At 61.1% G+C, this 230,686-nt stretch carries 194 protein-coding genes, 1 pseudogene and 1 riboswitch (2 of these 196 cut by a window edge); of the genes and pseudogenes, 95 read left to right on the top strand and 100 right to left on the bottom strand.

Annotation, left to right across the window (positions count from 1 at the left end):
• Window positions 1–749, top strand: the 3' portion of a protein-coding gene (locus C1896_20560) for an EamA family transporter (GenBank protein AZZ47757.1). The gene continues 190 nt to the left of window position 1, outside the view; 749 of the gene's 939 nt are visible here — the last part of the coding sequence; the start codon falls outside the window, past its left edge; the stop codon is at window positions 747–749.
• Between the two features lie 141 nt (window positions 750–890).
• On the opposite strand, the gene C1896_20555 is transcribed toward C1896_20560, so the two are convergent.
• The 6 genes from C1896_20555 to C1896_20530 form a co-directional block, all read right to left on the bottom strand.
• Entirely contained in the window at window positions 891–2,264 is a 1,374-nt protein-coding gene (locus C1896_20555) for a DUF3482 domain-containing protein (protein AZZ47110.1), read from the bottom strand.
• On the bottom strand, window positions 2,261–2,596 hold the full coding sequence (locus tag C1896_20550) for a hypothetical protein (GenBank protein ID AZZ47109.1): 336 nt from the start codon (window positions 2,594–2,596) through the stop codon (window positions 2,261–2,263). The genes C1896_20555 and C1896_20550 overlap by 4 nt, the downstream gene beginning before the upstream one ends.
• On the bottom strand, window positions 2,589–3,983 hold the full coding sequence (locus tag C1896_20545; protein AZZ47108.1) for a DUF2868 domain-containing protein: 1,395 nt from the start codon (window positions 3,981–3,983) through the stop codon (window positions 2,589–2,591). Before C1896_20545 ends, C1896_20550 begins: the two co-directional genes overlap by 8 nt.
• 63 nt (window positions 3,984–4,046) lie before the next feature.
• On the bottom strand, window positions 4,047–5,525 hold the full coding sequence (locus C1896_20540; protein ID AZZ47107.1) for a C4-dicarboxylate ABC transporter permease: 1,479 nt from the start codon (window positions 5,523–5,525) through the stop codon (window positions 4,047–4,049).
• A gap of 24 nt (window positions 5,526–5,549) precedes the next feature.
• On the bottom strand, window positions 5,550–6,053 hold the full coding sequence (locus C1896_20535) for a tripartite tricarboxylate transporter TctB family protein (protein ID AZZ47106.1): 504 nt from the start codon (window positions 6,051–6,053) through the stop codon (window positions 5,550–5,552).
• A gap of 10 nt (window positions 6,054–6,063) precedes the next feature.
• The gene (locus C1896_20530; GenBank protein ID AZZ47756.1) at window positions 6,064–7,029 is read right to left on the bottom strand and encodes a tripartite tricarboxylate transporter substrate-binding protein; all 966 of its coding nucleotides are present in this window, start codon (window positions 7,027–7,029) and stop codon (window positions 6,064–6,066) included.
• Window positions 7,030–7,248: 219 nt separating this feature from the next.
• Between C1896_20530 and C1896_20525 the strand changes: the two genes are divergently transcribed.
• Window positions 7,249–8,439, top strand: a complete 1,191-nt coding sequence (locus C1896_20525) for a CoA transferase (protein AZZ47105.1) — start codon at window positions 7,249–7,251, stop codon at window positions 8,437–8,439.
• Window positions 8,440–8,526: 87 nt separating this feature from the next.
• Here the strand turns inward: C1896_20525 and C1896_20520 are convergent, their stop codons facing one another.
• A complete protein-coding gene (locus C1896_20520; GenBank protein ID AZZ47104.1) occupies window positions 8,527–9,639 on the bottom strand; it encodes a glycerophosphodiester phosphodiesterase in 1,113 nt (370 codons plus the stop codon).
• Window positions 9,640–9,792: 153 nt separating this feature from the next.
• Here C1896_20520 and C1896_20515 point away from each other — a divergent pair, with 153 nt between their 5' ends.
• Complete coding sequence (locus C1896_20515) at window positions 9,793–10,308, top strand: diacylglycerol kinase (GenBank protein ID AZZ47103.1); 516 nt, start codon at window positions 9,793–9,795, stop codon at window positions 10,306–10,308.
• A gap of 93 nt (window positions 10,309–10,401) precedes the next feature.
• Window positions 10,402–11,109, top strand: a complete 708-nt coding sequence (locus tag C1896_20510) for a hypothetical protein (GenBank protein AZZ47102.1) — start codon at window positions 10,402–10,404, stop codon at window positions 11,107–11,109.
• A gap of 4 nt (window positions 11,110–11,113) precedes the next feature.
• Here the strand turns inward: C1896_20510 and C1896_20505 are convergent, their stop codons facing one another.
• Window positions 11,114–11,569, bottom strand: coding sequence for a metallophosphoesterase (locus tag C1896_20505; protein AZZ47101.1), 456 nt, complete (start codon window positions 11,567–11,569; stop codon window positions 11,114–11,116).
• Between the two features lie 104 nt (window positions 11,570–11,673).
• Between C1896_20505 and C1896_20500 the strand changes: the two genes are divergently transcribed.
• Window positions 11,674–12,792 carry an FAD-dependent oxidoreductase gene (locus C1896_20500; GenBank protein ID AZZ47100.1) on the top strand — a complete coding sequence of 373 codons (1,119 nt, stop codon included), beginning with the start codon at window positions 11,674–11,676 and terminating at the stop codon, window positions 12,790–12,792.
• Here C1896_20500 and C1896_20495 read toward each other — a convergent pair whose 3' ends face one another.
• A complete protein-coding gene (locus tag C1896_20495) occupies window positions 12,793–14,181 on the bottom strand; it encodes a xanthine permease XanP (protein AZZ47099.1) in 1,389 nt (462 codons plus the stop codon).
• Between the two features lie 770 nt (window positions 14,182–14,951).
• On the opposite strand from C1896_20495, the gene C1896_20490 reads away from it, so the two are divergent.
• Complete coding sequence (locus C1896_20490; GenBank protein AZZ47098.1) at window positions 14,952–16,685, top strand: DUF4153 domain-containing protein; 1,734 nt, start codon at window positions 14,952–14,954, stop codon at window positions 16,683–16,685.
• A gap of 42 nt (window positions 16,686–16,727) precedes the next feature.
• Here C1896_20490 and C1896_20485 read toward each other — a convergent pair whose 3' ends face one another.
• Window positions 16,728–18,566: a dihydroxy-acid dehydratase gene (locus C1896_20485; protein AZZ47097.1), complete on the bottom strand. Its 1,839-nt coding sequence runs from the start codon at window positions 18,564–18,566 to the stop codon at window positions 16,728–16,730.
• A 473-nt stretch (window positions 18,567–19,039) separates the two neighbouring features.
• Between C1896_20485 and C1896_20480 the strand changes: the two genes are divergently transcribed.
• A complete protein-coding gene (locus C1896_20480) occupies window positions 19,040–19,888 on the top strand; it encodes an alpha/beta hydrolase (protein ID AZZ47096.1) in 849 nt (282 codons plus the stop codon).
• A gap of 61 nt (window positions 19,889–19,949) precedes the next feature.
• On the opposite strand, the gene C1896_20475 is transcribed toward C1896_20480, so the two are convergent.
• Together C1896_20475 and C1896_20470 are read right to left on the bottom strand one after the other, a co-directional pair.
• On the bottom strand, window positions 19,950–21,146 hold the full coding sequence (locus C1896_20475) for an RlmI/RlmK family 23S rRNA methyltransferase (GenBank protein ID AZZ47095.1): 1,197 nt from the start codon (window positions 21,144–21,146) through the stop codon (window positions 19,950–19,952).
• 187 nt (window positions 21,147–21,333) lie between these two features.
• Window positions 21,334–21,873 carry a protease gene (locus tag C1896_20470; GenBank protein ID AZZ47094.1) on the bottom strand — a complete coding sequence of 180 codons (540 nt, stop codon included), beginning with the start codon at window positions 21,871–21,873 and terminating at the stop codon, window positions 21,334–21,336.
• 120 nt (window positions 21,874–21,993) lie between these two features.
• Here C1896_20470 and C1896_20465 point away from each other — a divergent pair, with 120 nt between their 5' ends.
• The 3 genes from C1896_20465 (at window position 21,994) to C1896_20455 (ending at window position 24,192) form a co-directional block, all read left to right on the top strand.
• The gene (locus C1896_20465) at window positions 21,994–22,857 is read left to right on the top strand and encodes an HDOD domain-containing protein (protein ID AZZ47093.1); all 864 of its coding nucleotides are present in this window, start codon (window positions 21,994–21,996) and stop codon (window positions 22,855–22,857) included.
• Window positions 22,858–22,913: 56 nt separating this feature from the next.
• Entirely contained in the window at window positions 22,914–23,726 is an 813-nt protein-coding gene (locus tag C1896_20460) for a DNA-formamidopyrimidine glycosylase (GenBank protein ID AZZ47092.1), read from the top strand.
• 124 nt (window positions 23,727–23,850) lie between these two features.
• Window positions 23,851–24,192, top strand: coding sequence for a multidrug transporter (locus C1896_20455; protein ID AZZ47091.1), 342 nt, complete (start codon window positions 23,851–23,853; stop codon window positions 24,190–24,192).
• A 268-nt stretch (window positions 24,193–24,460) separates the two neighbouring features.
• Here C1896_20455 and C1896_20450 read toward each other — a convergent pair whose 3' ends face one another.
• The 5 genes from C1896_20450 to C1896_20430 all read right to left on the bottom strand — a co-directional run bounded on the left by C1896_20450 (window position 24,461) and on the right by C1896_20430 (window position 29,067).
• Entirely contained in the window at window positions 24,461–24,712 is a 252-nt protein-coding gene (locus C1896_20450) for a ferredoxin (protein AZZ47090.1), read from the bottom strand.
• 138 nt (window positions 24,713–24,850) lie between these two features.
• On the bottom strand, window positions 24,851–25,333 hold the full coding sequence (locus C1896_20445) for a pantetheine-phosphate adenylyltransferase (GenBank protein AZZ47089.1): 483 nt from the start codon (window positions 25,331–25,333) through the stop codon (window positions 24,851–24,853).
• Window positions 25,334–25,438: 105 nt separating this feature from the next.
• Complete coding sequence (locus C1896_20440) at window positions 25,439–27,034, bottom strand: GMC family oxidoreductase (GenBank protein AZZ47088.1); 1,596 nt, start codon at window positions 27,032–27,034, stop codon at window positions 25,439–25,441.
• A 41-nt stretch (window positions 27,035–27,075) separates the two neighbouring features.
• Window positions 27,076–27,612, bottom strand: coding sequence for a twin-arginine translocation pathway signal protein (locus C1896_20435; GenBank protein AZZ47087.1), 537 nt, complete (start codon window positions 27,610–27,612; stop codon window positions 27,076–27,078).
• A gap of 24 nt (window positions 27,613–27,636) precedes the next feature.
• A complete protein-coding gene (locus C1896_20430; GenBank protein AZZ47086.1) occupies window positions 27,637–29,067 on the bottom strand; it encodes a coniferyl-aldehyde dehydrogenase in 1,431 nt (476 codons plus the stop codon).
• A gap of 133 nt (window positions 29,068–29,200) precedes the next feature.
• On the opposite strand from C1896_20430, the gene C1896_20425 reads away from it, so the two are divergent.
• The 8 genes from C1896_20425 (at window position 29,201) to C1896_20390 (ending at window position 42,198) form a co-directional block, all read left to right on the top strand.
• The gene (locus tag C1896_20425) at window positions 29,201–29,869 is read left to right on the top strand and encodes a TetR family transcriptional regulator (protein AZZ47085.1); all 669 of its coding nucleotides are present in this window, start codon (window positions 29,201–29,203) and stop codon (window positions 29,867–29,869) included.
• 263 nt (window positions 29,870–30,132) lie between these two features.
• Window positions 30,133–32,892: a PbsX family transcriptional regulator gene (locus C1896_20420; protein AZZ47084.1), complete on the top strand. Its 2,760-nt coding sequence runs from the start codon at window positions 30,133–30,135 to the stop codon at window positions 32,890–32,892.
• Window positions 32,828–36,424, top strand: a complete 3,597-nt coding sequence (locus C1896_20415) for a biofilm formation protein PelB (GenBank protein AZZ47083.1) — start codon at window positions 32,828–32,830, stop codon at window positions 36,422–36,424. Before C1896_20420 ends, C1896_20415 begins: the two co-directional genes overlap by 65 nt.
• Before the next feature lie 26 nt (window positions 36,425–36,450).
• Window positions 36,451–36,969, top strand: coding sequence for a penicillin-binding protein activator LpoB (locus tag C1896_20410; GenBank protein ID AZZ47082.1), 519 nt, complete (start codon window positions 36,451–36,453; stop codon window positions 36,967–36,969).
• Window positions 36,969–38,342 (top strand): sugar transporter, encoded by a 1,374-nt coding sequence (locus C1896_20405; GenBank protein AZZ47081.1) that lies wholly within the window; start codon window positions 36,969–36,971, stop codon window positions 38,340–38,342. The genes C1896_20410 and C1896_20405 overlap by 1 nt, the downstream gene beginning before the upstream one ends.
• Complete coding sequence (locus C1896_20400) at window positions 38,320–39,309, top strand: transporter (protein ID AZZ47080.1); 990 nt, start codon at window positions 38,320–38,322, stop codon at window positions 39,307–39,309. Before C1896_20405 ends, C1896_20400 begins: the two co-directional genes overlap by 23 nt.
• Window positions 39,306–40,826 (top strand): glycosyl transferase family 1, encoded by a 1,521-nt coding sequence (locus C1896_20395; GenBank protein AZZ47079.1) that lies wholly within the window; start codon window positions 39,306–39,308, stop codon window positions 40,824–40,826. The genes C1896_20400 and C1896_20395 overlap by 4 nt, the downstream gene beginning before the upstream one ends.
• A gap of 1 nt (window position 40,827) precedes the next feature.
• Window positions 40,828–42,198, top strand: a complete 1,371-nt coding sequence (locus C1896_20390; protein AZZ47078.1) for a histidine kinase — start codon at window positions 40,828–40,830, stop codon at window positions 42,196–42,198.
• 11 nt (window positions 42,199–42,209) lie between these two features.
• On the opposite strand, the gene C1896_20385 is transcribed toward C1896_20390, so the two are convergent.
• From C1896_20385 to C1896_20370, 4 genes are all read right to left on the bottom strand, one after another.
• Window positions 42,210–43,196, bottom strand: a complete 987-nt coding sequence (locus tag C1896_20385; protein AZZ47755.1) for a hydrolase — start codon at window positions 43,194–43,196, stop codon at window positions 42,210–42,212.
• Window positions 43,197–43,313: 117 nt separating this feature from the next.
• Window positions 43,314–43,913: a 16S rRNA (guanine(966)-N(2))-methyltransferase RsmD gene (gene rsmD / locus C1896_20380; protein AZZ47077.1), complete on the bottom strand. Its 600-nt coding sequence runs from the start codon at window positions 43,911–43,913 to the stop codon at window positions 43,314–43,316.
• Window positions 43,913–45,463, bottom strand: coding sequence for a peptidase M16 (locus C1896_20375; protein AZZ47076.1), 1,551 nt, complete (start codon window positions 45,461–45,463; stop codon window positions 43,913–43,915). The genes rsmD and C1896_20375 overlap by 1 nt, the downstream gene beginning before the upstream one ends.
• Window positions 45,456–46,808, bottom strand: coding sequence for a peptidase M16 (locus C1896_20370; protein ID AZZ47075.1), 1,353 nt, complete (start codon window positions 46,806–46,808; stop codon window positions 45,456–45,458). Before C1896_20370 ends, C1896_20375 begins: the two co-directional genes overlap by 8 nt.
• Before the next feature lie 239 nt (window positions 46,809–47,047).
• On the opposite strand from C1896_20370, the gene C1896_20365 reads away from it, so the two are divergent.
• The 4 genes from C1896_20365 (at window position 47,048) to rpoH (ending at window position 51,031) form a co-directional block, all read left to right on the top strand.
• On the top strand, window positions 47,048–48,394 hold the full coding sequence (locus tag C1896_20365; protein ID AZZ47074.1) for a signal recognition particle-docking protein FtsY: 1,347 nt from the start codon (window positions 47,048–47,050) through the stop codon (window positions 48,392–48,394).
• Entirely contained in the window at window positions 48,391–49,062 is a 672-nt protein-coding gene (gene ftsE, locus C1896_20360; protein ID AZZ47073.1) for a cell division ATP-binding protein FtsE, read from the top strand. Before C1896_20365 ends, ftsE begins: the two co-directional genes overlap by 4 nt.
• Window positions 49,059–50,069: a cell division protein FtsX gene (locus C1896_20355; GenBank protein AZZ47072.1), complete on the top strand. Its 1,011-nt coding sequence runs from the start codon at window positions 49,059–49,061 to the stop codon at window positions 50,067–50,069. The genes ftsE and C1896_20355 overlap by 4 nt, the downstream gene beginning before the upstream one ends.
• A gap of 107 nt (window positions 50,070–50,176) precedes the next feature.
• A complete protein-coding gene (gene rpoH / locus C1896_20350; protein AZZ47071.1) occupies window positions 50,177–51,031 on the top strand; it encodes an RNA polymerase sigma factor RpoH in 855 nt (284 codons plus the stop codon).
• 110 nt (window positions 51,032–51,141) lie between these two features.
• On the opposite strand, the gene C1896_20345 is transcribed toward rpoH, so the two are convergent.
• Both C1896_20345 and C1896_20340 read right to left on the bottom strand, forming a co-directional pair.
• Entirely contained in the window at window positions 51,142–53,694 is a 2,553-nt protein-coding gene (locus C1896_20345; GenBank protein ID AZZ47070.1) for a hybrid sensor histidine kinase/response regulator, read from the bottom strand.
• A 230-nt stretch (window positions 53,695–53,924) separates the two neighbouring features.
• Window positions 53,925–54,635, bottom strand: coding sequence for a monofunctional biosynthetic peptidoglycan transglycosylase (locus C1896_20340; protein AZZ47069.1), 711 nt, complete (start codon window positions 54,633–54,635; stop codon window positions 53,925–53,927).
• A gap of 71 nt (window positions 54,636–54,706) precedes the next feature.
• Between C1896_20340 and C1896_20335 the strand changes: the two genes are divergently transcribed.
• From C1896_20335 to C1896_20315, 5 genes are all read left to right on the top strand, one after another.
• Entirely contained in the window at window positions 54,707–55,108 is a 402-nt protein-coding gene (locus tag C1896_20335) for a DUF423 domain-containing protein (protein ID AZZ47068.1), read from the top strand.
• Between the two features lie 77 nt (window positions 55,109–55,185).
• On the top strand, window positions 55,186–55,386 hold the full coding sequence (locus C1896_20330) for a sulfur carrier protein ThiS (GenBank protein ID AZZ47754.1): 201 nt from the start codon (window positions 55,186–55,188) through the stop codon (window positions 55,384–55,386).
• Between the two features lie 78 nt (window positions 55,387–55,464).
• Window positions 55,465–56,259, top strand: coding sequence for a thiazole synthase (locus C1896_20325; GenBank protein ID AZZ47067.1), 795 nt, complete (start codon window positions 55,465–55,467; stop codon window positions 56,257–56,259).
• A gap of 69 nt (window positions 56,260–56,328) precedes the next feature.
• Window positions 56,329–57,039: a tRNA (guanosine(46)-N7)-methyltransferase TrmB gene (locus tag C1896_20320; GenBank protein AZZ47066.1), complete on the top strand. Its 711-nt coding sequence runs from the start codon at window positions 56,329–56,331 to the stop codon at window positions 57,037–57,039.
• Between the two features lie 177 nt (window positions 57,040–57,216).
• Window positions 57,217–58,551 carry a DUF1329 domain-containing protein gene (locus tag C1896_20315; GenBank protein ID AZZ47065.1) on the top strand — a complete coding sequence of 445 codons (1,335 nt, stop codon included), beginning with the start codon at window positions 57,217–57,219 and terminating at the stop codon, window positions 58,549–58,551.
• 54 nt (window positions 58,552–58,605) lie between these two features.
• Here the strand turns inward: C1896_20315 and arcC are convergent, their stop codons facing one another.
• The 4 genes and pseudogenes from arcC to arcD form a co-directional block, all read right to left on the bottom strand.
• Window positions 58,606–59,529, bottom strand: coding sequence for a carbamate kinase (gene arcC, locus C1896_20310; protein ID AZZ47064.1), 924 nt, complete (start codon window positions 59,527–59,529; stop codon window positions 58,606–58,608).
• A gap of 28 nt (window positions 59,530–59,557) precedes the next feature.
• The gene (locus C1896_20305) at window positions 59,558–60,568 is read right to left on the bottom strand and encodes an ornithine carbamoyltransferase (protein ID AZZ47063.1); all 1,011 of its coding nucleotides are present in this window, start codon (window positions 60,566–60,568) and stop codon (window positions 59,558–59,560) included.
• Between the two features lie 53 nt (window positions 60,569–60,621).
• The gene (arcA, locus tag C1896_20300; GenBank protein AZZ47062.1) at window positions 60,622–61,878 is read right to left on the bottom strand and encodes an arginine deiminase; all 1,257 of its coding nucleotides are present in this window, start codon (window positions 61,876–61,878) and stop codon (window positions 60,622–60,624) included.
• Between the two features lie 96 nt (window positions 61,879–61,974).
• Window positions 61,975–63,401 (bottom strand): annotated as a pseudogene (arcD, locus tag C1896_20295) (arginine-ornithine antiporter).
• Window positions 63,402–63,606: 205 nt separating this feature from the next.
• Here arcD and C1896_20290 point away from each other — a divergent pair.
• Window positions 63,607–63,951: a DUF5064 domain-containing protein gene (locus C1896_20290; protein ID AZZ47061.1), complete on the top strand. Its 345-nt coding sequence runs from the start codon at window positions 63,607–63,609 to the stop codon at window positions 63,949–63,951.
• 6 nt (window positions 63,952–63,957) lie between these two features.
• On the opposite strand, the gene C1896_20285 is transcribed toward C1896_20290, so the two are convergent.
• The 10 genes from C1896_20285 to C1896_20240 form a co-directional block, all read right to left on the bottom strand.
• Window positions 63,958–64,281 carry a DUF3392 domain-containing protein gene (locus tag C1896_20285; protein ID AZZ47060.1) on the bottom strand — a complete coding sequence of 108 codons (324 nt, stop codon included), beginning with the start codon at window positions 64,279–64,281 and terminating at the stop codon, window positions 63,958–63,960.
• A 9-nt stretch (window positions 64,282–64,290) separates the two neighbouring features.
• Window positions 64,291–65,412, bottom strand: coding sequence for a YggW family oxidoreductase (locus tag C1896_20280; GenBank protein AZZ47753.1), 1,122 nt, complete (start codon window positions 65,410–65,412; stop codon window positions 64,291–64,293).
• A gap of 62 nt (window positions 65,413–65,474) precedes the next feature.
• Window positions 65,475–66,071: a non-canonical purine NTP pyrophosphatase, RdgB/HAM1 family gene (gene rdgB, locus C1896_20275; GenBank protein ID AZZ47059.1), complete on the bottom strand. Its 597-nt coding sequence runs from the start codon at window positions 66,069–66,071 to the stop codon at window positions 65,475–65,477.
• Complete coding sequence (locus C1896_20270) at window positions 66,068–66,490, bottom strand: DUF4426 domain-containing protein (GenBank protein ID AZZ47058.1); 423 nt, start codon at window positions 66,488–66,490, stop codon at window positions 66,068–66,070. Before C1896_20270 ends, rdgB begins: the two co-directional genes overlap by 4 nt.
• Before the next feature lie 23 nt (window positions 66,491–66,513).
• Entirely contained in the window at window positions 66,514–67,113 is a 600-nt protein-coding gene (gene metW, locus C1896_20265) for a methionine biosynthesis protein MetW (protein ID AZZ47057.1), read from the bottom strand.
• Window positions 67,114–67,122: 9 nt separating this feature from the next.
• The gene (locus C1896_20260) at window positions 67,123–68,262 is read right to left on the bottom strand and encodes a homoserine O-acetyltransferase (protein ID AZZ47056.1); all 1,140 of its coding nucleotides are present in this window, start codon (window positions 68,260–68,262) and stop codon (window positions 67,123–67,125) included.
• Window positions 68,263–68,343: 81 nt separating this feature from the next.
• Window positions 68,344–70,305 (bottom strand): GTPase, encoded by a 1,962-nt coding sequence (locus C1896_20255; protein AZZ47055.1) that lies wholly within the window; start codon window positions 70,303–70,305, stop codon window positions 68,344–68,346.
• 121 nt (window positions 70,306–70,426) lie between these two features.
• A complete protein-coding gene (locus C1896_20250; GenBank protein ID AZZ47054.1) occupies window positions 70,427–71,017 on the bottom strand; it encodes a YggT family protein in 591 nt (196 codons plus the stop codon).
• 9 nt (window positions 71,018–71,026) lie between these two features.
• Window positions 71,027–71,854 carry a pyrroline-5-carboxylate reductase gene (locus C1896_20245; protein AZZ47053.1) on the bottom strand — a complete coding sequence of 276 codons (828 nt, stop codon included), beginning with the start codon at window positions 71,852–71,854 and terminating at the stop codon, window positions 71,027–71,029.
• A gap of 13 nt (window positions 71,855–71,867) precedes the next feature.
• Window positions 71,868–72,581 (bottom strand): YggS family pyridoxal phosphate-dependent enzyme, encoded by a 714-nt coding sequence (locus C1896_20240; protein ID AZZ47052.1) that lies wholly within the window; start codon window positions 72,579–72,581, stop codon window positions 71,868–71,870.
• A gap of 66 nt (window positions 72,582–72,647) precedes the next feature.
• On the opposite strand from C1896_20240, the gene C1896_20235 reads away from it, so the two are divergent.
• Window positions 72,648–73,682, top strand: coding sequence for a type IV pili twitching motility protein PilT (locus C1896_20235; GenBank protein ID AZZ47051.1), 1,035 nt, complete (start codon window positions 72,648–72,650; stop codon window positions 73,680–73,682).
• A gap of 75 nt (window positions 73,683–73,757) precedes the next feature.
• The gene (locus C1896_20230) at window positions 73,758–74,903 is read left to right on the top strand and encodes a twitching motility protein PilT (protein AZZ47050.1); all 1,146 of its coding nucleotides are present in this window, start codon (window positions 73,758–73,760) and stop codon (window positions 74,901–74,903) included.
• Here C1896_20230 and C1896_20225 read toward each other — a convergent pair whose 3' ends face one another.
• Together C1896_20225 and C1896_20220 are read right to left on the bottom strand one after the other, a co-directional pair.
• On the bottom strand, window positions 74,904–75,734 hold the full coding sequence (locus C1896_20225) for a hypothetical protein (protein AZZ47049.1): 831 nt from the start codon (window positions 75,732–75,734) through the stop codon (window positions 74,904–74,906). It abuts the gene before it with no gap.
• The gene (locus C1896_20220; protein AZZ47048.1) at window positions 75,734–76,945 is read right to left on the bottom strand and encodes a putative DNA modification/repair radical SAM protein; all 1,212 of its coding nucleotides are present in this window, start codon (window positions 76,943–76,945) and stop codon (window positions 75,734–75,736) included. The genes C1896_20225 and C1896_20220 overlap by 1 nt, the downstream gene beginning before the upstream one ends.
• 134 nt (window positions 76,946–77,079) lie before the next feature.
• On the opposite strand from C1896_20220, the gene C1896_20215 reads away from it, so the two are divergent.
• Window positions 77,080–77,484: an NINE protein gene (locus C1896_20215; GenBank protein ID AZZ47047.1), complete on the top strand. Its 405-nt coding sequence runs from the start codon at window positions 77,080–77,082 to the stop codon at window positions 77,482–77,484.
• A 54-nt stretch (window positions 77,485–77,538) separates the two neighbouring features.
• Here the strand turns inward: C1896_20215 and C1896_20210 are convergent, their stop codons facing one another.
• The 7 genes from C1896_20210 to C1896_20180 form a co-directional block, all read right to left on the bottom strand.
• The gene (locus C1896_20210; GenBank protein AZZ47046.1) at window positions 77,539–78,810 is read right to left on the bottom strand and encodes a dihydroorotase; all 1,272 of its coding nucleotides are present in this window, start codon (window positions 78,808–78,810) and stop codon (window positions 77,539–77,541) included.
• On the bottom strand, window positions 78,810–79,826 hold the full coding sequence (pyrB, locus tag C1896_20205; protein AZZ47045.1) for an aspartate carbamoyltransferase catalytic subunit: 1,017 nt from the start codon (window positions 79,824–79,826) through the stop codon (window positions 78,810–78,812). Before pyrB ends, C1896_20210 begins: the two co-directional genes overlap by 1 nt.
• A gap of 10 nt (window positions 79,827–79,836) precedes the next feature.
• A complete protein-coding gene (locus C1896_20200) occupies window positions 79,837–80,349 on the bottom strand; it encodes a bifunctional pyr operon transcriptional regulator/uracil phosphoribosyltransferase PyrR (protein ID AZZ47044.1) in 513 nt (170 codons plus the stop codon).
• A 19-nt stretch (window positions 80,350–80,368) separates the two neighbouring features.
• Complete coding sequence (locus C1896_20195) at window positions 80,369–80,797, bottom strand: Holliday junction resolvase RuvX (protein ID AZZ47043.1); 429 nt, start codon at window positions 80,795–80,797, stop codon at window positions 80,369–80,371.
• Complete coding sequence (locus C1896_20190) at window positions 80,794–81,363, bottom strand: YqgE/AlgH family protein (protein ID AZZ47042.1); 570 nt, start codon at window positions 81,361–81,363, stop codon at window positions 80,794–80,796. The genes C1896_20195 and C1896_20190 overlap by 4 nt, the downstream gene beginning before the upstream one ends.
• A gap of 81 nt (window positions 81,364–81,444) precedes the next feature.
• Window positions 81,445–82,341, bottom strand: a complete 897-nt coding sequence (locus tag C1896_20185) for an energy transducer TonB (GenBank protein AZZ47041.1) — start codon at window positions 82,339–82,341, stop codon at window positions 81,445–81,447.
• 159 nt (window positions 82,342–82,500) lie between these two features.
• Window positions 82,501–83,460, bottom strand: a complete 960-nt coding sequence (locus C1896_20180) for a glutathione synthase (GenBank protein ID AZZ47752.1) — start codon at window positions 83,458–83,460, stop codon at window positions 82,501–82,503.
• Between the two features lie 234 nt (window positions 83,461–83,694).
• Here C1896_20180 and C1896_20175 point away from each other — a divergent pair, with 234 nt between their 5' ends.
• The 8 genes from C1896_20175 to C1896_20140 all read left to right on the top strand — a co-directional run bounded on the left by C1896_20175 (window position 83,695) and on the right by C1896_20140 (window position 96,827).
• Complete coding sequence (locus C1896_20175; protein AZZ47040.1) at window positions 83,695–84,102, top strand: response regulator; 408 nt, start codon at window positions 83,695–83,697, stop codon at window positions 84,100–84,102.
• A 44-nt stretch (window positions 84,103–84,146) separates the two neighbouring features.
• The gene (locus C1896_20170; GenBank protein ID AZZ47039.1) at window positions 84,147–84,512 is read left to right on the top strand and encodes a response regulator; all 366 of its coding nucleotides are present in this window, start codon (window positions 84,147–84,149) and stop codon (window positions 84,510–84,512) included.
• A 38-nt stretch (window positions 84,513–84,550) separates the two neighbouring features.
• Window positions 84,551–85,087 (top strand): chemotaxis protein CheW, encoded by a 537-nt coding sequence (locus C1896_20165; GenBank protein AZZ47038.1) that lies wholly within the window; start codon window positions 84,551–84,553, stop codon window positions 85,085–85,087.
• Between the two features lie 79 nt (window positions 85,088–85,166).
• A complete protein-coding gene (locus tag C1896_20160) occupies window positions 85,167–87,215 on the top strand; it encodes a chemotaxis protein (GenBank protein ID AZZ47037.1) in 2,049 nt (682 codons plus the stop codon).
• 61 nt (window positions 87,216–87,276) lie between these two features.
• On the top strand, window positions 87,277–88,143 hold the full coding sequence (locus tag C1896_20155) for a methyltransferase (GenBank protein AZZ47751.1): 867 nt from the start codon (window positions 87,277–87,279) through the stop codon (window positions 88,141–88,143).
• 11 nt (window positions 88,144–88,154) lie between these two features.
• On the top strand, window positions 88,155–95,312 hold the full coding sequence (locus C1896_20150) for a hybrid sensor histidine kinase/response regulator (protein AZZ47036.1): 7,158 nt from the start codon (window positions 88,155–88,157) through the stop codon (window positions 95,310–95,312).
• Window positions 95,305–96,360 (top strand): chemotaxis protein CheB, encoded by a 1,056-nt coding sequence (locus tag C1896_20145; GenBank protein AZZ47035.1) that lies wholly within the window; start codon window positions 95,305–95,307, stop codon window positions 96,358–96,360. The genes C1896_20150 and C1896_20145 overlap by 8 nt, the downstream gene beginning before the upstream one ends.
• Window positions 96,357–96,827: a chemotaxis protein gene (locus tag C1896_20140; protein ID AZZ47034.1), complete on the top strand. Its 471-nt coding sequence runs from the start codon at window positions 96,357–96,359 to the stop codon at window positions 96,825–96,827. Before C1896_20145 ends, C1896_20140 begins: the two co-directional genes overlap by 4 nt.
• Window positions 96,828–96,884: 57 nt before the next feature.
• On the opposite strand, the gene C1896_20135 is transcribed toward C1896_20140, so the two are convergent.
• Window positions 96,885–97,613, bottom strand: coding sequence for a 16S rRNA (uracil(1498)-N(3))-methyltransferase (locus tag C1896_20135; protein ID AZZ47033.1), 729 nt, complete (start codon window positions 97,611–97,613; stop codon window positions 96,885–96,887).
• A gap of 79 nt (window positions 97,614–97,692) precedes the next feature.
• Entirely contained in the window at window positions 97,693–99,099 is a 1,407-nt protein-coding gene (locus C1896_20130) for an adenosylmethionine--8-amino-7-oxononanoate transaminase (GenBank protein ID AZZ47032.1), read from the bottom strand.
• 168 nt (window positions 99,100–99,267) lie between these two features.
• On the opposite strand from C1896_20130, the gene C1896_20125 reads away from it, so the two are divergent.
• From C1896_20125 to C1896_20105, 5 genes are all read left to right on the top strand, one after another.
• Window positions 99,268–99,822 (top strand): cytochrome b, encoded by a 555-nt coding sequence (locus tag C1896_20125; protein AZZ47031.1) that lies wholly within the window; start codon window positions 99,268–99,270, stop codon window positions 99,820–99,822.
• Window positions 99,823–99,844: 22 nt separating this feature from the next.
• Entirely contained in the window at window positions 99,845–100,420 is a 576-nt protein-coding gene (locus tag C1896_20120) for a hypothetical protein (protein ID AZZ47030.1), read from the top strand.
• 243 nt (window positions 100,421–100,663) lie between these two features.
• The gene (locus tag C1896_20115) at window positions 100,664–101,824 is read left to right on the top strand and encodes an efflux RND transporter periplasmic adaptor subunit (protein AZZ47029.1); all 1,161 of its coding nucleotides are present in this window, start codon (window positions 100,664–100,666) and stop codon (window positions 101,822–101,824) included.
• Between the two features lie 6 nt (window positions 101,825–101,830).
• A complete protein-coding gene (locus C1896_20110; protein AZZ47028.1) occupies window positions 101,831–104,965 on the top strand; it encodes a hydrophobe/amphiphile efflux-1 family RND transporter in 3,135 nt (1,044 codons plus the stop codon).
• Window positions 104,962–106,392, top strand: a complete 1,431-nt coding sequence (locus C1896_20105; protein ID AZZ47027.1) for a multidrug transporter — start codon at window positions 104,962–104,964, stop codon at window positions 106,390–106,392. The genes C1896_20110 and C1896_20105 overlap by 4 nt, the downstream gene beginning before the upstream one ends.
• A gap of 103 nt (window positions 106,393–106,495) precedes the next feature.
• Here the strand turns inward: C1896_20105 and C1896_20100 are convergent, their stop codons facing one another.
• The 4 genes from C1896_20100 to C1896_20085 form a co-directional block, all read right to left on the bottom strand.
• Window positions 106,496–108,313: a DEAD/DEAH box helicase gene (locus tag C1896_20100; protein AZZ47026.1), complete on the bottom strand. Its 1,818-nt coding sequence runs from the start codon at window positions 108,311–108,313 to the stop codon at window positions 106,496–106,498.
• A 232-nt stretch (window positions 108,314–108,545) separates the two neighbouring features.
• On the bottom strand, window positions 108,546–109,397 hold the full coding sequence (gene metF, locus C1896_20095; protein AZZ47025.1) for a methylenetetrahydrofolate reductase [NAD(P)H]: 852 nt from the start codon (window positions 109,395–109,397) through the stop codon (window positions 108,546–108,548).
• Window positions 109,398–109,477: 80 nt separating this feature from the next.
• Window positions 109,478–110,887, bottom strand: a complete 1,410-nt coding sequence (locus C1896_20090) for an adenosylhomocysteinase (protein ID AZZ47024.1) — start codon at window positions 110,885–110,887, stop codon at window positions 109,478–109,480.
• A 23-nt stretch (window positions 110,888–110,910) separates the two neighbouring features.
• Window positions 110,911–111,004, bottom strand: a riboswitch (S-adenosyl-L-homocysteine riboswitch).
• Window positions 111,005–111,097: 93 nt separating this feature from the next.
• Window positions 111,098–112,351: a sodium:proton antiporter gene (locus C1896_20085; protein ID AZZ47023.1), complete on the bottom strand. Its 1,254-nt coding sequence runs from the start codon at window positions 112,349–112,351 to the stop codon at window positions 111,098–111,100.
• 158 nt (window positions 112,352–112,509) lie between these two features.
• Between C1896_20085 and C1896_20080 the strand changes: the two genes are divergently transcribed.
• Together C1896_20080 and C1896_20075 are read left to right on the top strand one after the other, a co-directional pair.
• Window positions 112,510–112,944 (top strand): hypothetical protein, encoded by a 435-nt coding sequence (locus tag C1896_20080; protein AZZ47022.1) that lies wholly within the window; start codon window positions 112,510–112,512, stop codon window positions 112,942–112,944.
• Between the two features lie 72 nt (window positions 112,945–113,016).
• On the top strand, window positions 113,017–113,466 hold the full coding sequence (locus C1896_20075; GenBank protein AZZ47021.1) for a cytochrome C: 450 nt from the start codon (window positions 113,017–113,019) through the stop codon (window positions 113,464–113,466).
• A 17-nt stretch (window positions 113,467–113,483) separates the two neighbouring features.
• Here the strand turns inward: C1896_20075 and C1896_20070 are convergent, their stop codons facing one another.
• The 3 genes from C1896_20070 to C1896_20060 form a co-directional block, all read right to left on the bottom strand.
• Window positions 113,484–113,864, bottom strand: a complete 381-nt coding sequence (locus C1896_20070) for a hypothetical protein (protein ID AZZ47020.1) — start codon at window positions 113,862–113,864, stop codon at window positions 113,484–113,486.
• A gap of 59 nt (window positions 113,865–113,923) precedes the next feature.
• Complete coding sequence (locus C1896_20065) at window positions 113,924–115,597, bottom strand: NAD-dependent DNA ligase LigB (GenBank protein ID AZZ47019.1); 1,674 nt, start codon at window positions 115,595–115,597, stop codon at window positions 113,924–113,926.
• A gap of 64 nt (window positions 115,598–115,661) precedes the next feature.
• Window positions 115,662–116,993, bottom strand: a complete 1,332-nt coding sequence (locus C1896_20060) for a ferric reductase (GenBank protein AZZ47018.1) — start codon at window positions 116,991–116,993, stop codon at window positions 115,662–115,664.
• 147 nt (window positions 116,994–117,140) lie between these two features.
• Here C1896_20060 and C1896_20055 point away from each other — a divergent pair, with 147 nt between their 5' ends.
• Both C1896_20055 and C1896_20050 read left to right on the top strand, forming a co-directional pair.
• The gene (locus C1896_20055; GenBank protein AZZ47017.1) at window positions 117,141–118,070 is read left to right on the top strand and encodes an ABC transporter ATP-binding protein; all 930 of its coding nucleotides are present in this window, start codon (window positions 117,141–117,143) and stop codon (window positions 118,068–118,070) included.
• The gene (locus tag C1896_20050) at window positions 118,067–118,828 is read left to right on the top strand and encodes a sugar ABC transporter permease (GenBank protein AZZ47016.1); all 762 of its coding nucleotides are present in this window, start codon (window positions 118,067–118,069) and stop codon (window positions 118,826–118,828) included. The genes C1896_20055 and C1896_20050 overlap by 4 nt, the downstream gene beginning before the upstream one ends.
• Before the next feature lie 328 nt (window positions 118,829–119,156).
• On the opposite strand, the gene C1896_20045 is transcribed toward C1896_20050, so the two are convergent.
• From C1896_20045 to C1896_20030, 4 genes are all read right to left on the bottom strand, one after another.
• The gene (locus C1896_20045) at window positions 119,157–120,347 is read right to left on the bottom strand and encodes a methionine adenosyltransferase (protein ID AZZ47015.1); all 1,191 of its coding nucleotides are present in this window, start codon (window positions 120,345–120,347) and stop codon (window positions 119,157–119,159) included.
• A gap of 14 nt (window positions 120,348–120,361) precedes the next feature.
• On the bottom strand, window positions 120,362–121,363 hold the full coding sequence (locus tag C1896_20040; GenBank protein AZZ47014.1) for an ArsR family transcriptional regulator: 1,002 nt from the start codon (window positions 121,361–121,363) through the stop codon (window positions 120,362–120,364).
• A 78-nt stretch (window positions 121,364–121,441) separates the two neighbouring features.
• Window positions 121,442–122,044: a lysine transporter LysE gene (locus C1896_20035; GenBank protein ID AZZ47013.1), complete on the bottom strand. Its 603-nt coding sequence runs from the start codon at window positions 122,042–122,044 to the stop codon at window positions 121,442–121,444.
• Entirely contained in the window at window positions 122,041–122,937 is an 897-nt protein-coding gene (locus tag C1896_20030; GenBank protein AZZ47012.1) for an iron hydroxylase, read from the bottom strand. The genes C1896_20035 and C1896_20030 overlap by 4 nt, the downstream gene beginning before the upstream one ends.
• Window positions 122,938–123,099: 162 nt before the next feature.
• On the opposite strand from C1896_20030, the gene C1896_20025 reads away from it, so the two are divergent.
• From C1896_20025 to fba, 7 genes are all read left to right on the top strand, one after another.
• Window positions 123,100–124,020 (top strand): LysR family transcriptional regulator, encoded by a 921-nt coding sequence (locus C1896_20025; GenBank protein ID AZZ47750.1) that lies wholly within the window; start codon window positions 123,100–123,102, stop codon window positions 124,018–124,020.
• 123 nt (window positions 124,021–124,143) lie between these two features.
• Window positions 124,144–126,141, top strand: coding sequence for a transketolase (gene tkt / locus C1896_20020; protein AZZ47011.1), 1,998 nt, complete (start codon window positions 124,144–124,146; stop codon window positions 126,139–126,141).
• A 159-nt stretch (window positions 126,142–126,300) separates the two neighbouring features.
• On the top strand, window positions 126,301–127,347 hold the full coding sequence (gene epd, locus C1896_20015; GenBank protein AZZ47010.1) for an erythrose-4-phosphate dehydrogenase: 1,047 nt from the start codon (window positions 126,301–126,303) through the stop codon (window positions 127,345–127,347).
• Window positions 127,348–127,424: 77 nt separating this feature from the next.
• Complete coding sequence (gene pgk, locus C1896_20010; GenBank protein ID AZZ47009.1) at window positions 127,425–128,585, top strand: phosphoglycerate kinase; 1,161 nt, start codon at window positions 127,425–127,427, stop codon at window positions 128,583–128,585.
• Window positions 128,586–128,686: 101 nt separating this feature from the next.
• Window positions 128,687–128,881, top strand: a complete 195-nt coding sequence (locus tag C1896_20005) for a hypothetical protein (protein AZZ47749.1) — start codon at window positions 128,687–128,689, stop codon at window positions 128,879–128,881.
• A gap of 17 nt (window positions 128,882–128,898) precedes the next feature.
• Window positions 128,899–129,231: a hypothetical protein gene (locus tag C1896_20000; GenBank protein ID AZZ47008.1), complete on the top strand. Its 333-nt coding sequence runs from the start codon at window positions 128,899–128,901 to the stop codon at window positions 129,229–129,231.
• 168 nt (window positions 129,232–129,399) lie between these two features.
• Window positions 129,400–130,464, top strand: a complete 1,065-nt coding sequence (gene fba / locus C1896_19995; protein AZZ47007.1) for a fructose-bisphosphate aldolase class II — start codon at window positions 129,400–129,402, stop codon at window positions 130,462–130,464.
• A 44-nt stretch (window positions 130,465–130,508) separates the two neighbouring features.
• On the opposite strand, the gene C1896_19990 is transcribed toward fba, so the two are convergent.
• A complete protein-coding gene (locus C1896_19990) occupies window positions 130,509–130,916 on the bottom strand; it encodes a hypothetical protein (protein ID AZZ47006.1) in 408 nt (135 codons plus the stop codon).
• A gap of 217 nt (window positions 130,917–131,133) precedes the next feature.
• Here C1896_19990 and C1896_19985 point away from each other — a divergent pair, with 217 nt between their 5' ends.
• The 6 genes from C1896_19985 (at window position 131,134) to C1896_19960 (ending at window position 135,967) form a co-directional block, all read left to right on the top strand.
• Window positions 131,134–131,754, top strand: coding sequence for an SAM-dependent methyltransferase (locus C1896_19985; GenBank protein AZZ47005.1), 621 nt, complete (start codon window positions 131,134–131,136; stop codon window positions 131,752–131,754).
• 201 nt (window positions 131,755–131,955) lie between these two features.
• The gene (locus C1896_19980) at window positions 131,956–132,234 is read left to right on the top strand and encodes a DUF3509 domain-containing protein (GenBank protein ID AZZ47004.1); all 279 of its coding nucleotides are present in this window, start codon (window positions 131,956–131,958) and stop codon (window positions 132,232–132,234) included.
• Window positions 132,235–132,349: 115 nt separating this feature from the next.
• On the top strand, window positions 132,350–132,823 hold the full coding sequence (locus C1896_19975; protein AZZ47003.1) for a hemerythrin domain-containing protein: 474 nt from the start codon (window positions 132,350–132,352) through the stop codon (window positions 132,821–132,823).
• A gap of 207 nt (window positions 132,824–133,030) precedes the next feature.
• The gene (locus tag C1896_19970; protein AZZ47002.1) at window positions 133,031–135,241 is read left to right on the top strand and encodes a hypothetical protein; all 2,211 of its coding nucleotides are present in this window, start codon (window positions 133,031–133,033) and stop codon (window positions 135,239–135,241) included.
• Between the two features lie 155 nt (window positions 135,242–135,396).
• Window positions 135,397–135,702 carry a hypothetical protein gene (locus C1896_19965; GenBank protein ID AZZ47001.1) on the top strand — a complete coding sequence of 102 codons (306 nt, stop codon included), beginning with the start codon at window positions 135,397–135,399 and terminating at the stop codon, window positions 135,700–135,702.
• A gap of 76 nt (window positions 135,703–135,778) precedes the next feature.
• Window positions 135,779–135,967 carry a hypothetical protein gene (locus C1896_19960; GenBank protein AZZ47000.1) on the top strand — a complete coding sequence of 63 codons (189 nt, stop codon included), beginning with the start codon at window positions 135,779–135,781 and terminating at the stop codon, window positions 135,965–135,967.
• A 4-nt stretch (window positions 135,968–135,971) separates the two neighbouring features.
• Here C1896_19960 and C1896_19955 read toward each other — a convergent pair whose 3' ends face one another.
• Entirely contained in the window at window positions 135,972–137,153 is a 1,182-nt protein-coding gene (locus tag C1896_19955; protein AZZ46999.1) for an aminoacetone oxidase family FAD-binding enzyme, read from the bottom strand.
• 188 nt (window positions 137,154–137,341) lie between these two features.
• Here C1896_19955 and C1896_19950 point away from each other — a divergent pair, with 188 nt between their 5' ends.
• Window positions 137,342–138,070 (top strand): amino acid ABC transporter substrate-binding protein, encoded by a 729-nt coding sequence (locus C1896_19950; protein ID AZZ47748.1) that lies wholly within the window; start codon window positions 137,342–137,344, stop codon window positions 138,068–138,070.
• On the opposite strand, the gene yccS is transcribed toward C1896_19950, so the two are convergent.
• The gene (gene yccS / locus C1896_19945) at window positions 138,061–140,247 is read right to left on the bottom strand and encodes a TIGR01666 family membrane protein (GenBank protein ID AZZ46998.1); all 2,187 of its coding nucleotides are present in this window, start codon (window positions 140,245–140,247) and stop codon (window positions 138,061–138,063) included. The genes C1896_19950 and yccS overlap by 10 nt on opposite strands.
• Before the next feature lie 193 nt (window positions 140,248–140,440).
• Here yccS and C1896_19940 point away from each other — a divergent pair, with 193 nt between their 5' ends.
• The gene (locus C1896_19940) at window positions 140,441–141,922 is read left to right on the top strand and encodes a DUF839 domain-containing protein (GenBank protein AZZ46997.1); all 1,482 of its coding nucleotides are present in this window, start codon (window positions 140,441–140,443) and stop codon (window positions 141,920–141,922) included.
• A gap of 125 nt (window positions 141,923–142,047) precedes the next feature.
• Here the strand turns inward: C1896_19940 and C1896_19935 are convergent, their stop codons facing one another.
• The gene (locus tag C1896_19935) at window positions 142,048–143,427 is read right to left on the bottom strand and encodes an ATP-dependent RNA helicase DbpA (protein ID AZZ46996.1); all 1,380 of its coding nucleotides are present in this window, start codon (window positions 143,425–143,427) and stop codon (window positions 142,048–142,050) included.
• Between the two features lie 144 nt (window positions 143,428–143,571).
• Between C1896_19935 and C1896_19930 the strand changes: the two genes are divergently transcribed.
• The 4 genes from C1896_19930 to C1896_19915 all read left to right on the top strand — a co-directional run bounded on the left by C1896_19930 (window position 143,572) and on the right by C1896_19915 (window position 147,397).
• A complete protein-coding gene (locus tag C1896_19930; protein ID AZZ46995.1) occupies window positions 143,572–144,093 on the top strand; it encodes an ATP-dependent zinc protease in 522 nt (173 codons plus the stop codon).
• Window positions 144,094–144,736: 643 nt separating this feature from the next.
• Window positions 144,737–145,003 carry a DUF4212 domain-containing protein gene (locus C1896_19925; protein AZZ46994.1) on the top strand — a complete coding sequence of 89 codons (267 nt, stop codon included), beginning with the start codon at window positions 144,737–144,739 and terminating at the stop codon, window positions 145,001–145,003.
• A gap of 5 nt (window positions 145,004–145,008) precedes the next feature.
• Window positions 145,009–146,778, top strand: coding sequence for a cation acetate symporter (locus C1896_19920; GenBank protein ID AZZ46993.1), 1,770 nt, complete (start codon window positions 145,009–145,011; stop codon window positions 146,776–146,778).
• Between the two features lie 97 nt (window positions 146,779–146,875).
• Window positions 146,876–147,397 (top strand): hypothetical protein, encoded by a 522-nt coding sequence (locus tag C1896_19915; GenBank protein ID AZZ46992.1) that lies wholly within the window; start codon window positions 146,876–146,878, stop codon window positions 147,395–147,397.
• Window positions 147,398–147,514: 117 nt separating this feature from the next.
• Here the strand turns inward: C1896_19915 and C1896_19910 are convergent, their stop codons facing one another.
• The 11 genes from C1896_19910 to C1896_19860 form a co-directional block, all read right to left on the bottom strand.
• Window positions 147,515–147,724 carry a hypothetical protein gene (locus C1896_19910; GenBank protein AZZ46991.1) on the bottom strand — a complete coding sequence of 70 codons (210 nt, stop codon included), beginning with the start codon at window positions 147,722–147,724 and terminating at the stop codon, window positions 147,515–147,517.
• Window positions 147,721–148,845 carry a peptidase gene (locus C1896_19905; GenBank protein AZZ46990.1) on the bottom strand — a complete coding sequence of 375 codons (1,125 nt, stop codon included), beginning with the start codon at window positions 148,843–148,845 and terminating at the stop codon, window positions 147,721–147,723. Before C1896_19905 ends, C1896_19910 begins: the two co-directional genes overlap by 4 nt.
• A gap of 55 nt (window positions 148,846–148,900) precedes the next feature.
• Window positions 148,901–151,345: a TonB-dependent siderophore receptor gene (locus C1896_19900; GenBank protein AZZ46989.1), complete on the bottom strand. Its 2,445-nt coding sequence runs from the start codon at window positions 151,343–151,345 to the stop codon at window positions 148,901–148,903.
• Window positions 151,346–151,474: 129 nt separating this feature from the next.
• On the bottom strand, window positions 151,475–152,458 hold the full coding sequence (locus C1896_19895) for an amino acid ABC transporter substrate-binding protein (protein ID AZZ46988.1): 984 nt from the start codon (window positions 152,456–152,458) through the stop codon (window positions 151,475–151,477).
• Window positions 152,455–152,970, bottom strand: coding sequence for an RNA polymerase subunit sigma (locus C1896_19890; protein ID AZZ46987.1), 516 nt, complete (start codon window positions 152,968–152,970; stop codon window positions 152,455–152,457). Before C1896_19890 ends, C1896_19895 begins: the two co-directional genes overlap by 4 nt.
• 121 nt (window positions 152,971–153,091) lie before the next feature.
• The gene (locus C1896_19885) at window positions 153,092–153,796 is read right to left on the bottom strand and encodes a 3'-5' exonuclease (GenBank protein AZZ46986.1); all 705 of its coding nucleotides are present in this window, start codon (window positions 153,794–153,796) and stop codon (window positions 153,092–153,094) included.
• A complete protein-coding gene (locus C1896_19880; protein ID AZZ46985.1) occupies window positions 153,793–155,727 on the bottom strand; it encodes a cyclic nucleotide-binding protein in 1,935 nt (644 codons plus the stop codon). The genes C1896_19885 and C1896_19880 overlap by 4 nt, the downstream gene beginning before the upstream one ends.
• Before the next feature lie 182 nt (window positions 155,728–155,909).
• The gene (locus C1896_19875) at window positions 155,910–156,314 is read right to left on the bottom strand and encodes a phosphate ABC transporter substrate-binding protein (GenBank protein AZZ46984.1); all 405 of its coding nucleotides are present in this window, start codon (window positions 156,312–156,314) and stop codon (window positions 155,910–155,912) included.
• Window positions 156,315–156,325: 11 nt separating this feature from the next.
• Window positions 156,326–157,486, bottom strand: a complete 1,161-nt coding sequence (locus C1896_19870; GenBank protein ID AZZ46983.1) for a hypothetical protein — start codon at window positions 157,484–157,486, stop codon at window positions 156,326–156,328.
• Window positions 157,487–157,507: 21 nt separating this feature from the next.
• A complete protein-coding gene (locus tag C1896_19865; protein AZZ46982.1) occupies window positions 157,508–159,130 on the bottom strand; it encodes a chemotaxis protein in 1,623 nt (540 codons plus the stop codon).
• A gap of 200 nt (window positions 159,131–159,330) precedes the next feature.
• Window positions 159,331–161,511 (bottom strand): malate synthase G, encoded by a 2,181-nt coding sequence (locus C1896_19860; protein ID AZZ46981.1) that lies wholly within the window; start codon window positions 161,509–161,511, stop codon window positions 159,331–159,333.
• 293 nt (window positions 161,512–161,804) lie between these two features.
• On the opposite strand from C1896_19860, the gene C1896_19855 reads away from it, so the two are divergent.
• Window positions 161,805–162,323 (top strand): glycine cleavage system protein R, encoded by a 519-nt coding sequence (locus C1896_19855; GenBank protein ID AZZ46980.1) that lies wholly within the window; start codon window positions 161,805–161,807, stop codon window positions 162,321–162,323.
• Window positions 162,324–162,330: 7 nt separating this feature from the next.
• On the opposite strand, the gene rarD is transcribed toward C1896_19855, so the two are convergent.
• Window positions 162,331–163,224, bottom strand: a complete 894-nt coding sequence (gene rarD, locus C1896_19850; GenBank protein AZZ46979.1) for an EamA family transporter RarD — start codon at window positions 163,222–163,224, stop codon at window positions 162,331–162,333.
• Between the two features lie 198 nt (window positions 163,225–163,422).
• Here rarD and C1896_19845 point away from each other — a divergent pair, with 198 nt between their 5' ends.
• Together C1896_19845 and treF are read left to right on the top strand one after the other, a co-directional pair.
• A complete protein-coding gene (locus C1896_19845; protein ID AZZ46978.1) occupies window positions 163,423–164,190 on the top strand; it encodes an SDR family oxidoreductase in 768 nt (255 codons plus the stop codon).
• On the top strand, window positions 164,187–165,785 hold the full coding sequence (gene treF, locus C1896_19840) for an alpha,alpha-trehalase (GenBank protein ID AZZ46977.1): 1,599 nt from the start codon (window positions 164,187–164,189) through the stop codon (window positions 165,783–165,785). Before C1896_19845 ends, treF begins: the two co-directional genes overlap by 4 nt.
• Before the next feature lie 186 nt (window positions 165,786–165,971).
• Here the strand turns inward: treF and C1896_19835 are convergent, their stop codons facing one another.
• From C1896_19835 to C1896_19825, 3 genes are read right to left on the bottom strand one after another with little or no spacing between them, the layout of a single operon-like run.
• Complete coding sequence (locus tag C1896_19835; GenBank protein ID AZZ46976.1) at window positions 165,972–166,472, bottom strand: water stress/hypersensitive response domain-containing protein; 501 nt, start codon at window positions 166,470–166,472, stop codon at window positions 165,972–165,974.
• Window positions 166,473–166,481: 9 nt separating this feature from the next.
• Entirely contained in the window at window positions 166,482–167,243 is a 762-nt protein-coding gene (locus tag C1896_19830; GenBank protein AZZ46975.1) for a hypothetical protein, read from the bottom strand.
• A gap of 3 nt (window positions 167,244–167,246) precedes the next feature.
• Window positions 167,247–168,611 carry a serine protease gene (locus C1896_19825; GenBank protein ID AZZ46974.1) on the bottom strand — a complete coding sequence of 455 codons (1,365 nt, stop codon included), beginning with the start codon at window positions 168,609–168,611 and terminating at the stop codon, window positions 167,247–167,249.
• A 240-nt stretch (window positions 168,612–168,851) separates the two neighbouring features.
• Between C1896_19825 and C1896_19820 the strand changes: the two genes are divergently transcribed.
• The 7 genes from C1896_19820 (at window position 168,852) to C1896_19790 (ending at window position 176,793) form a co-directional block, all read left to right on the top strand.
• The gene (locus C1896_19820) at window positions 168,852–169,685 is read left to right on the top strand and encodes an MBL fold metallo-hydrolase (GenBank protein AZZ46973.1); all 834 of its coding nucleotides are present in this window, start codon (window positions 168,852–168,854) and stop codon (window positions 169,683–169,685) included.
• On the top strand, window positions 169,685–169,900 hold the full coding sequence (locus C1896_19815) for a hypothetical protein (protein ID AZZ46972.1): 216 nt from the start codon (window positions 169,685–169,687) through the stop codon (window positions 169,898–169,900). Before C1896_19820 ends, C1896_19815 begins: the two co-directional genes overlap by 1 nt.
• Before the next feature lie 389 nt (window positions 169,901–170,289).
• Window positions 170,290–170,448, top strand: a complete 159-nt coding sequence (locus tag C1896_19810; GenBank protein ID AZZ46971.1) for a YqaE/Pmp3 family membrane protein — start codon at window positions 170,290–170,292, stop codon at window positions 170,446–170,448.
• A gap of 216 nt (window positions 170,449–170,664) precedes the next feature.
• The gene (locus C1896_19805; GenBank protein AZZ46970.1) at window positions 170,665–174,174 is read left to right on the top strand and encodes a two-component system sensor histidine kinase/response regulator; all 3,510 of its coding nucleotides are present in this window, start codon (window positions 170,665–170,667) and stop codon (window positions 174,172–174,174) included.
• A gap of 1 nt (window position 174,175) precedes the next feature.
• Window positions 174,176–174,994: a chemotaxis protein CheR gene (locus tag C1896_19800; GenBank protein ID AZZ46969.1), complete on the top strand. Its 819-nt coding sequence runs from the start codon at window positions 174,176–174,178 to the stop codon at window positions 174,992–174,994.
• Complete coding sequence (locus tag C1896_19795; GenBank protein ID AZZ46968.1) at window positions 174,991–175,593, top strand: chemotaxis protein CheB; 603 nt, start codon at window positions 174,991–174,993, stop codon at window positions 175,591–175,593. Before C1896_19800 ends, C1896_19795 begins: the two co-directional genes overlap by 4 nt.
• 3 nt (window positions 175,594–175,596) lie before the next feature.
• On the top strand, window positions 175,597–176,793 hold the full coding sequence (locus C1896_19790) for a hybrid sensor histidine kinase/response regulator (GenBank protein AZZ46967.1): 1,197 nt from the start codon (window positions 175,597–175,599) through the stop codon (window positions 176,791–176,793).
• A gap of 18 nt (window positions 176,794–176,811) precedes the next feature.
• Here the strand turns inward: C1896_19790 and C1896_19785 are convergent, their stop codons facing one another.
• From C1896_19785 to C1896_19760, 6 genes are all read right to left on the bottom strand, one after another.
• Window positions 176,812–177,465, bottom strand: a complete 654-nt coding sequence (locus C1896_19785; GenBank protein AZZ46966.1) for an HAD-IB family hydrolase — start codon at window positions 177,463–177,465, stop codon at window positions 176,812–176,814.
• Window positions 177,465–178,466 carry a spermidine/putrescine ABC transporter ATP-binding protein gene (locus C1896_19780; GenBank protein AZZ46965.1) on the bottom strand — a complete coding sequence of 334 codons (1,002 nt, stop codon included), beginning with the start codon at window positions 178,464–178,466 and terminating at the stop codon, window positions 177,465–177,467. The genes C1896_19785 and C1896_19780 overlap by 1 nt, the downstream gene beginning before the upstream one ends.
• Before the next feature lie 267 nt (window positions 178,467–178,733).
• On the bottom strand, window positions 178,734–179,531 hold the full coding sequence (locus C1896_19775; protein ID AZZ46964.1) for an ABC transporter permease: 798 nt from the start codon (window positions 179,529–179,531) through the stop codon (window positions 178,734–178,736).
• Window positions 179,518–180,366, bottom strand: a complete 849-nt coding sequence (locus C1896_19770) for an ABC transporter permease (GenBank protein ID AZZ47747.1) — start codon at window positions 180,364–180,366, stop codon at window positions 179,518–179,520. The genes C1896_19775 and C1896_19770 overlap by 14 nt, the downstream gene beginning before the upstream one ends.
• Window positions 180,367–180,425: 59 nt before the next feature.
• Window positions 180,426–181,229, bottom strand: coding sequence for a nucleotide pyrophosphatase (locus C1896_19765; protein ID AZZ46963.1), 804 nt, complete (start codon window positions 181,227–181,229; stop codon window positions 180,426–180,428).
• A gap of 249 nt (window positions 181,230–181,478) precedes the next feature.
• On the bottom strand, window positions 181,479–182,537 hold the full coding sequence (locus C1896_19760; GenBank protein ID AZZ46962.1) for an ABC transporter substrate-binding protein: 1,059 nt from the start codon (window positions 182,535–182,537) through the stop codon (window positions 181,479–181,481).
• Window positions 182,538–182,886: 349 nt separating this feature from the next.
• On the opposite strand from C1896_19760, the gene C1896_19755 reads away from it, so the two are divergent.
• The gene (locus C1896_19755) at window positions 182,887–183,603 is read left to right on the top strand and encodes an MFS transporter (protein AZZ46961.1); all 717 of its coding nucleotides are present in this window, start codon (window positions 182,887–182,889) and stop codon (window positions 183,601–183,603) included.
• Window positions 183,604–183,888: 285 nt separating this feature from the next.
• Here the strand turns inward: C1896_19755 and C1896_19750 are convergent, their stop codons facing one another.
• The 9 genes from C1896_19750 to C1896_19710 form a co-directional block, all read right to left on the bottom strand.
• Complete coding sequence (locus C1896_19750; GenBank protein AZZ47746.1) at window positions 183,889–184,539, bottom strand: hypothetical protein; 651 nt, start codon at window positions 184,537–184,539, stop codon at window positions 183,889–183,891.
• A 623-nt stretch (window positions 184,540–185,162) separates the two neighbouring features.
• A complete protein-coding gene (locus tag C1896_19745; GenBank protein ID AZZ46960.1) occupies window positions 185,163–188,372 on the bottom strand; it encodes a hypothetical protein in 3,210 nt (1,069 codons plus the stop codon).
• The gene (locus C1896_19740; protein ID AZZ46959.1) at window positions 188,369–190,537 is read right to left on the bottom strand and encodes a type VI secretion system tip protein VgrG; all 2,169 of its coding nucleotides are present in this window, start codon (window positions 190,535–190,537) and stop codon (window positions 188,369–188,371) included. Before C1896_19740 ends, C1896_19745 begins: the two co-directional genes overlap by 4 nt.
• Before the next feature lie 258 nt (window positions 190,538–190,795).
• The gene (locus C1896_19735) at window positions 190,796–191,314 is read right to left on the bottom strand and encodes a type VI secretion system tube protein Hcp (protein AZZ46958.1); all 519 of its coding nucleotides are present in this window, start codon (window positions 191,312–191,314) and stop codon (window positions 190,796–190,798) included.
• Between the two features lie 281 nt (window positions 191,315–191,595).
• The gene (locus tag C1896_19730) at window positions 191,596–193,056 is read right to left on the bottom strand and encodes a YdiU family protein (GenBank protein AZZ46957.1); all 1,461 of its coding nucleotides are present in this window, start codon (window positions 193,054–193,056) and stop codon (window positions 191,596–191,598) included.
• Between the two features lie 80 nt (window positions 193,057–193,136).
• Window positions 193,137–196,439, bottom strand: coding sequence for a mechanosensitive channel MscK (locus C1896_19725; protein AZZ46956.1), 3,303 nt, complete (start codon window positions 196,437–196,439; stop codon window positions 193,137–193,139).
• 109 nt (window positions 196,440–196,548) lie between these two features.
• Window positions 196,549–198,294: a potassium/proton antiporter gene (locus C1896_19720; protein ID AZZ46955.1), complete on the bottom strand. Its 1,746-nt coding sequence runs from the start codon at window positions 198,292–198,294 to the stop codon at window positions 196,549–196,551.
• A 191-nt stretch (window positions 198,295–198,485) separates the two neighbouring features.
• On the bottom strand, window positions 198,486–200,288 hold the full coding sequence (locus C1896_19715; protein ID AZZ46954.1) for an acyl-CoA dehydrogenase: 1,803 nt from the start codon (window positions 200,286–200,288) through the stop codon (window positions 198,486–198,488).
• A 120-nt stretch (window positions 200,289–200,408) separates the two neighbouring features.
• Window positions 200,409–201,314, bottom strand: a complete 906-nt coding sequence (locus C1896_19710) for a geranylgeranyl pyrophosphate synthase (protein ID AZZ46953.1) — start codon at window positions 201,312–201,314, stop codon at window positions 200,409–200,411.
• A gap of 118 nt (window positions 201,315–201,432) precedes the next feature.
• Here C1896_19710 and C1896_19705 point away from each other — a divergent pair, with 118 nt between their 5' ends.
• The 5 genes from C1896_19705 to C1896_19685 are packed head-to-tail and all read left to right on the top strand — an operon-like array spanning window position 201,433 to window position 207,420.
• Window positions 201,433–202,482: a type 2 isopentenyl-diphosphate Delta-isomerase gene (locus tag C1896_19705; protein AZZ46952.1), complete on the top strand. Its 1,050-nt coding sequence runs from the start codon at window positions 201,433–201,435 to the stop codon at window positions 202,480–202,482.
• A gap of 46 nt (window positions 202,483–202,528) precedes the next feature.
• Window positions 202,529–203,818 carry a zeaxanthin glucosyltransferase gene (locus C1896_19700; protein ID AZZ46951.1) on the top strand — a complete coding sequence of 430 codons (1,290 nt, stop codon included), beginning with the start codon at window positions 202,529–202,531 and terminating at the stop codon, window positions 203,816–203,818.
• On the top strand, window positions 203,811–204,974 hold the full coding sequence (gene crtY, locus C1896_19695; protein ID AZZ46950.1) for a lycopene cyclase: 1,164 nt from the start codon (window positions 203,811–203,813) through the stop codon (window positions 204,972–204,974). The genes C1896_19700 and crtY overlap by 8 nt, the downstream gene beginning before the upstream one ends.
• On the top strand, window positions 204,974–206,491 hold the full coding sequence (locus C1896_19690; protein ID AZZ46949.1) for a phytoene desaturase: 1,518 nt from the start codon (window positions 204,974–204,976) through the stop codon (window positions 206,489–206,491). The genes crtY and C1896_19690 overlap by 1 nt, the downstream gene beginning before the upstream one ends.
• On the top strand, window positions 206,488–207,420 hold the full coding sequence (locus C1896_19685) for a phytoene/squalene synthase family protein (GenBank protein ID AZZ46948.1): 933 nt from the start codon (window positions 206,488–206,490) through the stop codon (window positions 207,418–207,420). The genes C1896_19690 and C1896_19685 overlap by 4 nt, the downstream gene beginning before the upstream one ends.
• On the opposite strand, the gene C1896_19680 is transcribed toward C1896_19685, so the two are convergent.
• Window positions 207,374–207,907, bottom strand: a complete 534-nt coding sequence (locus C1896_19680) for a beta-carotene hydroxylase (GenBank protein ID AZZ46947.1) — start codon at window positions 207,905–207,907, stop codon at window positions 207,374–207,376. The genes C1896_19685 and C1896_19680 overlap by 47 nt on opposite strands.
• Before the next feature lie 92 nt (window positions 207,908–207,999).
• A complete protein-coding gene (locus C1896_19675; GenBank protein ID AZZ46946.1) occupies window positions 208,000–209,043 on the bottom strand; it encodes a 2-nitropropane dioxygenase in 1,044 nt (347 codons plus the stop codon).
• 142 nt (window positions 209,044–209,185) lie between these two features.
• On the opposite strand from C1896_19675, the gene C1896_19670 reads away from it, so the two are divergent.
• Window positions 209,186–210,025 (top strand): 23S rRNA (adenine(2030)-N(6))-methyltransferase RlmJ, encoded by an 840-nt coding sequence (locus C1896_19670; protein ID AZZ46945.1) that lies wholly within the window; start codon window positions 209,186–209,188, stop codon window positions 210,023–210,025.
• 227 nt (window positions 210,026–210,252) lie between these two features.
• Here C1896_19670 and C1896_19665 read toward each other — a convergent pair whose 3' ends face one another.
• Both C1896_19665 and C1896_19660 read right to left on the bottom strand, forming a co-directional pair.
• On the bottom strand, window positions 210,253–211,227 hold the full coding sequence (locus C1896_19665; protein ID AZZ46944.1) for a serine/threonine protein kinase: 975 nt from the start codon (window positions 211,225–211,227) through the stop codon (window positions 210,253–210,255).
• Window positions 211,228–211,271: 44 nt separating this feature from the next.
• Window positions 211,272–211,997 carry an amidophosphoribosyltransferase gene (locus C1896_19660; GenBank protein AZZ46943.1) on the bottom strand — a complete coding sequence of 242 codons (726 nt, stop codon included), beginning with the start codon at window positions 211,995–211,997 and terminating at the stop codon, window positions 211,272–211,274.
• 93 nt (window positions 211,998–212,090) lie between these two features.
• On the opposite strand from C1896_19660, the gene bioB reads away from it, so the two are divergent.
• From bioB to C1896_19610, 10 genes are all read left to right on the top strand, one after another.
• Window positions 212,091–213,146, top strand: a complete 1,056-nt coding sequence (gene bioB, locus C1896_19655) for a biotin synthase BioB (GenBank protein AZZ46942.1) — start codon at window positions 212,091–212,093, stop codon at window positions 213,144–213,146.
• A 98-nt stretch (window positions 213,147–213,244) separates the two neighbouring features.
• Window positions 213,245–214,426 (top strand): 8-amino-7-oxononanoate synthase, encoded by a 1,182-nt coding sequence (bioF, locus tag C1896_19650; GenBank protein AZZ46941.1) that lies wholly within the window; start codon window positions 213,245–213,247, stop codon window positions 214,424–214,426.
• The gene (locus C1896_19645; protein ID AZZ46940.1) at window positions 214,419–215,141 is read left to right on the top strand and encodes a transporter; all 723 of its coding nucleotides are present in this window, start codon (window positions 214,419–214,421) and stop codon (window positions 215,139–215,141) included. Before bioF ends, C1896_19645 begins: the two co-directional genes overlap by 8 nt.
• Window positions 215,138–215,962: a malonyl-[acyl-carrier protein] O-methyltransferase BioC gene (bioC, locus tag C1896_19640; GenBank protein ID AZZ46939.1), complete on the top strand. Its 825-nt coding sequence runs from the start codon at window positions 215,138–215,140 to the stop codon at window positions 215,960–215,962. The genes C1896_19645 and bioC overlap by 4 nt, the downstream gene beginning before the upstream one ends.
• On the top strand, window positions 215,959–216,657 hold the full coding sequence (gene bioD / locus C1896_19635) for a dethiobiotin synthase (protein AZZ46938.1): 699 nt from the start codon (window positions 215,959–215,961) through the stop codon (window positions 216,655–216,657). Before bioC ends, bioD begins: the two co-directional genes overlap by 4 nt.
• A gap of 122 nt (window positions 216,658–216,779) precedes the next feature.
• Window positions 216,780–217,034 (top strand): hypothetical protein, encoded by a 255-nt coding sequence (locus tag C1896_19630; protein AZZ46937.1) that lies wholly within the window; start codon window positions 216,780–216,782, stop codon window positions 217,032–217,034.
• A gap of 239 nt (window positions 217,035–217,273) precedes the next feature.
• Window positions 217,274–219,079, top strand: coding sequence for an acyl-CoA dehydrogenase (locus tag C1896_19625; protein AZZ46936.1), 1,806 nt, complete (start codon window positions 217,274–217,276; stop codon window positions 219,077–219,079).
• A gap of 116 nt (window positions 219,080–219,195) precedes the next feature.
• Window positions 219,196–220,533, top strand: coding sequence for a GGDEF domain-containing protein (locus C1896_19620; protein ID AZZ46935.1), 1,338 nt, complete (start codon window positions 219,196–219,198; stop codon window positions 220,531–220,533).
• A gap of 157 nt (window positions 220,534–220,690) precedes the next feature.
• Window positions 220,691–222,484, top strand: a complete 1,794-nt coding sequence (locus C1896_19615; GenBank protein AZZ46934.1) for an acyl-CoA dehydrogenase — start codon at window positions 220,691–220,693, stop codon at window positions 222,482–222,484.
• 220 nt (window positions 222,485–222,704) lie between these two features.
• A complete protein-coding gene (locus tag C1896_19610) occupies window positions 222,705–224,483 on the top strand; it encodes an acyl-CoA dehydrogenase (GenBank protein AZZ46933.1) in 1,779 nt (592 codons plus the stop codon).
• Between the two features lie 539 nt (window positions 224,484–225,022).
• Here C1896_19610 and C1896_19605 read toward each other — a convergent pair.
• Window positions 225,023–225,670 carry a peptide-methionine (S)-S-oxide reductase gene (locus C1896_19605; GenBank protein ID AZZ46932.1) on the bottom strand — a complete coding sequence of 216 codons (648 nt, stop codon included), beginning with the start codon at window positions 225,668–225,670 and terminating at the stop codon, window positions 225,023–225,025.
• 94 nt (window positions 225,671–225,764) lie between these two features.
• Window positions 225,765–228,440 carry a diguanylate cyclase gene (locus tag C1896_19600; GenBank protein AZZ46931.1) on the bottom strand — a complete coding sequence of 892 codons (2,676 nt, stop codon included), beginning with the start codon at window positions 228,438–228,440 and terminating at the stop codon, window positions 225,765–225,767.
• Between the two features lie 110 nt (window positions 228,441–228,550).
• On the opposite strand from C1896_19600, the gene C1896_19595 reads away from it, so the two are divergent.
• Window positions 228,551–229,078, top strand: a complete 528-nt coding sequence (locus tag C1896_19595) for a hypothetical protein (GenBank protein AZZ46930.1) — start codon at window positions 228,551–228,553, stop codon at window positions 229,076–229,078.
• 68 nt (window positions 229,079–229,146) lie between these two features.
• On the opposite strand, the gene C1896_19590 is transcribed toward C1896_19595, so the two are convergent.
• Window positions 229,147–230,686: the 3' portion of a pyruvate dehydrogenase complex dihydrolipoyllysine-residue acetyltransferase gene (locus C1896_19590; GenBank protein AZZ46929.1), read on the bottom strand. 470 nt of this gene lie beyond the right edge of the window; only the last 1,540 of its 2,010 coding nucleotides appear in the window; its start codon lies beyond the right edge, outside the window — the gene reads right to left on this strand; the stop codon is at window positions 229,147–229,149.

Below are 230,686 nucleotides of genomic sequence, written 5' to 3'. Positions count from 1 at the left end.
AGGGGCGACGGGCGATTCGTCCGGGTCTGCCGCTGGGGCTGGTCATGCTCGGGATCTTTCTTTGCGAAACCTGGGGCGTGATGCTGACCAGTGCCAGTAACGCTGCCTTTCTCATCAGCCTGTGCGTGGTGTTCACGCCCTTCGTGGAATGGGCGATGGTGCGTCAGCGCCCGAGCAATCTGTTGTTTGTGGCTTGTGCCCTGTCGTTGGTCGGCGTCTGGCTGCTGACCGGGGGCATGGCAATCTCGCTCAACCCGGGGGATGGGCTGATGCTAGCAGCCGCAGTATTGCGCGCCGTGCTGGTGTGCCTGACGCGACGGCTGACAGCTGATCAGCAGGTGCCACCGCTCGCACTGACGGCGGTGCAAAGCGGGGTTGTAGCGTCGGGTTGCCTGCTACTGGGCCTATCACTGCCGGGTGGCTTGCCGACGTTGCCGCAGAGTCCGGCATTCTGGGCCGCGACCTTGTACCTGGTGGCCTTCGCCACGTTGTTTGCGCTCTATGCACAGAACCTGGCGCTTGGCCGCACCAGCGCCACACGTGTTTCTTTGTTGATGGGGTCCGAGCCGTTGTTCGGCGCGATTATCGCCGGGCTCTGGCTGGGGGAGCGGTTGACGCTGCCGGAATGGTCCGGCGGGCTGCTGATCATGCTGGCGACGCTGGGCGCGTTGCGTTTCGGTGATGTGGCGGCGCCAGTCGTGGGTGATGGCAAAGCGCAGACCGCCCATCCAGGCGCGTCCGTGAATTAGGGGAAGTGAAACACTGATGCGGTAGCGCTACGGTGGGCTGAAGCCCACCCTACGGCCGAGTGTGGTGTCTTCATGTAGGGTGGGCTTCAGCCCACCAGAATCCCCAAGGCTCCTCCGCGCATCAGGGACTGCCGCAACGGCTTAGCTGCGCTGCAGAGTCCGCACCAGTTCCATCAGTTGCTGCTGTCGCTCGGATTGCTCCAGCCGCGCACCGGGGTTCAGCGACGACCATTGCGGATGTGCGCGGCAACGATGCAAGGCCTCGGGCAGCTTGCCTTCGCGCCACGTCTTGTCGTCCGGTGCATCGAGACGGATCGCCTCCATTGCGGCGTGCCCACGGGCGGCGAGGGCGACGAGCAGCTGCCGTTGTCGCAAAGCGAGCAGGCGCAGCACGGCATCATCGACGGTCAATTCGCGCTGGCCCTTGAGCTTGCCCAGCAGGCGATTGCCATAGTGTCTTGCCGTTTGCGCGCCGCCGCCGGCAAGCGCTCCCAGCAGTGCGGCGGCGCCCATGGTGATACCGCCAACCATGAGGTCGACCCCAGCACCGGCGGCCGCGCCGGCCGCCATCCCGCCGCCGATCTTGACCCCCAGCTCCTTGAGCGTTTCGGGATTGAACAGGTCATCACCCCAGCGGCCGTCGAGCAGAGGCAAATCGGCAGCCGCGGCATCCTGTGGGCGGAACCCGTATAGCCGCAGTAATGCTTCGACGCAGCGTTGCTCGCGGGAACGCACGGCGTCGTGCAATTCACGGATGGCGCCGCGCTCCAGGTCTGGCTGCGCCGCAACGCTGCGGCGGCAGGCGGCCACATCGACCAGCAGTTCGGCGATCAGCCGGTTGCCTTCGCTCAGCCGCGCTGCTGCCTGGGCCTCGTGGTCGTCGATCAGCCGCTGCAGTTTGGGCCGCGATTGTTCCAGTAGCAGCGCCAGGCTTTCATACAGTCGACGCTCGCCATCGATCGGTGGTGCCACGCTGTCGAAGCGCACCAGCGCGTGCAGTCCCAGGCGCGCCAGCGCTTCGCGCCATTGCTCTTCGCGGTGTCCGGTTTGCGCGACGAAGTTGAGCACCGGCAACAGCGGCTTGCCACAGCCGGCCAGCACCGCCAACTCATCCTTGTATTTCGCGAGCACCGGTTCACGGGCATCGATCACATAGAGCCCGGCATCGCTGGCCAGCAGCTGGCGCAATACCTTGGCCTCCTGCTCGAAGCGCTGGCGCGCCTCGTTGCCATCGAGGAAACGGGCGGTGCGGGCCGGCCCGTCGAGGCGCTCGCCGGGGCGTTCGATGCGCTCGAGATGATCGAGCAGAGCGATGGCGTCCTCCAGGCCGGGCGTGTCGTAGAGCTCCAGTAGCGGTTCGCCGTCGACGGACAGTCGTGCACCTTCGACGTGGCGGGTGGTGCTCGGCCGATGCGAGACCTCGCCAAAGCTGACGTCGCGGGTCAGGGTGCGCAGCAGCGAGGTCTTGCCGACATTGGTATGTCCGACCAGCGCGAGTTTTAGAGGTGCGCTCATGGGCGTGGTCTTCCGGGCGTTTTGATGAGTCTCGTCTGGTTTTCCGCCACCCTGCGGTTGCAAGCTGCGTAATGGTTTGCGCGGCAGTGGAGCGAGTGCTCCTCGCCAGGATTGTCTAGCGAAAGCTCCCAATCAGCGAATTTCACTCGCCCTGCGATGGGTGAGCGGATTTGCTCCGCAGGGGTCGCTCCGGTCGCGTAGGGTGGATGGCGCTTTACCCATCCACCTTCGGGCAGGCCGCCATTTCGGTGGATGAAAAGAGCGTCATCCACCCTACGGATAATTCCCATGCAGCTCACGGTCTGGAGCGTGTTGCCCGCGTACTCAATCATGGCCAGTCTCCAACCAAGTCATGGGTGCGCTGCCGGAATGAGGTAGACCGAGGCTATCGAGCGCCTGATGCCAATCATGCAACCGATGGCTGTCCAGCGCCTCGCCAGCGGGAGGTTGCAGCAACCAGACACGGCTCTGGGCCGCGCAACGGCTCAGCTCACCGATCAACGCCAGGGTGCCGCGGTCCGGCGAACGACGCGGATCGCAGGCGATGGTCAGGCGTTGCGGTGGGAAGCGGGTCAGCTGCTCGAGCAACCGCCGACGTTGCTCGCGGTCATCCAGCACGCCCGCATCAGCAACCGATTTTGGCAGCTTTGGCGGCCACGGTTGGCTCTGGTCCAGCTCGATGCCGACCAGCACCGCGCCCTCGCTGCCGTCCAGTTGCGCACCGGCATTTGGTGCATGCAACTCTGCCGGCGCCGCGTCAGTGATGCCAAGATGCTCGCTGGGCGGCTGAAGGCGCTCACGCAGCAGCCGGTAAGCCGGTAATTGCAGGTCGAGCCGCAGCTGTGCCCGCCCACGTCGCCAACGCCAGAGGCAGAGCAATGCCAGCAGCAGGCGCGGCAGCAGGCCGTAGATCAGCACCACGCCAACCAGCCAGCCCGCCCAGCTTTGACGCGCGCTTTCTACTCCGTTGGCCAGATCACCGCTGGCGCGGATCTGCGCCATGTCCGGCACGCTGAAACCCAGCAGCGACGGCAGCACGCCGAGCGCCTGCGTCAGACCGACGAATGCGTCTTCGCCAAGGATGGTGGTTTCCCAGACGAAGCCGTAACGCCGCGTGGCGAGTAGCGCGAGCAGCGTCACCAGGGCGCTGCTCATGGCAACCAGCCATAAGCCGTGCACGCCCAGCCCCAAAAGCCAACGCCCGAGCCGTCGCTGCGCCAGCACAGTCAACAGGGCCGGCGCCAACTGCACCGCGCGGGCGTCGCGGGCTAGCTTTTCGCTGAGCCAGAGCCACAACCGACCCAATGCACCGCCGGCATCGCCCGCGAAGAGAAAGCCCAGCAACCACCCCAGCAGCGTCAGCAGATTCAGCCCGAGCAGGCTGCCCAGTGCCCAGAACACATTGACCGGCCGTATTCCGTCGCCCAGCGCCGCAAGCGCCAACCCGGCCCCGGTAACCAGCGCCAGTAGCATCAGCGCATACCCGGCCAGCTTCGCGCCCTGCCGCCAATGACGCAGTGCGTCGAACAGCCCGTCGCGGCGCGCCAGCCACAGCGCTCGGTGCTCGATCAGGTCTGGCAGTGCCCCACCTTGCGCACGGGCTTGCCGGTTGGCCTCGGCGTCATCGAGCGGGCCGGCATGTTCTTCCCGCAGGCGCACAGCTTCGGTCAGCCAGAGGCGGTCGAGGGGATTCGGTGAGGCTGGGAGAGGTGCAGGCACACGGTTTCTCGTAGAAGGGCTCGGCCCTGAGGATAACCGCTGCCGGTCACAAGGGTGAAATGGTCAACGAGCCCGGATTCGCTCCTGCCAATAACGCCGAACGGCGAAGAAAAGCGACAAGCCGGTGAGCACGATGAAGATCCAGGTAATCGGCCCGCGGAAGAAGATCATCGGGTCGCCGCGGCCGATCAACAGCGTGCGCCTGAGGTTGTCCTCGAACATTGGCCCGAGAATGAAGCCGAGGAGGAAGGGCGCTGTCGCGAACCCGGTACGGTTGAACAGATAGCCAATTACGCCGAAGAGCAGCATCAGGCCGATGTCGAACAGGCTGTTGTTCACCGCAAAGGCACCGTAGACGCAGAACATCAGCACGATGGGCAGCAGGATGGCCTTGGGGATCTCGGCGATCAGTGAGAAATACTTGATCACGCCGTGACCGACGAACAGCAGCACCGCCGAGCTCAGCATGATCCCGCAGAACAGTGCGTAGACCAGCGTCAGGTTTTCCTGGAACAGCACCGGGCCGGGCGTCAGCCCATGGATCATGAAAGCGCCGAGGATGATCGCGGTGATCACATCGCCCGGGATGCCCAGCGACAACAGCGGTATGAGGGTTGCGCCGGCCACGCCGTTGTTGCCTGACTCGGCCGCGGCGACGCCTTCGAGTTCACCTTTGCCGAAGTTCGCCCGGTTGGCCGAGCGCCGTTTGGCTTCGCTATAGGAGATGAAGGACGCCGCGGTGGCGCCGGCGCCTGGAATGGCGCCGATGATCACGCCGATAAAGGAGCCGCGCACGATGGTGACGAGGCTGGATTTGAGTTCGCCAAGCGTCAGGCCAGCCCCGCTGGAGGCGGCGCGGAGATGCGGGCCGGCCTTCTTCAGATAGAAATCGATCACCTCGGGGATAGCGAACAGGCCGATCAGTAACGGCACGAAAGAGACCCGGTCCATCAGGTTGTAGTTATCGAAGGTCAGGCGTTGGCTGCCGTACACCGCATCCATGCCGATCATGGACACGATGACGCCGAAGCTGGCAGCGATCAGACCCTTGATCGGCGAGTCGCCTGCGATGGAGACGATGATGGTCAGTGAAAAGCAGATCAGCCAAAAGAACTCTGGCGGCCCGAAATTGAGCGCGACCTTGGCCAGGTAGGAGGCGAACAGGATCAGCGCCAGGTTCGATAACACATCGGCGATGCATGACGAGTAGAGCGCCATCTGCAGCGCCTTCTTCGCCTTGCCCAGCTGCGTCAACGGATAGCCGTCGAGCAACGTGCAGGCGGCGGCCGGCGAACCGGGCGTGTGGATCAGAATGGCGGTGATCGAACCGCCGTACATGCCGCCCTTGTAGATGCCCACTAGCAGCAGGATCGCCGTCACCGGCTCCAGCGAAAAGGTGAAAGGCAGGGCTAGCGCAACGGCCATGGTCGCGGTAAGGCCAGGAATCGCGCCGATGACCACCCCAATCAACACGCCGATGAAGATGGCGATGAAATTGTCGACGCTGAGAAACAAGTCCAGGACTTCGGAAAAACCTTCCATTCGGTTACTCGCGTAAGGGCGCCGTCAGTTCCATAGCGTGCCGGAGGGCAGCGGGACATTCAGTACGTGGATGAACAGCAGGCTTACCAGCCACGGCAATGCGATCGCCAGCAGATAGAGCCAGGGCTTGCGCACCGGATGAGCGGCAAACAGCAGCAGCGTGCCGAGAATACCTGCGAGGATGGCGCCGAGCAGATCGAACAGCAGCCAATAGGCGCCCAGCCCGGCCAACATCAACAGCCAGCGCCGGGCCGGTGCACGTTCGGATTCGACGGCGGCGGTCCGTGCCGGCGGTCGCAAGCAGCCTTCAACGATCAATGCGAGCGACAACGCCGCGATCAGCCAGCCCGCCACACTGGGCAGCCAGCGTGGCGACTGCATGGGGTTGTCGACCATGGGGGCTTCGTCGATATGGTTCGGCACCAGGTAGAACAGAAACACCAGCGCCGCGATCAACCAGAACACGCCCAGCCATGTGTTGAGATTGGCCCGGCGCGGGCGGCTCACCGCAGCATCGGTGGTCATCATGGGCCTCCGATCAGTTCAGCTCGGCCTGACCGGCTACACGCTGCCAGCGCTGAACGTCCTCGGCGACGTAGTCACGGAAATCGTCGCCTTCCTCGGTCGCCGGCTCGCCACCGATCTGTGCGGCGAAATCCTTGAAGCCCTGATCGTCCATGACTTTGTCCAGTGCGGTCTGCAGCGTCTGGACGGCCTGGTCGGACATTTGGTCATCGGCGATCAGCCCGAACCAGGCGGTCGTGACGAATTCGCCCAGGCCCAGGTCCGCGCCGATTTTGGACAGCGGCTCGACATCCGGCAGGTAGGGCGAGGCCTCCTTCGAGGTGACGGCCAGCGCCTTGAGTTTGCCGGACTGGATGTGCGAGAGCACGGTCGGCATGTTTTCGAAGGAGACGTCGACGTCGCCGCTGAGCAGTGCCGGCAGCGCTTCGCCGCTTCCGCGGAAGGGTACGTGGGTCATCTGGGTGCCGGTCATGGTCTTGAACAGCTCGCCGGACATGTGGATCGAGCTGCCGATCCCGGCGGAGCTGAAGGTCATCTCCTTGGTCTTGGCCGCCTCGATGAATTCTTCTACCGAGTTGTACGGGCTGTCTGCCGGAACCACCATCACGTTGGGGATTTCGATGATGTTACGGATGAATTTGAAGTCTTTCACCGGCTCGTAAGGCAGCTTCTTATAGATCACCGGGCCGATGGTGTGCCCGGGAGACGCCATCAGAATGGTGTGGTCGGCGCCCCGCCCGCCGCGGGCCAGTTGTCCGGTAGCCATGGTCGAGCCAGCGCCCGGACGGTTTTCCACGACGACTGTGCCGATCTGTTGCTGCAGCAGGTCGGCAACCTTGCGCGACAGAACGTCCGTGGTCCCGCCCGGCGCATAGGGCACCACCAGGCGGACGGTGTCGGTCGGCCATTCGGCGGCCTGGGCCAGCGAGGCGAGGGGGAGCGTGGCGGCCAGGAGGAACAGGCTCAGGGTGCGCTTCATGGTCAGGGGCATGGCGGTGTTCTCTTCTTGTAGTTGTTTTAAGGCTGCGGGTGGCGATCAGGCGACGCTGTCACCTTAAAAGGATCGAACCCTGACGGGAGTCCGATGAACGAAAAACGGTTCGGTAATCGCACAGATGTTTGCAGGCCATCTGTTGTGGTTTTGACCCGCTTGCGCCAGTTTCGACTCCATTGCCCGTTCAGATTAGAAGGAGAGTCGATGAGCGTTCTGCAAGGCATCAAGGTTCTGGATCTGACACGCATCCTCGCCGGGCCCTGGTCGACCATGGCCTTGGCGGACCTCGGCGCCGAGGTGTGGAAGATCGAAAGGCTGGAGGGTGACGACACCCGCAGCTGGATGCCGCCGGCCAAGGCCGGCATCTCCACCTACTACCTCAGCGCCAATCGCAACAAGCAGAGCCTGGCGGTCGACTTGCGTAAGCCGGAGGGGCGTCAGCTGATCCTTGATCTGGCCGCGCAGGCCGACGTGGTGGTCGAAAATTTTCTGCCGGCGAGCCTCAAGCGCCTTGGGCTGGATTACGAGACGCTGGCAGCGGTCAATCCTCGGCTCATCCATTGCTCGATTACCGGATACGGGCGCGGCAACCCGATGGAAAACCGGCCTGGCTACGACTTCATCATCCAGGCTGAAAGCGGCTTTATGTCGATCACGGGCGAGAAGGAGGGCGAACCCATGCGCCTGGGCGTGGCTTTCATCGATCTGGTCACCGGCATGAATGCGGTTCAGGGCATTCTGGCGGCGCTGTTCGAGCGCGAGAAGTCCGGGCTCGGTCAGTCGGTGGATATCGCGCTGTCCGACAGTGCGCTGCACTTCCTGGCGAATGTCGCGTCCGGCTACCTCAACACGGGTAAGGTGCCGCAACGCTACGGCAATGCTCACGCCAGCATCGTGCCCTACCAGCTGTTCAACACCGCCGATGGCAGCATCGCCTTGGCCGTGGGCAACGACGAGCAGTATCGCCGCCTGTGTCTGGACGTGCTCAAGCGTCCGGAGCTGTACAGCGACCCGCGCTTTACCCAGAACAAGAGCCGCACCGAGAACCGTGAGGTGTTGCTCCCGATACTGCAGGACGCCTTTGCAGGCTGGAACAACGAGGCGTTGATCGGCGCATTGCGCGCGCAGGCGATTCCGGTCGGTGAAGTGAAGGATGTCGCTCAGGCGCTGGAGTCGGAAACGGCAGGCTATCGCGACCTGGTCATTAGCGCCGAGCATCCGGTCGCCGGGGAGGTGCGCATGGTCCGCAGCCCGCTGCGCTTCTCGCGTACGCCAACGGTTGTCGCCAAGGCGCCGCCGCTGCACGGTCAGCACACCGATAGCGTGCTCACCCGAGTGCTCGGCAAAAGCGAAGTGGAACTGGCCGAGTTGCACCAAGCGGGCGTGATCGGCTGACTCGCTCGCTCAGCGCCGATCACTTGGTATAACAATCCGGACGTAGGAGTGCCCGGCCATCCTGGCCGGGCGGGGTAGCGCTGGGTATTACTGTCCGCGCACTTTTACCGCGATATCCGGCTGATCGATGAACAGCCCGTCGATACCGGCGTCGAGGAAGGCCTGTATGTCAGCTTCGATATTGCCGCGCTCGGTTGGGGAGTCGCCGTTGCGCAGGTTGGTCGGGAGGAATACGTTCTCGGCACGGAAGGTGTACGGGTGCACCTTCAGGCCAGCGGCGTGGGCGTTCGGCACGAAGTCTGTGGGCTGGCCGAGATTGCCGTTGGCGTCACGCGGAATGATGTAGCTCTTTTCGGGGCCGACGCCGGCGGCGTAGCGCGAGATGGCCTTCAGGCCTTCTGCGGTTGCCATCTGCGCATAGGTCAGTTTGCTGCCACGTACTTTCTGATCGTAGGGCTGCCCACCGCCAAACAGCTGGACCAGGCGCAGCTGCGTCAAGCCGCTGAGGGTCTTGAGGTTTTCCACTTCAAAGGACTGGATGTAGACCGGCGCGCTGCGGCCTGCATAGCCGTTGCGGTGGAGGACGCGCACCAGTGGTTTTTCCATAGCCAGGCCAAGCTTCTGGAAGTGCGTCGGGTGCTTGGTTTCCGGGTACAGACCGATGCGGCGGCGCTCGCTCAGCTGCATGGTTTTCACCAGATCGATGATCTCCTGCAGCGTCGGGATTTCCAGGCTGCCGTCGAGCCGCGCGTTACCGGGACGGATCGTTGGGATGCGCTCGATGGCGCGCAGGGTTTTCAGCTCGGCCAGGGTGAAGTCTTCGCTGAACCAGCCGGTGAGCTTCACGCCGTCGACCATTTGCGTGCGCTTGCGGTCGGCGAATTCGGGGTGCTGTGACACATCGGTGGTCAACCCCAGCTCGTTGTCGTGACGGGCGACCAGCTCGCCGTCGCGAGTCATGACGAGGTCCGGCTCGACATAGTCGGCGCCCTGCAGAATGGCCAGCGCGTAAGAGGCAAGGGTGTGCTCGGGCACGTAGCCACTGGCGCCGCGGTGGGCAATGACCAGCGGATGGGGCTCGTCGCGGCCGTTCTTGGCAGCGACCGAGGCGTCGGGCGTGGCGGCAAACGCGGCGATCGGCAGCAGCAGGCTGCAGGCGGCAAACAGGTGGCGCAAGGTAGGGCGGCTGTGGCGGGCCATTGTGGGCGTCTCCGTGGAAGGGGAGCGGTAAGCCTGAGGCGTGACAATGACGATAGCTTGACGCTTTGGTAAAGCGAAGATGACCGTTCGATGTTGTTGACGTGTATCTGGCGGCGCTGACTGCTCCGCCGGCGCTCTGTTATTCTCGCCGCCATGAATCAGACCTCACTTCCCCTCGCTATGATCGCGGCCATGGCGGACAACCGCGTCATCGGCCTCGACAACACGATGCCCTGGCATCTGCCGGCCGACCTCAAACACTTCAAGGCGATGACCCTTGGCAAGCCGATCATCATGGGGCGCAAGACCTGGGATTCCCTCGGCCGCCCATTGCCAGGTCGGCTGAATCTGGTGGTTAGCCGCCAGCAGGACCTGCAGCTCGACGGTGCCGAAACCTTTACTACGCTCGACGCTGCGCTGGTTCGCGCGGAGCAGTGGGCGCGCGAGCAGGGTGTCGAGGAGCTGATGCTGATTGGCGGCGCGCAACTCTACGCCCAGGCATTGGGGCAGGCTCAGCGCCTCTACCTCACCCGAATCGATGCGGCCCCTGAAGGCGACGCCTTTTTCCCCGCCTTCGAAGAAGCCGAATGGCAGTGTACCGAGAGCCAGTCACATCCTGCCGAGGGCGAGGCGCCCGGCTATCGCTTCGAGACCTGGCAGCGTCGCTGACCCGAGGCATCCCCAGGCTTCCTTGACCGACGCCAAGTCCTCGCCTGGCGTCAGCTTCTATGCTTTCCCTCCGCTTCTCACGAGACACCTTTCATGCAGAACGACAAACAGGGCGCAGTGCAACGTGGCGCAGCGGACGCGGACGTCAACCAGCGTGACGCTGAACGCGAGGACGCGGAGCAGGCGGAAACCATCGCCGCGATCTTCGTCCGCCATCCGCTCTGGGAGGATGCGCTGGCGCTACTGCTGGGCACCGCGATGGTGGCGTTGGGCATTGCCTTCTACAGCCATGCCGGGCTCTTGACTGGCGGCACGGTCGGTCTGGCGTTTCTGCTCAAGTATTTCGCCGGCTGGCCCTTCGGTCTGGTGTTCTTCACCCTCAATATCCCGTTCTACCTACTGGCGATCTGGCGCATGGGCTGGAGCTTTACGCTGCGCACCATCATTGCGGTGGGTCTGGTGTCGCTGCTGGCCGAACTGACACCGAACTGGATTCGCTTTGCCGAGCTGAACATCTATTACGCCGCGCTGTTCGGCGGCTTCGCCATGGGCGTCGGGCTGTTGATGCTGTTCCGTCACCGCGCCAGCCTCGGTGGCGTCAACATCCTCGCGCTGTTCCTGCAGGAGCGCTTCGGCCTGCGCGCCGGGGCCTTCCAGATGGGCATCGATGCGCTGATCGTGCTGGCGGCGGTGTTCATCGTGCCGCTGGATAAGGTTGCGCTCTCGGTGCTGGGCGCGGTGGCACTGAATCTGGTGCTGGCAATCAATCACCGCAGCGATCGCTATATGGGCGTCAGCTGAGCGATTAACCCAGCGTCACCAGCTGCGCTCGCGGCTGGCCGTCCTCGATGTCCAGCAGGGCCAGGCTGATCGGCAGTGTAAAGCGGCGACGGCCGGCGCTCCCCGGGTTGAGGTAGAGCACGCCGTTGACCTGCTCGATCTTGGGCTGGTGCGAGTGCCCGGCGATGACCACGTCGACCCGCTCGGCGACCGGGTCGATCCCCATCGTCTTGACGTCATGGGTGACGTGGATGCGCAGCCCGCCGATTTCTAAATCCAGGTGCTCCGGAACCGCTGTGGCCCAATCACCGCTGTCGACGTTGCCACGAATCGCGTCCAGGGGCGCCAGCTCACGCAACCTGTCCAGCACCTCTGGTTTGCCGATGTCACCGGCATGGATGATGCGCTCGCAACCCTGCAGCGCAGCGATGGCTTCAGGGCGCAGCAGGCCGTGGGTGTCGGAGATGACGCCTATGCGCATGGTGGCTCCCTTTTTCATGAGTGTATGGATGTTGGGCAAGCGAGGCTTGGCCGCGGTTCGATCTTGCGGCAGTCTGGCGCTCGCCTAATTGCAGGGGAGCGGGAATGGAGCAGGTCGATTGTGTGGTCCTCGGTGCTGGCGTGGTGGGGCTGGCGGTAGCGCGTGCACTGGCCCAGGCCGGACGCGAGGTGGTGATACTGGAAGCCGAGTCAGCCATCGGTACGGGCACCAGTTCGCGCAACAGCGAGGTCATTCACGCCGGCATCTATTATCCGCAAGGCTCGTTGAAGGCGCGGCTGTGCGTGGACGGGCGCGATGCACTCTATGCGTTCTGCGACAGCCACGGCGTGCCTTATCGGCGTTGCGGCAAGCTGATCGTCGCCACCGATGAGTCCCAATTGGCGGGGCTCGATGCGCTACAGGCTCATGCCCTGGCCAACGGCGTCGACGATTTGCGCAGACTCGACGCGGACGAGGTGAAGACGCTGGAGCCGCAGCTCAATGCCGTGGCTGGATTGCTCTCGCCGAGCACTGGAATCGTCGACAGTCACGCCTTGATGCTGGCGCTGCAAGGCGATGCCGAAGCCGCGGGCGCGCTGTTGGCGCTGCATGCACAGGTCACGGCAATGGCGGTGATGGACGCGGGGTTGCGCGTCGAAGTCGGCGGCGACGCGCCCATGACGCTGCTTGCCGCCAGCGTCATCAACTGCGCCGGTCATGCCGCGCCTGAGATCGCTGCGCGCACGGCGGGGCTTGCTGCCGAATCGGTGCCAGCGCGCTACTTCGCCAAGGGCAGCTATTTCAGCCTGGCGACTGCAACGCCTTTCCACCATCTGGTCTATCCGTTGCCCGAACCCGGCGGTTTGGGCGTGCACCTGACCCTCGATCTGGGCGGGCAGGCGCGTTTCGGCCCGGACGTGGAGTGGGTCGACGGCCTTGATTACACGATGGATGAAAGCCGCGCGGAGCGCTTCTACGCCGCGATCCGCCGTTACTGGCCGGCGCTGCCGGACGGCGTTTTGCAGCCGGCCTACACCGGCATTCGCCCGAAGATCAGTGGACCCGGCGAACCGGCTGCGGATTTCCGTATCGACGGGCCTGCCGAGCATGGCGTTGCGGGGCTGGTGAATCTGTTCGGCATCGAATCGCCCGGGCTTACCGCTGCCCTGGCGATCGCCGATGAGGTCTGCCAGCGCCTCGCTCACGAGGCCCGTACCAGTTGATCAGACCGGGTCTTGCTCTGTGCTTGCCGGCGACTCGGGTAGGAACCAGTTCATCACCAGGGCGCAAATGCCGCCGGTTGCAACCCCGGACTCCAGCACGTTGCGCAGCTCGCCCGGCAGATTTGCCAGGAACTCCGGCACCTGAGAAAAGCCCAGGCCCAGCGCCAGCGAGACCGAGATGATCAGCAGCGCGCGGCGATCCAGCCTGATGCCCGCGAGAATGTTGATGCCCGCGGCCGCTACCGCACCGAACATCACAATCGCGGCGCCACCCAGTACGGGCTCGGGCACGGCCTGCAGCACGCCTGCGACGGCTGGGAACAGTCCGAGAATCACCAGCATCACTGCGATCCACATGCCGACGTAGCGGCTGGCGATGCCGGTGAGCTGGATGATGCCGTTGTTCTGCGCGAACACCGAGCTTGGGAAGGTATTGAAGAAGCCCGCCAGCAGCGAGTTGGCACCGTTGACCAGCACGCCGCCCTTGATCCGCTGCATCCATAGCGGGCCTTCCACCGGTTGGCGTGAGAGTTTGCTGGTGGCGGTGATGTCGCCGATGGCTTCGAGCGAGGTGACCAGGTAGATCACCACCATCGGAATGAACAGGCTCCAGGAGAAGCCGAGGCCGAAGTGCAATGGCATCGGCACCTCGAACAGCTCGGCTTCGCGCATGCCGGTGAAATCCAGTCGGCCCAGATAGGCGGACAGCGCATAGCCGATGGCCAGCGCGATGATGATGGCGCAGCTGCGCATCCACTGGACCGGCAGGCGGTTGAGCACGACGATGGCGCCCAGTACCACGCCGGACAACAGCAGGTTTTCGCGGCTGGCGAAGCTGCCGTCACCCATGGCGGCGTAGCCACCGCCCATGCTGATCAGCCCGACTTTGATCAGCGTCAGGCCGATCATCAGCACCACAATGCCGGTTACCAACGGTGTGATCAGCCGCTTGATGAACGGCAGCACGCGCGAAACGCCCATCTCGATAAAAGAGCCGGCAATCACCACACCGAAAATCGCCGACATCACCGCTTCGACCGGCGTGCCCTGCTTGACCATCAGCACGCCGCCAGCGATCAGCGGGCCAACGAAGTTGAAGCTGGTGCCTTGCACGATCAACAGTCCCGCACCGAGCGGGCCAAAGCGTTTGCACTGGACGAAGGTGGCGATGCCGGAAATCACCAGCGACATGGAGACGATGATGTTGGTGTCGCGTGGCGATACGCCGATGGCCTGGCAGATGAGCAACCCTGGCGTGACGATCGGCACGATGATCGCCAGCAAATGCTGCAAGGCCGCGAGAAAGGCGATCCAGGGACGGGGCCGATCGTCGAGGCCGTAGACCAGGTCGTTACGAAGCTCGTCGGGGGAGGACTTCAGCGCGCTCATGGCATGCTCCAGCAAAAAAGAGCGCGATTCTACGTGGCAGCATCGATAGGGCACAGCTGAACCTGTCGGCTGATGACGCGGGCCTGATCGCGAGCGAGCTCGCTCCTACGAAAAGCGGGACGGCCAGTGGCTGACGGCTGTACTCAGATAGCCAGCCCCCTGTAGGAGCCAGCTTGCTGGCGATCCGGGCTCTCCCGCAGCATGAGTCTCAGCGCTTGATCGCGAGCGAGCTCGCTCCTACGAAAAGCGGGGCGGCTGGTCGCTGACGGCTGTGCTCAGATCGCCAGCCTCTGTAGGAGCCAGCTTGCTGGCGATCCGGGCTCTCCCGCAGCATCAGTCTAGCGCTTGATCGCGAGCGAGCTCGCTCCTACAAAAACCGGGATGGCCGGTCATGGAAGGCTGTACTCAGATAGCCAGCCCCTGTAGGAGCCAGCTTGCTGGCGATCCGGGCTCTCCCGCAGCATGAGTCTAGCGCTTGATCGCGAGCGAGCTCGCTCCTAAGAAGAGCGGGACGGCCAGTCGCTGACGGCTGTACTCAGATAGCCAGCCCCCTTTAGGAGCCAGCTTGCTGGCGAGCCGGGCTCTCCCGCACATGAATCTCAGAGCTTAATCGCGAGTTCGCATGCTCCTACGAAAAGCGGGACGGCCAATGGCTGACGGCTGAATTACCTGCAAGCCTCACGGGCGCAGCGCGGAATGTTGAGACTCTGACGTTGCAACCGCATAACCTGCGCCTGACCGCGCTGCCACGATTTTCTGAAGGAACAATCATGCAACCAGTAATTGAGCAGCGACCCCTGATGGTTTATCTGGCGGTGGGTCTGTTGCAGGGCCTGACGCTATGGATGGCCAGCGAAAGCTGGCCGCACGGGGCACTCTGGCGCGCTCTGTTTTCGGCACTGATCGTGCTCATTGTGGTGGGCGGCTGGCAGCTGCAGATGCTTTGGGGCCAGTTACGCGAGGCAGGTCGGTGGAAACTGCTGCTCCCTGCGATTCTGCTGCCCGCAGCGTTGGCGGCCTGGCTTGCGGTGCAGTTCGACCAGCCGCGCTGGTATTACTTCGATGAAACGACCGGCACGCTGCTGCTGTGGAGTCATCTGGCACTGGCTTACATCCTCACACCCTTCATCCAGGCTCGTGACCCTGCGCATCGCTGGCGCTTCGACTACAGCGCGCTCTACCGTCACGCCTGGAACAACGGTTTGCTGCTGTTCATGGCACTCGTGATGCTCGGGGTGTTCTGGCTGTTGATCTGGCTCTGGGCGGGCCTGTTCAGCATGCTCGGGGTCGATCAGTTCAAGCGGCTCTTCAATTCGTCCGGCTTCGTCTGGGTCGCCAGCGCGACCGTTGTCGCCGCCGGGCTGCGCATCGGGCTGGAGCGCGGCCAGGTCATCGATGCGCTGCGCAATGTGCTGCAGGCCATGTGTCGTTTTCTGCTGCCGCTGACGGTGGTGATCCTGCTTCTGTTCGTGGTTTTCCTGCCGTTCACCGGTCTTGCTCCGCTCTGGGCGACACGCCACGCGACGCCAATCCTGCTGGCGCTGGTGTTCGCGCATGTCGCACTGCTCAACGGGGTGGTGCAGGACGGGCTGCAGAGGTCCCACTACCCGCGACCCTTACGGTTGCTGGCGGATGCCAGTTCGCTGTGCCTGCCGTTACTGGCTGGCCTCGCGATGCATGCGTTGTGGCTGCGGATCGACCAGTACGGGCTGACGCCGGATCGCGTGTTGGCTGCGCTCCTGGCGCTCATAGCGATGGTGCATGGCCTGGCACTGGTGAGAGCAGTGATCCTGCGTGATGCCGCGTGGCTGAGCGGGCTCCGACAGAGCAACCCGCCTCTGGCACTGTTCGCGGCCTGCCTGTTGGTGCTTATGCATGTGCCGGCGCTGAGCCCGCTGCAACTGAGCGCGGCCAGTCAGTATCAGCGTCTGCTGAGTGACGAATTGCCAGTCGAACGAACCGACATGGGCGCGCTTCGCTTTCAGCTGGGCGAGCCGGGACGGCGATATCTGCAAGCGCTGCGTCAGCAACTAGACGAGCGTTGGGAAGACGAGGCTCGGCGCACGGGCCTGCAAGCCGATCTGCAACGGCTTGATAAGGCGGACCACTACTGGGCGTGGAAGCGCGAGCAAGAGGTCGCGACCGCGCCGCCAGTGCCCTGGATTGGCGAACCTGTAACGGATGAAGATGGCTCGTTGGCACGTGCCGTCAGCAATCAGGGATGCTTAGCAGAGTGTCGGTTGTTTGCAGTGGATCTGGATCGGGACGGCCAATCCGAAGTGCTGCTGCTCCGCGGCGAGCCTCGGGTGGTGCCGGTGCTGGGTCGGGTTGCTGCCGGAGGCTGGCGTTGGCTTGGCCAGCTGCGCGTTACCGGAGACGCGCTTCCGGACAGCGAGGCGCTAGGCGAGCTTCTTGATAGGGGTGAATTCGAACTGGTCGCGCCCCGCTTCAACGCGATTGAAATTGACGGAGTTCGGCTGGAACCGGCCATCGGCGAACCATGAAAAAGCCCGGCGCGAAGGCCGGGCTTGTTTTACAGCGATGGATCAGCCGTCCAGCATGGCCTTGTTGCGCACCGCGCCCTTGTCGGCACTGGTAGCGAGCAGGGCGTAGGCCTTGAGCGCTGTTGTCACCTTGCGCGGGCGCGGGGCGGCAGGCTTCCAGCCTTTCTTGTCCTGCTCGATGCGGCGGTGGGACAGTTCTTCATCGCTGACCTGCAGCTGGATGCTGCGGTTGGGGATGTCGATCAGCACCTTGTCACCGTCACGTACCAGGCCGATGGCGCCGCCCGCAGCGGCTTCAGGCGAAGCGTGGCCGATGGACAGGCCCGAGGTGCCGCCGGAGAAGCGGCCGTCGGTGAGCAGGGCGCAGTCCTTGCCCAGTCCCTTGGATTTCAGGTACGAGGTCGGGTAGAGCATTTCCTGCATGCCCGGGCCGCCTTTCGGGCCTTCGTAGCGAATGATGACGATGTCGCCGGCCTTCACTTCGTCATTCAGGATGCCCTTCACGGCGCTGTCCTGGCTTTCGAAGATCTTGGCGGTGCCTTCGAAGACATGGATGGATTCATCCACACCCGCGGTCTTCACCACGCAGCCATCCAGGGCGATGTTGCCGTAGAGCACGGCGAGGCCACCTTCCTGCGAATAGGCATGCTCGACGCTGCGGATGCAGCCTTCGGCGCGATCCAGATCCAGGGTGTCCCAACGGGTCGACTGGCTGAACGCCGTCTGCGTTGGGATACCGCCTGGGCCTGCCTTGAAGAAGGTGTGTACCGCTTCGTCCTGGGTTTGGGTGATGTCCCATTTAGCGATGCCTTCGGCAAGCGTTCGGCTGTGCACGGTGGGCACATCAGTGTGCAGCAGGCCGCCACGGGCCAGCTCGCCGAGAATGGAGAAAATGCCGCCGGCGCGGTGCACGTCCTCCATGTGGTACTTCTGGATGTTCGGCGCAACCTTGCACAGCTGCGGCACCTTGCGCGACAGGGCGTCGATGGCGCGCAGGTCGAAGTCGACCTCGGCTTCCTGAGCGGCGGCCAGCAGGTGCAGGATGGTGTTGGTGGAACCACCCATGGCGATGTCCAGGGTCATGGCGTTCTCGAACGCCTTGCGACTGGCGATATTGCGCGGCAGCACCGACTCGTCGCCTTCGCCGTAATAACGCTGGCAGAGCTCGACGACGGTGCGGCCGGCGCGCAGGAACAGCTGCTCGCGGTCGCTGTGGGTCGCCAGGGTCGAGCCGTTGCCAGGCAGGGCTAGCCCTAAGGCTTCGGCCAGGCAGTTCATCGAGTTGGCGGTGAACATGCCGGAGCAGCTGCCGCAGGTCGGGCAGGCGCTGCGCTCGTATTCGGCGACCTTCTCGTCGGAGGCGCTTTCATCGGCAGCGATGACCATGGCGTCGACCAGGTCCAGGCCGTGGCTGGCCAGCTTGGTCTTGCCAGCTTCCATCGGGCCGCCGGAGACGAACACCACCGGAATATTCAGGCGCAGGGCGGCCATCAGCATGCCGGGGGTGATCTTGTCGCAGTTGGAGATGCAGACGATGGCGTCGGCGCAATGCGCGTTGACCATGTACTCCACCGAGTCGGCAATGATTTCGCGCGAGGGCAGCGAATAGAGCATGCCGTCGTGGCCCATGGCGATGCCGTCGTCGACCGCTATGGTGTTGAATTCCTTGGCGACGCCGCCGGCCTTTTCGATCTCGCGGGCGACCAACTGGCCCAGGTCTTTCAGGTGCACGTGGCCGGGCACGAACTGGGTGAAAGAGTTGGAAATGGCGATGATCGGCTTCTTGAAGTCTTCGTCCTTCATGCCGGTGGCACGCCACAGTGCGCGGGCACCGGCCATGTTGCGGCCGTGCGTGGAAGTTTTCGAGCGGTAATCGGGCATGACGGTTCCTGCGGCTAATCAGCGGTTCGAATAGTGCTTATGGTGAGCGTCACCTGTGCCGCGTGCAACGGCAGGTGACCGTGCGTGCGGAGGGGCCGATCGAGGCGGGGTATCGCTCGGGCGGCCTGGGCTCATGGCCCGCCGGGGGATGGTGGCGAGGAATGCGCCGATTCTACGCCCGTTCCCTCTGGCGAGCCAAACGGCACGATTACCGGCGCTCATCCTACGTTGAGTCAGGCGCATCAACACCGAAGCTAATGATGAATTATTCAGCTGGAGCGAAGCGCGGCCGTTCGTCCGCTGCAAGGGCTCTTCCAGTGGCGCTGTGGTTTCAGCTGGCTAGGGTTGATTCGGGCCGACTGGCCACCCGCGTCGTTGACGGTCGGGGATATAGGAGGTGCAGTGCGCTCGACTCGCATGGCGGGCTGGCGCGAACGTCCATACACATAATCAGAACAACAAGAGGAATGCACATGCTGGACATCAAACTCGGCGGCATTGCCGCTGCGCTGAGCTTGGCGATTTGCGGATCTGCCATGGCTGCACCACTGCCGGATACGCCCGGCACGCCATTTCCGGGCGTGTCGAACTTCGACCGCTCCGGCCCCTACGCCACGACCAGTCGCAGCGAAGGCCCCAACTGCCGCGTTTATCGTCCCAGTAACCTGGGGCAGAACGGCGTCCGGCATCCGGTAATTCTCTGGGGTAACGGTACCGGGACCGGGCCGACCGCGTATTCGGGACTGTTATCGCACTGGGCCAGCCATGGATTCGTTGTCGCAGCGGCGGAGACGTCCAACGCCGGGACCGGACGGGACATGCTGGCCTGCCTCGACTACCTGGTACAAGAGAGCAATCGCACCTATGGCACTTACGTTGGCGTGCTCAACACCGGTCGGGTCGGCACGTCAGGTCACTCCCAGGGCGGCGGTGGATCGATCATGGCTGGGCAGGATGATCGGGTGAGCGTGACCGCGCCAATCCAGCCCTACACCATCGGGCTGGGCCATGACCCGTCGTCCCAGCGAAATCAGAAGGGGCCGATGTTTCTGATGTCAGGCGGGGGCGACACCATCGCGTTTCCGTACCTCAACGCGCAGCCGGTCTACACACGGGCCAATGTGCCGGTGTTCTGGGGTGAGCGGCGGTATGTCAGTCACTTCGAGCCGGTCGGCGACGGTGGCGCCTACCGCGGCCCGTCGACCGCCTGGTTCCGCTATCACCTGATGGAGGATGAAACGGCGCGCAGCACCTTCTATGGTCGCTTCTGCGGGTTGTGCACCAGCTATCTTTGGACCGAGCAGCGCAAGGGAATCGAGTAAGGCGATCGGCGAAGCCCCGCATGCGTTTTGATGTGGGGCTTCGTTCGTCCGGCGACAGCTATCAGCTGTTAGGGAGGATGCGACAGGTGATGCTTTTGATGTAGCGGGTTTCGGGGATCGCTGGATGCACCGGGTGATCCGGGCCCTGTGATCCACGTTCAAGCAGCTGGATGTTGCGATCCAGATGGCGCGCACTGCCGAGCAGGATGTTCTGCAGGTTGTCCTCTTCAAGGTGCATCGAGCAAGAGGCGCTGACCAGAATGCCGTCCTTGTTCAGTAGACGCATGGCGGCTTCGTTGAGGCGGCGGTAAGCGCCTTCACCGTTCTTGATGTCCTTTTTGCGCTTGATGAACGCTGGCGGATCGGTGATGACGACGTCGAAGCGCTCTTCGGCGTTCTTCAGCTCCTTCATCGCTTCGAAGGCGTCGCCTTCCACGCACGTCATTTTCTCGGCAACGCCATTGAGCGCGGCATTGCGCTCGACGCCATCCAGCGCGAACGCCGAGGCATCGACGCAGAACACTTCACTGGCGCCAAAGGCAGCGGCCTGGACGCCCCAGCCGCCGATGTAGCTGAACAGGTCCAGCACACGCTTGCCTTTCACGTAAGGCGCCAGACGCGCGCGGTTCATGCGGTGGTCATAGAACCAGCCGGTCTTCTGGCCTTGCAGCACCGGCGCTTCAAACTTCACGCCGTTCTCTTCCAGCGCGACCCATTCCGGGACCACGCCGAACGCGGTATCGACGTAGCGCTCGAGACCCTCGGCATCGCGGGCACTGGAGTCGTTCTTCCATAGCACGCCGCGGGGCTTGAGCACCTGAACCAGCGCTTCGAGCACGGCATCCTTGTTGCGCTCCATGGTGGCGGAGGCCAGCTGAACCACCAGATGGTCATGGAAACGGTCCACCACCAGGCCCGGCAGCAGATCCGAATCACCGTAGATCAGGCGGTAGCAAGGTTGATCGAACAGGCGATCGCGCAGCGACAGTGCGACCTGAATGCGATGGACCAGCAGCGACTTGTCCAGGCTGTGCTTGAGGTCACGTGACAGCAGGCGCGCGCAGATCAGGTTGTTCGGCGAGACGCCGACGATGCCCAGCGGCTTGCCTCCCGCTGCTTCGAGGATGGCCTGATCACCAGCGGCAAAACCGCTCAGCGGCGTGGCTGCGGTGTCCACCTCATTGCTATAGACCCACAGATGGCCGGCGCGCAGGCGGCGGTCGGCGTTGGCTTTGAGGCGCAGGCTGGGCAGGCTCATCGGGAGGCTCCGGGAAAAGGGCGCGATTATAGGCCAGAGGGCTGACAAAAGCGCTGGCTGGATGGAGGAGGGCGTTGGGGTTAGCCGTCGCTGCTGGGAGCAGTTGCCCCAGCAGGCGGCTCAGGAGAGGCATCGGCCTGTCGCGGTCGACCGGTATTCGCGATGCCTCGGCGTTACCTAGGTGGCGTCAGGCCGCGAGGGCTTTGATCAGCGCTTCGTTGAACGCCAGGATGTCGTCCGGCTTGCGGCTGCTGATCAGATGGCCGTCGACCACGACCTGCTCGTCGACCCACTGTGCGCCGGCGTTCTTCAAGTCGTCGGTCAGCGACGGCCAGCTGGTCATCTTCTTGCCTTTGACCAGGTCAGCGGAGGCCAGCAACCAGGCGCCATGACAGATCACGGCTATGGTCTTGTTGGCGCGGGCCGCATCGCGAACCAGCTTCTGGGCCATCTCGTCGGTGCGGATGGTGTCGGAATTCACCACGCCGCCCGGAAGCAGAACGGCGTCGTAGTCTTCCATGTGAATGGTGTCGAACGTCTTGTCGACGTGAAACTTGGTGGCGGGCGTGGTGTGGTTCCAGCCGGTCACTTCGCCGTTCGATGATGAAATGATCTCGGCGGTCGCGCCTGCTTTTTCCAGCGCCTCCTTTGGCCCAGTCAGCTCGACCTGCTCGAAACCGTCTGTCACCAGGATCGCGATGCGTTTGCCTTTCAGGGAATCGGCCATTTCGTTTTCCTCCTCGTCGGATTTCAAATTGATCTACTTGAAATCCGACCGCCATCTCGGCCAAAGTTCGCACTCTTTCCTTGGTGGCCTTGTGCTATCGACAAGGTCGAGCCGCTTTCTATGTCCATTGAACTCACCGACGAGCAGATCCGCAGCGTGCTGCAGGGGATCAGCGTGCCGCCACAGCCGCAGATCATGGTCGACCTGCAGATGGAGCAGGTCATGCCTGATCCCGACTTGCGTGCCATTGCCCGCCTGATCAGCCAGGATCCAGGGTTGTCCGGCGCCTTGCTGAAAACGGTTAACTCACCGTTCTTCGGCCTCGCCAACCGCATCGCCTCGATCCAGCAGGCCGTCAACCTGCTGGGTTGCCGTTCAGTGATCAACCTGATCAATGCGCAATCGATCCGCGGCGAGCTGACCGATGCGGCGATCGTCACGCTCAACCGTTTCTGGGATTCGGCGCAGGATGTGGCCAGCACCTGTCTGGCGTTGGCCAAGCGCATCGGTCATCCGGCGCCTGACGAGGCCTATACCCTCGGACTGTTCCACAATTGCGGTATCCCGCTGATGCTGACCCGCTTTCCTGGCTATATGAGGGTGCTGGAGGAGGCCTACGCCAGTGTCGGTGCCGAAACGCGCATTACCGATGTCGAAAATCGGGTGCTGAATACCAATCATGCGGTGGTCGGGTACTTCGTGGCGCGCTCATGGAAGCTGCCGCAGCATCTGTGTGAGGCCATCGCCAACCACCACAACGCGCTGGCACTGTTCAACGATGAATGGAGCGACCCCCAGGTTAAAACGTTGCTGGCGATCCTGAAGATGGCTGAGCACATCTGCGCCTGCCATCGCGTACTGGGCGATCAGCCGGAGGACCACGAATGGGCTGCCGTGGCGCAGCTGGTGCTCGAATACGTTGGCCTCTCCGAATACGATTTCGAATGCCAGCGCGACATCATTCGGGAGCTGGGTGTCGGCTGACCGGGCCGTGCGTTAGCTGCTAAGGTCGCCTGCCGTTCCCTTCTCGATTTGCCTGTATGCCCGAACTCCCAGAAGTCGAAACCACCCGCCGCGGCATCGCTCCGCATCTTGTCGGCCAACGTGTCAGCCAGGTCATCGTGCGCGAGCGACGGTTGCGCTGGCCGATCCCGGAGGACCTGGACGTACGGCTGTCCGGTCAGCGGATCGAGGCGGTCGAACGACGCGCCAAGTACCTGCTGATCAAGGCTGAAGTGGGCACGCTCATCGCGCACCTGGGCATGTCCGGCAGCCTGCGGCTGGTACCGGCTGATCTTCCAGTGGGCAAGCACGAGCATGTCGACATCGTGCTGGAATCCGGCATGGCGCTGCGCTACACCGACCCCCGCCGCTTCGGCACCCTGCTGTGGAGCGATGATCCGCTGAGCCACGTGCTGCTCGCCAGCCTGGGCCCGGAGCCGCTCAGCGATGCGTTCGACGGAGAGCGTCTGTATCAGATGTCACGTGGACGCAGCATGGCGATCAAGCCGTTCATCATGGATAACGCGGTGGTGGTCGGCGTCGGTAATATTTATGCGAGCGAGGCGCTTTTTGCTGCCGGAATCGATCCGCGGCGAGCGGCCGGCGCGGTGTCGCGGGCGCGCTACCTGAAGCTGGCCGTCGAGATCAAACGGATCCTGGCCTATGCCATCGAGCGCGGCGGCACCACGCTGCGCGACTTCGTGGGTGGCGACGGCAAGCCGGGTTACTTCCAGCAAGAGCTGTTCGTCTACGGTCGGGGCGGGGATTTTTGCAAAACCTGTGGTTCGACCCTGCGAGAAATTCGCCTCGGCCAGCGGGCCAGTGTCTATTGCGGACGCTGCCAGCGATGAAAAACCGATCAGCCATGCACTGCGCAGGCATTGACGGTGTTCACGATCAACAACCGGCGGCCACTGCTATAGTGACGCTCACTACAATCATCTGCCTCGTTTCGCCCAGCTGAAGGACCACACCATGAATCTGTTTCGCTCCACTGCTGTTGTCTTGGCCCTGACCACAGGTCTGCTGACGATGCCTGTGCAGGCGCAATCGGTACAGCAGAACGCCAGCGGCGATCCGATGTACACCGTCGAGGCCCCGAAAGCCTTTTCCATCGTGGGCGATCTGCTGATCGCCCGTCCGCTGCTGATCGCGGCCACTGTCGTCGGAGCCGGCCTGTTCGTCGTAAGCCTACCGTTCAGCGCCATGGGCGGCGGCATCAAGGAGACGGGGCATGCGCTGGTTGTTGAGCCAGGTGCTGCGGCCTTTGCTCGCTGCCTGGGTTGCACCCGCGTCGGTTATAACCGCCAGGATTGATCCCGCGGTTCAGCTTTACCGGGTCGGCGGTTTATCCGATTCGCTCTACGGCCTCGCCGCTTCATCGCGTGCGGGGCCGTGTCGTTTTCGGCTCGTGCGTTCCTAGCTTGCTGAGCAGCCAGCAGACACTTTGTGGCAGCAACAGCTCAGCAGTCGTGGTCGACTTGAAGCCTCACCCACGGTGCTTAGACAGCTCTTGCAGCGGCGTGGAAAGACGGGCACCGGTTTTGGGGCGGACCTCACCTTCAGGGCGAGGTCGGAAGGTCGATCAGGCTTTGCCAGTGATGATCATGTACTTCTGCATCAGCTCATCCTTGCTCTCGACATTGCTTTCATCGAGCGGGATGCAATCCACCGGGCAGACTTGTTGGCACTGCGGTTCGTCGTAATGGCCGACGCACTCGGTACAGAGATTGGGATCGATGACGTAGATTTCCTCACCCTGGGAAATCGCGCTGTTCGGGCACTCGGGCTCGCACACGTCGCAGTTGATGCAGTCATCGGTGATTATCAGGGACATCCAGCTAGCTCCAGCTGCAGCATCGACCGCAGCACAGGTAAAAACGATGCGCCAATTTTGCCGCATCGACTCGCCCGGTGCACGCGGCAGTGCTCACCCTTCTGTCGGCAATCATCCGCCGCGCGAAGGTTGGGTGTTTCAGCGCGAGGCGTAGCGCTCGGTCAGCGCCTTCATCACCGAAGGGTGGACGAATTTGCTGACATCGCCGCCAAGGCGGGCGATTTCGCGGACCAAGGTCGAGGAAATATAAGAGAACTTTTCAGACGGGGTCAGAAACAGGCTTTCCACGTCAGGGACGAGCTGGCGGTTCATGTTGGCCAGCTGGAATTCATATTCGAAGTCCGAAACTGCCCGCAGGCCGCGCAGCAGCACGTTGGCCTTCTGCTCGGTGACGAAGTGCGCCAGCAGCGTGGAGAAGCCCATGACCTTGACGTTCGGCAGATGCGAGGTCACTTCCTTGGCCAATGCGACGCGCTGCTCGAGCGGGAACAATGGATTCTTGTTGGGGCTGGCAGCGACGGCAATGATGACTTCGTCGAACAGGCGCGAGGCGCGCTCGACCAGGTCGGTGTGGCCCATGGTGATCGGGTCGAAGGTTCCCGGATACAGCACTCGATTCATCGCGGCGTCCTGACGCATGCGTGGGGGGTGGATGGTAGCGGCTCGGCGTCGGCAGCGTAAAGCATCAAAGCGGATGGCTGCCGAATGTCAGCACAACGAAGCCGTTCACGCATTTTTCAATCGTTCGGCCAATTGACTCGAGAGTTTGGCGGCGAGGCCGTATATGGATAACTGCGGATTGGCCCCGATGCTGGTGGGAAACAGAGAGCCGTCGTGGATCGACAGGTTTTCCAACTGGTGGTGCCGGCCAAGGCTGTCGGTGACCGCCTGACGCGGGTCTTCGCCCATGGCGCAACCGCCCATCACGTGAGCACTGCCGAGCCGGGTGCGATATAGCTCAAGATTCAGCCCGTCGATCATCTGGCGCGCTTGTCCGAGGTTGGTCGCATGGCTGGCGTCGTTGTGCAGTGGCAGGACCGTTCTGGCGCCGGCGGCAAACTGGATTTCCGCCATGCTGTGGTAGGCACGGCGAATGCCATCCCAGGTGTAGGGAGTCACCCGGTAGTCGAGTGTGGGCGTGCCGTCGCTGCGCAGCTGGACCTGCCCTTCGGCGCTCTCCGGGTGAAAACCGTCGCGCATCAGCGCAATCATCGCGTTGGTATGTGGCAGCTGCTCCATGCGCCTGGCGTTGTCGATACCGGCGCGGCCAAGCAGCGTCGCGGCCAGGGCCGGATGGATGGGCGGTACTTCAAGCTTGTAGGACATACGCCCACGCGTGCCATCGTCCCATTGGAAATGGTCGGAATAGATCGATTGGGGCGCGCCGTAGAACGGGTTGATTACCTTTTCAAACTGTGCGGCGGAAAAATTCACCAGATGAAGAAAGGTGCGTTTTCCGACGCGCTGGTGCGGGTCGGGCGCATCCGACCGCAGCAGGATGGCGGGCGTGTTGATACCGCCCCCGGCGAGGATGTAGTGGCGTGCACGTACTTTAATCTTGCGACCTGTTGGCGCAACGCTGCGCGCATCCATGGCGAGGCACTCCAATGCGGCGACGCGCCCCTTGTCCACAATAAGACGGTCGGCGCGGGCGAGGTAGAGCAGCTCGCCGCCAGCATCCAGTGTGGCCGGGATGGTTGTCACCAGCATTGATTGCTTGGCATTGGTCGGGCAGCCCATGCCGCAATAGCCCAGATTCCAGCAGCCTCGCACGTTGCGCGGGATCACCGCCCAGCTGTAGCCGAGTGCTGCGCAGCCGTCGCGGATCACCTGATTGTTGGCGTTGGGCGGCAGTGGCCATGGCTCGATGCCCAAGCGCTGCTCCATGCGTTCGATCCAGGGCGCCATGGATTGTTCGGAAAGCCCTTTGACCGAATGTTCGCGAGCCCAGTGCTCCAGTGTGGCGGCTGGCGTGCGGAAGCTCGACGTCCAATTCACCAGGGTCGAGCCGCCGACGGCGCGGCCCTGCAGAATGGTGATGGCGCCGTCCTTGCTGGTCCGTCCGATCGCCTCCTGGTAGAGCGAGGCGTAGGCGGCGGGTTCCTGCATGTCGAAGTCTTGGCTGCTGCGCAACGGGCCTTCCTCGATCAACAGCACCTTGTAACCGGCCGCGCTGAGGAACTCGGCGCTGGTGGCACCACCGGCCCCGCTGCCAACGATGGCGATATCGGCGTCGAGCGTGATGTCCTTCTCCAGCCGAGAACCGTCATGGGTTTTCCAGCCGCGGGCGATACCTTCGGCAAAGGGGTCGGTGACAGGCATTTCGGTTCCTTAGGTCGGGCGAGCGGTCTTCGTGTTCATCGCTAGATGACCGGCGGGCCGGGATACCCGCAGTGGCGCCAGGACTCCGGTCGGCCATACCACGCCATCAGAATCATCTGCTGAAGCGAGGCATGACCCTGCCGCAATAATGCAATCGGGCTGTTTTCCCAGCGCTGCAGAAACGCCTGAATCTCGCCGTCCCGCGCCTGCTCCCAGCCGCCCCAGACACCGGTCAGCGGACCGCGGGTGAGCGGCAGACTCAGCAGATCGAACAGCTGCGAAACTTGTTTCGATACGGCGGGAGGCAGGTGGGCGAGCCCCTCGTCAAGGCTCGTCAGAGTGCCCCGCACGGCGCTGGGCATGCTCGATGCCGGAACGGCGCCTTCCAGGATGATTGGCGTCAGGCGACGCAGCACCGGCAGGTCGCTTTCGCGCAACTGTACGAAGCCAGCAGCAGAATGCTCGGCACTGCAGCCGGACAAACTGCCGATCAGGCCAGCGCCGGCGAGGGCCGTGCTGCCAAACAGGCCGACCCTGAGAAGGCTGCGGCGGGAAAATGGTCGCTCGGTATTGATCATTGTTGTTGTCACCGGCTGCGCTTTTCAGCGCACGAAGAGCTTGTAGACCAGCTTCTGCAGCGTCTTGCCGTAAGGGGGATAAATCATTCGCGCGGCATTGAAACGTTGCTTGATAAAGACGCCTTTGGCCTTGCTGAAGGTGAGGAATCCATCGTGCCCGTGGTAATGGCCCATTCCCGACGGACCAACGCCCCCGAATGGCAGGTCATCTTGGGCGACATGCAGCAGCGTATCGTTGAGGCAGACCCCACCGGAATGGGTGTGGCGCAGCACATGGCGCTGCTCGGCTCGGCCATACCCGAAGTAGTACAGCGCCAGCGGCCGAGGGCGTGCGTTGACATAGGCGAGGGCCTGACCGATCTCGTCATAAGGCACCACCGGCAGCAGCGGTCCGAAGATCTCGTCCTGCATGACCTGCATCTCATCGGTGACATCGAGCAGGAGGCAGTGCGGCATTCGCCGTTCCTGGCCTTGCTCGAACAGCGGCAGCAGGCGCGCGCCCTTGGCCTGGGCGTCGTCCAGGTAGCCTTGCAGCCGGGCATGCTGACGCCGGTTGATGATCGAGGTGTAGTCCGGATTGTCTGCCAGCTGTGGGTAAAAGCGCCGAACTACCTTTCGATAGGCCTCGACAAATTCATCGATGCGTGGCCGGGGTACCAGCACGTAATCCGGCGCAACACAGGTCTGCCCGGCATTGAGCGTCTTGCCAAACGCGATCCGCTCGGCCGCATCGGCGAGCGGCACGTCGGTCGAGACGATCGCGGGCGATTTACCGCCCAGTTCGAGCGTCACTGGCGTCAGGTTTTCCGCGGCCGCTCGCATAACGTGCCGGCCAACGCTGGTGCTGCCGGTGAACAACATGTGATCGAAGGGCAGCTTTGAAAAGGCGATACCCACATCTGCCTCGCCGAGGACAACCGCGACCTGATCGTCAGGAAAGATTTGTGCGAGCAGATCCTTGAGCAGCTGACCAGTGGCTGGCGTGGACTCGCTCATCTTCAGCATCACCCGGTTGCCGGCAGCCAGCGCGCCGATCAGCGGGCCGATGGCCAGATACAACGGGTAATTCCACGGCACGATGATGCCGATCACCCCAAGTGGCTGGTAGACGACGCGGGCGCTGGCGGGCTGAAAAGCCATGCCCACACGACGCCTAGAGGGCTTCATCCAGCGCGTCAGGTGGCGTTTGGCGTGTCGAATGCCATCCAGGCTGGGCATGATCTCGGCTAGCCGCGTCTCGTCTGCCGAGCGGTTACCGAAGTCCTCACTGATGGCATCGATCACCGGCTGCTGATGACTGGCGAGCAAATCGTGGAACGCCTCCAGCCACTGCAGGCGATCAGCGGCAGTAGGGCTGGGGTAGGCCTGAAAAGCGCTGCGCTGACGCTCGAATAACGCCTGTAAATGCTCGGCTTCGAAATGGCTGGGATGCGGATACACGGCGTCGGCAAGCACTAGAGATGCTCCGGAAAGGCGACAGATCGACGATTTCTAGAGTAAAAACTCTAAAGTGTCAAACCTGTGCGCAGCCACGATGGCCGGGTTACCTTTGCGTTCCCGCTTTAGCAAGACGAAAGTAGCTTTCTGCATGTCACCCAAACCGAGCACCCGCGAGCGCATCCTGCAAGCGAGCCTGGAGCTGTTCAATGCTCAAGGCGAGCGCAGCGTGACCACCAACCACATCGCTGCACACCTGGAGATATCGCCGGGCAACCTCTATTACTACTTTCGCAACAAGCAGGCGATCATCGCCGAGCTGTTTGATCGCTATGAGGTGGCGGTCGACGGTTTTTTACAGGTCCCCAAAGGGCGGGCCGTGACCATGGACGACAAAACCTTCTATCTCGAGTCGCTGCTCTCGGCAATGTGGGACTACCGGTTTTTACATCGGGACCTGGAGCATCTTCTCGGCGGTGACGAGGCACTGGCTGAACGGTATCGCGGATTCGCTGCAAGCCATCTGGAGGTGGCTCGGCGCATCTATGCGGGCTTTGTCGACGCCGGGCTTTTACGTATGACAGAAACCCAGGTCGAGGCGGTCGCAGTCAACGCCTGGATTGTCGTTACTTCTTGGGTAAGGTTTCTATGCACCACAGGCGTGAGTGGGGAATGCTTAACCGAGCCTATGTTACGGCGTGGCATCTATCAGGTGCTTACGCTTGAAGATGGGTTTGTATCCGAACATGCGAGACCGACGTTCGACGAGTTGCGTCGCCGCTTACACGTGCCGCTGACCGAACTCTTCTCAACGATCTAAAGAAGTTCGGTATCGCTTTCAGCAAGTGAATAGTTTCTGACGGGTCCTTTAGTCAAGTTATTGACCTTTGTCGTGACTGCGGTCAGCCTTCTGTCGGGCATGATGGCATTTTGATTGTAATGGCATTTTGATTGTGGCTAATAGGCACGTTGTAACTCTCCCCCGGTATCGTCATGCGGAATGTCCGAGCACTTGTTTACCGTCGTGGCTTGGCGTGTAAGTTGCTCCGTTTGCTAAAGCGGTGGTGCCCCATTGTGCTGTCGATGCTGCTGCTCAGTGTGCTGCCGCTTAGCGGTCATTCGATGGCCAGCGTCTCAGCTGCACCGACAAGCGTGGCCTTTTGGTACGCCGCCAATCCACCACTTGCCGAGCTATCGCAATTTGATTGGGCGGTACTCGAGCCCGCTCATGTAGAGCCCGCGGGCATCGACTTCCTTCGCGCGCAGGGCAGTCAACCATTTGCCTATCTCTCGGTCGGCGAATATGACGGCGATATCGATGAACTAGCGGATGGCCTCGCCCCCGGCGCAAGTGACGTGCGTAACGAGGCGTGGTCTAGCCAGGTGATGCTGCTGACCTCTTCTGCTTGGCGACACCACCTGTTGCGCCGTGCGCAAGAGCTGGCAAGCCGGGGATACGCCGGGCTTTTTCTAGATACGCTGGACAGCTTTCAGTTACTGCCTGAAGCCAATCGGGAGGCTCAGCGCTTGGCCTTACGAGATTTCCTTGCCGAACTTCACCGTCAACAGCCAGGGCTCAAGCTGATATTCAACCGGGGATTTGAAGTGCTTCCCGAACTGCCGGGTGTCGCCGCGGCAGTGGCTATTGAATCAATTCATTCCGGGTGGGATGCCAATACCCGGCGCTATCGGAAGGTTCCTCAGGAAGACCGAGACTGGCTGCGCCCCCAGCTGGATCCGCTGCGTGCGCAAGGCGTCCCCCTGATTGCCATCGACTACCTTCCTTCGGCGCGGCGCGATGAGGCGCGAGCCCTTGCCGTACAGCTACGGCAGGAGGGCTTCGTACCGTTCGTCACTATGCCGGACCTCAACTATCTCGGCATCAGTGGTGTCGAGGTTCAGCCCCGGCGGATCGCGGTGGTATATGACCCGCGCGAAGGCGCATTGACGTCCAATCCAGGCCATACCGTTCTGGGTGGATTGCTTGAGTATCTCGGCTATCGCGTGGACTATCTACCGGCCGACCAGTTGCCCCATGGTCCCCTGGGCGGGCTGTACGCTGGTGTTGTCACCTGGATGACCAGCGGCCCGCCTGATGACGCCGCCGAGTTCAATCGATGGATGGGCGAACGAATCGACGAGTCCGTTCCGCTGGCACTCTTGGCTGGATTGCCGATCGCCAATGATGGGCTTTTGAAAAGGATCGGGCTGCGCCGCGTTCAGCCACCGGCGAAGGGTGACGTGGTCATCGCCAACCAAGACGAGACGATCTTGGGCCACTTCGAGGCGCCCGTGGTGGTTCGTACGCGCGACCTGGTTCCCCTCACGTTGGTCGACGACGGTGGCGCTGTTTCGGCACTTACACTGGTTGATAGCGAAGAACGGCAGTACGTGCCTGTGGCTACCGGGCCGGCCGGAGGCATCGCCTTGTCTCCTTACGTCATTGAAGATGGCCGAGACAGCCAGCGTTGGATAGTCGACCCCTTTGCCTTTTTGCAGAGAGCCTTGAGATTGCCAGCGTTGCCACGTCCGGATGCTACTACCGAAAATGGACGTCGCATCGCTACGGTGCATATCGATGGCGACGGCTTCATCTCGCGTGCCGAAATCATTGGCTCTCCGTATTCGGGGCGTGCGGTGCTGGATGGATTCATCAAGCCTCACCCGTTTCTGACCTCTGTTTCGGTTATCGAGGGCGAGGTTGGCCCCAGAGGTCGCTATCCGCATCTCGCCAGAGAGCTGGAGCCCATCGCACGGGAAATCTTTGCCGAGCCTAAGGTTGAAGTGGCGACTCATACCTTCAGCCATCCCTTCTTCTGGCAGCCGGAGCGGGTCCAGAAGCAGGAAGGATTCACTGCCGAGTACGGGATGATGATGGCGATTCCCGGCTATGAAAAAATTGATTTCGCCCGTGAGGTGGTTGGTTCTACAGCCTATATAAATGAGCGCCTGACCAGCGCCCAGAAACCGGTAAAGATGATCTTTTGGACCGGCGACGCATTGCCAGATGCAGCGACGATCAAACTGGCCTACGACGCTGGACTGGCGAACGTCAATGGGGGTACGACCGTGCTGACCAACGCGCATCCGTCGCTGACCGGCCTGTCACCGCTAATCAGGCCAACTGCTGGCGGCGTTCAGTATTACGCGCCGGTCATAAATGAAAACATGTACACCAATCTTTGGCGCGGCCCCTATTACGGGTTTCGTGGCGTGCTGGAAACCTTCGCGCTTACGGACAAGCCTCGAAGGCTGCGCGGTTTGCACCTCTATTACCACTTCTATTCGGGCACCAAGCAGGCTTCGATCCGTGTCATGCAGGACATCTATCAATCGATGGAAGCCGAGCAGCCGATATCGCTCTGGATGAGTCAGTACCTCAAGCGTATGCATGGGCTGCATCAGGCGAGCCTGGCGCGCTTGGGAGACGGGAGGTGGCAACTTCGTGGCATGGATGGGCTGCGCACCCTGCGGTTGGACCCGGCTCTTGGCTGGCCGGATCTTGCGCGCTCGCAAGGCATCGCTGGAGTGCGCGATTTGCCACAAGGGCGATACGTACACCTAAGCGATGCCAGTGCAGTGCTGGCGCTGCGTAGCGAGCGCGACCCGCGCCTTGCTCTAGAACAGGCGAACCTGCCGTTGCTCGCCTGGGACTACGTTGGCAAGCATAAGGTCAGATTGTCTTTTGCCGGCGAAATGCCGCTGCGCTTCTCGGTACGCGCAGCAGGAACCTGCGTGCTTGAAGTCGCGGGAAAGCGTTATCCGAGTACCGGCAAGAATGGCTTATGGCAGTTCGATCTTCCGATGTCGCGGGTGGCTGATGCGCAACTCAACTGCCCCTAGTTCCACTCGATTATTGAGCCCCTGGGCACTGCTATTGATAGCCGCGCTGCTGGGCGCATTACTTGTGCTGACCTATACCGACGAAGACGCGTTGTTACCAGACGACAGGCAACCTGATGCCGTCTCCATCAACTACGCCGAACTGTTGCTCCAGGCACACCCGGAGAACATGAGCCTTCGGCTCAAGCTGATCGAGCAGTTAATCGAGCTGGGCGATCTCCCGCGGGCCCGGTCGCATGTCTATCTGCTGCCTGAAAGCGAAGCTGGCATCGTACGTTTTTTGCGCGCCGAATTAGCAGTGCTTGAAGCTCAAACAGCCCCGGAAAGCATGACGCTGCAAGCCCGCACGGCCCTGAAAGATCAGTTGAGAGCGGTGGACCGCGACAGTATCTCAACCGAGGAGCTTATTCGTTATGCCGCTTATGCGTTGTCACTCACCGATCCGGGGCTGGCAGCACAAGCCTATCGCGACCTCGCCGTGCGAGATGAAACGCGCCGTGACAGCTGGTTAAACGAGGCGGCCCGGGCTCACTTGGGGGCGGGTGAGACGTCGGCGGCTGCCGAACTCTTCATCGAACAGCTCAGTGATGCCGAGACAACAGCCGACCGGCGTCGTTATCTGCATCAGGCGTTTTCAGCGCTGCTCTCGGCGGACCGGAGCGAGCAGGCAGCAGAGCTGGTTCATCGCCATTTATCGCTGATGAACGCAGAGGATGGGGCGCTGTTCAGTGCAGCTGTGCAAGCGGGAATCGGTACCCGTCGTTACGATCTGGTGACCGATACGATAGCGTCTTGGCGTACGCTGCAACCGGATGACCTGGGGGCGCTAAACGCCGAGTTTGGGCTGCATCTTGCTGCGGGCGAACTCGAACAGGCGTGGGCTGTCGGCCAGCGGCTGGCGGCCGTTGAGCCTCCGGTTGCAGGTCAGCTCAAGCAGCTGGCCCTGCTCGGTGAGTGGACGGGGCACACCACGGCAGCGCTGAATTTCTGGCTGCGCCTGATCCAGTTGGAGGATACGCCGGCGGTTCGGGAGCATGCCTGGCGCCTGGCTGCTCAACTGTATGACTTTGACAACACCATTGCTCTGTTGGCCGATACAGGAGCGCGTCGGCAGTTGCTGGACGCGGAATTGGACGCGCTCGTATTCAGCCATAGCGAGCGAGGCACCCCGGAGCAAGCCGAGCAATGGTTGCGTGGCTATCTGCGCGTACACCCCAGTCATCAACTGGCATGGATGCGCCTGCAGCAGATCCTCGAGCAAACCCAGCAGCTGTCCGCTGAGGCAGAACTTTGGGCCGACATAGAGGGGCGTTTTGGGCTGTCCATCGTCCAGCGTGTCGATTGGGCGGAAGCCAACTGGCAATTGTTCGATCCACAGGCTGCATGGCAGGTACTCAACGCCATCGATGCTGACTCGGTGACTGACCAAGGCTACTGGCGTCTGCGAGGCGAGTTGGCATGGGAGCTGGAGCGGGACGAGGAAGCCCTTGAGAGCTATCTCAGGCTCGAGGCGTCGGGCGTAAAGGCCGACAGCACGACCGAGGAGCGGCTGATTTCCCTTTACGAGCACAGTGCGCCCGACCGTGCTTTGGACGTGTTGATCGTCAGCTGGAAGCGCACCCGCACGCCGGCGAGTCTAAGCCGTGCAATCCAGATGGCCATGCAACTCGGCGACATGGTTCGTCTTGATGCATTGGTTCGTGAGGGGCGGCTGCTGCCCGATAGTGACAGCATCAGCGCGCTCTGGAGTGCACGTGCCATGCAAGCCGCAGAGGTCGGGGACAGCAAGGGGGCCGAGCGTCTATACCTCGAAGCGCTGGCTCGTTTCCCGGAAACCGGTGAGTTCCGCCCGCAGTTGCTCTGGCATTACATTGACCAAGGGCAGCGTGAGCCGCTTGCTCCACTGCTTCGGCAATGGCAGAACCTCGCGCTTAAACGGAGTGCTCTATGGTTGCCCTTCGCAAGTGCCAACCTGCTGCTCAATCGTAATGATCAAGCCTTGCGCTGGTTCGATCTTTATCTGGAACTGAACCCGGACGACAGCCTGGTGCAGGCAGGTTATGCCGATGCCCTGGAGAGTGCCGGTTACTCGGATCGTGCACTACGCCTGCGTCGGCATATGCTACGCACGATCGAAATGCCGATGCGTGGCGCAGACGTAGCGCAATACCAGACCTATCTGAGATTGATGTCCGCCAGCGGCGCAGGCGCGGCAGCCGGTGAGCTGGCGCTTCGCTGGCGCGATGGCTCTCGGCCGATGTTGCAGCTCTGGTTCGATCAGTTCAGCGAGCAGCTTGACGTGCTCAATCAGAGTTCGCTGAAGGGGCAGTGGCTGGCATGGGCACGGCGCAACGGCCTGAAAATCAGCCGCTATGCGGAATTGCAAGAAGCGTTGCAGACGCAAAACCGTCAGGCCCTGGAGCGCCTGCTTGCGCAGGATGGACTGGACCCAGCGCAGCGTGTCGAGGCGTTGCAGCGTCTGGGTGCTAACAGCCAGGCGATGGCCGAAGCTCTGGCGGCACTTTCCTCTGAGCAACCTGTTGTTGTTCGTCAGCAGTTGCTTCGGCAGGCACTGGCGCTGCAGGAACGCAACCCGCAGGGTATTCAGGTGGGCATGCGGCAGCAGGATTTCGGTTCACTGAAGCTTCAGGGCCCAACCGTGCTGGTTGCTCGGCAGCTGGATCACGATTGGCATGCGAGTCTCTCGCTTGCGCAAATGGAATACTCGGGAAGCGGCCTGTATCAGGCTCGTCCTGGCATTGAGCAGTCAGCCGAACTGGAGTTGACCCGAACATTGGATAACGGGTCGCTGGGCGTTGCGGTCGATAGCAGCAGCCACGACGAGGGGGACCGCTTTGGTTTCGGTCTTTCCAGGGGGCTTCAGCTGACCAGCAAGGATGCACTGGTGTTTCGTGCTGACTGGCAGCGCCAGGCCGAAGACAGCGGACTGCTGCGAGCGCTGGGCCAGCGCGATGGGGTCGGAATAAGCGGTACACATGGAATCAGCGCGCGCGATCAGCTCAGTTGGTCGCTGACGCATCAGCGCTACAGCATGCTAGACGGCGAAGCGGTGGGCAGCGGGCAACAGGCGAATCTGGAGCTCAGCCATGCGGTGTTCTTCGAAGGACCTGCTTGGACGCTACGCAGCGGACTCAGCTATGCGAAATATCGATTAAAGAACAACGAGCTTCCAGACGAAACAGAAGATGACGTCAGTGAGTTCATGTCAACGCCCGCCGATCTTCTACAGGAGCGCTTCGGTCAGCTTTACGTCGGCAGCACCTGGCGTCGTGGATTTCCTGGTGCCTTGAATCGCGGCACAGCGCAATTTAGCTGGCTGCTCGATGTGTTGGCGGGCTGGCAATGGACCGAACAGCAAGCCAACTACGCGATTACTACGGGCGTCGGCATGCGAGTGCTCGGCGACGATGAACTGGCCTTCACCTTTGGGTACCAATCCGCACCTCGCAATGGTGACGGGGAGCCAGGTGGGACGCTGGGTGTGACTTATAGCGCCCGTTTCGGGCGTTGATGCGGAACTTACAGGGAGGATCAACCATGTCATTCATTCGCGTGCTGGCCGTGCTGGCCGTGGCATTTTTCATCGGTGGCTGTACCACGTTCACCGACCAGCCCGCATCGGCTCTGCCACAGGGGGCTACCTGGGGGCTCGTGCCGATCGTGAACTACTCGCAGGCCCCGCAGGCGGGTGAACGTGCTGAACAGATCCTGCTGAGCGTTCTGGCCGAGCGTGGCTTGCAACTGCTTCACTATCCTCTCGTCGTGCAGGCGGACCTGCCCATGCTGGATGATCGTGAACGCCTCTCCCAGGCGTTGTCCTGGGCACAGTCCGAGCGTCTCGACTATGTCATCAGCGGCAGCGTGGAGGAGTGGCAATATAAGAGCGGTCTGGATGGTGAGCCCGCCGTGGGCATCAGCCTAAAGGTGATTGAGCCTGCCACTGGGCGGATCATCTGGAGCAAAAGCGGCGCACGCGCCGGCTGGTCTCGTGAAAGCCTTGCAGGCACGGCGCAGAAAGTACTGCGTGAGCTGGTCGGCGCGTTGCGCCTCGAATAATGGCGCTCAGCTCGGCACACAAGGATTTCACGCTGGCGCCACGCGCCAGTGGCACTGTTTCCTGGCTGGAAACCTGGTTTCTAAGTGGTCTGGCGGTTGCGCTTGGCTACTGGTTGTCCCCTGAAGACCCGTTGATGGTCAACGGTTCGTTTCCATGGACAATCATGGCGCCGCTGCTGTTGGGTATGCGCTATGGCTTCATGCGCGGCCTGGTCAGTTCGGTCCTACTTATCCTCGCATTGATTGCCTTTCACCGTTACGGCGAAGGGCTATACCCGGAAATGCCCGCGTCTTTCATCGTTGGCGTACTGATCAGCGGAATGCTGGTCGGCGAGTTTCGCGACATATGGGAGCGTCGACTGGAACGACTGGATATGGCCAACGAATATCGTCAGCTGCGACTCGACGAATTCACTCGCGCCCATTACATCCTTCGTATCTCGCACGATCGGCTTGAGCAGCGGGTCGCAGGGAGCGACCAGAGCCTGCGCAGCTCACTGGTTGGCTTGCGCAATCAGTTGCGTCGGTTGTCGCGTGGTAATGATGCCCTCGCTGCGCTTGCCGATCCGGTGTTGAGCCTGCTTGCGCAATACGGCGCGTTCCGGGCAGCCGGGCTTTACCGGGTAAGTGATGGCTCGGTCGTGCCTGATCCACTGGGCATGATCGGCGCAATGGATCCCCTGAACGAGCACGACCTGCTGGTGCGCATGTGCTTGCAGCGCGGTGAGCTGGTTAGCATCCGCGAGCAATTGCTTGAGCGTGGCGAGCATCGTCAGCACTCCCGGTATCAGCTTTGCGTCCCGCTCATCGATACGGAAGATCGAATCCTGGCGATATTGGCGGTGGAGCAAATGCCTTTCTTCTCGTTCAATGATCGCGTCTTCGGCTTACTGGCAATCCTTGCCGGGCACATTGCTGACTTGATCCTGAGCGACCCGCAGTTCCTCCAGCTTAACGATTGGGACAGCCAAGAGTTCAGCCAGAACCTGAAGCGCTCGTTGATCGATGCGCAAAATCATGGGCTGGATGCCAGCCTGTTTTTTCTGGAGGTGGCTGAGTCTTCGCATAGCGAAGCATTGCTGCACCTGATCGAAGGCAGCCGTCGCGGACTCGATCTGCAGCGCAGAGTGACCAACCAGCGGGGAAATAGCTGTGTTCTGGTCCTGCTGCCGCTGACCTCAGCCGAGGGCGCGCAAGGCTATCTGTTCCGCCTCAATACGCTGATCAATGAGCGTTTCGGCATGGCGCAGACGCTAGAAAGTCTGGAAGTACGAGTCTCTGCCCATGACCTAGGTGTCGGCAATGGCCATGATGCCCTGCGTCGTTTCCTTTACAACGAGTGCGCATTGAATGATCAGCAAGTGGCTATTTAGCGGTGCGCTGCTGTTCGAAATTGGCAGCTGGGTGGCGTTCCATCAGCAGTTGAGCGTGGCTCAGGCGACTACGCTTTACCTTGGCGCTCACCTGCTGAGCAGTGCCATGCTCAGTGCAGGCATCTGGTTGCTGCTGCCGCGGCGCTACAAATTTCCACTGCCCTGGAGCCCGTTGTTCGTCTTCAGTCTCGCTTTTTTCGTGCCTGGCTTGGGTGCCATAGGTGTTGCTGTCTCGTTGTTTCCAGCGTTGTATCTGCCTCGCCGGAAGCAGGAGCAGAACTGGGACTCGAGGGGCGTACCCGATCTGCCTTTCCGCCCCCAGGAGCGCAGCAAGGCTCTGATGTTCAACGATGGTGGATTGCAAGATGTGCTGCGTGACGCCCCCGATACCGAGAAGCGATTGACGGCACTGTTCGCTACGCGTCGCATGCCTGCTCGTGAGGCGATCCCCATTCTCAAGCTGGCATTGCGCGACCCTGCGGATGACGTGCGGCTGTTGGCCTATTCGATGCTGGACAAGCAGGAAAGCGAGATCAACCTTCGCATAGAAACTACCCTGCGACAGCTGTCGGCAGCAGAAGGCGTTCACCAAGCCGCGTTGCACGACGCGCTGGCGCGCTGGTACTGGGAGCTCGCCTACCTGGGGCTGGCGCAAGGTAGCGTGCTTGAGCACGTACTCGAGCAGGCCCGCGAACATGTGGAACAGGCCCTGAGCGCTGCAGGCAACCCCTATGCGCATGTGCTAGCCGGGCGGATTGCCCTTGAGCAGACACGGCTGGATGCTGCGAAGATGCACTTCAACCAGGCTGAAACGGTAGGCGTCGGCGTGCAAACGCTGGCGCCCTTTCGCGCCGAGATCGCCTTCATCGAAGGCAGCTACGAGGATGTTTCCCAGCAGCTGGCGAGGCTGACCGAAGATGTTCTGCAACGCCCACCGTTTGCTGCCCTAGCGAAGTACTGGCTGTGACCAAAACGCCACCTGAAACGCCCCCCACCGATATCTGCCTGTTGCTTGAGGGGACTTGGCCCTACGTGCGCGGCGGCGTATCCAGTTGGGTCAACCAATTGATCCTCGGGCTGCCAGCGTTCACGTTCTCGGTGTTCTTCATTGGTGGTCAACGCGAAGCCTACTCTGAGCGCCAATACAAGATTCCGCCAAACGTGGTGCATATCGAGGAGCACTTTGTCGAGTGTGCTTGGCGCCCAGGAGATGGAGTGGTCGCGGCCAAGCGAGAGGGTGCTGCAGAGCACATGCGCCAGTTGCACCAATTTCTGCATCACCCTGAGCAGCCCAGCCTCGAACAGGGCGAGGCTGTCCTGGCTACCCTGGCCTCCGGACGACTGAATCTCGATGACGTACTGCACAGTCGTGCCAGCTGGGAAGCCATTACGGCCGGCTACACCCAGCATTGCAGCGATCCTTCTTTCATCAATTATTTCTGGACACTGCGCACCATGCAGGCGCCGCTGGTCATGCTTGCGCAAGCGGCGGCCCGGTTGCCGCGTGCAAGGGTGTTGCACTCGATCTCGACAGGTTATGCAGGGTTGCTAGGCGCGATCCTGCAACATCGCTGGCAGTGCGCTTACCTGCTCAGCGAGCATGGAATCTATACGAAGGAACGCAAGATCGATCTGGCGCAGGCCAGCTGGATATCTGAAAGCCCGGACGAGGCGCTGCGTACCGGCCTGGATACCGAATTCAGTTACATTCGTAAGCTCTGGATCCGATTTTTCGAGCGCATTGGTCTGCTAACCTATCGCGCTGCCGACCCGATCATTTCGCTGTACGACGGCAACCGCCAACGGCAGATTGCAGATGGTGCCGATCCGGCGCGCACGCGGGTGATCCCCAACGGCATCGCCATGGCTGCGTGGGGGGACGCCTTGCAGCGTCGTCCTCCAGGCATCGCACCGGTCGTTGGCTTGGTGGGTCGTGTGGTGCCGATAAAGGATGTGAAAACCTTCATCCGGGCGATGCGAGGCGTGGTCAGCGCCATTCCCGAGGCCGAAGGCTGGATCGTCGGTCCCGAAGAAGAGGATCGCGCCTACGCTGCCGAATGCCGCAGCCTGGTGGTCAGCCTGGGGCTCGAAGGCAAGGTCAAGTTTCTCGGCTTTCGTCAGATTCACGAGCTGCTACCTAACCTTGGTTTGATGGTGCTGACCTCGATTAGCGAGGCGCAACCGCTGGTCATCCTGGAAGCCTGGGCTGCCGGTACGCCAGTAGTTACCAGCGACGTCGGCTCGTGCCGCGAATTGATCGAAGGTGCGCCCGATGAGGAACCGAAATTGGGGAGGGCAGGCGAGGTGGTAGCCATCGCAGATCCCCAGGCCACGTCCCGAGCCATCGTCGATCTGCTGCGTGACCCTGAGCGTTGGCGGGCCGCACAGTCGGTCGGATTAAAGCGAGTCAATCGGTACTACACCGAGACGATCATGCTCGACCGTTACCGCAACCTCTATCGCAACGCTACGGGAGCAGCCTGAAATGGCCGGGATTGGATTCGAGCTGCGTAAGATTCTGTCGCGGGATTCCTACACGGCCACGCTGCGCGCCTATGTGTACGCCGGGCTGATCAGTTCCGGTCCGTGGGTACTGTCGATCATCAGCGTCATGGTCATTGGAGTGATGAGCCTCGGGGTGGTGGTGCCGGAACTGCTGATTCGACAGTTCCTGGTGAGCGTGACCTATCTGATGGCCTCCTCGCTGATCTTCACTGGCGGCGCGCAGCTGTTCTTTACCCGCTTCATATCCGATCGTCTGTTTGAAAAACGGCAGGAGCTGATCCTGCCGAACCTGATAGGCATCTTGCTGGTGATCACGGTTTCATCGGGTGTGCTGGGTTTTCTCCTGCTCAGCCTGCTGTTCGATCAGCCATTCCTGTATCGCCTGCTGATGCTGGCCAACTTCGTGGTGCTCTGCAATTTGTGGCTGACCATCATCTTTCTGTCCGGCATGAAGGCTTACAACCGAATCCTGCTGGTCATGGTGGTGGGCTATTCGGTGATGGTGCTGTGCTCGTTCCTGTTGCGCTTTCTGAAGCTCGAAGGATTGTTGCTGGGCTTGCTCATCGGGCATGCCAGTCTGTTCTTCATGTTTCTGTTCGATATCCTGCGGGAGTATCCGGCCAGGCAGCTAGTGGCGTTCGACTTCTTCAAGCGCAAGCAGGTGTACGTCAGCCTCTTGCTGACAGGGCTGTGCTACAACCTTGGAATATGGATCGACAAGATCATTTTCTGGTTCAACCCCAGTACGTCCAGTCATGTGATTGGCCCGCTGCGTGCTTCGATGCTCTACGACCTGCCGATTTTTCTCGCTTACCTGGCAATCATTCCCGGCATGGCGGTTTTTCTCGTGCGCATCGAAACCGACTTTGCCGAGTGGTATGACCGGGTCTTTTCAGCCATTCGAGGCGGCGAAACGCTGCAGCACATCGGCCAGCTCAAACAGCAGATGATCCTGTCGGTGCGTCAAGGGTTGTTGGAAATCTGTAAGGTTCAGGGCCTGACCGTCGTGCTGTTGTTTCTTATCGCGCCGAAGCTGCTGGCATGGCTGGGGATATCCGCCTTTTATCTTCCTCTGTTCTACGTCGACCTCATCGGCGTGAGCATTCAGGTGGTGTTCATGGCGCTCCTGAACGTCTTTTTCTATCTGGACAAGCGAAGCATCGTGCTCGAGCTGTGTGTGATCTTCGTATTACTCAACGCCATGCTGACGGTTGTCAGCCAGCAGTTGGGCCCAAGTTTCTTCGGCTATGGCTTCACCTTGTCGGTATTGGCCTGCGTACTGCTAGGGCTGGTTCGCTTGTCCAGCTCGCTTGAAGATCTCGAGTACGAAACTTTCATGCTGGGACGATAGCGTTAACGCTCCTAGCGGCTGGCAGGCGCCAGCCACTCCGGTATCCGCCGCTCCAGGTAATAGCGAGGGTTGAGCGGGGAGCCTTCGACGAAGCCGACGTGCCCGCCGGTCCTGTGCAGTTCCAGAGTGGTGGTTGCGGATAGCTCATCAGGCTCGGGCACGCTGTGGCGGAAGACGAAGGGGTCGTCTTCGGCCTGGATCAGCAGCGTTGGGATGCGGATGTCGGGCAGGAAGTAGCGGCTTGAGGCGCGGCGGTAGTAATCGGTTGCATCAGCATAGCCATGCAGTGGGGCGGTGAAGCGGCCGTCGAAGTCCCAGAAGGTGCGCATGCCTTCCAGTGAGCCCAGACGCTGCAGCGCCGTGAGATGGAGATCATCGCCGTTGCTCGCGAAGAGGCGCTGCTTTTCTTTCACGTAGGTCACCATTTCGCGCATGAAGTGCGCCTGGTACACCCGCGAAAAGCCGAGGCCGATACGGTCGGCGCACTGGTCCAGGCGAAACGGCACGGACACCGCCACGGCTTTTTGCAGAGGTGCTGCCTGGCCGGTTTCGCCGAGGTATTTGAGCAGCACGTTGCCACCGAGCGAGTAGCCCACGGCATACAGCGGGGCCAGCGGCCGCGAGGCTTGCAGATGAGCTATGACTTCGCTCAGATCATCGCTTGCACCGGAGTGATAGGCGCGCGGCAGCAGGTTTGGCTCGCCCGAGCAGCCTCGCCAGTTGATCGCGATGCTTGCCCAGTTCCGGCTCGCCAGCTCCTGTTGCAGGCCGAGCACATAGAGTGAGCTCGATGAGCCAGTCAGGCCATGCAATACCAGCACGAGCGGTGCGTCCGCTTCATGCGGCCCATGCCAATCGAGATCGATGAAATCGCCGTCAGCGAGCCACAACCGCTCACGGCGACGTTGCAGGAGAGGCGCACGGCGGCAGAACGGGTTCCATAGCGTTTGCAGATGGCCGCCGGGCAGCCACCCGGCCGGGGCGAAGGGGCGATCCATTTCGAGTGCAGCGCTGGTATCAGGAATGGTGGTGGGCATGGTCACCCAGGCTCGATTGCAATGCGGGTCCGTAACGCTGGCCGGCTTTGCCCGGCCAGAAGAGCGCTGCTCTGAGGCTTAGTCTGCTCCGCTGCGCTCCCACAACGCATAGTTCACTTTGCCCGCCTGCTTTTCACGGTGCAGGCGCCAGTTGCCAGGTAGGCCAAGACTGGAGGGGGCAGCTTCGCTCTCGGTATAGACCCAGGCATGTTTAGCTAGCCAGCCCCTGTTTTCGAGCAGCTCGCAGGTGGGTAGCAGCAGGTTCTTGTTGAACGGGGGGTCGAGAAACACCAAGTCGAATGGGGTCGGGTTCTGGGTTTCGAGATAGCGCAGGGCGTCGCTTTGCAGCAACTGGCCCTGGCCGCACTTGAGCGTATCCAGATGCTTGCGCAGGTTGGCAATGGCATTGGCATTCACATCCAGCGCGAGTGCCATGCTGGCGCCGCGCGAGAGGGCCTCAAGGTAGAGCGCACCACTTCCGGTGAAGGGGTCGAGCACTCGCGCGCCAGAGATGTACGGCGCGAGCCAGTTGAACAGTGTTTCGCGGACGCGATCAGGTGTCGGTCGCAGGCCATCGGCGTCGGGAAAACCGAAGCGTCGGCTGCGCCACTCACCGCCGATGATACGCAGCTGGCCCTGGCCCCCATGGGCGGAGGGACGGACGGGTGGCTTGGCCATCAATGCTCCGGAACGCTGCTGGGTTGTTCGAGGGGCTTCGTGCTGGGCGGTGGCAGCGGCTTCTGCTCAACCTGCGGGCCCGCGGTGACGATCACGAAGTCATCCGGGCTCAGATGCTTGTTCATCGCAGCCTTGACGTCTTCGACCGACAACGCCTGGACCTGTTGCATAAAGTCTTCAAGGTAGGTCAGCGGCAGGCCATAGAAGCCGATGCTGCCCAGCTGGCCGACGATGTCACTGTTGCTGGCTGTGGACAGCGGGAAGCTGCCAGCGACTTCGCGTTTGCTGCGCTCAAGCTCAGCGCTGGTCGGGCCGTTCTGCAGGAAGTCGGCAACCAGTCGCTGAACCAGCTCCAGCGTACCCTCAGCCAGCTCGGCGCGGGTCTGCAGGTTGATCATGAAGGGACCAGCCACTTGCATAGGGCTGAAGCCTGAATAGACACCGTAGGTCAGGCCGCGCTTTTCGCGGATTTCCTCCATCAGGCGAGTGCCGAAGCCACCGCCGCCGAGGATTTGGTTACCCAGATACAGCGCGGCGTAATCCGGATGGCCACGCGGAATCCCCAGCTGCGCCAGCATCAAATGAGTCTGGTTGGAAGGAAACTCGATGTGCTGGGTGCCGGCGGTTGGCTCGCTTGGCGAGGGCGGAGGCGGCAGGACCGGGCCCTGAGGCAACGCTGCGGAAACCTGCGCGGCGATGGCTTCGGCCTCCTCGCGGCTGAGGTCGCCAACCAGCGCGATCACTGCGTTACCGGCCGTGTAGCCCTCTTGATGAAACGCGCGCAGCTCCGCGACGCTGATGCCTGGGATCGACTCGGGCGTGCCTTCGCTGGAGTGGGCATAGGGATGATCGCCATACAGCTGCTCGAATAGTTCGAGGCTGGCCAGCTTTCCCGGGTTCTGTTTCTGGAATTCGAAGCCGGCCAGGACCTGGTTCTTGATTCGCTGCAACGAGTCTTCGGGAAAGGTCGGTTTGCCCACGACCTGGCTGAACAGCTGTAGCGCTTGCTCGCGCTTGTCAGCCTCGCTGAGGCTGCGCAGGCTGGCGACAGCCATGTCGCGGTAGGAACCGTTGCCAAAATTCGCGCCAAGGCCTTCGAAGCCCTCGGCGATGGCGGTGACATCTTTGCCCTCGACGCCCTCATTGAGCATGGCATTGGTCAGCATTGCCAGGCCGGGCACCCCATCATCATGGCTGCTGCCGGCGGCAAAGGTCAGACGCAGGTCGAACATGGGCAGCTGGTGCGCCTCGACGAACAGCACCTTGGCGCCACCATCGGTCTGCCAGCTCTGGATGTCCAATTCGCGCCGGGCCAAGGGTTTGTCGCCGAGCTCGGCCAAGGACTCGAGCTGAGTGCTGGCTGCTTCAGCTTCTTCAGCCTCTTTGGCGATCGCCTGTCCGGATTCGGACGGTGTGGCGACGGTTTCCTCGGTGGGAACCGGGATCGATGCGGCGGCGTCGCTGGCTTCTTCGCTGCAGGCGGCCAGGCCGAGGCAGGACGCCAACGCCAGGCCGAGCAGGCCGCGACGCAACAGGTGGCGATCACTCATCGCTGGACTCCTCGGGTAGAACATGGGCAACGCTCAGGCGAGAGCGGGTGAAATAGGTACGGGCGGCTTCTTGGATGTCCTCTGGGGTAACGGCTTCCAGAGCGCTGAGCTCCTCGTCCATCAGCCGCCAGGAGAGGCCAACGGTTTCCAATTGGCCGATGGTGGTGGCCTGCTGGGTAATGGAGTCGCGCTCGTAGACCAATCCGGCGATGACCTGCGCGCGGACCCGCTCCAGCTCCTCGGTGGACGGCGCGGTTTGCTTGAGCTGTTCTAGCTGCTTCCAGAGGCCCGCCTCGACTTCTTCCAGCGTTCGGCCTTTCTGCATGTTTGGTGCAGCACTCAGAACAAACAGTGTGTCGCCGCGGGCGTAGGCGTTGTACCAAGCCGAGGCGCTGGTCACCAGCTCCTCGCCGCGCTCAAGTTGCTGGGGCAGACGTGCGCTGTAGCCGCCGTCGAGCAGCGCGCTGATCAGCCGCAGCGCATGGATCTGACTCGGCTCCTCGCTGGTGGCCAGACTCGGTGTGTTGAAGGCCATGATCAGGCTGGGTACCTGAGTCTGCACATGCAGGCGCAGCCGGCGTTCGCCGGGCTCGTCCAGTTCCAATGGGCGCTTGGCGTTCGGCACTTCCTGTTTCTCGATCGGCCCGAAGTAGCGTTCGGCCAAGGTCCGGACTTCTTCCACCGTGACGTCACCGACCACCACCAGGGTCGCATTGTTGGGCGCGTACCAGCGCTCGTACCAAGTGCGCAGATCCTCGATGGTCATCCGCTTGAGGTCGGCCATCCAGCCAATGGTCGGGATGTGATAGCCGCTGGCAGGGTAGGCCATGGCCTCGAAGCGCTCGAAGGCCAGCGCGCTGGGCTTGTCATCGGTGCGCAGCCGGCGCTCTTCCATGATCACTTCGATTTCGCGCTCGAATTCTTCCGGCGGCAGCTTGAGGCTTGCCAGGCGATCGGCTTCCAATTCGAACGCCACGGCTAGGCGATCGCGCGCCAGGACTTGGTAATAAGCGGTGTAATCGTCGCTGGTGAATGCATTTTCCTCAGCGCCCAGTTCACGAAGGATGCGAGAGGCCTCGCCCGGGCCAAGCTTGTGGCTACCCTTGAACATCATGTGTTCGAGCGCGTGGGACAGGCCTGTCTGCCCCGGTGATTCATAGCTGGAGCCGACCTTGTACCAGAGCTGAGAGACCACAATTGGCGCCCGGTGGTCCTCGCGCACGATCACCTTGAGGCCGTTATCCAGAAAGAATTCGTGGGTGGGCTGGGCTTCGGCAGCCATCACCAGCGGAAGGTATAAAGTGCCGAGTAGCAGGGCTGCGGCGCGGCGTAGCATCAAAGGCATAGGAGAAAGGCTCGTTCAGTGATCGATCCCGCCCGCGACAATGCCGGCTGGTGAGGACACGCGGGCCATGGTACTGGTGCCCTTGTGTCAGGGCAAAGGCATATAAAGCTCGCTTTGCCAATGCAGAAGACTGGGCGGATGGCCACGCTTAGCGCAGGCCGATGCGCAGTGCTAGGATAGCGCCCGTCTGGCTGGTGGCATGGCCGCCGGCGTATCGCCCTCTTGAGAAAATCTTCTCCATGTTTGGTTCCAACGACGATAAGAAGGCGCCGGCCGAGGCTGGCGAGAAGAAAGGCTTGTTTGGCTGGTTTCGCAAGAAACCGCAGACCCCAGCGGCCGAGCCGCCGCCTGCCGAGCCGCTGGAAGACAGCCAGCCGTTCGCCGATGAGCCCGATACCGCATTGCCCGACGAGGTAGAGACGGCCGAAGAGCCCTTGCGTTCTGAGCCTGAGGCTACCCAAGCGGAGCCCGAGGCTGCGCACGTTAAACCGGACGCTGAATTGCAGATTGAGCCGGAGGCAGAGCCCGAGCCAGCGCCAGCGCCGGAGCTTGTTCATCCTCAGGAAGTGCCCGAGTCGCCAATCCTCGCTGAGATTGCCGTCGAACCTGCACCAGCACCGGCCGTACAAGAAGCGCCCGCCAAATTGGGCTTCTTTGCCCGGCTCAAACAAGGCTTGTCGAAGACCAGCGCCAGCATTGGCGAAGGTATGGCCAGTCTGTTTCTGGGCAAGAAGGCCATCGATGATGACCTGCTCGACGAACTGGAAACTCGCCTGCTGACCGCGGATGTTGGCGTAGAGGCCACCACCGCCATCATGCAGAACCTGGCGCGCCGAGTCTCGCGCAAGGAGCTGGCCGACAGCGGCGCGTTGTACAAGGCTCTGCAAGAAGAACTGGCCAGCTTGCTCAAGCCTGTCGAGCAACCGTTGCTGATCGACAGCAGCAAGCAGCCGTTCGTGATCCTGGTGGTAGGTGTCAACGGCGTTGGCAAGACCACGACCATCGGCAAACTGGCGAAGAAGCTGCAGCTCGAAGGCAAGAAGGTCATGCTGGCCGCAGGCGATACCTTCCGTGCGGCTGCAGTCGAGCAGCTGCAGATCTGGGGTGAGCGCAACAACATAGCGGTGATCGCTCAGCACACGGGGGCGGATTCCGCTTCGGTGATCTTCGATGCAGTGCAGGCTGCCAAGGCCCGAGGCATTGATGTGCTCATCGCGGATACCGCCGGGCGCCTGCATACCAAGGACAATTTGATGGAGGAGCTGAAAAAGGTCCGTCGTGTGATGGGCAAGCTCGACGATTCTGCGCCGCACGAGGTGCTGTTGGTGCTCGACGCCGGAACCGGTCAGAACGCTATCAACCAGACCAAACAGTTCAATCAGTCGGTCGAGCTGACAGGCCTGGCGCTGACCAAACTCGACGGTACCGCCAAAGGCGGTGTGATCTTTGCGCTGGCCAAGCAGTTCGGCACCCCGATCCGCTATATCGGCGTCGGTGAAGGCATTGATGATCTGCGGACCTTCGAGGCGGATGCCTTCGTCAACGCGTTGTTCGCCGAGAAAGGGACGGGCGGAGCCTCGTCATGATTCGTTTCGAACAGGTGGGCAAGCGCTATCCCAACGGCCACGTCGGATTGCACGAACTTTCCTTTCACGTGAAGCGCGGTGAGTTCCTCTTCGTCACCGGTCACTCCGGAGCGGGCAAGAGCACCTTGTTACGCTTGCTGCTGGCGATGGAAAGACCTAGCAGTGGCAAGCTGCTGTTGGCCGGCCAGGACCTATCGCGAATCAGCAATGCGCAGATTCCCTTTCTCCGCCGGCAGATCGGTGTGGTATTTCAGAACCATCAGCTGCTGTTTGATCGCACCGTGTTCGATAACGCCGCATTGCCCTTGCAAATCCTCGGTTTGAACAAGCGCGAAATTGGCCAACGCGTGATGACCGCGCTGGAGCGTGTCAGTCTCAAGGACAAAGCACTGCAATACCCTTCCGATCTCTCTACGGGCCAGCAGCAGCGCGTCGGCATCGCCCGCGCAGTGGTGCACCGCCCGGCGTTGCTGCTTGCCGACGAGCCGACCGGTAACCTCGATCCGCGGCTGGCAGCCGAAATCATGGGCGTATTCGAAGATATCAACCGTCTCGGTACCACCGTGCTGATTGCCAGCCACGATCTGGCGCTGATCGCCCGTATGCGTCATCGCATGCTCACACTGCAGCGTGGTCGATTGATCGGCGATGGAGAGGCCACCCGATGAGCGCACCCGAGCAGAACCCGAACCCAGCTGAACGCGCGGGCGGTGTACGCAACAAGCCCGAGCAGCCCAGAAGCGACGAACCGGACTTCAAAGCCTTGTTTCATGCCTGGGTGGAAAGCCACCGGGCCAGCGTGGTCGATAGTGTCGGCAGGCTGATCAAACAACCGATCGGTAGCTTTTTTACCTGTCTGGTCATGGCGGTCGCGTTGAGCTTGCCGATGGGCTTGGCGCTGTTGCTGGACAATGTCGAGCGGCTCGGTGGCTCCTGGCAGCGGGCAGCCCAGATTTCGCTGTTCATGCAGCTGGATGTGGATGCGACGCAGGGGCAAGCGCTTCGCGAGCAGATACTGGCGATGCCGGACGTGTCCGAGGCCAGCTGGATCAGTCGAGAACAGGCGCTGGAGGAATTTCAGCAGCTGTCAGGGCTTGGCGAGGCCTTGCGAGAACTGCCGGAAAATCCGTTGCCCGGTGTGATCCTGGTGACGCCTAACGAAGTTGATCGCGATAACCTCGAGGCACTGCGTCAACGCTTGTCGGAGTTGCCCGGGGTCGAGCAGGCCCAGTTGGACCTGCTATGGGTCGAACGGCTGACCGCCATTCTCAAGCTGGGTGATCGGTTCGTGTTCGGCCTTAGCCTGTTGCTGATCGCCACGCTGCTACTGGTGATTGGCAATACCATCCGCCTGCACATCGAAAACCGCCGCACCGAGATTGAGGTGGTCAAACTGGTCGGCGGAACCGACGGCTATGTGCGGCGTCCGTTTCTCTACATGGGGGCGTTGTACGGGCTGGGAGCGGGCCTGATTGCCTGGGGCTTGCTCGCCTATGGGCTCGGCTGGTTGAACGAGGCGGTCATTGGGTTGGCTGGCTTGTATGGCAGTGATTTTGGCTTGGCGGGCGTACCAGCCGACGATGGGTTGTCCCTTGTGCTTGGAGCCGTGCTGCTGGGTTACATAGGCGCTTGGCTTGCCGTTGCGAGGCATTTGAACGAGCTTTCACCGCGCTAACCTGTTGATATATATGGCTTTAGGTAGCTGTAAGGAAACTTTTCCACAGGCTTGCAGTCTCATGCGGCAGTGCTAAACTGCTGCAGCTTCATTTTTGGAGGACCTGCATGACATCTAATCTCCAACCTGTTCAAGCCCTGGTCCCGGGAGGCAATCTCGAGGCCTATGTGCAGACGGTCAACAGCATTCCGCTGCTCACGGTCGAGCAGGAACGCGACTTGGCCGGGCGTCTGTTCTACCAACAGGACCTCGAGGCCGCCCGTCAGATGGTGCTGGCCCACCTGCGTTTCGTTGTGCATATCGCCCGTAGTTATTCCGGCTATGGTCTGGCACAGGCCGATCTGATCCAGGAAGGCAATGTCGGCCTGATGAAGGCGGTTAAGCGCTTCAACCCTGAAATGGGCGTGCGCTTGGTTTCCTTTGCCGTGCATTGGATCAAGGCCGAAATCCACGAGTTCATCCTGCGCAACTGGCGCATCGTAAAAGTCGCCACGACCAAAGCGCAACGCAAGCTGTTCTTCAATCTGCGTAGTCAGAAGAAGCGTCTGGCCTGGCTGAACAATGACGAGGTCGAGCGGGTTGCCGACAGCCTCGGCGTTGAGGCCCGCGAAGTCCGCGAGATGGAAAGCCGTCTCACAGGGCATGACATGGCTTTCGATCCATCTGCCGACGCGGATGATGACAGCGCCTACCAGTCGCCAGCGCATTATCTCGAAGATCATCGTTACGACCCGGCGCGGCAGCTCGAAGATGCCGACTGGAGCGATAACTCAAACTCGAATCTGCATGAGGCGCTGGACACGCTGGATGAGCGTAGCCGCGACATCCTTCAGCAGCGTTGGCTGAGTGATACCAAAGCGACTCTGCATGATCTCGCTGCCAAGTATGGGGTTTCTGCGGAGCGGATTCGTCAGCTTGAAAAGAATGCGATGAACAAGCTCAAGGGTTCAATCCAGGCTTAATAGCCGAAGCCTGAGCTTTCTAGTCCAGAGCCCAAAGGCGCTGCAATTGCAGCGCCTTTTTTTTAGCCGCTGGCCGGCGGAGGGTGACTGCAGCTGGATGATCGCCGGGATTAGCGGCAATGCCTGGAATGCTCCAAGGTGTCGGTGAGGGCGATCAGCAGTTGTGCCGCGCTGATGGGTTTGTGTAGCCAGGTGATGCTCGTGTCTTCAGCGTTCTGCTCGAAATGGCTGGCGGCCGATATCACGATGATCGGCAGATCTCGAGTGCCAGGGTTGCTGCGTACTTCGTCAATCAGCTCACGTCCGCTGCCGTCGGGCAAATGCAAATCGAGTGTCATCGCCTCGTAACGGGTACTGGCAAGCTTGCCTCGTGCCGCGTGCAGACTCTGAACGCGGTCAACCGCGTAACCGGCATCGCGTAGCATCAGCAACAGTAACCGGCCGGTGTCCGGCTCGTCTTCGATTACCAGTAGGCGAGGCTGGCCCTGGTCTGGTGCCACAGTGGCCGATTCGACTATGGGCAGCTCACACCAGAACGTTGTGCCTTGGCCCTCGGCTGTATCAAAGCCGACACGACCGCCCATCCGCTCGATGAATTCCTTGGTGATGGCAAGCCCCAGGCCGGTGCCCCCTTTCTGGCGACTGTCGGACGCATCCGCTTGAGCAAATTTCTCGAATACACGGTTCTGGAAACTTGGCGGGATGCCCGGCCCCTGATCGGTGACGCTGATGCGGACATGGCCGGCATTGGGCTGGCTGCAATGCAGCGTGACCTGGCCACCTTCCGGCGTGTACTTGATGGCGTTCGAAAGAAAGTTGCTCAGCACCTGCTGCAGGCGCAATCCGTCGACCCATACGTGCACATTGACTGGGTCGCGGAGTATGCAGCTCACCCCGAAATGCGAGGCGAAAGCCTGGTTGCTGGTCAGCGCCTCATCCAGCAGTTGGCGCAGCGAGTGCTCGCGCATATCGAAGGTCATCTTGCCTGCGGTGATTTTCTCCATGTCCAACAGGTCATTGATCAGGTAACCCAAACGCAAGCTGTTGCGGTGCGCGATTTCGAGCATCTGCTGGATGGCGGGAGGTGCCTCGCCCAGAGCGCCGCCGGTGATCAGCCCCAGGGCGCCGCTGATGGATGTCAGCGGGGTGCGCAGCTCATGGCTTACCGTCGAGACGAACTCGTCTTTCATCTGTTCGATGCGCTTGTGTTCGGTCAGGTCCATGCTGGTGCCGCTGATGCGCAGCGGCTGGCCGTTGCGGTCGCGCTGGATGTAGCCGCGGATCAGCACAGGCGTGATTTTGCCGCTTTTGTGCTGCAGGCGTAGCTCGGTGGTGAAGTGATCGACTGGGGAAAGCATGGTCCGGGCCAGCTGAGTCCGCGCTTGAGGCAGGTCCTCGGCTACGACGAGTCGCTCCCAGAGCTTGAGATCCGAACTGAGCTCGCCGGGACGGTAGCCGAGCATGTGCCAGGCGCGCGGCGATGCATAGAAGGTCCCGGCATCCAGGTTCATGTCCCATAGCCCGTCATTGCTGCCTTTGAGCGCAAGGCTTAGGCGCTCTTCACTGAGCTGTAGGGCCCGTTTGTTTTCCCGGATGTCTTCGGTCATCTGCTGGGCCAGCGCCTCAGCACGGCGGCGTCTGAGCGACAACGAAAACGTCAGGAGGAACAATAGTGCGCTCAGGCCAGTACCAAGGCCGGCTATCAGCCCTTTGTTGGTGTGAAAGAACTGCTCGAAGGCCGGCCGACTCTCCAGGCGCAGCGTCCATGTCTGGCCATAAAGACCCAGCTGCACTTCCTTGCTGTACTGGGATTGCCCGGCCATAGGTGCATCTCGACTGGCAAAGATAAGGTGCTCAGTTTGCTCGGAATCGCCTGCGTAAATGCGCAAGCTGAGGTTCGGATTGGCTGCGCCCAGAATGCCTCGCATCAGGTCGTCGAGCCGATAAGGGCTGTAGACGAAGCCCTTTAGCGCTTGCAGGCGTTGTGTCACGGCAGTTAACGGCTCCCCATCACTGTACAGCGGCACGTACATGAGGACGCCTGCTTGTACCTTGCCGTGGGTTTCCTGGCGTAACGTCACTTTCCCGGTAATCTGGGTTGTTCCGGTTTCGGCAGCGCTGAGCATGGCCTGTCGGCGAACCGGCTCGGAGAACATGTCAAAGCCGAAAGCGGCCAGGTTGCGATCACGGAAGGGCTCGAGGAAGACGATTGGCGTATAGAACGAGCGGTCCGCCGCTTGCGGGTAAACATCGTAGTCGCTATATCCCTCAGCCCGGACGTTCTGCACATGCGCTTCGAGGTCCGACGGCAATAGGGCCTTGGCAAAACCGACACCTTGAATGCCCGGGTAGCGTTCGGCCAGTTGCAGCCGGTCGTTGTATTCACGCCATTGTTCTCGCGACACCTCTCCGGCGGCGTCGAACAGTCCGGCTGCTCCGAGCAGAATCTGCTCGTGGTCGGTCATGCGTTTTTGAATGGCTTCAATGGTCGTGTTCACCAGCAAGTCGAACTGCTTGAGCGCGGCCCGCTCTTCTTTCATCTGAAGATGATTGAGAAGCGCAAGCTGTACCGACAGCGCTAACGCCAGTACAAGCCAGGCGATGCTGTTACGCCAGTGAAAGAACTGCCGCACCTTGCCGAAAGGTGCACTGGTTTCGCTCATGCTGCCTGCCGTGCGTTAGTGACGAGTGACGAGAATACCGGACGCCTGTCTGGCGACCGCCCTTACATGCGGATTGTGGCCCGGCATTCGCCACATATTCATCGCAGCTTACTCGCTGAGATGGCGCACTGCCATAACGCCCCGACAGAGCGTACCGGCTAGTGATCTTGCGCGTGAGAGGGCGCTGAGGCGCTGGAGCCGACCCGTCGCCGTATCGTTCCGGTTTGCCTTCAGCGTGCCTCGCTCGCCTGTAGTTTGTTCAGGTAACCGCTGCCGCCCAATTGCCTCACCTGCTTTCGAATCCAGGCGGCGCGACTGCGCACGTGCGGACCCGGTTGGCCGGCATCCCACTCCCGTGGGTTAGGCAGTACAGCGGCCAGCTGGCTAGCCTGATTGACGGATAGGTAGGGCGCGCCAATCCCGAAGTGATGTTGTGCAGCTGCTTCGGCGCCGAATATCCCACTGCCCCATTCGACACTGTTCAGGTAGACCTCCAGAATCCGTTGTTTCGGCCAGAGCAGCTCGATCCAGCCGGTGAACCAGACTTCAAGGCCCTTGCGCAGCCAGCTACGTCCCGACCAGAGAAACAGGTTCTTCGCCACCTGCTGGCTCAGAGTGCTGGCGCCACGCAGCGAGCCGCCACGTTCGTTATGCTCGAATGCGGCTCGAATTGCCGCAACATCGAAACCCCAATGATCGGCAAACTTCTGGTCTTCGGCTGCGATGACCGACATCTTCAAGTCGTCCGGCAGTTCTTTCCAAGGCCGCCAGTTGCGTTGCAGGTCAATGCTTTCACCGCCGGTCCAGGATTCGACCTTGCGTTCAACCATCAGCGCAGTGAAGGGCGGCGGCACCCAGCGCAGCACCAGCACCAGCAACACGGACAGTGCCGTCAGCCATAGCAGCAGTTTGGTCAGTCGGCGTAGCAGGGCTCGAAGCATGGGGCGTGGTCGCAACCGGGGAGAACGGGCATTATAACGGTGCATACAGTCCTTGACCGGAAGGCCCCCGAATGATTCGCCCGTTTCTTATGCTCGCTGGATTCTTCGGCTTAACCGGCGTCGCCCTCGGCGCGTTCGCAGCCCATGGTTTGAAGAGCCGCCTGGCTGCTGACTATCTCGCTGTGTTTCAGACCGGCGTGCACTATCAACTGATCCACGCGCTGGCATTATTCGGCATCGCCTTGCTGGCGTTGCATGCGCCGAGCCGTCTGCTGGTCGCAGCAGGCAGCTTGTTTACGCTGGGTGTCCTGCTGTTCTCCGGCAGTCTCTACCTGCTGACCCTGACCGGTGTCGGCAAGCTCGGCATTATCACTCCGATTGGCGGTACGGCGTTCCTGGCCGGCTGGATCTGTCTGATGCTGGCCGCCTGGAATCTGCGTGGCTCATTGACGGAGCGGCCGAGGTGGAGATGAATGGTGGCAGCTGTTGCCTTGGTGGACCGAGTCGATCGGGCTAGAATGCTGGCCCTTTTGCAATGGTGGCGATCACTATGCATATCCAGTTGAACGGTGAGCGCTATGAGCTCCCGGACGGCCAGTCGGTGGCTGATCTGCTGCAGCGCTTGGAGCTGACCGGGCGCCGGCTAGCGGTCGAACTCAACCGCGACATCGTGCCACGCAGCCAGCATGCCGCGACGGTTCTGGTCGAAGGCGATCAGATCGAAATCGTGCATGCCATTGGCGGTGGCTGAGCCACAAATCGATATTCCCCGACGCCGCCCGTGCAGCAGCGTACTTCTCGCTTCATTAGGTCTGAACAGGATGGTCGCATGAGCCCAGTTCCGCACGACAAACCCTTCACGCTTGCCGGTCGCACCTATCAATCGCGTCTGCTGGTGGGCACCGGTAAATACAAGGATCTCGAGGAAACCCGCGCGGCCATCGAGGCCTCTGGCGCGGAGATCGTCACCGTGGCGGTACGCCGTACCAACATCGGCCAGAACCCGGGCGAGCCTAATCTGCTGGATGTGATCTCGCCAGACCGCTACACGATCCTGCCGAACACCGCGGGCTGCTACGACGCCGAAGAGGCCGTGCGCACCTGCCGCCTGGCCCGTGAACTGCTCGATGGGCACCGGTTGGTCAAGCTGGAAGTGTTGGCCGACCAAAAAACCCTGTTTCCCAACGTCATCGAAACCCTCAAGGCCGCTGAAGTATTGGTCAAGGATGGCTTCGACGTGATGGTGTACACCAGCGACGATCCGATCATTGCCCGCCAGCTGGCCGACATGGGCTGCATTGCGGTGATGCCGCTGGCCGGTCTGATCGGCACGGGTTTAGGCATCTGCAACCCATACAACCTGCGCATCATCCTCGAGGAGGCCAAGGTGCCGGTGCTTGTGGACGCAGGCGTCGGCACGGCATCCGACGCAACCATCGCGATGGAGCTGGGCTGTGAGGCGGTGCTGATGAACAGCGCCATCGCTCATGCGCAGAACCCCGTGCTGATGGCTGAGGCCATGAAGTATGCGATCGACGCCGGCCGCTTGGCCTACCTGGCCGGCCGCATGCCGAAAAAACTCTATGCCAGCGCTTCCTCGCCTCTGGAAGGCCTGATCCGCTAATACTTCTCCTCCCGTCTCAGGCCGCGTGCTCGATCGCGCGGCCGGTCTTTTTTATCTGTAGGTTCGTTCATGAGTGAGACTCCAATCCCGGCCGAGGGCCAACGGCGCATGCGCACCATCAAAAGCTTTGTGATGCGTGCCGGTCGCATGACCGAAGGACAGCAGCGAGGTCTGGATCAGGGCTGGCCCCGGTTCGGCCTGGAACTGGCAGATGGGTTGCGCGACTTCGATCAGATCTTTGCTCGGCAGGCACCACGCACCTTCGAGATCGGCTTTGGCATGGGCCACTCCACCCTAGAAATGGCCGCGGCGGCTCCCGAGCAGGACTTCATTGCGGTCGAAGTGCACTCGCCGGGCGTAGGGGCCCTGTTAAACGGACTTCTGTCACAGAATCTGAATAACGTGCGGATCTACAGTTGCGATGCGCTCGAAGTGCTGCGTGAATGCGTCCCCGATGCGAGCCTGGACCGGGTTCTGCTGTTTTTCCCTGATCCCTGGCATAAGAGTCGTCATCACAAACGGCGCATCGTCCAACCGGCATTCGCCGAGTTGGTCCGGCAGAAACTCAAGGTCGGCGGCGTGTTGCATATGGCCACCGACTGGGAGGCCTATGCCGAGCACATGCTCGACGTTATGAACGTCGCGCCTGGCTACCGTAACCAGGCCGTAAACGGGCAGTACGTTGATCGTCCGCAGGAGCGCCCGACCACCAAGTTCGAACGGCGCGGTGAGCGCCTCGGCCACGGCGTCTGGGACCTTAAGTTCGAGCGCATCGACTGACTCGCTGAAAGAAATACGTGCCACCGCTACATCCACCAAAGCCGCGACCAAGCGGCCCAGGGACGATCCAATAACGAAAAATGCCAGGACGGCACGATCCCAACGCATCAACGAGCGCTCTGCCTGCGGGCAAGAGCCGTCATCTGCCGCGCCAGCCGCGCTGCAAGGAGCAAACAGATGTACAGGAAATTTGGAATTCTGCTGCTGGCGGCCTGTGCCAGCCAGGCTCATGCCAAGGTCGACGAGATGCAGGCCGTGCGCCTGGGTCAGGACCTGACCCCGCTGGGTGCCGAGCGCGCCGGTAACGCCGCCGGCACCATTCCCGCTTGGACCGGAGGTGTGCAGCCACCTGCAGGCTACGAAGCCGGCATGCACCATCCGGACCCTTTCGCGGCTGACCCGATGCTCTACCGAGTGGACCAGAGCAATGTGGCTCAGTACGCCGCTTTGTTGCCGGAGGGGCTGCGAGCGCTGGTCGAGCGGCATCCGGACTTTCATATGCGGGTATTTCCAACCCGTCGCAGCGCCAGCAACCCGCAGCGCATCTATGACGCCACGCGACTGAACGCGGTGAATGCCGAGCTGATCGCCAACGGCAACGGGATCAAGGGCGCCTCAGCGGGTATTCCATTTCCTATCCCCCAGGACGGGATGGAGGTGATCTGGAACCATGTTCTGCATTACAAGGGCGACCAGACTCACTTCGTGAACAATCAGGCCGTGGTGATCAACGGCAACCCGAGCTATATCAAACGGGATCGGCAGATCTATTACGTTTATAACCGTGAGGGCATGAGCCAGGCCGACCTGGACAACACGTCGCTGTACTACAAGTACCGTGTCACTGCGCCGGCCAAACTGTCAGGTACCGCCCTGGTGGTCCAGGATCCGCTCGACCAGGTGCTGGCGGTACGCAAAGCCTGGCGCTACAGCCCGGCTGATCGCCGCGTACGTCGTTTGCCTTCGCTCGCCTACGATTCGCTGCAGCCCGACACTAGCGGCCTGGCCACGGCGGACGTGGTGGACTCCTTCAATGGCGCACCGGATCGCTATGAGTGGCAGCTGGTCGCCAAGCGCGAAATGCTGGTGCCTTACAACAGCTACGCGGTGCATCAGAAGGGCATCCCCTACGATAAAATCGTCGGTCCGCGAACCTTGAATCCGGAACTGTTGCGTTATGAGTTGCATCGGGTCTGGGTCGTCGACGCTACACTGCGCAAGGGCTTCAGTCACCCCTACGACAAGCGCCGGTTCTATGTCGATGAGGACAGCTGGTCGATTCTGGCTGTGGACCTGTTTGATGAAAAGGGCGAGCTGATCGGGCTGCAGGAAAGCCATCCAATCAGCTATTACGACGTGCCGATGTTCAACAGCACCGTCGAAACGCTCTATCATCTGAAAGACGACAACTACTTCGTTGACGGTCTGGATAACAACGAGCCGATGTATGACTTCAGTGCCCGGCTCGGCCCGCGTGACTTCTCACCGGCAGCGCTGCGTCGCGGCAACTAAGCAGCACTGGCTGAGAGCAGCAAGGGCGCCCGCGGGCGCCCTTGTGGTTTTTGGCTATGACACGCCGTGTGCCGACAGGCTGACGCGGCTTCCGGCGCGGCCCTGCACGATCGCTTCGATGTCGGCCAGCGAGCCGATTACCGCAGCTTTGCCGGTGTTGCGGGCAAACTCACATGCTGCCTGAACCTTCGGCCCCATCGAACCTGCGGCAAAGCCCAACAGTTCCAGCTGGTCGGGATGGGCCTCGTTGATGCGGCGCTGCTGCGGCGTGCCCCAGTCCAGGTAGACCCCGTCGACATCCGTGGCGATCACCAGTAGATCGGCTTCGAGCTGCTCGGCCAGTAGCGCCGAGCAGAGGTCCTTGTCGATCACTGCCTCGACGCCTTGCAGGTGCCCGTTCTGGTCGTACACCGTAGGAATGCCACCGCCGCCAGCGCAAATAACCACGCTGCCTTTTTCCAGCAGCCAGCGGATCGGCCTGATTTCGAAAATCCGCTTCGGTCGCGGGCTCGGAACAACTCGGCGGAAACGGTCGCCATCGGCAGCGATGTGCCAGCCTTTTTCACTGGCCAGTCGTTCGGCCTCTTCGCGGCTGTACACCGGGCCGATCGGCTTGCTCGGATTGGCGAACGCCGGGTCAGCAGCATCCACCTCCACTTGCGTGAGCAGGGTGGCGAAGGGCACCTCGAAGGGCAGCAGATTGCCTAGCTCCTGCTCGATAATGTAGCCGATCATGCCTTCGGTCTCGGCACCGAGTACATCCAGCGGGTAAACGGGCACGTCCGTGTACGCAGCTCCCTGCAGGGCCAGCAGCCCAACCTGTGGGCCGTTGCCGTGGGCGATTACCAGCTCATTACCGGGCGAGATGCGGGCAATCTGGCTGCAAGCGGTTCTGACATTCTCTCGCTGGTTGTCGGCGCTCAGTGGTTCGCCTCTGCGAAGCAGGGCGTTGCCACCCAGTGCAATCACGATGCGCATGCTATGTCCTCCTGGTACGTCTAGTGGCTTAGACGTCTGCAAGCGTCGAGACGAGAATTGCCTTGATGGTGTGCATGCGGTTTTCCGCTTGCTCGAAGGCAATGTTGTAGGGCGACTCGAACACGTCCTCGGTCACCTCGATGCCATTGGCCAGGTGCGGGTACTTGGCAGCGATCTCCTTGCCCACCTTGGTATCGCTGTTGTGGAACGCCGGCAGACAGTGCATAAACTTGCTGCGCGGGTTACCGGTGGCCTGCATGAGCGCCGTGTTCACCTGATAGGGGAGCAATTGCTCGATGCGTTCGGCCCAGGCCTCGACCGGCTCACCCATGGACACCCACACATCGGTGTGCACGAAGTCCACACCTTCTACGGCTGCGATCGGGTCCTCGGTAAGCGTCAGCCGCGCGCCGCTCTGTGCGGCGAAATCCCGACAGGCCTTGATGTGCGCTTCGCTTGGCCAGAGTGCGCGGGGCGCAGCGATGCGTACGTCCATGCCCAGCTTGGCACCGATCAACAGCAATGAATTACCCATGTTGTTGCGCGCATCGCCGAGGTAGGCATAGCTGATCTGATGCAGTGCCTTGTCGCTGTGCTCGCGCATGGTCATCACGTCGGCAATCATCTGCGTGGGGTGATATTCATCCGTCAGGCCGTTGTAGACCGGCACGCCGGCGTAGCGGGCCAGTTCCTCGACGATCTCCTGCTTGAAACCGCGGTACTCGATGGCGTCGTACATGCGCCCCAGCACGCGCGCGGTGTCCTTCATGCTTTCCTTGTGGCCGATTTGCGAGGAGTTGGGATCGATGTAGGTGACGTTTGCTCCCTGGTCATAGGCCGCCACCTCGAAGGCGCAACGGGTGCGGGTAGAGGTTTTTTCAAAGATCAGCGCGATGTTCTTGCCTTTCAGATGCTGGCGCTCGGTACCTGTATATTTGGCGCGTTTCAGATCACGGGACAGGTCGAGCAGGTGGCGCAGCTCGCGTTCGCTGTGGTGCATCAGGCTGAGCAGGCTACGGTTGTGGATATTGAAGGGCATGATGAGCATTCCTCTGATGTGGCGTGCCGGGCGAAGCTCGCCCGGGACTGTGATCAATAGTCGATGGCGTCGCGAATGATCGGGCAGGTCATGCAGTGGCCACCGCCACGGCCTCGTCCAAGCTCACTGGCGCTGATGGTGATGACTTCGACACCGGCTTTGCGCAGCATGGTATTGGTGAAGGTGTTGCGGTCGTAGCCGATGACTACGCCCGGCTCCAGCGCGACGACGTTGTTGCCGTCGTCCCATTGCTCACGCTCGACTTCATAGCTATCGCCGCCCGTTTCGACTACGCGTAAAGCGGGTAAGCCCAGGGCCTCGGCCACGACCTGAAGGAAGCTCGAACTCTCGCGACGCAGATCGATGCCGCCTGGTTTGCTCTCGTCTGATCGCAGGCTGAACGCGACGATGCCCTGAACGACGTCTGGATAGATCGTCACTAGGTCGCGATCGCAGAAGCTGAACACAGTGTCCAGGTGCATCGCCGAGCGTGAGCGCGGCAGGCCGGCGACAATCACCCGCTCGGCTGCACCCTGGCGAAACAGCGATTGGGCCAATTGGCCAATCGCCTGGCGGGAGCTGCGCTCACCCATTCCGATCAGCACCACGCCATTACCGATCGGCATTACGTCGCCGCCTTCGAGCGTCGCCAGGCCGTGATCGAGCTCGGGGTCGCCGTACCAGATCTTGAAGTCCTGATCGGCAAACTCGGGGTGGAAGCGGTAGATCGCCGCAGTGAGCAGGGTTTCCTGACGCCGCGCTGTCCAGTGCATGGGGTTGAGCGATACGCCCCCATATATCCAGCAACTGGTGTCGCGGGTGAAAATCGTGTTGGGCAGCGGCGGCACGATAAAGCTCGAATGGCCCAGGTAATCGCGGAACATGCTAACGATTTCGCCGCTTTGCGTGCCCGGAAGGTCGCTGCCCGAGACGCCGCCGATCAAGTACTCCGCGAGGTGCCGGGGCTGTTGCTCCTCGAGCCAGCTGCGCACTTCATTCTGCAGACCAGTGCCGACCTGGTTCGCAGTGATCTTTCGGTCAAGAATCCATTTCAGCGCCTCTGGATTGCTTACCGTCTCGGTCAGCAGGTTATGCATCTCGAGGACTTCGACCCCTCGCTCACGCATCTTGGTGACGAAATCGAAGTGATCGCGCTTGGCCTGGTTTACCCACATCACATCATCAAACAACAGTTCGTCGCAGTTGGTCGGGGTCAGCCGTTGGTGGGCAAGGCCTGGCGAGCAGACCATCACCTTGCGCAGTTTGCCGGCTTCGGAATGGACACCCAGTTTCTGGGGTTGCGGGGTCATAGCAGTTCTCCTAGCAGTCTTCGCACCGGTAGGTGCTCAGTGGTTCGCCATCGCTCGTGGCAATGGTCGAGGAGTAGGCGCAGGCGCCTAAAAGGATCAAAGCGAAAGGAAACCGTCGTACAAGCCGTAGGCCGCGATGCCAGCGCCTATCACGACCGCGGCGAAGATCAGCTTCTCGACGGTGGTGAATACCGGCTCGCCGCATTCATGCTTGGCTTTGGCGAACAGCAGAGCGCCTGGCGCGTAGAGCAGCGCAGAAAGCAGCAGGTATTGCACGCCTCCGGCATATACGAGCCAGAGTGCGTACAGCGTCGCAATGGCGGCCACCAGCAGATCCTTGCGCCGCTCACCAGGCGCATTCTCGTAGCCTTCCCCCGAATGCTGATCAGCAGCGCGTAGGCCGCGGACCAGAAATAGGGCACAAGGATCATCGAAGTGGCGAGGTAGAGCAGGCTCAGATAGGTCGAAGCGCTGAATAGGATGATGATCAGAAAGAACTGGATCAGCCCGTTGGACAGCCAGAGCGCGTTGACGGGAACGTGATTCGCATTTTCCTTGCGCAGGAAGCTCGGCATGGTGTGGTCGCGTGCCCCGGCAAAGAGGATCTCCGCGCATAGCAGGGTCCAGGAGAGCAGCGCGCCGGCCAGTGACACCACCAGCCCGACACTGATCAGCACGGCGCCCCAGCGTCCCACCACCTGCTCCAGTACCCCCGCCATCGAAGGGTTTTTCAGGCCCGCAAGCTCGGCCTGGCTCATGATTCCCATGGATAGGACGTTGACCAGCACGAGTAGCGCGAGCACGCCAATGAAGCCGATCACGGTTGCCTTGCCGACATCGCTGCGTCGCTCGGCACGAGCAGAGTAGACGCTGGCGCCCTCGATGCCGATGAAGACCCATACGGTCACCAGCATCATGTTGCGCACCTGCTGCATGACGCTGCCCAGCTCCAGATTGCCGCGGCCCCAGAAGTCCGCCGTGAATACTTCCAGGCGAAAGGCGATGGCGGCAATGACGATGAACATGATCAGCGGAACGATCTTGGCGATAGTGCTGACCAGATTGATGAACGCGGCCTGCTGAATGCCACGTAGAACCAACAGGTGCACACCCCAAAGCACCAGTGATGCGCCGATCACAGCCGGCAAGGTGTTGCCCTCCCCAAAGATCGGGAAGAAATAGCCCAGGGTGCTGAACAGCAGGACGAAATAGCTGACGTTGCCGATCCAGGCACTGATCCAGTAGCCCCAGGCCGACGAGAAACCCATATAGTCGCCAAAGCCCGCCTTGGCGTAGGCATAAACGCCTGCATCCAGGTCTGGCTTGCGGTTGGCCAGCGTCTGGAAGACGAAGGCGAGCGTGAGCATGCCGATGGCTGTGATGCCCCAGCCGATGAGGATCGCGCCGGCGCTGGCGCTCGCGGCCATGTTCTGCGGCAGCGAAAAGATTCCGCCGCCAATCATCGAGCCCACCACTAGCGCTATCAGTGCACCGAGTTTCAATTGTTTCGAGGTCGTTGCCATGTTCCTGTTTCCTTTTAGGATCAGCACTGGAGACATTGGGCGCCCAGGCGTGCGACAGGGTAATGACGGGCGTCAACAAACGTCAGAACGAGAGTGTCAGCATGGCATCGAGCTGTTAGCGTGCCGTGGCGGTCACGGCAGGTAGAGCGCCTGGCAGGCAACGCCAGATTCACTGAGGAGAAGGTCCGTGTTCAGACCAGGTCATGTGGAAGTCAGCCGATTGCCATCCGACGGCTTTCCCGGGTATCACTTGATACTCGAATACCACGTCGAAGGGGCGCCGCAAAAGCCAGAATGGGCCTCGTTCCACCTTCATGGGGAGGTCGATCAGACGCCGATTGACGAACGGTTTGAAATGCACCGCGACGTGGCTTTCAATTTCCTGCAGCGCATCCGTCAATGCCTGCGCAAGCGCGGTTTGCACCTGCACACGGATGTGCTGTTCGCATTTCACGCGGATTACGATCCAATGTTCGAGGATCTGCGCGACCAGCTGCACGGAATGCCCGGCGAGCCTGTGGATCTCGACCGTTTTTTGCGAGAAGACTAGTTCAGTTCAGTTTCGGTCAGCGACCACGCCGATGATGAACAGCACGAGCAGAAGTACCGGCGCCAGGGTGTAGTTGTTGAATTGCGCCAACCCCTTGGCCAGCCAGGGGCTGAGATAGATGATGCCAAGGCCGTAGACCAACGCACAGAAGACCACGAACGCCAGGGTGCGAAGGACGAAATTGAGCCCGCCGATGTTCTTCTGCACCCAGGCGTTCAATGCCGGGCCGAACAGGACAAACAGGGTCGCCATGATCGCCAGAGAAATATCGAACAGGTGGTGGCGGCTCCAGCGCGACAGGGTGGCGATGAGGTCGAATACGAGATCCATGCAGGGTCCTTAAGGCAGGAAGAGTTGCAGCAGGTCATTGAGAAAAAGCTGGCCTTTGTGGGTCGCAACCAGACGCTGCGGGTCGGGTTCAAGCAAACCGCGTGCTTCCGCGTCCCGTCGTCCGTCGGCCAGCAAGTCCAACGAGAGACCGGTGCGCTGAGTGAACAACAATGATGGGACGCCGTCGGTGAGGCGCAGCACGTTCATTAGGAATTCGAAGGGCAATTCGTCCAGCGCGAGTTGCTTGTGGCCCGCGCGGAAGCGTTTCGCCGGGTCGAGGTAGTCTTTCGGCAGGCGGGTCTTCCAGTGCCGGCGGATCTCGCCATTCGGTGCGGTCCACTTGCCATGGGCGCCCGCGCCCAGTCCAAGGAAGTCGCCGAAGGTCCAGTAATTGAGGTTGTGCCGCGCCTGCCTGCCGGGTTGAGCATAAGCCGAGGTTTCGTACTGGCCATAGCCGTGCGCGGCGAGTAACGCCTGTCCGGCTTCCTGTATGTCCCACAGGGTCTCGTCTTCCGGCAGCTGGGGTGGTTTGCTCCAGAACTCGGTGTTCGGCTCGACCGTGAGCTGATACCAAGATAGGTGCGTCGGTTGCTGGGCAATGGCGATGCGCAGATCACTCAGCGCGTCTTCCAGGCTCTGCTCAGGCAGACCATGCATCAGGTCGAGGTTGAAATTATCGAAGCCCGCCGCGCGCGCCATATCGGCGGCCCGGATCGCTTCGTCACCATCGTGAATGCGGCCAAGAGCCTTCAGCTTGGCGGGCTGGAAGCTTTGCACGCCAATCGACAAACGGTTGATGCCGAGGCTGCGGTAGTCGCGGAATTTCGCCTGTTCGAACGTGCCAGGGTTGGCTTCCAGGGTGATCTCGATGTCATCGGCGAACCCGACCCGCTGCCGCATGCCTTCGAGGATTCGTTCCAGCGCATTGGCGGAGAACAGGCTCGGCGTGCCGCCACCGAAAAAGATCGACGTCAGCTTGCGGCTTTGTATCTGCTCCCGATCGGCATCTAGGTCCGCCAGCAGCGCCTGCACATAAGCGTCTTCGGGTAGCGAGGCGCCGGCAGCATGGGAGTTGAAGTCGCAGTACGGGCATTTGCGCACGCACCAAGGAATATGAACGTAGGCCGCCAGTGGCGGCAGTTCCAGGCGCGATACCGCAGGCGGCTCGGGAGCGCCGCCGTTGGAAGCAGCGGTCATGCGATCCCCAGGCGCTGCTTGAGCAAGGCCATGGCGCGGGCGCGGTGGCTGAGCTGGTTCTTGTCCTCCGGTGCCAGCTCAGCGCTTGAGCAGTCACGTTCCGGCACCCAGAACAGGGGGTCGTAACCGAAGCCATGCTCCCCCTGAGCGCTGTGCAGAATGCGGCCCTGCCACAGTCCTTCGCAGAGAATCGGCAGCGGATCGTCGGCATGCCGCAGTAATGCCAGCGCGCAGACGAACTGAGCGCCACGCTCGGCGTCCGGCACGTCCTTCAGGGCGTCGAGCAGTTTGGCATTGTTCGCCGCGTCGCCCTGGCCGCCTGCGTAGCGCGCCGAGTAGATGCCCGGCGCACCACCCAGGTGATCAACCGCCAGCCCCGAGTCGTCGGCCAGCGCAGGCAAGCCGGATATACGCGCTGCATTGCGTGCCTTGAGGATGGCGTTCTCGACAAAGGAAAGCCCGGTTTCCTCCGGTTCGATGTCGCTGAATTCACCAATCGAACGCACGCGTACGGCGTCGCCCAGCATGGCCTGCAGTTCCTTTAGCTTGCCGGCGTTGTGGCTGGCCAGCACCAGTTCTTTGAAGAGCATCATTCGTCCGGGAAGAATTCTTGGCTGAAGTCGAAATTGATCGCCGGGGCGCCGGCAGGCTGCACGTTCAGGTTAAAGCGCAGGGTTTCTTGCGAGTCGAAGGGGAACTGAGCCAGGTAGTAGATGGCCTGCTCGCCTTCTTTCAATTGCTTGAAACTCAGTGAGTAATCCTGCCCAAGCAGGTTCTTCACCGTACCGCTGACCTGCGCTGCGGTCGGTTTGCCGGACTTGAGCACCGATAGGTTGACCACGCCTTGAGTCTTGCTGCGCACGAGGCCAGCTGCGGCAGCGATGTCAGGCTGCAGAAAGCCGGAATTGAACGCGATGTAGTGCACATCATATTCGCCGACACTGTGTTTGCGCTCAGCCACGGCGGGCAGCGCAAAGAGCAGGGCGAGCAGGCATATCAAACGAGATCTCATGGATTACCTCCAGCAATGAGCGGTCAGCGGACGGCTCCGGTGACACGATAGATACCAATTTCACCAATCAGATTAGGCCACAAGCGGCTCGCCACACCGTGCTTGTGATGGCGGTCCACGGCTAGGCGCTCGAGCACTCGGGCGCCAAGTTCGTGGGACAACCGCTCGAAATCCTCGAATGTGCAGAAGTGAATGTTCGGCGTGTTGTACCAGGTGTAGGGCAGAAAATCCGACACCGGCATGCGGCCTTTGCTGGCCAGGTACCAACGGCAGCGCCAGTGACCGAAATTGGGAAAGGTGATGATGCACTCGCGTCCGACCCGCAGCATCTCCTTGAGCAGCTTGTCCGGGTAGTGGACCGCTTGCAGTGCCTGGGTCATAACCACCATGTCGAAACTGTCACTGGCGAAGTTGCCGAGGCCCTTGTCGAGGTCCTGCTCGATGACGTTGACGCCTTTTTCGACGCAGGCGGCAATGTTGTCTGGATCGATTTCCAGACCATAGCCGCTCACCTGTTTGTTGTCCCGCAGCCAGGCCAGCAAGTCACCGTTACCGCAGCCCAGGTCGAGCACGCGGCTTCCCGCCGGTATCCAGTCTTGGATGATTTCCAGGTCGGCGCGCATATAGGTTCCTTATACGGCGATGCGGTTCATGTAACCGCGAAAGGCCTGTAGATATCGAGGGATCGGAATCAGGAAGGCGTCGTGGCCTTGAGGGGCGTCGATCTCCAGATAACAAACGTTCTTGCGCGCTGCCATCAGCGCGTCGACGATTTCGTGCGAGCGCTCCGGGGAGAAGCGCCAGTCGGTTGTGAACGATATAACGCAGAAGTCCGCTTTCGCCGTGGACAGTGCCTTGGCCAGATCATCGTCGTGCGTCGCCGCCGGGTCGAAGTAATCCAGCGCCTTGGTCATCAGCAGGTAGGTATTGGCATCGAAGCGGCCGGAGAACTCTTCGCCCTGGTAGCGAAGGTAGCTTTCGACTTGGAATTCGACGCTGTTGAAATCGTAATTCAGTTTTTCGCTCTTGAGCCCACGGCCGAATTTGGTGCCCATGGCGTCGTCGGACAGGTAGGTGATGTGCCCGACCATCCGCGCTAGCATCAGGCCCCGCTTGGGGATTACACCCTTCTCTTGAAAATGCCCGCCGTGAAACTCCGGGTCCGACAAAATGGCCTGGCGCGCTACCTCGTTGAACGCAATGTTCTGGGCTGACAGCTTGGGTGCCGAGGCGATCGCCACACAATGGCGGACGCGCTCCGGGTAACTCATGGTCCACTGCATGGCCTGCATGCCACCGAGGCTGCCGCCCACCACTGCGGCCCACTGCTTGATGCCCAGCATGTCGGCCAGGCGTGCCTGGCTGTTGACCCAGTCTTCCACGGTGACGACCGGGAAATCCGCGCCATAAGGCTTGCCCGTTGCTGGATTGGTGCTGCTGGGGCCGGTCGAGCCATTGCAGCCGCCGAGATTGTTCAGGCTGACCACAAAGAAGCGGTTCGTATCGATGGCTTTGCCCGGGCCGATGCAGCTATCCCACCAGCCGGGCTTGCGGTCTTCGGCGTCATGGAAGCCGGCCGCATGATGATGGCCTGAAAGTGCGTGGCAGATGAGCACGGCATTGCTGCACGAGGCGTTGAGCTCGCCGTAGGTTTCGTAGATCAGCTGGTAAGCGTTCAGCGTGCGGCCGCAGGCGAGTGCCATCGGCTCGGCGAAATGCGCGACCTTCGGACTCACCAGACCAACGGAATCGGCTGGAATAGCTGTGGGCATTGACCCTGGCTCGTACTGGAAGAAGGCGGCAAAGTCTAAAGGTTAGCGCGCCTCAATTCATCCTCAATCGCAACGTCTGTGTCAGCCGATGCTGGCGCTGGTGAGACTGACGACTTTGCCCTGGCGGCGGATCGGCGCGGGTTTTCGCAGCAGTCGCAGCATTTCGCCGGCCTGGGCCAGTTGTTGTTCCAGCTCCAGGCTGTAACGTGTCAGCAGGCGGCCGCGCTGGCTGCTTTGCTGACTGTCCTGCGCCAAGCTCTTGAGGCGCAGCATATGCGCTTCCAGCTGCTGCTTGTGTTCCAACGAATGCTGCATCAGTGGAAGCAGCGCTTCGTTGGCCCAATGCTCGGCTTCCTGGCGCAACCGTTGATGCATGGTGACCACCTCTTGTACAAGGGTGGCGAAGAAACGTCGGGTCAAGGTGCGCTGCTCGGTAAGCAGGGTCTTGAGCTGCAGGCGAAACTGGTCGGCCTTGCCTTGCAGGCCTTTAAGTTCGTTCTGGTACCGCGCCAGACGGAACAGCGGGGCGTCTACCCCGTGCAGCGGGTTTTCGTCGTTATGGCGCCGGTAGATGGCCGAGACCATCTTGTTTGCCAATGCCGCCTCGTGCTCAAGCGCACCGAGATCCTGCTCTACGGAGCGGAAGAAATGCACGATGCTCAGGTTGATACCCAGTGTGGTCAGGCTACCTGTGAGGCTGCGACGCAGTCGGGCAAGGTGCTCCTCGAGCCGTTCTGGGCGCACCGTCGAACGCAGAAGCTCGCCCTGGCGTTGCAGTAATCGCTGGTTGGTTTTTAACTGCAGCAAACGCTTATGGTGCTGGTTATGGTCATGGCGGGTACGGGCTGTCAGCTCCATGAGCATCTGGCCGCTGTCTTGGCGATGGCTGTCGAGCAGTTCGCATTGCTCGCGCACCTTGGCCAGTCGCTGGGTCAGGATGTGCTGGCTGTTTTGCAGCAGCGCGAGCACCTGGCGCACGACCTGTTGCTCGAGCAGGCGCTCCTTCTGGGCGAGGATGCGCTCACAGAGCAGGTGCTCCAGCTCAACCAGTTGACTGCGTTTGAGCAGGTCCTCGTCGCCGCGAATTTTGGCCAGCAGGGCCTGCTTTGCTGAGAGAGGAAGCACATCCTTGATGGCAATACCCAGCTGTTGCGCCGTAGCGGCCTGCATCCGCTGGATCGCCTCACTGACGAAGGCGTCACCGGATACGTCGTCCCACAGGACATCGATCTTGTTAAGCACAGCGAACAAGCGGTTTTGTCCACCGTCGTCGAGTTGGCGAATGTGCTGTTGCCAGATGCCCATGTCGCTTGCCGTCACCCCGGCATCTGCAGACAGCAAAAAAATCACTGCCTGGGCGTTAGGCAGCATCGAAAGGGTGAGCTCTGGCTCGCTGCCGAGGGCATTGAGGCCGGGCGTGTCGAGGATGCGCAGGCCTTGGCGCAGCAGCGGATGATCGAAGTTGACCATGGCGTGTCGCCAGGCCGGCACCATCACTTCCCCGTCGGCATCGGACGCCTCCAGTGCGTCGGGATGGAAGCCCAGCTGAATGGCTTGCTCCACGGGCAGCGACCGGGTAGAGGCAACCTGGCCGAACGCTTCGACCATGGCGTCAGGGTTAGCGGGATCCAGTGCAATGTTGGTCCAAAGGTGCGGGGTGCGTTTGAGCTGCGCGATGCTGGTGTCTTCCAAGCGGGACTCGATCGGCAGCAGGCGAATGTAGGAACGTTCCGCACGTGGATCGAAGAACAGCTCAGTCGGGCACATGGTGGTGCGACCGGCCCGCGATGGCAGGATGCGTTGGCCGTAGCCAGCAAAAAACAGGCTGTTGATCAGCTCCGTCTTGCCGCGGGAAAACTCGCCGACAAACGCAAGGGTGATGTGGTCAGTGCGCAACAGTTTGAGTGCGCGGTCCAGTCTGGCTTCAACCACATCGGAGTTCAGTCGGTTGTGCGCCAGCCAGCTGCGATAACGCGTGATTTCGCGGATCAGGTCGCGTTTCCAGGAGACATAGGCATCCACCTGCCGGTCGAGTCGTTCCATGAGCGTGGTGTGCTTCCTGATGGCGTAGGGGGCGATTATCCCTGCCGCCGGGTACGGGTCAATCGAGCCTTTTGTGAACCACCGCCCAAAAGGCTACACGAGGCTATGGGCGGTTTCGGTTTTAGATGAGCGAACGCAGGATGTTGGGCATATGCGTCATCATCGCCAGGTTGTTGATGACCAGCATGTCGATCAATTTTATTGCCAGAAATGCAAAAATCGGCGAGATATCCAGCCCTCCCAGGTTCGGCAGCAGGCGGCGGAACGGTGCGAGCGCCGGTTCGCAAATCTGGCTGATCAATTGGGCGCCGGGGTTGTGGCTGCCAGGTGCGACCCAAGACAGGATCACGCTGATGATCAGCGCATAGAAAAAGATGTTGATGAACAGCCCGGTCACGCCAATGATCGCCCAGACCAGTAGCTGCAGCGGATTGCCGATGGTGCCGAACGCGATCATCAGGATAGCGGCCATTAGCAGGACCTGGACGATGATCGCCAATACCAACGACGACAGGTCGAGTCCGCCGATGCTGGGAATTACGCGGCGCAATGGCTTAAGCAACGGGTGCGTGGCGCGGACGATGAACTGGCTCAGTGGGTTGTAAAAGTCTGCCCGGACCAGCTGCAGGATGAAGCGTAGCAAGACGATCAGCAGGTACAGGCTGCCTAGCGTTTGAACGATCAGGATCAGGGCTTGCGAGAGTTGCGACATGAAGGCTCCTTAGTTGCCCAATTGTTCAGCGAGTTCGGCCGAGCGTCGTGCGGCTGCAGCCATCGCTTGCTCGACCAGGCTTTCGAAACCGCCCGCCTGGAAGGCTTTGATCGCCGCTTCGGTGGTTCCGTTCGGCGAGGTGACGCGGCGTCGCAGTTCAGCGGCTCCGACATCGCTTTCGCAGGCCATTCGCGCGGCGCCCAAAGCGGTGTGCATGGTCAGTTGTGCCGCGGTGTCACGTGGCAAGCCCATTCGCTCACCCGCCGCGGTCATGGCTTCGATCATCAGGAAGAAATACGCCGGGCCACTGCCCGACACAGCAGTCACCGCATCAATCAGCGATTCCTTGTCCAGCCAAAGCGCCAACCCAACCGCTGAAAGCAGTTGTTCGGCCTGCTGTTTTTGCGTGTCGGTCACTTGATCGTTGGCGAACAACCCGCTCACACCCTGGCGCAGCAAGGACGGGGTATTAGGCATGCAGCGCACGATCGCGCGCGGGGATTGTTCGCCTAACCACGCCTGCAGACTGGCGCAATCGATGCCAGCTGCGATCGAAACAACCAACTGATTCGCTTGCAGGCTTGCGGCCAGATCACGGCAGACTGCTTGCATCACCTGCGGCTTAACCGCCAGTACGACTACGTCTGCGCCTGCGATGGTCTGGGCGTTGTCGGCAAAAGTGTCGATGCCATGGGCTGCTTCGAGTTCGCTGCGTTTATCGGCGCCGGGATCACTGGCACAAATCGCGGAGGCGGCAGTGCCCTGGGCGCGTAGACCGCCGATTAGGCTTGCGGCCATGTTGCCGCCGCCGATGAAGGCGATACGGGGAGTGCTCAAAGTACGGTTCCTTTTATTCATGCGGAGGGGCGTCTGCGGCTGCTTTCGAAGGATAAGCGCGGGCACCGAACAGGGCAGTGCCGATCCGAACCCAGGTTGCCCCTTCGGCGATGGCAGCTTCGAGGTCCTGGCTCATGCCCATGGAAAGAGTGTCCAGGTTCAACCGAAGTTCGGTTTGTAGCCGGCGCAGGCGGGCGAAGGCAGCGCGCTGCTCGGCTGGGTCATCGGTCGGTTCGGGTATTGCCATCAGGCCGCGTAGACGCAGACGGGGCAATGCGGAGATGGCCTGAGCCAGTTCGTGAACATCTTGTGGCTCGCAGCCGGATTTGCTGGCCTCACCGCTGACGTTGACCTGCAGGCAGAGGTTCAACGGAGCCAGGTGCTCGGGACGCTGATCCGAAAGACGTTGGGCAATTTTCAAGCGGTCCACCGAGTGCACCCAGTCGAAATGCTCGGCGATCAGCTTGGTCTTGTTCGACTGGATGGGGCCAATGAAATGCCAGACCAATGGCAGGTCGGCGAGTTTGGCCTGTTTCTCCAGCGCTTCCTGTAGATAGTTTTCACCGAAATCGCGCAGGCCTGCTTCGCTGGCCTCGCGGATGGCCTCGGCCGGTTGGGTCTTGCTCACCGCAAGTAGGAGCACTCCGTCGGGATCACGCCCTGCAGCTTGCGCCGCCTCACGGATGCGCGTTCCGACCTTTGCAATATTCGTCGCTATCGTGGACATTACCTGCGCCTGCCACCTTAGGGTCTGCGCGGCATTCTACCTGCTTGCTTGTAATTGGGGAGTCCCATGGATATCACAGAGCTGCTGGCCTTCAGTGCCAAGCAGGGTGCGTCGGATTTGCACCTGTCTTCCGGCTTGCCGCCGATGATCCGCGTTGATGGCGACGTGCGCCGGATCAACCTCCCAGCGATGGACCACAAGCAGGTACACGCGCTGATCTACGACATCATGAATGACAAGCAGCGCAAGGATTTCGAAGAGTTTCTAGAAACCGATTTCTCGTTCGAAGTGCCGGGCGTAGCGCGTTTCCGGGTCAACGCCTTCAACCAGAACCGCGGCGCTGGTGCGGTATTCCGGACCATTCCGTCCAAGGTGCTGACCATGGAAGACCTTGGAATGGGTGAGGTCTTCCGCAAGATTACCGACGTACCTCGCGGGCTGGTGCTGGTCACCGGGCCGACCGGTTCGGGCAAGTCGACCACCCTGGCGGCGATGCTGGACTACCTGAACAGCACTAAGTACCACCACATCCTCACCATCGAGGACCCGATCGAATTCGTCCATGAATCGAAGAAGTGTCTGGTCAACCAGCGTGAAGTGCATCGAGACACGCTCGGCTTCTCCGAAGCACTGCGTTCGGCGCTGCGTGAAGACCCGGACATCATTCTCGTCGGCGAAATGCGCGACTTGGAGACCATTCGCCTGGCGCTGACCGCCGCGGAAACCGGCCACCTGGTGTTTGGCACCCTGCACACCACCTCGGCGGCCAAGACTATCGACCGGGTCGTTGACGTGTTCCCGGCTGAAGAGAAGTCGATGGTCCGCTCGATGCTGTCCGAATCTCTGCAGGCTGTGATTTCCCAGACCCTGTTGAAAAAGGTCGGTGGCGGTCGGGTGGCGGCGCACGAGATCATGATCGGCACCCCTGCGATCCGTAACCTGATTCGCGAGGACAAGGTGGCGCAGATGTACTCGTCCATCCAGACCGGCGGCTCGCTGGGCATGCAAACGCTCGATTCCTGCCTCAAAGGGCTGCTCGCCAAGGGGCTGGTCTCGCGTGACAGTGCCAAAGAAAAAGCCAAACAGCCGGAAAACTTCTAAACCTACCGGGGCCTGGCGCTAAGCCTGGTTCTTCGCTTTGCTATAGCGCGGCTACGCCGGACTACGAGAACGACGATGGAATTCGAGAAACTGTTGCGCCTGATGGTGGAAAAAGGCGGTTCCGACCTGTTCATCACCGCTGGCGTGCCGCCGTCGATGAAGGTCAACGGCAAGATCCTGCCAGTCAACAAGACACCGATGTCACCGGAAATGACCCGCGAAACGGTTCACGCGGTGATGAACGAGCAGCAGCGTCGCGAGTTCACGGAAAACCACGAATGCAACTTCGCCATCAGCGCGCGCGGCATTGGTCGTTTTCGGGTCAGCGCCTTCTATCAGCGCAACCTCGCGGGCATGGTACTGCGCCGTATCGAGACCAACATACCAACGCTGGAAGACCTGAAACTTCCCGAAGTGCTGAAAAAGCTGGCAATGACCAAGCGGGGGCTGGTGCTGTTCGTCGGTGCGACCGGTACCGGCAAATCGACCTCGTTGGCTGCGATGATCGGCTACCGCAACAAGAACTCCAGCGGCCATATCATCTCGATCGAAGATCCGATTGAGTTCATTCACCAGCATCAGAGCTGCATCGTCACCCAGCGTGAAGTCGGAATCGATACCGACTCCTTCGATGTAGCGCTGAAAAACACCCTGCGCCAGGCGCCGGATGTGATCCTGATCGGTGAAGTGCGGACACGGGAAACCATGGACTACGCCGTTGCATTCGCCGAAACCGGCCACCTTTGTCTGGCGACCCTGCACGCCAACAACGCTAACCAGGCGCTGGACCGAATCATCAACTTCTTCCCGGCTGATCGGCAGCAGCAGGTCTGGATGGATTTGTCGCTGAACCTCAAAGCCATCGTCGCTCAGCAGCTGATCCCGACGCCCGATGGCAAAGGCCGTCGCGCGGTGATCGAAGTGCTGATCAATACCCCCCTTGCAGCTGATCTGATCCGTAAAGGAGAGGTTCACGAGCTCAAATCGTTGATGAAACGCTCCACCGACCTTGGCATGCAGACCTTCGACCAGGCGCTGTACAGCCTCTACGTGCAAGGCGAAATCACTTACGAAGACGCCCTGGCGCATGCCGACTCCTCCAACGATCTACGGCTGATGATCAAGCTGGGTTCGGAAACCGACGGTGAACATCTCACCAGCGTATCTCAGGGGCTGACGCTGGAAGTCAGCGACGACGATACGGGTCGCAGCTTCCGCTGATCATGCCTGTCCGGGCCGTTCTATGCGCTTGCCCGGACGGGTGGCGACACGCTCTGCCTGGCCGTCACGTTGTGCTCCAGCCCGGGCACGGCTCATCAGTTGCGGGATCAGTGGCCCTTCCGGCAGGTTTTTCCAGAAGCGCACCGGCAGATTGTTCTGCAACACGTCGCGGTTGAGCCGCGCCGGGTTGAAGGTGCTTTCGTAATAGGTCTTCCACAACTCAGCGCCAGACTCCTGGGCGGTCTGTGCCAACTGGCGCCAGATGGCGGGGCAGGGATTGGCGTAGTGCATGACGTCCCCGTCCCACAACACTGCATCATCCGGTGTCGCGATCAACCACGAATGCAGGCCCATCCGCTCGGCGAAGTGCGGCGCGGCGCTGGTCAGGATGTCGTGCGCCGGCTCGAACCAGGCCGCGTAGTCGGGGCCGCTCGGGCACGTAATCGGGCTGAACCGGAGAAAGGCGTGCAGATGGTGCGTTTCGCGGCGGATTGTCTTGATTCGCGCGTGCAGTTCGCTGCCGTCGACATCGCCAACCAGCCTGGCCGTCTGGTCGCCCTTCGCGACTCGCCAAAGGATGCGATACAGCAGGCTCCAGCGGTCAGCTGTTCGAAAGCGCGCCGCAGTTTCCAGTTCGGCGAGCAACTGCCGAGGGATGCGTACCGGCGAGCTGGGCTCGATCGACTCCGGTTCAACGTGGCCGCCGAACAAGCCACCCGCCTCGTCGCCAGCTAGCCATTCCACGTGATGTGGGGCGATTCCGCGGTGGAGCAAATCGCGAGCCGCCTCGCGCCAACCATCGAAACGACCGTCGAAACGAACCTGAAGCATTACCAGAGCCCCATCTGCACCGGGCCTTCGCTGAGCTGCCGGCGCAAGGCGGACGATTCTCGGTAGGCCAGGCTGGGGCGGTAATCCTGGGTGATGACGAAGGGCTTGGCTTTTTCCAGCGAGCAGCGAAGGCGGGTCAGATCTTCAAAGCGGATTCGCTTCTGCCGGCGCAGGGCGACCAGCCGTTTGGCACTGAGAATGCCGATGCCGGGGATGCGCGCAATCAATGCAGGTTCGGCGCTATTCAGATCAACCGGGAAATGCTCGCGATTGGACAGTGCCCATGCCAGCTTCGGATCGATGTCCAGCGGCAGGTTGCCCGGGCCCGTCAACAATTCGCCGGCCTTGAAGCCATAGCTGCGCATCAAGAAGTCCGCCTGGTATAGGCGATGCTCGCGCAGCAGCGGCGGTGCTTCGAAGGGTACTGTCTTCGGACTGTGCGGAATTGGGCTGAATGCCGAGTAATAGACGCGACGCAGTCTGAAGTCGCCATACAGTGATTGGGCGGTATGCAGAATGGTGCTGTCATCGGTGGCGTCCGCGCCGACGATCATCTGCGTACTCTGACCTGCCGGTGCGAAGCGTGGCGCTCGCTTTTCCGCTTTCGCTTCGGTCTCGCCCTCATGAATGGCGTGCATCGCCTGCTTGATGGTCACTACCTGTTTTTCAGGCGCCAGGCGAATCAGGCTGGCCTCGGTCGGAAGTTCAATGTTGACGCTGAGGCGGTCGGCGTAACGCCCCGCCTCTGCAATGAGTTGCGGGTCGGCATCTGGGATCGTCTTCAGATGAATGTAACCGCGAAACTCGTGCTCTTCGCGTAGCAGCTTGGCCACGCGATTGAGCTGCTCCATGGTGTAGTCAGCCGAGCGGATAATCCCTGAGCTGAGAAACAGGCCGCTGATGCAGTTGCGGCGGTAGAAGTCCAATGTCAGCGTCACCACTTCTTCTGGGGTGAAGCGTGCGCGCGGAACATCGCTGGAACGCCGGTTGACACAATATTGGCAGTCGTACAGGCAAAAGTTGGTCAACAGGATTTTCAGCAGCGCCACACAGCGACCATCCGGGGTAAAGCTGTGACAAATACCCATGCCATCCGTGGCGCCGAGCCCACTGCGTCCCTTCGAGCTGCGTTTGGGCGCACCGCTGCTGGCACAAGACACGTCGTATTTTGCGGCGTCGGCCAGGACGCTGAGCTTCTCGATCAACTGCATAACAATCACCATGATGCTGGTTGTATATACAGTATCATGGTGGCTCAGTTGAATGATGTCCGCTCGGCAGGCGCTGCAATCGAGCGGTAATCAGATAAGCTCAAGAAATTCCACTATCGGACAGCGAGGCTCAGATGCGTCAAAACACCCATAGCACCCTGATTGGCTATCTCCTTTGGATTTTCGGCTTTCTAGGATCGCACCGCTTCTACTACGGCAAGCCGATCACCGGCACCATCTGGTTCTTCACGCTCGGGTTGTTTTTCGTCGGTTGGATCATCGACCTGTTTCTGATCCCTTCGATGGACCGTGAAGCCGACCTGCGCTTCCAGCCTGGCCCGATCGACTACACCGTCGCCTGGATTCTGCTGACATTCCTGGGTGTATTCGGCGTGCACCGGATGTACCAGGGCAAGTGGATTACCGGGCTGATCTATCTTTGCACGGGTGGGCTGTTTTTCGTCGGCATCCTTTATGACTTCTGGACGCTCAATAGCCAGGTGTCGATGCAGAATATGGAAAAACGCATTGATCGTTGATCGTGCGCTGACCGTTCGCAGCCCTGCTCGGCTGCGAACGGCTGGGTGAGCAATCTAGCCGAGGAAGGCGACTCGTCCGTCAACCAGGGTGTAGCGCACCGCCCCGGGCAGGCAATGCCCGATGAACGGGCAATTCCGGCCTTTCGAGTGCCAGCGCTCGCCGGCCAGGGTCGAACTGCTCGGGTCGAAGAGGACCAAATCTGCGGCTCCGCCAATCGACAGCCGGCCGGCTGGCAGCCGTAGCGCCGTGGCCGGGCCGCTGCTCAGGCGAGCCAGCAGGGTCGGTAGATCCAGCAGGCCATCTTCGACCAGCGTCAGTGCGAGAGGCAGGAGAATTTCGGCGCTGCTGATGCCCGCCTCGGTCTCGCCGAAAGGGGCCTGCTTGGCGTCGGCTTCATGCGGTTGATGGTGGCTCGAGATCACCGAGATGACGCCACTCTTGACCGCCTGGCGAAGGCCTTCACGGTCAGCGGCACTGCGCAGAGGCGGCTGTACATGGTAGAGACTGGAAAAGCCGTGCAGTGCTTCGTCGGTGAGGATCAGCTGATACATCGCCACATCAGCGGTGACTGGCAGGCCGCGAGCCTGCGCATCGGCAATCATCTGCGCGCCGCGGGCAGTGGTGAGTTGGCTGAAGTGCGCGCGCACACCGGCTTGTTCCACCAGCAGCAGGTTACGCGCCAGGGCAATGGTTTCCGCTGTTTCGGGAATTCCGGCCAGGCCGAGAAAGGCCGCCGCCGGGCCTTCGTGGGCCAGGCCACCCTCGGCCAGATCGCTGTCCTGTGAATGGATGACGACCGTGAGGTCAAATGTGGCTGCGTATTCCAGTGCTCGGCCCAGGTTGCGATTGCTGGTGAAGTTGGCCAGGCCGTTGCCGAAGGCGACGCAGCCCGCGTCCCGTAGCGCGACCAGTTCCGAAAGCTGCTCGCCGGCCAGATTGCGTGTCAACGCGCCGACCGGAAAGACCTTGGCATGACCGGACTCGCGGGCGCGATCGAGGATCAGTTCAGCTACTGCTGCAGTGTCCAGCACAGGCTTGGTTTGCGGTGGGCAGCACAGGCTGGTGATGCCGCCGGCCGTTGCCGCGAGCGTTTCGCTGGCGATGCTGCCCTTGCGGCTGAAGCCAGGCTCACGAAGTGCTACCGATAGGTCGACCAGGCCAGGCGCTGCGACCAGGCCTCGTGCGTCAATGGTCTGGGCGACATTGAAGCCTGCTGGGGCTTGGCCGAACGCAGCAATCTTGCCGTCCTGGCAGTAAATATCAGTGACTTCGTCGCGCCCGCTGGCCGGGTCGATCAGGCGAGCACCGAGGATGTGGGTAGGCATCAATTCTGCTCCTCGGCTGCATATTCCTGTTCAAGTTGCCGTTGTGCGGTCTGTCCGCTCATCGCCATGGATAGCACCGCCATTCGAATCGCGATGCCATAGGTGACCTGGTTGAGAATGACTGACTGGGCACCATCCGCCACTGCGGACTCGATCTCGACGCCACGGTTGATCGGGCCGGGATGCATGACGATGGCGTCCGGCTTGGCTAACCCCATACGCTGGGTCGTGAGTCCATAGAGCCGATAGAACTCGCCTTCGCTGGGCAGCAGCCCGCCCTGCATGCGTTCACGTTGCAGGCGCAGCATGATCACCACGTCGACGTCGCGCAGGCCTTCGTTCATGTCGTGGTAGACGCTCACGCCATACTGCTCCAGGCCGACGGGTAGCAGTGTCTTCGGGCCTATGACACGAATATCCGGGCAGCCCAGTGTTTTCAGCGCGAGCATATTGGAGCGGGCTACCCGCGAATGCAGGATGTCGCCGACGATGGCCACTGAAAGCTTTTCGAAGTCGCCCTTATGCCGGCGAATGGTGAGCATGTCGAGCATGCCCTGGGTCGGGTGCGCATGGCGCCCATCGCCGCCGTTTATGACCGCTACATCCGGGCAGACGTGTTCTGCAATGAAGTGCGCGGCGCCGGAATCCGCGTGACGGACGACGAACATGTCGGCGGCCATCGCCTCGAGGTTGCGCAGGGTATCGGTAAGTGTTTCGCCCTTACTGGTCGAGGAGGTCGAGACGTTTAGGGTGATCACGTCCGCCGACAGCCGCTTGGCCGCCAGCTCGAATGTAGTGCGAGTGCGTGTGGAGTTTTCGAAGAATACGTTGCAAACGGTTTTGCCTCGCAACAGCGGGACTTTCTTCACTGCTCTGGCGCCGACCTCGAGGAACGAGTCGGCGGTGTCGAGGATTTCGGTAAGTAGCGCGCGGGGTAGCCCATCCAACGAGAGGAAATGGCGCAACTGTCCATGGTCGTTCAGCTGGAGTGGGCGCTTGGCGTCGGTTGGCGTCATCGCGAGGGTCTCAATTGGCGGAGGCGAGGGTCTGGAGCTCGAGCGTTAGCGGGGTTGGGCCAAGCAATTTCACTCGTTGGTCAGGAGCCAGCGAGAGTGTCGCGCCAACTACGTCTGGCCGGATTGGCAGCTCGCGGGCGTTGAGGTCGAGCAGGCATACCAGGCTGACGCTGGCGGGTCGCCCATAATCGAACAGCTCGTTGAGCGCCGCGCGAATGGTGCGACCGCTCATCAGTACATCATCGACCAGTACCAGGTGTTGCCCTTCGATTTCAAAAGGCAGCTCCGAGGGGCGGACCTGGGGATGCAGACCGTTCTGGGTGAAATCGTCGCGGTAGAAGGAGACATCCAGAATCCCCAGCGCCTCGTTCTTGTTCCGCCGTTCAAGCAGAGCCTGGGCGACCCAGACGCCGCCGGTGCGGATGCCGATGAAGCGAGGTTCGCTGACGGCTCGGCTGTTCAGGTGTCGGTCCAGAGCGGAAGCCATTTCCGGGAGCAGCTGGTCGGGATTGGGCAGGGTCATGATTTCTCCTGGGACCGCTTCAGGCGGTTTGCTGGGCACTCAGCCAGCCTTCGAGTAAAAGAGCGGCGGCCAGCGCATCGACAGGGCGTTCACGGTAACCGCCGCTCTGACCACCACGCAGGCGTTCGCCTTTGGCTTCGTATGTCGTGAGGCGCTCGTCATGGGTATGCACTGGCAGGTTGAAGCGACCGTTGAGGCGGCGGGCAAACTTCTCAGCACGAGCGCTCATCTCACTGGCACTGCCGTCCATGTTTAAAGGCAGGCCGACCACTAGTGCATCCGGTTGCCACTCACGCAGCAGTGCCTCGATTTGTGACCAGTCGGGTACGCCATTTTGCGCTTTGAGCACGCAGAGCTCGCGTGCTTGACCGGTGATCGCCTGTCCAACGGCGACGCCGATCTGCTTGGTGCCGTAGTCGAAGCCGAGCAGTAGACGCAGCGTGCTCATGCGTGGCCGACCTGGCTGCTGAGCAATCTAAGGTCGACCCCTAGCGATGCGGCAGCGGCAGTCAAACGCTGATCATAGGGCAGGTCGAAAAGAATCTCTGGCTGCGCCTGGCAGCTGAGCCAGGCGTTCTCGGCCAGCTCCGCTTCCAGTTGGCCAGGTTCCCAGCCCGCATAGCCGAGGGCAATCAAATGCTGCTTGGGGCCGTAGCCGTCGGCGATGGCGAAGAGAACGTCCTGGGACGTGGTCACTCCGAGCGGACCCAGAGCGAGCGTTGCCTGAAACTGGGCGTCGGCCGGATGCAGCACGAAACCTCGATCGGTCTGAACCGGGCCGCCCGAAAAAATCGTCAGATGTTGGCTGCTGACATCGCCTGGCTGATCCGGGCGGAGTTGCTCAAGGATATCCGCCAGGTTCAATCCGCTGGGGCGATTGACAATCAGCCCCATCGCGCCGTCCCGGTTGTGCTCCACCAGATAGATCAAGGTCTGGGCAAAATTGGGGTCCGCCATATGCGGCATGGCGATCAGAAAGTGATGCTTGAGGTAGCTGGGCGAGGTCGCGTTCATGGGGGCTAGCTTAAGCGTTACGGGCTGGGCCGTGAAGCAGCCGCGCTAGATACGTGCCCGACGCGGCGCGAACGTCTCTTTTCAGCGGCTTGACAGACGGTCGCCACGCTCGAACCGCCAGGTTCTGATGATCTCGACCTGATCGAAGTTCTGCGCCAGCTCACCGGAAAAAGGGGCAAAAGGTGCGGCAAGCCTGACTATGCGCATAGCGGCCTGGTCGAGCATCGGCTGGCCTGAAGATTCTAGTACTCGAAGCTCCTGTACCGCACCGTTTCGGTCAACGATCACCAGCATGCGCAGGCTGCCGTAGATACGTTGACGGCGCGCCTCGTCGGGGTAGTTCAGATTGCCGATACGTTCGACTTTCTTGCGCCATTCGTCCCGGTACCAGGCGCTGATGTCGCGCATGGTGGCTGCGCTGTTCTGACGACTGACGCGAGGCCGCTTGGCGTATTGCTCGACCTGTTGGGCGAGTTCGGCTTCAAGGCTGGCGATTTCCGCGCTGAGCTGCGAACTGTCATAGACGGGAGCCGGCTGCGCCTGTGGCTGCGGCTTGTTCTTTTGTGGTTTTGCCGGTGTCTTGTCCGGCTGCGGTGCGCGGGTTGCTACAGCTGTCTTAGGCGCCTCGCTAGGGCTGCTAGGCGGTGGCGACGAAGCGGGCGAGACCTTGCGCACCTGAGTGTCCTGGAACGGCGCTTGCTCGGTCGTTTTCGGCGAGGCCTTATGCTCCAGCGTGCCGCTGCCTTGCTGATTGTCCTGAGCCAGGAAATCTGCTTCCTTTGGCTTGTCTTCGCTTTTAAACGTGGACAAGGTGATTTCCAGCGATTTGCTGGTCTGCTTTGGTTCGGAGAGCGTGAACCCGAGCCCTAGAATGAGGGCACCATGAAGCGCGGCTGCGAGAAATATCGTAAAGCCGAGACGGTCTGCCGGACGGACACCGGTAGGGGTAAGAGAGGGTTGGCGTGTAGCGGCGTTCATCGCATTTCAGTCGGCTTGAAGTGCGCGCAGTCTGCCCAGCGTGACCGTAAAAGTCTATGAACCAGGCGGCAGCTTTGATGGGTCGGCGTGACGATGGGTCGCCCCAAACACAGGAAGCGTTCGGTGGAGAGGCGGTCGGCTAGGCCAACCGCCTTGTCACTAAACGTTGGGTCTGCTCAATTTTGCAGCGATAGCGTCCACCAGGCGCTCGCCGATGCGGGTATCGAACGCATTGTCGATCTCACGAATGCAGGTCGGGCTGGTAATGTTGATCTCGGTAAGGAAATCACCGATCACGTCCAGTCCGACGAAAAGCAGCCCGCGTTTGCGCAACTCTGGCCCGACAATCGCGGCGATCTCCTTATCGCGCTCAGAAAGTGGCTGGGCGACGCCGCGTCCGCCGGCAGCAAGATTGCCCCGTGTTTCGCCCGCTGCCGGAATGCGCGCTAGGCAATAGGGCACCGGCTCGCCGTCAATCATCAGGATGCGCTTGTCGCCCTCATTGATGGCCGGTATGTAACGCTGCGCCATAATCTGGCGACTACCATGCTCGGTCAGTACTTCGAGAATCACGGAAAGGTTCGGGTCGCCTTCGCGGTGGCGGAAAATCGATGCGCCACCCATTTCATCCAGCGGTTTGAGAATGATGTCACGCTGCTCGCGAGCAAACTCCCGCAGAATGTCGGACCGCCGACTGACAAGGGTTGGTGGGGTGCATTGCGGAAACTGGGTGGCAAAGAATTTCTCGTTGCAATCGCGCAGGCTCTGCGGACTATTCACCACCAGCGTGCCGGCCTGCTCGGCAAGCTCCAGCAGGTAGGTGGCATAGACATACTCGCTATTAAAGGGCGGGTCCTTGCGCATCAGGATGACATTGAGATCGGCAAGAGCGCCGTCGACCTCTTCCCCTGTTTCGTACCAGCGTTGGGGGTCGTTGAAGACCTGGATCGGGCGCATGCGGGCCCGCGCCTCGCTGGCAAGCTGGTAAAGATCGCGCTGTTCCATGTAATAGATCGTCCAGCCGCGGTCCTGGGCTGCCAGCAGCATGGCCAGGGAGCTGTCTTTCTTGAATGCGATCTGCGCGATTGGGTCCATGATGATCCCGACGCGAACAGTCATGTGGTGGTCTCCAACGAGTGGCAGCAGGGGCTGCAGAGGCTTGAAATGCCGACGCAGATTGGCCGCGGTTGTGCGCTGGGTCAAGGAAAATCCCGCTGCTCCGGCGGCAGATAGCTTGCATTTGAGGAGTGTGCTAAAAAGGTCCGGCGATTGGGTGCAGCCCATCGATGACAGGGCCTCCGGCGCACTGACATAACGATAAACTACGACTCACCGAGGCGATGGTAGGGCGAAATGGAACAGCACTCCGAGGGCTTGAAGGTCATGGTGATCGACGATTCGAAAACGATTCGTCGCACTGCCGAAACGCTACTGAAGAAAGTAGGTTGTGATGTGATCACGGCGGTGGATGGCTTCGATGCGCTTGCCAAGATCGCGGATAGTCACCCGCGCATCATCTTCGTCGATATCATGATGCCCAGGCTTGATGGTTATCAGACCTGCGCGCTGATCAAGAACAACAGTTCTTTCAAGTCCACGCCGGTGATCATGCTGTCCTCGAAGGATGGTTTGTTTGACAAGGCCAAGGGGCGGATCGTGGGGTCGGACCAGTACCTCACCAAACCGTTCAGCAAAGAAGAGTTGCTCGGTGCTATCAAGGCCCATGTGCCGGATTTTTCACCGGTTGAGCAAGTATCCTGAAGTCCGGCCCTGTGTGCCGCTGAAGCCTTTCCCACGGAGAAACCATGGCTCGCGTTCTGATTGTTGATGACTCGCCGACCGAGATGTACAAGCTGACAGCCATGCTGGAAAAGCATGGACACGTCGTGCTCAAGGCCGAAAACGGTGCCGATGGCGTAGCGCTTGCGCGCCAGGAGAAACCGGACGCGGTTTTGATGGATATCGTAATGCCCGGCCTGAACGGTTTTCAGGCAACTCGCCAACTGACCAAAGATGCTGAAACCAGTCACATTCCGGTGATCATTGTGACCACCAAGGATCAGGAAACCGATAAGGTCTGGGGCAAGCGTCAAGGTGCCAAGGATTACCTAACCAAGCCTGTGGACGAAGCGACACTGCTGAAGACCCTGAGCGCCGTACTTGCCGGTTAATCGACGATTTCGGGATTCGGACAAAGGAAGTTGCCAGCATGTCGGATACGCCTTCGCCTTTTCAGCGACTCTTGGAGATCGACAGCCGTTGTAGGGCTTTGGCTGCCGGATTGCCGTCGCAGCAAGAAGCTGTCCAGACATGGGCAGGTATAGGTTTCCGGATGGGTGGCCGACTGTTCGTTGCCCCGATGGGGGAGGTTGGCGAAATACTCCACGAGCCGCGCTATACCCTGCTCCCCGGAGTGAAAGCCTGGGTGAAAGGGGTTGCCAACGTCCGCGGCAGGCTTTTGCCTATCATGGATCTGTGCGGCTATCTAGGACTGGAGTTATCGCCGCTACGCAAGCAGCGGCGCGTGCTGGTGGTGGACCACCAGGAAGTGTTTGCGGGATTGACGGTCGATGAAGTGTTCGGCATGCAGCATTTTCCGGTAGATGCTTTTTCCGAACAGCTGCCACCTGTTGAGGCATCGATTCAACCATTCATTCATGGTGTTTTTCAGCGTGAGCAGCCCTGGCTGGTCTTCAGTCCGCACGCGCTTGCCGCGCACCAGAAATTCCTGGACGTGGCGTATTGATTTAGGTGGGGTCGGCTGATGCCGGCCTTTTGGTTCTTGGAAGGAAACGTACGGGTGGTCCAGGCGGGGGCCGGAAAAAATGAAAAAAATGAACGCGAATGCATTGTTGGCAGGTGTACGTAGCAATACGTTGATTGCTGGCCTGTTTATCCTCCTGATCGTGTCGATGGTGCTGCTGTTCGTGAACTTTGCGTACATCAATACACAGGCCGACTACGATAACGAATATGTTGGACACGCAGGTGAGCTGCGAGTTCTCTCCCAGCGTATTGCGAAGAACGCGGTTGAGGCGGCCACTGGTACTGCCGAAGCATTCGACTCGCTGAAAGATGCTCGCAATGACTTCAGCGAGCGTTGGAGCTATCTCTCCGTCGGTGATGAGCGCATTGGGCTGCCAGCGGTGCCGGAGTCGCTTCAGTCTGAGGTGGCGGCAGTGCAGCAGGATTGGGATACGCTGCGGCAAAACACTGACGCGATCCTTGCCAGCGAACAAACCGTACTGTCCTTGCACCAGGTTGCTGCGACCCTGGCCGAAACCATCCCCCAGCTTCAGGTCGAGTATGAGGAGGTCGTGGACATCCTTCTCGAAAGTGGTGCCCCTGCCGCTCAGGTTTCCGTAGCGCAGCGTCAGTCGCTGCTCGCGGAACGTATTCTGGGCTCGGTCAACAAGGTACTTTCCGGCGACCAGGACTCAGTGCAGGCTGCAGATATGTTTGGTCGTGACGCCAGCCTGTTCGGTCGCGTCCTCAGCGCCATGCTCGAAGGCAACGAGGCCATGGGGATCACCCGGGTGAGCGACGTCGAAGCATTGGATCGGCTGGCGGCAATCTCTGAGCTGTTCCAGTTCGTGTCCGGATCAGTGGATGAAATCCTGGAAACTTCACCGGAACTGTTCCAGGTGCGTGAGTCATCGAACAGTATTTTCGAAGTCTCGCAGACCCTGCTCGACAAAACGTCCGAACTGACCCAAGGGCTTCAAAATCGTGCCGAAGCCCGTTACGTCAATACACTGGCTGGCTATGTCCTTGGTGCATTGGCACTGGCTTCAATTCTGTTGATCGGCCTGGTCATGGTCCAGGTTACACGTCGTCGGTTGAGCGAGACCGCGGAAAAGAACGAGCGTAACCAGACAGCGATTTTGCGTCTGCTCGACGAAATCGGCGATCTGGCTGACGGTGACCTGACGGTAGCTGCCACGGTTACCGAAGACTTCACCGGCGCCATCGCCGACTCGATCAACTATTCCATTGACCAGTTGCGAGACTTGGTTGAAACGATCAACCAGACCGCCGTACAGGTCTCTGGTGCGGCCCAGGAAACCCAGGCGACTGCGATGCATCTGGCCGAGGCATCCGAGCATCAGGCTCAGGAAATTGCCGGTGCATCGGCGGCGATCAACGAAATGGCGGTGTCGATTGACCAGGTATCGGCCAACGCCGCCGAATCCTCGGCGGTAGCTGAGCGCTCGGTAGCGATCGCAAACAAGGGCAACGAGGTGGTGCATAACACCATCACCGGCATGGATAACATTCGGGAGCAGATTCAGGACACCTCCAAGCGAATCAAGCGTCTCGGCGAGTCCTCGCAGGAGATCGGGGATATCGTTAGTTTGATTAACGACATCGCCGACCAGACAAACATCCTTGCGTTGAACGCTGCGATTCAGGCCTCCATGGCAGGTGATGCCGGTCGAGGCTTCGCGGTAGTTGCGGACGAAGTACAACGCCTTGCGGAGCGATCCTCTGCTGCAACAAAGCAGATCGAAGCCCTGGTGAAAACGATTCAGACCGACACGAACGAAGCGGTTATCTCGATGGAGCAGACTACATCCGAAGTGGTTCGAGGTGCCCGTCTGGCCCAGGACGCCGGGGTTGCTCTGGAGGAAATCGAAAAGGTATCCAAGAGCCTCGCGGCGCTTATCCAGAACATTTCCAACGCGGCCCGCCAGCAGGCGTCGTCGGCTGGTCATATTTCCAACACCATGAACGTCATTCAGGAAATTACCTCGCAAACCTCCTCGGGCACCACCGCTACTGCGAGGAGCATTGGTAACCTCGCCAAGATGGCCAATGAAATGCGGCATTCGGTATCCGGCTTTACCCTGCCGGAAGCGCAGGATCAGGCCTGAATTGGAGAACGCGGCGGCCTGAAATGGCCCGCTGTGGAAGTTCATGGATAAGGGGCAGGACATGCAGCCAGGTGTTGATTGGTCACTGAGACCCTTGGCTGATATGTCGGCGGCGGAATTCAATGACTGGCAGGCCCTGCTCGAAGAGCGCTCCGGTATGGTCGTGACCGAGCAGCGTCGGGCCTTTCTTCAGACCAATCTGAGCAGCCGAATGCGCGAAGTCGGGGCGCAGGACTACGCGAGTTATTTCCGTCAGGTCACTGACGGCCCCCGCGGGGCTGTGGAATGGTCCACCCTCATGGACCGCCTGACGGTACAGGAGACTCGCTTTTTCCGTCACCCGCCGTCGTTTGCAGTGCTTTCCGATTACATAAAGGGGCGTGTCGAGTCGCGAAGCGCTGCTCAGCCCTGGTCGCTGTGGAGCGTTGGTTGCGCAAGCGGCGAGGAAACATACTCGTTGGCGATTTGTACCGCAGAGGCGCTCAAGTGCGCCGGCGGCGAAACACAGTTTGGTGTGATAGGAACCGATATCAGTCTCAGCGCGTTAAGCCGTTCGCGCGAGGGCCTTTACGGTCTTCGTCGGCTCGAGCAGCTGGACCCCGACCTACGCGAGCGGTATTTCCAACCACTGGCGGGTGATCGTTTCCAAGTAGTGCCTAGCCTGGCAGCAAGGGTGTGCTTTGCCCGACTTAACGTGCTGGAGCTGGCCGGTGCGCCAATGTCCGATGTGGACGTCATTTTTTGTCAGAACCTGTTGATTTACTTCCGCCGCTGGCGCCGCCGCGAAATCCTCAATCGTCTTGTCGAGCGCCTGGCGCCGGGAGGATTGCTGGTTATTGGTGCGGGCGAGGTTGTCGGTTGGCAGCACCCGGAGCTGGTTCCGGTGGCTGATAGTCAGGTTTTGGCCTTTACCCGGAAATGTTTATGAGCGGAGTCGCTATGGGTGATCGGCACGATTATGTCGCCCTGGAGTGGGTGAAAGGCGAAATTGCCGAAACGCTGAAGCAGGCACGGCAGGCCTTGGAAGCGTTCGTCGAAAACCCGCAAGACTCGACGCGGATGCGCTTCTGTCTGACCTACGTGCATCAGGTGCTTGGCACTTTGCAGATGGTTGAGTTTTATGGCGCTGCACTGCTTGCCGAGGAAATGGAGCAGCTTGCCCGTGCGCTGTTGGATGAAAGCGTCGCCAGCCAGACCGAAGCGCTTGAAGTGCTCATGCAAGCGATTCTGCAGATGCCGGTTTATCTGGATCGTATCCAGAGTGCTCGGCGCGATCTACCCATGGTCGTGCTGCCGCTGCTTAACGATCTTCGGGCGGCGCGTGGCGAGAAGCTGTTATCGGAAACCAGCCTGTTTTCGCCAAACATGTCCGCGCGGGCGCCGGCCCTGTCGGGCGAGTTTTTGGCGCAGCGACAGACCGAGGATCTGCCAAGTTTGCTGCGAAAACTACGGCAGATGTTGCAGGTTGCGTTGGTTGGGGTCATTCGCAACCAGGATCTACCTACCAACCTAAGCTACATGGCGCGAGTCTTTGCGCGTCTGGAAATGCTCTGTAAAGATGCGCCGTTGGGTGCGCTGTGGCAGATCGCATCCGGCGTGGTTGAGGGGCTCGCCAGTGGCGCTGTCGCTAATGGCACCACGGTTCGGAACCTGTTACGGCAGGTAGACAAAGAGCTGAAGCGTCTGGTTGCTCAGGGCGCAGAGGGCATCAACCAGGCCGCCCCTGACGAGCTGACCAAGAATCTGCTGTTCTATATCGCCAAGGCGCCGGCTCAGTCGCCCCGCATCCAGGCCTTGAAGGCTGAGTACAGTCTGGATGATGCGTTGCCTGACAGCACGCTAGTCGACGAAGAGCGGGCTCAGCTGGCCGGGCCGGACCGCGGTGCTATGCGTTCGGTTGTGGCCGCGTTGTGTGAGGAGCTGGTTCGGGTCAAGGACAGCCTGGACCTCTTTGTACGCAGCGACCGCTTGGGGCTCACTGAGCTTGGCGCGCTGCAGCCGCCGCTCAAGCAGATTGCCGATACGCTAGCCGTGCTCGGTTTCGGTCAACCACGTAAGATCATTCTAGAGCAGATCAGCCTGGTCGAAGCCTTGGCCAATGGGCAGCAGCAGCCTGACGACGCCGCTTTGATGGATGTCGCAGGCGCCCTGCTGTACGTCGAGGCGACGCTCGCTGGCATGGTTGGGGGCACCGCAGCCGAGCATCGAGGCGAGGAGAGTCACCTCCCAACAACGGACGTCGGCCAGATCCATCGCCTGGTTATCCGAGAGGCGCGTACGGGTCTGGAACAGGCGAAAGACGCGATTATCGAGTTCATAGCCTCCCAATGGAATCATCAACATCTGGCACGTGTTCCGGAGTTGCTGACCCAATCCCGCGGCGGGCTCGCAATGGTACCCCTTGCCCGCGCTGCGGCCTTGCTGGATGCCTGTAACCGCTACATTCAGGAGCAATTGCTAGCGAAGCAGGCGATCCCGGATTGGCAAAGTCTGGATACGCTGGCTGATGCAATAACCAGCGTCGAGTACTACCTCGAGCGTCTCAGCGAAGACTGCGGCTCGCAGGGCGACCTGATTCTGGATGTCGCTGAAGAGAGTCTGCAGGCGTTGGGCTATCCGCTCAGTGAGCAGCCTTCTAGCGCGTTGGGAGAAGCCAGCCCTGAGGTGAGCGTCGAGCCGTCAGATCCGCTCGATGACATCGAAGTGCTGCCTTCCGAGCCCGCGGAGGCCCCCGAGCCTGCTGCCGAAATGCAAGACCAGGCCTCGATACGATCAGATTTTCCGCCTTCTGAGCAGCACCCGAGTGTTGATACCGAGCTTGCCACCCAAGGAGCATTGGGCGTCGACGATGTGGCGGAACCCGAGTCGTTCGATTGGCCAGGCGAAACTCTCGAACTGACCGAGTTGGAGTCTTTGCAGGCGGACGATGCGTCGCACGCTGCCGAAGGACAGCCTGCCGATGATTCGCCGGGCTACGAGCTGGAGTGGAGCGAAGCCGAGATGGCTGCGCTCGATATGCCTGAAGTCGTGCTGCCCGGCCCCATGGTTCATTCGGCTTCTAACGAGCCGGCTCTGACCATGGAAGACGTCATGGCTACGCCTGTCGTCTCGGTCAATCCCCCTGCTCGGGATGTTCCGCCGAGCCTTCTGCCTCCGCCTGAAGGTGAGGAGGCAGTCGATGATGACTTGCTCGAAGTGTTCATCGAGGAAGCCGCCGAGGTTCTCGAAACCATCACCGAGTACCTGCCACGTTGGTGTGACGATCCTTCTGACAAGGAGGCCCTCGGCGAGGTGCGGCGCGCCTTCCATACACTCAAGGGCAGCGGGCGCATGGTCCGTGCGTTGATCATTGGCGAACTCGCCTGGTCTGTCGAAAACCTGCTCAATCGGGTCCTTGATCGCAGCATTGACGTAGGCGAGCCGGTCAAGCAACTGGTACGTGACGTAGTGGCTCTGATGCCAACCTTGGTCGAAGAGTTTGCAGCGAAGGCACAACGCCAGCGCGACGATGTCGATCGGTTGGCTGCCAACGCTCACGCCTTGGCCAAAGGGGAGTCACCTGAGCCTGACCCTCAGGGCGGAGTCGCGATTGACCAGCCGGCCCAGGAAGAGGTGATTGATGAAGTGCTGGATCCGCAGTTGCTGGAGATATTCCGCAACGAGGCAGAAGCGCATCTTGCAACGCTCGTCGACTTTCTCGCCGATTGCGCGCAACGACTGCCGCAACCAGTTACCGACCCTTTACAGCGTGCGCTACATACCCTCAAGGGGAGCGCGCACATGGCCGGAATCCTTCCGATGGCAGAGATCGCCACACCATTGGAAAGAATGGTCAAGGAATTCAAGGCCAACCTGATACAGATGGATCTGGCCGAGGCCGAACTGTTACATACCGCAGAGCAGCTGCTCAGGCGAGGGCTGGACAATCTTGAGCGTGAGCCACTGGCAACGATCGAGGGAGCAGAAGATTTCATAGCCAGCGTGCATGCGCTGCATCAGGCACGGCTGGCGGACGCTGGCGAGCGTGGTGATACAGAACAGGGTGAGCCACGCGATCCAGGCATGATTGCGATGTTTCTCTCCGAGGGCATGAACATCCTGCTCGACGCTGAAGCGCTTTTGCAGAGCTGGCGCGAGCATCCTGCCGAGCGGCAGGAGCTAACGGCGTTGTTGGAAGAGTTGACGACGCTTGGTCTCGGCGCTCAGATGGCCGAGCTTCCGCAAATCGACACGCTGTGTCAGGTGTTACTCGACCTGTATGCGGTTGTGCAGGAAGGTCGTCTCGCAGTCAGCGCACGGTTCTTCGATGACGTTGAACAGGCTCACGAGGCGCTGGTTGGCATGATGGATCAGGTGGCGGCCGGTCTGCAGGTGACCGGACAGCCGGAGCTGGTGGCCCGGCTTCAACAGTTACTGGCCGAAGCGATTGATCCGCTCACTTTTGAGCAGCCGGGCGAAGAATGCGCCATGGCGCCGTCTGCTACGTTTGACTCAGTGGACGGTGCTACACAGCCTCAAGCCGAAGCCGAAGCCGAAGCCGAAGCCGAAGCCGAAGCCTGGCTCGCCGAGCCTTTTTCGGGCCAGGACGAGCTAGACGAGGAAATGGTCGAGATCTTTCTTGACGAAGCGGTCGATCTGCTGGAAAGCGCTGGCGGCGCGCTGGAACGCTGGCTGGGTGACCCAGCCAATCAGTTGGCGTTATCGGCCTTGCTGCGTGACCTGCATACCCTCAAAGGCGGCGCGCGGATGGCTGAAATTCGGCCGATCGGTGATCTCGCGCATGAGCTGGAAACCCTCTATGAAGGGCTTTCAGACGGTCGCTACGTGCATACGGATGATCTTGCCTCGCTGCTCCTACGCAGCCACGATCAGCTGGCTATTCAACTTGAGCAGCTCCAGGCGCACAAGCCAATGGACCCCGCTGCGCGGCTAATCGAGCATATTCGCGCTTATCGGCAAGGGATCGCACCGAGCTTCGACCCGGCTGTTTCGTCCGATGACGAAATGCAAATGGTCGACAAGGACCCGCAGAGGGCTGAGTTTGCGGCTGGTGATTCAGAGCAGTTGGAAGCTGCGCATGGGCCCGATGATTCCCTTCTCGGGCATGCTGCGGAAACCGATGAACGTGAGGACGAACGTGCATCGGGCGACGCTATCCCCTTTGAAGCGTTGGTCCAGCCAGTCGAGCAGGTCATCGTAGAGCTACCCGAAGAGCCGGAACCGGCCGAATCGCCGGAGCCGACTTCGGCGGCGGAGCCAGGCAAGGCAGGAGCAGGCAGCTGGGAAAACCGCGATCCAGAGCTGGTAGAGATCTTTCTAGAGGAAGGCTTTGACATCATCGAGCGCGCCGGAGCATCGCTTCAACGCTGGATCGATGATGTGGACAATAGTTTTGAGATCGAAGCGTTGCAACGGGATCTGCACACCCTGAAAGGCGGTGCGCGGATGGCGGACATACGCGAGATCGGTGATCTGGCCCACGAATTGGAGTACCTCTACGAGGGGCTGTGCGCCGGTCATTACCGCGCCAGTCCAACCTTGTTCGCCCTCTTGCAAACATGCCATGACCGGCTCGCGGCGATGCTCGATGCCGTGCGCGCTTTCCGTGAGCTGCCGGACGGACAAGACCTGATCGCAACCATTCAGCGTTTTCGGGCGAACCCTGAAGAGCAATTGAGCATGCCCAGCAGCGTTGCGTTGAAGGCAGCGCAGGATGCCGCCCAAGACGCTGCCGAAGCCGAGATTCTCGATATTTTCGTCGAAGAAGCGGACGAGCTGCTGGAGGAAATGGAGTCCGCTCTCGGGCGCTGGGAAGCCACAGGTGATGGCGTCGCGCCTCTGGCCGACATGATGCGGGTGCTCCATACCCTGAAAGGTGGTGCGCGGCTGGCGGCTCAAGTTCGGCTGGGCGACATGGCGCATGACCTGGAGCAACGTCTGAGCGAGGCGCAACTGCAAGGCGGTCCATGGACTGACAGCCTGTTTCTGGACGTGCAGGGCAGCTATGACGCATTGCTCAAAGAAGTCGAGTCGATGCGCTCGCGGCTGATAACTGAGCCCGATCTGGAGACAGACTCACAGCCGCAGGAAAATGCGCAGGCGGAGCACTCAAGCTTGTCCGTCATCGTGCTCGAAACGCCTATCGTGGCCGCCAGTGCTCAGGCTCCGATCAGCACCTCGCCGGCTAAGGTTCTGCCATTCATCCGCCGCGCCGAACAGGCTGCACTGGATGCTGCTTCACGCCGCGCACCGCAGGAACTGGTCAAGGTGCCTGCGGACCTTTTGGAGGGATTGGTCAACCTGGCGGGCGAAACATCAATTTTCCGCGGTCGGGTTGAGCAGCAGGTCAGCGACGTTGGCTTCACCTTGGGAGAGATGGAAGCCACTATCGAGCGGGTTCGCGACCAGTTGCGACGGTTGGACACCGAAACCCAGGCGCAGATTCTTAGCAGCTATCAGGCTGAAGCCGAGCGTGCAGGCTACGACGACTTCGATCCGCTGGAAATGGACCGGCATTCGCAGTTGCAGCAGCTGTCACGCGCACTGTTCGAGTCGGCATCGGACCTGCTGGATCTAAAGGAAACCCTGGCCGCGCGTAATCGCGACGCGGAAACCTTGCTGCTGCAGCAGGCGCGGGTCAACACGGAGCTGCAGGAAGGCCTCATGCGCACCCGCATGGTTCCCTTCGATCGGCTGGTGCCTCGTTTGCGCCGGATCGTTCGTCAGGTGGCTGGCGAGCTAGGCAAGCAGGTCGAGTTCCAGGTGGGCAATGCGACAGGTGAGATGGACCGCAGCGTACTCGAGCGCATCGTTGCGCCATTGGAGCATATGCTGCGCAACGCGGTTGACCACGGTATTGAGGTCGGCGCCAAGCGTGTCGCAGCAGGTAAGCCCGAGCAGGGCAACATTCGCCTGGACCTGAGCCGTGAAGGCGGGGATATCGTGCTGGCCTTGAGCGATGACGGTGCAGGCATCAACCTTGAAGCCGTTCGCCGCAAGGCGATCGAGCGCGGCTTGATGCAGCCCGGCATCGAACTGTCGGACCATGACGTGCTGCAGTTCATTCTCGAGGCCGGTTTCTCGACCGCCGAGCAAGTGACGCAGATATCCGGGCGTGGCGTCGGCATGGATGTGGTGCATTCCGAGGTCAAGCAGCTCGGGGGCTCCATGAGTATCGAGTCTACGCTTGGCAAAGGAACACGCTTCCTGATCCGCCTGCCATTCACTGTGTCGGTCAATCGGGCTCTGATGGTGTATTCCGGCGAGGATCTTTATGCGATTCCGCTGAACACGATCGAAGGTATCGTGCGTGTGTCGCCTTACGAACTCGAAGCCTATTACCAGCCAGGTGCATCGCGCTTCGAGTATGCGGGACAGACCTATGAGTTGCGCTACTTAGGCGAGCTGCTGAACAACGGTCAGCGGCCAAAGCTGGTCGGGCAAAGCCTGCCGTTGCCGGTAATCCTGGTGCGTTCGAATGACCACAGTGTGGCGGTACAGGTCGATAGCCTCGCCGGTTCCCGAGAAATTGTGGTGAAGGGCTTGGGGCCGCAATTTGCCACTGTGCCAGGTATTTCCGGTGCGACCATCCTCGGCGATGGCCGAGTTGTTGTGATCCTCGATCTGCTCGCGACAATCCGTGTTCTGCATGCGCATTTGCTCACCCAGCAGCAACCATTGCGCCTGCTCGGCGAAGACGAACCGGCCGATATTGAAGTTGATCGGCCAACGCTGGTGATGGTCGTTGACGATTCGGTGACTGTGCGCAAGGTCACCAGCCGCCTCCTAGAGCGGAACGGAATGAACGTGCTGACGGCCAAGGATGGTGTCGACGCAATCACGCAGCTGCAGGAGCGCAAGCCGGACATCATCCTGCTGGATATCGAGATGCCGCGGATGGACGGTTTCGAAGTAGCGACGCTGGTGCGCCACGATGAGCATCTGAAGGATCTGCCCATCATCATGATTACCTCGCGAACCGGCGAAAAGCACAGGGATAGGGCCATGGCCATCGGTGTGAACGAGTACCTTGGAAAGCCTTATCAGGAATCGCTGCTACTCGAGACAATCCAGAAATTGGTTCCGCGTCATGAGTGAAGTCAGCCCCGCCCGCATCGGAGTGATCGCAGACACTTCGTTGCAGCGCCATGTGTTGCAGCAGGCCTTGAGCGCCAATGGTTACAACGTCGTGCTCAACTGCGACCCGGCACGGATTGAAGAATCAGACTTGGTGGCAGCGCAAGCCGACCTGTGGCTGGTCGATCTGGCGCAGACGGAAGATTCGCCGCTGGTCAATGCCTTGCTCGAGCGGGACAGCTGTCCGGTTTTGTTTGGCGAGGGGCACGCGCCGGAGCGCCACTCCGAACATTATCCGCGCTGGGAACGGCGCATGTTTGGCAAGCTGAAGCGGTTGGTTGGCGACCCTTCTCGAGTTGTGGGCCCACGTCTTGAGGGGTTGCGTGGAGAAGCGGAACGTGCCACCCGCCTGGCGTTGCCCGGCACGCTGCTGGCTGCGGCTGATTCGATCGCCGGGGAACCTGCCCGCGAAGTATGGCTACTGGCGGCATCGCTGGGTGGGCCAGAGGCGGTAAAGGCTTTTCTTGATGCGCTGCCGGTAGGGCTGCCGGTTGGCTTCGTCTACGCCCAGCATATCGAGGCAAGCTTCGAATCGGCCCTATCGCAAGCGGTGGGGCGACACAGTCAGTGGAGCGTTAATCAAAGTCGTGCAAACGACTCGATACGTTGCGGAGAGGTGGTCGTGGCGCCTATCAGCGAGGAGATGGGGTTCGGCAAGGATGGCGCCATGCTGCTCCATGGGCGAAGCTGGCCCGAGCCCTATAGTCCGTCCATCGATCAGATGATGCTTAATCTGGCTCAGCAGTTCGGTGATCGTTGCGGTGTTATCGCATTCAGCGGCATGGGCAGCGATGGCAATGCCGCAGCCGCCTATGTTTTACGTCAGGGCGGCAGGGTCTGGACCCAACGAGCCGACTCTTGCGTCTGCTCGAGCATGCCCGACAGCCTCCGCGAGGGTGGATATAGCTCGCTCAGCGGTGACCCTCGCGAGCTGGCTCAGGCCTTGGTCAATCATTTTGCGCAACAGGCCAGCCAGCCCGTTGTGGCATTGCAACTGGATAACCTATGAGTCAAGCCGCTATCACTCAGGATACCTCTGCCAGCCTAACCGGGCTTCTGGTCCCCTTAGCCGACCGAATGTTGCTAGTGCCAAACGTCGCGTTAGCGGAGCTTATTCCTTATCGCGCTCCGCAGTCGGCGCAAGGCACCCCGCCCTGGTTCCTTGGGCAGGTGTCGTGGCGAGACCTGACATTGCCGCTGTTGTCCTTCGAGGCGGCATCGGGCGGTCAACCCAGCACCGGGGCCGGTTCGCGCGTAGCCGTGCTAAATGCCCTGGGTGGGCGTGATCATGTGAAGTTCATTGCTTTGCTGGTTCAGGGTATCCCGCGCTCGGTCAAGGTTGACCCAAATTTGGCACGCTCGGACGTCCCGTTGGCCCCCCTGGAGTTGGATGCGGTCAACCTTGGCGATGTTCAGGCGCGCATACCGGACCTTATCGCGCTGGAGCAGAAACTGGCGGACGCCGGCCTGATCTGAGTCGGGACATGCCGGTCGTGTCGGGCCGGTCGTCAGGGCAACTGCCGTGTTTTCCGCTCAGGCGTCCGGCTGGAAATCACCCCAGAGTTGCTGCGCGATGCTAAGTGCCACGACTGGGGCGGTTTCTGTGCGCAATACTCGTGGCCCGAGGCGGGCCGGTTGAAACCCTGCATTGCGCGCCAGTTCAACCTCGGCGTCATTCAAGCCGCCTTCAGGGCCAATGAGAAACGCCAATGTAGCCGGTGGGCGATGCGAGGATAGCGGCTCAGCTACCGGATGCAGGACCAGTTTCAGCTCCGCGTCCAGCTCCAGCCAATCCTGCAGTGGCATTGGTGAGTGAATGGTCGGGACGACCGAACGTCCACACTGTTCGCATGCGCTTATGGCGATCTGGCGCCAGTGCGCCAAGCGCTTATCGGCACGTTCGTCATTCAGCCGTACTTCACAGCGCTCGCTGACGATTGGCGTGATTTCCGCAGCGCCCAATTCGGTCGCTTTCTGAATGGCCCAATCCATACGCTCGCCGCGCGACAGCCCTTGGCCCAGGTGGATCTTCAGCTTTGATTCGGGCAAGCCAGGGCGCTGCTCATGCAGTCGGACCTTCACATGCTTCTTGCTCACCTCCACCAGTTCGCCGCAGAACTCCTGGCCGCTGCCGTCGAACAGCTGCACTCCAGCGCCCACGGGCAGTCGCAGAACCCGGCTGAGGTAATGCGCTGAAGCTTCCGGTAGCTCGCATGTACCAAGTGAGAGAGGCGTGTCGATGAAGAGTCGGGATATGCGCATCGGAAAGCTACGGTCGAAGGTTGGGGCGGCAGTTTATAGCGTCGGCCGTGTACCCTGAAGCCCAAAGCCTGTGTCGGTGCTAGCCGGGATCGTGGAATGTGCTGGGCGCGCCCGGTGCCAGAGCAACGCTGATTGCCGCGCGTGTCGCAATATCGATGCCTTCGGTAGCCACGTCGGCAAGAAAGTCGATCTGCTCCTTGGTGATGGTATAGGGCGGCAGGAAGTACACCACGCTGCCCAGCGGGCGTAACAATGCGCCACGTTGCAGAGCGTGCTGGTAGACCTTCAAGCCGCGGCGTTCTTGCCAGGGATAGGGAGTTTTGCTGGCTTTGTGCTGCACCATCTCGATGGCAACGGCCATGCCGGTCTGGCGCACCTCGGCCACGTTCGGGTGATCGCTCAGGTGTGCGGTGGCCTTGGCCATGCGGGTTGCCAACACTTTGTTGGCCTCTAGGATGTTGTCTTGCTCGAAGATGTCGAGGGTGGCCAACGCCGCCGCGCAGGCCAGGGGATTGCCGGTATAGGTGTGCGAATGAAGAAAGGCCCGTAAGGTCGAGTAATCGTCATAGAACGCCTGGTACAGCTTGTCGGTGGTCAGCACAGCGGCCATGGGCAGGTAGCCGCCGGTCAATGCCTTTGACAGACAAAGGAAGTCCGGTGTGATCCCGGCTTGCTCGCAGGCAAACATGGTGCCGGTGCGGCCGAAGCCTACCGCAATCTCATCATGGATGAGATGCACCTCGTACCGGTCACAGGCCTCTCGTAGCAGCTTGAGGTAGATCGGGTGGTACATGCGCATGCCGCCTGCACCCTGGATCAGGGGCTCGACGATCACTGCCGCAATGTCGTCATGGTGCTCGGCCAGGGTTTGCTCCATATGGGCGAACATGGTGCGCGAATGATCTTCCCAGCTCACGCCTTCTGGACGCAGGTAGCAATCCGGGCTCGGTACCTTAAACGTGTCCAGCAAGAGCGGCTTGTAGGTGTCGGTGAACAGCGCCACATCGCCTACCGACATGGCTGCGACCGTTTCGCCGTGGTAGCTGTTGGTCAGGGTGACGAACCGCTGCTTGCCTGGGCGTCCGATATTGCGCCAGTAGTGGAAGCTCATCTTCAGCGCGACTTCAATGCCGGTCGATCCATTATCGGTGTAGAACACCCGATCGAGCCCGGCAGGAGTGATGTTGACCAGCCGCTCCGACAGTTCGACCACCGGCTGGTGGCTGAAGCCGGCAAGCATGACGTGTTCGAGCTGATCGAGCTGGTCTTTGATGCGTTGGTTGATGCGCGGGTTGGCGTGTCCGAATACATTGACCCACCAGGAGCTGACGGCGTCCAGATAGCGTTTCCCATCGAAATCCTCAAGCCACACGCCCTCGCCGCGCCGGATCGGAATCAGAGGAAGCTGCTCGTGATCTTTCATCTGAGTGCAGGGGTGCCAGAGCACGGACAGGTCACGCTGCATCCAGCTGTCATTCAGGCTCATCGTTGCTCCTTGGTATAGACATCGGCGCAGCCTAGCAGAAACCGCGCGGCGGTCCGTTCAACGAAAGCGGACCTATCTACCGGGCCGATATTTTGAAACGAAAAAATGCGATTCATTTCGATCTGTTAGCCGTTAGGCTAAGCGCGTCAATCAGTTCGGGACTTAGCAATGCAATGGCGAAACTCTTCCACTAACTACGGTCTGGTCAGCATCACGATGCACTGGCTGGTAGCGGTTGCCGTAGTCGGCCTGTTTGCGCTGGGTTATTGGATGGTCGGGCTGACCTATTACAGCAGCTGGTACCGCACGGCGCCGGACATCCACAAAAGTATCGGCTTGCTCTTGCTGGCCCTGATGATTCTGCGCGTCACCTGGCGCTTCCTTAGCAGCGGCCCAGCGCCACTTGCTAGCCACGGCCGATTGACGCGGTTGGCGACCAAGGCGGGTCACGGCGTGCTCTACCTTGGGCTGTTCGCAGTGATGATTTCGGGCTACCTCATTTCCACGGCAGACGGCCGCAGCATCAGCGTGTTCGGCTGGTTCGAAGTGCCTGCGCTGATCACCTCGATTCCGGATCAGGAAGACATAGCCGGACTGATCCACGAATACCTCGCCTGGGGACTGGTGATTTTCTCCGGTCTGCATGCCCTGGCGGCTCTGAAGCACCATTTCATCGATCGCGATCCGACGCTCAAGCGAATGTTCGGACGCGCCGATGCCTGACAAACCTCGAAAGGAGTATTCCATGTTGAAGAAAAGCTTCGCTGCACTGGCCCTGGGCTCGATGATGCTTGCTGGCCAGGCGTTTGCCGCTGACTACGCGATCGACACCAAAGGCCAGCACGCCTTCGTTAACTTCAAGATCAGCCACCTGGGTTATAGCTGGCTTTGGGGCTCCTTCAGGGAGTTCGACGGCAGCTTCAGCTTCGATGCCGCGAAGCCTGAAGCAAGCAGCGTGAAGGTAACGCTGAAGACGGACAGCGTCTTTTCCAACCATGCCGAGCGTGACAAGCATCTGCGCAGCGAGGATTTCCTGAACGTCTCTGAGCACCCAACGGCGACATTCGAGTCCACCTCGGTCAAGCCGACGGGTGACGGTACTGCAGATATCACGGGCGATCTGACCCTAAACGGCGTCACCAAGCCGGTGGTCATTGCGGCCAAGTTCCTCGGTGAAGGCAAGGACCCATGGGGCGGCTACCGTGCAGGCTTTGAAGGCACGACGACGCTCAAGTTGAAAGACTTCGATATCAAAATGGATCTTGGACCGGCTTCGCAGTCAGTTGATCTGATCATCTCGGTCGAAGGCATTCGCCAGTAATCGACAATAGTCACCAGGCGCCGGCGTAAGCCGGCGTTCTGCTTTTTGTGCGGTCGTCAGGGCCGCGTACAGGCATCTTGCAGGCGTTGCTTGGCAGCATCGGTATCGGCGCGATAGCCCGTCGGAGACGCAATCGCCTGTTTACAAACAATACTGCATGTAAGTATATTCGCCGCATTCTGCCATTCGAGTCTGCCCAGGCTGTTCTGCTCTAGGGCCATTTGTTCAATGAGGTCACTCCCGATGCTGATCAAACCAGCCAGTGCTGTTCTGATTCCACTTTTCGTCGCCGTAGCACTGCTCAGCGGTTGTCAGGACGAACAAGCGGCGGCGCCGGCGGGGAAGCCGGCCCCTCAGGTTGGCATCGTGACACTCGGAGCTGAGCCGTTCGAACTGACAACGGAGCTGCCGGGCCGAACCACAGCCTTCCGCGTTGCTGAGGTCCGGCCGCAGGTCAGCGGTATCATTCAGAAGCGCCTGTTCACAGAAGGGAGTGAAGTAAAGAAGGGTCAGCAGCTCTATCAGATCGATCCGGCCGTATACGAGGCCACCCTGAAAAGTGCTCAGGCGCGGCTGGCGTCGGCCAAGTCGCTGTCTGATCGCTATGCGCTGCTGGTCAAGGAACAGGCGGTGAGCCAGCAAGCCCATGATGAGGCTCGGGCTGCGTCTCTGCAGGCCCAGGCTGAGCTGGAACGGGCAAAAATCGATGTTCGCTATACCAAAGTACTTGCGCCCATCTCCGGGCGTATAGGCCGCTCCGCGGTGACCGAAGGGGCGTTGGTCAGCAATGGCCAGGCGCAGGAGTTGGCGACCATCCAGCAGCTCGATCCGATCTATGTCGATGTGACCCAGCCGGTGCAGGACTTGATTGCCCTGCGGCGCGACCTGGAAAGCGGCCGGCTGCAGCAGGCCGGGGACAGCGCGGCCAAGGCCCGGCTGATCTTGCCGGACGGCTCCGAATATCCGCATGACGGTACGCTGGAAGTCTCCGAAGTGTCGGTCGACGAAGGCACGGGTTCGGTCACCATACGCGCCAAGTTTCCGAATCCTGAGAAAGAGCTGCTGCCTGGCATGTTCGTTCACGCGCGCTTGCCGGCCGGTGTTCGAGAGCAGGCATTGCTGGTGCCTCAACAGGGCGTTACCCGTGACGCTCGTGGTGAGCCGACCGCGATGGTTGTAGGCGCCGACAACAAGGTCGAACTACGCCAGATCAAGACCGAGCGTGCAGTCGGCAATCGCTGGCTGGTGAGCGAAGGCTTGCAGCCAGGTGATCGCGTGATTACCGAAGGGCTGCAGTTCATTCGCCCAGGTGTCGAGGTCAATGCGCAGCCAGCCGGTAACGTCAAGCAGGCCGGGCAGAGCAATGGCCAGGCTGGCGCAGCCGCCGCTGGCCAAGAGGGATAATCAGACATGTCCAAGTTCTTCATCGACCGGCCCATCTTTGCCTGGGTGATTGCCCTGGTGCTGATGCTTGCCGGAGCGTTGGCAGTCCTCAAACTGCCAGTCAACCAGTACCCGAGCATCGCACCGCCGAACGTGTCGATTTCGGTCAACTATCCGGGCGCTTCGGCGCGAACGGTTCAGGACACCGTCGTCCAGGTCATCGAGCAGCAGCTCAATGGCCTCGATGGTCTGCGTTACATCTCATCGGAAAGTAACTCCGATGGCAGCATGACGATCAACGTGACATTCGAGCAGGGCACCGACCCTGACATCGCGCAGGTACAGGTACAGAACAAACTGCAGCTCGCCACGCCCCTGCTACCGCAGGCGGTTCAGCAGCAGGGCATACGTGTGTCGAAGTCGGCGCGCAACTTCCTGATGGTGGTGGCGCTGGTGTCCAAGGACGGACAGCAGAGCAACTTCGACCTGGCCAACTACATCGTGGCCAATGTGCAGGATCCGATCTCCCGTACGCCAGGTGTCGGTGACTTCCAGGTGTTCGGCGCCCAGTATGCGATGCGGATCTGGTTAGACCCGGCCAAACTGCAGCAGTACCAACTGACCGCAGTGGACGTCCGGTCTGCGATCCAGGAGCAGAACGTCCAGGTTTCATCCGGTCAGCTTGGTGGTTTGCCGGCGGTGGAAACCCAGCAGCTCAACGCCACGATCATTGGCAAGACCCGTCTGGAGACGCCGGAGCAGTTCGAGAAGATCTTGCTGAAGGTCAACGCCGATGGATCACAGGTGCGCCTGCGTGACGTGGCCAAGGTCGAGCTCGGTGCCGAAAGCTATGCAATTCGCGCCGAGTACAACGGCCGGCCTGCAGCAGGTTTGGGGATACGCCTGGCGGCGGGTGGCAACGCGCTTGATACCGCGACAGCGGTCCGTCAGACGATCTCCGAGCTGGAGCCTTTCTTCCCGCCTGGCGTCGAGGTGGTTTACCCCTACGACACCACACCGGTCATCTCGGCCTCCATCGAAGGCGTAGTGCATACCTTGATCGAAGCCTTCGTGCTGGTGTTCCTGGTGATGTTCCTATTCCTGCAGAACCTGCGGGCAACGCTGATCCCGACGTTGGCTGTGCCAGTGGTGATCCTCGGCACTTTTGCGATCCTGCTGACGTTTGGATACAGCATCAACACGCTCACCATGTTCGCCATGATTCTGGCGATCGGTCTGCTGGTGGACGATGCCATCGTGGTGGTGGAGAACGTCGAACGGGTGATGCGCGAGGAGGGGCTTTCGGCGCGGGAAGCGACGCGCAAGTCGATGGGTCAGATCCAGGGCGCGCTGGTAGGCATCGGTGTGGTGCTTTCCGCTGTACTGTTGCCGATGGCGTTTTTCGGTGGCTCTACCGGGGTTATCTATCGTCAGTTCTCCATCACCATCGTCTCGGCCATGGTGCTCTCAGTCTTGGTCGCGCTGATTTTCACGCCAGCGCTGTGCGCCACCATCCTCAAACCGCATAGCGGCGATCATGAGGGCAAACGCGGTTTCTTCGGCTGGTTCAACCGCACCTTCGAGCGCGGCACCCTGCGCTACGAGCGTGGTGTGAAAGCTGTGTTGCGGCGCAAGGCGCCCTATCTGCTGATGTATCTGCTCATTGTCGGCATCATGATCTGGATGTTCACCCGCATTCCCACTGCCTTTCTTCCCGAGGAAGATCAGGGTGTGCTGTTCGCCCAGGTGCAGACGCCTGCCGGTTCGACCGCGAGCCGCACCCAGGAGGTTGTCGAACAGATGCGGGATTATCTGCTGACCGAGGAAAGCGAGACGGTCAATTCGGTGTTCACCATTACCGGCTTCAACTTCGCGGGCCGCGGCCAGAGTTCAGGCATGGCCTTCATTATGCTCAAGCCATGGGAAGAACGGACCGAGCCCGGGCAGGGTGTCTTCGAGCTGGCTGAGCGTGCCCAGGGGTACTTCTTCAGTCTTCGCGATGCCATGGTGTTCGCCTTCGCGCCGCCTGCGGTGATGGAGTTGGGCAACGCCACCGGGTTCGACGTATATCTGCAGGACCAGGCCGGGCTCGGCCATGATGCACTGAGCAAGGCGCGTGACCAGTTCATGCAGCTGGCCGCAGAGGACCCAGCGCTCACCGGCGTTCGTTTCAACGGGATGCGCGACGAACCGCAGTATCGGCTGATCATCGACGACGAAAAGGCACGTGCTCTTCAGGTTTCCCTTGCCGCGATCAACGACTCCCTATCGATTGCGTGGGGCTCGAGTTACGTCAATGACTTCATCGATCGGGGTCGGGTCAAGCGCGTCTACATGCAGGGCGAACCCACTTCACGGATGAACCCGGAGGATCTCGGCAAATGGTATGTGCGCAACGCCGCAGGCGAGATGGTGCCCTTCACCGCATTCGCCACCGGTGAGTGGACGTATGGCCCGCCTAAGCTGACTCGTTTCAATGGCGTGCCGGCGATGGAAATTCTGGGAGCGGCTGCACCAGGCTACAGCTCCGGCGAGGCTATGGCTGCGGTCGAGCGGATCGCCGCGCAGTTGCCGGCTGGCATTGGGTTCTCATGGACTGGCCAGTCCTATGAAGAGCGTTTGTCGGGATCGCAGGCGCCGGCACTGTATGCCCTGTCGCTGCTGGTGGTATTCCTCGCGCTTGCGGCCCTGTACGAGAGTTGGTCGGTTCCGCTCTCGGTCATGCTCGTTGTGCCGCTGGGTATTGTTGGCGCACTGGCGTTCACCATGGGGCGCGGGTTGTCGAATGACGTCTTCTTCCAGGTCGGTCTGCTGACCACCGTAGGCTTGTCGGCGCGTAACGCAATCCTGATCGTCGAGTTCGCCAAGACCTTGCACGAGCAGGGCATGACACTAACCGAGGCGGCGATCGAAGCCTGCCGCATTCGTTTACGTCCTATCATCATGACCTCACTGGCATTCATGCTTGGCGTACTTCCGCTGGCGATCTCCAGCGGGGCGGGTGCCGGCAGCAAACATGCGATCGGTACAGGTGTGATCGGCGGCATGCTCAGCGCCATGCTGTTGGCGATCTTCTGGGTGCCGCTGTTCTATGTGCTGGTGTCTTCGCTGGGTAAGCGCAAAAAGACTGTGGGCGACGAGCAAAACGGAGAGGCGCAATGAACAAGTCAGTACTGAGCCTGGCGCTGATGGCAGCGCTAAGCGGTTGCTCGTTAATGCCTGATTACCAGCGCCCCGACGCACCAACGCCTGAGTCCTGGCCCGAGGGCGAGGCTTACATCGGCTCTGCCAGTGCGGTGAAAGGGCGGCAGATGGAGATGGAGTGGCAGGCCTTCTTCAGGGATCCCGCGCTGCGTGAGTTGATACGCGTGGCCCTGGAGAACAACCGCGACCTTCGGGTTGCGGCGCTAAATGTCGATGCGTATCGCGCGCTCTACCGTGTTCAGCGGGCCGATCTGCTGCCGCTGGTAAGTGGCGACGCGGCCGGCAGTCGTACTCGAACGCCTGGAGATCTGAACCAGACCGGCGACGGTGCCATCAGCAGCCAGTACAGCGCGACGCTCGGTGTCTCGTGGGAACTGGACTTGTTCGGGCGCCTGGGTAGTCTGCGTGAACAGGCGCTACAGCAGTATTTCGCCACCGAGGCAGCACAGCGGAGCACCCGGATCAGTCTGATCGCGAGCGTTGCCAATGCCTGGCTGACCTTGCAGGCCGATCAGGCTCTGTTGCAGGTGAGTCGTGACACGCTGAACGCCTATGAGGAAAGCCTCTCACTTACTCGGCGCAGCTTCGATGTCGGCGTAGCCTCGGCGCTCGAGTTGAGCCAGGCGCGCAGCGCGGTCGATACCGCACGAGTGGGGATCGAGCGTTATACCCGCCAGGTTGCCCAAGACCGCAACGCCCTCACGCTGCTGCTTGGCCAGAGCGTTCCGTTGAACTTGCCGGCCGATGGTCGGCTGGAGCGCGACCTGCTGGCCACGGTTCCGGTGGGGCTACCGTCGGACTTGCTCTATAAGCGTCCGGACATCATTCAAGCTGAATATCAGCTACGCGCTGCCAACGCGAATATCGGGGCGGCGAGGGCAGCGTTCTTTCCGCGTATCAGCCTCACTGGCGCGGTAGGTACCGCGAGCAGTGAGCTGTCCGGGCTGTTCGATGGTGGTTCCAGCTACTGGAACTTTTCTCCGAGTATCAGTGTGCCGATCTTCAATGCCGGGCAGCTGCGTGCCAACCTCGACTACGCCGAGATCAGCCGCAACATCCAGGTGGCTCAGTATGAACAGGCAATCCAGACGGCGTTCCGTGAGGTGGCGGACGGGCTGGCGGCCCAGGCGACCTATGTTCGCCAGTTGCAGGCTCAGCGTGACTTGTTGGAGACCAGCGAAGACTACTATCGTCTCGCCGAGAGGCGTTACCGGACGGGCGTAGACAGCTACCTGACGTTGCTCGATGCACAGCGTCAGCTATTCGAAGTGCAGCAGCAGTACATCAGTGACCGTCTGGCACAGATGATCAGTGAAGTCGAGTTGTTCAAGGCGTTGGGCGGCGGTTGGGATGCTAACGCCGAGGCTATCCCAGGGTCGGGTTGAGTCTGTCTCGCGACGCTTGCCGTCGGTCGATGGTGTGATTACCGAGCTAACGCTCAAACAAAAACGCCGCCTTTGAGGGCGGCGTTTTTATTCGTGCTGCGTTTCAGCGATTGCGGGTCAGCAATGCTGGCTTCTCGCCGCGAGGCTTGGTCGGCAGTTGTTCCAATTGCTCAATGCTGGGCAGTCGGTCCAGTTTCGACTCCTTGTGGATGATGACCGGCTGCTTTTCCTTCGGCTTCTCCGCAACGTCCCGGCGGGCACCACTGCTGTCACCGTCGATCCGACGCCCTTCGTTCTTGCGGCGTGGCTGCGCGCCACGTGCAGGCTGCCCTTGACGCTTGCCTTTACCTTGAGCGCCTGCACTGGCAGCGCCGTTGCGTGGGGCTGCCGCGGCACGTGGCTGGCTAGCCGGTTGAGCCGGCGCGCCGGGACGACGGCCACGTCCCTGCTTGTTCTGGTAGGGACTGACATAGTCGACGCTGTTGCCGAAGTTATCGACTTCGTCATCAAGAAATTCGTCCGGAGCGCGATCATTCGGTAGGCGAGGCGGACGGCTCACCGGAGCTGCAGCTGTCTGCTCTGCTGAGCCCTGAGCTGGACGCGCACTGCGCGGCTTGTTGCGCCCGCGACGGTTGCGGTCGCCCGCTTTCGGCTCGCTGGCTGCAGTTTCGGTGGTTTTGGCAGCGCGCTCGCCCCGAGGTTTGCGTTCACTGTTGCGAGCAGGACGTGGCTGGCGTGGCTCACGGACTTCCGGCTTCTCCGCTTCGATAGTGCTGGCGTCGAAGCCCAGCAAATCGCCGTCCGGAATCTTCTGCTTGGTCATCCGCTCGATGCCCTTGAGCAGCTTTTCCTCGTCAGGTGCGACCAGCGAAATCGCTTCACCGCTGCGGCCAGCCCGACCTGTACGCCCGATCCGGTGAACGTAGTCTTCCTCGACGTTCGGCAGCTCGAAGTTGACCACGTGAGGCAACTGGTCGATGTCCAGCCCGCGCGCGGCGATATCGGTGGCGACCAGGATACGTACCTGGTTGGCCTTGAAATCCGCCAGCGCCTTGGTACGCGCGTTCTGGCTCTTGTTACCGTGAATCGCGACTGCCGGCAGACCGTGCTTGTCGAGATACTCGGCAAGGCGGTTGGCACCGTGCTTGGTGCGGGTGAACACTAGGACCTGTTCCCAGGCGCCTTTGGTGATCAGATGGGCCAGCAGGGCGCGTTTGTGCGTGGATGGCAGACGAAAAACACGCTGCTCGATACGCTCGACGGTCGTGTTCGGCGGTGTGACCTGGATTTTCTCCGGCTCGTGCAGCAACTTGCTGGCGAGGTCGGTGATGTCCTTGGAAAAGGTCGCCGAGAACAGCAGGTTCTGGCGCTTGGTCGGCAGCTTGGCGAGGACCTTCTTGACGTCATGGATAAAGCCCATGTCGAGCATGCGGTCGGCTTCGTCGAGGACCAGAATCTCCACGTGGGAAAGGTCGACGGCTTTCTGGTTCGCCAAGTCGAGCAAGCGGCCCGGGCAGGCGACGAGCACGTCGAGGCCCTTTGCAATGGCTTGAACCTGCGGGTTCATGCCGACGCCTCCGAAGATCACCGCGCTTTTCAGCGGCAGGTCGCGGGCGTACAGCTTGAAGCTATCGTGTACCTGGGCGGCGAGCTCGCGTGTCGGCGTCAGCACCAGTACGCGCGGCTGGCGCGGACCGTGCCGGTGCTCGCGGTCAGGATGGCCGCCCGGGAAAAGAATTTCGAGTACGGGGAGGGCAAAGCCACCGGTCTTGCCGGTTCCCGTCTGTGCAGCGACCATCAGGTCGCGTCCTTGCAACACGGCGGGAATGGCCCGCTGTTGCACCGGTGTAGGCTGGGTGTAACCGGCGGCCTCGACGGCACCGGCCAAAGCCTCGGAGAGACCGAGGGAAGCAAAGGACATGAGTAATCCTGTCTTGTGTAGGGCGTTGCCCTGGGATGGTCATGCCTGGCTCGAATCGCGACTGGCGTGCGATCCCGTCCGGTCCTGCCGCATCTCTACGATAACGACATCCGGGCGTAAGCCTGGCGGAAGCGCGGAGTATAACAGAGCCTGTTAACGCCGCATTGGTAGGACAGTGTGGCAGTTCGCAGGTTCATTGGCCAGCTCCCTGTTTCGCAGGGAGCTGGGCAGTTCAGCGAACCAGCTTCAAGTTTTCCCAGACGGCCAGGCTGGGTTCGGCCTGGTTCAGGGTGTAGAAGTGCAGCCCAGGCGCGCCACCGGCGAGCAATTTCTCGCACATCTCGGTGATCACTTGCGTGCCGAAAGCCTGGATGCTTTCCATGTCGTCGCCGTAGGCTTCCAGCTGCTTGCGCACCCAGCGCGGAATTTCCGCACCGCAGGCGTCGGAGAAGCGCGCCAGCTTGCTGTAGTTGGTGATCGGCATGATGCCCGGGACGATCGGCGTGTCCACACCCAGCTTGCGCACGCGCTCGACGAAGTAGAAGTAGCAGTCGGCGTTGAAGAAGTACTGGGTGATGGCGCTGTCAGCACCGGCCTTGGCCTTGCGCACGAAATTGGCCAGGTCATCTTCGAAATGGCGCGCCTGCGGATGCATCTCCGGATAAGCCGCGATTTCGATATGGAAATGATCGCCCGTTTCGGCGCGAATGAATTCCACCAGCTCATTGGCATAGCGCAGCTCCCCGCTGGCCATGCCCATGCCGGAGGGCAGGTCGCCGCGCAGGGCGACGATGCGCTGGATCCCGGCGTCCTTGTAGATGTTCAGCAGTTCGCGCAATTCAGCCTTAGTGTCGCCAACGCAGGACAGATGCGGCGCCGTGGAGACCTTCACTTCGCCGTCGAGCTGCAGCACGGTATTGAGGGTGCGATCACGCGTCGAACCGCCGGCACCGTAGGTGCAGGAGAAGAAGTCCGGTTTGTATTCGGCCAGGCGCCTGGCGGTGGCCAGAAGTTTTTCGTGCCCGGCGTCGGTCTTGGTCGGGAAGAACTCGAAGCTGAAGCTATGGCTACGTGTTTGTGACATGACAATTCCTTTCGGCGATCAGCCACACCGCGCTTGACCGAGCTGGCTCGTGCAAAGCGCTGGTGCGGCTCTGGCCGTTATTAGTAGCGGTAGCTATCCGGCTTGAACGGACCTTCGACTTCCACGCCAATGTACTCGGCCTGGGTCGGGGTCAGGCGGGTGATGACCCCACCGAAGCCCTTGACCATTTCGGCTGCAACTTCCTCGTCGAGCTTCTTCGGCAGCACCATCACGGTGACGTTCTTGGTCTTTTCGATAACCGGCAGGTCAGCGAACTTCTCGTTGAACAGGTGGATCTGCGCCAGCACCTGGTTGGCGAACGAACCATCCATGATCCGGCTCGGGTGGCCGGTTGCGTTGCCCAGGTTCACCAGACGGCCTTCGGCCAGCAGAATCAGGTAATCATCGTTATGCGCATCGAAGCTGCCCGGGCCGGTGCGGTGGATCTTGTGCACCTGCGGCTTGACCTCTTCCCACGCCCAGTTCTTGCGCATAAAGGCGGTATCGATCTCGTTGTCGAAGTGGCCGATGTTGCAGACCAGCGCGCGCTTCTTCAGCGCCTTGAGCATGCCGGCGTCGCATACGTTTGCGTTGCCGGTGGTGGTGACGATTAGATCGATTTTGCCCAGCAGGGCCGCGTCGATGCAGGCGTCGGTGCCGTCGTTGAGGCCGTCCTTGTAAGGAGACACCAGCTCATAGCCGTCCATGCACGCCTGCATGGCGCAGATCGGGTCGACTTCCGAAACCTTGACGATCATCCCTTCCTGACGCAGTGACTGGGCCGAGCCCTTACCTACGTCGCCGTAGCCGATTACCAGTGCCTGCTTGCCGGACAGCAAATGGTCGGTGGCGCGCTTGATGGCGTCGTTGAGGCTGTGGCGACAGCCGTACTTGTTGTCGTTCTTGCTCTTGGTGACCGAGTCGTTGACGTTGATCGCCGGGATCTTCAGGGTGCCTTTCTTCAGCATGTCCTGCAGGCGATGCACGCCGGTGGTGGTTTCCTCGGTGACACCATGTACGCGCTCGAGTACCTGGGGGTACTTGTCATGCAGTATCTGGGTCAAGTCGCCGCCGTCGTCGAGGATCATGTTGGCGTCCCACGGCTGGCCGTCCTTGAGGATGGTCTGCTCGATGCACCACTCGTACTCTTCCTCGGTTTCGCCTTTCCAGGCGAACACCGGAGTACCGGCTGCGGCGATGGCTGCGGCGGCTTGATCCTGAGTCGAGAAGATGTTGCAGCTAGACCAGCGGACTTCGGCGCCGAGGGCAGTCAGCGTCTCGATCAGCACGGCGGTCTGGATGGTCATATGAATGCAGCCGAGGATCTTCGCGCCCTGGAGCGGGAGTTCACCGGCGTACTTGTTGCGCAGGCCCATCAGGGCGGGCATTTCCGATTCGGCGATGATGATTTCGCGACGACCCCAGTCAGCCAGGGAAATGTCGGCGACCTTGAAATCGTTGAAACCGGCAGGCGTCATGACAGCGCTCATTAAAGAGTTCTCCATTCGTTTTGTGCGAATGGGCGCCGTTGATGCGTATGGTTAACGCCCTATCCGAGCCTGACAGACCCCCCTGAAGGTAAGCCTGCTGCAGCGCCCCTCGGACAGGTGGCGGGCACGGCCGAGCAGTGTCGGCGGTGTAGAGCTAGGCGATTATAGCCGTGACCGCGAGCAATCCCAAGCCCGGCGCAGTGCTCTCGGTCAGTGACCGCCGCTGCTGTCGCGCGTGCAGATTTGGCGGACCAGCCGACCGATGCTCAATCCCTGGACCAAAATCGAGAACAGCACGATGAGATAGGTGATGTTCAGCAGCAGATTGCGCTCGTCGCTGGCTGGCAGCGCCAGCACCAAAGCTACAGAAATGCCGCCTCGCAGCCCACCCCAGGTCAGGATGCGTACCGTTCCATTGGGCAGTGCGCGACCCATTTTTCGCAGCAGCAGCGCGGGCGGCCCGACGGACACCAGGCGCGTGCCCAGAATCAACAGTGTGATGCACAGTGCGATCAGCAGGTATTGCGCGCTGAAGGGCAGCAGCACCAATTCCATGCCGATCAGCACGAACAGCACCGCGTTGAGGATCTCGTCGAGCAGCTCCCAGAAATTGTCCAGGTTCTCCCGGGTATGATCCGACATCGCGTGGCGCCGCCCCTGGTTACCGATGATCAGGCCGGCCACCACCATCGCGATCGGACCGGAAAGGTGCAGATGGGTTGCCAGGGTGTAACCACCCAGGACCAGCGCCAGGGTCAGCAGGACCTCCACCTGGTATTGGTCGATGCTCTTGAGCAGGGCAAACGTCAATGCGCCGAGCAGCGCACCGAGCAGCATGCCGCCGCCGGCTTCCTCGACGAACAGCCAGACAGCCTCGCCCGCGCCCGGAGCCTCCCCCCGCGCTAGCACACCCAGGAGCACGGTGAAGACCACCACCGCGACCCCGTCATTGAACAGCGACTCACCGACGATGGTGGTTTCCAGCGCTTTTGGCGCGCCGGCCGAGCGCATGATGCCGAGCACGGCGATCGGGTCGGTCGGCGAGATCAGCGCGCCGAACAGCAGGCAGTAGATCAACGGCGGCTGCAAGCCGAACAGGTCGAGGATCCACCAGCTACCGAAGCCGATCACGGCAGTGGAGAACAGCACGCCCACGGTGGCCAGCAGACCTATCGCCCAACGGCGGGCGCGCAAGTCGGCCAGGTTGATGTGCAGTGCGCCGGCAAAGAGCAGAAACGACAACATCCCATCCATCAACAGATGGTTGAAGTCGATCCGGCCAACCAGGGTTTCGATCTGCGCTTCCAGCAGCGGCAGGCCCAGCATGGTCAAGCCATGAAGCAGCAGCGAAAACACCAGTGCCGTGGCCATTACGCCGATGGTGGGCGGCAAGCCGATGAAACGGTAGTTGAGGTAGGCGAGCAGTGCGGTGAGGCTGATGAAAATGGCCGAAAGTTCGAGCATGGGGTCCTCAGGGCAGCATCGATGGGCGAATGCAGAGTGGACTAGGGTTCGAGGCAAATGGTGCCAGGCGATTCGCGAACTCAGCCACGGCCTGAAGGGTCGAACGGTAAGGTTCGGTGAACCTCGCCGGGCGAGTGATCCTTTCAGGAGCTGCCAACATGAACCTCTTGTTTCGTTCTGTTCTGCTAGCCATTGCGGCCGGGTTGAGCCTGCCGGCTGCCGCCAATTCCTGCTACGTCAGCGCCGAAACCTCCGGCGCAGTGCCGCCGCCGGTGGCGACCGAAAAGTGTTTTCGCTACGAGGGCATGCAAGACAACAATATTGACTGGGTCTGTCAAAACAACGAGGCGGTGAAGAATTCTCGCCGGGAGATCCTCGAAAGTTGCCCATCCGGTCACTTCGGCGTCTGTACTGCCGCGTTGACGCCCGCGACGCTGGCCAACGAGCGCGCCACTGGCAGTCAGGCCACCAGCACGCCCGCGCCCACGACGGTGCCCGAGCAGGCTCGCATTGTCACCTTCTACTACAAGGCAACGGACCACGCCCAGGCCAAGGTCGACTGTGAAAGCGCGGGTGGTGAATGGTCGCAGTAGGCTTGTGACGTTTGGTGATACGGCCGGCAGGGGCGATAATCGCCGGCCGTTGTATTTCCGAGTGGTAGAACCATGAAGCTGTTGCCGTTGAGTGTGTCGCTGGTCGCCGTGTTGGCGCTGTTGGCTGGCTGTGATCGTATCGATCCCAACTCTCCGCTCGGCAAACGCAAGGCGATCTATCAGCAGATGCTCGACGTCAAAGAGGACCTGGGCGGCATGCTGCGCGGTCGCTTGCCGTTCGATCCAGAAGGCTTCACCAGCGGAGCGGCGAAGCTGGATCAGCTGTCCCGTCAGCCCTGGCAGCATTACCCGGAAGTGAAGGAAGCGCAGAGCGATGCGCGCGACGATGTATGGCAGCAGCAGGCGCGATTTAACCAGATGGCCCGAGAGCTAGAAGCCCGAACTGCCGCGCTCGTTGCCGCGACCACTCAGACGCCGGTGACGTCCGAAAGCGTCGCGCCGGCGTTTCAGCAGGTAGAAGACGCCTGCGAAGCGTGCCACAAGGAGTTCCGCGCTTATTGATCGAGGCGGTGCACCGATCAGCGCTTGGCTGCTTCCAGCTCCTTGCGGGCCTGATCCAGGCGTCGTTTGCTCACTTCGATCACCTGAGGATCGCCTGTTCCCAAGGCCTCGCGCAGCTGCGCTTCACGCGTCGTAGCCAGGCGCATCGCGCGTTCGATCTCGGCGTGGTTGGGTTGCAACGGGACCACGCCACTGCAGCGCTCGGTCAGGTGTTGCAGTTGAGCCTCTAGTAACGCGCGCTGGCTGCTATCGCCCTTCAGACGTGCGTCCTTGATTTGCTGGCTGATGCGCTCGCGCGGTTCGCTGCAGGTCGCGTCCGTCTCTGCCATGGCCATCGTTGGCACACTGCAACAGAGACAGATCAGCAGATACGCGAAGGGATTGTGCCGGCCGGTCATGCACAGGTCCTTTTTGTTGTTGTGATGTCATAAGACTGGAGTCCGGCGGTGAAGTGCCCTCAGAACCCGGCAATGCCGACCTCACGCAGTTGCTGACGCAGCCGGAGGATTTCCGGCGCCGTGAAGAAGGTCCGAAGCTGCTTAGCGCGTTTCGCCCCGATGCCGGGCGCCGCCTGCCATTGCGTCTGGGAGATTGCGTCAAGGTCGCTCCAGCTGTCGGCCGGAATTGCATCGGCCCCCGGTGGCGCGCCGAGCGCCCGTAGCCAACTGGTGAGAGGGCGGGTGCGTGCCAGCTGAAAACTGGCGACCAGTGTGCTGGCGCTGGCTTCGCCGATACCTGGCACCTGTTGCAAACGACGCTGATCGAGGTGCAGCCAGTCAAGCAGGTCATCGACCAGCCTGGCTTCCACCAATGCCTGCCAAGTCCCCGGTCCCAGGTGGGGCAGGTCGAGCCCTTTCTTTCCGCTGAGCCAGACGAGGCGTGCGACGAACTGCTGATCGCAGCCGGGGCTGGCATGCCAGCAACTCATGAAGTGGTAGTCGTCCGGCGTGGGCGCTTCGACTCGCCGCCGCTGCTGCATGCGCCAGACAACACGCTCGAAGCGCGGGATGGTCAGGCCGGCCAGGGCGATCGCGACCTGATCGTCAGGTTGTACGTCTGCCTGCTGCCAACGCCTCACGGACCCGAGGCTGACGCGGCTGACAAGGCGGTCATCGAGCTGTACCGGCTCCAGCTGCAGTACCGGTGTGATTCTGCCGCTGCGACCGATGCTGAATGTCACCTCGCGCACCCGGGTAACGGCCGTGCGCAGCGGATATTTCCAGGCAATTGCCCAGTGCGGCGGCTGGGCCTGCCAGCGGGAGGCGTCCGGGCGCTCACCCTGGCGCAGCACGATCCCATCACTGGCGAACGGAAGACTATGGCGGAACCAGTGGTCACGCCAATGGCCAGCTTGTTCCACAGTTTCCAGCGGCACGGTCAGCGCAGCGCTTTCATCGAATCCCATCGCCACCAGGCCTGCGAGGCGAGATCGCATGTCGGCCGGGCCGTTGGGCCAGTCCCAGATGAACAGGCCGATCTGTGCCGCGGTCGCCTCATCCAGCACCAACTTCGCCATCGCTCCGGTGACCTTGCTGCGCGCCCCGGCACTGCCGGCTTGCGCTTGCACATGGTCCGGCAAGCGCCAGTACAGCTCGCCCTGCAGGATCAATTCTTCTTTGATCGGCAGCTGCAGCGGTATGGCCTGCAGTTGCCGGGCGCGGTCGGTCCAGTCCTGTCCATGGCTGCCGTCGCCGCGGCTCACCACCCGGACCAGTAAACCCTGTTGGTAATGCAGCGTTACCGCGACGCCATCGACTTTGGGCTGGACCCACACATCCGAGCGGGCCGTGAGCCAGTCCTTGGCCGCTTCGGCATCGGCAACCTTGGCCAGGCCGGTTTGGGCGACCGGATGGGCTACGGGCCCTTCGGCGCCGTCAAGCGGGTCCGCCGCAGGTGTTGCGTTGATTGCAGCAAAGCATTCTTGCCATTGCTCCAGACGCCGCCGGGTCTGGTCGTAGATTTCGTCGTCGACCAGCGAGAGACCGCGCCGATGGTAGGTGTCGTCCCATTGCGCCACCTGGGCGGCCAAGGCTGCGATCTCCGTTTCAGCGCGGCGGTTCGGCCAGTCAGGGCAATCCGCCATTGCCAGGCAGGAGAAAGTACAGAGTGCTGTCGCAATCAAGCGCTGCATAGAAGAGCATCCTTGCTCGTTGAGGTCGCCCATTCTGCTCCGCAGGGTCAGCTGAGGCCGTGCGCTAGCGCATGTTGAACAATTCCTGATGGAAATCGCTGGCTGGCAGGCCGTGCTCGGTCAGGTCTTGGCGCAGTTTGCTGCCGAAGCGGGCCGGCCCGCAGAACCAGACGTCACGCTGCAGCCAGTCTGGCACCTCTTGGCGGATCTGGTCAGGCGTGAGCCGACCATGCTCCCTGGCCACCTGTACGTGCAGACGTATCCGGGCGGACGCAGCGAGTGCTTGCAGCTGCGCGATGAAGCGTTGGTCCGGTGCGCTGGTGCAATAGAACAGATCGATGGTGTTGTCCTTGCTGCTGCCCTCCAGCGCGTGTAGCCGGCTCATGAACGGGGCGATTCCAATGCCGCCCGCTACCCAGATTTGCCCGGCTTTGTGCCCGCTGAAGTCAAAGCAGCCGTAAGGGCCTTCTACCGTAACCGCATCGCCGTTGTGCAGGGTTTGCGGCAAACGGCGGGTGTAGTCCCCGAGCCCCTTGATTGAGAAGGAGAGCTTGCCGTCGTTTTGCCAGGCGCTGGAAAGACTGAAAGGATGTGGTCCTTCCTTTTCCTCAAAGCTGGCAAAGGCAAATTGTCCGGGTTTGTGGCCGGGCCAGGGCCCTTCCAGCAATACATTCACATGCAGAACCTGATTGTCGGGGTGATAGGTCAGGCCATCGACGCGGCCCACAACCTGATGTGCGCGTCCGACCTGGCGCAATAGCGAAACGATAGCGGCAAAGGTTCCGCCGATAAGCAACACGGCTATCACCGCACCCAGTAGTGACGGCCAATAGGCGGGTGGCATCAGCATGAGGCTGTGTACCGCCAGCACCAGATAGACCAGTGCCAGCCAGCGATGGGTTTTGAAGAACCAGCGGTACGGGAACTGTTTTATCAGTGCGAGAACAATCAGTAACGCGGCGACATAGAAGGCCCATTCGCCGATGTCCTCAGCGAACCCCCGTTGCCCATGCAGCCAGCCGAGCAGGCCATCCTCGGCTTTGCCGGCGCCGCGTCGGGCAGGGGCTGCGAGCCAGCCCAACCCCACCAGCCATTTCGGAATCTGCGCCCAGCCCCAATGTACGGTTGATACCACCAACACGCCGATTCCCAGCCATTTATGCAGCCGATAGCTCTTGTCCAGGCCACCCAGCAGGCGCTCCAGCCACTGGGGGCGGATGGCGAGGTAGATCGCCACGCTCATTGCGCTGATGGCAAGAGCGCCACTGTAGTGAACCATGTCTGCGCGCAGCGGCCAGAAACGGGGATAGCCGCCAGTGATGCCGCCCGCAGTAGCGAGCCAGAGAAGGGTCACGGTGATGAACAATGTGACTAAGGCCAGTCTGATCCGTTGCATGGCGGTGCCCCTCTGCTGTGATGAAGCATGAGAAGCATGCGCTTGCGATGCAGTGGTGGGCATGATCGTTATCAACGGCATTGATTAGTGAGCTAATTAACTGCGTCGTACAATCGCCAGCCAAATGTTTTGCGGAGTGATTCATCAGTGCAACCCGTGATCACCATCGAGCACCTCACCAAGACCTATGCGTCGGGGCATCCAGCGCTCAAGCAGATCGATCTGGAGATCCACAAGGGCGAGATCTTCGCCCTGCTCGGGCCCAACGGTGCAGGCAAAACCACGCTGATCAGCATCATCTGCGGGATCGTCAATCCCGGTAGCGGTCGAGTGCGGGTCGATGGCTTCGACATCATCGATGACTACCGCGCCGCACGTTCCAAGATCGGCCTGGTGCCACAAGAACTCTTCAATGAAGGCTTCGAGAGTGTCTGGGCGACGGTGCGCTTTTCCCGCGGACTGTTCGGCAAGGCGCCGGATGACGCCTACCTGGAGCAGTTGCTGCGCGACCTGTCGCTTTGGGACAAGAAGAGCGCGCGCATCATCGAGCTGTCCGGCGGCATGAAGCGCCGCGTGATGATCGCCAAGGCCCTGTCCCACGAGCCGACCATCCTGTTTCTCGACGAGCCCACGGCAGGCGTTGACGTCGAGCTGCGCCGCGATATGTGGGAGATGGTCCGCCGTCTGCGTGAGCGCGGGGTAACCATCATCCTGACTACGCACTACATCGAAGAGGCCGAGGAGATGGCTGATCGCATCGGCGTGATCAGCAAGGGCGAGATCATCCTGGTCGAGGACAAGAAAGCGCTGATGCAGAAGCTTGGCACCAAGCAGCTGACCCTGCATCTGCAACGTCCGCTGGCCGAGATTCCGGCGGATCTGGCCAGCTATCCGCTCGAACTGGTCGACTCAGGCAATCAGCTGGTGTTCACCTTCGATGCCCAGCACGAGGACACCGGCATCGCCGAGCTACTCAGACGTCTCGCCGAGCACGGCATCGACTTCAAGGACCTGCAGTCGAGCCAGAGTTCGCTGGAAGAAATTTTCGTCAGCTTGGTAAAGGGCAGCCGCACATGAATTTCCATGCAATCCGTGCCATCTACCTGTTCGAGCTGGCGCGCACCTGGCGCACGCTGCTGCAGAGCATCGCCACGCCAGTCATATCCACGTCGCTGTACTTCGTAGTGTTTGGTTCGGCTATCGGCTCGCGGATGGAGGCGATGCACGGCATTCCGTACGGCGCCTTTATCATCCCCGGCCTGATCATGATGGCGCTGCTCACCGAGAGCATTTCCAACGCCTCGTTCGGCATTTACATGCCGCGCTATTCGGGGACTATCTACGAAGTGCTGTCGGCGCCGGTGTCATATCTTGAGATCGTCATCGGCTATGTCGGCGCCGCTGCGACCAAGTCCATCATTCTCGGCTTGGTGATCCTGCTGACCGCTCGGTTGTTCGTCGACTACGAGATTGCACATCCCTGGGTGATGGCGCTGTTCCTGGTGCTCACCGCGGTGACCTTCTGCCTGTTCGGTTTCATCATCGGCATCTGGGCGGATGGTTGGGAAAAGCTGCAGATCGTGCCGTCACTGATCGTCATGCCTTTGGCCTTTCTCGGCGGCAGCTTCTATTCCATCGAGATGCTTCCTCCAGTCTGGCAAAAGGTCACACTGTTCAATCCGGTGGTGTACCTCATCAGCGGCTTTCGCTGGAGCTTCTATGGGGTCTCCGACGTAAACGTAGGGATCAGCTTGGCGATGACGCTCGGCTTCCTGGCGCTGTGTCTGGTGCTGATCTGGTGGATCTTCAAGACGGGTTATCGTCTGAAGAATTGAGCCGGGCGGGGCTTCTCCATGCGCTGGTCGTCTCGTACGGAGACTTTTCAATCCACCGCGTTGCTGGCAGGTCCGTGGTGGTGGGCTGAAGCCCACCCTACGGTTTGGGGCGGGTCGGGGCCGAAGCGGTGCTGCGGGGCGTCGGCCTTGTCGGGGTGGCAGAGAACCGTCGCACCTGTAAAAAAGCCCCGTCCGGCTTTCGCTGGCGGGGCTTTTTCATGCGCTTGGCCGCCTCGTAGGGTGGGCCGGGCGGCGTTCCGCTTCAGCCCACCGAGTTGGCGACAGCTCCGTAGGGTGGGCTAAAGCCCACCCTACGGATTGAGGCGGGTCAGAGCCCGGCAGCAGCGCGCAGGGTGTCGGCTTTGTCGGTCTTTTCCCAGGTGAAGGCGGTGAAGGTGTCGCCACCGACCGTCATTTCAACTGGAGTACGGCCGAAGTGGCCATAGGCGGCGGTGGCCTTGTACATCGGGTGCAGCAGGTCGAGCATGGTGGTGATTGCGTACGGACGCAGATCGAAATGCTCGCGGACCAGGGCGACGATCTTTTCGTCGCTGAGTTTGCTGGTGCCGAAGGTATTGATCGAGATCGACGTCGGCTGGGCCACGCCGATGGCGTAGGAAACCTGGATTTCGCAGCGCTCGGCCAAGCCGGCGGCGACAATGTTCTTCGCCACATAACGGCCAGCGTAAGCAGCCGAACGGTCGACCTTGGACGGGTCCTTGCCGGAGAAGGCGCCGCCGCCATGACGGGCCATGCCGCCGTAGGTGTCGACGATGATCTTGCGCCCGGTCAGGCCGCAGTCGCCCACCGGGCCGCCTATGATGAACTGGCCGGTCGGGTTGATATGGAACTGGGTGTCCTTGTGCAGCAGCTCGGCCGGGATCACGTGCTTGACGATCAACTCCATCACCGCTTCCTTGAGGTCCGAATGCTTGACCTCCGGGTTGTGCTGGGTTGAGAGCACGATGGCGTCGATGCCGACCACCTTGCCGCCTTCGTAGCGGCAGGTGACCTGGCTCTTGGCGTCCGGACGCAGCCACGGCAGCAGGCCGTTCTTGCGCGCTTCAGCCTGGCGCTCGACCAGTGCGTGGGAGAAGCGGATCGGAGCCGGCATCAGCACGTCGGTTTCGTTGCTGGCGTAGCCGAACATCAGGCCCTGATCGCCGGCGCCCTGGTCTTCCGGCTTGCTGCGGTCGACGCCTTGGGCGATGTCCACCGACTGCTTGCCGATGATGTTGATGATGCCGCAGGTGGCACCATCGAAGCCGACTTCCGAGCTGTTGTAGCCGATGTCGATGATGACGTCGCGTACCAGCTGCTCAAGGTCGACCCAGGCGCTGGTGGTGACTTCGCCAGCGACGATCGCAACGCCGGTCTTGACCAGCGTCTCACAGGCCACGCGGGCATGCTTGTCCTCGGCGATGATGGCGTCCAGCACCGCATCGGAAATCTGGTCGGCAATCTTGTCCGGGTGCCCTTCGGACACGGACTCGGAGGTGAAAATCGAATATTCGCTCATCTATCGGTTCCTAATTACCGGTGGGTGAGTCGGCTGTCAGGGGCGAGCCGGGAAAAGTACCGGGTCTGGATCTGAAAACCGTTCTTCAAGCCAATGTAGAGGCTCTCGCCGGGCGTGAGCCCCGCGGCATCGGCCCAACGGGCCAGATCATCCTGTTCGAAGCCCAACCAGAGGTCGCCGCAGGCCTCCCTGGCCCAACTCTGGTTGTGGCTGCACAGCTCGGTGATCAGCAGGCTACCGCCCATGTTCACCAGCCGCGCCAGTTGCTTGAGTGCTTCACCCGGCGCGGCCAGATGATGCAAAACCATGTTCAGCACAACGCAGTCGGCTGACGGACATTCGTCCTGCAACGCGTCGGCAAGTTTCAACTCGACATTTTCCAGCGCATCCCGCTCGCAACGTGAGCGAGCCAGCTCGAGCATCGCCGCACTGTTGTCCACTGCGACTACTCGGGCAAACCGATGTGCCAGTTCCGGCAGAAAGCTGCCGTCGCCGGGGCCTACTTCCAGCGCTGTGGCCTGGGCTGGAAGATTCAGCGCATCGAGTAATGCGACCACGCTGTCGCGGTACTGCGGGAAGCCGGCGATCATGTCCTGCCGCGCCTGGAAGCTACCGGCCATCCTTGCGAAGAAGTCTTCACTGGCGGCACTGCGCTGGGCATGCACCGCGGCAATGCGCGCCTGCACATCGAGCGGCAGGCTCAGCTGATCGACCTCTTCGAGCAGGGCTGCATGCAGCCTGCCGCCAAGGTTGTCGCTCTGGGGCAGGGCGCGGCGATAGAAGATCGCATTGCCTTCTCGGCGCGTCGCCAGCAGGCCGGCCTGGGTCAGTACCTTGAGGTGATGGCTGATGCCGGATTGTCCGGTGGCAAAAATCTGCGCCAGCTCGAGCACGCCGAACGAGTCGCTCGCCAGCGCGCGCAGTACGTTCAGCCGCAGCGAATCGCCGCCGGCCTTGCACAGGGCGGCGAGCTGATCGCTGTCGTCGAAAGATATCTGGGGAATGCGCAGGCTCATAGGCAGCGCAGTCTAGTCGGTCGATTTTCGTCCAGCAATGCCAATATCAAAAAGTTTTGATATTGGACAAGCAGCGCCTTAACGGATCAGGCTGTTGACGCCCATGCCGCAGGACACCAGACCCAGCGCCAGTAGAAAGAAATTGGGCAGCAGATCGAGTAGCCCCTGCAGGCGGTCATTGCTCGACAACTGGCGTGACACCAGGCTGTAGGTGATCAAAATCGAAACATCGACTAGTGCCCAAATGGCGATCAGCGCCAGCGCCTGCGGCGCGAAGGGTTGCGCCGGCAGAATGAAGCCTGGCAGAAAGGCGAGAAAGAACAGGATGTCCTTGGGGTTGGACAGTCCGACCGCCATGGCCCGCCAGAAGTAATGCGATTGCGGGCGCGGCAACTCCTTGGCTTCTCCACCGCCGCCGCAGAGGCCGTCGGCACCGAGCCAGATCAGGTAGAGCCCGCCGAGCACCTGGCCCCATTCGAGAATCACCGGTTTCAGGTCCAGGGCCAGATAGATCACCATCAGCGCAGCGATCAGCAGCATTTGCGCCGAAAGCACACCGCCGAGAATGGTCCAGGCCGGCCAGCTGCGTCGGGCGTCGGCGACCACCAGCGCGACGACCGGGCCAGGGGAGGCGATCAGCAAGGCGACCGCGGCGGCAAAGGCGAGATAGGTGGCGTTCATAGCTCGGTTACCAGTTCGAAGATGCGCGATTGCTTGCCCAGCTTTTCTGTATAGAAGCGCAGGTTGCAGCTGGCGAAGGTGCGCTGCATCCAGCGATCGCTGCCATCGAAACGGGCAGTGAAGGGGCTGCGTGCGTGTGCCGTGCGACGGTTGTCGATAATCAGCAGGTCGCCGCGCGTGAGGCGCACTGGCTCGACCACTTCCCATGCAACGGCGCGAAGTCGGTCCAGCGCGCGCTGAGCCCGATCGCTGTAGGCGACCATGAATTGTGGATCGAAGCGCAGAAAGGGGGCGTCAGGGTCGCCGTACAGCACGGTCTGATGCTTGTTGATATCGATGCGCTGGTTCTTTTCGCTGTGGCCGTAGTCGGACAGAAAGTTGTAGGGCTCGTTGAGAAAGAACACCTGGTCTTCGTAGGAAAGTCGCTCGAGGATGCGCTCGGCCGATGCGATGTAGGTGACGGCCTCGGCAGCCGGATCCTGACGCAGGCAGAGGAGCAGCAGGTAGTCCGGCTGGATGGCGTGGAAGGCATTTTCGGTGTGCAGGTCGAGTTCGGTGTCGAAGCTGTCCGAGGTCGCGGCACGTGACTGCGTCTGCTGCGGGAAGAAGTTGTTGACGATGCAACCGCCCGATTCCTGCACGTAGCCGATCGGCTCTCCCAGCAGCGCGGTGGCTTGCAAGAGCAGGCGCTCGCTGCGGTCGTCGATCTTGTTAAGGTCGGTGCGTGAGGCGGGCGTCGGCGGGATCTCGCCGATTTCCGTGTCTTCCAACAGGACAAAACCCTTGGCGTTGCCGAACAGCTTGAAATCAAGGATGTCCGCTATCTGCGCCTGACTGAGCCCCCCGTGACGAATACTGGCAGACAAAAGTTGATCGAACTCGCGAGTGGGCATGTCATCCTTCCCTAGCGTTATACAAGGCAGAGGCCTCTTATTGAGTCGGTGCCAGCGCATGGCTGGCCCGATTGCCGGCGAGTATTGGTGGGCCCTGGAGGGTTGCAAAATGGAAAAAACGGCCATCTCCGATGAGTTTTACTCATGCCGGAGACTGGTGGCATGACGTTGCGCATGCCGCCGCTTTATGCGCTGCGTGCCTTTGAGGTCGCGGCACGCTTCGGGTCATTTACACAGGCCGCTGAAAGCCTGTGCATCACCCAGAGTGCTGTCAGTCGGCACGTGAAGACGCTGGAAGAAAGCCTCGGCTGCTCTCTTTTCGAGCGTCGCGGTTCGCGATTGGCGCTGACCGACACCGGACGGCTGCTGGCGCAGGAACTCAAGGTCGGCTTCCGTACCATCGAAAACGCCTGCATCGCCATCAACCGCCAGCAGGACGCGCTCCGGCTGAAAGCCCCTTCCACCCTGACCATGCGTTGGCTGCTCGGTGCGCTGGAGAATTTCCAACTCACCCATCCGCAGGATCGCGTGCAACTGACCAGTGCCTGGATGGACCTCGATTCGGTGGACTTCCACAACGAACCCTTCGATTGCGCCATCCTGCTGGGGCATGGCGGGTTTCCGGCAGACTGGAACCGGATCAAGTTGTTCGATGAATGGCTGGTGCCGGTGTGTTCGCCGGACTATCAGGGGGGATCACCCTGGACGGCTGCACGCCTCGCTGATGCAGAGCTGATTCACCCGTCGCGCGACTGCCGAGACTGGCGCCGCTGGCTGCAACGGGTCGGTTGGGTCGAGGCTGTCGCCTGGCAGCAGGGCAAGCTGTTCGACACGCTGGAGCTGGGGATTTCCGCAGCAGCACAGGGGCATGGCATCTCAATCGGCGATCTGGCCCTGGTCGACGCCGAGTTGCGCAAAGGCTCGCTGATGCTGCCGTTCGACCAGGCAGTGCGCTCCGGCGACAGCTATTACCTGGTCTGGCCGGCAGCGGGAGAGCCGCCCCTGACGCTGACGCGCATGAAGGACTATTTGCTGCAACATTTGCCGGACATCGGCAGCTGTGGCGTCAGGCTGCTCGACTAATTAGAGGGCATTGGCGGCCCCGCGGCGCTTATTCAGTCATTGCCCCGCCACCCGCGGTAGGGGAAAATGGCCGCCTTTTTCCGCCCCCTTCGTTTCAGAAGCTACCCCGCAGGAGATTCAGCGATGCCCAGCCGTCGTGAGCGAGCCAATGCCATCCGCGCCCTCAGCATGGATGCCGTGCAGAAAGCCAACAGCGGCCACCCGGGTGCCCCCATGGGCATGGCGGACATCGCCGAGGTTCTCTGGCGCGATCATCTGAAGCACAGCCCGACCAACCCTCTGTGGGCCGACCGCGACCGTTTCGTGTTGTCCAACGGCCACGGCTCGATGCTGATCTACTCGTTGCTGCACCTGACCGGTTACGACCTGTCCATCGACGACCTGAAGAACTTCCGGCAATTGCACAGCAAAACCCCGGGCCATCCCGAGTTCGGCTACACCGCCGGCGTTGAGACCACCACCGGTCCGCTGGGTCAGGGCCTAGCCAACGCCGTGGGCTTCGCCTTGGCGGAGAAGGTTATGGCCGCACAGTTCAATCGTCCCGGCCACGACATCGTCGACCACCACACCTATGTGTTCATGGGCGACGGCTGCCTGATGGAAGGGATTTCCCACGAAGTCTGCTCCCTGGCCGGCACCCTGGCGCTGAACAAGCTGATCGCCTTCTACGACGACAACGGCATCTCCATTGATGGCGAAGTCCATGGCTGGTTCACCGATGACACGCCGCGCCGCTTCGAGTCCTACGGCTGGCAGGTCATTCGTAACGTCAATGGCCATGACGCCGACGAAATTCAGATCGCCCTCGAAACCGCGCGCAAGAGCGACCGCCCGACGTTGATCTGCTGCAAGACCATCATCGGCTTCGGCTCGCCGAACAAGCAGGGCAAGGAAGAATCCCATGGCGCCGCGCTTGGCGACGCCGAGATCGCCCTGACCCGCGAGGCGTTGGGCTGGAAGCACGGCCCGTTCGAAATTCCCGCTGACATCTACGCCGAGTGGGATGCCAAGCAGAAGGGCGCGGACGCCGAGAACGAATGGAACAAGCGCTTCGCTGCCTACGAAACCGAATTCCCGGCCCTGGCCGCCGAGTTCAAGCGCCGCATGGCCGGCGAGCTGCCGGAAGACTTCGCTGAGAAAGCTTCGGCGTTCATTCGCGAAGTTGCCACCAAGGGCGAAACCATTGCCAGCCGCAAGGCCAGCCAGAACTGCCTGAACGCTTTTGGCCCGCTGCTGCCGGAACTGCTTGGTGGCTCGGCGGATCTGGCCGGCTCCAACCTGACGCTGTGGAAGGGCTGCAAGCCGGTGGTCGCCGAGGATGCCTCGGGCAACTACATGTACTACGGCGTGCGCGAGTTCGGCATGAGCGCCATCATGAACGGCGTCGCCCTTCACGGCGGCCTGATTCCCTACGGCGCGACCTTCCTGATGTTCATGGAGTACGCGCGCAACGCGGTGCGCATGTCGGCGCTGATGAAGCAGCGTGTGCTCTACGTCTTCACGCATGACTCCATTGGTCTTGGCGAAGACGGCCCGACTCACCAGCCGATCGAGCAGCTCACCAGCCTGCGCACCACGCCGAACCTGGATACCTGGCGTCCGGCCGACACAGTCGAGTCCGCTGTCGCTTGGAAGCATGCGGTCGAACGCAAGGACGGCCCGAGCGCGCTGATCTTCTCGCGCCAGAACCTGCCGTATCACATCCGCGACAACGAAACCGAAGCGTCCATTGCCAAGGGTGGTTACATCCTCAAGAACTGCGTCGGCGAGCCGGAGCTGATCCTCATTTCCACCGGTTCGGAAGTTGGGCTAGCCGTTCAGGCCTACGACAAGCTGACTGAGCAGGGCCGCAACGTGCGTGTCGTCTCGATGCCGTGCACCAGCGTCTTCGATGCCCAGGATGCGTCCTGGAAGCAGCACGTGCTGCCGGTGGAAGTTGGCGCGCGCATCGCCATCGAGGCGGCGCATGCCGACTACTGGTACAAGTACGTTGGCCTCGACGGCCGCATCATCGGCATGACCACCTACGGCGAGTCGGCCCCGGCTGGTCAGCTGTTCGAGGAGTTCGGCTTTACGGTCGACAACATCCTTGCGGTGGCTGAAGAGCTGCTGGAAGACTGATAGCTAAGCTGCGAGCTGGAGCCTGAGTAAGGGGCTTCCAGCTCAGGTTTGCGAGATCACAGCAGCTGAGAAGTGGCGGCTCAACATCGGGGTGGCGGCGTCACGAGCCACTTCGAGTGTATAGCTTCCAGCTTCCAGCTCGCATAAGGCGAGCCGCGAATGCCCCGAAATGTCCCCTACCGCATTGCCCTCAACGGCTACGGTCGCATTGGTCGCTGCGTGTTGCGAGCCTTCTATGAGCGCAACGCGGCCTTCGATTTCGAGATCGTCGCCCTCAACGACCTCGCCGACATGGCCAGTCTTGAGTACCTCACCCGTTTCGACTCTACCCATGGCCGCTTTCCCGGCGACGTGGCGGTGGAAGGCGATTGCCTGCATCTGAACGGCCACTGCGTAAAGGTCTTGCGCGAGTCGACGCCTGAAGCGGTCGATTGGCGCGATCTGGGCGTGGACCTGGTGCTCGAGTGTTCCGGTGCCTACAACACGCGTGCCGGCGGGGAGCGCTTTCTCGCGGCTGGTGTTCCACGCGTGTTGTTTTCGCAACCCATGAGCGGGGCCGCTGACGTTGATGCGACGGTGGTCATGGGCATCAACCATGAGCAGCTGACGGGAGCCGAACGACTGGTCTCCAACGCGTCCTGCACTACCAACTGCGGCGTACCGCTGCTCCAGCTGCTCAACGATGCCATCGGGCTCGATTACGTCTCGATCACCACGATTCACTCGGCGATGAACGATCAGCCGGTCATCGACGCCTATCACCACGATGATCTGCGCCGCACGCGGTCGGCTTTCCAGTCGGTGATCCCTGTGTCGACCGGTCTGGCAAAAGGCATCGAACGCCTGCTGCCGGAACTCTCGGGGCGGATTCAGGCCAAAGCCGTGCGGGTGCCGACGGTGAACGTGTCATGTCTGGATATCACCGTGCAGACCTCCCGCGATACGGATGCGCCGACGATCAATCGGATTCTGCGGGAAGCCGCGCTATCCGGCCCGTTGAAAGGCCTGCTCGCATATACCGAGCTGCCCCACGCCAGCTGTGATTTCAACCACGACCCGCATTCGGCGATCGTCGATGGCAGCCTGACGCGCGCCTCCGGGCCGCGGCTGGTGAACCTGCTGGCCTGGTTCGACAACGAGTGGGGTTTTGCCAACCGCATGCTCGACGTGGCCGATCATTATTTGCGCGTCGCCCACCGCGCCTAACAGTCACTGTCTGGCGGGCTGTACCTGGCCGGCCGCAGCTTACAAAAATCGCCGTTCTTGAACTTAAGGAAGATCACATGACCGTTTTGAAGATGACCGACCTCGACCTCCAGGGTAAGCGCGTGCTGATCCGGGAGGATCTCAACGTGCCGGTGAAGGATGGCGCGGTTAAAAGCGATGCGCGCATCCTCGCTTCGCTGCCAACCATTAAGCTGGCACTGGAAAAGGGCGCAGCGGTGATGGTCTGCTCACACCTGGGTCGTCCGGAAGAGGGCGTCTACAGCGAGGAAGACAGCCTCAAGCCGGTCGCTGATTACCTGAGCAAGGCGCTAGATCGCGAAGTCCCGCTGGTCAAGGATTACCTGAACGGCGTCCAGGTGCAGGCGGGTGAGCTGGTGCTGCTGGAGAACGTGCGTTTCAACAAGGGTGAAAAGAAGAACACCGACGAGCTGGCGCAGCAGTACGCGGCGCTGTGCGATGTGTTCGTCATGGACGCCTTCGGCACTGCGCACCGCGCCCAGGGTTCGACCCACGGTGTGGCCAAATTCGCCAAGGTGGCCTGTGCCGGTCCGCTGCTCGCAGCCGAGCTGGATGCCCTGGGCAAAGCGCTGAAGAGCCCCGCTCAGCCGATGGCAGCCATTGTCGCCGGCTCCAAAGTCTCCACCAAGCTGGACGTGCTCAACAGCCTGAGCCAGGTCTGCAACCAGCTGATCGTCGGCGGTGGTATCGCTAACACCTTCCTCGCTGCGGCCGGTTTCCCGGTGGGCAAGTCGTTGTACGAAGCTGATCTGGTCGACACTGCCAAGGCCATCGCCGCCAAGGTCAGCGTGCCGCTGCCGGTCGATGTGGTCGTGGCCAAGGCTTTCGCTGAAGATGCTGAAGCGACCGTCAAGGCAGTCGCGGACGTCGCCGAAGACGACATGATTTTGGACATCGGCCCGCAGACCGCAGCCAATTTCGCCGAACTGCTGAAGTCGTCGAAGACCATCCTCTGGAACGGCCCGGTCGGTGTGTTCGAGTTCGATCAGTTTGGCAACGGCACCAAGGTGCTGGCTCAGGCCATCGCGCAAAGCCCGGCATTCTCTATCGCTGGCGGCGGCGACACGCTGGCGGCTATCGATAAGTATGGCGTGAGCGAAAAGATTTCCTACATTTCTACCGGCGGCGGTGCTTTCCTCGAATTCGTCGAAGGTAAGGTTCTGCCTGCTGTGGAAGTGCTGGAGCAGCGTGCAAAGTAAAACGGCTGATGGCCTTTTGTCGTTACAAGCGTAACGGCAAAGGCAACCCCTGCGACTGGTTGCTGTCTCTGTTCTGTCCAGACGAGGAATGGAGACTCACCATGCGTTACGCCGCAATAGCTGTTTGCTGTCTTGGCCTGGCCGGTTGTGCCGGAGGTTCACCAGACTCGCTCTGTGAAGTGATCGACCCGCCTCCGGTACAAAGCCCGACTGCACAGAACGATCAGCGCATTGAGATGCAGAGCACTGGCGACCCGACTGCAGGCACCGCTGCCGACGTCCAGGACTGTTCCTGAGCCCGCTAGGAGAACCGATGAAACGCCTGCTCATTTCGATTGCTGCATTGCTCCTTGCCGGGTGCGGCCACTGGCAATCCGGCCCGGACGCACCCTTCGTAGGCTGGAAGTGCAAGAGCACGCAGAACATTGCCTGGCGCTATGCTGATGAAAGCCGCCAGAGGGTGGAGCTGAAAATCGGCGACAGTCAGCAAGTCCATAGGTTGCGCAAGGAACCCGTGACCCGTGGTGCTTTCTATAGCGATGGCGTTGTGGCCTTCCACGACAAGGGCACAGGCGCGCTGGTCTATCGCCTGGCTGATGACAAGCTGCTTGCCCATGGTTGCAGCGCGTCGTTGATCAACATCTGATCGAAAAGGCGGGCGATTTCCCTGTTTTGCGGCGTTTTCGCCGGGCCTGATGGCTTTTGAGCCGTCCACCACTACAATGCCGCGCCATACCGCGCGGTGCTTGAACAGCGCCGGCCCCTGCGGCAGGCTTTACATGATTAAACGACCCTAACCGGGAGAAAGGAAAACATGGCACTCATCAGCATGCGCCAGATGCTCGACCACGCCGCCGAATTCGGCTACGGCGTGCCGGCCTTCAACGTAAACAACCTCGAGCAGATGCGAGCCATCATGGAAGCGGCCGACAAGACCGACTCCCCGGTGATCGTCCAGGCTTCGGCCGGTGCTCGTAAGTACGCAGGCGCGCCGTTTCTGCGTCACCTGATCCTCGCGGCGGTAGAAGAATTCCCACATATCCCGGTGGTCATGCACCAGGATCACGGCACCAGCCCTGACATCTGCCAGCGCTCCATCCAGCTGGGCTTCAGCTCAGTCATGATGGACGGCTCGCTGCGTGAAGACGGCAAGACGCCGTCCGATTACGAATACAACGTCCGCGTCACTCAGCAGACCGTCGCCTTCGCCCACGCCTGTGGCGTGTCGGTGGAAGGTGAGCTGGGATGCCTGGGCTCGCTGGAAACCGGCATGGCTGGTGAGGAAGACGGCGTCGGTGCCGAAGGCACCCTGGATCACAGCCAGCTGCTGACCGATCCGGAAGAAGCCGCTGACTTTGTTGCCAAGACCAAGGTCGATGCCCTGGCCATCGCCATCGGCACCAGCCACGGCGCCTACAAGTTCACCAAGCCGCCAACCGGTGACACCCTGTCGATCCAGCGCATCAAGGAGATCCACCAGCGCATCCCGGATACCCATCTGGTAATGCATGGCTCCTCCTCGGTCCCGCAGGAATGGCTGAAAATCATCAACGAGTACGGTGGTGACATCAAGGAAACCTACGGCGTGCCGGTCGAGGAAATCGTCGAAGGCATCAAGTACGGCGTTCGCAAGGTCAACATCGACACCGATCTGCGTCTGGCATCCACCGGTGCGATCCGCGAATTCATGGCGAAGAACCCCAGCGAATTCGACCCGCGCAAGTACTTGGCCAAGACCGTAACGGCCATGCGTGATGTCTGCATCGCGCGCTACGAAGCCTTCGGCACCGCCGGCAACGCCTCGAAGATCAAGCCGATCTCTCTGGACGCCATGTTCGAGCGTTATGCGCGCGGCGAACTCGACCCCAAGGTCAACTGAGTCGAAGCGTTGATGACGAGCCCGCCTAGTGCGGGCTCGTTGCGTTATGAGGGGGCTAAATCAGAGGGGCGCGGTTCGGCCAATAGCTGCTGGATCTGGCTGCGCAAGGTGTCTAGCGAGAAAGGCTTGGCCAGAATCGGTGCGGAGCGCGCGATGTCGCTGCCCGATTCGTAGATTTCGATTGGGTAGCCGCTGATGAAGATGACCTTGAGGTCAGGGCGCAGCTTCAGTGCAGGTTCGGCGATCATCACCCCGGACACGCCGCCAGGAAGACGGAAGTCAGTCACCAGCAAATCAAGTTGCGGCTTTGTCGCCAGGATCTCGAAGGCCTGCGGCGCGCCTGCCGCCTCCAATACCTTATAGCCTTCGCCTGCGAGGTAATCAGACAGCAGGGCAAGAATGTGAGGTTCGTCCTCGACGAGTAGAACGACTTTATCGGGTGCTTGGCTCATCGGAGCAATTCTCGATGTGTTTCATGAACATAGGGCGGCGTAGGGGTATTAATTCACGCGAATCAGCGTTGGAGCCAGCGCCGTACAGCAAGTTCAGCGATGTGCAGCTATCCGTCAACTGCTTTGCTGTGCATTTACGCGGTTTCTGCGGTTTCACATGCGTTGGCAATCGACAATCGTGCCGTTAGGCTCGCCTCTTCATCACCGGAGCTCGCTCATGCCTGACGAAAATCATCGTGCCATTTCAGAACTGACGTTGGACGATTACCGTACCAACGCCGAAGCGTTTCGCGAGGGCACCCGAGACCACGACGTCAGCCAGAACATCGACGCCTTGCTGCGGCATATCCATGGTGAGCCGCCGCTGCGCATTCTCGATCTTGGCTGCGGGCCCGGGCGGGACCTCAAGGCATTCACCGAGCGGGGGCATATTGCCGTTGGCGTCGATGGAGCCGAGCCCTTTGTCCGGATGGCACGTGCCGACACCGGCTGCGAGGTGCTGCACCAGAACTTTCTGGAGCTGGATCTGCCGAGCGGAACCTTTGACGGCATCTTTGCCAATGCCGTGCTTTTTCATCTGCCAAGCAGCGAAATCACTCATGTCTTGTCGAAGCTGCGCGAGGCGCTGCGTCCGTCCGGCGTGCTGTTTTGCTCAAATCCACGTGGCGACAATCAGGAAGGCTGGAGTGGCGCTCGCTACGGCACCTGGTACGACTGGCCGACTTGGCAGCGCTTACTGCAGTCCGTCGGGTTCACTGAATTGGAGCATTACTATCGCCCGTCAGGGTTGCCGCGCGAGCAACAGCCGTGGCTTGCAAGCGTCTGGCGCAGGGCTTGAGCGCAAGACAGCGAACTTCGATTTTTGTTCTTCAGCAACGCAGAATGCATGCCGTAAGCGTAACCGTCATGCGTTTTGCATGTGTACAAAACGCTATTATGTGATGCAAGTCACTGAAATGATGCGGATTTTTGTGGTCGACCGGTTGGCATGATCGATGCTCTAGCTAGGTACGCTGGAACATAACCGGAGTACACAATAATGATTGCCGCTGAAAAAGTTCTCTCTGCCGCGTTTCCTGAGTTCGAAGTCATCACCGCACCCCGTCCGGATGGTGGGCTTCTGCTAACACTTCGTAATGATGATAGGGATGTCATCAAGCGGGCCCTGTCCAAAGGCCAGACCCAGACCGACATTCAGCTGGAATGGGTCATCAGCTCGGTCCGCCGTGATCTCGCATTGGAAGCGGGAATGTCGCCGGCCATTGCCCGCTTGCAGAGCCAGAGCCGCACCGGGTTACCTACCTACGAGTACGCCTGAGACCTACGGCAGGCCTGCACTGCCATAGGCCTGCCGTTCTCAAACAAGTCTCCCCCATGCTGACGATCGGACCGAAGAGTCTGAATGCAGCACAAACCTGATCGAGGAAATGTCCATGAATGCCATCGACCTGTTGATTGACGACCACGAGAAAGTCAAAGACATCCTGACGCGCCTCACCGATACCACCGAGCGTGCGGTCAAGACCCGTACCGAGTTGCTGCAAAAGCTGGAGATGGAGGTGTCGATCCATACCCAGCTGGAAGAACAGATTCTCTATCCAGCCTTCAAGGAAGCAGGCGGAAAAGAGGAAAAGACCATGTATCACGAGGCCAAGGAGGAGCACCGTGCGGTCGATTCGCTGGTATTGCCTGACCTCAAGGCAACTGACCCGTCGACGCTCGAATTCTCCGGGCGCGTGAAAGTGTGCAAGGAACTGCTCGAGCATCACATCGAGGAAGAAGAGTCCGAGATGTTTCCTTCTGCGCGTGAACTGTTCAGCGAAGACAAGCTGAACGAGATGGGGCAGCAGATGGAAGCGCTCAAGACCCGCCTGAAGAAAGAATTTGCTGCCAAACAGGCAGCTTGATTGAACGATGCCGGGGCGCAATGCCCCGGTCTATCCGGGCCTACGAAAGCACTAGGCTTCGCTCGGCGCCTCGCTGATCTACATCAACATCCCTGCTCAACGCTACTGTCAGGCTTGATGGCCTAGTGCTACTTGGTGGCGGTATTGCCTGCTCGTAGCGGGTCAAACGAAAGGAGCCACGCTTGGCGGCTTCAGGGTAGGTGGCGGATGGAAGACGAGCTAAAGGAATTGCTGAAGCGGATTGGTCTCGGGCCTGATGCGATCCGTACGCGCATGCGCTTTCTAGAGTGGCAGTCAAGCGATGGCGCACGGTTGAACAGTGCCGCCGCCGATGTGGACGATGCGCATGCCAGGTTCATTGAGCGCCTCTATACCCACATGGCCGCCTTCGAGGTTCCGACGGCGCTGCTTACCGACCCCCAGCGGCTGGTACGACTCAAGCATAGCCAGCGAAATTATTACGAACGGTTGTGGAATGGCCCATACGACCGTAGCTATGTAACGGATCGTCTGTTGGTCGGGCTGGTGCATCAGCGTGTGGGCGTCGACCTGGAGTGGTATCTCGGCGCCTATCGCCTGTACCTCGGCGACATGCTGGCGGAGCTGGTGGGTGATGCGCCGGGCTATGGCGTGTTCGACAGCCTGCTCAAGGCGGTGTTCTTCGACATGATTCTTGCGATCGACACCTACACGGTGGCGCAGCGTCAGGCCCTGGAAGACAGTGAAGCGCGGTTGGCCCGTGCCATGAGGGGCACCGAGGATGGCATCTGGGACTGGCACATCGATGCCGACCAGCTCTATCTCTCCGAACGCTGGATGGCCATGCTGGGCCTTTCCGCCGAGCCCGGATACACCAGCGACAGCTGGTTCAATCGGGTCCATCCGGATGATCTGGCGGGATTGCGCGAAGCCATTTCCGCGCATCTGGCTGGTCGCACGGCATCGTTGAACCATGAGTACCGCATTCAAACCCACTACGGCGAATACCTCTGGGTGCAGGTGCGCGGCGTGGTCGAGCATTGCGAACGCAGCGGGCGGCGCATGGCCGGCTCGCAAACCAACATCAGCGCGCGCAAGATCGCCGAAAGTTGTCTGCACCACGCGGCCCGTCACGATCCGCTCACCGGGCTAGCGAATCGTCTGCATATGGATGAGCTCCTCAAGGCCGCGCAGCAGCGGGGCGGGGTACGGGACTCGGCGCTGTTATTCGTCGATGTCGATCGTTTCAAGCTGATCAATGACAGCCTTGGTCACCGTGTCGGCGATCAGGTCCTGGTGGAGGTTGCTCGACGTCTCTCCGCTTGCCTGCGCCCCGGTGATCACCTTGCCCGTTTCGGGGGCGATGAGTTCGTGGCGTTGCTGGGCGACCTTGCGTGCGCCAGCGACGCGGAGCGCGTCGCGCAGCGCATGCTCAACACGCTACGGGCGCCCTTGCAGCTGGCTGAGCGAACACTTTCGCTCAGTGCCAGCATCGGTATCGCTCCATTACAGCGTGACGGCAAACCGCTAGATGCATTGCAAGCCGCCGATCTGGCGCTGTACCGCGCCAAGAACGCCGGCAAGAACCAGTTCGCCTTGTACTGCGAAGGGCTGCAAAGCACGGCGCAGCGTCAACTGGAGCTGGAAAGCAATTTGGCGCAAGCCCTGGAACGTAACGAGTTCAGCCTCTGTTACCAACCGATATGCCGTCTGGTTGATGGGCAAGCCCATCTGGCTGGGGTTGAGGCACTGTTGCGCTGGCAGCATGACGGGCGCTCGGTCGGGCCTCAGGAGTTCATCCCGATACTCGAGGAGTCGCGGGAAATCGTCCGGGTCGGCGAGTGGGTGTTGCGAGAGGCCTGTACGCAGGTGCGACGCTGGCAGCAGGCCGGTCAGGCGCAGCTCTACTGCTCGGTGAACTTGTCGATTCGGCAGCTGCAGCAGGCCGACTTCATCCACCGTCTCATCGCCATTCTTGGCGAGACGCAGCTGCCCGCTTCGAGCCTGGTACTGGAGATCACCGAGACCCTGCTGATGCAGCACAGCGACGCGGTGCTGATGACCCTGCAGGAAATCGCCGACCTCGGTGTGCGGCTGGCGCTGGATGATTTCGGTACTGGCTACTGCTCGCTCGGCTATCTGAAACAGTTTCCCCTGCACATTCTCAAGGTCGACCGCAGTTTCATTGCAGGGGTGGCGGAAGATGCGGATGCCGCCGTGATCAGCCGGGCCATCATCGGGTTGGGTCAGAGCCTCGGTCTGACGGTAGTCGCCGAGGGCGTCGAAGAGGCGAGCCATCTAGCCTTCCTCGAGGCCGAATGCTGCGAGTACGCCCAGGGTTATCTATTCAGCCGACCCCTGTTGGCCGACGCGCTGCGACAACGCTTCGCTCATGACCATTGCGTCGATGGGCTTTGGCAGTTGGCGGTGTCGGCCTAGGTCGCCTGCCTATCGGCAGCTGCAGGCAGCCACTCGGAACCGTCGGGCGGCCTGGACACTGGGGCGGGGCACTCCGGGCTGTCTACAGGGTCAATTTTGATAAGGATTGACTCATGCCCGCAGGCTACTCGCGGGATAGATGCGTGGAGGTATTGATGCGATTGGCCTATCTGTGTGCCCCTGTTCTTGGCCTGGTTCTAGTGGGTTGTGGACAGGATGACGTTGATCGGGAGGTAGCGACGCCCGAACCTGCGATCGAAAAGCCTGAGCCGCCCTTCACGGGTGCGCCACCCTCCAATGATGGGGAGGGTGCCGGTCCTGAAGCTGGTGCACCGCTGGCGACCGGTGCAGAGGGCAGCATGGACACAGCGCCAGCGGATAACGGCAGCGGCCTGGGCACAGCGTCCGGCGCGGGCACCGCACCCAACACCACACGCGGCGCGTCAGGCGCTGCTCAGTAAACTTCCGAATGATCTGAATGCATGTGCCGAAGCCGCCCAACATGAGGCTGGCGCACTGCACGGCAGGAGAAATGATATGAAATCCAGACTGATTGCCATCACTGCAGCACTTCCGCTCGCATTGACACTGGTCGGCTGCTCGCCAGACGACGAGCCGTCGGCGCTGCGCAATGTCGAACGGAACCAGCAGGAGTACCAGAACACGGCGACCGACCCGGCCGGCCCGCGTGAAATCTCGCCGCCTTCCAACATGACCAATCAGTAGTAGGTCAGACGTACTGCGCCGCGGCGTAACCCGAGGCCCAGGCCCACTGGAAGTTGAAGCCGCCGAGGTGGCCGGTGACGTCCAGTACCTCGCCGACGAAATACAGCCCCGGTGACTTCTGCGATTCCATCGTCTTGGATGACACTTCCTTCGTATCCACGCCGCCGAGGGTCACCTCGGCCGTCCGATAGCCCTCGGTGCCTGCCGGCACCAGGCGCCAGCAACCCAATTGCTCGGCGATTTCGATCAGCTCATTGGCCGAATACTGCTTCAACGGTTTAGAGACGAACCAGTGTTCTGCCAGAAGTCCGGCCATTTTGCGGGTGAACAGTTCGCCGAGCAGGGTTTTCAGCTCGGTGTTGGGGCGCTCGCGGCGTTGCTCGTCCAGCCACTCGCTCAGGTTCAGATGCGGCAACAGGTTGATTTCGATGGCATCGCCCGGCTCCCAGTAGGAGGAGACCTGCAGAATCGCCGGGCCGGACAGCCCGCGATGGGTGAACAGAATGTTTTCGCGGAAGCTCTGGCCGTTGCAGCTGACCAGGCAATCCTCGACTGAAGTCCCTGACAGCGCCTCGCACATCGACTTCAATTGTGGCTCGGTGATGGTGAAGGGCACCAAGCCTGCGCGGGTCGGCAGCACGGTGTGGCCGAACTGCCGCGCCACTTGATAACCGAATGCGCTCGCACCGAGGGTCGGGATCGACAAGCCGCCGGTGGCGATCACCAGCGACTGGCAGGTTACCGGTCCTGCATCGGTCAGCAGCTGGTAGCCATCATCCGCGTTGTCTATGGTTTGTACGGCCGTCTCGAGCCGAAGGTCGACGCCGGCCTGCTCGCACTCGTCCAGCAGCATATCCAGGATGTCGCTCGCCTTGTTATCGCAGAACAGCTGGCCCAGCTTCTTCTCGTGGTAGGGCACGCCGTGACGGCAGACCATCTCGATGAAGTCCCACTGGGTATAGCGGGCGAGCGCGGATTTGCAGAAATGCGGGTTGCCGGAAAGGAAGTTGGCCGGCTCGGTGTAGAGGTTGGTGAAGTTGCAGCGGCCACCGCCTGACATGAGGATCTTTTTGCCGGCTTTGTTGGCGTGGTCGATGAGCAGGACCCGTCTGCCCCGGGCGGCTGCTGTGAAGGCGCACATCAGCCCGGCAGCCCCTGCGCCGATTACTATCACGTCCGTCTGCACTGCCAGCTACCTCGCCCGGAAAATGCGCGATGGTACTCCTGCCGCTCGCTGGCTGCAGCTCGGTGTTCCCGCATCCGACGAGCCGGGCATCCCAAACGGCGCTGGTTGTGATTAGCTAGCGCTGGTGGCGCTTCGCCATGAGTGTGCGGGAGAGTGCTTTGACAACAATAAAAAAATTTATGGTTGGAATGCTGCTGTCGACCAGTGCGTCGGTTTCTGCCGAAGTGCTGAGACTGGCAGGTGATGCCTGGCCGCCCTACACAGACCAAACCTTGCCCGGCGACGGGTTGTCGGTCGAGCTTATCCGCACGGCGCTTGGTCGCGCGGGCTATGACGTCACCTACACCGAGGTGCCTTGGGAGCGAGTGGTGCTGGGGTTACAGCAAGGCAAGTACGACATCATCAACGACTGGTTCACGACCCGGCATGCAGACTACGCAGCGTACAGTCGTCCCTTCCTGAGCAACCGGGTGCGTTGGGTACAGCGGCAGGGTGCGGGCATCCGCTATGAGGGACGTGAAAGTCTGCGCACTTATGACATCGTGCTAACCAATGGTTATGCCTATAGCGATGAGCTGGCAGACGATTCAACACTCAACAAAGGCTACGCCAATAACTTCGTGCAGGCGGCTCGAATGCTGCTGGCCGATCGCGCTGATCTGGCCCTTGAGGACGAGCGTACTGTGCTGTTTCACTTCAACGGCTCGCTCAAGGATGTGAGTGATGGGCTGAGTTTCGTACCAGGTGAATTCAGCATCCGCGATCTGTCGCTGGTGGTGCGTGATGATCATCCGCAGCAGGCTGCAATCATTGCGGCCTTCAACCGCGAGATCGAGGCGATGGTCGAGGATGGCACCTACGCGGCCATCTTCGCGCGCCATGGTCTGCCTTCGCCGAATTCGCTGCCTCAGCCTTGAGGCTGCGGATGTTGCCGCAGCAGGTGCGCGGCCATGCTGCGTAGTGGTGCCAGCTGTCGGCAGATCAGTCCCAGCTGGGTCTGCAGCAGACGATGGCTATCGTCGAGGTCTTCCGAGGTCTGCTCCAGCTGTTGCGCCAGCGCTTCTTCTGCTTCGCTGTAAACGGCAACCGGTTGGTTGTGTTGCAGCCCGTTGGCCAGCTCGTCGAGGCTGCTCGCCAATTGCTGTGCCGCGCTTTCCAGCATTTCGTCACGCGCATCGTCGGGCAGACTCTCGCGGTGGGCGCCCAAGCCCGACAGGTAGTTGAGCAGCGTGTGCGAGAGGATCAAGAAGCGAAAGCCGGTTTCCGCGTCCTTACGGAAATGCCCAGGTTCCAGGAGCATGTTCGACAAGGTGGTGGAGAGCGCCGCGTCGGCGTTGTGTGCGTTGCGCCGCGCCAGTCGATACGCCAGATCATCACGCTTGCCGCTTTCGTACTGGGTCATGATTTGCCGTAGATAGTCGGCGCTGCGCGCGAGCGTATTGGCGACGACCTGGTTGAGGCGCCGGCCCTGCCAGTCCGGCAGTACGAGGAACACGGCGGCCGCCGCGATCAGGCTGCCCAGGATGGTGTCGACCAGCCGTGGCCAGAACAGCCCGTAACCGTCACCCACCTGGTTGAAACAGAACAGCACCAGCAGCGTGATCGCCGCGGTCGCCAAGGTGTAGCGGCTGCTGCGAGCAGCGAAGAACACGACGCCCGCGATCACGGCGAACAGCGCCTGTATCTGCTGGCTGGGAAACAGATCGAACAGCGCCCAGCCAACAGCCAGGCCGAGTGCCGTGCCCGTCACGCGCTGGACCAGCTTGATCCGCGTGGCGCCGTAGTTGGGCTGGCAGACGAACACCGTCGTCAGCAATACCCAATAACCCTGTTCGGGGTGGATCGTGTGGAGCACGGCATAGCCACAAAGCAGCGCCAAACTCATGCGCAAGGCATGGCGGAACAGCAGCGAGGTGGGTGTCAGCTGCAAGCGGATACGGTTGAACGCATCCCGCATCGATTGTGGCTGCCGATCCAGCAGGCTGCTGTCCTGTTCCCCTTCCAGGGCATCGGGGTTGGTCGCCGTGGACAGCTGGCGCTGCATGGTTGCTAGGTTGCCGGACAATGCCCGCAGTGAGCGCAACAGCCCGCGCCACGCCGGGTTGCTCTGCATTCGCAGATGTTCCAGCGACGACTCCAGGTCCGCCAGTGCCTGTGCATTGGCTTCGCTGTAGCGAAACGGCTGACGCAGCTGGACGGCATTCGCCAGGTCCACGCAAGCCAAGCCCTGCAAGCGCAGCAGTCTGCCGCAACGAAACAGTACGTCGCTGTGAAAGAACGCCTCGGCCAGCTCCTGGTAAGGATAGTGCGAGGAGCTGACGCGCTCGTGCAGGTCCTGTGCAAGGAAGTAGAGCTTGAGGTAGTGGCTGATCTTCGCTCCGGGCCGACCATTGCCCAGGCGATGCAGCAGGGTTTCCTTGGTGGCATTCAGCGCGCTGACCACCCGGCCGTTCTGCTGCGCCAGTTGCAGGCGACGTTCTTCCACATCCAACTGGCGCACCGGCTCGAACAGGGCGGCCTTGAGTTTGTAGTACTGCCCCAGCTCCCGGTACAGGCGGGCCAGACTTTGCTGTACGGGCTGGTTCGCAAAGAGCGCATTCCAGACGACGGAAAGCAGGCCATACCAGGTCGCGCCCGCCAATAACAGCAGCGGGTCGCGCCAGGGATGCAGCGCCTCGCCGCCACGCTGGTCGGCTGCGATCATGCTGTAGATCGACAGAATCAACGTCGCCTGAGCGATGGTTGCGTAGCGTTCGCCCAGTGCACCGAGCATCACCAGGCCGAACGCTGATGCCGCCATGCCGAGCGCGAACAGCAGAGGGAAGGGGAACAGCAGCTGCACCGAAGCCGCGGCAATGCTGAAGCACAGCAGTGTGACCAGCAGGGCCGATAACCGCCCTAGCCAGCTGTCGTCGGTTTCCGCCAGGGCGCTGGCAATGACGCCGAGGAACAAGGGAATCGCCATCGATGGCTGGGAGAGGTACCAGCTCAATCCCATGCTGCCGGCCAGTGCGATCAGTACGCGAAGGCTGTAGCCGAACTTGTCCAGCGCCCAGAGCTGGCGCAGGGAATGGCTGAGCGAGGGTGAGCGCATAGAACGAGTCGGACCTGGCTGGGAGAAGAAGGTAGGACGTCGGCCGTGGGCTGACGTCACGGCAATCGAAGCAAAGCTTATACCGTCCATCCGTCTCGCATCATCGGAACGAAACCGCACGGTCATCGTTTAGCCGCATTCGTCAGGCTTCATTCATGCCGCCCCCTCCCATTCCTATAAAAGAGGACACCGCATGAACCGTGAACACGATGCCAGCCGCCGCAGCCTGCTAAAAGGTGGCGCTATCACCGCCGCCGTCGTCGCCAGCACGCCGTTTCTCGGCACGCTCGAAGCCTTCGCTGCACGTAACGCACAAGGTCGCGGCGCCGGCCTGGTTCGCAGCAGCTACGGCCCGTTGCGTCCAACCAAGGATCTGAGCACCGGTCTGGAATTGCTCCAGCTGCCCGACGGGTTCCAGTACAAGAGCTTTTCATGGACTGGCGACCTGATGGAAAACGGCCAGCCTGTACCCACGTCGCATGACGGCATGGGCGTTATCGAGGTACGTCGCGGCCAGCATGGCCCGGAAATCGTGCTGGTGCGTAACCATGAAGCCAGCACCGGCCCGCTGATCGACGCCACCGGCATCTACGATGACGTGACCCTGTCCAACGGCCAGCGTCCGGCCGGCGGCACCACCAACCTTTATGTCTCCCGCGACATCATGCAGCCGGTACGCACCCTGCCGAGCCTCGGCGGAACCCGTACCAACTGCGCCGGCGGTGTCACGCCTTGGGGCACCTGGTTAACCTGTGAAGAGAACACCTCTGACTACCGCAGCGTGGGTGGTCGCGCCCACGGCTATGTGTTTGAGGTGACGGCCGACCCGGCGCTGACCACTGGCCAGCCGATCGTGCAGATGGGTCGCTTCCGCCACGAAGCGGTCGCAGTGGACCCGCGTAACAGCTATGTCTATTTGACGGAAGACGCCCGCAACCAATCCGGCTATTACCGCTATATCCCCACTGATGCGAGCCAGCAGCCAGGTTCACTTGCCTCGGGTGGAATACTGCAAGCCGCTCGGGTGCGTAATCGTGCGTTGATCGACCTGCATGCGCCGAAGCAGGGCGACAGCTATCAGCTGGAATGGGTGGAAATATCGAATCCGGACCTCGAGCCTCAGCCCGAAGGCAGCGGCCCTTATGTTCAGGCGCGTCAGGCCGGCGGCCTGAGCATGAGCCGCGGCGAAGGGATTTGGTACAGCGAGGGCAAGCTCTACATTGTCGACACCAGTGCCGGTACCGACAGTCAGGGCCGCCCCGGTTACGGCCGTGGGGCGGTGTGGGTGCACGATCTGGCGAACGACCGCTTGACCTGCATCTTCGCGTCCACCGACGCCGAAATCGCCAACAACCCGGACAACATTACGGTCAGCCCGCGCGGCGGTGTGCTTCTGTGCGAAGACGGTGGTGGTGTGCAGGACGCTTTCGGCTTTGGCGAACGCCTGCTGGGCCTGACCACCGCGGGGGAGGCGTACATCTTCGCCAAGAACAACGTGGTGTTCGATGACGTCCAGGCCGCTGCGGCCGGGAAGAACGCTTCGGGCGGCGACTACCGCAACCGTGAATTCTGCGGCGCCTGCTTCGATCCGACCGGACACTTCCTGTTCGTCAACATCCAGACCCCCGGCATCACCTTTGCCATCTGGGGTCCCTGGGCTCGCGGTTCGCTGTAAGTCCAGTTCTGATGAGCCCGATCAGAAGGAGCTGATCGGACTTGTTTAGTTTGTAGGGTGGACGTCGCTTCTTACGTCCGCCGTCGCCGGTGGATCGGAGAAGCGTGATCCACCCTACATTCAGCTTAAAGCTGCCTGACCTTCAATGAACGCCCCTTGATCTTGCCGGAGTTCAGGCGATTCATTGCTTGCTTGGCCAGGTCGCGCTCGACGGCGACAAACGCCTGAAAGTCAAAAATCGCGATCTTGCCCACCTGCTTGCCGGGAATCCCCGCATCGCCTGTCAGTGCACCAAGGATGTCGCCGGGCCGCAGCTTGTCCTTGCGGCCTGCGCCGATGCACAGCGTCACCATTGGCGGCTGCAGCGGTTCGCCTGGCTGCACTTTCAGATCACTCAGGGGCTGCCAATTGAGCGGCGCTTTCTGCCGGTCCTCGATCGCCTGGGCGCGGTGGCCTTCGGCCGGGGCGACGAGGCTGATGGCGATGCCTTTCTTGCCGGCGCGACCGGTACGCCCAACCCGGTGGATGTGGATTTCGGAATCACGCGCCAGCTCGACGTTAATCACCATGTCCAGCGCGTCGATATCCAATCCGCGGGCCGCCACATCGGTCGCGACCAGCACCGACAGGCTGCGGTTGCTGAACATCGCCAGCACCTGATCGCGGTCGCGCTGCTCCAGATCGCCGTTCAGCGCCATGGCAGAGATACCCTTTTCGGTGAGGGCGTCGACCAATTCCTGGCACTGCTGCTTGGTAAAGCAGAAGGCCACGCAGGTCTCGGGTCGGAAGCTGGCGAGGATGCGAATAACCGCCTGCATGCGCGCCTCGGGATCGATCTCGTAGAAGCGCTGCTCGATTTGGGTGTCGTCATGCAGGGCTTCGACCTTGACCTGCTGCGGATCGCGCATGAAGGTCGATGCGAGTTGCTTGATGCCGGTGGGGTAGGTTGCCGAGAACAGCAGGGTTTGCCGCTTGGTCGGAGTCTGCCCGATGATCTCGGCAATCGCATCGTAGAAACCCATATCGAGCATGCGGTCGGCTTCGTCGAGGATCAGCTTGTTCAGGCCGTCGAGTTTCAGTGAGCCCTTCTTCAAGTGTTCCTGAACGCGCCCAGGCGTGCCGACGATGACATGGGCGCCATGTTCCAGCGAGCCGATTTGCGGGCCGATGGACACGCCGCCGCAAAGCGTCAGGATCTTGATGTTGTCTGCCGAGCGCGCTAGTCGGCGCAGCTCCTTGGCGACCTGATCGGCCAGTTCGCGAGTCGGGCAAAGAACCAGTGACTGGCAACCGAAATAGCGCGGGTTGATTGGTTCCAGCAGGGCAATACCGAAGGCGGCGGTCTTGCCGCTGCCGGTCTTCGCCTGCGCGATAAGGTCCATACCTTTAAGCATGACCGGCAGGCTTTGCGCCTGAATCGGCGTCATTTCGGCATAGCCGAGCGCGTCGAGGTTGGCCAGCGTTGCAGGGCTGAGGGGCAGGGTGGCGAAGGCTGAACTGGGCACGGTATTGATCTGCTAGAAAAAGTGAGGCGCAGTCTAACAGGCGGCCCGCATCCACGCGTGCTGCCGATGGCCCGGCACCACGGGCGGAACGGATCGCGGCGACAGCCGGTCCCACTGAAGTCAATACAGAGTCAGGAGGCCGTTTTGTCCCGTTTGTTGTTGCTATTGAGCGCTTTAACCCTTCCCGCCGTTGCCGCTGAGCCAACGCTGTTCGGCCGCTATGAGCAGATCAAGATCGAAGACCTCGGCAAGACCCTCAAGGCGAAGATGGACACCGGTGCCATGACGGCTTCGCTGTCGGCACGTGATATCGAACGATTCGAGCGAGATGGTGAAGACTGGGTGAGATTCCGCCTGGCAGTCGAAGGCGCTGACGACACGCTATATGAGCATCGGCTGGCGCGAATCGCCGAAATCAAGACCCGCAAAGAAGAGGCGGTCGACCCGGACGACGACACCGATGTGGAGCGTGGGCCAGATGTAGCCGAGCGGCCGGTTGTCGAGATGCAGTTATGCATCGGTGACCAGCTACGCGAAACCGAGGTCAACCTGACCGACCGTAGCCACTTCCGCTATCCGCTATTGATAGGTGCGACGGCGATTCGCGACCTGGAAGCGGCAATTGACCCTGCCCAGAAGTATACGGCTGGGCGTCCCACCTGCTAGTTCGGCTCGCTTCCTGCGAGCCAAGCGGGCGCGGATGGTAATAGCCTCCCGCGCCCGACGCACCCATTTGACCCCTATGGTTTGTCGCAATCAGATTCGCACTTAGCGATGCGTATTAACGACTATATCGTCGACGAGCCTGAGTCGGCTTGTAATCAAAGCATAATCTTGGGGTGTTATTTAATTTGCGCATCTTTATTGGTGCACTTATTTTCGTGCCATATGTGAGCGATAAATATAAGTCGTCTCACGCTTTATCATTTCCGGTCTCTGTTTAATAACTAGTATTCGGCGATTACAAACCTTAGTTCAACGCTTGTTTTGTTTCGTGACCGCTGGGTCAGGTAATAATGATCCTCTGCGCGCGGCAAGCGGCTCGAAAGATTGGGTTCCATTTCGCTGAGGTGTTGGCAGAAGCGCTCAGTGTATGGCTTGAGGGTCGCGTGTCTTCAGGCACTACTAGTGCGCTGGCATATGGCCTGCGGGGAGGATATGGGACGGTCAGGCGACGGTTGGGGTGTCGTTTTAGCGCTTGTTCTAGAGCCCGTCAGACTAAAGTCGGGGCTATCTTTTCACGACACATCCTTGCTAAATTCACGATGTGGTTCCCTTCACCCGTAATAAAAATAAGACGGAGAACGTCATGGCCGACGACGACGACAAAAAAAATGCTGATGCGTACTGGAAGGCGAATGTTCGCCTCATAACATGGAGCTTGGTAGTTTGGGCTCTTGTCTCATATGGTTTCGCCATTCTTCTGCGCCCTTTGCTGGCGGGTATCCCGGTCGGGGGAACTGACCTGGGGTTCTGGTTCGCTCAACAGGGTTCCATCATTACGTTCATTTTGATCATCTTCCACTACGCGTGGCGGCTGAACAAACTGGACAAGGAATTCGGGGTTGAGGAGTAACTAGAATGAGCCAATATTGGATCAACATGTCGTTCGTGGGCGCGTCCTTCCTGCTTTATATCGGGATCGCGATCTGGGCCCGCGCCGGTTCGACCAAAGAATTCTATGTCGCTGGTGGTGGCGTTCACCCGGTAACCAACGGCATGGCAACGGCGGCAGACTGGATGTCTGCAGCTTCCTTCATTTCCATGGCAGGTCTGATCGCCTCCGGCGGTTATGCCACTTCGGCGTACCTGATGGGCTGGACCGGTGGCTACGTGCTGCTGGCGATGCTGTTGGCGCCCTACCTGCGCAAGTTCGGCAAGTTCACGGTTCCGGACTTCATCGGTGACCGTTTCTACAGCCGTGGTGCGCGCCTGACTGCAGTCGTCTGCCTTATCCTGATCTCCGTAACATACGTAATCGGCCAGATGGCTGGTGCCGGTGTGGCGTTCTCTCGCTTCCTCGAAGTGAGCAACTCCACCGGTATCTGGATTGCTGCTGTGATCGTGTTCGCCTATGCGGTATTCGGCGGCATGAAGGGCATCACCTACACCCAGGTGGCGCAATACGTGGTTCTGATCATTGCCTACACTATTCCGGCCGTGTTCATTGCCATGCAGCTGACGGGCAACCCGATCCCGATGTTCGGCATGTTCAGCACCCATACCGAATCCGGTATGCCGCTGCTCGAGAAACTGAACCAGGTGGTCACTGACCTCGGCTTCGCCGCTTACACTGCGGACGTCGACAACAAGCTGAACATGTTCCTGTTCACCCTGTCGCTGATGATCGGTACCGCTGGTCTGCCACACGTGATCATCCGCTTCTTCACCGTGCCGAAGGTGGCTGACGCCCGTTGGTCCGCTGGCTGGACGCTGATCTTCATCGCTCTGTTGTACCTCACCGCGCCGGCTGTTGCCTCCATGGCACGCCTGAACCTGGTACAGACCATCTATCCGGAAGGTCCACAGGCCGAAGCGATCCGCTACGAAGATCGTCCAGAGTGGATCCAGACTTGGGAAAAGACTGGTCTGATCGCTTGGGAAGACAAGAACGCTGACGGTCGTGTGCAGATGTACAACGACACCAACGCCGCCTTCACCCCGACTGCTACTGAGCGTGGCTGGAATGGCAACGAGCTGACCGTGAACAACGACATCATTGTTCTGGCCAACCCGGAAATCGCCAACCTGCCGGGCTGGGTCATCGGTCTGATCGCTGCCGGTGCTATCGCTGCTGCGCTCTCAACTGCTGCGGGTCTGCTGCTGGCGATCTCCTCTGCTATCAGTCATGACCTGATCAAGACACTGATCAATCCAAAGATCAGTGAGAAGAACGAAATGCTGGCCGCCCGTCTAGCCATGACCGCAGCGATTCTGCTGGCGACTTGGCTGGGCCTGAATCCTCCGGGCTTTGCGGCTCAGGTCGTCGCCCTGGCGTTCGGTCTTGCGGCAGCGAGTCTGTTCCCGGCGCTGATGATGGGTATCTTCTCCAAGCGTGTGAACAGCAAGGGCGCTGTCGCAGGAATGCTGGTTGGTGTGGTTTCCACCGCCGTGTACATCTTCCTGTACCTGGGCTGGTTCTTCATCCCTGGCACTGCAAGCATCCCCAACACGCCTGATCAGTGGTGGATGGGCATCTCGCCGCAGGCCTTCGGTGCGGTAGGTGCGATGCTGAACTTCGCTGTTGCCTACGCTGTGTCGATGGCTACCGAGGCTCCGCCGCAGGAGATTCAGGATCTGGTCGAGAGCGTTCGTACTCCTAAGGGTGCTGGCGTTGCGCTTGATCACTAACTGATAATGCAGCCGGACGTCAGACTCGTTCTGGCACAAGGTTGAGGTACAAGTCGGGCTTCCATATGGAAGCCCGATTTTTTTAGGGGAGTTGTATATGTTCTGGCATCTAATCGCGGCAATCGTCGCTGGTGTAGCGGGTGCAGGCATCGGGCTGCTGCTGCGCTCACTGACGCGCAAGCGAGTGCCGAAATGGATCATTCCTGTCTGTGCAGGTCTGGGAATGCTGAGTTACACCATCCATTACGAATACACCTGGTTCGAAACCAAACAGGCCCGCTTACCGGAAGGGACCGTGGTTGTTTCGAGCGAAGAGGGGGAAATGTTGTGGCGCCCCTGGACCATGATGTACCCGATGCCCTTGAGCTACACGGTGCTCGATCAGGCAAACGCGCAGATCCAGGATACGAATCAGGGCCGCATTGCACGCTTTGTCCTGTATCGCTTCGATAAACAGCACCTGATGTCCACCGTAGTCAGTGGACGTTATCAGCTGATATGCGCGGAAAAGGCCATGTTCAGGCTGAACGAGGCGGGTCAGGCCAAAGCCGAAACCTTGACCGAGTTGGACGCCGATTCGCCGCTGTTTCAACGCATCTGCGGTGCCGATTCGCGTTAAGCCTCGGCGGAAGATTGGATCCATCACGCCGCTGAGCCCGTTGCTGGGGCGCAGCGCTGCGTTGGAGGCAACGTCTGGCCAGTCTAGGTCGGGCGGCCGGCCGAGGCTTTCAGGAACTCAATCCTTGATTACAGGCTGCGCAGTTCTGGCGGATGCTGCCATCCGACAGCGCAGCAGCGGCCATGCGCCGAGCGCTGCCGGAAGGCCTAGGCCGAGCCAGGCAAGTGCATCCCACCAGCCATCCCCCAGCAACGCAGCGAAAAGACCGGCTAGGCCGAGCACGGCTATCAATCCCGGCAGCAAGAAGGTCGATTTGCGCCAGCTCATTCCGACACCTCTCGAGCGGCCACTCGCCCGCCGTGGCGCCTAACCCACCATAGATAAAGCCCGCTACCCAGTACGATGATGGTCAGCACATCAAGCACTCCCCACAGAATCTGCATCGGCCGACCGCCGTAGTCACCGAAGTGCAGTGGTTGTGACAGGCCCAAGGCATCCATGTACCAAGGCCGCTCGCCAACGGCTGTGACCTCCAGTGTCTGCGCATCGATCAGTACGGGGGTAAGCAGGTGTGAGGTCAGATGGCTGCTGCCATTCATGAATATGGTGTAGTGATGCTCGCTGGAAAAGCGCGTGCCCGGAAAGGCGATGAAGTCCGGCTGCATACCCGGTGCTGCTTGGGCGGCGATTTGCAGAAGGTCGCTTGCCGGGGCGCGCGACGTCAGCGCTGGCGCATCACGGTAGGGCGCGAGCATTGACGCGAGCGAGTCGGCGCGCCAAGCCTCGATCACGAGGTCGGCGCAGGCGCTGACCACGCCGGTAATACCCACTACCAGCGCCCAACTGAGCGTTACCACACCGATCAGGTTGTGCAGATCCAGCCAGCGAGTCCGGTTGGAGCGACCGTGACGTACCTGAGCGAACTGAAGCCGACGCATGAATGGCGCATAAAGCACGACGCCTGAAATGATTGCCACGATAAACAGCAGGCCCATGAAGGCCAGGAACAGCTTGCCGGGCAGCCCTGCAAACATGTCGACATGCATGCGCAGGAAAAACATCATCAGGCCGCCGTTAGCCGCCGGCATTTCGACCGCTTCGCCGCTACGGGCATCGAGCATGAAGGTGTAGGAAGAGTTGGGTTCGGTGCCGGCTGTTGCAGCGGTAATCGCCACAACACCGTTAGGCTCGTCCGCTTCCCAACCGAAATACTGCACCACCTCACCCTCGCGGTGCCGCTCGGCGGCTGTCACCAACTGCTGCAGATCGAGATGCGGCGTATCGGGTGCCATCTCACGCAACTCAGGCGCCTCGCCAAGCAGATGTTCCAGTTCGTGATGGAAGATCAACGGCAATCCGGTGACCGCCAGTAAGAGTAGAAACAGCGTGCAGATCAGGCTGGTCCAGGTATGGACGAAGGACCAGCGGCGGATGGTTTTGCTTTTCATCATGACTCCAGAATGCCAAAGGCCGCGTCAGCGGCCTCCGGTACTACTGAGAGGCTCACCAAGCGTAACTTAGGCTAGCCGTTACGCGGCGCGGGTCGCCGGCATAGCAGTAGAAGCCGTCGCAGGTGGCTAGGTATTCCTTGTCGAACACATTGTTAGCGTTGATAGCGACACTGGCGCCGCGGAGGCTGCTGTCGACCTGGCCGAGGTCATAGCGAACAGCAGCGTCGTAGACTGTGTACGCGCTTGAATGGCCGTCCGATTCATCACGCACGAAGCCGACGCTCCCTACCGCAATGTTGTCGGTGGCGCCGACGTAACGCGCGCCAAAACCAACCCCAAAGCCGGCCAGCGGACCTGTTGCCCAGTCATAGTCGGCCCAGATCGCTGCTTGATGCTCGGGGGTCAGCGGCAATGGACGGTTCTGGTCCAGGGGGTCGCCGACTTTCGTCATCTTGCTGTTGGCGTAGGTATAGGACGCCGTCAATTTGAGATTGTCCGTGACACTACCCGTCGCCTCTAGCTCCAGGCCGCGAACCTGTACTTCGCCGACTGGGGCTGTCACGCCGCTGGTGTTGGTACTGATGATGTCCTGGCGCGTCAGGTCATAAACAGCTGCGCTGAGCAGCAGCTCGCTACCGTTGGGTTGATACTTGATACCGGCTTCATATTGCTTGCCAGTGCTCGGCCGGAAGGTCTGTCCGGCGGTTCCGCCTGCTTCGGCCTGAAAGGACTCGGCATAGGACACATAGGGAACCAGTCCAGATTCGAACACATAGCTCAGAGCCGCGTTACCGCTGAAAGCGCTGTCGCGGCGGCTGTCCTGGGCGTTGCCAGCGTTGTAGAACACCGAGTCGGTGTCTAGCCGATCCCAGCGGCCGCCTAGCGTCAGGCGCCAGGCATCGATGGACATTTGGTCTTGCAGGTATACGCCAGTGTTACGGCGTTTCTGGTTGTAGTCCTGGAAAGCAGCGTAGGCGACGCCGCTAAAGTCTTGGTCGTAGACAGGGTTGATGATGTTGCTGGCAGGCGCTGCGCCGTACTGCCAACGGTAGTTTGTATTCACGCGCTGATGATCGAGACCCAGCAGCACGGTATGGCCAATGACGCCCGTGCTGAAATCCGCCAGGAAGTTGTTATCCACGGCGAAGTGGCTGATGTCCTCGTCGTATACGTTGGCGCCACGCTGCACCGTGCCGTCGTCCGCAACCGCAAAAGCCCATCCGCCTGCGGTGATCGTCTGGGCTTCCAAGTCGATCTTGCTGTAACGCAGATTCTGCCGGAACTGCCAGACATCATTGATGCGGTGCTCGAAGGCATAGCCCAGGGCGTAGTAGCGCTTGTCGTAGAACTCCCAGCTTGGATCGCCCAGGTTCTCGTTGTAGTCGACTTTCCCTGCGGGTGTGCTCAGCTTGGTGCCCTGAAGTGGCAGGAACTGGCTGGTGGCGCCGGTATCGTCGCGGTTGAACTGGCTCAGGAAGGTCAACGTGGTGTCGTTGCTGATGTTCCAGGTCAAACTTGGTGCCAGGTTGAAGCGCTGGTCGTCCATGTGTTCGATGACGGTTCCACTGTCGCGACCGACGCCGCTGAAGCGATAGAGAAAGCGGCCCTCGTCGTCGATACGACCGGTGGTGTCGAAGCTGATCTGCTTGTGATCGTAGTTACCGACCTGCACCTCCACCTCGCGACTGCTCTCAGCTTGCGGACGGCGGCTGACGGCGTCCACCAGGCCGCCCGGGGGCGTTTGTCCGTAGACCGAAGAGGCCGGGCCGCGCAGGATGGCTACGCGCTCCAAGCTCCAGGTTTCCAGCTTGGGCATGGCATAGGTGCCTTTGATCAGTGGCAGGCCATCAAGCATCTGAATAGGTTCGAAGCCGCGAATTTTCATCCAGTCGGCGCGACTGTCACTGCCATAGCTGCTGGCGATGACGCCCGGCATGTAGCGCACCGCGTCGTCGAGGCTCTGCACATTGCGGTCTTGCATTTGCTCGCGGGTGGCCACTGAAATCGAGCGAGGGGCTTCAAGTATCGGGGTGTCGGTTTTGCTGCCAACAGCGGTGCGATTCGCCAGATAGCCATCCGCAGGGCCCCAGGCGTCTGCGACGGTCTCGCTGCCTGTAATCACTACTCCTGGCAGAACCATGGCTTCAGCGGAACTGAAGGTTGCCCCCGGCTGAAGGCTGTAACTGCCCGAATCGGTGTGTCGCAGCTCTAGCCCGGTTCCTCGTAGCGCTTCGTACAGCGCCCCCTGGCCATCGAAGCGACCTTGTACCGGCTCGGCCATGCGGTTGCGAGTCAGAGCAGGATCAATACTGAGCACCAGCCCTGCTTCGGCGGCGATGCGATTCAGCGTCGAAGCCAGAGGCGCGGCGGGCAGGGAGTACTCGCGAACCTCGCCAGCAGCCGTTTCGCCATTGGAGGTCTGGGCCAGTAGTGGCAGTGGCGCGACGGCAATAGCAACGGCCAGAAGGCTGGGGCGGAACAGTGAAAGCGATGGCATTTGTGAATAACTCCCGAATAGGAATATGTCTCAGTTATTCATGAGGCCGGAGGAGAAATGAAAAGTGATAGGGGCAGCTGAAAATATTTTTTATAGGGCCTGGAGCCACCGCTGCGATGTGCGCTGCAGTTACTTGTGCGAATCGCTGGCAGGTTGCGCCGGAACGACCTTGACCCACCAATCAGTGTGCCGCTCGATCTGCACCGGTAGGCTGGGTGGCAGGGCCGCCAGCGCGCGGTCGGTGTCGTGCAGCGGAAAACTACCGCTGATGCGCAGGGACTCGAGGCTCGGATCGAGGCCGAGGTAACCACGGCGATACTCACCGAGTATGGCTAGCAGCTCGCTCAACGGCAGATCTTCTACCACGAGCATGCCCCGGCTCCAGGCGTCTGCCGCAACCGGTGCTGCCTGATTGTCGTCGAGATAGTCGCGGTGCATCAGTAGCTGCTCGCCAGCCTGCACGGTGCGACCCGCCTGTAGGCCGCCGGGAAGCGCGGCCACAGCGGATCGGAGTACGACCAGGCGGGTCGCATCACCTTCTCGGCGAACGATGAATCGCGTGCCGAGCGCGCGTAGATCGCCTTGTTCGGTTTCGACGACAAAGGGTCTTGGGTCATTGCCCGGTGCGGTTTCAACGAGCACCTCACCGCTGTGCAGAAACAGCCGGCGCTCTTGCTGATCGAAGTGAATATCCAGTGCGCTGCGGCTGTTTAGCTGTATGTGGCTATTGTCAGCCAGCGTAACGCTCAGCTGTTCTCCGGCGCCGGTGCGTTCGTCAGCTAACCACACCGGCAGCGGCTGCGATTGCAGTGCGATTCCCATGCCCAGCGTGCACAGCAATGCCAGGCCGAGAAGCGCACGACCTACTGTCCGCCGTCCGGAGTGAGCACTGATCTGCAACGCCCTTCGCGCGGATGGGGAATTAATGGTGCCGAGTTGCTGATCGATGCCACCCAGTTGTGCCCAGGCTTTGGCGTGCTCGGCACTTTCACTCAACCAGCTTTGTAGCGCCTTTCGGACCTGAGGGCTCGCGCCACCGTCGCCAAGACGCAGCTGCCAGGAGATAGCCTCATCGAGCACACGGGCCGATACCGGCTGCCGGTCCACACTCATCTAGGCGCACCGTAAACGGCGATATAACACTGGCGCAGAGCCTGGGCGAGGTACTGTCTTACGCGTGGAACGGAGACGCCGAGGCGCGACGCAATTTCGGCGTGGGTCAGGCCGTCCAGGCGGTTATAGAAGAAGGCTGCACGTGCATTAGCCGAGAGCGCACCGAGCATGAGGTTCACTTCGCGCAATGCCTGGAGCACTTGCAGCTGATCCTCGGCGCTGGGTTGCGTGTCTTCCGGCTGCAGTGCCAGCTCATCGAGATAGGTGCGCTCCAGCGCGCTGCGACGAAAATGATCGATCAACAGGCCACGAGCGATTGTCGCCAGCAAAGTGCGCGGCTCACGAAGATCGCCTATATCGTCACGCTTGAGCAGCCGCAGGAAGGTGTCCTGGCTCAGGTCCTCGGCGCGATGAGGACACGCCTGGTGGCGGCGGAGCCAGTTCAACAGCCAATCGCGATGATCGCGATACAGCGAGCCCACGAACTGTTGATGGGTCGACCCAGCCGACAAGCGAATGCTCCAAGGCCGACACCTCGGCCAATAACGAGAACTATTCGCACATGATCGCAAGTTGCCGGCAGCGGTGCAACGAGGATGTTGCGCCGTTCGATCAGGAACCCGGCAAGCCCTATTACATGAACTGAGCCTGCTGCCGTTTGCGCCAGTTGGCCAATCGTTGGCTCATCGCCTCAAGGCTGTCCACGCCCTGTCGACGCGCCTTGCTGAACAGGATCAACGCCAGCTCAGCAGTGGCCAGTGCATCTGCGCTGGCGTGATGGCGTTGCAGAACTTGAAGTCCGAAATGGCTACACCAGTCATCCAGACCGTTTTGCCTCGGTCGGTTGTCGGGGCAAAGCATGGGTGCAACTTCGGCAATGTCGATGAATGGATGGCGCAGCTTGTAGCCTAGCGTCTGTTTTAACGCGCGGGTGAGCATGCGCTGATCGAAACCGGCGTGGAATGCCAGAATCGGGCTGTCGCCAATGAACTCCATCAAATCCAGAAGCGCTTCGGCCGGGTCTTCGCCCGCTTCGAGTTCGCTTGGCGCAATCCCGTGGATCAGCACGCTTTCGCTGACCTTTTGCGCCCGGCGCAACAGCGTCGACTCGTACTGGTCCCCCAGTTGGATGCCGCCTCGCTCGATAACCACTGCGCCAATGGAAAGGACGATATCGCGGCGCATGTCGAGACCGCTGGTTTCAAGATCAAGCACCACCATGCGCTGCACGTCGAGCGGACAAAGGTCCAGGGCAGCAGGCGGCACAAGCTGATCACGCCGTTGCAGTTGTTCGAGTTCGAGGATAGGGCCGCGACGTTTGAACCAGGGCATATTCATAACTGGTAGCGGACCGCCAGACTGCTCTGTAGGCGCTGGGCTTGGCGAAAGGATTCGCGCAGGATACGCCGATCCAGGTGATTGAGGGTGTCCGGGTCGAGCCGGTTCGAGTAAGGCCTTCCGTCGCGTGCCTGCTGCTGGTGCTGCTGCATGCGGGTCTGCTGGATGAAATGGTAGGCCTCTTCATAGGCAGCACCATCCTTTCCGTCGATGACATCTTTTTCGACCAGCTGGCGCAATCGGTCCAACGTATTGCACGCTGTGATGCCGTGGCCCAGCGCCAGCAGTCGCGCGCCGTCTACGAAGGGTGTCAGGCCCTGCACTTTAAGATCCAGGGTCGCTTTGCCGTCGCCTTTACGGGTCACCACGAAATCGCGAAAACGTCCTACGGGCGGGCGATGACGTAGCGCGTTTTCCGCCATCATGCGCTGGAACAACCGACTGTCGCCGACCTCCTCAAGCATGTTGCTGCGCAGCTGCTCGCACCCCTCGCTGGGACCCCAGATCGCGCGCAGGTCGAAATAAATGGTGCTGCTGAGCAGATTTTCCGGTGTCGATTCCCGAATGAAGGCGCTGAAGCGCCGCTGCCATTCGAGTCGTGAAAGGCACAGCTGCGGGTTGCTGGCCATGATGTTGCCCTTGCACAGGGTGAAGCCACAGGTGTCCAGATCGTGGTTGATGCGCTCTGCAAGCGGCAGCAGGCGGCCCCGGATAGAAGCGGCTTCGGCTGCGTCAGCAGCTTCGAAGAGCATGCCGTTGTCCTGATCGGTATGCAGGGTCTGCTCGCGGCGCCCTTCACTGCCGAAGCACAGCCAGGTGAAAGGGATGCCGGGGTCGCCGAGCAATTCGATGGCCAGTTCGATCACGCGGCAAACCGTATGGTCGTTGAGCAGCGTGATGATGTGTGTGATCTGTGTAGAGGAGGCGCCGTGCGCCAGCATATTGTCGACCAGCTGCAAGATCCGGCTGCGGATGATCACCAGCGTCTCGACGCTGTCGGCGTGCGAAATCGCCTGCGCCAGATGAACCAAGTCGACGCGCTGCAGCGAGAACAGATCGCGCTCGGAAATCACCCCGCTCAGCAGGCCTTTATCGACAACGCAGACGTGAGCGATGTGACGCTCGGTCATGGCGATAGCGGCATCGAAGGCTGTTGCATCCGGCGGGAGATGGAATGGATCCTGCGTCATGAATTCGGCAATCGGGGCGGACAGGTCGGTCGTACCGGTGCCGATCACGCGGCGCAGATCGCGCAAGGTGAAGATGCCTCGCGGGTGAAATTCGAGGTCGGTAATCACCACGCTGCCGGTGTTGTTTTCGTGCATCAGGGCCACCGCATCGGCCAGTGGCATTGATGGCAGGCAAGAGACCGGATGGTGCAAAGCGAGCTCGCCGATGCGCGTCTCTAGCGAGTATTGCTCGCCAAGGCTCTCCACCGCGCGCATCTGCGCCTGCTGATTGACCAAGTCGAGCAGGCTACTGACGCCGCGCATGGCGAAGTCACGAAATGCCGCGGATTTGGAGACCAGCTTGACGAAGGCGGGCTTGTTCAACAGAAAACAGAAGGTGTCTTCGGCGGCGAAGTGCCCGGTGCGGGTGGCACGCTCGCCCATCAAGGCGGCCATCGGAAAGCATTCGCCGACGATCACCTCGAAGGTTGTGTCGGTGCCGCGCTTGCTGGTGTGTGGGCGCTGACCATGAACCCGGCCCTGCTTGATGATGTAGAAGTGCTCGACGACGCCGTCATCAGGCGAAATGATGCAATCGCCTTCGCTGTAAAAGCGCAGCTGGCAGTTTTCAACCAGATAAGCCAGATGGCCGGGCTCCATCTGGTTGAACGGCGGGTACTTGCGCAGAAACTCCATGGTTCCGTGGATGTTCTGCAGTACGGCGGTTTTGCCTGCCTCGGCGAAAGCATCGGCTTTGCTCATGGTTCGGTTCCATTTTTGCGCCCAATGGTGGGCTGTGGGTCCGGTGGGGCACATTGGACGTAAGTCTAGTCGCGGGCAGGCTGCATCGGGCTGACACGGGTCAGCTGAGCGGGCTGGGTTGTAGCAGGATTTTGCGCGCATAAAAAAACCGCCCCGTAGGGCGGTTCTGGTGGTGCGTTCGATTACGGCAGGGTGAACAGCACCTTGACCGAATCGTTGACCGCGGCGCTGTCGACATAACCGATGGCGTCGGCTTCGGCGGCAACCTTGGCGACCATCGCGGCGTCGTCGGCGACGCTTGGCAGTGGCTGGCCCTTGCCGGTGAAAATCAGCCCGGACCAGTACGACTTGAGCTGCGACTCGTTCTTGTTGGTGACGCCTGAATAGAAAGCCTCTTTGGCGGGAGTCCAGCCGGCTTGGTCGACGCCTTTCATGGACTTGTCCTTGCCCAGGAAGATGTTGGCTACGTCGGACTGCGACGGCGCCTTGGAAGCACCGGGATTAACGATGACCGCGACTTCAGCTTGAGCCATGGAAACCATGCCGAGCAGGGCTGCGCTGCCGAGAATGCGAAGGGATGTTTTCATCTAGACGCTCCTCAGAATACGAAATCGACGCCGACGGAAACGATGTCGCCGTCGTAGTTGCGGGCGGGGGCGCCACGGGTGCCAGCGCTGAGGTCATACACTGCGTTGTTGAAGACTTCCTGGGCGTTGCGGGTGAACACACCGTCATAACCATTTTTGGTGTCCACGCGCTTGTACTCCCCCTTGACCACGACGGTCGGGGCGGCCTGGTAGTTCAGCCCCAGCGTCCAGGAGGACTGACGACCACCGTTGTCGTCCAGCTGTGCATAAGTCACGTGCGGCAGGAAATCACCGAAGCGACGGCCACCCATCAAGTAGAAGGAATCAATCGACTCCATGTTGTCGTTCTCGATCATGCGTGAGGTCCATTCGTTGCTGCTGACCCAGACGCCGTTGTCGTACTGGTAGCCGATCGAGGTGAACTTACCTTTTTCCTTGTCCAGAGCGAGCAGGCTCAGTGGAGCCCTGACGCCCGGCGCCACAGTGACCGTGCCGTTGATATCCGTCTTGATATCCGCTTCGACATAGCCGACGCGCAGCGTACCGAAATCATTGGTGGCCAGGCTGACGCTGGCGCCGAACAGGTTGCCGTAGTCAATATCGAACTGCTCGTCATAGGCGTAGTAGTCACGATTCTTGGCCTGACCACCCGCGACCTGGATGGTCACCGAGCCGTAGGACAGCGGTACGGTATAGACCGCATCGACGCCTTCGTAATTGGTCACCTGGACCTGGCTGTACACCTCGTCAGGCAGGCGCAGCCAAGGGTAGCTGTAGCCGACGTCGAGGCTTTCGGAATACATGTAGACCGGGCTGCGCAGGCGGCCGGCGCGGAGCATCAGTTGATCGGTGGTCTGCCACGAGAGGTAGGCCCACTCCAGGTTGGCTTTCCACTCATCCTGCTGTGCCTTGGCAGTGGCCTGAACGGTCACGCCGACGGTGTCGGTGATGCCGTAGGTCAGCTGGGCGCCGAACTTGGACAGTTGGTCGCCGCGCCAAGAATCGTTGGTTTGGCCTTGAACACCATAGCTGCGGCCATCGTCTTCACCACCCAGATGGGTGAAACCGACGGTGCCGAAACCGTTGAAGCGGTGCTCGCCTTGCTCGAGGGCGAAGGCTTGAGTGGTCGCCAGGCAGACGGCTGCCAGGCCGATAACACGTACTGCGGTCATCAGGGTGCTCCTAAAATCAATTTAAACGCGGAATTGGGCCGTGGCCGCACGCAGGTGATCGCCCGTGCTGACCAGTTGCTCGCCCAGTCGGGCGGTGGCTTCGGCGCCGTTTGCGGTTGCTTGTGCGTCCTGCTGCAACACTTGGGTTTCTTGTTGGATGGAACTCGACAGGCCGATCTGCTCCTGAGTGAACTGAGCGATACCGGCATTGAGTTCGTCGATCTGGTTGACGGTGCGGGCAATGGTTTCGAGCAACTGGGTCGCTTCGACCGAGCGTTCGATGCTGGCGCGCGATTTCTCGCCATTGCTGTTCATCACATTGAGCACGGTGTTGGCGCTGCTTTGCAGTCGCTGGATGATCTGCTGAATCTCTGCAGTGGAGGCGGAGGTTTTCTGCGCCAGGTTGCGTACTTCGTCAGCCACTACGGCGAAGCCGCGACCCTGTTCGCCGGCGCGGGCGGCTTCGATGGCGGCGTTCAATGCGAGCAGGTTGGTCTGTTCGGCAATACTACGGATCACGGTGAGCACCGAGCCGACTTCCTGGGTTTCCTCTTCCAGCTGCTCCATGGCCTTGACTGCGCCCATCACACTGTCGCCCAGGTCGCTGATACCGGTCGACAGGCTGCCAACGTGCTCACGCGCGGTGGCGGCCTGGCGCGCGGCCGAGTTGGCTTCGTCCGAGGCCTGCTGCGAGCGATGCGCGACCTCCTGGATGCTACCGGTCATGGTGAGGATGTCGCGGGTGATGGAGTCGGTGTGGTGCTGCTGCGACTTGGCGTTCTCTTCCGAACCCTGAGTCAGGTTGTAGAGTTCCTTGGAGACCTGGCCCAGGGGGCTGGCAGCTTCGATGATCTGGCGGATAGTGCGCTGCAGCTTGTCGAGAAAGCCGTTGAACAGCTCGATCATGGCGCCGATCTCATCGTTCGACTCGACATTAACGCGCTGGGTCAGGTCGCCGTCTCCACGTGCGATGGACTGCAGAGAGGCGATCACGCCGCGTACGTTTGACATCACGCTGCGAATCACCAGCCAGGCGCCGAGGCCCACAATCACGATCAGCACCAGACTCAGGATGATTCCCAGTCGAGTGGTGTTTTTGTTGGCTTCGCGGGTTTCGGCCAGGGTCTGTTGGAAATCCTGGTACGCGCCGGTGCGGAAGTCAGTGGCCAGTTTCTGCGCTTGGGCAAGGTCACTGGCCATACGATCCAGGCTCGGGCGTAGATCATCGAACGAGGCACTGCCGTCGATCAGCTTGGCGGAAGCGTCGAGCGCGTTGTCGGCGTACGCCTTGACCGCCTTGCGCCAGTCGTTGAGCGCCTGAAGCCTTTGCGGCTGGGTGTTCAGAAGCGTGGCGAGCGCCTGCTGCTGCGCATCGATTTCACTGAGCCCTTCGCGCGCTTCGCCGAGAATGCCCGACTCTCCGGCGGCCACGGCATTGTTCAACAGGCCGGGAATACGGGAGAACTGAAAGATCACCGCGTCAGCCTTTTCCAGCGTGGGATAGCTTTGTGTTTCGATGCTGACCAGGCGCGAATCCGTCGCAGACAGCTGCAGCGAGGTATAGCCGACATACAGAATCAGCCCGAGCAGGGCGACGGCGGGGACCAGCGACAGCTTCGCAGTAAGCGAGAAATTCTTGAACATGCATCGACTCCACAGTGGGTGGCGGATACTACGTAATGGCCACTAGAGGCGCATTGCCATCTGTCGGATAAATTGTGACTTATTTTGGAAATCCGGTCACGTTATCGGATGTCGCAGGCGGAACTTGAGCGCCATTGGGCGGCAAACACCCATAAAAAAACCGCCCCGAAGGGCGGTTCTTTGTGCCGCAGCGTTGCGGGTTACAGGCCGTTCTTGGCCTTGAACTCGCGACGACGACGGTGCAGGACCGGCTCGGTGTAGCCGTTGGGCTGCTTGGTGCCTTCGAGGACCAGCTCCAGGGCAGCCTGGAAGGCCACGCTGTTGTCGAAGTCCGGCGCCATCGGGCGGTATACCGGGTCGCCTTGGTTCTGACGATCGACCACAGGCGCCATGCGCTTGAGGCTTTCGACCACCTGATCCTTGGTTACCACACCGTGACGCATCCAGTTGGCTACGTGCTGGCTGGAGATGCGCAGGGTGGCGCGGTCTTCCATCAGCGCGATGTCGTTGATATCCGGCACCTTGGAGCAGCCGACGCCCTGTTCGACCCAGCGAACCATGTAGCCGAGGATGCCCTGCGAGTTGTTGTCCAGCTCGTTGCGCTTCTCTTCCTCGGTCCAGTTGGTGTCTTGCGCCAGCGGGATGGTGAGGATGTCGTCGATGGACGCTTTTTCACGCTTGGCCAGTTCGACTTGACGCGCCTGCACGTCAACCTTGTGGTAGTGCATGGCGTGCAGGGTGGCGGCGGTCGGCGACGGTACCCAGGCGGTGTTGGCACCGGCCATGGGGTGGCCGAGCTTCTGCTCGAGCATCGCGGCCATCAGGTCAGGCATGGCCCACATGCCCTTGCCGATCTGCGCTTTGCCTTGCAGACCGCAAGCCAGGCCCACGTCGACGTTGTTGTTTTCGTAGGCACTGATCCACTTCTCGGACTTCATCGCAGCCTTGCGTACCACCGGGCCGGCTTCCATGGAAGTGTGGATCTCGTCGCCGGTGCGGTCGAGGAAGCCGGTGTTAATGAACACCACGCGCTCGCGCGCTTCCTTGATGCAGGCCTTGAGGTTGATCGTGGTGCGACGCTCCTCGTCCATGATGCCGACTTTCAGAGTGTTGCGCGGCAAACCGAGGACGTCTTCGACGCGACCGAACAGTTCGGTGGCGAAAGCCACTTCTTCCGGGCCGTGCATCTTCGGCTTGACGATGTACATCGAGCCGGTGCGGGTGTTCTTGCGGCTGGTGTTGCCCTTGAGGTTGTGGATCGCGGCGAGGCTGGTGAACAGGCCGTCCATGATGCCTTCCGGGACTTCGTTGCCGTCCTTGTCGAGAATGGCATCGTTGGTCATCAGGTGACCGACGTTACGGATGAACAGCAGGGAACGGCCGTGCAGGGTGAGCTCACCGTTGCCGTCGGCCTGGGTGTAGACGCGGTCAGGGTTCATGGCACGGGTGATGCGCTTGCCGCCTTTGTCCAGTTCCTCGGCCAGATCGCCCTTCATCAGGCCGAGCCAGTTGCGGTAGACGATGGTCTTGTCATCGGCATCGACCGCAGCAATCGAGTCTTCGCAGTCCATGATGGTCGTCAGTGCCGACTCCATCAGAACGTCCTTCACGCCGGCTGCATCGGTCTGGCCGATGGGGCTGGACGGATCGATCTGGATTTCGAAGTGGATGCCGTTGTGCTTGAGCAGCACGGCGATCGGTGCGTTGGCGTCGCCCTGGAAGCCGCGCAGTTGCGCTGGGTTCTGCAGGCCGGTGGTGCTGCCATCCTTCAACGAGACGACCAGTTTGCCAGCATCGATGCGGTAACCAGTGGAGTCGGCATGCGAGCCCGTTTCCAACGGAGCGGCTTCGTCGAGGAAGGCGCGGGCATAGGCGATGACCTTGTTGCCGCGGACTTCGTTGTAGCCGGGGCCTTTGCTGGCGCCGTCTTCTTCGGGGATCACATCGGTGCCGTAGAGCGCGTCATACAGCGAGCCCCAGCGCGCATTGGCGGCGTTAAGGGCGAAGCGCGCATTCATGATCGGCACCACCAGCTGCGGGCCGGCCATGCTGGCGATTTCTTCGTCAACGTTCTGGGTAGTGGCCTGGAAGTCTTCGGCTTCCGGCAGCAGGTAGCCGATTTCCTGCAGGAAGGCTTTGTAGGCCGCGGCATCGTGGGCCTGACCGGCACGCGCCTGGTGCCAGGCGTCGATCTGGGCTTGCAGGTCGTCACGCTTGGCCAGCAGCGCGCGATTCTTTGGCGCCAGGTCATGGATGACGCTGGAAGCGCCGGCCCAGAAGGCATCGGCATCAACGCCGGTACCAGGAATCGCTTCGTTGTTCACGAAGTCGTACAGGACTTTGGCGACCTGCAGGCCACCGACTTGAACGCGCTCAGTCATTACTCGCCTCACTTGGTTCTTCTTCAAATCCGTCGGACAGTTTCTTCTTGTAGTCCGGGTCGACGGATACTACATGAAGCCGTTCGGAAAATCAGTCCGCCACACGGCGCAAGCTCAAGGCCCTGGATGTCGCTCATCCGGCAGTCGGCACGCTGCGTACCGGCCTCTTTAATACGGCGTTGGCGACGTTTGTTCTATACCTATGGAGTCGCACGCCACGGGAGCGGTCCATTACTCTCAGCAGTCGCACGGCCAACGCCGCTTGCCGTATTTCTCTATTAAAGGAGCCACAGATGGATCATCTCGTTCTTACCGTGATTGCCGAGGACCAGCCGGGGCTCGTCGAATGCCTGGCCAAGTGCATCGCCGAACATGGGGGCAACTGGCTGGAGAGCCGCATGTCGCGTATGGCCGGCCAGTTCGCCGGAATTCTGCGGGTCGCGGTGCCGGCTCAGGCCCACGCCGATCTCAGCGAAGCCCTGCAGCAGCTTGAGCAACAGGGTATCCGGGTCCTCGTTGCACAAAGCGGCGCGGAGCCAGAACGGCGTTGGCAGATGATTCAGCTGCAGCTGGTGGGCAACGATCGCGCGGGCATCGTCCGTGATATCACTCAATTGCTTGCCCGTCACGGCGTCAATCTGGAAAGTCTGGACACCGACGTTCTGCCCGCGCCGATGACCAACGAGTTGCTGTTCCGGGCTGATGCGCGGTTGGCCGTGCCGAGTGAACTGTCCTTGGACGAGCTGCAGGAACACCTGGAAACGCTGGCCGACGACCTGATGGTGGAGTTGAAACTGCAGCCTGCCGATTGACTTGCCGTTAACGCGTGGCGCCTTTACGCATCACGCGCCAGGCGTCGTAGCTGTACACGGCGAGTCCCGCCCATATGCAGACAAAGGCCAGCTGGCGATCGGCCGGGAAGGGCTCGTCGAACACCCATACCGCGAGCAGCAGCAGCAACGTGGGCGTGATGTACTGCAGGAAGCCCAGGGTCGAGTAGGGCAGATGCCTGGCCGCTGCGTTGAAGCACAGCAGCGGCAGCAGCGTGACCGGCCCGGCAGCTACCAGCCACAGCGCCTGCGGCTCTGTCCAGAACGACCATTCAGTGCTTGGGCCGCTGCCGAAGAAAAACAGCCAGCCCAGCGCGATCGGCAACAGAAGCCAGGTTTCCACCACCAAGCCCGGCAGGGCGGCGACCGGCGCCTGCTTGCGCAACAGACCATAGCTGCCAAAGCTCAGCGCCAGCGCGATCGACACCCATGGAAAGTCGCCGAGGGTGACCAGCTGCAGCAGCACGCCGACAGCCGCCATCGCCACGGCCAACCATTGCAGCGGGCGCAGGCGCTCTCGCAACACGATCAGCCCCAGCAGCACATTGACCAGCGGATTGATGTAGTAGCCCAGGCTCGCCTCGAGCATGTGGTCGTGGTTCACCGCCCAGACGTAGATAAGCCAGTTGCTGGCGATCAGCACGCTGGAAATCATCAGCACACCGATCCGCCGCGGATGGGCAAGCAACTCCTGCCACCAGCCTGCGTGGCGCCAGAGGCTCAGCACCAGCGTGCCGAACAGCGCTGACCAGATGGCCCTTTGAGTAACGATTTCCAGCGCCGCGTACTGCTCGATGGACTTGAAGTAGAGCGGGAACAGGCCCCAGATGGAAAAGGTCATCAGACCCAGTAGGTAACCCTTGCGCAGATCGGCGGTGGCCATGGCTGTCCTGAAAGCGGGGCGGCGGAGAGCCGGCCATTTTGCGCTCTGGTGCAGGCATTTGTCTGCTGCGCAAACCGTCCCGGGTGCGTTCCGGAAGCATTCGCAAACACCCGAGGTTGAACGCGCCCGCCTGCAGCCCGTCTCAAAGTGGACGACTCGGGGTCGCCGCTGCGACTCGACAGCCACACGAGGTGTTCGATGAAACTGCAGAATAAGGTCGCCCTGGTTACCGGCAGCACCCAGGGCATCGGCCGCGGCATAGCCATACGCCTGGCGAAGGAAGGCGCCGACTTGGTTATCAATGGGCGACATGACGACGACCAGGCGCGCGAAACACTCGAGCAGGTGCGGGCCCAAGGGCATCGGGTCTGCTTTATCGCCGCGGATGTTGCAGAACCTGCCAATTGCTATCGGCTGGTTGAGCAAGCCGTCGAGCAGATGGGCCGCCTGGACATTCTGGTCAATAACGCCGGGGTGCAGAAACACGACGCCTTTCTCGATGTGAGCGAGGCGGACTACAACCAGGTGCTGAGCGTCAATCTGCGCGGCCCGTTCTTCCTGTCTCAGGCGTTTGCCCGCCACCTGCGTGACACCGGGCGAGGCGGGCGGATCATCAACAACAGCTCGGTTCACGAGGAGCTGCCATTTCCCAATTTCAGTGCCTACTGCTCCAGCAAGGGCGGTCTGAAGATGCTGACGCGCAACCTGGCGATCGAACTGGCACCGCTGGGGATCACCGTCAACAACGTCGCGCCCGGCGCGATCGAGACGCCAATCAATCAGACGCTGATGAACGAACCGGAAAAACTCGCCGGGCTGCTTGAGAACATCCCGGCCAAGCGTTTGGGGCAGCCGCACGATGTGGCGGGTGCAGTGGCCTTTCTCGCCTCGGACGACGCCGACTACGTCACCGGCACTACACTGGTGATAGATGGTGGACTGCTATGGAATTACAGCGAGCAATGACCGATATCCCTTCGAGCGACTTCGATTACGACACTCGCGCGGTTTCGGCCGCCGATACCCTGACCCCCGCGGACCGGTACCAGGAACTGTTCGTGGCGGTGCAGATGCAGCGGGTGTTTGCTGACAGCAAGACCTTCGTCGACTGCGCCCCGCGACAGCATCCGGAGCGCATTCTCGAAGCCTATCGGGCGCAGAATAGCCAGCCCGGCTTCGATCTACGTGGATTTGTGCTGGAGCACTTCGAGGTCTACCAGCGACAGCCAACCGAGTTCGTCGCCAACCCCGACGATACCTTGGATGAGCACATCGACCGGCTCTGGCCAGTGCTGACCCGCCACCCGCGTCAGCACCCGGAATTCTCCTCGCTGCTGCCGCTGCCCCACGACTACGTGGTGCCGGGCGGTCGTTTTACCGAGCTGTACTACTGGGACTCCTACTTCACCATGCTCGGCCTGGATGAGAGTGGGCATTGCGAGTTGCTGCGATCAATGGCGGACAACTTCGCCTACCTGATCGATACCTACGGCCATGTGCCCAATGGCAACCGCTCCTATTACCTGAGCCGCTCGCAGCCGCCGGTTTTCGCGTTGATGACGGACCTGTTCGAGGAGTCCGGCGTGCATCGCGCCAACGATTACCTGCCGCAGTTGCGGAAGGAGCACGCGTTCTGGACCGATGGGGACGATCAGTTGCGGCCCGGAGAATCCCATCGTCGCTGCGTTTGTCTGGCCGATGGCAGCGTACTCAATCGCTATTGGGATGAGCGGGACACGCCGCGCGAGGAGTCCTATCTCGAAGACGTCGAAACGGCGCGTTCATCCAGCCGGCCTGCGCATGAGGTCTATCGCGACCTGCGAGCCGGTGCCGAGTCCGGCTGGGATTTCAGTTCGCGCTGGCTGGGCGATCCTCAGCGGCTGTCGAGCATTCGCACCACGCAGATCATTCCGGTGGACCTGAACAGCTTTCTCTACAACCTTGAGCGACAGATCGCCCGTCTCAGCCGCGCCAAGGGCCAACATGACTGTGCCGAGGCGTTCCGTCAGCGTGCCGAAAAGCGTCTGGCTGCGATCGATCATTACCTGTGGAGCGAGCAGCACGGCGCCTATTTCGACTACGACTGGTGCCTCGCAAAACCTAGGGACAACCTTACCGCTGCCACCCTGACGCCGCTGTTCGTCAAGCTTGCCAGTGCCGAGCAGGCGGCGCGGGTGGCTGAAGTGGTTCGCGAACGGCTGCTCGCTCCTGGCGGTCTGTCCACCACCGAGGTCGGCGGCAGTGGTGAGCAGTGGGACCGCCCGAACGGCTGGGCGCCGCTGCAATGGATGGGCATCCGTGGGCTGCAACACTATGGTCACGATGCACTGGCACTGCAGATCGAAGAGCGCTGGCTGAAGATCGTCTCGCTGCTGTTTGAAAGCGAGAGCAAGCTGGTGGAGAAGTACGTGCTGCGGCCCTGCACCGAGCACGCTGGCGGCGGTGAGTATCCATTGCAGGATGGCTTCGGTTGGACCAATGGCGTGACCCGCAAACTGATGCAGGCCGACCCGTCTCACGAAGCCCACCGTTGCCGAGCCGGTCGCTGCCGGGTGGAATGAACCGGGCGGACAGCCACCGCAACTGGAGCGGGCCGGCAGGCCTGCCATTTGCGAGCAAGCGCGCGCTACTCGGCGAGGCGGTAGATGCCTTTGTAGGAGCGAGCTTGCTCGTGAGGCGTTCGGAGATACCGCTGGCCTAGCTATCCGCTTGCCAGAGCGCGTCTGCCAGCTGCGAAACCTGGCGATTCACCGCCGATACGGGCTTGGCAACGCGCCTTCCAGATTCAGGGTGCCTTTCTCGATGAACCGCTGAGTGCCGAACGTCCTCCCGCCCGCCAGTTTCCCGCGCAGCACATAGGGCACTTCATCCATGCCGATGTGCTCAGCCAGACCCAGCGCTTGCCGCGCGGCAGAGAATGCCGAGATGGTCATCGGCACGCTCAATACGGTTTCGCCGAAGCGTGGGATGGTGCCGCTTGCGTCGCTGACGCCGCTGGCCAGGTTGCGTCCGTTGATTTCCAGCTCCAGCGCTACGCCGTCGTAATCCAGCGGGCGGTCGTTGGGATTCTGCACCCGTAGTTTCACCGCCATGCGCAGCTCCAGCCCTTCCCCGGGCAGCGGTTGGATGCCGGCCACCTGTACGTTGAGCGGGTCGTGGTCGAAGAAAGCCGCGCAGGCAGTGAGCGTCAGTGCCAGCAGGCAGACCGACAGCAGGCGAACAACGGGTACGGCTGAGCGCAGGGGCATATAAGGTCTCTACTCATTTTTCTTGGTGAGGTTGCCCAGGCCTTGGAGCAGCTCCATAGGCAGCGGGAAGACGATGGTCGAATTCTTGTCGCCAGCGATGTTGCTCAGCGTCTGCATGTAGCGCAGTTGCATGGCTCCGGGTTGGCGCCCGAGCATTTCGGCGGCCTGCATAAGTTTTTCCGAGGCCTGCAGCTCGCCTTCTGCATGAATGACCTTGGCGCGACGCTCGCGTTCCGCCTCGGCCTGCCGGGCGATGGCGCGGATCATCGATTCGTCGAGGTCCACATGCTTGATTTCGACGTTGGCGACCTTGATGCCCCAGGCGTCGGTCTGCGTGTCGAGCACTTGCTGAATGTCGTTATTGAGCTGCTCGCGTTCGGCCAGCATGTCGTCCAGATCGTGCTTGCCGAGCACCGCACGCAGCGTCGTCTGCGCCAGCTGGCTGGTGGCCGAGTGGTAGTCCTCGACCTGAATGATCGCCTTTTCAGCATCCAGCACGCGGTAGTAGACCACCGCATTGACCTTCACCGAGACGTTGTCGCGCGAGATTACGTCCTGGGTTGGAACGTCCAGGACCAAGGTGCGCAGGTCGACCCGGACCATCTGCTGGATGCCGGGAATGATCAGGATCAGCCCCGGCCCCTTGACCTTCCAGAAGCGGCCCAGCTGAAACACCACGCCGCGCTCGTATTCACGCAAAATGCGGAACGTCGAAGCCAGCAGTGCAATCACCAGCACCGCGACGACGATAAAACTCATTTCAAGACCCATGCTTCACCTCTTCTCGGTTGACGGCCTGTCGGCCGCAGTCACATCCAGTTGCAAGCCATGCCGTGCCACCACGCGGACCTGCTGACCCACCTGCAGTGGCCCGGTTCCATGCACTTGCCAGTGTTCACCGTGTAGCTGAACCCAACCGGTGCCCGGCTCATCTGGTTTGATGCCGGTAATCTGGGTCAGGGTGCCGATCAGGTCGGCATCGCCGCTGACTATCGGTCGCCGCCGGGCTTTCAGCGCCATGCTGACGATGCCAAAGACCAGCAACGCGCTGATGACAGCAAGCGTGCCGATCAGCGCCAGCGGGATGCTGAAGCCCGGCACTTCGGTGTCGATCAGAATCACCGCGCCGGTGACGAAGGCGGCCACGCCGCCGAGGCCGAGCACGCCGAAGCTGGGAACGAAGGCCTCGGCGATCATGAACGCCAGGCCCAGCAGGATCAGTGCGACGCCCGCATAGTTGACCGGCAGCATCTGCAGCGAAAACATCGCCAGCAGCAGGCAGATCCCGCCGATGACGCCACCACCACCGGTGCCCGGGTTGGAAAATTCAAAGACCAGTCCATAGATGCCGATCATCATCAGGATCAGCGCCACGCTGGGGTTGGTGATGACGGCCAGCAGGCGCACCCGCCAGTCCGGGTCATGGCGCTCGAGAGTGGCGTCGGCAGTCTGCAGCGTGCGCGTGCCTGCGCGGGTCTCGACCGTCTTGCCATTCAGCTGGGTCAGCAGGTCATCGAGATCGCTGGCCAGGTAGTCGACCACGTTCTGCTCCAGCGCCTCGGCTGCCGAGAGGCTGACGGCCTCTCGTACCGCCCGCTCGGCCCATTCGGCATTGCGCTCGCGCAGTTGCGCCAGACCACGAATGTACGCTGCTGCGTCGTTGACCTGTTTGCGGCTCATGGCGTCGCCGCTGTTTTCATTTCCCTTCTCGGCATCCGGCGAAGGCACCGGTTGGCCCCCACCGCCTCCGATCTGCACCGGAGTCGCGGCGCCCAGGTTGGTGCCGGGGGTCATGGCGGCGATGTGGCTGGCGTAGAGCAGGTAGGTGCCGGCGCTGGCCGCCCGCGAGCCGCTGGGCGTGACATAGGTGGCTATAGGCACCGGGCTGGCGAGGATCTTCTTGATCATGGCGCGCATCGAGCTATCCAGCCCGCCGGGCGTGTCCAGCTCCAGCACCAGCAGTTGCGCATCAGCGTCCTGCGCCCTTTGGATGCCGCGGATGACGTAGTCGGCGCTGGCCGGGCCGATAATCCCGTCTACTCGCAGCACCATGACCGGGTCGGCCGCATGTGCAGCACTGGCGAAGGCCAGCAGCACGCCAAGCAGCCAGGCGAATCGTTGAGTGAAGCGACGATGCATCAGCTGTGACTCCCAGGTCGACGGCAAGCCGGTGATTGATCGAGGCAGTCCTCGGAGGATAGTCCAGCCGGCCGCAGGTTCCTCTCCATCGTGCGGGGCCTTGCCTCAGGTCATCGGTCAATGGCGCCGGCACCTGAACTCTGCGCAGTAGGCGAGCCTCACAACCTATACGAGGCTGAACAAAGGGGCTCGACGGCGCAGCGTTCCGTTGCGTGATGCTCCGCTCCTGAGGAGATTTCCATGCGCATTCATCATCTCAATTGCGGCTGTATGTGCCCGGTCGGCGGCAAGCTGTTCGACGGCTTCAGCAGCGGGCTGACCGCCAGCTTAGTGTGCCACTGTCTGTTGATCGAGACCGATGGGCATGGGCTGGTGCTGGTCGATACCGGCTTTGGCAGCTGCGATGTGCTGGAGCCACGCAAGCGACTCAGTTCGTTCTTCATTGCCTTCAACAACATCAAGTTCGAGCGTCGCTTCACGGCGCTGGAGCAGGTTCGGCAGTTGGGTTTCAGCGCGGATGACGTGCAGCACATCGTGCTCACCCATCTGGATTTCGACCATGCCGGTGGGCTCGCGGACTTTCCCAATGCCCAGGTCCACGTGCTTCAGCGCGAGATGGACGCGGCGCGCTCAACTCACAGCTTCCTCGGCCACCGCCGCTATCGCCACCAGCAATGGGATGAGGTGCGCCACTGGCAGTTCTACGAGCCGGGCGGGGACACCTGGTTCGGTTTTCAGGCGGTACGGGAACTACGTGGCCTTCCGCCGGAGATCCTGCTGATCCCGCTCACCGGGCACACCCATGGCCACGCTGGTGTCGCGCTGGATACCGGTCACGGTTGGCTGCTGCACGCCGGTGACGCCTATTTCTACCGCGATGAAGTCGGCCAGACCAAACGTCATTGCACGCCGGGGCTGCGCTTCTATCAGCGCATGATGGAGACCGATCGCACGGCACGCCTGGCAAACCAGCATCGGCTCTGGACCCTGTCGCTGGAGCACAAGGACGAGGTGACGCTGTTCTGCAGCCATGATGCCAAGGAGCTTGAACGCATGCGGGCGAGGTCGGTTTGATGGGGCAGCCAGAGGATGATCGCGTCGGAGGCGCGGTGCGCACCATGATGGGCTACGTGAGGTGGGTCGGTTTGGTAGCCTGTTCGCTGGCGGCGTTGGGCTACGCAGTGATCGGCAACTTCAACATGACCGGGCTGATGCTGGCGCTGGCCGTGCTGTCGTGGATCAACATCCGGCGCAAGCGCAACAGGCCTGAACCGCCAAGGCACCGTTAGCGGCACTGGCTCGGGAATCCGGTTGTCATGTTCGACCTTTCGCGTATGGCGACGGGCCTGATGTATCTGCGATAGTCCGCCGGCTGAAGCGATACTGCTCGGCGTTGCGCGCGGCTCACAAGGCAGGCGGCATCTGCGCATTCAGCTGACCCAATTCCACGGCCAGCCGCGTTCTCTCTCTCGTGCACCCTTTGGGTGCCCCTGGCGACTCAAACGGTCGCTACCGGATGCTTGAAATCACTGCCGTCTCGGTTGTGGTTGTTCCATCGAACTCCCGGGTCCTGTGGCCCTGCCAGCCCCTGATTCCCGCCGGAAAGGAACCCCTCTCCGGCGATTCGGTCGATTCACAGTAAGCCAATTGGCCAAAACCAGACTGAGGGGGAACCACAATGGACCTGATTCGCATCATCATCGCTATATTGCTGCCGCCGCTAGGGGTGTTCCTGCAAGTTGGCCTGGGTGGCGCCTTCTGGCTGAATATTCTGCTGACGCTGTTGGGCTACATCCCCGGCATCATTCACGCAGTCTGGATCATCGCCCGTCGCTGAGGGTTGATCAGCGAGCAACAGGGCCCGGCCATTCGGCCGGGCTTTTTTGTGCTTGCAAGCGAGGCGGTGTAGAGTCCGCGGTCGACTGCGCGCGTTGTGGCATCTCGCGCGAGTCATCAAGAACTTGTCGGGATCGGAGGCGTTCGCTGGTGGCGACGCAGCCGCCCGCATGGCCGTGGGTCGCTGTTGCTCGCACAGTACCCAGGAAGGAACCAGATGGGCGACTCTTTCATCGATCAGAATCACTTCAAGCGAATCCTCAACCGCAACGTGGCGGTGCCCCTCGGTTTCGGTTTCCTCAGCGCGTTTTTCTTCAGCGCCATCGTCTACTTCCTGCTCAACGTCAGTCACTGGGTCGAGCGCTCCGTGGTGGGCGTTGCTTACGCTCACGACATGCTGAAAGTGATGGGTGACCTGGAAGCCTCGATGCGAGGCTATCTGATTGCCGGGGACGATGCTTTTCTCGAACCCTACCGAAACGAACTGCCCGTATTCGAAAGCCAGTTCGACTTGATTGCTGATTACGCCGCCGATGATCCGGTACAGCTGAATCGTGTCGAGCGCCTTGGTCGGCTGCATGAGCAATGGATCGCGTTTTCCGAGGAGGCGATCGCCCGCAGGGCTCGGAACGAATCCGTTGTTGAGTATGTGCGCAGTCAGGAAGGGTTGAAGCTGAAGGAAGAACAGCGTCGGCTGCTCAACGAGTTCATTGCCTACGAACGACAAATCCGAGCCGATCGTACCGATACGTCCGAAACGATCACCACCGCTTTGATCGGCGGGTTTCTGCTGTTCAGTCTGATTTTCAGCGGCCTGCTGGTCTATTTCGGGCGGCGCGACCTGATCAGTTTGTCGGATAGCTATTCGGAGTCGCTCCAACAGCAACAGGCGCATGCCGCCGCACTGGAAAAGCAGGCTTGGTATCGAAACGGTCAGACCCAGCTCAGCGAGTCGATGATCGGCGAGCAGGCCTTGCCGACGCTGGGCCAGAACGTGCTTGGTTTCCTGGCCCGCTACCTCGGCGTTGCGGTCGGGGCGCTGTATGTCACCCAGGAAGGCAAACTGCAGCGGGTCGCGGAATTCGGCTGGGATCGGGACCGGTTGCATGCCGGCCGCAATCTTGAGCTGGGCGAGGGATTGGTGGGCCAGGTGGCGTTGGAGCGTCGCGTAATGCAGCTCGACAACGTGCCGCAGGGTTATCTGAACGTGAGTTCGGCGCTGGGCAGCGCCGCCGCCTCGTCCGTACTGATCTTCCCGGTGGAAGACAGCGGCATGCTCAACGCCGTGCTGGAAGTCGGCTTCTTGCGACCCCTGCGTGACGAGGACAATGAGTTGCTGCGGCGGGTCAGCGAAAATATCGGCTCGGCCATCGAGGCTGCGCGCTATCGCCAGCGGCTGCAGCGCATGCTTGCTGAAACCCAGCAGCTCAACGAAGAGTTACAGGTCCAGCAAGAAGAGCTTCGCGCGGCCAACGAAGAGCTTGAGGAGCAATCCAACGCCTTGCGCGAGTCACAGGCGCACATGGAAGAGCAGCAGGCCGAGCTGGAGCAGACCAACGAGCAGCTCGCCGAACAGACCCAGGCGCTGGCGCAGCAGCGCGATGAAATGGACCTGAAGAACCATCGCCTGCATGAGGTGCAGCTGATGCTCGAAGAGCGCGCCGATGAGTTGCAGCGCGCCAGTCGTTACAAATCGGAATTCCTCGCCAACATGTCCCACGAGCTGCGCACGCCGCTGAACAGCTCGCTGATTCTGTCTAAATTGCTGGCCGACAATCCGCACGGCAATCTGCAGGAAGACCAGGTGCAGTTTGCGCGCTCGATCTATTCGGCGGGCAACGATCTGCTCAATCTGATCAACGACATTCTGGATATCTCGAAGGTCGAAGCCGGCAAGCTGGATGTCCATCCCGAGCTGTTGATTCTCACGCGACTGGTCGATGGCCTGAAGAGCCTGTTTCTCGCCCAGGCGCTGGAAAAGTCGCTGCAGTTCAATGTCGAGCTGGCCGAGGACTTGCCGCCGAGCCTCTATACCGACCGCCAGCGGCTGGAGCAGATTCTCAAGAACCTGTTGTCCAATGCCTTCAAGTTCACCGAGAAGGGCTCGGTAGAACTTCGGGTCACGCGCCGTGACGACCAACAGATAGCCTTTGCCGTGCGTGATTCCGGAATCGGTATCCCCGCCGACCAGCAGGAAGTCATCTTCGAAGCCTTCCGTCAGGCCGATGGCACCACCAACCGGCGTTATGGCGGCACCGGGCTGGGCTTGTCCATCTCCCGTGAGCTGGCCCAGTTGCTCGGCGGCACCATTGAAGTCAGTAGCGAACCGGGGGCCGGCAGTGTGTTCACATTGATCGTTCCGGAGAACTACAGCGCCCCGGTGGTCGAGCAGGACCCCGAGCCTTTGCCTGAGCCGAAGTCGTTCGATATCCCGGACGCGCCGGCACCGGTTGCGACGCCGATCGCCGCGACGCCGAGACCGGTGCCGGTGCCGGAGCAGGGCGTGGCGACGCTTACGGACGACCGCGAGCGCTTCCCGTTCGAGCGTTCGGTGCTGGTGATCGAAGACGAGCCGCAATTTGCCGGCATCCTTCGCGATCTGGCCCACGAACTGAAGTACAGCTGTCTGATCGCACAGAACGCTGATCGCGGTTTCGACACGGCTGTGCAGTACCGTCCCGATGCGATCCTGCTGGACATGCGGCTGCCGGACCATTCCGGTCTTACGGTGCTCGAACGGCTCAAGGAAAATCCCATCACACGGCACATTCCAGTGCATATCGTGTCGGTGGAAGACCGCAAGGAAGCTGCGTTGCAGATGGGAGCCATCGGCTACGCCACTAAGCCGACGACCCGTGAGGATCTCAAGGCCGTGTTCGGCCTCTTCGAAGCCAAGCTGGAGCAGAAGGTCAAACGTATCCTGCTGGTCGAAGATGACGCGCGTCAGCGTGAAAGCGTGTCGCGGCTGATCGAGGACGTCGACATCGAGATCACCGCCGTGGAGTTCGGCGAGCAGGCCCTGGAGCTGCTGCGTTCCACTGTGTTCGACTGCATGATCATCGACCTCAAGCTACCGGACATGGACGGCCACGAGCTGCTCGAACGCATGGCGCGTGAAGACATCTGCTCCTTCCCTCCGGTCATTGTTTATACCGGACGCAACCTGACTCGCGACGAAGAGGGTGCGCTACTGAAATACTCGCGCTCGATCATCATCAAGGGCGCACGGTCGCCGGAGCGGCTGCTCGACGAAGTCACGTTGTTCCTGCACAAGGTCGAATCCGATATGCCGCCGGAGCGGCAGAAGATGCTCAAAAGCGTGCGCAGCCGAGAAAAAGCTTTCGAGGGCCGCAAGATCCTAGTGGTCGACGATGACGTGCGTAACGTTTTCGCCTTGACCAGCGCACTGGAGCAGAAGGGCGCGCTGATCGAGATCGCCCGCAACGGTCATGAAGCCATCGCTCAGTTGCAGAATGTCGGCGACATCGATCTGGTGCTGATGGACATCATGATGCCGGAGATGGACGGATTCACCGCCATGCAGGAGATCCGCAAGGACCCGCGCTTCGCCAAACTGCCGATCATCGCAGTGACCGCCAAGGCGATGAAAGACGATCAGGATCGCTGCCTGCGGTCGGGTGCCAACGATTACCTGGCCAAGCCCATCGATCTGGACCGTCTGTTCTCGCTGATCCGTGTCTGGCTGCCGAAAGTGGAGCTGCTGTGACATGCCGGACCGCAACCAGGCCATCGAGCTGAAGCTGCTGATCGAAGCGATCTACCTGCGCTACAGCTACGATTTTCGCGACTACTCCAGTGCTTCGCTCAAGCGCCGCGTGCTGCTGGCGCTCAAGCAGATGCAGTGCGAGAACATCTCGGAGCTCCAGCGCCGGATTCTCTACGATCCGCAGGCGTTCATGGAGCTGCTGCAGTTTCTCACCATTCCGGTGAGCGAGATGTTCCGCGACCCCAGCTATTACCTGGCGTTGCGTGAGCAAGTGATACCGGTGTTGTACACCTATCCGTCATTGAAGATCTGGATTGCCGGCTGCAGCACGGGCGAAGAGGTCTACTCGATGGCCATCTTGCTCAAAGAAGAAGGTTTGCTCGATCGCACAATCTTGTACGCGACCGACATCAATCCAAGGTCACTCGAACGTGCGCGCCAGGGCATCTTCAACATCGACAACATGCGTCAGTACACCAGTAACTATCAAGGTGCCGGTGGCAAGCACAGCCTGAGCGATTACTATACGGCGGCCTATGACTCGGCAATCATGGATAAGTCCTTGAAAGAAAACATAACGTTCGCCGATCACAGTTTGGCGACCGATAGCGTTTTCGCCGAGACCCAGTTGATTTCCTGCCGCAACGTGCTGATCTACTTCAACAAGCCGCTGCAGAACCGTGCCTTCGGCCTGTTCTACGACTCGCTCTGCCACCGGGGATTTCTCGGTCTTGGCAGCAAGGAAACCGTTGAGTTTTCCGGCTATGCCGAGCAGTTCGAGGCGTTCGACAAGCCGGAAAGGGTGTTCCGCAAACTATGACGCTCACTGCCGCCGAAGCCTTTTCTCAACCCCTCGACCGTCCTGTAGATGCCGTGGTGATCGGTGCGTCCGCCGGCGGGTTGGCTGCGCTCAGCGCGTTGGTGACCGGGTTGCCTCGAACCTATCGCTTGCCGCTGCTGATGGTTCAGCACGTGCCGGCAACCGGGCCGACGCAGCTGGTAGAAATCTTCCAACGCAAAACCGATCTGGCGGTAAAGGAAGCGGGCGACAAGGAGCCCATTTGCGGCGGCACGCTCTACTTCGCAGCGCCGGGTTATCACCTGTTGGTCGAGGCGGACATGAGCCTGTCGCTTAGCCAGGATGATGCGATGCATTTCTCCAGGCCCTCAATCGACGTGCTCTTCGAGTCGGCGGCTGATGCCTGGGGCGGGCGTGTCGCCGGGATTCTTCTGACAGGTGCCAACGAGGACGGCGCCGCCGGTCTCGAGGCGATCAAGCAGGCCGGCGGCCTCACTATTGTTCAGGACCCTGGCGAAGCCGAGGTCCCGACCATGCCACGTGCAGCACTCCAGCGCTTCGCGCCGGATTACATTTTGCCCTTGCGCGATATCCATCGACTGTTGCGTGAACTGGAGTGACCCATGCTCGAACACACCGATGAAGCGAATCTGCTGATAGTCGATGATCTACCTGAGAACCTGCTGGCGTTGGATGCGCTGCTGAAAGGCCCAGGCATCCACGTGCATCAGGCTGAGTCGGCTGAGCAGGCGCTCGAGTTGCTGCTACGCCATGAGTTCGCGCTGGCCATACTCGACGTACAGATGCCTGGCATGGACGGCTTTCAGTTGGCCGAACTGATGCGCAGCACCGAGCGTACCAAGCAGATTCCGATCGTCTTCGTCAGCGCTGCCGGACGTGAGCTCAACTACGCATTCAAGGGCTACGAGAGCGGCGCCGTCGACTTCATGCAGAAGCCGCTGGATACCCATGCAGTGCGCAGCAAGGTCAGCGTGTTCGTCGACCTGTATCGCAATCGCAAGCGCCTGGCGCGTCAGCTTGAACAGCTGGAGCGCAGTCGCCGCGAGCAGGAAGTGTTGCTCGACGAGCTGCGCAGTACCAAGGTCGAGCTAGAGAATGCGGTGCGTATGCGCGATGACTTCATGTCCATCGTTTCCCATGAGCTGAAGACGCCGCTCAACACCCTCATCCTCGAAGTGCAGTTGCGCAAGCTGCAGCTTGGCCGCAAGAACTTTGCTGCGTTCAGCGAGGACAAGCTGCAACAGATGGTCGACAAGGATGAACGGCAGATCCAGAGCCTGATCCGGCTGATCGATGACATGCTCGATGTCTCGCGGATCCGTACCGGCAAACTGTCGATTCGGCCGACGCAGGTGGATCTGGGAAAGCTCGTAGCCAGCGTGGTGGAGAATTTCGCCCCGCAGATGGAAGCGAGCGGTTGCACACTGCTGTTCCAGCGTCCAGAGCCGGTGATCGGCCTTTGGGACGAGTTTCGTATCGAGCAGGTGTTGGCGAACCTGTTGACCAATGCCATGCGTTACGGCGCCGGCCAACCGGTGCAGGTGAACGTCAGTACTACCGCAGCGGGCGCCTGCATCGAGGTGCGCGATCACGGCATCGGCATCAGCCAGAAGAGTCTGGAGCGAATCTTCTGTCAGTTCGAGCGAGCTGAAGGTAGCGAGAGTAGCGCCGGACTTGGGCTCGGGTTGTTCATCGCCGAGCAGATCATCAAGGCGCACAGCGGACTCATTCAGGTCGAGAGCGAAGAGGGAAAGGGCGCGCTGTTCCGTGTTCTGCTGCCGCTGAACGCCGGAGCCTGAGGCGGCCCCGGGCGAAACTCAGGCCCAGCTCAGTTGCGGCCAGCCCTTGGCCTCCGCTTGCTCGCGCAACAGCGGATCAGGATTCACCACGTGTGGGTGCGACACCTGCTCGAGCAGCGGCAGATCGTTGATCGAGTCGGAGTAGAAATACGCCCCTTCCAGCGATTCACCCTCAGCTTCAGCCCACTCGCGCAACCGACTGACTTTGCCTTCTCGGTAAGTGAGCACCCCACGGGTGTTGCCACTGTAGAAACCGTGCTGTTCTTCCAACTGAATCGCCAGCACATCCCCGATGCCGAGTCGGCTGGCCACTGCTTCGACCAGAAACGCTGCCGAAGCGGAGATCACCAGGATGCGGTCACCCGCCTTGCGGTGCTGAGCGACCTGGCGCATGGCATCGCTGTAGATCAGCGGCTCGATCACATCTTCAACGAAGGGCTCGACAACATGAGCCACTTCTTCAGCCGTACGGCCCACCAGCGGCGTCAGGCTGAAGGCCATGTAGTCTTCCATTGCCAGCGTGCCGAAGGCGTATTCGGCCATCAGCTCGGCGTCCTTGCGCAGAAAGGATTCCCCGTCCACCCAGCCGATCTTGGCCATTTCGTGCGCCCATAGGCTGGCGCAATCACCATCGATCAAGGTTTCGTCCAGATCAAAAATTGCCAGTGCCATCAAGCCACCTCGTGAATTGCCGAAGCGTCGATGGTAAGGCTTACCTGGCGGCCGTGGGGATAGAGATCGGCGGCAGAGCGGTTGAGCACGTCCACCATCAGGTCGACGTCACGCGCTTCGACGCGGTAGCGGATCACATTGCCCAGCAGGCTATGGCTCTTGATGACCGCCGCGATCCCCTCGTTACTTCCTGATGAATTGACCAGGGCAATGGCTTCCGGTCGGATCGCCACTTTCGAATGGACAGGGCGTTGCAACAGTCGTGAGGCGACATCGGCGTCGAGCAGGTTGTAGTTGCCGATAAAGCCAGCGGCGAAGGCACTCACGGGCGCGGTGTACAGGGTCTCGGCATCGGCGCTCTGGACGATGCGGCCGGCGTTCATCAGCAGGATGCGATCGGACAGGGTCAGTGCTTCTTCCTGATCATGGGTCACGAAGATGGTGGTCAGTCCCAGCTCCTGCTGGATCGCACGGATCTGTTCACGCAGGTGCTTGCGGATGCGCGCATCCAGGGCCGACAGGGGTTCGTCCAGCAGCAGCAGGCGAGGGCGGGTGACCAGTGAGCGCGCCAGAGCCACACGCTGGCTTTGTCCGCCCGAGAGCTGGCTCGGGTAGCGGTGGGCGAACTCACCAAGCTCGACCATCGCCAGCACCTCGGCCACCCGAGTGGCGCTTTCATCTCTGGCAATCTTCTGCATGCGCAGGCCGAAGGAGACGTTCTGTTCCACCGTCATGTTGGGGAACAGTGCGTAACTCTGGAAGACCATGCCGATCTGGCGCTTTTGCGGTGAGATTGGCACTAGATCCTCGCCATCCAGCAAGATCTGACCACCGTCGACCTCGGTCAGACCGGCGATGCAGCGCAGCAGCGTGGACTTGCCACAGCCTGAGGGGCCAAGCAATGTAATCAGCTCACCCTTGGCGATCTCGCAATCGATATCGCTGAAGACCTGGGTGTCGCCATAGGCTTTGTGCAGGTTACGAACGCAAAGGTAGCTCATGGAGTGTTCCTGTCTCGAATAGCCGCAGCGTTGGCCGGGGCCTGTCGTAAAAAAGGGTTGGCCAGGCGGTGCTCCGTTTCAGCGCCACGCTGCTATTCCGTAGGATGGGCTTCAGCCCGCCGATTCTTCGGCGGGGCTCTCTCTGGTGGGCTAAAGCCCACCCTACAAAACCCGCTGAGCACGCCTTCCGGTACGCCCGGTGAGTCACGTAGGGTGGGCTTCAGCCCACCGAGCAAACTAGCCAGGCCTTCTTGCAAACACTGCCCCTCAGGGCTTCTCCCGATTCAACCGGGTCGCCGCCCAGGTGAATACCAGTACGAAGAAGAAGTAGGAGATCACCAGCGCACTGTTGAAATGGCCGCTGCTGTTTTTCATGTTGTTCAGATAGACCTGCAAGGTTTCGTAGCGGGTGCCGACCAGCAGGTTGGCGAAGACGAACTCGCCGAACAGAAACGAAAACGACAGGAACAGCGACACCATCAGCCCCTTGCGCAGGTTCGGCAGCACCACCAGAAACGCCGCTTTCCAGGTGCTGGCGCCGAGCAGGTGGGCCGCATCCATCAGGTCGCGCAGATTGATCGCCTGCAGGTTGTTGCTGATCGCCCGGTACATGAACGGCAGCGCTATGGTGAAGTAGGCGCCAATGAGGATCCAGGGCGTGCCGACCATCGCCAGCGGCCCCGAGCCGTAGAGCTGCAGCAGGCCGACCGAGGACACCACCGGCGGCACGGCAAACGGCAGCAGGATCAGGATGTTCATCAGCCCGTCGAGCTTGGGAAAGTGGTAATGCACCACGAACAGCAGCGGCAGGATCAGCACCACCGCCAGGGTCAGCGCCCCGAGGCAGACCAGCAGCGACTGGGCGAACGCCCGCAGAAAGCGCTCTTCACTCCAGAGCTGCACATACCAGTTGAACGTCAGCCCGTCCGGCAGGATGGTCGCTGACCAACTGCTTGAGATCGAGTAGAGAAAGGTCGCTGCCAGGGGTAGCAACAGGATGAAGAAAAGCAGCCACACCACCATGCGGTGGTACAGCGCACCGCGCTTGGCTTCAGCGGCCCGCATGGTAGCTCCTCCTGAGCAGCAGCTGATGCGCCACGGTGATCACGCCCATGAGCCCAACCAACACCATCGCCAGTGCGCTCGCCATGTTCGGATCGAGGGAAATGTCGCCGGAAATCATCGCCGCGATGCGGATCGGCAACACGTTGAAATTCCCGGTGGTGAGGTAATAGACCGTGGCATAGGCCCCCAGCGCATTGGCCAGCAGGATGACGAAGGTGCCCAGCAGTGCCGGCGTCAATACCGGCAGGCCGATATAACGCCAGTAGCTCCAGGTGCCCGCACCCAGCAACGAGGCTGACTCGCGCCAATCCTCGCGCAGTGCATCGAAGGCGGGGTAGAGCAGCAGCACGCCCAGCGGGATCTGAAAGTAGGTGTAGAGCACGATCAGGCCGGTCTTGGAGTAGAGATTGAAGTCCTCGATGATGCCGGCCTGCTTGAGCAGGATCGTCAGTGCCCCGTTGAAACCGAGCAGAATGACGAAGGCGAACGCTAGCGGTACCCCGGCGAAGTTGCTGGTCATGTTGGAAAAGGCCATGACGAAGTCGCGCAACTTCGAATCGACCTGGCGCAGCGAGTAGCTGCCAAGGATGGCGATGACGATGCCGAACAGACTCGACCAGAAGGCGATCTGCAAGCTGTGCTTGATAGCCTGTAGATAGAACTTGGAGCCGAAGACTTTCTCGAAATTGGCCAGGCTCCAGCCGTCCGCCGTGTTCAGGCTGTTGAGTGTGACCCACAGCAGCGGAGCAATTTGAAAGGCGAAAAAGAACACGGCGAACGGCAGCAGGCAGAGCAGGGCCAGCCATTTGCGGCGCGGCGCCCGACGGTCTGCGATTCCAGGCACAGCACCGTCTCGAATGGCGGCGGTCTTGAGGTTGTCTTCAAGCGGCGCGCTCATTTCAGCAGGTCCTGGCACAGTGGTTTGTCATGGGCCACGCCGAGCAACTCGCATAGTGTGCCGCACAACTCGGTCTGTTTCGGCCGTGCGCCTGGGTCGAGGCTGAATGCTGAACCCAGAACGAACAGTGGCACCTCGCGCTCTTCGGACAATAGGCCGTTGTGGGAGCGGTCGTTATTCATGCCGTGATCGGCCGTCACCAACACTTGGTAACCATCGTCCAGCCAGCGCTGCAGGTAGTCAGCGAGGAGGATATCGGCGCGGCGCGCGGCGTTGCGGTACTGGGATGAGTCCAGGCCGTGCTTGTGGCCGGCGTCGTCGATGTTCATCGGATGCACCAGCAGGAAGTCGGGACTGAACCGCAGCCGCAGACTTTCAGCGTCAGCAAACAGATGCGAGTCCGGGTAGTGATCCTCGTAATAGAAGTGACCGTGCTGGATCGGCAGTTCGGGCGTTTCGCTATGACGATCGCGTGCTGCCACGAAGGGCGCGCGGTTATAGAGCTCGCTGACCCAGTGATAGGCCGCGGCCGCCGTGCTCAAACCAGCGTCGCGGGCGTAATGGAAGATGCTGCGCTCGGTGGATAGCCGCACCACGTCGTTATGCACCACGCCACTGTCGATTGGTGCCACGCCGGTCAGGATGCATTCATAAAGGGGGCGTGACAGCGCGGGTAATTCACATTCCAAGCGGTACAGCGCTCCCCGGCCGGCCACGCAATAGGCCTGCAGATGACCGAGCGCGTGCTCCGCGACCTGATAGCTGAGGCCGTCGAGCACAACGAGGATGGCTTTGCCCATGGGACTGTTCCTTATCAGCATCAGCAGTGGGCCGTAGGGTGGGCCGGCCGGCGCTCCGCTTCAGTCCACCGTTTCTTCTGCGGGACTTTCTCTGGTGGGCTAAAGCCCACCCTACAAAAACCCGACCCAATCCGTCTTCCGGCACACCTGGTGCGCGTCGTAGGGTGGGCTTCAGCCCACCGCCTGCGTACTGGCGGGCTGAAGTGGGGCGCCGCTCACCACCTTACGATCCTGTCGGTTGGCAGCCGATCACTCCATTTCGATGATCACGTTTTCCTGCCACTGCTGCGGCAGAGCCTTGGAAGTTGCTTCCCAGGCATCGGCGTTCTCGATCGGCTTGACCTTGACGTACTGCTCGTTCGGCAGCAGCTTGGCCTGAACCTCGGCGGGCAGTGTCAGGTGCTCGGCGCGGATCGGCCGGGCGTTGCCCTTGGCCAGGTTGATCTGCCCGGCATCGGAGAGGATGTATTCGCGGGCGAGCTTGGCGGCGTTGGGGTGTTTGGCCCACTTGTTGATGATGGTCGTATAGCCGGAAATCACCGAGCCATCTGACGGAATCACGACCTCGAAGCGGCTGGGGTCGATCTGGTCGCGGTACGACAGGCCATTGAAGTCCCAGACCACACCCACTTCCACTTCGCCGCGTTCCAGTGTCTGGATCGTCGGGTTCGACAGCGACAAGCGGCCCTGCTTGGCGATGTCGGCGAAATAATCCAGGCCCGGCTGGATGTTCGTCTCGTCCCCACCGTTGGCGATGGCCGCGGCCAGTACGCCATTGACCGCTTGTGCAGCAGCGCTGACATCGCCGATGGCGACTTTGTACTGACCATCCTTCAGCTCGGCCCAGGAGGTCGGCACATCCTTGACCAGCTGCGTGTTGACGATGAAGGCGATGGAGCCGGTATAGGCCAGCATCCAGTGCCCGTCCTTGTCTTTGGCCCATTCGGGAACCTGGTCCCATGTGGTGGGCTTATATGGCTGGGTAACACCTTGCTGAACGGCGATCGGTCCGAAGGCGGCGCCGACGTCACCGATGTCGGCCGTGGCATTGTCTTTTTCGGCGGCGAACTTAGCGATCTCCTGGGCCGAACTCATGTCGGTGTCCATATGCTTGAGACCGTACTTCTTTTCCAGATCCTGCCAGGTATCCTTCCAGTTGGCCCAGCTGTCCGGCATGCCGACGCTATTGACCTCACCTTCCGCGCGAGCCGCCTCTTCGAGCGCTTTTAGATCCGTTTGTGCAGCGTTCGCCGATGTCGCCAGGGCGATGGCTGATCCCAGTAGTGAAGCCAGCAGCAGTCGTTTCATTCGAAGCTCCTTTCGCAGGTCGGTTGGTCTAGATCAGTTCGATGCAACCAAACTAGGGGGCGCAAGTGACAGTTTGATGTCGTTGCCTCCGCCGTCGCCGTAACGGGCGACACTGCGACAGGAGTGCCGTAACAAGCCTAGCGCACGCGCAAAACCCTGCCTGAAAAGGCCTGCACAGTTTTTTTGTCCGTAGTGCACCGCGTTATCTATACGGTCCGCGGGCTGTTTTTGCCGCTGCATTGTCATGCGACAGTCATCATTACGCTCTAGCGTTACGCGCCATCAACTGGGAAAAGACGGCAGCCCGTGCCCCGCTTTGGTCCTTGGTATAGTCCAGTGAGAAAAGACGATGCGCTATGAAGTCCCGCGGACGGTAACGGCGATCTGTAGCTCGCTACAGGAGCAGATCCGTCATGGCTTGCTGCAGCCGGGCGGGCAGTTGCCGTCCGAGCGAAAGCTCAGTGAGCTGTTCGCCACCACACGCATCACGCTACGCGAAGCCTTGGGGCAGCTGGAATCCCTCGGCATGATCTATCGCGAAGACCGCCGTGGCTGGTTCGTGTCGCCACCTCGGGTGCTCTACAACCCACTGGTGCGGAGCCATTTCCACGCGATGGTGGGCGAACAGGGCCGTTTGCCTGCTACCGAGGTGCTGTCGGCAAGGCTGCAGCCCGCTACTGCGGAGATTTGTTCGCGCCTGGAGCTTGCAGCGTTATCGAGCGTCATCCAGATACGCCGCGCACGCCGCATCGACGGCCGCCTTGTACTCTACGTCGAGCACTACCTGAACCCAGTCCACTTTCCCGGCATCCTGAAGTACGACCTGACCTGCTCACTTACCGAGCTGTACGCCAGCGAATACGGCATCCATTACGGTTGCGTCCGCTTCGACATGGTCCCCACTGCCCTGCACCCGGAAGCCGCATCAACCCTGCGCACCGCCCCCGGTAGCCCAGCCCTGCGCATCACCCGTCTGAACCGCGATCAGCATGAGCGGATCATTGACTGCGACGTGGAGTATTGGCGGCATGATGCGATTCATGTGTGTGTGGAGGTGCCGGAGTAGGGCGAATGCTGATTCGCTGGTCTGTTTGTAGGATTAACCTCCGGCGTGCAGCGGGGCGGTTTTAGATTTGCCGAGACCAGAGCGTATGCAGGGTTACGCTTGGTCAGCCTACCTGGGCAGCGGAGTAACGCCTGAATGGTGGCAGATCGGTCTCAACGATATCGGGCGCCATGGTCGTCGGGCCGTGTTAATAACGGCGGTACGGCGCAGGCGGCGTTCAGCACCAAATACTGTCACCTTTCCGGTCATTAGCGGTATTTGCTGCCAGCAGCGCTCCATTTTTCGTCAGCTGCGTTCGGTGCCGATGTGATGCTGATGGACGTCATCGAAGTCGTCGCTCTTGGGCGTGGCCTGGATGCCCTTGGCTTCCTGGCTGCGGTAGTAGGCTTCGATGCTCAGGCCGGGGTCGATCTTGGATTGGATGATGCAGGGTTGTTCCTGCCATTTGTAGTCGCGGTTGCGCTTTATCATTTCCGCACGGCCACGGCGCTCCCAGGCCCGGTAAGGCATATCACGCCAACGGCGCGGGTCGCGCTTGCTCTGGCGGTCGTGTTCGGCGGTAGTCGGGTCGAGGTGGCGGAACTGTTCGAGAATCGGCAGTTCGGGTAAGGGTTGGGTCACGTCCATATAGCGCTGCAGCGTATCCCAGAACGCCAGAGCTTCTTCCAGGTTCATGCCCAGGGATTGGATTTTAGCGCCGAGAAACACCTCGACCGAGGTGTAGCGGTGGTGCATCCAAATTGCGAAGCCGCTGTTGCCGTGCGGGCCGGGGCGGAATTCCAGGGTGGCATCGAACTCATAGAGCGGTGCGCTAAAGGGTTTTTGAAAGCGCCTGCCAATAGTGAGCATGCCGGTCTGGCGGTTAAAGCCGCTGTCATCGTGAGCGAATACGCGCAGGTAAAGGTCTTGTAAGTAATCCCAGCCGATTAGGCCCATAAAGACACTAAGGGCCATGCCAGCGCAAAGCCAGAACATATCTGTACCGGACGAGGAGTCCTCAAAGGTTGCTAGAGAGGCTATTAGCGCCACTAAAAAGCCAGATGCAACATGGATTAGATATTGTTTATAGCGCGGATTATCGCCGCCCCACACATACCAAGCACTAAGACCCATAAATAAAAAAGATACTATAATGGAGAGAAAGCCAATGACGACATATGAGTTGGCGCTATTTATTTCTGCCGCCCACGCTATAGTTACAGCGAGAGCTTCTGTAGTCATAACCCCCCACAGCATCCACGGTATAAAAAGCATTGACGCATATTTTAAATAGGGAATCAGAATCATCCACTTGCTGGTGTTATCGAAGTTCCAGCGCTTTTGATTAATATAAAGGTCATTTTCTTTTTTTTTGTCTAGATAGTCACGCATACCGGGCTGCAACTGTGCATCTACATCCTGCGAAGGCACTAGGTTGGCATAGTGCCCCCAGCGCAATTGCGTCCGAGTCGGGCCAGTACGGTCGGCATCCTGCGGCCACTTATGCGGTGGTTGAACCGGAATGGCGTTGCTGCAGTAGGCCGAATCGGCATAAGTTGCTGTCGGTTTAACGGAGGCATTCATATTTTGGCAAAGTCCCGTTGTGTAATCAGCCAGTAGGCCACGTCATCGGCATTGTCGCCGTCTGTGGGCATCTGCGCTGCAAACGCTTGCCAGCTACGCGGCTTTGGCTGGGGGAGCGTGATGCGGTTATAGCCTGGGAAGGGATCGTCCGCGTGGCACATAGTTTCGCCCAGTTCGAACTGCCCACAGACCTTAAGGCTGTATTCGATGGCTTGCCTGTAGCGCAGCGGGTCATCTGCCGAGGCCACAACAAATTGTGCAGGCAGCACAAAGAGCAAGCGATTACCGTCGAGCACCACAGCGCCAAGCTTTTCCTTGGGGATAGGCTGGTAACGGTAGGTCCAACCCGAGGTATGACCACGGGTGCGCAGCACTTCCTTGGCGATTAGGCGGAAGTCGAGGCCATTGCGGAACTGGCCCAGCAGCGGGGTGCTCAGTTCGACCACCCAGTCTTGCCGTGCCAGGTAACCACGCGCGCTTGTTTGCGCATCGAGCAGGCGAGCGTTGTCCGCCGCACTGGCCTTGTCCTGCCAGAACTGTAGCCGCTCAATATGGACGCGGGGCTCGCCCAGAGCCCCCAGCAGTTGCTGGTAAGCCTGCAAGGGGTTGTTCATCTGCGGCAGGCGCTGCTTGGTGCCGAAGGGGCCGTGCTTGATGGCCTGTTCCACCGCGCCATCGGCTAGTAATACGGTGCCAATCACACCGGCCACCAGCAGACCGATCCCCAGCCCCAGCAACCAGGGGCTGGCTAGCAGACCAACGGTATAGAGCGCCCAGATACCCGAGCCGCTGGCGGCGATCATATTAGCCATGGCGACATCGTCGTCGCCGTCACGCAGGGCGCGTCCGGCGTCCCACGCAAACAAGAAAGCCGTTACTCCCATGGCCACAGCCGAGCCGACACGCGACACATTTAGCCATGTGCTGCCAGTACGCTTTAGCAGGTTTTCGGCCCAGAAGCCTGAGGTTTGAAAGCGGCCTCGCTCCCAGAACACATGCCATGGGTTGCCGCTACGCTTGGCATCGGTTAGCAATTTGAGCGCAACGTTATTACTGGCTAACCCAAGATCTGCTGTAGCGCCCATTGCGCCAATGGTCCATCGTTCTACCTCGCCTTGGCTGATTAAGTCTTTTGCTCCCCATAGATTCGCATACAAACTAAACCCCGCACACACAGTCGCCAGTACGGGCAACGTCTTGCTATTGGCGAGGGCCTTGGCGGTGTTCAGGTGGGCGGCGCCGGTGCGCCACTGCTTATAGTCGGCGACCAGGGGATCGTTGGCTTCGGCAGCCACCACCATGACCTGGCCCAGGTCTTTACGGGCAAAGTTCAGGCGCTCGGCCAGCTTGCCGCTGCTGGTGGCGAGTACCTGGCCATTGTTCTTTTCCAGGCTGGCATACAGGTAGTTGTCGCGGGTCAGGGTGATGCGCTCGGCGTCGGTGATGCCAAAGTTGAAGCCGTCGCCATGCACGCCCAGCACCACCATATTTTTGGCCAGAGCTTCGCCTTGGGTCAGCAGTTTCAGCCCTTTCGCTTGGCTATGCAGCTTTTTCAGCACATCGAAGGTTGGGGCGAAGCTGCGGTGCAGCTGAACTTGGGTAACGCTGGTGTTTTCGCTGATGCGCTTGACCGCCAGCGCACTGGCCAAGGCGACATGGTTGAGCAGTTCATCCATTGCCATCATCAGGTTCTGGCCGATATAGGCATTGTTGAGAAAGCTCAGCGCACTCAGGCCCAAGCGCTCCGGCTTGACGGCGATACCGCTGGCCGCAAGGGCCTGTAGACGTTTGGCGGCTTCTGGCAACTCGTTTTGGGCATTGGCCAACAAGCCTCTTGTCAGCGCATGGGTGGCCTCGACCAGTTGGCGACTGAGTTTGTCCACGGCCGCACTGACTTTCATATCCTGCGCTTCGATACAGCGCGGATCGCACCCCTTGGGCGAGCGGTTGAGGACCTCTAGCAGTTCGGTCAGTTGGGCATAAGGCTCCAGCAGACGTTCGTCGTGGCTGTGGAGGAAATCGTTCCACACTGCTGGCAGGCGTTTAACCAACTCAAGCATGCGCTCCTGCTGATGGTAAAGCTGTTCGCGGGCTTGTTCGCGTTCGCTGTGCAGGGTGGCTTTTTTTAGCGCTGCAATATCGATATGCCGTTTAAATTCTTGTAGAGGTCCATCAGCTGGCATGGCCTCCTTGTAGAGCAACTCGGCATAACGGCCGAAGGGTTGGTGCGGCACCAGGGCGTTGAGGGTTTGCAGCAGTTCCGCGCATAGCCGCGACTGGGCGACGGCATGGCGCAGGGCGAAGATGGGGTCGTCGAGCATCACCCCGACCAGTTGCGGATAGTCGCGCAACTGGTATTCGTTGAGCAGGTCTTTGTTTGCCGGCAATACTGGCAGAGGATCAGGTGGCGCAGTGCGCATAAAGCCAGCCAACTCTTTTTGCCGTTGTTCGAGCTGCTTAACCAGCGAGGCGGCGGGCAACTCGGTAAGGCCGGTATTGAGTAGCAAGGGATCTTCGAGCAGGGTTTCAAGGTGCAGTTCGCGGGCACACATGCCTTTACTGATGCGTGTGATCGGGATGACCGGCATCGCTTGGGTGGCTTTCCATTGCTCGGGGCCTACCACGGCAGCGGCCCAGGCGGGCGCTACGTTCTGACAGCGTTGCTTGATGCGCCCGGAACTGGCCTCCAGCCACTGTATATATTCCCAGGTCCAGGGCAGCTCACTGTAGGCCATGGAGAATTCGTCCCCAACGAAACGACCTTTCAGCAGCATCGGCAAAAGGATCAGATACTGCTTGACGCCGACGGGCTTGCGCTCATCCGCATTGTCGCCTGCCTTGGCCGTCTTTCGCCAATGGACTATATCCACTTCGAAGAATTGCCCATGGCCGTCGCTTTCCAGCTCGCGCCAAAGTTTCCCTTGCCGGAACACGTACAGTCTTCCTGCTCTAAGCAAGCCGCCCTTGGGGGCCTCGTCGTAGCGATCGTAGCCCGGCAAGCGCGCCATCGGCATGACTGCGAGGAAGGTATTCTGCTGAATATTCTCTTCTTCCTCATTGCTGCGCATATCTACTTCGACCGGGATCTGCAGCTCGCCGCCGTCGGCGCGTCCGATATTCAGCGCGAGCCGCGCACGGCGCGCATTGTCGTATTCCGCGCGCTTGCGGGTGCCCTGCTTGATGGGCTGGCCCTTCAGCTCGCTCATGCTTCCTCCTCCGGGTCGAGCAGTTGTACTTGGCCGCCCAAGGCCGGGTCGCCCCATACATCGACGATCAGCTGTTGTGGCCCTTGTTGACCTAGGCTTGCCAGCGGCAACAGCGGATTGATATTGGCTTGGCCGGTCTTATCGCCGGTCGGTGCGGTATCTGCGGGCTTGGGAATGATCGGTAACACTGGAGCCGCCCCCGAACCGCCGCCCGGTCCACCGCCGGAGTTGATCTTGATAATCGGCCCGACCATCGTGATGCCGCTACCGTCGAGTTTGATAAAGCTACTCGCGGCTTTGAAGGTCAGCTCGCTGCCGGCTTCGAGGACCACTTTCAGGCCGCTGGAGAGGTGGATTTCGTTGCCGGCTTCAACGAACTGGCCGGTGCCGATCTTGACGTGCTGGTTATTGCCGACTGTCAGGTGGTCGTCTGCTTTGACTTCGCTGCGGCGGTCGGTATGCGTGGTGCGGTGTTCTTCGGCGCGGAATTCGCTGTAGCTGTTGGCCTCGACGGTGTCGTGGCGTTCGTGTCCGACGCGGACCTTCTGGTCGTGTTCGATGTTCTCGTCCCAGTCGCGCTGGGCGTGAAGGTAGATTTGCTCGGCGCCCTTGCGGTCTTCGATGCGCAGTTCGTTGTAACCGCCACCGCCCGGACTGCTCAGGGTCTTAAAGACGCTGCGGGTCTTGTTAGCCGGCAGCTCGTAGGGAACGGCGTTTTCCTTGTGGTACAGGCAGCCGGTGATCAGGGGCTGGTCGGGGTCGCCTTCGAGGAAGGTCACCAGTACTTCCATCCCCTCGCGCGGGATGGCGATTCCGCCATAGCGGTCGCCGGCCCAGCTTGAGCTGACACGCAGCCAGCAGCTCGTGTGCTCATCGGCTTTGCCTTCGCGGTCCCAGAGAAACTGCACCTTCACTCGGCCGTATTCGTCGCAGTGGATCTCTTCGCTGGCCGGGCCGGTTACGACCGCGCTCTGGCTGCCGAGGATGCGTGGTTTGGGGTGGCGAAGTGCGGGGCGGAAGGGGACAGCCCAAGGGGTCGCAGTGAACTGGTTTCGGTAGCCTTGGGTGAAGTCGTTGTTGGCAAGGGACCTCTCATCCCTTAGCCGGACTTCCCTTTCCCTGCCAATTAGGGGAAAGGGCGTCAGCGCGGCGATGTCTGAAGAATCGGTGACGGACTCTTCCAACACCTGAGGTTGCTTGCCTTCGTGGAAAACTTCAGTCAGCAGCCAGAGCTGATTCCAGTCGCTGCGCGGATGATCGCTGAGTGATAGAAAGTGGCCGCTGACCAGCAGCGGCTGGTCGCTTTCTCCCTCAGCCAGTTCGAAGTCGTGGCGATGGCGTTCCAGCGCGCGCCGGGATAGGTGCTTGCCTCGCTCGCGGTCGACGAAGCGGCCGGGATAGTCGTAAACCTCGAGGTCGGGCTGGGTGTTGCTTCTAACCGCCGCCTCCATGGTCAGACGGGGCTTCTCGAAATCGTAATCGCGGCGGGTGACGCGGCCGGTGCGGGTCTCGACGCGCACGCCAAAACGCTTGATGACCGGCTCATCGGCAACCAGACCGCTGTCCTGCTGATAGGCAACCGAGGCAAGTGTCGGAAATACCGTCTGGTCATCACCGAAGACCAGCATGTGGCCGGCATCGCTGTGCCGGAAGTGGTAGTGAATGCCTTCTTCCTCACAGAGGCGTTGGATGAACTGAAGATCCGTTTCATCGTATTGAACGCAGTAGTCCCGCTTGGGATAGACCACCGGGCCAAGATCGAAGCGGTGGCCGTCGCCGGCGAGAATGCCGTGCTCTTCTAGCACCTTGGCGATGATCTGCGGTACCGAAAGGTGCTGGAAGATACGCTGGTTGGTGCGGTGAGATAGATAGGCTAGCTGTGGACGCAAGGTGACGCGATAGCGCGTCAGGCGTTTGCCGGAGTTGCCTTGCGCTGCGCTGTAGATCAAGCCATGGATACCCTTGCCGGCAGGCGACAAGGCTAGAAAGGCGCGCTGATGTAGCAGGCTTTCCAGGTCGATATCGGAGCGCTCGCTGACCAGTTCGAGGTCGAACGCGAAGGGCTGCGAGATGGCCTCTCGACCCTTGAATTCGAGTACCTGCAAGTCATATTGAGCGCCTTCAATCGCAAGGCTGAAGTGCGTGTCGTTAGCCGGATTGAACATTCCCTGTTCCTTTGTAACCAGTCCATGGCGGCGAGCCGGTAATGGCTCGCAAGGCGGCATCGTCTGTATTTCTGGCGTGCCGTAGCGCGGATTGGAGAGTCATCCAGTTCCGCAGAAATCTGGCAGCTATTCTCGCCCTTTTGGCGAAATATCCGTGTGAAGCACTACGTTGTTTGCCGAATGCGTCAGCTGGAAACGCATCGGCCAGGTAAACCTGGCCGATGTGGATTAACCGTAGCCGCGAGGCCTGATCGAGGCTTATGCCGAGATCGGGGTACGCCAGTCGTCGGAGCCAGAAGTACCGGAGACTTCGTGGGTCCAGACGATCTTGCGGTAGGTGAAGTACACGTCTTCCAGATGGGTGAAGTGGGACATGTTCGGGTCTTGGCAGTTGGGCATGCGCGACTGCACGTCGACGATCACCGCATCTTCCAGTTCGATGGTGAAGTAGTGCTCCTGAGTACCGGTGGAGGAGGTGCGGTACCACTCCAGGCGGCACTTGTTCAGGCGTTCACCCGAGGTCAGAGCGTTGAAGATCAGCGGCGACGACTTGTCGAACACCTTGGTGATCATCAGGGGTTTGTGCACGCGCTGGCCGGTGGGTTGGCCGGACTGAGGGTCGCGCGGGATGATCACCTGGTGCTGGAAAGCCTGCACCAGAATCTGGTCTTCGTGTCCTTCCTGGAAAATATTGCCGACCGAGTCCTCGGTGAAAGTGCCTGCGGTGATCAGGCCTTGCTTGGTGCCTTCGAGGGACAGATACGCGGGTGTTGGCATGAACGCTCTCCTTGCCTTGTTGAATGCCAGAATGGCAGCAGAATAAGTACAAGGCGCGTGCCAGTTATATTTAATCCTTACGTTTCAATTGGTTAGACGTATCCACTGAGGTCGAGACCGTCTGCTCTGCGCCATCGCTCACATTTAGTTGGGCAACATCCTGCCCGCAGTTGCGCAACATTTGGCGCATGTGTCTCTAGCACCCGTCATTGTTCGCTTCACAACTACAGGTCGATCGCCCCAAGCCAAAGCCTGCGCAGCATTCTGCGCAGCGCGATGGCTCAGGACGAGCAGCTGATTTCTAGGTGTTTGCCCCATTCCGGCGGTCGCTCGGCGTAGTGCTCCATGCCTGGCTGCTCGTCGAAGGGGCGGCTAAGCACCCCATGCAGCTCGCGCACCGGGCCGTAGTCGCCTGCCTCGGCGGCCTCGATTGCCTTTTGCGCCAGGTAATTGCGCAGAATGTACTTCGGGTTGGCTGCGTGCATGCGGGTCCGGCGCGCCTCGTGATCGACGCTTTCGCGCTCGGAACGCTGGCGGTAGGTCGCGGCCCATTCATCGAAGGCTTTGATGTCGACGAAATCTTCACGCAGCCGAGCCAGAGCCTTCTCTGCCGGGCTGTCACCGAGCTCGCGGAAGAAGCGCGTGTAATCGATGGCGCTGCTCTGCATCAGCTGTAGCAAGCGCTGGATCAGCTCTTTGTCGCTCTCCTCGGCGGTCTGCAAGCCGAGCCGTTTGCGCATCAGATCGAGCCACACCGTTTCGTAGATCGGCAGGAACAGGTCCATGGTCGCGCGCAGCTGCTCAATGGCGATGAAGGGCGTCAGCGCCTGCGCCAGCGCGGCGAGGTTCCAGTGCGCAATTGGGACCTGATTCTCGTAGGAATACCGGCCGGCATGGTCGGAGTGGTTGCAGACGAATCGCGCATCGAAATCGTCGAGGAAGGCGTAAGGACCGAAGTCGAAGGTGATGCCTAGAATGGACATGTTGTCGGTGTTCATCACCCCGTGACAGAAGCCATAAGCCTGCCATTTGGCGACCATTTCCGCGGTGCGCTCCAGCACTTCACGGAAGAAACCATGGTATGGCTCTGGATGCTCCAGGCATTCGGGAAAGTGGCTTTCGACAACATGATCAAGCAGCTTCTTCAATTCGTCGTGCTGCTTGGTGTAGTAGAAGAATTCAAAGTGGCCGAAGCGGACGTGGCTGGGCGCGAGGCGCATCAACATTGCGCCGCGCTCCTGGCGTTCACGGTAGACCGGCGTCTCCGAACCGGTCACGCAGAGCGCGCGGGAGCTGGGAATACCCAGCGCGTGCAGGTGCTCGCTGGCAAGAAACTCGCGGATTGATGAACGCAGCACGGCACGGCCGTCACCCATGCGGGAATAGGGCGTCATGCCGGCACCTTTGAGGTGCAGATCCCAATGCTCGCCCGCCTCGTTGACCACCTCACCGAGCAACAGACCACGGCCATCGCCCAGTTGCGGGTTGTAGCTGCCGAACTGGTGGCCGGAGTAGACCATCGCACGTGGTTCCGCCGTGCTCCAGAGCTTGTGGCCGGCGAACAGGTCGGTGAACAGCGGATCGTCCTTGGTTGCCGGGTCGAGGTCGAGCAAGGCCATGGCGGCTTCGCTGGCCACTACCAGGCGCGGATTTTCGAGCGGCTGGGGCGTGACTTCGGAAGAAAAAACCTCGCCCAGCTGGGCGAAGCGGTTGTCGAAATTCAGCTCGGTAAGCGTCTTCACGGGGGCTCCGGCACCTTGCGGTTCGGCGCCCTGTGCGGGCGCGCTTTGTGTTTGGAGGCCGGGAAAGGAGGTGACGTTCCTCAGGCCTGACTGTCGGTGGGCGGCGTAGCGCCCTGGTTATCGGGCTGAGCGAGCCGTGGCGCGGTTCCCAGGTGTAGCTGTTTACCGTCGAAGTTTTTCAGGAATACATCGACCTGGCGGAAGGCGATCGAGATACCGGCCTTGGCGAATTCGCGGTCGATGGCCCGGTTGATCTCGTCGGTGGCGGGGTTGCGGTCGCCGAGGTCGCGTACGTGGACGCGCAGCTCGTGGTCGAGCGTGCTCTCGCCAAAGGTCAGGAAGAATACGAGCGGCTCCGGCTCCTTCAACACCCGCGGGTTTTCATTCGCGGTCTTGTAGAGCAGTTTTTTCACCAGATCCAGATCGGATCCATAGGCGACGCCGACCTTGATCGTCACGCGGGTGATGGTGTCGCTCAGGGACCAGTTCACCAGCTGGCTGGTGATGAAGGTCTTGTTTGGGACGATGATGTCTTTTCGGTCGAAGTCGGTAATGGTGGTGGCACGGATGCGAATCCGGCTGACCGTGCCTGAGAGATTGCCGATGGTCACCACATCGCCGATCCGCACCGGACGTTCGAAGAGGATGATCAGACCGGAAATGAAGTTGGCGAAGATCTCCTGCATGCCGAAGCCCAGGCCAACCGAGAGCGCCGCCACCAGCCACTGCAGCTTGTCCCAGCTGACGCCAAGCGTCGACAGGAAGGAGACGAAGCCGATGCCGGCCAGCAGATACGACAGCAGCGTCGTGGTGGCATAGGCGCTGCCCTGCGCCAGGTGCAGTTTTGATAACACCAGCACTTCCAGCAGACCCGGCAGGTTGCGCGCCAGGGCCACCGTGATGGCGACGATCAGCAGAGCCCCAAGCAGGTTGTTAAGGGTGATGGCATTGGTCGTAGCGGTGTCGCCAGCACCACTGACGAATTCGTAGAGCACGACGTTATCGAGGTAGGAGACCACGCTGATCAGATCCGCCCAGACCCAATAGAGCACCGCGAAGAACAGGCCGAACATCGCCAGGCGGGTCAGTCGCAGGGACTGCTGGTTGACCTGCTCGATATCGAGGCCGTCCTCACCGCTTGCCTCGCTGCTGTCCATGGGCTCGTCGGGCTGAGTTTCACGCTTGGCCAGGGCACGCTGGTAAGCTAGTCGGCGAGCGGCGACGGTTAGCCCGCGAATCAGCGTCGCTTCGATGACGATCCAGGCCAGCAGGAGATACAAGGTATCGATCAAGCGCCCGGTCAGTTTCAGCGCCGTGTAGTAATAGCCAAAACCCACCACTAGGATCAGCACCAGCGGCAGGAGGCTGAACAGCAGACCGATGAAGCGCTGAAGCGGTGACGCGTTCTGGCTGGCCGGACCTTTCAGCAACAGGCGCGTGAGGCGCCAGCTCATCAAGGCGAAGCAGACCAGGACCACGACGATGCCGATCACATCGTCGACTAGATTGCCCGGTTGATGTTCGGCAATCGCCACCACGGCCACCAGGGCCATGACCACCAGCCCCAGCCGTCGGATTTCGTTGCGCAGGAAGGTGACCTGCGGACGGAACCAGCCGAAGTGCGTTTCAGCGACCCGATTGGGCGAGAGCATCCGATACGCGCTATAGAACACCAACCAGGCCTGCGCCATCTGATAGAACGCGGCGCCGAGGGCGTCGTTCTGCCCGCGCCCGTCCATCTGCAGCAGGTAACCGCACAGCGCGAGAAACAATGCGCCCGGCAGCGCCAGCAACAGATTCAGCAGCAGCGCCATTGGCGTGTGCAGCTGGCTGTCGTCACGGAAATGCCCGATGTCGCTGCTCAGCGAATCCAGCTTGGTGTTGATTGCCTGACGGCGCCAGAGCAGCACGCCGATCATCAGCAACAGCGGAACGAAGAACAGTGGCCGCTCCAGCAGGCCCGCGCCTAAGGCTTCGAACACCGAGCCCCAGGGCATCGCCCGCAGCTGGCGGTCGAGCAACGTGGGCACGTTCTTGAACCAGTCCAGATCGAGTGGCCGATTGCTGGGGATCCAGAACATCTGCTCGTCCAGCGTATTGCGCAGGGCTTCGGCCTTGCTCTGCAGTTGGCGCTGGTTCAGCTGCAGCGTAATCGACTCGCTCAGCAGAGCGTTCAACGAATGGTTGAGCCGATCCAGCAGCTCGCTGCGTGTGCGAACCAGCTCCAGCAACGCACTGCGTAATTCGGGAGTCACCTCGCTGGGAGGCTGACTGGCCAGCTGTTGCTCTACATAGTCTTCGACATTGCCGGCGGCTTCGCGGCGCTGGTTCAGCTCGAACTGATAGAGCCGAATATCAGCGATCTCATCCGCCAGGTTGCTATCCAGCGAGAGCTGCGGCAGGGCCTGCTTCTGCTGCGAGAGGATCTTCGACAGCAGCAGACTGCCCTCAAGAACGGCGATCTGTTCTTCCAGTGCTTGGTCGGCCTGGTTGAGCGTGTCGAGTTGCTGGCGGGTCTGCAAGTTCTGCTGGGTGAGGTCGTTGAGCCGCTCGGTGGCTCGCAAGAGGTAGCCAGACAAACGCTTGTTCTCGGCGCTTTCGGCCGGCAGCAGCTTGTCGGAGCCGGTCTTCTCGGCCTTTAGCGAGAATTCGGCGACGGTCTGTTCGGATTCTTCCCGGCGCTTGTTGTTGATGGCCGTCTGCAGCGCCATGGTTTCGCGCTCGGCACGGGCGATGCGCTCGGACAGCAGGTCGCGGCGAGCAATGCCCAGGTCCTGCAGCAAGCTGTTGCCGGCCAGTTCGTTGCGACGTAGTTCGATCTGCGCGTTGAGGGCGGACTTTTCCGCCGCAAGCAGGGCGCGGCGTTCATCACTCAGTGGCTTGCCGTTTTCGCGGCCGGCCTTCAGCAGGTTGTTGATCTCGTCGATCCGCATCTGTGACTTGCTGATATCGGCCTGGGCGCGCTCGGGACGCGTCTGGGCGCTGATGATCATGCTGTTAGCCGCGGTCAGCGCTGTCTGCCAGGTCGACAACTCCTCGACACGCTCTGCCAGGCGTTGCTCGAGGGCCTGCATCTTCAGTTTGGCCAGCTTTTCGACCAGATCGCTGGTGTCGCTGGCCTTGAGTTTGCTCAGGTCTCGCTGGGACTCGGCGATTTCTTTCGGCGCGCTGGCGAGTTCGGCCTTCAGTTCGGTCAGTCGCTGCTGCGCGGTCGCGGCCTGCTCAGCAAGGCGTTGAGCACGTTCGTCAGCGCTTGGCTGTGCAGGTTTCGACTCTTCGGCGGCCGGTTTGGTGCCGGTCAGGCCTGGGATGGATTGAGCGAATGCTGAAGCGGGAACGAAGGCGAGCAGGGTCGCCAGCAAGAAGATACGCAAGGGTGCCATGAACATTATCGAGTGAAGAAAAGAGTGCGGAGTCTAAGGGCTGCAGAAGGCCGAGGCGAGCCCATAGATCGGAACGCTCTGGCTCGGTGCGTCGCGGCTGTACAGCGCTTCAGAAATGCAGCGATGGACCCGGTTTGTTGCCCTCGGGAAACTTCAGGCCAACCTTGCGCACCTGGCCATGCTCCATCGCGGCGATGGTCCAGGTCAGGCCGTTCCATTCGATCTGATCGCCCGTAACCGGCTTGCCGCCGACGCGTTCGGCCATGAAGTCGCCGATCTGCTGACTGCCGTCGACTTCACCCAGTTTCAGGCCATACAGGGCCGCAAGGGCGCTCATCTCGGCCTCGGCTTCTAGGATGAAGTCTCCGAAGAAACGCATGTCTCGGCCGCGCTGCGGGGCTTCGCTGAACAGCTTGCCAAGCGCCGGGAGGTCTTCTTCGTGGCCGATGACGCAAAGGATGTCGTCGACTTGCAGGCGCGTGCTGCCCGACGGGTGCAGCAGTGCCTTACCGCGGAACAGGGCTGCGATGCGTGTGCCAGTGGGCATCTTCAATTCGCGCAGCGCGGCGCCGATGCACCACTTCTTGGCGGTCAGGCGATAGATGAACAGTTCCCACTGACTGGTCGTGTGAATCTGCAACCCGGCGCGGGAGATCGGCAGCGGCGAGGGCGGCACCTCGACCTTGGCCTTCTTCGCGGCCCAGGTCAGGGTGGTGCCTTGCAGGAGCAGCGAAACCAGCACGATGAAGAACGCCACGTTGAAAAACAGCTGGGCGTTTTCCAGCCCTGCCATCAGCGGAAATACCGCGAGAATCACCGGCACCGCGCCGCGCAGCCCGATCCAGGAAATGAACAGGCGCTCACGCAGGTGGAAGCTGCGAAACGGTGCCAGCCCGATGAACACTGCGAGTGGGCGGGCGAAGAGGATCATCCACAGTGAAAGGGCCAGCGCCGGCAGGGCGATGGGCAACAGCTGACTGGGCGTGAGCAGCAGGCCGAGCACGAGGAACATGCCGATCTGGCTGAGCCAGGCGAGGCCGTCGAACATGTGCAGGATGCCATGACGGTTGCGGATGGGGCGGTTGCCCAGCAGCAGGCCACAGACGTAGACCGCCAGAATGCCGCTGCCGCCGATGGCGCCGGACAGCGCGTAAATCATGATGCCGCCAGCGACGGCCAGCAGCGGGTAGAGCCCGTCCGCGACAGAAAGGCGGTTGATCAGGTGCAGCAGCAGCCAGCCTCCAGAAAGTCCTAGCAGGGTACCGATACCGAACTGCTGCAGCAGGCTGATGAAAAAGCCCCAGCCGAACCCGGTCTGGCCGGAGGCGAGCATGTCGATCAGCGCGACGGTGAGAAACATCGCCATCGGGTCGTTGCTGCCCGACTCGATTTCCAATGTTGAGCCGACCCGTTCGTTGAGCCCCCTGCCGTTCAGCAGGTTGAACACCACGGCGGCATCCGTCGAGCCGACGATGGCGCCGATCAGCAAGCCCTGCATCATGGGTAGATCAAATAGCCAGGCTGCAGCTAGACCGGTCAGGCCGGACGTGACAACCACCCCTGCTGTAGCCAGCGAAAACGCCGGCCAGAGTGCGACGCGGAAGGTGGCGGCGCGGGTGCGCATGCCGCCATCGAGCAGGATGATCGCGAGGGCCAGGTTGCTGATCAGGAATGCTAGCGAGTAGTCGTCGAAGACGATGCCGCCGATACCGTCGACGCCCGCAAGCATGCCGACCGCGAGAAAGATGACGAGGATAGGCACGCCGAGGCGTGTCGACAAAGAGCTCATCAGGATGCTCGCCGCAACCAACAGAGCACCGACAAAGAACAGTTGGTTGATGTTGCCGATATCCAAACGCGCTCTCCGAAGGTTAGTGCTGCTGGCAAGCATGCAGGCTGCATGCCAGCGATTCTAACCCGCGGTTTTGACGTGCTGTCAAAAAAGCCCGGCGGAGCGACGGGCGTTTCGGATAAGGAGGTGGCGCCGATAAACGGCGTCTTGATTGATTGTGGCCGCCCGACACGTACAACGTGTCGGGCGCCAGGTCAGAACCAGTCTTCCTGCATGGTCAGGCAGGTGTCGTCACGACCGGCCAGCAGATCCAGTTCGTGGTGGCAGCTCGGCACTTCCCACGTCAGGAAGTAGCGTGCAGCTTGCAACTTGCCGCGATAGAAATCGACGTCCGCCTCGTTGCCCTTCGCCAGCCCCTGCTCGGCGTGAATCGCCTGTTCCAGCCAACGCCAGCCGATCACGGCGTGACCGAATACCTTGAGGTACAGGGCCGAGTTAGCCAGTGCCTGGTTGATCTTGCCAGCCATCAGGTCGCCGAGCAGCGCTTGGGTGACCTCGGTCAGGCGCGCCAGGAGCTGCTCCAGCGGCTGACGCAGCGCATCCAGCGAGCTGAACTCGCCCGCCCGCTTGCAGGTACTCTGGATCAGACCGAGCAACTGGCGCAGTCCGGCGCCACCGTTCTGCGTCAGCTTGCGTGCCAGCAGGTCGAGTGACTGGATGCCGTGCGTGCCTTCATGAATCGGGTTCAATCGGTTGTCGCGGTAGTACTGCTCAACCGGGTACTCACGGGTGTAGCCATGGCCGCCCAGGATCTGAATGGCCATCTCGTTGGCTTTAAGGCAGTACTCCGAAGGCCAGGATTTGACGATCGGGGTGAGCAGGTCCAGCAGCTCGTGGGCGCTCTTGCGCTCTTCCTCGGTCCCTGCGGTCTGCTCTTCGTCAACGATGCGCGCGGCATAGAGGCCGAGATCGAAGGCGCCTTCGACGTAGGCTTTCTGCATCAGCAGCATGCGTTTGACGTCGGTGTGCTGGATGATCGGAACCTGCGACGATGCCGGGTTCTTGCCGTCTGGCAGGCGGCCTTGTGGCCGTTCCCGCGCGTAGTTGAGCGAGTACAGGTAGCCGGCGTAACCGAGCATGATCGCGCCCATGCCTACGCCGATGCGCGCGTCGTTCATCATCTGGAACATGTACGACAGGCCCTTGTGCGGCTCACCGACCAAGTAGCCGACACAGTTGCCGTTATCGCCGAAGTTCAGCGCGGTGGAGGTGGTGCCGCGCCAGCCCATCTTGTGGAACAGCCCGGCCAGGATCACATCGTTGCGATCGCCCAGCGAGCCGTCGTCGTTGACCAGGAACTTGGGGACGATGAACAGGCTGATGCCTTTCACACCGGGCGGGGCGTCGGGCAGCTTGGCCAGGACCATGTGCATGATGTTTTCCGACAGCGGATGATCACCACCGGAGATGAAGATCTTGTTGCCCTTCAGGCGATAGCTACCGTCGCCGGCCGGCTCGGCGCGGGTACGCAGATCGGACAGGGATGAACCGGCGTGCGGCTCGGTCAGCGCCATGGTGCCGAAGAAGCGGCCTTCAAGCATGGGCTGGAGAAAGCGCTGTTTCTGTTCATCACTGCCGAACACCTCAATCAGGTGCGACGCGCCCATGGTCAGCATCGGGTATGACGAGGTGCCGATGTTGGCCGACTGGAAGTGAGCGAAACAGGCCCGTGAAAGCAGATTGGGCAGCTGCATGCCGCCATCTTCGAAGCTGCGCGACGCGTTGTGAAAGCCGGCCTCGATGAACGCATCGACAGCAGGCTTCACTTCCGGAATCAGCACCGCTTCGCCGTCCTTGTAGATCGGCTCGTTCTCGTCTGCCTTGCGGTTGTGCGGGGCGAAGAGGTTCTCGGCAATGCTGCGGGCGGTGTCGATGGCCGCGTCGAAGGTTTCGCGGCTGTGGTCGGCAAAGCGTTCGCGCTGGGTCAAGCCTTCGGCGTCGAGTACTTCGTAGAGTTCGAATGCCAGGTTACGCGGGCAGAGCAGAGTCTCGGGCATGGAAAAATCCTCCGTTTACATGCACTCGAGTCTAAGGAGCCGGCGAGACGGCTGCCTAGCACCATACATTCGAGTGATGGGTCGACACAGCAGCGTCTTTTAGGGGTTGCCTGGGCGGCCTTAGTGTGGCTTCGCGCAGAAATATTCGAGTAGCTGTGCCAGGTGACCGTCGCCGATACCGGCGTCGATCAAATGCTGTTCGGCACGTGCCAGATGTTCTTCGATGTGCTGGCGCGCCGCCTCGGGGCCGAGCAGGGCGACTACGGTGCTTTTTCCGGCGTCTTTGCCGGAATCCTTGCCGATCTGCTGAGGGCTGAGCCCGTCGGCCAGATCGTCGAGGAGCTGGAAGGCAAGCCCGAGTTCAGTGGCAAAACCGTTGAGATGGCGCGTGCAGCTCGCGCTGGCATCGGCCAGCAGCGCAGCGGACTCCACCGCAGCCGTGAAAAGCGGGCAGGTCTTCAGGCGGTTGGTATGGGCAATGGCTTCGAGCGGGCGCGCGCGTTGCCCCTCACGCAGATCGTGAAACTGGCCGCGAACCAGGCCCTGCGCGCCGGTAGCTTGCGACAGCAGACGCACCAGTTGATTGCGCGTCGACGCGTCGATGCTGGCTGTCGAGGCGGCTATGCTGAATGCTTGGCTGAGCAGGGCGACCGAGCCTAGGACCGCGACGTCTTCGCCGAACTCACGGTGAATGGTCGGCCGGCCACGGCGCAGCTCGGCGTTGTCCATGCACGGCATGTCATCAAGAAACAGTGAGGCGGCGTGCACCATCTCCAGGGCGCAAGCCAGGTCGAGGCCGGCATCGAAGGCCGTCGCGTCCTGCTGCAGATCTTTGAGGGTCAATAGCAGCAGCAATGGTCGGACACGCTTGCCCGGCGCGAGTGTGCCTTCACGCATGGCGGTGGCGATGGCATCTTGCGGAGGCGCTAGCGGTAGCCACTGGCCAAGCCGCTCGTCAACCTGTGCACGCAGCGTACTGACTGTCCGTCCGAAGTCGTGGTGCGTGTCCGGCAAAGCGATGGCCATGACGACCTCCTGTATCGTTTTTCGTTAGATATCGTGACAATACCTGTACAGAGTGTATAAGTCTTGGCACTTTTAATGACCACTACCGTCCACATAAGGTCATCGAACGAGGCGCTGCATGACTAAAGAAACTATTGCGGAACGTAAGAACGACCACCTGGACATCGTTCTCGACCCGCGCCGCGCCTGTTCCGCCGTCGATCCAGGCTACGCTGCCCTGACTTTCGAGCACTGCGCGGTTCCGGAGTTGCGTCTCGACGACATCGATATTCGCGCCGTGCTGTTCGGACGACCCCTCTCAGCCCCGCTGCTGATCAGCTCGATGACGGGCGGCGCGGCGCGGGCGACCCAGATCAATCGAAACCTGGCCGAGGCGGCCGAGGTGCTGGGGATTGCCCTGGCGGTGGGCTCGCAACGAATCGCACTGGAAACCGACGCAGATCAGGGGCTGACCCGGCAGTTGCGCGAACTCGCGCCGTCGATCCCTTTGCTGGCCAATTTCGGAGCGGCGCAGCTGGTTGCCGGCTACGGGTTGGATGAGGCGCAGCGCGCCGTCGACATGATTCAGGCCGATGCCCTGATCATCCATCTGAACCCGTTGCAGGAAGCAGTGCAGGTTGGCGGTGATCGCAACTGGATAGGCGTGTACGCGGCGCTCGAGGCGCTGGCCTTGCGCTTGCCAGTGCCGTTGGTAGCCAAAGAGGTGGGTGCGGGCATTTCTCCGAGCGTGGCGCAGCGATTGCTCGATGCCGGCGTGTCGGTAATCGACGTCGCCGGTGCCGGCGGTACCAGCTGGGCGGCGGTAGAGGCCGAACGAACCCTGGATCCGCAGCAGCGCGCCATTGCCAAAGCGTTCACCGGCTGGGGCATACCCAGCGCGCAGGCGATTTCGGCTGTTCGCCGCGCCTGCCCCGCTGCTCAGCTCATCGCATCAGGCGGCATTCGTGACGGCATAGATGCGGCCAAGGCGATTCGTCTGGGCGCCAACCTGGTGGGGCAGGCTGCCGGCGTGCTGGACGCAGCGCTGATCGGGCCGGAACCCGTGGTCGAGCATTTCCAGGTGCTGATCGAGCAGCTGCGCATTGCCTGCTTCTGTACGGGCTCGGCCAATCTGGCGGAGCTGGCCAAAGCGCCGCTCCTGACCCCGTTCGACCCGTCCAAGCTGTGATGTGTCGTCAGGTTTGCTGCTCTGCCAGCCGGCGAGGTTCGTTTCAATGACTCATTTCGCCGTGATCGCACCGCCTTTCCACAGCCACGTGCGGGCGATGGAAGCGCTCGCCTCTGAGTTGTTGGCGCGCGGGCACCGTGTGACAGTCGTGCAGCAGGCCGATGTGGCCGGAATATTGCGCCACCCTCGACTGGGTTTTGCCCAGGTCGGCGCGGGCTCGCATCCGCCTGGCTCGCTCAGGGCGGTGATCGACCGTGCGGCACGCCCCGGCGGGCCCTGGGGCATACGCCGGGTGATCGCCGATATGGCTTCGGCAACCGATATGTTTTGCCGAGAGGCACCTGCCGTGCTTCGCTCCATCGGCGCAGACTGCGTCATTGCAGACCAGATGGAGCCGGGTGGTGGGCTTGTCGCCGAGTACCTGGGGCTGCCGTTCGTGTCGGTGGCCTGTGCCTTGCCAGTCAACCGTGAGGCGCTGGTGCCGCTGCCGGTCATGCCTTGGCGCTATCGTGCGACGCCCTGGGGCGAGCAGTTGAATCTGCACAGCAGTGGCGTCTATGACCGGGCGATGCAGGCGCACGCCAGCGTTATCTCGCGCCATGCAGCCGCGTTCGGTCTGCCACCTCGGCAGCGCCTCGATGAATGCCTGTCGCCTTTGTTGCAGTTGAGCCAGACCACACCCAGTTTCGATTTTCCACGTTCCGCCCTGCCTGACTACTTCCACGGCATCGGCCCGCTGCGCTCGGCGTTGACTGACGAACCAGCGATGGCTATTCCGGTCGCTACCGGCAGGCCATTCGTGTTCGCCTCGCTGGGCACCCTGCAAGGCGATCGCTTCGGCCTGTTCCAGCGGATAGCCGAGGCGTGCCGCGACCTCGATGTACAACTGCTGATCGCGCATTGTGGGCGGCTTGATCGGCGCCAGGAGCAACGACTACTCAAGGCCGGCGCCAGCTGGGTCACCGATTTCGCACCCCAGCGTGCAGTGCTGGCGCGAGCCGATGCCGTAGTCACCCATGCCGGGCTCAACACCGTACTCGACGCGCTGGAAGCGGGTGTGCCGAGCCTGGCGTTGCCGATTGCCTTCGATCAGCCCGGCGTAGCCGCTCGGGTGGTGCATGCAGGTGTTGGCTTGAAGCTCGATCCGCGTCTGGCCAGTCGCCGACGGATCGTGCAGGGCCTGCGTCGATTGTTGCGCGAGTCCGATTTCGCTCAGCGTGCCCGACTTCTGGGCAATGAGGTTCGTGCTGCCGGTGGGGCGCCGCGGGCAGCGCAGCTGATCGAGGCAGCACTTGGCGTCGAATCGCCGGCGTTGCAGAGGGCCGAACATGGCTGATGCGGACCTGATCCTCGTCGGCGGCGGCCTGGCCAACGGGCTGCTGGCCCTGCGCCTGCGGCAGGCGCGTCCAGATTTGCGGTTGCTGGTCATCGAGCAGGGCGAAACCCTCGGCGGCAACCATACCTGGTCCTTTCATGAGCACGACCTGACGCCAGCCCAACAGACCTGGCTGGAGCCGCTGGTGGGCAATCGCTGGCCTGGCTACGAGGTGATTTTCCCGGATCTTCAACGCCGTTTGGGCAGCGGCTATGCCAGCATCTTTTCCCATCGCTTCCATCAGTTGCTGATGTCGGAGCTGGCTGACGGCGTAAGTCTGAACGCCACCGTCACGCAGGTAGAGCCCCGGCAGGTGCGGCTGGCGTGCGGCAAAGTGTTGCGGGCTGGCGCGGTAATCGACGGCCGAGGGGTACGTCGAAGCGATCAGCTGGCATTGGGCTTCCAGAAATTCCTTGGCCAGGAACTACGCCTGCATCAGCCGCACGGCTTGCTGGAGCCGATCATCATGGACGCCAGCGTCGCTCAGCAGGATGGCTACCGGTTTGTCTATGTGCTGCCGCTCAGCGCCGACACCCTGTTGATCGAAGACACCTACTACGCCGATGGCGATGCCGTTTCGCTTGGTGCGTTGCGCGACAACATTACCCGCTATGCCAGCGAGCGTGGCTGGGTCATCGCCGAATTGTTGCGAGAAGAACAGGGCGTGCTGCCCATCGTGCTCTCCGGTGATGTGCCGGCGTTCTGGGACGAGGCGCGTGGCGTGCCGCAGACGGGGCTGTCTGCTGCTCTGTTTCATCCGACTACAGGCTATTCACTGCCTGATGCGGTACGCCTCGCCGATCACCTGGTCGCACTGAATCGCTGGGATGCAGACAGCCTGTTCGCCGCGATTCGCGGCTATTCGCTGCAGCAGTGGCGTCAACGTGGGTTCTTCAGATTGCTCAATCGCATGCTGTTCATGGCTGGACCAGCGGATCGCCGCTGGGCGGTCATGCAGCGTTTCTACCTCCTGCGTGAACCGCTGATTCAGCGCTTCTACGCGGCCAACCTGACCACCTGGGACCGCTTGCGCATCGTCTCGGGCAAACCTCCCGTGCCGGTGGGTGAAGCGCTGCGTGCGCTCGCCGCCGGCAACCTGCACCACAAGGACAAATGATGAACGAACAAACAGGCGGTGTGAGGCGGGCTGTGGTGATTGGTGCCGGTTTCGGTGGGCTGGCGCTGGCGATTCGGCTGCAGCGTGCCGGCATTCAGACCACCGTGTTGGAGAAGCGCGACAAGCCGGGCGGCCGCGCCTACGTCTATCACGATCAGGGCTTCACCTTTGACGCCGGCCCGACGGTGATCACCGACCCTCCGGCGCTGGACGAGCTGTTTACCGGTGCGGGCAAGCGCATGGCCGATTACGTCGAGCTGTTGCCGGTCAGCCCGTTTTATCGGCTGTGCTGGGAGGATGGCTACAGCTTCGATTACGTCAACGATCAGGTCGAACTGGACCGGCAGATTCATGCGTTAAATCCAAAGGATGTCGCAGGCTACCAGCGCTTTCTTGCCTATTCCCGTGCGGTGTATGAGGAAGGTTACGTCAAGCTCGGCACCGTGCCCTTCCTGTCGTTTCGCAGCATGATCGGCGTCGCGCCGCAGCTGGCCAAATTGCAGGCCTGGCGCAACGTATACAGCATGGTTTCGAAGTTCGTGGAGAACGACCGGCTGCGGCAGGCGCTGTCTTTTCATTCGTTGCTGGTCGGTGGCAACCCCTTTGAAACCTCGTCGATCTACGCATTGATCCATGCGCTGGAACGGCAGGGTGGCGTCTGGTTTCCACGCGGCGGCACCGGAGCGCTGGTGCAGGGTATGGTCCGGCTATTCGAAGACCTGGGCGGCAAGCTGGAGCTGAACGCCGAAGTGGCACGCATCGAACTGGCGGATGGACGAGCTAAAGCCGTGACTACGCGAGACGGCCGTCGCTTCGATACCGATGCGGTGGCCTCCAACGCCGATGTGGTCAACACCTACAAGCGGCTGCTCGGCCACGAACAACGTGGTCGGGACGAGGCCAAGCGGCTCTCCGGCAAACGCTTCTCCATGTCACTGTTCGTCATTCATTTCGGCCTCAAGCGCCGTCATGAGCACCTACAGCATCACACGGTGTGTTTCGGTCCACGTTACCGTGAGCTGATTGACGAGATCTTCAAGCGCGAAACCCTGGCCGATGACTTCTCCCTGTACCTGCACGCGCCTTGCGTGACCGATCCATCATTGGCGCCGGAAGGTTGTGCCAGCCATTACGTGTTGGCCCCGGTGCCGCACCTGGGCACGGCGGATATCGACTGGGCAGTGGAAGGGCCGAAGTACCGCGACCGCATCTTTGAATACCTCGAGCGTCACTACATTCCGGGCTTGCGCGACGATCTGGTTACCCACCGGATCTTCACGCCGCACGATTTTCGTGACGAGCTCAATGCCCATCTGGGCTCGGCATTTTCGCTGGAGCCGATCCTCACCCAGAGCGCGTGGTTCCGCCCGCATAACCGCGATGATGTGATTCCAAACCTTTATATCGTTGGTGCCGGCACTCATCCCGGTGCAGGCGTGCCGGGTGTGGTGGGTTCGGCCAAGGCCACGGCCGGCCTGATGCTGGAGGATTTCTTGTTGGAGGAGCGGGCCGGATGAACGACCAGGTCATCGATCACTCGACGCAGGCGATCAATGTCGGCTCCAAGAGCTTTGCGGCAGCGGCGAAGCTGTTCGACGAACGCACCCGTCAGAGCGCGGTGATGCTCTATGCCTGGTGCCGGCATTGCGATGACGTGATCGATGGCCAGACGCTGGGGCACGGCCAGGTCGAGGGTGATCGCTCCACCGGTGAAGCGCGGCTGGCCGAGTTGGTGGACCTGACCGAGCGCGCCTATGCCGGGGAGCCGATGAGCGATCCGGCCTTTGCGGCATTCCAGCAAGTGGTTCAGCGCCACCAGATACCACGAGAATACCCATTGGAACATCTGGCGGGCTTCCGCATGGATGTGCAGGAGTATCGCTACCAGACTCTCGAGGACACGCTGCTGTACTGCTACCGCGTTGCCGGGGTGGTGGGCCTGATGATGGCGAAAGTGATGGGCGCCGAAGCGGAGGCGACGCTGGACCGGGCATGTGACCTGGGGCTGGCGTTCCAGCTGACCAATATCGCTCGCGATATCGTCGAGGATGCGGAGATCGGTCGCGTCTATCTGCCGGCCGACTGGCTCGCGGAAGCAGGCATTCCGGCCGATGAGATCGGCCTGCCGCACAACCGGCCTGCGCTGGCGCTGTTGGCGGCCCGTCTGGTCGATCTAGCCGAGCCTTACTACCTGTCGGCCTCGCAGGGTTTGCGCGACCTGCCACTGCGTTCGGCCTGGTCCATTGCAACGGCGCATGGGGTCTATCGGCAGATCGGTGTGGAGGTGAAAGCGCGCGGCGCGGCGGCCTGGGACACGCGGGTGTCGACGACGAGTGCGCAGAAATTGCAGTTTCTGCTAGGCGGAGGACTGCTGGCGCTGGCTTCGCGTCGGATGCAGCTCACGCCGCGCCCTGATTCCCTCTGGAAACGTCCCCGTCGGGCTTAGCGTTTGTCTTGTGCAACGGACCATCATGCAGCTCGCGCAGCTGCTGCTTGAGCACCGGCAGCGGCGGCGCGTAGAGGAAGCCGAAGGACACGCAGCGCTCCTTGCCTTCCACCGCATGGTGCAGGCGGTGGGCCTGATAGAGACGCTTGAGGTAGCCCTTGCGCGGTACGTAGCGCAGCGGCCAGCGGTGGTGGACCAGGCCGTCATGGGCGACGAAATATAGAAAGCCATAGGCCGTCATGCCGGCGCCGATCCATTCCAGCGGGCCGTAGCCCGCTGTGCCCAGCGCGATCAGCAGGATCGCGACCCCGGCAAATACCACTGCATACAGATCATTCTTCTCGAACCAGCCGGTGCGCGGCTCATGGTGCGACTTGTGCCAGCCCCAACCCCAGCCATGCATCACATGCTTGTGCGCCCACCAGGCGAACAGCTCCATACCGGCCAGGGTGGCGAGAAATACCAGTGTGTTTGTCAGCACGGTCATATCCGATCCGCTCATCTGCAGGTCGGGCCAGTTTACGCGCTACGCCGCGACAATGGACCCAGTCCGACGCCTGGCGCAGCCCTGATTGTCGCTTAATTCTTCCAGCCGGCTGCCAGCGCCTCGGTCAATCGCGCCGCCAGAATCGGCTGGCAACCGCTGACGTTCTGCCCCGCCCATAGGGGTGAGAAATGATCGATGCCCTGACGCTCGGCTGCGGCGCGCAGGCTGCCGATGGCATTGCCTGCCAGCGGAAACGCCGGCACGGCCTCTGGCCGAGCGCCCAGTTCGCGGATGAGGCGATTGACGATGCCGCGCGCTGGCCGTCCGGAGAACAAGGTGGTCAACACAGTGTGCTCGGCGGAGGGGCTCTGCAAGGCTTGGCGGTGCAGCTGACTGGCGCGGCTTTCGTCGCATAGCAGATAAGCGGTGCCGACCTGCACTCCCGCTGCGCCCAGCGCCTGCGCGGCGGATACGCAGCGGGCATCGGCAATCCCGCCGGCGGCGATCACGGGCACGTCCAGTGCGGCAACCAGCTGCGGCAGCAAGGCAAAGGTGCCGACCTGACCATTGATGTCATCGCTTAGAAACATGCCGCGATGGCCCCCGGCTTCGACGCCCTGGGCAATCACCGCATCGACACCTTGCGCCTGCAACCAGCGACCTTCTTCCAGCGTCGTGGCGCTGGAGAGGATTTTCGCGCCGCTCCCTTTGACTCGCTCTAGCAGGTCCCGCGCAGGCAGGCCGAAATGAAAGCTGACCACCGGTGGACGGTGCCGCTCCACCACTTCGGCCATCGCGGCGTCGAAAGGGTGACGGGTTGCGCCGCCGGGAATGCTCGCCGGGTCGATCCCGAGTTCTTTCAGGAAAGGCGCCAGCAAGGCCAGCCAGGCTTCAGTACGCGCGGCGTCCTCGGCGGGTGTCTGATGGCAGAAAAAATTGACGTTGTAGGGCTTGCGCGTCAGCGCGGCCATGGCGGTCAGCTCGGCGTCCAGGGTCTCGGGGTTGAGCATCCCCGCAGGGATCGAGCCCAGTCCACCGGCCTCGGAAACTGCGGCGGCGAGTTGATGGTTCTGCGAGCCGGCCATCGGCGCCTGGATGATGGGTAGGGTGATCTGCAAGAGGTCGCGAATGTCCATCGGGGCGTCCTGGTTGGATAGCGGTGGGTCACTGTAGCAGCCGTTTGTCGAGATTTCGTACCCCTGGTCAACGGGTGTTTCGTCCAGGCTCTGCGAATCGCGGCTCGGCGCAGTTAGACTGTGCGCTCTTCAGGAGTGCCCGATGAATTACCGCCACGCTTTTCACGCCGGCAATCACGCCGACGTCTTCAAACACCTCGTCTTGTCCCGTCTGTTCGCCATGCTGGCGCGCAAGGAGGCGCCGTTCGCCTATCTCGACAGCCATGCCGGCGTCGGCCTGTATGACTTGGCCGGTGACCAGGCCAGCCGCACCGGCGAGTGGCTGCAGGGCATCGCGCGGCTGTGGCAGGCAGAGGATGTCCCGGCAATGGCGCAGGGGTATCTGGATGTGATCCGTGCGCTCAATCCAAGCGGTCAGCTGCGTTACTACCCCGGCTCGCCGGAGCTGGCGCGCCAGCTGACGCGCCCGCAGGATCGCCTGCAACTCAACGAAAAGCACCCTGAGGACGGCCGCCTGCTCAAGGACAACATGTCCGGTGACCACCGTGTTGCGGTGCACCTGGGCGAGGGCTGGCACGTGCCGCGCGCCTTGATGCCGACGCACGAAAAACGCGTTGTCCTGCTCATCGACCCGCCATTCGAGCAGGCCGACGAGCTGAGCCGCTGCGTGACGGCGTTGAAGGAAGCGCTGGGACGCATGCGCCAGACCATCGGTGTGATCTGGTATCCCATCAAGGATGAGCGGCAGCTCAAGCGCTTCTATCAGGACCTGTCGCGCAGCGGTGCACCCAAATTGCTGCGCGCTGAGCTGTACGTCCACCCCACCGACGAGGCGCTGCGGCTGAACGGCTCGGGCCTGGCTATCAGCAACCCGCCGTGGGGGCTGGAGGAAGAGCTGCGCGAACTGTTGCCCTGGCTGGCTAAGCTGCTGGGGCAGAGCGAAGGCGGCTGGCGGCTGGACTGGTTGATTGAGGAGGCCTGACCGCGACGTAGATGCGTGTGCGACTGGTGGGGCTAAAGCCCACCCTACGGTTAGTCAGTCTTGAGGTCGTAGGGTAGGGCGAGCGTGCTCCGGGGAACATGTAGGCAGCGAGTAGGTATGGCCGGCAACGCTTTGCATGAGTCGTAGGGTGGGCTTCAGCCCACCGAGCAGGCCAGCGCTAGACCGTCGGGGCTCCGATGGCCCCCCGCTCCCTTCCGAACTTCCAGCTAAAAGAGCTTCAACGGCTCTTCCTGCAGCGCGGACATCTGCTCACGCAAGATCAGCACCTGATCGCCCCAGTACCGTTCGGTGCCGAACCAGGGAAAGCTCATGGGGAAGGCCGGGTCATCCCAGCGGCGGGCAAGCCAGGCGCTGTAGTGCATCAGACGTAGAGCGCGAAGCGCTTCGATCAGCGGGAGTTCTCGCGGGGCGAAGTCGTGGAATTCGCTGTAGCCATCGACCAGTTCGGACAGCTGCCCGAGGCGCTCGTGACGTTCGCCCGCCAGCATCATCCAGATGTCCTGCACCGACGGCCCCATCCGGCAATCGTCCAGATCGACCAGGTGGAACGCATCGTCACGGGCGAGGATATTGCCGGGATGGCAGTCGCCATGCAGGCGGATCGGCTGGAAGTCTGTGCGGGCGAAGACATCATCGACGCGCTTCAGCAGGTCGCGCGCCACTGACTCGTAAGCAGGCAGCAGGCTCTTGGGCACGAAATTACCTTCGAGCAGCGTCGCCAGCGACTCATGGCCGAAATGCTGGGCATTGAGTGTTTCCCGATGCTCGAAGGGCCGGCTGGCGCTGACCGCATGCATGCGGCCCAGCAACTGGCCGAGTCGATAGAGCTGATCCAAATTGCCCGGCTCCGGCGCGCGACCGCCGCGGCGAGGAAAGAGCGCGAAGCGAAAACCGGCGTGTTCGAACAGGGTTTTGCCGTCGCGCTCGAATGGCGCCACGACCGGGATTTCGCGATCGGCCAGCTCCTTGGAGAACTGATGCTCTTCGAGAATGGATTCGTTGCTCCAGCGGCCAGGGCGGTAGAACTTCGCAACGATCGGCGTTTCGTCCTCGATGCCCACCTGGTAAACGCGGTTTTCGTAGCTGTTCAATGCCAGCACGCGAGCGTCGCTGATGAAGCCGGTGCTTTCCACCGCATCGAGCACAAGGTCAGGCGTAAGCGTGTCGAAGGGGTGGCTCATGGTCGGCTCCGTGGACGGGTACCCAGTGTATTGCACTGGCGTGTTTACACAACCGCGCCTGGCGACTCGCCGGGTTTCGGTGTGCGCGCCAGGCAATAGACGTCAACGCGTGCCGCGCCGGCTCGCTTAAGCAGACGGGCCAACGCCTCCGCGGTTGCGCCCGTTGTCAGCACATCGTCGATGATTGCCAGGTGACGTCCGGTCAGGCTCCGATCATCAATAAGCGCAAACGCCTGGCGCAGATTTCGTCGCCGACTGGCCGCATCGAGCTCCTGCTGCGACTGGGTGTCCTGAACCCGTGTTAAGAGCTTCGTATCGACGGGGATCGACAGTGCTGTGCTCAGCCAATCAGCTAGCATTTGCGCCTGATTGAAGCCGCGTTGACGCAACCGCTTGCGGGCCAGGGGCACCGGCAACAAGGCGTCGGGGCGTAGCAAACCTTCATCGAACGCGTGCTGCAAATGGCGCGACAGCTGCTCCGCCAGCAGCCTGCCGAGCGGCCATTGAGATTGGTGTTTAAAACGGCTGATCAGGGTGTCTACCGGAAAGGCGAAGCGCCACGGCACGGTAACCTGATCGAACGCGGGCGGCCGCTTGAGACATTCGCCGCAGATCAGGCCGGACGCCGGCAACGGTAGGGCGCATACAGAACAGTGCTCGCCCAGCCAGGGCAGCTCTGCTTCGCAGGCGCCGCAAACCGATTGCCGTGTTTCGCAGCGCTCATCACAAAGCGAACAGTAGTGTTCAATATTTAGCCAGTTGTAAACCATGATTCCTTTCCTGGTTGACAGCGCCTCGGCCTTGGCTAACCATTTCGCATCCGTGCCTGGCCGCCGAGCCGCTATTAATTACAAGGATTGCCCATGAGCGCCACCGCCGCTTCCGTTACCCGTCACGACTGGAGCCTCGCCGAAGTCAAGGCGCTCTTCGAACAACCCTTCAATGACCTGATCTTCCAGGCTCAAGGCGTGCACCGCCAGCACTTCGATGCCAACCGCGTCCAGGTTTCGACGTTGCTGTCGATCAAAACGGGCGCCTGCCCGGAAGATTGCAAGTACTGCCCCCAATCAGGCCACTACAACACCGGCCTCGATAAAGAAAAGTTGATGGAAGTGCAGAAGGTGCTGGAGGCTGCGGCCGAAGCCAAGGCCATTGGTTCGACGCGCTTCTGCATGGGCGCCGCCTGGAAGCACCCGTCCGCCAAGGACATGCCTTACGTGCTGAAAATGGTCGAAGGCGTGAAAGCACTGGGACTGGAAACCTGCATGACCCTCGGCAAGCTCGATCAGGAGCAGACCAAAGCGTTGGCAGCCGCGGGGCTGGACTACTACAACCACAACCTGGACACCTCGCCGGAGTTCTACGGCAGCATCATCACCACCCGCACCTACGCCGACCGGTTGGAGACGCTGAGCTATGTCCGCGAGTCGGGCATGAAGATCTGCTCCGGTGGCATTCTTGGCATGGGTGAGTCGCTGAATGACCGCGCCGGCCTGCTGATTCAACTGGCCAACCTGCCCGAGCATCCGGAATCGGTGCCGATCAACATGCTGGTCAAGGTCAAGGGCACACCGCTGGCCGAAGAGCAGGACGTCGATCCTTTTGACTTCATCCGTATGCTCGCCGTGGCGCGGATCATGATGCCGAAATCCCATGTGCGCCTGTCGGCCGGTCGCGAGCAGATGAACGAGCAGATGCAGGCGCTGGCCTTCCTCGCTGGCGCCAACTCGATCTTTTACGGCGAAAAGTTGCTGACCACCGGCAACCCGCAGGCCGACAAGGACATGCTGCTGTTCAAGCGTCTGGGGATCCAGCCGGAAGCCCGCGAAGAGCACGATGACGAAGTGCATCAGGCCGCCATCGAGCAGGCCCTGGTCGAGCAGCGTGACAGCAAACTGTTTTACGACGCCACTGCCTAAGCAACCTCAGTAGGAGCGAGGGGGACGCCTAGTCCTTGCTCGCGAAGCTTTCGCGTTCTCCCGTTCGCGAGCAAGCTCGCTCCTTAGGGTATTGAACTATGCCTTTCGATCTTGCGTCTCGTCTCGCTGAGCGCCGCGCCGCCCACCTCTATCGCCGTCGCCCATTGCTGGAAACACCGCAGCAGCCGGAGGTGACGGTTGATGGCGAACAGTTGTTGGCGTTCTGCTCCAACGACTATCTGGGGCTGGCTAGCCACCCCGACGTCGTCCGCGCCATGCAGCAGGGTGCTGCGCGCTGGGGTGTCGGCGGCGGTGCATCGCATCTGGTCATGGGGCACAGTACACCGCATCACCAGCTTGAGGAGGCCCTGGCTGAGTTCACCGGCCGGCCGCGAGCATTGTTGTTCTCCACCGGTTACATGGCCAACCTCGCAGCCGTTACAGCGCTGGTGGGGCAGGGCGATACAGTGCTGGAAGACCGTATCAATCACGCTTCGCTGCTCGATGCCGGTCTGCTCAGTGGCGCGCGCTTCTCGCGTTACCTGCACAACGACGTCGACAGCCTGGCCAAGCGCCTGGACAAGGCCGCCGGCGATACGCTGGTGGTTACCGATGGCGTATTCAGCATGGATGGCGATCTGGCCAACCTGCCAGCGCTCTGCGCCACTGCGAAAGTCAAAAATGCCTGGGTCATGGTCGATGACGCACACGGCTTCGGCCCGTTGGGCAAAACCGGCGGCGGCATCGTCGAGCATTTCGGCTTGGGGATAGATGACGTGCCGGTCCTGGTCGGCACGCTCGGCAAAGCCTTCGGCACCGCTGGGGCCTTTGTGGCTGGCAGCGAGGAACTGATCGAGACGCTGATCCAGTTCGCTCGGCCTTACATCTATACGACCAGCCAGCCACCGGCTGTCGCCTGCGCCACCCTCAAAAGCCTGGAGCTACTCCGCAGTGAGAGCTGGCGCCGAGATCACCTGAACAGTCTGATCGCACGTTTCCGTCAGGGTGCGAGCGAGATCGGTCTGACCTTGATGGATAGCCCGACGCCGATCCAGCCGATTCTGGTCGGTAGCAGCGAGCGCGCCCTGAGACTCTCTGCGGCGCTGCGTGAGCGTGGAATTCTGGTCGGTGCCATCCGCCCGCCGACAGTGCCAACCGGCAGCGCGCGGCTGCGAGTGACCTTCAGCGCGTCGCATAGCGAAGCGCAGGTGGAACGACTGCTGGATATCCTGGCCGAATGCTGGAATCGAATGGCCGAGGAGCCTGAAGCGGATGCGTGATCAGCTGATTTTGCTACCCGGTTGGGCGTATGGCCCGGCTGCTTTGCAGCCTTTGTGTGAGGCTTTGACAGAACTCGATCAGGATCTTGACGTGGTCATCGAGTCCTTGCCCGAGCTTGCCGATCCCGAAGCCTGGCTGGATGAACTCGACCGCCGTTTACCCGATGACAGCTGGCTGGCCGGTTGGTCGCTGGGCGGTATGCTGGCGGCCCAGCTCGCCGCGCGGCGCTTGGATTCCTGCCGTGGACTGGTCACCATCGCCAGCAACCCCTGCTTCCGTGCCCGCCCTCAGTGGCCCGAAGCGATGGCAGCGGAGATCTTCGATGCTTTTCAAGAGGCGTTCAGGCTTGATCCCGAGGAAACGCTCAAGCGTTTCCGTCTGCTCTGTAGCCGCGGTGGCTACGATCCGCGAACGCTGGCCCGCCAGCTGGAAGTCAGCCAATCTGATTCGACGTCGACCGTGCTTGAAGCCGGCTTGCGATTACTCGCTGAGCTGGACGGACGTGGCGCGCTGCATGGCTATTTCGGGCCGCAATTGCACCTGTTTGCCGGTGGCGACGCGCTGGTGCCTTCGACTGCCTGTGATGCGCTTCGGCGCTGGATGCCTGGGGTCGAAGCCGAGCTGATCGCCTCGACAAGCCACGCGCTCCCTTTGGAGCGGCCGGACGACGTGGCCGCAACCATCGCGGCTTTCATCAAGAGCAAGGCGGAATGACGGACGCGGTCGCGGCACTAGCACCGGATACGAAAAGCGGCCTGCCTGACAAGCGTCAGGTTGCTGCGTCGTTTTCCCGTGCGGCATCTAGTTACGATGGTGTGGCCGAGCTGCAGCGCACCGTCGGCAACGCGCTGATCGAGCGTCTGCCCCTTGGGTTGACGTCGGCGCGCTGGCTGGATCTGGGTTGCGGCACCGGCTATTTCTCCCGAGTCCTGGCGAACCGCTTTCCGGCTGGTGAAGGCGTCGCGCTGGATATCGCCGAAGGCATGCTACGCCATGCCCGGCCCCAGGGCGGCGCGGGCAGCTTCATCGCTGGCGATGCTGAGTGCTTGCCGCTGCGTGATGCGTCGGTGGATCTGATTTTTTCCAGTCTGGCGCTGCAGTGGTGTGAGGATTTCCCCGCCGTGCTGAGCGAGGCGAAGCGGGTACTCCGTCCTGGTGGTGTGTTCGCCTTCAGCAGCCTCTGCAGCGGGACTCTGCAGGAGCTGCGCGACAGCTGGCAGGCGGTGGACGGTTTTGCCCATGTGAATCGCTTTCGCCCGTTCAGCGCCTATCAGCAGTACTGCGCCGCCGGTGGTTTGCAGCTGGAGCGGTTAGAGGTCGAGCCCGAGGTGCTGCATTTCGCCGAGCTGCGTCAGCTGACCAGCGAACTCAAGGCGCTCGGCGCGCATAACCTGAACCCTGGCCGCCCGGGCGGGCTTACCGGCCGTGCTCGGATTCGAGCGCTGATCGATGCCTACGAGCAGTTCCGCACGCCGAGCGGGCTCCCGGCGACCTATCAGGTGGTGTATGGCGTGTTGTGCAAGGAGTTGACATGACCGCGGCTTATTTCGTCACCGGTACAGACACCGAAGTCGGCAAGACCACTATCGCTGCCGGACTCCTGCACGCCGCGCGGCTGGCCGGGCTCAGCACGGCAGCAGCGAAGCCGGTCGCATCTGGTTGCGAAATTACCGCCGAAGGCCTGCGCAACAGCGACGCACTGGCGCTGCTCGGCGAGTGCACGCTGCCGCTACGCTACGAGCAGGTCAACCCGTTGGCCTTCGAGCCGGCAATCGCCCCACACCTGGCCGCCCGTGAGGCGGGTGTTGAGCTGACTGTAACGTCGCTGGCCGAGCCGGTTCGGCAAGTGCTGGCACTGCAGGCTCAGTTCTCGCTGGTGGAGGGCGCAGGTGGCTGGCGCGTGCCGCTGGCTGGAGACGAAACGCTTTCCGATCTCGCCATAGAGCTCGGGCTGCCGGTGATTCTGGTAGTCGGCGTGCGGCTTGGCTGTATCAACCATGCGCTGCTCAGCGCCGAGGCCATCGAGCGCGACGGATTGAGGTTGGCCGGCTGGGTCGCCAACATCGTTGATCCTGCAACCTCACGATTGCAGGAAAACCTCGCGACGTTGAATGAGCGGCTTGAGGCCCCATGCCTTGGTCGGGTGCCGCGCTTGCCGACCGCAAGCCCGGCAGCGGTAGCACACTACCTCGACCTGGCACCGCTCAAGATTTTGCCGCTCAGGACTTGAAGACGGCGGGCAGGCATCATTCGATCATGTGCTTGAATGCAGCTGATAGCGGCGTGGCGCTGGCGTCAGCGGAACGGCTCTGCTATCAATGATAGCTAAGCGACTTCAGTGGGGTTTGAATCATGCAAATCAACAGTCTTCTATCTGCCGGCCTTGGAGCGTACCAAGCCGGCCAGCAGCGGGTTGACCAAGCCAGCGCTGTCGTGGCTGATCGCACGCTGCCTGCTGCCGAAACCTCTCAGGCAATGGCCGATACGGTCGAGCTGACCGAGCAACTGGTTCAGATGAAAGTGGGTGAGCATCAGGCCAACGCTGGCGTGCGCCTCCTGCAGACTGCCGACGAAGTGCTCGGTACATTGGTCAACACCAAAGCCTGACCTGCGCCGGCCTTTCTGGCCGGCCGCCTCGCCCGATTCCGGGCACCCTGATCCCTGCCCATGATTGTTCAGATGCCGACGAATGGCGTCATGGTCGCTGCTTGACATCGAACAGGCCTAAACGTATGTTTCAAACGCCTGTTTGACCTGCCGGGGCTATGCCGGATGGTCCATTCAAAATCAAGCGTGGCTGACCCGTCAGTCACCTGAATCAAGAACCCACTGCTGAGGTTTACGATATGCCTGACTACAAGGCCCCCTTGCGCGATATCCGCTTTGTACGTGACGAATTGCTCGGCTACGAAGCGCACTATCAGAGCCTTCCGGGTTGTGAAGACGCCACCCCGGACATGGTCAATGCCATCCTCGATGAAGGCGCGAAGTTCTGTGAGCAGGTCATCGCGCCTCTGAACCGTGTGGGCGACATCGAGGGTTGCACCTGGAGCGAAAGCGGCGTGAAGACGCCGACCGGCTTTAAAGAGGCTTACCAGCAGTTTGTAGAAGGTGGCTGGCCGAGCCTGGCCCATGACGTTGAGCATGGTGGCCAAGGCCTGCCAGAATCGCTGGGCCTGGCAATCAGCGAAATGATCGGTGAAGCCAACTGGTCCTGGGGCATGTATCCCGGCCTCTCTCACGGCGCAATGAACACCCTGCATGAGCACGGCACGCCTGAGCAGCAGCAGGCCTACCTGACCAAGCTTGTTTCCGGTGAGTGGACCGGCACCATGTGCCTGACCGAGCCGCATTGCGGCACCGACCTGGGCATGCTGCGCACCAAGGCCGAGCCTCAGGCCGATGGCAGCTACAAGGTATCCGGCACCAAGATCTTCATCTCTGCGGGTGAGCACGACATGGCCGATAACATCGTCCATATCGTTCTGGCTCGTCTGCCCGATGCGCCGGCTGGCACCAAGGGCATCTCCCTGTTCATCGTTCCGAAATTCCTGCCGAACGCTGAAGGCGGCGTAGGCGAGCGCAATGGCGTGTCTTGCGGCTCCCTGGAACACAAGATGGGTATCCACGGCAACGCCACCTGCGTGATGAACTTCGATGGCGCCACTGGCTTCCTGATCGGCCCGCCGAACAAGGGTCTGAACTGCATGTTCACCTTCATGAACACGGCGCGTCTGGGTACTGCGCTGCAGGGCCTGGCACACGCGGAAATCGGCTTCCAGGGCGGTATCAAGTATGCGCGGGAGCGTCTGCAGATGCGTTCGCTGACCGGTCCGAAGGCGCCCGAAAAGGCTGCTGACCCGATCATCGTGCATCCTGACGTACGCCGCATGCTGCTGACTATGAAGGCCTTTGCCGAAGGCAACCGGGCGATGATGTATTTCGCAGCCAAGCAGGTCGACATCGTCCAGCGCAGCAAGGATGAAGCCGAGCGCAAAGCCGCCGACGCGATGCTGGCGTTCCTGACCCCGATCGCCAAGGCGTTCATGACCGAAGTCGGTTTCGAGGCGGCCAACCACGGCGTGCAGATCTACGGCGGCCACGGTTTCATCGCTGAGTGGGGCATGGAGCAAAACGTTCGCGACAGCCGTATTTCCTGCCTGTACGAAGGCACCACCGGCATCCAGGCTCTTGACCTGCTGGGCCGTAAAGTCCTGATGACTCAGGGCGAGGCGCTGAAAGGCTTCACCAAGGTGGTGCACAAGTTCTGCCAAGCCAACGAAGGCAACGAGCCGGTCAAGCAGTTCGTCGAGCCTCTGGCCAAGCTGAACAAGGAGTGGGGCGATCTGACCATGAAGGTCGGTATGGCTGCGATGAAGAACCGCGAAGAAGTCGGCGCCGCTTCGGTGGATTACCTGATGTACTGCGGTTACGCCTGCCTGGCCTACTTCTGGGCGGACATGGCACGCCTGGCGTCGGAGAAGATCGCTGCGGGCGAAGATGCGGACGGCTTCTACACCGCCAAGGTGCAGACCGCACGCTTCTACTTCCAGCGCATCCTGCCGCGTACGCGTACCCACGTTGAAGCCATGCTGTCCGGTGCTGACAACCTGATGGACATGGATGAGGCGCACTTCGAGCTGGCCTACTAAGGCCTCCGCAAGAAAAGAAACCGCTGCTACGGCAGCGGTTTTTTTTGCCTGTTTTCCGCCATGCCAGTCATTGTTTTGCACCCCTATAGGTGAACCTGTCACCAAGTGCAGGCAGAATGCCTACTTTCCTCACGGCCGTTACCGGAGCCGCCGTGCCCCGTCTGAGTCCTGCTCGCTTCAGTCATTTCTATGCTCCCCTGGCGTTGTTGACCGGAGGGCTTGTGGCTGCGCGTCAACCTACCCTGAACGAGTTCTTCACTTCGCTGTTCAACGTGCTGCCTACCGTGCTGCTGTTGCTCGGGGGGGCCTTCTGCATCGCCTATGGCCGGGTCCGTGAGACCTTTTTGCTGCTGACGGTTTATATCGTCTATTTCCTACTCGATACCCAGGTCGATCACTACCGGCTCACGGGCTCGCTACTGCCAGAGGCCGCGCTGACCTTCCACCTGTGTAGCCTGATTTTGCCGGCGCTCTATGGGCTCTATGCCCTTTGGCAAGAGCGTGCACATCTGTTGCAGGACGGTCTGGCACGGCTTGCTGTTGTGTTTGTTGTGTCGGTCTTGGCGCTGGCTCTGGCGCGACGCTTCCCCGTGGGTGTGCTCGACTGGCTGACTGAGATTCGCTGGCCGTCATTGCAGGCCGACTGGCTGCAATTGATCCAGCTGGCCTATCCAGTATTTCTAATCGCGATACTCGGAGTGCTGGCGCAATACCTACGGCGGCCTCGACCAGTGCATGCGGCGCAGTTGGTTGCGCTGGTAGGGCTGTTCTTGATGCTGCCGCAGGTATTCAGTCGTCCGGGTGCACTCAACGTCTTGAGCAGCTTGATGATGCTGGTGCTGGTGGTTTCGATTGCACAAGAGGCCTATCAGATGGCTTTCCGTGACGAGCTGACCGGCCTGCCTGGCCGTCGTGCTCTTAACGAGCGGTTGCAGCGTCTGGGCCGTCAATACGTGATTGCGATGGCCGACGTGGATCGGTTCAAGGCCTTCAACGATACCCATGGGCACGACGTGGGTGACGAGGTACTGCGCCTCGTCGCAAGCCGGCTACGCAAAGTTGGTGGCGGTGGGCGTGCCTATCGTTACGGTGGTGAAGAATTTGCGTTGGTATTTCCGGGGCGTGATCTGACGCATTGCCTGCCGCATCTGGAAGCCGTACGGCAGGCTGTCGAGAGTTATCCGTTGCAGTTGCGTGACAAGTCCAGCCGGCCAAAGGATGCGGAGCAGGGGCGGCAGCGCCGCGGTGTTGCTTCGGCAGCCGCGGTCTCGGTGACCATCAGTATCGGCGTCGCCGAGCGACTGATAACGCAGCGCAGCCCCGAGGAGGTCATTAAGAAGGCCGATCAGGCGCTCTATAGCGCCAAGGGAGCGGGGCGTAACTGCATCCGCGCGCATGGGGAGAACCGCCGCGGTGCAATGCGTACGTTGAAAGAGGTGACCACCGACGCTTAGCGCGCGGCTGAAAACCTTCCGGCGTTGGCCGTGCGAACCGGTCGGGCAGCCGGTGGTTATGGTGGCGCATTCAGCGCCTGCAATGTGATGGCGAGCGGGTCGATCTGCCAGTAGCGTGGCGGGCATAACAATGCACAGTGCCGTCCTGGAGATCGATATGCCCGCTTACAAAGCTCCCCTGCGCGATATGCGCTTCCTGATCGACGAAGTGTTCGACTTTCATGGCAGCTATGCGGCCAATGGTGCCGAAGACGCCACGCCAGACACGGTCAGCGCGATTCTCGAGGAGGGCGCCAAGTTCTGCGAACAGGTTCTGGCGCCGCTCAACCGCAGCGGTGACGAGGAGGGGTGCCATTTCGATGACGGCGTGGTCGTCACCCCGAAAGGCTTCAAGGAGGCCTTCGCGCAGTACGCCGAAGGTGGCTGGATGGGGCTGGCCTCGGATCCTGCCTATGGCGGACAGGGCCTGCCGCACTCGCTGGGGCTGGTCGTTGGCGAGATGGTCGGCTCGGCGAACACCTCCTTTGGTATGTATCCCGGACTGACCCATGGTGCCATGGCCGCAATCGGGGCTCACGGCACCGATGAGCAGAAACAAGCCTACCTGACCCGGATGACCGAGGGCCGCTGGACCGGCACCATGTGCCTCACCGAATCCCACTGCGGCACGGATCTGGGGATCATCAAGACTCGCGCGGTACCGCAGGCTGACGGCAGCTACGCGATCAGCGGCACGAAGATCTTCATCTCGGCCGGCGAGCACGACATGAGCGAGAACATCGTGCATCTGGTTCTGGCCAAACTCCCCGATGCCCCGGCTGGCACCAAGGGGATTTCGCTGTTCATCGTGCCTAAGTTCCTGCCTGATGCCGCCGGCGAAGCGGGCGAGCGCAATGCTGTTGCCTGCGGCTCCATCGAGCACAAGATGGGGATCAAGGCCTCGGCGACCTGCGTCATCAACTTCGACGGCGCCACGGGTTTCCTCATCGGTGAGCCCAACAAAGGTCTCAACTGCATGTTCACGATGATGAACCATGCCCGGCTGGGTACTGGCATGCAGGGGCTATGCAGTGGCGAGGCGAGCTTTCAGGGCGCGATCCAGTACGCCAACGAGCGTTTGCAAATGCGTGCGCTGACCGGCGCGAAGTTTCCTGAGAAAGCGGCCGACCCGATCATCGTGCACCCTGATGTGCGGCGCATGCTATTGACGATGAAGGCTTTCAACGAGGGCAACCGTGCCCTGGCGTACTTCACCGCACAGTTGCTCGATCAGATACACAGCCCCGACGCCGACAAGCGCAAGGAAGCCGAGGACCTGCTCGCCTTCCTCACGCCGATCTGTAAGGCCTTCATGACCGAAACCGGGCTGGAGGTGACTAACCTCGGCATGCAGGTGTTTGGCGGCCACGGCTATATCCGAGAGTGGGGTATGGAGCAGCTCGTGCGTGATTGCCGCATCGCCCCGATCTATGAGGGCACCAACGGCATCCAGGCGCTCGATCTGCTGGGGCGCAAGGTACTGGGCAGCCAGGGCAAGCTGATGCTCGGTTTCACCAAGCAGGTGCACAAGTTCTGCGAGGCCAACGGGCAGCATCCTCAGCTGCAGCAATACGTGACACAACTGGCTGGCCTCAATCGTGAGCTGGGCGAGATCACCACACGAATCGGTATGGCAGCGATGAAGAATCCCGACGAAGTCGGTGCAGCCTCGGTGGACTACCTGATGTACTGCGGTTACCTGATCCTGGGCTATTTCTGGCTGCGCATGGCTGTGGTGGCTCAGAGCAAGCTGGACGAGGCGGGCAGCGACACGGCTTTCTACCAGTCGAAGCTGACCACCGCCGAATTTTACTTTGCTCGCCTGCTTCCGCGCACCGCTGCCCACAAAGCGGCCATCGAGGCCGGGAGTGCAAGCCTGATGAAGCTGGCCGCTGACCAATTCGCTTTCTGACCCTCCGGTAATTTACAGCCCGCCTCGTGCGGGCTTTTTTGTGGGCGATCTCAGTCGCGGCTTGTGGATTCCGGGCGAGCAAGCGTGGCGGCCTGTAGTGTCGAAGTGAGAACCGGTCAGTCATTTAAAGACGCTTCGGGCGCTGATTGGTCTTCAGTTAGACTCGCGAAACTGCTGCGGCCAATCGGCCGGGTGAGATGTTTTCTGCGAGGTCTTTTTCATGGCTGACTACAAAGCACCCCTGCGCGATATGCGTTTCGTCCTAAATGAAGTCTTCGACGCCCCGAAGCTCTGGCAGACGATGCCAGCGTTGGCGGAAGTCGTTGATGCGGAAACCGCCGAAGCCATCCTCGAGGAGGCCGGCAAGATCACAGCGAATTCCATCGCACCGCTCAACCGCAGCGGTGACGAGGAAGGCTGTCGCTGGGTCGACGGCGTGGTAGCCACTCCGGCTGGATACCCAGAGGCCTACCGCCTTTACGCCGAAGGCGGCTGGGTCGGTGTAGGCGGCGACCCAGCCTACGGCGGCATGGGCATGCCGAAAGCGATCTCGGCGCAGGTCGAGGAAATGATGAACTCTGCCAGTTTGGCGTTCGGTCTCTACCCAATGCTGACTTCCGGAGCCTGCCTGTCAATCTACGCCCATGCCAGCGAAGAGCTGAAGCAGAAGTACCTGCCAAACATGTATGCCGGTGTCTGGTCCGGTTCCATGTGCCTGACCGAGCCCCACGCCGGGACCGATTTGGGCATCATCCGAACCAAGGCGGAGCCTCAGGCGGATGGCTCTTACAAGGTCAGCGGCACCAAGATATTCATCACCGGCGGCGAGCACGATCTCACCGATAACATCATCCATCTGGTATTGGCCAAGCTCCCCGACGCACCGGCCGGCTCGCGCGGTATCTCGCTGTTCCTGGTGCCCAAGGTGATGGTCAATGAAGACGGCAGCCTGGGTGAGCGCAACAGCCTGAGCTGCGGCTCCATCGAGCACAAGATGGGTATCCAGGCATCAGCCACCTGCGTGATGAACTTCGACGGCGCCACGGGCTGGATGGTCGGCGAGCCCAACAAGGGACTGGCCGCCATGTTCACCATGATGAACTACGAGCGTCTGGGCGTTGGCATCCAAGGGCTCTCCACCGGCGAGCGTTCTTACCAGAGTGCCATCGAGTACGCCCGTGAGCGCATCCAGAGCCGCGCTCCGACGGGGCCGGTATCGCAAGACAAGGCCGCCGATCCGATCATCGTGCATCCAGACGTGCGCCGCATGCTGCTGACCATGAAAGCGCTGAACGAAGGCGGGCGCGCCTTCTCCAGCTATGTCGCCCTGCAGCTGGACATCGCCAAGTTCGGTGATGATGCCGAAGCACGTCAGCGTGCCGAGGCGCAGGTGGCTCTGCTGACGCCGGTGGCCAAAGCCTTCCTCACCGACATGGGTTTGGAAACCACTGTCCATGGTCAGCAGATCTTCGGTGGCCACGGCTTCATCCGGGAGTGGGGGCAGGAGCAACTGGTCCGCGACTGTCGGATCACCCAGATCTACGAAGGCACCAACGGCATCCAGGCGCTGGACCTGCTCGGACGCAAGGTGGTGGGCAGTGGTGGCGAGCTGTACAACGCGTTTGCGGAGGAAATCCGAAGCTACTGTGCGGCTGCGGGCAGTGAGCTTGGTGAGTTCACTGTTCCACTGAAGGCGGCATTGGAGAGTCTCGATGGACTCACAGCCTTCGTCATCGATAGCGCAAAGCGCAACCCTAACGAGATCGGCGCGGCCTCGGTCGAATACCTGCATGTGTTCGGTTACACGGCCTACGCCTATATGTGGGCGAGAATGGCAGAAGCCGCGCTGGGCAAGGAAAAGCAAGACGATTTCTACGCCAGCAAGCTCGGCACAGCGCGGTTTTATTTCGCACGTCTGTTGCCTCGCATTCACTCGTTGAGCGCCTCGGTCCGAGCCGGCAGCGAATCGTTGTATCTGCTCGATGCTGCGCAGTTCTAAGAGAGATCCATCCGTGAAGGCATAATGAAATTAATTAGCCATCTTTAGGGAACAATGCGCCACCAGTTCAGTCATAGATCTGCATCGCTTGTAGTCAATTGCTTACACGCGGGACCAAGGCAGGGTTCGTGCGTAAGTGAATGCTTACAAGCCGTGGTGCGAACTGCTACTACAGGTTTTCCAGGCCGATCGGTAGTCTTTGCCGCCATGGACGCCGCGTAGGGAAGCGCTTTAGACACAAAACGGACGCGTAGCGGAACGACGCTAGGAAGGCGTAAGTCACGGATGTCAGTTTCAGTCTGCAAAGGCCCCGCTTCGGCGGGGTTTTCTTTTTAAAGGGCAGAGAAGCCAGGCGTTACGGGCCGGTAGATGGATGTCTGTGTGCCGCGGCGGCTTTGCGGCTCGATCCAGATGAAGTTGGCGGAGCGCGGACAAGCTGGGGAAGCTGTCCGGGCGCAACGCCACCGCAAAAGACATGAGTAGGCTGTGCTTGCCTCCCCTAGCGTCTGATTAGCCCCAGCATCGACGCAGTGCAGTTTTCAGGCTGGCATGCAGACGCCTGTGCCTCCAAGGCCACAGTATCCGCCAGGGTTCTTCGCCAAATATTGCTGGTGATAGGCCTCTGCGTAGTAGAAAGCCGGTAGGTCGGCGATTTCCGTGGTGATGCCTCCAAGCCCGTGCTTGTTCAGCTCTGTCTGGAAGCGCGCTTCGCTATCGCGCGCCATTTCGAGTTCCGTGGCGCTAAAGCAGTAGATTGCCGAGCGATACTGGGTGCCGATGTCGTTGCCTTGGCGCATGCCTTGGGTCGGGTTGTGCGCCTCCCAGAACAGCCTGAGCAGGTCGTCGTAAGAAATCTGTTGTGGGTCAAACACCACCAGCACGGCTTCGGTGTGCCCTGTAAGACCGGAACAGACTTCTTCGTAGGTGGGGTTTGGCGTGTGCCCTCCGGCATAGACCACCGCGGTAGTCCATACACCTGGATGCTCCCAAAAGCGGCGTTCGGCCCCCCAGAAACAACCCATTGCAAACATCGCCTGCTGCAGGTGCTCCGGGAAAGGGGGCTGCAGCGGGTTACCGCTGACGAAGTGAGCTGCGGGTACCGGGACTGGCGTGGCGCGTCCGGGCAGGGCTTGTCCTGCATCGGGTAGCGCTTGTTTATGAACGAGAATTTGCGAGCGCAGGGTCATTGTGGTCCTCGAGCCTGGGGCGTGTTTTCAGCTAGCCTAGGCTACCAAGCTGACAAATCCAACGCGCATGTGCCCGGACGGTAGGCGCAGACCGTTAGAGCCAGTGCGGGTATCGGCGTAGCGAGGTCAGTAGCTGGTCGCCGGGGATGGGCTTGTCGAACAGGTAACCCTGCCCGATATCGCAGCGCTGATGGCGTAGGAAGGTCAGTTGTTCTACTGTCTCGATACCTTCCGCAACCACCTTGAGATTGAGGTTGCGGGCCATGGCGATAACGGCTGAGGTGATCTCGATATCGTCCTGGTTGTCCGGGATGTCCTTGATAAAGCTGCGGTCGATTTTGATTACATCGATGGGAAATTTCTTCAGATAGCTCAACGACGAATAACCGGTACCGAAGTCATCCATTGCCAGGGTGACCCCGAGTGCCTTAAGCCCTATCAGTTGCTGGCGGGTCTCTTCGGTCGCTTCGAGCAGTAGGCTCTCAGTCAGCTCCAGCTCAAGACGGTCGGGTGGTAGCTGCTCTTCGGAAAGAATGGCGGCGATTGAGCCGACCAGGTCGGGATCCGAAAATTGTTTGGGCGACAGGTTGATCGCGACCTGGGGATTGCCGATGCCCAGCGCTGCGAGCTGCAGGCCCATTCGACAGGCCTCCCGTGCTACCCACTTGCCTATCGGGATGATCAGCCCGGTTTCCTCGGCAACGCCGATGAATTGGTCAGGGCGGATCATGCCTTTTTCCGGGTGGTTCCAGCGCAGCAGCGCTTCCAGTCCCTGCAGCCGACCGCTGCGCAGGCAGAGCTTGGGTTGATAGAAGACTTCTAGCTCATTCTGCACCAGCGCACGGCGCAGATTGTTTTCGACGAATAGCTTGTAGTTGGCCTCGGCGTGCAAGGCTTCGGTAAACACCTGGACCTGATTCTTGCCGTTGGCCTTGGCTTTATGCAGGGCTTGGCCAGCGTGTTTCATCAGCGTCTCGGGATCGCGGCCATGCAGCGGCGAACAGGCCAGGCCCAGGGAGGCGCTGACGCTGATCAGCTGTTTGTCGACGAACAGGGGTTTGTCGAGGATGCGCAGCACTTGATGCGCCAGGAGCCGGCCTTCTTCCAGGTCCATGTTGTCGAGCAGGAGGGCGAACTCGTTGCTGGCGAAGCGTGCAAGCACACTGTCTCGGTTGAGGCTATTGCGTAGACGCCGAGCCAGGCTGGCCAGCAATTTGTCGCCGGTCTGGTGTCCAAGACTGTCATTGATGCGCTTGAAATTGTCGATGTCCACCAGCAACAAACACAGCTGCGGTTCTTTGTTGGTGGCGAAGCGCTCTTCGATGCTGCGAATGAAAAACGGCCGATTTCCGAGGCTGGTCAGGTTATCGGTATAGGCCAGGCGCTCGATGTGCTGCTGCGCCAACTTGCTCTGCGTGATGTCTTCGTAAATGCCGATGTAGTGCGTGAGTTCACCGCTCTCACCGAACACCTTGGAAATCGACAACTGCCCCCAGTAGGGCTCAAGATTCTTTCGGCGGCTGCGAAATTCACCCTGCCAGCTGTTGCTCTGCGACAAGGCCGACGAGGTATCGAACAGCAATTCGCTGAGGTTTTCCAAGGCGGTAAGCTCGGCTAGGCGACGGCCCCGGACCTCATCGGCTGAAAACTGAGTGATAGAGGTGAAGCTCGGATTCACGTACTCGACGATGCCATCACGATCGACCAGGATGAACGCGCTAGCACTCTGTTCGACCGCGCGCTGGAAGAGGTGCAATGTGTAAGTCGCACTGACGCGCTGCTGATTGGCTAGCACCTGCGCATACTGATCGGCCAGTTCACCAGCGAACGCCACCTCGTCGGCATGCCAGATTCTGACGCAACCGGAGTGTTCTAGACAGAGCACGCCAAACACCTCACCACCAACCCGTATCGTTGCGTCAAGGATCGACGTGATACCCCGTGGTTTGAAAAAAGCTTGCGCAAGTTCCACGGTCCGGGCGTCTTCGGCGATGTTTTGCACATCGATCACTCGCCCCCTGTGCAGCGCCTCCATATAACGCGGACAGCCCGACATTTCCAACGATGAGGGGTATTCGAGGCTGCCACTATCGCGACAGTAGGCGGCGATGGCTTCTAGATGATTACCCTTCAAATGCCATATCGACGCGCGTGCTATCCCGTAGGCTTCGCTGGCGGCTTGGGTGATCAGCTGGGCGGCCTCGAGCTGCGGGTCGGCTGCGCTGTACCGGTGCCGGGCCAGGCGCACAATCAGACTCTGCTGCGCACGGGAGCGGATCAGGTGTTCGAGGTGCTCATCCTGGGCCTGCTGATAAAACTCCAGGGTCGACCGCAGCTTCGCATTTTCGGCTTCCAGCGCAGGGGAGGCTTCCGCTGCATGGGGTTCGACAATCAGGTAGCCGCGGACCAGATCTCGACCATACTGCTGGCAGAGTTCACCGATTTCCAACATATCCAACGGCCCACCGCAGGTGTGCAGGCAATACCGGATGGAATAGTGGCCCAGCGTTGCGAGCTGGGCTTGCACAACGTCATGAAGCTTAAGGCGAACCTGCGGTTCCATGAGGCTGGCGTAAGGCGAGTCGATCAGGGAACAGAGATCCTGCGCGGGCTGGCCTAGATAACGTTCGCAGGCAGGGTCTAGAAACAGCAGCGCCCAGCTGGATTCATTCAAACGCTCGAAGCGCAGCATGCCCAGCCTCGAAGGCACTGGCAACTGCGTCACAACCTCGGTCGCCAAACGGCTGGCGGCATCGGTATGTATTTTCATCGAGCGGTTTGCTTCCAGTATGCTGCGGTAGTCGCTTCGTTAGCCGCAGCTTAGACGCTTTTTACAGCGCGGCGATGGCTAAATAATATTAATTACCGCAAGGGTGCATCATGCAGCAGGGACTGACAAGTCGGCTATCAAAGTTACTGTTGATCTCGATCTTCCTGATCGCCAGCGGACAGCTCAAAGCTGCCGAATCAAATACCTTGGGCTCGGATGAACCGTCGCGATATCTGGCCGAGCTCAAGACGCTTTACCTGACCACGGACGAACGAAAAGCGCTGCTTGCTCATAGCAATGCACTGCTCAAATCCTATGGATTGCGGGCGGCCTATCAAGTGGGGCAGGCCAACCCAGAGGACCTCGAATACCAGATCAGCGTTGGTGCTCCGGGTGAGTTGCGCATTCGCGAGGAGCGCCGTGATGCGTCCGGCAATGTCGCCGTGCGTAATAGAGGTTTCTCGGTGTTCGGCATGGACCCCTACATCCAATACCAATGCCCGCCGCTGGGTGTCGTGTGCACCTTCGCTGGCAAGGCGGGTGGCGATCCTTGGCTAACCATCCTGCGCGACCCCAAGGGTGCCGAGGAGCTGGCGAAGGCTCTTTCATTCCTGTTCCGCAATTTGCAGAAAGGCTGATGGCGCCTCACGGTGTTAGGTGGCACAAAAAAACCCGCCAGATGGCGGGTTTTTTGTTGCTCATCCGATCACAACAGCATGGTGCGGATGTCAGCCAGCAGCTCGGACAGACGCTTGGTGAAGCGTGCGGCCGCGGCGCCGTTGATGACGCGGTGGTCATAGGACAGCGATAGCGGCAACATCAGGCGAGGCTGGAAGGCCTTGCCATCCCAAACCGGCTGCATCGCCGCCTTGGATACACCGAGGATCGCCACTTCCGGCGCGTTGACGATCGGCGTAAAGCCGGTGCCGCCAATGTGGCCGAGACTTGAGATAGTGAAGCAGGCACCTTGCATGGCATCTGGCGATAGCTTCTTGGTGCGGGCCTTCTCAGCCAACTCTGCCGCTTCGGCTGCCAACTGCAACAAGCTCTTCTGGTCAACGTTGCGTATCACAGGGACCATCAAGCCGTCCGGAGTGTCGACCGCGAAGCCGACATGCACGTACTTCTTGCGGATCACTGACTTGCCGCTTGGTGACAGTGAAGCATTGAATTCCGGCAACTCCTTAAGCAGATGCGCGCACGCTTTGAGCAGCAACGGCAGCACGGTCAGCTTGACGCCGGCTTTTTCCGCGATCGCCTTCTGCGCGACACGGAAAGCTTCCAATTCGGTGATGTCAGCCGACTCGAACTGGGTCACGTGCGGCACGTTCAGCCAGCTGCGATGCAAGTTGGCAGCACCGACCTGCATCAGGCGGCTCATGGGCACTTCTTCAATTTCACCAAAGCGGCTGAAATCAATGGTCGGGATCGGCGGGATGCCCGCACCGCCCGTAGCGCCTTCGGCCGAGGCCTGCTTGGTCTTGTGCAGCATGTTCTTGACGTAGGCCTGAACGTCTTCCTTGAGAATCCTTCCCTTGGGTCCTGTTCCGGTGACATCAGCCAATTCCACGCCGAATTCCCGTGCGGTCATGCGCACCGCTGGGCCAGCGTGCACCTTGGTGCCGGCCTTGCTCGGCCCGCTCACGGCCGGGGCTGGCGTCGAGGCTGCCTTGGCCTCCGGTACGCCTTGCTTGTTCGGTGCAACGGCCTGCTGCTGGGGCGCTGGTTCCTGCTGCGGCTTCGGCTCGGCCTTCTTCGCCGGAGCTGCGCCAGCCACCTTCAAGGTCAGGATCAGGTCGCCGGTCTTGGCATCGTCACCGACCTTGATCGACAGCGACTCCACCACACCAGCCTTGGGCGCTGGGATCTCCATGCTGGCTTTGTCCGACTCCAGCGTGATCAGTGATTGATCCGCCTCGACGCTGTCGCCGGCCTTGATCATAACTTCGATGACCTTGGCGCTGCCGCTGGAGCCGATGTCCGGAATACGAACCTCCTCCACGGACTCGCCTGCAGCTTCGGCTGGTGCTTCTGCGGCCTGCTCGGTCAGTTTCTCCTTGGCCGGGCTTTGTGCCTGGCTGTCCGAGGCGCTGGCCGCTGCCGGCTTGCTCGAAGCGGCGCCCTTGAGGATCAGGATGAGATCACCGGTACCAACTTCGTCGCCGACCTTCACCGAAATGCTCTCGACCACGCCGGCAGCCGGGGAGGGTATCTCCATGCTGGCTTTGTCGGACTCCAGCGTGATC

Source organism: Pseudomonadaceae bacterium SI-3, from assembly GCA_004010935.1.
In the GTDB taxonomy this organism is placed as follows: domain Bacteria; phylum Pseudomonadota; class Gammaproteobacteria; order Pseudomonadales; family Pseudomonadaceae; genus Stutzerimonas.
Note: the sequence above shows the minus strand (reverse complement) of the source record. Positions and strands in the feature narration are given on the sequence as shown.

Bases quoted from the DNA above. Each gene is read 5' to 3' on its own strand.
- C1896_19885 (AZZ46986.1), bottom strand. From the start codon at position 153,796: ATGAATATGCCCTGGTTCAAACGTCGCGGCCCTATCCTCGAACTCGAA.
- C1896_19715 (AZZ46954.1), bottom strand. From the start codon at position 200,288: ATGCCCGAGACTCTGCTCTGCCCGCGTAACCTGGCATTCGAACTCTAC.
- C1896_20455 (AZZ47091.1), top strand. From the start codon at position 23,851: ATGAATCTGTTTCGCTCCACTGCTGTTGTCTTGGCCCTGACCACAGGT.
- C1896_19610 (AZZ46933.1), top strand. From the start codon at position 222,705: ATGGCTGACTACAAAGCACCCCTGCGCGATATGCGTTTCGTCCTAAAT.
- tkt (AZZ47011.1), top strand. From the start codon at position 124,144: ATGCCCAGCCGTCGTGAGCGAGCCAATGCCATCCGCGCCCTCAGCATG.
- C1896_20510 (AZZ47102.1), top strand. From the start codon at position 10,402: ATGCAGAACGACAAACAGGGCGCAGTGCAACGTGGCGCAGCGGACGCG.
- C1896_20530 (AZZ47756.1), bottom strand. From the start codon at position 7,029: ATGAAGCGCACCCTGAGCCTGTTCCTCCTGGCCGCCACGCTCCCCCTC.
- C1896_20415 (AZZ47083.1), top strand. From the start codon at position 32,828: ATGGCTTATGGCAGTTCGATCTTCCGATGTCGCGGGTGGCTGATGCGC.
- C1896_20370 (AZZ47075.1), bottom strand. From the start codon at position 46,808: ATGCCTTTGATGCTACGCCGCGCCGCAGCCCTGCTACTCGGCACTTTA.
- C1896_19625 (AZZ46936.1), top strand. From the start codon at position 217,274: ATGCCTGACTACAAGGCCCCCTTGCGCGATATCCGCTTTGTACGTGAC.
- C1896_20330 (AZZ47754.1), top strand. From the start codon at position 55,186: ATGCATATCCAGTTGAACGGTGAGCGCTATGAGCTCCCGGACGGCCAG.
- C1896_20230 (AZZ47050.1), top strand. From the start codon at position 73,758: ATGGAATTCGAGAAACTGTTGCGCCTGATGGTGGAAAAAGGCGGTTCC.
- C1896_19795 (AZZ46968.1), top strand. From the start codon at position 174,991: ATGACGCTCACTGCCGCCGAAGCCTTTTCTCAACCCCTCGACCGTCCT.
- C1896_20385 (AZZ47755.1), bottom strand. From the start codon at position 43,196: ATGGATCGCCCCTTCGCCCCGGCCGGGTGGCTGCCCGGCGGCCATCTG.
- C1896_20480 (AZZ47096.1), top strand. From the start codon at position 19,040: ATGCTGGACATCAAACTCGGCGGCATTGCCGCTGCGCTGAGCTTGGCG.
- C1896_20085 (AZZ47023.1), bottom strand. From the start codon at position 112,351: ATGCTCGAACTTTCGGCCATTTTCATCAGCCTCACCGCACTGCTCGCC.
- C1896_19790 (AZZ46967.1), top strand. From the start codon at position 175,597: ATGCTCGAACACACCGATGAAGCGAATCTGCTGATAGTCGATGATCTA.
- C1896_19820 (AZZ46973.1), top strand. From the start codon at position 168,852: ATGCGCATTCATCATCTCAATTGCGGCTGTATGTGCCCGGTCGGCGGC.
- rsmD (AZZ47077.1), bottom strand. From the start codon at position 43,913: ATGGCCAAGCCACCCGTCCGTCCCTCCGCCCATGGGGGCCAGGGCCAG.
- C1896_19990 (AZZ47006.1), bottom strand. From the start codon at position 130,916: ATGAGCCAAGCACCCGATAAAGTCGTTCTACTCGTCGAGGACGAACCT.
- C1896_20165 (AZZ47038.1), top strand. From the start codon at position 84,551: ATGTCGGATACGCCTTCGCCTTTTCAGCGACTCTTGGAGATCGACAGC.
- C1896_19870 (AZZ46983.1), bottom strand. From the start codon at position 157,486: ATGACCGCAGTACGTGTTATCGGCCTGGCAGCCGTCTGCCTGGCGACC.
- C1896_19705 (AZZ46952.1), top strand. From the start codon at position 201,433: ATGACTAAAGAAACTATTGCGGAACGTAAGAACGACCACCTGGACATC.
- C1896_20470 (AZZ47094.1), bottom strand. From the start codon at position 21,873: ATGGCCGATTCCCTGAAAGGCAAACGCATCGCGATCCTGGTGACAGAC.
- C1896_20200 (AZZ47044.1), bottom strand. From the start codon at position 80,349: ATGACCCTGCCCAATCCCGACCAGCTGCTCCCGGAAATGGCTTCCGCT.
- C1896_19615 (AZZ46934.1), top strand. From the start codon at position 220,691: ATGCCCGCTTACAAAGCTCCCCTGCGCGATATGCGCTTCCTGATCGAC.
- C1896_20475 (AZZ47095.1), bottom strand. From the start codon at position 21,146: ATGAGCCTGCCCAGCCTGCGCCTCAAAGCCAACGCCGACCGCCGCCTG.
- C1896_20000 (AZZ47008.1), top strand. From the start codon at position 128,899: ATGAAACGCCTGCTCATTTCGATTGCTGCATTGCTCCTTGCCGGGTGC.
- C1896_20025 (AZZ47750.1), top strand. From the start codon at position 123,100: ATGACGTTGCGCATGCCGCCGCTTTATGCGCTGCGTGCCTTTGAGGTC.
- C1896_20520 (AZZ47104.1), bottom strand. From the start codon at position 9,639: ATGGCCCGCCACAGCCGCCCTACCTTGCGCCACCTGTTTGCCGCCTGC.
- C1896_20325 (AZZ47067.1), top strand. From the start codon at position 55,465: ATGAGCCCAGTTCCGCACGACAAACCCTTCACGCTTGCCGGTCGCACC.
- C1896_19845 (AZZ46978.1), top strand. From the start codon at position 163,423: ATGAAACTGCAGAATAAGGTCGCCCTGGTTACCGGCAGCACCCAGGGC.
- C1896_19725 (AZZ46956.1), bottom strand. From the start codon at position 196,439: ATGGCACCCTTGCGTATCTTCTTGCTGGCGACCCTGCTCGCCTTCGTT.
- C1896_20340 (AZZ47069.1), bottom strand. From the start codon at position 54,635: ATGCTTCGAGCCCTGCTACGCCGACTGACCAAACTGCTGCTATGGCTG.
- bioD (AZZ46938.1), top strand. From the start codon at position 215,959: ATGACCGCGGCTTATTTCGTCACCGGTACAGACACCGAAGTCGGCAAG.
- C1896_19985 (AZZ47005.1), top strand. From the start codon at position 131,134: ATGCCTGACGAAAATCATCGTGCCATTTCAGAACTGACGTTGGACGAT.
- C1896_20030 (AZZ47012.1), bottom strand. From the start codon at position 122,937: ATGCCCACTCGCGAGTTCGATCAACTTTTGTCTGCCAGTATTCGTCAC.
- C1896_19835 (AZZ46976.1), bottom strand. From the start codon at position 166,472: ATGCCCCTGCGCTCAGCCGTACCCGTTGTTCGCCTGCTGTCGGTCTGC.
- C1896_20320 (AZZ47066.1), top strand. From the start codon at position 56,329: ATGAGTGAGACTCCAATCCCGGCCGAGGGCCAACGGCGCATGCGCACC.
- C1896_20270 (AZZ47058.1), bottom strand. From the start codon at position 66,490: ATGAGATCTCGTTTGATATGCCTGCTCGCCCTGCTCTTTGCGCTGCCC.
- C1896_20400 (AZZ47080.1), top strand. From the start codon at position 38,320: ATGATCAGCAAGTGGCTATTTAGCGGTGCGCTGCTGTTCGAAATTGGC.
- C1896_20355 (AZZ47072.1), top strand. From the start codon at position 49,059: ATGAGCGCACCCGAGCAGAACCCGAACCCAGCTGAACGCGCGGGCGGT.
- C1896_19665 (AZZ46944.1), bottom strand. From the start codon at position 211,227: ATGAGCCACCCCTTCGACACGCTTACGCCTGACCTTGTGCTCGATGCG.
- C1896_19805 (AZZ46970.1), top strand. From the start codon at position 170,665: ATGGGCGACTCTTTCATCGATCAGAATCACTTCAAGCGAATCCTCAAC.
- C1896_20155 (AZZ47751.1), top strand. From the start codon at position 87,277: ATGCAGCCAGGTGTTGATTGGTCACTGAGACCCTTGGCTGATATGTCG.
- C1896_19910 (AZZ46991.1), bottom strand. From the start codon at position 147,724: ATGAGCTGGCGCAAATCGACCTTCTTGCTGCCGGGATTGATAGCCGTG.
- C1896_19600 (AZZ46931.1), bottom strand. From the start codon at position 228,440: ATGAAAATACATACCGATGCCGCCAGCCGTTTGGCGACCGAGGTTGTG.
- C1896_19940 (AZZ46997.1), top strand. From the start codon at position 140,441: ATGAACCGTGAACACGATGCCAGCCGCCGCAGCCTGCTAAAAGGTGGC.
- C1896_19920 (AZZ46993.1), top strand. From the start codon at position 145,009: ATGAGCCAATATTGGATCAACATGTCGTTCGTGGGCGCGTCCTTCCTG.
- C1896_20065 (AZZ47019.1), bottom strand. From the start codon at position 115,597: ATGCAGCGCTTGATTGCGACAGCACTCTGTACTTTCTCCTGCCTGGCA.
- C1896_20450 (AZZ47090.1), bottom strand. From the start codon at position 24,712: ATGTCCCTGATAATCACCGATGACTGCATCAACTGCGACGTGTGCGAG.
- C1896_19785 (AZZ46966.1), bottom strand. From the start codon at position 177,465: ATGGCACTGGCAATTTTTGATCTGGACGAAACCTTGATCGATGGTGAT.
- C1896_19745 (AZZ46960.1), bottom strand. From the start codon at position 188,372: ATGAGCGAGCTGAAGGGCCAGCCCATCAAGCAGGGCACCCGCAAGCGC.
- C1896_20225 (AZZ47049.1), bottom strand. From the start codon at position 75,734: ATGCTTCAGGTTCGTTTCGACGGTCGTTTCGATGGTTGGCGCGAGGCG.
- C1896_19595 (AZZ46930.1), top strand. From the start codon at position 228,551: ATGCAGCAGGGACTGACAAGTCGGCTATCAAAGTTACTGTTGATCTCG.
- arcA (AZZ47062.1), bottom strand. From the start codon at position 61,878: ATGACCCCGCAACCCCAGAAACTGGGTGTCCATTCCGAAGCCGGCAAA.
- C1896_20170 (AZZ47039.1), top strand. From the start codon at position 84,147: ATGGCTCGCGTTCTGATTGTTGATGACTCGCCGACCGAGATGTACAAG.
- C1896_19960 (AZZ47000.1), top strand. From the start codon at position 135,779: ATGAAATCCAGACTGATTGCCATCACTGCAGCACTTCCGCTCGCATTG.
- C1896_20140 (AZZ47034.1), top strand. From the start codon at position 96,357: ATGAGTCAAGCCGCTATCACTCAGGATACCTCTGCCAGCCTAACCGGG.
- C1896_20540 (AZZ47107.1), bottom strand. From the start codon at position 5,525: ATGGAAGGTTTTTCCGAAGTCCTGGACTTGTTTCTCAGCGTCGACAAT.
- C1896_19760 (AZZ46962.1), bottom strand. From the start codon at position 182,537: ATGAAACGACTGCTGCTGGCTTCACTACTGGGATCAGCCATCGCCCTG.
- bioB (AZZ46942.1), top strand. From the start codon at position 212,091: ATGAGCGCCACCGCCGCTTCCGTTACCCGTCACGACTGGAGCCTCGCC.
- bioF (AZZ46941.1), top strand. From the start codon at position 213,245: ATGCCTTTCGATCTTGCGTCTCGTCTCGCTGAGCGCCGCGCCGCCCAC.
- C1896_19645 (AZZ46940.1), top strand. From the start codon at position 214,419: ATGCGTGATCAGCTGATTTTGCTACCCGGTTGGGCGTATGGCCCGGCT.
- C1896_20315 (AZZ47065.1), top strand. From the start codon at position 57,217: ATGTACAGGAAATTTGGAATTCTGCTGCTGGCGGCCTGTGCCAGCCAG.
- C1896_19780 (AZZ46965.1), bottom strand. From the start codon at position 178,466: ATGAGCTACCTTTGCGTTCGTAACCTGCACAAAGCCTATGGCGACACC.
- C1896_20505 (AZZ47101.1), bottom strand. From the start codon at position 11,569: ATGCGCATAGGCGTCATCTCCGACACCCACGGCCTGCTGCGCCCTGAA.
- C1896_19710 (AZZ46953.1), bottom strand. From the start codon at position 201,314: ATGGCCATCGCTTTGCCGGACACGCACCACGACTTCGGACGGACAGTC.
- C1896_19810 (AZZ46971.1), top strand. From the start codon at position 170,290: ATGGACCTGATTCGCATCATCATCGCTATATTGCTGCCGCCGCTAGGG.
- C1896_19660 (AZZ46943.1), bottom strand. From the start codon at position 211,997: ATGGTTTACAACTGGCTAAATATTGAACACTACTGTTCGCTTTGTGAT.
- ftsE (AZZ47073.1), top strand. From the start codon at position 48,391: ATGATTCGTTTCGAACAGGTGGGCAAGCGCTATCCCAACGGCCACGTC.
- C1896_19925 (AZZ46994.1), top strand. From the start codon at position 144,737: ATGGCCGACGACGACGACAAAAAAAATGCTGATGCGTACTGGAAGGCG.
- C1896_20135 (AZZ47033.1), bottom strand. From the start codon at position 97,613: ATGCGCATATCCCGACTCTTCATCGACACGCCTCTCTCACTTGGTACA.
- C1896_19690 (AZZ46949.1), top strand. From the start codon at position 204,974: ATGAACGAACAAACAGGCGGTGTGAGGCGGGCTGTGGTGATTGGTGCC.
- C1896_20050 (AZZ47016.1), top strand. From the start codon at position 118,067: ATGAATTTCCATGCAATCCGTGCCATCTACCTGTTCGAGCTGGCGCGC.
- treF (AZZ46977.1), top strand. From the start codon at position 164,187: ATGACCGATATCCCTTCGAGCGACTTCGATTACGACACTCGCGCGGTT.
- C1896_20190 (AZZ47042.1), bottom strand. From the start codon at position 81,363: ATGAACGCGACCTCGCCCAGCTACCTCAAGCATCACTTTCTGATCGCC.
- metF (AZZ47025.1), bottom strand. From the start codon at position 109,397: ATGTCACAAACACGTAGCCATAGCTTCAGCTTCGAGTTCTTCCCGACC.
- C1896_20375 (AZZ47076.1), bottom strand. From the start codon at position 45,463: ATGAGTGATCGCCACCTGTTGCGTCGCGGCCTGCTCGGCCTGGCGTTG.
- C1896_19620 (AZZ46935.1), top strand. From the start codon at position 219,196: ATGCCTACTTTCCTCACGGCCGTTACCGGAGCCGCCGTGCCCCGTCTG.
- bioC (AZZ46939.1), top strand. From the start codon at position 215,138: ATGACGGACGCGGTCGCGGCACTAGCACCGGATACGAAAAGCGGCCTG.
- yccS (AZZ46998.1), bottom strand. From the start codon at position 140,247: ATGCGCTCACCCTCGCTCAGCCATTCCCTGCGCCAGCTCTGGGCGCTG.
- C1896_20390 (AZZ47078.1), top strand. From the start codon at position 40,828: ATGGCCGGGATTGGATTCGAGCTGCGTAAGATTCTGTCGCGGGATTCC.
- C1896_19875 (AZZ46984.1), bottom strand. From the start codon at position 156,314: ATGAAAACATCCCTTCGCATTCTCGGCAGCGCAGCCCTGCTCGGCATG.
- C1896_20445 (AZZ47089.1), bottom strand. From the start codon at position 25,333: ATGAATCGAGTGCTGTATCCGGGAACCTTCGACCCGATCACCATGGGC.
- C1896_20485 (AZZ47097.1), bottom strand. From the start codon at position 18,566: ATGCCCGATTACCGCTCGAAAACTTCCACGCACGGCCGCAACATGGCC.
- C1896_20240 (AZZ47052.1), bottom strand. From the start codon at position 72,581: ATGTCCACGATAGCGACGAATATTGCAAAGGTCGGAACGCGCATCCGT.
- C1896_20490 (AZZ47098.1), top strand. From the start codon at position 14,952: ATGCAACCAGTAATTGAGCAGCGACCCCTGATGGTTTATCTGGCGGTG.
- C1896_20235 (AZZ47051.1), top strand. From the start codon at position 72,648: ATGGATATCACAGAGCTGCTGGCCTTCAGTGCCAAGCAGGGTGCGTCG.
- C1896_20045 (AZZ47015.1), bottom strand. From the start codon at position 120,347: ATGAGCGAATATTCGATTTTCACCTCCGAGTCCGTGTCCGAAGGGCAC.
- C1896_19740 (AZZ46959.1), bottom strand. From the start codon at position 190,537: ATGTTCAATCCGGCTAACGACACGCACTTCAGCCTTGCGATTGAAGGC.
- C1896_19860 (AZZ46981.1), bottom strand. From the start codon at position 161,511: ATGACTGAGCGCGTTCAAGTCGGTGGCCTGCAGGTCGCCAAAGTCCTG.
- C1896_19915 (AZZ46992.1), top strand. From the start codon at position 146,876: ATGTTCTGGCATCTAATCGCGGCAATCGTCGCTGGTGTAGCGGGTGCA.
- C1896_19800 (AZZ46969.1), top strand. From the start codon at position 174,176: ATGCCGGACCGCAACCAGGCCATCGAGCTGAAGCTGCTGATCGAAGCG.
- fba (AZZ47007.1), top strand. From the start codon at position 129,400: ATGGCACTCATCAGCATGCGCCAGATGCTCGACCACGCCGCCGAATTC.
- C1896_20005 (AZZ47749.1), top strand. From the start codon at position 128,687: ATGCGTTACGCCGCAATAGCTGTTTGCTGTCTTGGCCTGGCCGGTTGT.
- C1896_19865 (AZZ46982.1), bottom strand. From the start codon at position 159,130: ATGTTCAAGAATTTCTCGCTTACTGCGAAGCTGTCGCTGGTCCCCGCC.
- C1896_20255 (AZZ47055.1), bottom strand. From the start codon at position 70,305: ATGGAACGACTCGACCGGCAGGTGGATGCCTATGTCTCCTGGAAACGC.
- C1896_20460 (AZZ47092.1), top strand. From the start codon at position 22,914: ATGCCCGAACTCCCAGAAGTCGAAACCACCCGCCGCGGCATCGCTCCG.
- C1896_20070 (AZZ47020.1), bottom strand. From the start codon at position 113,864: ATGACCGGCCGGCACAATCCCTTCGCGTATCTGCTGATCTGTCTCTGT.
- C1896_20090 (AZZ47024.1), bottom strand. From the start codon at position 110,887: ATGAGCGCTGTCATGACGCCTGCCGGTTTCAACGATTTCAAGGTCGCC.
- C1896_20080 (AZZ47022.1), top strand. From the start codon at position 112,510: ATGAACCTCTTGTTTCGTTCTGTTCTGCTAGCCATTGCGGCCGGGTTG.
- C1896_19735 (AZZ46958.1), bottom strand. From the start codon at position 191,314: ATGCCAACACCCGCGTATCTGTCCCTCGAAGGCACCAAGCAAGGCCTG.
- C1896_20035 (AZZ47013.1), bottom strand. From the start codon at position 122,044: ATGAACGCCACCTATCTCGCCTTTGCCGCCGCGGTCGCCTTGCTGATC.
- C1896_19965 (AZZ47001.1), top strand. From the start codon at position 135,397: ATGCGATTGGCCTATCTGTGTGCCCCTGTTCTTGGCCTGGTTCTAGTG.
- C1896_20185 (AZZ47041.1), bottom strand. From the start codon at position 82,341: ATGAACGCCGCTACACGCCAACCCTCTCTTACCCCTACCGGTGTCCGT.
- crtY (AZZ46950.1), top strand. From the start codon at position 203,811: ATGGCTGATGCGGACCTGATCCTCGTCGGCGGCGGCCTGGCCAACGGG.
- C1896_20195 (AZZ47043.1), bottom strand. From the start codon at position 80,797: ATGAGCACGCTGCGTCTACTGCTCGGCTTCGACTACGGCACCAAGCAG.
- C1896_20110 (AZZ47028.1), top strand. From the start codon at position 101,831: ATGTCCAAGTTCTTCATCGACCGGCCCATCTTTGCCTGGGTGATTGCC.
- C1896_19895 (AZZ46988.1), bottom strand. From the start codon at position 152,458: ATGAGTGTGGACCGGCAGCCGGTATCGGCCCGTGTGCTCGATGAGGCT.
- C1896_20160 (AZZ47037.1), top strand. From the start codon at position 85,167: ATGAAAAAAATGAACGCGAATGCATTGTTGGCAGGTGTACGTAGCAAT.
- C1896_19680 (AZZ46947.1), bottom strand. From the start codon at position 207,907: ATGACCGTGCTGACAAACACACTGGTATTTCTCGCCACCCTGGCCGGT.
- C1896_19950 (AZZ47748.1), top strand. From the start codon at position 137,342: ATGCTGCTGTCGACCAGTGCGTCGGTTTCTGCCGAAGTGCTGAGACTG.
- C1896_20550 (AZZ47109.1), bottom strand. From the start codon at position 2,596: ATGATTGAGTACGCGGGCAACACGCTCCAGACCGTGAGCTGCATGGGA.
- C1896_20115 (AZZ47029.1), top strand. From the start codon at position 100,664: ATGCTGATCAAACCAGCCAGTGCTGTTCTGATTCCACTTTTCGTCGCC.
- pgk (AZZ47009.1), top strand. From the start codon at position 127,425: ATGACCGTTTTGAAGATGACCGACCTCGACCTCCAGGGTAAGCGCGTG.
- C1896_19970 (AZZ47002.1), top strand. From the start codon at position 133,031: ATGGAAGACGAGCTAAAGGAATTGCTGAAGCGGATTGGTCTCGGGCCT.
- C1896_20130 (AZZ47032.1), bottom strand. From the start codon at position 99,099: ATGAGCCTGAATGACAGCTGGATGCAGCGTGACCTGTCCGTGCTCTGG.
- C1896_20365 (AZZ47074.1), top strand. From the start codon at position 47,048: ATGTTTGGTTCCAACGACGATAAGAAGGCGCCGGCCGAGGCTGGCGAG.
- C1896_20145 (AZZ47035.1), top strand. From the start codon at position 95,305: ATGAGTGAAGTCAGCCCCGCCCGCATCGGAGTGATCGCAGACACTTCG.
- C1896_20175 (AZZ47040.1), top strand. From the start codon at position 83,695: ATGGAACAGCACTCCGAGGGCTTGAAGGTCATGGTGATCGACGATTCG.
- C1896_19855 (AZZ46980.1), top strand. From the start codon at position 161,805: ATGGATCATCTCGTTCTTACCGTGATTGCCGAGGACCAGCCGGGGCTC.
- C1896_20220 (AZZ47048.1), bottom strand. From the start codon at position 76,945: ATGCAGTTGATCGAGAAGCTCAGCGTCCTGGCCGACGCCGCAAAATAC.
- C1896_20405 (AZZ47081.1), top strand. From the start codon at position 36,969: ATGGCGCTCAGCTCGGCACACAAGGATTTCACGCTGGCGCCACGCGCC.
- metW (AZZ47057.1), bottom strand. From the start codon at position 67,113: ATGCGCGCCGACCTGGAAATCATCCAAGACTGGATACCGGCGGGAAGC.
- C1896_19980 (AZZ47004.1), top strand. From the start codon at position 131,956: ATGATTGCCGCTGAAAAAGTTCTCTCTGCCGCGTTTCCTGAGTTCGAA.
- C1896_20285 (AZZ47060.1), bottom strand. From the start codon at position 64,281: ATGGATCTCGTATTCGACCTCATCGCCACCCTGTCGCGCTGGAGCCGC.
- C1896_19670 (AZZ46945.1), top strand. From the start codon at position 209,186: ATGAATTACCGCCACGCTTTTCACGCCGGCAATCACGCCGACGTCTTC.
- C1896_20525 (AZZ47105.1), top strand. From the start codon at position 7,249: ATGAGCGTTCTGCAAGGCATCAAGGTTCTGGATCTGACACGCATCCTC.
- C1896_19700 (AZZ46951.1), top strand. From the start codon at position 202,529: ATGACTCATTTCGCCGTGATCGCACCGCCTTTCCACAGCCACGTGCGG.
- rpoH (AZZ47071.1), top strand. From the start codon at position 50,177: ATGACATCTAATCTCCAACCTGTTCAAGCCCTGGTCCCGGGAGGCAAT.
- C1896_20075 (AZZ47021.1), top strand. From the start codon at position 113,017: ATGAAGCTGTTGCCGTTGAGTGTGTCGCTGGTCGCCGTGTTGGCGCTG.
- C1896_19630 (AZZ46937.1), top strand. From the start codon at position 216,780: ATGCAAATCAACAGTCTTCTATCTGCCGGCCTTGGAGCGTACCAAGCC.
- C1896_19765 (AZZ46963.1), bottom strand. From the start codon at position 181,229: ATGGGCAAAGCCATCCTCGTTGTGCTCGACGGCCTCAGCTATCAGGTC.
- C1896_20425 (AZZ47085.1), top strand. From the start codon at position 29,201: ATGTCACCCAAACCGAGCACCCGCGAGCGCATCCTGCAAGCGAGCCTG.
- C1896_20210 (AZZ47046.1), bottom strand. From the start codon at position 78,810: ATGCCTACCCACATCCTCGGTGCTCGCCTGATCGACCCGGCCAGCGGG.
- C1896_20260 (AZZ47056.1), bottom strand. From the start codon at position 68,262: ATGCCCACAGCTATTCCAGCCGATTCCGTTGGTCTGGTGAGTCCGAAG.
- C1896_20435 (AZZ47087.1), bottom strand. From the start codon at position 27,612: ATGATCAATACCGAGCGACCATTTTCCCGCCGCAGCCTTCTCAGGGTC.
- C1896_20125 (AZZ47031.1), top strand. From the start codon at position 99,268: ATGCAATGGCGAAACTCTTCCACTAACTACGGTCTGGTCAGCATCACG.
- rdgB (AZZ47059.1), bottom strand. From the start codon at position 66,071: ATGATGCTCTTCAAAGAACTGGTGCTGGCCAGCCACAACGCCGGCAAG.
- C1896_20440 (AZZ47088.1), bottom strand. From the start codon at position 27,034: ATGCCTGTCACCGACCCCTTTGCCGAAGGTATCGCCCGCGGCTGGAAA.
- C1896_20555 (AZZ47110.1), bottom strand. From the start codon at position 2,264: ATGAGCGCACCTCTAAAACTCGCGCTGGTCGGACATACCAATGTCGGC.
- C1896_19815 (AZZ46972.1), top strand. From the start codon at position 169,685: ATGGGGCAGCCAGAGGATGATCGCGTCGGAGGCGCGGTGCGCACCATG.
- C1896_20120 (AZZ47030.1), top strand. From the start codon at position 99,845: ATGTTGAAGAAAAGCTTCGCTGCACTGGCCCTGGGCTCGATGATGCTT.
- C1896_20495 (AZZ47099.1), bottom strand. From the start codon at position 14,181: ATGAGCGCGCTGAAGTCCTCCCCCGACGAGCTTCGTAACGACCTGGTC.
- C1896_20535 (AZZ47106.1), bottom strand. From the start codon at position 6,053: ATGATGACCACCGATGCTGCGGTGAGCCGCCCGCGCCGGGCCAATCTC.
- C1896_20250 (AZZ47054.1), bottom strand. From the start codon at position 71,017: ATGTCGCAACTCTCGCAAGCCCTGATCCTGATCGTTCAAACGCTAGGC.
- epd (AZZ47010.1), top strand. From the start codon at position 126,301: ATGCCCCGAAATGTCCCCTACCGCATTGCCCTCAACGGCTACGGTCGC.
- C1896_20500 (AZZ47100.1), top strand. From the start codon at position 11,674: ATGGAGCAGGTCGATTGTGTGGTCCTCGGTGCTGGCGTGGTGGGGCTG.
- C1896_19675 (AZZ46946.1), bottom strand. From the start codon at position 209,043: ATGGACATTCGCGACCTCTTGCAGATCACCCTACCCATCATCCAGGCG.
- C1896_20180 (AZZ47752.1), bottom strand. From the start codon at position 83,460: ATGACTGTTCGCGTCGGGATCATCATGGACCCAATCGCGCAGATCGCA.
- C1896_20410 (AZZ47082.1), top strand. From the start codon at position 36,451: ATGTCATTCATTCGCGTGCTGGCCGTGCTGGCCGTGGCATTTTTCATC.
- C1896_19880 (AZZ46985.1), bottom strand. From the start codon at position 155,727: ATGAGCAAAGCCGATGCTTTCGCCGAGGCAGGCAAAACCGCCGTACTG.
- C1896_19830 (AZZ46975.1), bottom strand. From the start codon at position 167,243: ATGGGTCTTGAAATGAGTTTTATCGTCGTCGCGGTGCTGGTGATTGCA.
- C1896_20150 (AZZ47036.1), top strand. From the start codon at position 88,155: ATGGGTGATCGGCACGATTATGTCGCCCTGGAGTGGGTGAAAGGCGAA.
- C1896_20465 (AZZ47093.1), top strand. From the start codon at position 21,994: ATGTCCATTGAACTCACCGACGAGCAGATCCGCAGCGTGCTGCAGGGG.
- C1896_20335 (AZZ47068.1), top strand. From the start codon at position 54,707: ATGATTCGCCCGTTTCTTATGCTCGCTGGATTCTTCGGCTTAACCGGC.
- C1896_20345 (AZZ47070.1), bottom strand. From the start codon at position 53,694: ATGAGCGAAACCAGTGCACCTTTCGGCAAGGTGCGGCAGTTCTTTCAC.
- rarD (AZZ46979.1), bottom strand. From the start codon at position 163,224: ATGGCCACCGCCGATCTGCGCAAGGGTTACCTACTGGGTCTGATGACC.
- C1896_19825 (AZZ46974.1), bottom strand. From the start codon at position 168,611: ATGCATCGTCGCTTCACTCAACGATTCGCCTGGCTGCTTGGCGTGCTG.
- C1896_19900 (AZZ46989.1), bottom strand. From the start codon at position 151,345: ATGCCATCGCTTTCACTGTTCCGCCCCAGCCTTCTGGCCGTTGCTATT.
- C1896_19605 (AZZ46932.1), bottom strand. From the start codon at position 225,670: ATGACCCTGCGCTCGCAAATTCTCGTTCATAAACAAGCGCTACCCGAT.
- C1896_20060 (AZZ47018.1), bottom strand. From the start codon at position 116,993: ATGCAACGGATCAGACTGGCCTTAGTCACATTGTTCATCACCGTGACC.
- C1896_19685 (AZZ46948.1), top strand. From the start codon at position 206,488: ATGAACGACCAGGTCATCGATCACTCGACGCAGGCGATCAATGTCGGC.
- C1896_19775 (AZZ46964.1), bottom strand. From the start codon at position 179,531: ATGCGGGCCGCTGAAGCCAAGCGCGGTGCGCTGTACCACCGCATGGTG.
- C1896_20215 (AZZ47047.1), top strand. From the start codon at position 77,080: ATGCGTCAAAACACCCATAGCACCCTGATTGGCTATCTCCTTTGGATT.
- C1896_20305 (AZZ47063.1), bottom strand. From the start codon at position 60,568: ATGCCCTTCAATATCCACAACCGTAGCCTGCTCAGCCTGATGCACCAC.
- C1896_19975 (AZZ47003.1), top strand. From the start codon at position 132,350: ATGAATGCCATCGACCTGTTGATTGACGACCACGAGAAAGTCAAAGAC.
- pyrB (AZZ47045.1), bottom strand. From the start codon at position 79,826: ATGACGCCAACCGACGCCAAGCGCCCACTCCAGCTGAACGACCATGGA.
- C1896_20515 (AZZ47103.1), top strand. From the start codon at position 9,793: ATGAATCAGACCTCACTTCCCCTCGCTATGATCGCGGCCATGGCGGAC.
- C1896_20420 (AZZ47084.1), top strand. From the start codon at position 30,133: ATGCTGCTGCTCAGTGTGCTGCCGCTTAGCGGTCATTCGATGGCCAGC.
- C1896_19755 (AZZ46961.1), top strand. From the start codon at position 182,887: ATGCGCTATGAAGTCCCGCGGACGGTAACGGCGATCTGTAGCTCGCTA.
- C1896_20100 (AZZ47026.1), bottom strand. From the start codon at position 108,313: ATGTCCTTTGCTTCCCTCGGTCTCTCCGAGGCTTTGGCCGGTGCCGTC.
- C1896_19905 (AZZ46990.1), bottom strand. From the start codon at position 148,845: ATGAAAAGCAAAACCATCCGCCGCTGGTCCTTCGTCCATACCTGGACC.
- C1896_20105 (AZZ47027.1), top strand. From the start codon at position 104,962: ATGAACAAGTCAGTACTGAGCCTGGCGCTGATGGCAGCGCTAAGCGGT.
- C1896_19750 (AZZ47746.1), bottom strand. From the start codon at position 184,539: ATGGGCCTAATCGGCTGGGATTACTTACAAGACCTTTACCTGCGCGTA.
- arcC (AZZ47064.1), bottom strand. From the start codon at position 59,529: ATGCGCATCGTGATTGCACTGGGTGGCAACGCCCTGCTTCGCAGAGGC.
- C1896_20040 (AZZ47014.1), bottom strand. From the start codon at position 121,363: ATGAGCCTGCGCATTCCCCAGATATCTTTCGACGACAGCGATCAGCTC.